At 69.7% G+C, this 230,686-nt stretch carries 197 protein-coding genes, 2 tRNA genes and 1 riboswitch (1 of these 200 cut by a window edge); of the genes, 86 read left to right on the top strand and 113 right to left on the bottom strand.

The features are described from left to right. Positions 1-1,090: the 3' portion of a phosphotransferase gene (locus LMI96_RS00995; protein ID WP_223720749.1), read on the top strand. The gene continues 221 nt to the left of window position 1, outside the view; only the last 1,090 of its 1,311 coding nucleotides appear in the window; its start codon lies off the left edge, out of view; it ends in the stop codon at positions 1,088-1,090. Between the two features lie 42 nt (positions 1,091-1,132). On the opposite strand, the gene LMI96_RS00990 is transcribed toward LMI96_RS00995, so the two are convergent. Beyond that, the gene (locus LMI96_RS00990; protein WP_223720748.1) at positions 1,133-4,432 is read right to left on the bottom strand and encodes an ATP-dependent DNA helicase; all 3,300 of its coding nucleotides are present in this window, start codon (positions 4,430-4,432) and stop codon (positions 1,133-1,135) included. Beyond that, entirely contained in the window at positions 4,429-7,545 is a 3,117-nt protein-coding gene (locus tag LMI96_RS00985; protein WP_228360155.1) for an ATP-dependent DNA helicase, read from the bottom strand. Before LMI96_RS00985 ends, LMI96_RS00990 begins: the two co-directional genes overlap by 4 nt. Positions 7,546-7,691: 146 nt before the next feature. Here LMI96_RS00985 and LMI96_RS00980 point away from each other — a divergent pair, with 146 nt between their 5' ends. Both LMI96_RS00980 and LMI96_RS00975 read left to right on the top strand, forming a co-directional pair. Continuing rightward, the gene (locus tag LMI96_RS00980) at positions 7,692-7,916 is read left to right on the top strand and encodes a DUF3107 domain-containing protein (RefSeq protein WP_223720746.1); all 225 of its coding nucleotides are present in this window, start codon (positions 7,692-7,694) and stop codon (positions 7,914-7,916) included. 4 nt (positions 7,917-7,920) lie between these two features. Then, positions 7,921-8,211 (top strand): hypothetical protein, encoded by a 291-nt coding sequence (locus tag LMI96_RS00975; protein WP_223720745.1) that lies wholly within the window; start codon positions 7,921-7,923, stop codon positions 8,209-8,211. Between the two features lie 30 nt (positions 8,212-8,241). Here the strand turns inward: LMI96_RS00975 and LMI96_RS00970 are convergent, their stop codons facing one another. Continuing rightward, on the bottom strand, positions 8,242-8,958 hold the full coding sequence (locus LMI96_RS00970) for a ferritin-like fold-containing protein (protein WP_223720744.1): 717 nt from the start codon (positions 8,956-8,958) through the stop codon (positions 8,242-8,244). 133 nt (positions 8,959-9,091) lie between these two features. On the opposite strand from LMI96_RS00970, the gene LMI96_RS00965 reads away from it, so the two are divergent. After that, positions 9,092-10,558 (top strand): DEAD/DEAH box helicase, encoded by a 1,467-nt coding sequence (locus LMI96_RS00965; RefSeq protein WP_223720743.1) that lies wholly within the window; start codon positions 9,092-9,094, stop codon positions 10,556-10,558. A gap of 17 nt (positions 10,559-10,575) precedes the next feature. Here LMI96_RS00965 and LMI96_RS00960 read toward each other — a convergent pair whose 3' ends face one another. Continuing rightward, on the bottom strand, positions 10,576-11,442 hold the full coding sequence (locus LMI96_RS00960) for a PHP domain-containing protein (protein WP_223720742.1): 867 nt from the start codon (positions 11,440-11,442) through the stop codon (positions 10,576-10,578). Positions 11,443-11,522: 80 nt separating this feature from the next. Here LMI96_RS00960 and LMI96_RS00955 point away from each other — a divergent pair, with 80 nt between their 5' ends. Further along, the gene (locus tag LMI96_RS00955) at positions 11,523-12,542 is read left to right on the top strand and encodes an endonuclease/exonuclease/phosphatase family protein (RefSeq protein ID WP_223720741.1); all 1,020 of its coding nucleotides are present in this window, start codon (positions 11,523-11,525) and stop codon (positions 12,540-12,542) included. 31 nt (positions 12,543-12,573) lie between these two features. Continuing rightward, entirely contained in the window at positions 12,574-13,992 is a 1,419-nt protein-coding gene (locus LMI96_RS00950) for an aminopeptidase P family protein (RefSeq protein WP_228360154.1), read from the top strand. Between the two features lie 54 nt (positions 13,993-14,046). Here LMI96_RS00950 and LMI96_RS00945 read toward each other — a convergent pair whose 3' ends face one another. After that, on the bottom strand, positions 14,047-14,697 hold the full coding sequence (locus tag LMI96_RS00945) for a general stress protein (protein ID WP_228360153.1): 651 nt from the start codon (positions 14,695-14,697) through the stop codon (positions 14,047-14,049). A gap of 70 nt (positions 14,698-14,767) precedes the next feature. Between LMI96_RS00945 and LMI96_RS00940 the strand changes: the two genes are divergently transcribed. Genes LMI96_RS00940 through LMI96_RS00930 form a run of 3 tightly spaced genes read left to right on the top strand, consistent with a single transcriptional unit; the run spans position 14,768 to position 17,782 of the window. Beyond that, the gene (locus LMI96_RS00940; RefSeq protein ID WP_223720738.1) at positions 14,768-16,042 is read left to right on the top strand and encodes a magnesium transporter MgtE N-terminal domain-containing protein; all 1,275 of its coding nucleotides are present in this window, start codon (positions 14,768-14,770) and stop codon (positions 16,040-16,042) included. Continuing rightward, on the top strand, positions 16,042-16,644 hold the full coding sequence (locus tag LMI96_RS00935; protein WP_223720737.1) for a DUF1003 domain-containing protein: 603 nt from the start codon (positions 16,042-16,044) through the stop codon (positions 16,642-16,644). The genes LMI96_RS00940 and LMI96_RS00935 overlap by 1 nt, the downstream gene beginning before the upstream one ends. After that, on the top strand, positions 16,634-17,782 hold the full coding sequence (locus LMI96_RS00930) for an Mrp/NBP35 family ATP-binding protein (protein WP_228360152.1): 1,149 nt from the start codon (positions 16,634-16,636) through the stop codon (positions 17,780-17,782). Before LMI96_RS00935 ends, LMI96_RS00930 begins: the two co-directional genes overlap by 11 nt. Before the next feature lie 4 nt (positions 17,783-17,786). On the opposite strand, the gene LMI96_RS00925 is transcribed toward LMI96_RS00930, so the two are convergent. Continuing rightward, the gene (locus LMI96_RS00925) at positions 17,787-18,158 is read right to left on the bottom strand and encodes a Sec-independent protein translocase TatB (RefSeq protein WP_223720735.1); all 372 of its coding nucleotides are present in this window, start codon (positions 18,156-18,158) and stop codon (positions 17,787-17,789) included. Between the two features lie 69 nt (positions 18,159-18,227). Here LMI96_RS00925 and LMI96_RS00920 point away from each other — a divergent pair, with 69 nt between their 5' ends. Continuing rightward, positions 18,228-18,869 (top strand): O-methyltransferase, encoded by a 642-nt coding sequence (locus LMI96_RS00920; protein ID WP_223720734.1) that lies wholly within the window; start codon positions 18,228-18,230, stop codon positions 18,867-18,869. 77 nt (positions 18,870-18,946) lie between these two features. On the opposite strand, the gene LMI96_RS00915 is transcribed toward LMI96_RS00920, so the two are convergent. The 3 genes from LMI96_RS00915 to dapE form a co-directional block, all read right to left on the bottom strand. Then, complete coding sequence (locus LMI96_RS00915; protein ID WP_223720733.1) at positions 18,947-19,117, bottom strand: DUF3117 domain-containing protein; 171 nt, start codon at positions 19,115-19,117, stop codon at positions 18,947-18,949. A 123-nt stretch (positions 19,118-19,240) separates the two neighbouring features. Continuing rightward, on the bottom strand, positions 19,241-20,461 hold the full coding sequence (locus LMI96_RS00910; RefSeq protein WP_228360151.1) for a hypothetical protein: 1,221 nt from the start codon (positions 20,459-20,461) through the stop codon (positions 19,241-19,243). After that, on the bottom strand, positions 20,446-21,519 hold the full coding sequence (gene dapE, locus LMI96_RS00905; RefSeq protein ID WP_228360150.1) for a succinyl-diaminopimelate desuccinylase: 1,074 nt from the start codon (positions 21,517-21,519) through the stop codon (positions 20,446-20,448). Before dapE ends, LMI96_RS00910 begins: the two co-directional genes overlap by 16 nt. A 57-nt stretch (positions 21,520-21,576) precedes the next feature. On the opposite strand from dapE, the gene dapD reads away from it, so the two are divergent. Then, a complete protein-coding gene (gene dapD / locus LMI96_RS00900) occupies positions 21,577-22,533 on the top strand; it encodes a 2,3,4,5-tetrahydropyridine-2,6-dicarboxylate N-succinyltransferase (protein WP_228360149.1) in 957 nt (318 codons plus the stop codon). Then, a complete protein-coding gene (gene ppk2, locus LMI96_RS00895) occupies positions 22,530-23,330 on the top strand; it encodes a polyphosphate kinase 2 (RefSeq protein WP_228360148.1) in 801 nt (266 codons plus the stop codon). Before dapD ends, ppk2 begins: the two co-directional genes overlap by 4 nt. A 61-nt stretch (positions 23,331-23,391) precedes the next feature. Here the strand turns inward: ppk2 and LMI96_RS00890 are convergent, their stop codons facing one another. The 18 genes from LMI96_RS00890 to LMI96_RS00805 all read right to left on the bottom strand — a co-directional run bounded on the left by LMI96_RS00890 (position 23,392) and on the right by LMI96_RS00805 (position 45,972). After that, entirely contained in the window at positions 23,392-25,020 is a 1,629-nt protein-coding gene (locus LMI96_RS00890; protein WP_228360147.1) for an L-lactate permease, read from the bottom strand. A gap of 138 nt (positions 25,021-25,158) precedes the next feature. Then, entirely contained in the window at positions 25,159-26,457 is a 1,299-nt protein-coding gene (locus LMI96_RS00885) for a citrate synthase (RefSeq protein WP_223720728.1), read from the bottom strand. Between the two features lie 157 nt (positions 26,458-26,614). Next, complete coding sequence (gene dapC, locus LMI96_RS00880; RefSeq protein WP_228360146.1) at positions 26,615-27,724, bottom strand: succinyldiaminopimelate transaminase; 1,110 nt, start codon at positions 27,722-27,724, stop codon at positions 26,615-26,617. An 8-nt stretch (positions 27,725-27,732) separates the two neighbouring features. Beyond that, the gene (gene fdxA / locus LMI96_RS00875) at positions 27,733-28,053 is read right to left on the bottom strand and encodes a ferredoxin (RefSeq protein WP_223720726.1); all 321 of its coding nucleotides are present in this window, start codon (positions 28,051-28,053) and stop codon (positions 27,733-27,735) included. A gap of 10 nt (positions 28,054-28,063) precedes the next feature. After that, a complete protein-coding gene (locus LMI96_RS00870; RefSeq protein WP_223720725.1) occupies positions 28,064-28,450 on the bottom strand; it encodes a DUF6113 family protein in 387 nt (128 codons plus the stop codon). A 235-nt stretch (positions 28,451-28,685) separates the two neighbouring features. After that, positions 28,686-29,000: an AzlD domain-containing protein gene (locus tag LMI96_RS00865; protein WP_223720724.1), complete on the bottom strand. Its 315-nt coding sequence runs from the start codon at positions 28,998-29,000 to the stop codon at positions 28,686-28,688. Continuing rightward, positions 28,997-29,725, bottom strand: a complete 729-nt coding sequence (locus LMI96_RS00860; RefSeq protein ID WP_228360145.1) for an AzlC family ABC transporter permease — start codon at positions 29,723-29,725, stop codon at positions 28,997-28,999. Before LMI96_RS00860 ends, LMI96_RS00865 begins: the two co-directional genes overlap by 4 nt. 136 nt (positions 29,726-29,861) lie before the next feature. Continuing rightward, complete coding sequence (gene typA / locus LMI96_RS00855; protein ID WP_223720722.1) at positions 29,862-31,772, bottom strand: translational GTPase TypA; 1,911 nt, start codon at positions 31,770-31,772, stop codon at positions 29,862-29,864. Between the two features lie 160 nt (positions 31,773-31,932). Then, complete coding sequence (locus tag LMI96_RS00850) at positions 31,933-33,615, bottom strand: ABC transporter family substrate-binding protein (protein ID WP_228360144.1); 1,683 nt, start codon at positions 33,613-33,615, stop codon at positions 31,933-31,935. Positions 33,616-33,680: 65 nt separating this feature from the next. After that, the gene (locus LMI96_RS00845) at positions 33,681-35,807 is read right to left on the bottom strand and encodes an ABC transporter ATP-binding protein (protein WP_228360143.1); all 2,127 of its coding nucleotides are present in this window, start codon (positions 35,805-35,807) and stop codon (positions 33,681-33,683) included. Then, positions 35,800-36,726: an ABC transporter permease gene (locus tag LMI96_RS00840; RefSeq protein WP_228360142.1), complete on the bottom strand. Its 927-nt coding sequence runs from the start codon at positions 36,724-36,726 to the stop codon at positions 35,800-35,802. The genes LMI96_RS00845 and LMI96_RS00840 overlap by 8 nt, the downstream gene beginning before the upstream one ends. A gap of 1 nt (position 36,727) precedes the next feature. Continuing rightward, a complete protein-coding gene (locus LMI96_RS00835; protein ID WP_223720718.1) occupies positions 36,728-37,711 on the bottom strand; it encodes an ABC transporter permease in 984 nt (327 codons plus the stop codon). Positions 37,712-37,980: 269 nt separating this feature from the next. Continuing rightward, on the bottom strand, positions 37,981-38,520 hold the full coding sequence (locus LMI96_RS00830) for a PH domain-containing protein (RefSeq protein WP_228360141.1): 540 nt from the start codon (positions 38,518-38,520) through the stop codon (positions 37,981-37,983). Positions 38,521-38,552: 32 nt separating this feature from the next. Beyond that, a complete protein-coding gene (locus tag LMI96_RS00825) occupies positions 38,553-40,229 on the bottom strand; it encodes an ABC transporter ATP-binding protein (protein ID WP_228360140.1) in 1,677 nt (558 codons plus the stop codon). Next, positions 40,226-41,173 (bottom strand): ABC transporter permease, encoded by a 948-nt coding sequence (locus tag LMI96_RS00820; protein ID WP_228360139.1) that lies wholly within the window; start codon positions 41,171-41,173, stop codon positions 40,226-40,228. The genes LMI96_RS00825 and LMI96_RS00820 overlap by 4 nt, the downstream gene beginning before the upstream one ends. Beyond that, positions 41,163-42,092, bottom strand: coding sequence for an ABC transporter permease (locus LMI96_RS00815; protein WP_223720714.1), 930 nt, complete (start codon positions 42,090-42,092; stop codon positions 41,163-41,165). Before LMI96_RS00815 ends, LMI96_RS00820 begins: the two co-directional genes overlap by 11 nt. A gap of 171 nt (positions 42,093-42,263) precedes the next feature. Further along, positions 42,264-43,880: an ABC transporter substrate-binding protein gene (locus LMI96_RS00810; protein ID WP_223720713.1), complete on the bottom strand. Its 1,617-nt coding sequence runs from the start codon at positions 43,878-43,880 to the stop codon at positions 42,264-42,266. Positions 43,881-44,061: 181 nt separating this feature from the next. Continuing rightward, positions 44,062-45,972 carry an ABC transporter substrate-binding protein gene (locus LMI96_RS00805; RefSeq protein WP_228360138.1) on the bottom strand — a complete coding sequence of 637 codons (1,911 nt, stop codon included), beginning with the start codon at positions 45,970-45,972 and terminating at the stop codon, positions 44,062-44,064. 241 nt (positions 45,973-46,213) lie between these two features. Between LMI96_RS00805 and LMI96_RS00800 the strand changes: the two genes are divergently transcribed. Further along, on the top strand, positions 46,214-47,020 hold the full coding sequence (locus LMI96_RS00800; RefSeq protein ID WP_228360137.1) for a CPBP family intramembrane glutamic endopeptidase: 807 nt from the start codon (positions 46,214-46,216) through the stop codon (positions 47,018-47,020). A gap of 343 nt (positions 47,021-47,363) precedes the next feature. After that, complete coding sequence (locus LMI96_RS00795; RefSeq protein ID WP_228360136.1) at positions 47,364-48,401, top strand: hypothetical protein; 1,038 nt, start codon at positions 47,364-47,366, stop codon at positions 48,399-48,401. A 114-nt stretch (positions 48,402-48,515) separates the two neighbouring features. Here the strand turns inward: LMI96_RS00795 and gcvP are convergent, their stop codons facing one another. The 4 genes from gcvP to LMI96_RS00775 form a co-directional block, all read right to left on the bottom strand. Beyond that, on the bottom strand, positions 48,516-51,374 hold the full coding sequence (gene gcvP, locus LMI96_RS00790) for an aminomethyl-transferring glycine dehydrogenase (RefSeq protein WP_228360135.1): 2,859 nt from the start codon (positions 51,372-51,374) through the stop codon (positions 48,516-48,518). Then, the gene (gene gcvH, locus LMI96_RS00785; protein ID WP_228360134.1) at positions 51,371-51,751 is read right to left on the bottom strand and encodes a glycine cleavage system protein GcvH; all 381 of its coding nucleotides are present in this window, start codon (positions 51,749-51,751) and stop codon (positions 51,371-51,373) included. Before gcvH ends, gcvP begins: the two co-directional genes overlap by 4 nt. Further along, positions 51,748-52,968: a glycine cleavage system aminomethyltransferase GcvT gene (gene gcvT / locus LMI96_RS00780; RefSeq protein WP_228360133.1), complete on the bottom strand. Its 1,221-nt coding sequence runs from the start codon at positions 52,966-52,968 to the stop codon at positions 51,748-51,750. The genes gcvH and gcvT overlap by 4 nt, the downstream gene beginning before the upstream one ends. Positions 52,969-53,123: 155 nt before the next feature. After that, positions 53,124-53,218: riboswitch (glycine riboswitch) on the bottom strand. A 55-nt stretch (positions 53,219-53,273) separates the two neighbouring features. After that, positions 53,274-54,455 carry a MarP family serine protease gene (locus tag LMI96_RS00775; protein ID WP_223720706.1) on the bottom strand — a complete coding sequence of 394 codons (1,182 nt, stop codon included), beginning with the start codon at positions 54,453-54,455 and terminating at the stop codon, positions 53,274-53,276. A gap of 119 nt (positions 54,456-54,574) precedes the next feature. On the opposite strand from LMI96_RS00775, the gene LMI96_RS00770 reads away from it, so the two are divergent. From LMI96_RS00770 to LMI96_RS00745, 6 genes are read left to right on the top strand one after another with little or no spacing between them, the layout of a single operon-like run. Further along, complete coding sequence (locus LMI96_RS00770; RefSeq protein WP_228360132.1) at positions 54,575-55,339, top strand: NUDIX domain-containing protein; 765 nt, start codon at positions 54,575-54,577, stop codon at positions 55,337-55,339. Next, the gene (gene nadA, locus LMI96_RS00765; RefSeq protein WP_228360131.1) at positions 55,336-56,664 is read left to right on the top strand and encodes a quinolinate synthase NadA; all 1,329 of its coding nucleotides are present in this window, start codon (positions 55,336-55,338) and stop codon (positions 56,662-56,664) included. The genes LMI96_RS00770 and nadA overlap by 4 nt, the downstream gene beginning before the upstream one ends. Next, complete coding sequence (nadB, locus tag LMI96_RS00760; protein WP_228360130.1) at positions 56,661-58,313, top strand: L-aspartate oxidase; 1,653 nt, start codon at positions 56,661-56,663, stop codon at positions 58,311-58,313. The genes nadA and nadB overlap by 4 nt, the downstream gene beginning before the upstream one ends. After that, positions 58,307-59,173, top strand: a complete 867-nt coding sequence (nadC, locus tag LMI96_RS00755; protein WP_223720702.1) for a carboxylating nicotinate-nucleotide diphosphorylase — start codon at positions 58,307-58,309, stop codon at positions 59,171-59,173. The genes nadB and nadC overlap by 7 nt, the downstream gene beginning before the upstream one ends. A 6-nt stretch (positions 59,174-59,179) precedes the next feature. Next, on the top strand, positions 59,180-60,325 hold the full coding sequence (locus LMI96_RS00750; RefSeq protein ID WP_228360129.1) for a cysteine desulfurase family protein: 1,146 nt from the start codon (positions 59,180-59,182) through the stop codon (positions 60,323-60,325). Next, the gene (locus LMI96_RS00745) at positions 60,322-61,287 is read left to right on the top strand and encodes a glycosyltransferase family 2 protein (protein ID WP_228360128.1); all 966 of its coding nucleotides are present in this window, start codon (positions 60,322-60,324) and stop codon (positions 61,285-61,287) included. The genes LMI96_RS00750 and LMI96_RS00745 overlap by 4 nt, the downstream gene beginning before the upstream one ends. Before the next feature lie 49 nt (positions 61,288-61,336). Here the strand turns inward: LMI96_RS00745 and LMI96_RS00740 are convergent, their stop codons facing one another. After that, the gene (locus LMI96_RS00740; RefSeq protein ID WP_374197899.1) at positions 61,337-63,229 is read right to left on the bottom strand and encodes an ABC transporter ATP-binding protein; all 1,893 of its coding nucleotides are present in this window, start codon (positions 63,227-63,229) and stop codon (positions 61,337-61,339) included. Between the two features lie 184 nt (positions 63,230-63,413). Here LMI96_RS00740 and LMI96_RS00735 point away from each other — a divergent pair, with 184 nt between their 5' ends. Next, positions 63,414-64,913, top strand: coding sequence for an MDR family MFS transporter (locus LMI96_RS00735; protein WP_228360126.1), 1,500 nt, complete (start codon positions 63,414-63,416; stop codon positions 64,911-64,913). Positions 64,914-65,442: 529 nt separating this feature from the next. After that, entirely contained in the window at positions 65,443-65,682 is a 240-nt protein-coding gene (locus tag LMI96_RS00730) for a hypothetical protein (RefSeq protein ID WP_228360125.1), read from the top strand. Positions 65,683-65,728: 46 nt separating this feature from the next. On the opposite strand, the gene LMI96_RS00725 is transcribed toward LMI96_RS00730, so the two are convergent. After that, entirely contained in the window at positions 65,729-67,093 is a 1,365-nt protein-coding gene (locus LMI96_RS00725; RefSeq protein WP_228360124.1) for a phosphotransferase, read from the bottom strand. A gap of 188 nt (positions 67,094-67,281) precedes the next feature. On the opposite strand from LMI96_RS00725, the gene LMI96_RS00720 reads away from it, so the two are divergent. Both LMI96_RS00720 and LMI96_RS00715 read left to right on the top strand, forming a co-directional pair. Beyond that, positions 67,282-68,676 carry an APC family permease gene (locus tag LMI96_RS00720; RefSeq protein ID WP_228360123.1) on the top strand — a complete coding sequence of 465 codons (1,395 nt, stop codon included), beginning with the start codon at positions 67,282-67,284 and terminating at the stop codon, positions 68,674-68,676. Positions 68,677-68,809: 133 nt separating this feature from the next. Continuing rightward, positions 68,810-69,154 (top strand): LysR family transcriptional regulator, encoded by a 345-nt coding sequence (locus LMI96_RS00715; RefSeq protein ID WP_223720694.1) that lies wholly within the window; start codon positions 68,810-68,812, stop codon positions 69,152-69,154. A gap of 15 nt (positions 69,155-69,169) precedes the next feature. On the opposite strand, the gene LMI96_RS00710 is transcribed toward LMI96_RS00715, so the two are convergent. The 7 genes from LMI96_RS00710 to ychF form a co-directional block, all read right to left on the bottom strand. Then, a complete protein-coding gene (locus LMI96_RS00710; protein WP_228360122.1) occupies positions 69,170-70,837 on the bottom strand; it encodes an ABC-F family ATP-binding cassette domain-containing protein in 1,668 nt (555 codons plus the stop codon). A 12-nt stretch (positions 70,838-70,849) separates the two neighbouring features. Then, positions 70,850-71,746, bottom strand: coding sequence for a DUF817 domain-containing protein (locus tag LMI96_RS00705; RefSeq protein ID WP_228360121.1), 897 nt, complete (start codon positions 71,744-71,746; stop codon positions 70,850-70,852). 77 nt (positions 71,747-71,823) lie between these two features. Then, the gene (locus LMI96_RS00700; RefSeq protein WP_228360120.1) at positions 71,824-72,861 is read right to left on the bottom strand and encodes a beta-propeller fold lactonase family protein; all 1,038 of its coding nucleotides are present in this window, start codon (positions 72,859-72,861) and stop codon (positions 71,824-71,826) included. Positions 72,862-72,932: 71 nt separating this feature from the next. After that, positions 72,933-73,592 (bottom strand): alpha/beta fold hydrolase, encoded by a 660-nt coding sequence (locus LMI96_RS00695; protein ID WP_223720690.1) that lies wholly within the window; start codon positions 73,590-73,592, stop codon positions 72,933-72,935. Positions 73,593-74,177: 585 nt separating this feature from the next. Beyond that, on the bottom strand, positions 74,178-74,678 hold the full coding sequence (locus LMI96_RS00690; protein WP_223720689.1) for a hypothetical protein: 501 nt from the start codon (positions 74,676-74,678) through the stop codon (positions 74,178-74,180). A gap of 153 nt (positions 74,679-74,831) precedes the next feature. Beyond that, a complete protein-coding gene (locus LMI96_RS00685) occupies positions 74,832-76,148 on the bottom strand; it encodes a hypothetical protein (RefSeq protein ID WP_228360119.1) in 1,317 nt (438 codons plus the stop codon). 465 nt (positions 76,149-76,613) lie between these two features. Continuing rightward, entirely contained in the window at positions 76,614-77,687 is a 1,074-nt protein-coding gene (gene ychF, locus LMI96_RS00680) for a redox-regulated ATPase YchF (RefSeq protein ID WP_228360118.1), read from the bottom strand. Positions 77,688-78,013: 326 nt separating this feature from the next. Between ychF and LMI96_RS00675 the strand changes: the two genes are divergently transcribed. Both LMI96_RS00675 and rmuC read left to right on the top strand, forming a co-directional pair. Next, positions 78,014-78,610: an exonuclease domain-containing protein gene (locus LMI96_RS00675; RefSeq protein WP_223720683.1), complete on the top strand. Its 597-nt coding sequence runs from the start codon at positions 78,014-78,016 to the stop codon at positions 78,608-78,610. A gap of 32 nt (positions 78,611-78,642) precedes the next feature. Beyond that, positions 78,643-79,998, top strand: coding sequence for a DNA recombination protein RmuC (rmuC, locus tag LMI96_RS00670; protein WP_228360117.1), 1,356 nt, complete (start codon positions 78,643-78,645; stop codon positions 79,996-79,998). Between the two features lie 24 nt (positions 79,999-80,022). On the opposite strand, the gene LMI96_RS00665 is transcribed toward rmuC, so the two are convergent. Together LMI96_RS00665 and LMI96_RS00660 are read right to left on the bottom strand one after the other, a co-directional pair. Further along, the gene (locus LMI96_RS00665; protein WP_223720681.1) at positions 80,023-80,175 is read right to left on the bottom strand and encodes a hypothetical protein; all 153 of its coding nucleotides are present in this window, start codon (positions 80,173-80,175) and stop codon (positions 80,023-80,025) included. Then, positions 80,172-80,384 (bottom strand): hypothetical protein, encoded by a 213-nt coding sequence (locus tag LMI96_RS00660; RefSeq protein WP_223720680.1) that lies wholly within the window; start codon positions 80,382-80,384, stop codon positions 80,172-80,174. Before LMI96_RS00660 ends, LMI96_RS00665 begins: the two co-directional genes overlap by 4 nt. 154 nt (positions 80,385-80,538) lie before the next feature. Here LMI96_RS00660 and LMI96_RS00655 point away from each other — a divergent pair, with 154 nt between their 5' ends. Continuing rightward, the gene (locus LMI96_RS00655; RefSeq protein ID WP_228360116.1) at positions 80,539-81,516 is read left to right on the top strand and encodes an NAD-dependent epimerase/dehydratase family protein; all 978 of its coding nucleotides are present in this window, start codon (positions 80,539-80,541) and stop codon (positions 81,514-81,516) included. A gap of 86 nt (positions 81,517-81,602) precedes the next feature. Here the strand turns inward: LMI96_RS00655 and LMI96_RS00650 are convergent, their stop codons facing one another. Next, on the bottom strand, positions 81,603-81,821 hold the full coding sequence (locus LMI96_RS00650) for a UDP-N-acetylmuramyl pentapeptide phosphotransferase (RefSeq protein WP_223720678.1): 219 nt from the start codon (positions 81,819-81,821) through the stop codon (positions 81,603-81,605). A 112-nt stretch (positions 81,822-81,933) separates the two neighbouring features. Then, positions 81,934-82,923, bottom strand: a complete 990-nt coding sequence (gene glpX / locus LMI96_RS00645; protein ID WP_223720677.1) for a class II fructose-bisphosphatase — start codon at positions 82,921-82,923, stop codon at positions 81,934-81,936. Between the two features lie 214 nt (positions 82,924-83,137). On the opposite strand from glpX, the gene fbaA reads away from it, so the two are divergent. Continuing rightward, positions 83,138-84,166: a class II fructose-bisphosphate aldolase gene (fbaA, locus tag LMI96_RS00640; RefSeq protein ID WP_223720676.1), complete on the top strand. Its 1,029-nt coding sequence runs from the start codon at positions 83,138-83,140 to the stop codon at positions 84,164-84,166. A gap of 97 nt (positions 84,167-84,263) precedes the next feature. Here the strand turns inward: fbaA and LMI96_RS00635 are convergent, their stop codons facing one another. Beyond that, on the bottom strand, positions 84,264-84,860 hold the full coding sequence (locus tag LMI96_RS00635) for a DUF6264 family protein (protein WP_228360115.1): 597 nt from the start codon (positions 84,858-84,860) through the stop codon (positions 84,264-84,266). Then, positions 84,857-85,918: a 4-hydroxy-3-methylbut-2-enyl diphosphate reductase gene (locus LMI96_RS00630; protein ID WP_223720674.1), complete on the bottom strand. Its 1,062-nt coding sequence runs from the start codon at positions 85,916-85,918 to the stop codon at positions 84,857-84,859. Before LMI96_RS00630 ends, LMI96_RS00635 begins: the two co-directional genes overlap by 4 nt. A gap of 57 nt (positions 85,919-85,975) precedes the next feature. Here LMI96_RS00630 and xseA point away from each other — a divergent pair, with 57 nt between their 5' ends. The 7 genes from xseA to LMI96_RS00595 all read left to right on the top strand — a co-directional run bounded on the left by xseA (position 85,976) and on the right by LMI96_RS00595 (position 92,388). Continuing rightward, positions 85,976-87,277, top strand: coding sequence for an exodeoxyribonuclease VII large subunit (xseA, locus tag LMI96_RS00625; RefSeq protein WP_228360114.1), 1,302 nt, complete (start codon positions 85,976-85,978; stop codon positions 87,275-87,277). A 10-nt stretch (positions 87,278-87,287) separates the two neighbouring features. Beyond that, positions 87,288-87,521 (top strand): exodeoxyribonuclease VII small subunit, encoded by a 234-nt coding sequence (locus tag LMI96_RS00620; protein ID WP_223720672.1) that lies wholly within the window; start codon positions 87,288-87,290, stop codon positions 87,519-87,521. Then, the gene (locus tag LMI96_RS00615) at positions 87,521-88,159 is read left to right on the top strand and encodes a DUF4245 family protein (protein ID WP_228360113.1); all 639 of its coding nucleotides are present in this window, start codon (positions 87,521-87,523) and stop codon (positions 88,157-88,159) included. The genes LMI96_RS00620 and LMI96_RS00615 overlap by 1 nt, the downstream gene beginning before the upstream one ends. Before the next feature lie 38 nt (positions 88,160-88,197). After that, entirely contained in the window at positions 88,198-88,806 is a 609-nt protein-coding gene (locus LMI96_RS00610; protein WP_223720873.1) for a carbonic anhydrase, read from the top strand. Between the two features lie 38 nt (positions 88,807-88,844). Beyond that, entirely contained in the window at positions 88,845-90,239 is a 1,395-nt protein-coding gene (locus LMI96_RS00605; protein ID WP_223720670.1) for an aspartate ammonia-lyase, read from the top strand. Between the two features lie 74 nt (positions 90,240-90,313). Beyond that, entirely contained in the window at positions 90,314-91,735 is a 1,422-nt protein-coding gene (locus LMI96_RS00600; RefSeq protein ID WP_223720669.1) for a cell wall metabolism sensor histidine kinase WalK, read from the top strand. After that, positions 91,732-92,388 (top strand): response regulator transcription factor, encoded by a 657-nt coding sequence (locus LMI96_RS00595; RefSeq protein ID WP_223720668.1) that lies wholly within the window; start codon positions 91,732-91,734, stop codon positions 92,386-92,388. The genes LMI96_RS00600 and LMI96_RS00595 overlap by 4 nt, the downstream gene beginning before the upstream one ends. A gap of 319 nt (positions 92,389-92,707) precedes the next feature. On the opposite strand, the gene LMI96_RS00590 is transcribed toward LMI96_RS00595, so the two are convergent. Beyond that, positions 92,708-94,060: a PhoH family protein gene (locus LMI96_RS00590; protein ID WP_223720667.1), complete on the bottom strand. Its 1,353-nt coding sequence runs from the start codon at positions 94,058-94,060 to the stop codon at positions 92,708-92,710. Between the two features lie 198 nt (positions 94,061-94,258). Continuing rightward, a complete protein-coding gene (locus LMI96_RS00585; RefSeq protein WP_223720666.1) occupies positions 94,259-95,044 on the bottom strand; it encodes an isoprenyl transferase in 786 nt (261 codons plus the stop codon). Between the two features lie 98 nt (positions 95,045-95,142). Here LMI96_RS00585 and LMI96_RS00580 point away from each other — a divergent pair, with 98 nt between their 5' ends. Beyond that, entirely contained in the window at positions 95,143-95,856 is a 714-nt protein-coding gene (locus LMI96_RS00580; protein ID WP_228360112.1) for a hemolysin III family protein, read from the top strand. A gap of 1 nt (position 95,857) precedes the next feature. On the opposite strand, the gene LMI96_RS00575 is transcribed toward LMI96_RS00580, so the two are convergent. Next, the gene (locus LMI96_RS00575) at positions 95,858-96,157 is read right to left on the bottom strand and encodes a hypothetical protein (RefSeq protein WP_223720664.1); all 300 of its coding nucleotides are present in this window, start codon (positions 96,155-96,157) and stop codon (positions 95,858-95,860) included. 69 nt (positions 96,158-96,226) lie between these two features. On the opposite strand from LMI96_RS00575, the gene LMI96_RS00570 reads away from it, so the two are divergent. Then, the gene (locus LMI96_RS00570; RefSeq protein ID WP_223720663.1) at positions 96,227-96,619 is read left to right on the top strand and encodes a DUF4307 domain-containing protein; all 393 of its coding nucleotides are present in this window, start codon (positions 96,227-96,229) and stop codon (positions 96,617-96,619) included. 96 nt (positions 96,620-96,715) lie between these two features. Next, positions 96,716-97,207 (top strand): transcription elongation factor GreA, encoded by a 492-nt coding sequence (gene greA / locus LMI96_RS00565; RefSeq protein ID WP_223720662.1) that lies wholly within the window; start codon positions 96,716-96,718, stop codon positions 97,205-97,207. Positions 97,208-97,223: 16 nt separating this feature from the next. On the opposite strand, the gene ilvA is transcribed toward greA, so the two are convergent. Together ilvA and LMI96_RS00555 are read right to left on the bottom strand one after the other, a co-directional pair. Continuing rightward, positions 97,224-98,450: a threonine ammonia-lyase gene (gene ilvA / locus LMI96_RS00560; RefSeq protein ID WP_223720661.1), complete on the bottom strand. Its 1,227-nt coding sequence runs from the start codon at positions 98,448-98,450 to the stop codon at positions 97,224-97,226. Then, positions 98,447-99,634 (bottom strand): AI-2E family transporter, encoded by a 1,188-nt coding sequence (locus LMI96_RS00555; RefSeq protein ID WP_228360111.1) that lies wholly within the window; start codon positions 99,632-99,634, stop codon positions 98,447-98,449. Before LMI96_RS00555 ends, ilvA begins: the two co-directional genes overlap by 4 nt. A 199-nt stretch (positions 99,635-99,833) precedes the next feature. Here LMI96_RS00555 and LMI96_RS00550 point away from each other — a divergent pair, with 199 nt between their 5' ends. Further along, positions 99,834-100,979 carry a winged helix-turn-helix domain-containing protein gene (locus LMI96_RS00550; protein WP_228360110.1) on the top strand — a complete coding sequence of 382 codons (1,146 nt, stop codon included), beginning with the start codon at positions 99,834-99,836 and terminating at the stop codon, positions 100,977-100,979. A 43-nt stretch (positions 100,980-101,022) separates the two neighbouring features. Here the strand turns inward: LMI96_RS00550 and LMI96_RS00545 are convergent, their stop codons facing one another. Both LMI96_RS00545 and LMI96_RS00540 read right to left on the bottom strand, forming a co-directional pair. Further along, entirely contained in the window at positions 101,023-101,592 is a 570-nt protein-coding gene (locus tag LMI96_RS00545) for a LemA family protein (RefSeq protein WP_223720872.1), read from the bottom strand. A gap of 107 nt (positions 101,593-101,699) precedes the next feature. After that, entirely contained in the window at positions 101,700-102,878 is a 1,179-nt protein-coding gene (locus LMI96_RS00540; RefSeq protein WP_228360109.1) for a low temperature requirement protein A, read from the bottom strand. A 375-nt stretch (positions 102,879-103,253) separates the two neighbouring features. Here LMI96_RS00540 and LMI96_RS00535 point away from each other — a divergent pair, with 375 nt between their 5' ends. Further along, the gene (locus tag LMI96_RS00535; RefSeq protein WP_228360108.1) at positions 103,254-104,201 is read left to right on the top strand and encodes a hypothetical protein; all 948 of its coding nucleotides are present in this window, start codon (positions 103,254-103,256) and stop codon (positions 104,199-104,201) included. Between the two features lie 10 nt (positions 104,202-104,211). Next, positions 104,212-105,720, top strand: a complete 1,509-nt coding sequence (locus tag LMI96_RS00530) for a hypothetical protein (RefSeq protein ID WP_228360107.1) — start codon at positions 104,212-104,214, stop codon at positions 105,718-105,720. 133 nt (positions 105,721-105,853) lie between these two features. Here LMI96_RS00530 and LMI96_RS00525 read toward each other — a convergent pair. From LMI96_RS00525 to LMI96_RS00475, 11 genes are all read right to left on the bottom strand, one after another. After that, positions 105,854-105,926: transfer RNA gene (locus LMI96_RS00525), tRNA-Leu, on the bottom strand. Positions 105,927-106,000: 74 nt separating this feature from the next. Continuing rightward, positions 106,001-107,413, bottom strand: coding sequence for an NAD(P)/FAD-dependent oxidoreductase (locus LMI96_RS00520; protein WP_228360309.1), 1,413 nt, complete (start codon positions 107,411-107,413; stop codon positions 106,001-106,003). 35 nt (positions 107,414-107,448) lie between these two features. Further along, positions 107,449-108,732, bottom strand: coding sequence for a S8 family serine peptidase (locus LMI96_RS00515; protein ID WP_374197898.1), 1,284 nt, complete (start codon positions 108,730-108,732; stop codon positions 107,449-107,451). 41 nt (positions 108,733-108,773) lie between these two features. Further along, entirely contained in the window at positions 108,774-109,307 is a 534-nt protein-coding gene (locus tag LMI96_RS00510; RefSeq protein ID WP_228360105.1) for a DUF501 domain-containing protein, read from the bottom strand. A gap of 42 nt (positions 109,308-109,349) precedes the next feature. After that, positions 109,350-109,838 carry a septum formation initiator family protein gene (locus tag LMI96_RS00505; RefSeq protein ID WP_228360104.1) on the bottom strand — a complete coding sequence of 163 codons (489 nt, stop codon included), beginning with the start codon at positions 109,836-109,838 and terminating at the stop codon, positions 109,350-109,352. 73 nt (positions 109,839-109,911) lie between these two features. Then, positions 109,912-111,192, bottom strand: coding sequence for a phosphopyruvate hydratase (eno, locus tag LMI96_RS00500; protein WP_223720653.1), 1,281 nt, complete (start codon positions 111,190-111,192; stop codon positions 109,912-109,914). Between the two features lie 111 nt (positions 111,193-111,303). Further along, entirely contained in the window at positions 111,304-112,017 is a 714-nt protein-coding gene (locus tag LMI96_RS00495) for an O-methyltransferase (protein ID WP_228360103.1), read from the bottom strand. A 31-nt stretch (positions 112,018-112,048) separates the two neighbouring features. After that, positions 112,049-112,867 (bottom strand): SGNH/GDSL hydrolase family protein, encoded by an 819-nt coding sequence (locus tag LMI96_RS00490; protein ID WP_228360102.1) that lies wholly within the window; start codon positions 112,865-112,867, stop codon positions 112,049-112,051. A 59-nt stretch (positions 112,868-112,926) separates the two neighbouring features. Beyond that, entirely contained in the window at positions 112,927-114,180 is a 1,254-nt protein-coding gene (gene hisS / locus LMI96_RS00485; RefSeq protein WP_228360308.1) for a histidine--tRNA ligase, read from the bottom strand. A 75-nt stretch (positions 114,181-114,255) separates the two neighbouring features. Next, positions 114,256-114,933 carry a MazG family protein gene (locus LMI96_RS00480; protein ID WP_228360101.1) on the bottom strand — a complete coding sequence of 226 codons (678 nt, stop codon included), beginning with the start codon at positions 114,931-114,933 and terminating at the stop codon, positions 114,256-114,258. Further along, the gene (locus tag LMI96_RS00475; protein ID WP_228360100.1) at positions 114,930-116,072 is read right to left on the bottom strand and encodes a Na+/H+ antiporter NhaA; all 1,143 of its coding nucleotides are present in this window, start codon (positions 116,070-116,072) and stop codon (positions 114,930-114,932) included. Before LMI96_RS00475 ends, LMI96_RS00480 begins: the two co-directional genes overlap by 4 nt. A gap of 150 nt (positions 116,073-116,222) precedes the next feature. Between LMI96_RS00475 and LMI96_RS00470 the strand changes: the two genes are divergently transcribed. Next, complete coding sequence (locus LMI96_RS00470) at positions 116,223-118,892, top strand: phosphoenolpyruvate carboxylase (protein ID WP_228360099.1); 2,670 nt, start codon at positions 116,223-116,225, stop codon at positions 118,890-118,892. Between the two features lie 252 nt (positions 118,893-119,144). Here the strand turns inward: LMI96_RS00470 and mfd are convergent, their stop codons facing one another. The 3 genes from mfd to LMI96_RS00455 form a co-directional block, all read right to left on the bottom strand. Next, positions 119,145-122,750, bottom strand: coding sequence for a transcription-repair coupling factor (gene mfd, locus LMI96_RS00465; RefSeq protein ID WP_223720647.1), 3,606 nt, complete (start codon positions 122,748-122,750; stop codon positions 119,145-119,147). A 34-nt stretch (positions 122,751-122,784) separates the two neighbouring features. Beyond that, positions 122,785-123,369 (bottom strand): aminoacyl-tRNA hydrolase, encoded by a 585-nt coding sequence (gene pth / locus LMI96_RS00460; protein ID WP_223720646.1) that lies wholly within the window; start codon positions 123,367-123,369, stop codon positions 122,785-122,787. Between the two features lie 104 nt (positions 123,370-123,473). After that, the gene (locus tag LMI96_RS00455) at positions 123,474-124,091 is read right to left on the bottom strand and encodes a 50S ribosomal protein L25/general stress protein Ctc (RefSeq protein WP_223720645.1); all 618 of its coding nucleotides are present in this window, start codon (positions 124,089-124,091) and stop codon (positions 123,474-123,476) included. A 177-nt stretch (positions 124,092-124,268) separates the two neighbouring features. Here LMI96_RS00455 and LMI96_RS00450 point away from each other — a divergent pair, with 177 nt between their 5' ends. Continuing rightward, a complete protein-coding gene (locus tag LMI96_RS00450; protein WP_223720644.1) occupies positions 124,269-124,427 on the top strand; it encodes a hypothetical protein in 159 nt (52 codons plus the stop codon). 26 nt (positions 124,428-124,453) lie between these two features. Here LMI96_RS00450 and LMI96_RS00445 read toward each other — a convergent pair whose 3' ends face one another. Next, on the bottom strand, positions 124,454-125,176 hold the full coding sequence (locus tag LMI96_RS00445) for a FadR/GntR family transcriptional regulator (RefSeq protein WP_223720643.1): 723 nt from the start codon (positions 125,174-125,176) through the stop codon (positions 124,454-124,456). Positions 125,177-125,301: 125 nt separating this feature from the next. On the opposite strand from LMI96_RS00445, the gene LMI96_RS00440 reads away from it, so the two are divergent. The 3 genes from LMI96_RS00440 to gndA all read left to right on the top strand — a co-directional run bounded on the left by LMI96_RS00440 (position 125,302) and on the right by gndA (position 128,811). Further along, the gene (locus LMI96_RS00440) at positions 125,302-126,723 is read left to right on the top strand and encodes a GntP family permease (protein WP_223720642.1); all 1,422 of its coding nucleotides are present in this window, start codon (positions 125,302-125,304) and stop codon (positions 126,721-126,723) included. Between the two features lie 18 nt (positions 126,724-126,741). Further along, a complete protein-coding gene (locus LMI96_RS00435) occupies positions 126,742-127,260 on the top strand; it encodes a gluconokinase (RefSeq protein ID WP_223720641.1) in 519 nt (172 codons plus the stop codon). Between the two features lie 99 nt (positions 127,261-127,359). Beyond that, positions 127,360-128,811: an NADP-dependent phosphogluconate dehydrogenase gene (gene gndA / locus LMI96_RS00430; protein WP_223720640.1), complete on the top strand. Its 1,452-nt coding sequence runs from the start codon at positions 127,360-127,362 to the stop codon at positions 128,809-128,811. Between the two features lie 265 nt (positions 128,812-129,076). On the opposite strand, the gene LMI96_RS00425 is transcribed toward gndA, so the two are convergent. Both LMI96_RS00425 and LMI96_RS00420 read right to left on the bottom strand, forming a co-directional pair. Then, positions 129,077-129,799: an ABC transporter ATP-binding protein gene (locus tag LMI96_RS00425; protein WP_228360098.1), complete on the bottom strand. Its 723-nt coding sequence runs from the start codon at positions 129,797-129,799 to the stop codon at positions 129,077-129,079. 47 nt (positions 129,800-129,846) lie between these two features. Further along, positions 129,847-131,319, bottom strand: a complete 1,473-nt coding sequence (locus LMI96_RS00420; protein WP_228360097.1) for an ABC transporter permease — start codon at positions 131,317-131,319, stop codon at positions 129,847-129,849. Between the two features lie 193 nt (positions 131,320-131,512). Here LMI96_RS00420 and LMI96_RS00415 point away from each other — a divergent pair, with 193 nt between their 5' ends. From LMI96_RS00415 to pgi, 3 genes are all read left to right on the top strand, one after another. After that, positions 131,513-132,247 (top strand): response regulator transcription factor, encoded by a 735-nt coding sequence (locus tag LMI96_RS00415; RefSeq protein ID WP_223720637.1) that lies wholly within the window; start codon positions 131,513-131,515, stop codon positions 132,245-132,247. Next, complete coding sequence (locus LMI96_RS00410) at positions 132,244-133,749, top strand: ATP-binding protein (RefSeq protein WP_308015738.1); 1,506 nt, start codon at positions 132,244-132,246, stop codon at positions 133,747-133,749. Before LMI96_RS00415 ends, LMI96_RS00410 begins: the two co-directional genes overlap by 4 nt. A 97-nt stretch (positions 133,750-133,846) precedes the next feature. Beyond that, complete coding sequence (pgi, locus tag LMI96_RS00405; protein WP_228360096.1) at positions 133,847-135,526, top strand: glucose-6-phosphate isomerase; 1,680 nt, start codon at positions 133,847-133,849, stop codon at positions 135,524-135,526. Positions 135,527-135,687: 161 nt separating this feature from the next. Here pgi and LMI96_RS00400 read toward each other — a convergent pair whose 3' ends face one another. From LMI96_RS00400 to LMI96_RS00375, 6 genes are all read right to left on the bottom strand, one after another. Next, positions 135,688-137,256 (bottom strand): FAD-dependent oxidoreductase, encoded by a 1,569-nt coding sequence (locus LMI96_RS00400; protein ID WP_223720635.1) that lies wholly within the window; start codon positions 137,254-137,256, stop codon positions 135,688-135,690. Further along, a complete protein-coding gene (locus LMI96_RS00395; RefSeq protein ID WP_228360095.1) occupies positions 137,253-138,128 on the bottom strand; it encodes an FAD:protein FMN transferase in 876 nt (291 codons plus the stop codon). Before LMI96_RS00395 ends, LMI96_RS00400 begins: the two co-directional genes overlap by 4 nt. Continuing rightward, positions 138,128-138,625 (bottom strand): hypothetical protein, encoded by a 498-nt coding sequence (locus LMI96_RS00390; RefSeq protein ID WP_223720633.1) that lies wholly within the window; start codon positions 138,623-138,625, stop codon positions 138,128-138,130. The genes LMI96_RS00395 and LMI96_RS00390 overlap by 1 nt, the downstream gene beginning before the upstream one ends. Positions 138,626-138,771: 146 nt before the next feature. Next, complete coding sequence (locus LMI96_RS00385) at positions 138,772-139,806, bottom strand: ribose-phosphate diphosphokinase (protein ID WP_223720632.1); 1,035 nt, start codon at positions 139,804-139,806, stop codon at positions 138,772-138,774. Beyond that, positions 139,781-141,250, bottom strand: a complete 1,470-nt coding sequence (gene glmU, locus LMI96_RS00380; protein ID WP_228360094.1) for a bifunctional UDP-N-acetylglucosamine diphosphorylase/glucosamine-1-phosphate N-acetyltransferase GlmU — start codon at positions 141,248-141,250, stop codon at positions 139,781-139,783. Before glmU ends, LMI96_RS00385 begins: the two co-directional genes overlap by 26 nt. A gap of 1 nt (position 141,251) precedes the next feature. Beyond that, positions 141,252-141,323 (bottom strand) — tRNA-Gln (locus tag LMI96_RS00375). A gap of 111 nt (positions 141,324-141,434) precedes the next feature. Between LMI96_RS00375 and LMI96_RS00370 the strand changes: the two genes are divergently transcribed. Both LMI96_RS00370 and LMI96_RS00365 read left to right on the top strand, forming a co-directional pair. Then, positions 141,435-141,932 carry a MarR family winged helix-turn-helix transcriptional regulator gene (locus LMI96_RS00370; protein WP_223720630.1) on the top strand — a complete coding sequence of 166 codons (498 nt, stop codon included), beginning with the start codon at positions 141,435-141,437 and terminating at the stop codon, positions 141,930-141,932. Next, positions 141,929-142,483: a hypothetical protein gene (locus LMI96_RS00365; protein ID WP_223720629.1), complete on the top strand. Its 555-nt coding sequence runs from the start codon at positions 141,929-141,931 to the stop codon at positions 142,481-142,483. Before LMI96_RS00370 ends, LMI96_RS00365 begins: the two co-directional genes overlap by 4 nt. Positions 142,484-142,999: 516 nt before the next feature. Here LMI96_RS00365 and LMI96_RS00360 read toward each other — a convergent pair. The 8 genes from LMI96_RS00360 to LMI96_RS00325 form a co-directional block, all read right to left on the bottom strand. Next, the gene (locus LMI96_RS00360) at positions 143,000-144,787 is read right to left on the bottom strand and encodes an ABC-F family ATP-binding cassette domain-containing protein (protein WP_228360093.1); all 1,788 of its coding nucleotides are present in this window, start codon (positions 144,785-144,787) and stop codon (positions 143,000-143,002) included. A 99-nt stretch (positions 144,788-144,886) separates the two neighbouring features. Beyond that, complete coding sequence (locus LMI96_RS00355) at positions 144,887-145,804, bottom strand: ABC transporter substrate-binding protein (RefSeq protein WP_223720627.1); 918 nt, start codon at positions 145,802-145,804, stop codon at positions 144,887-144,889. Between the two features lie 46 nt (positions 145,805-145,850). Continuing rightward, positions 145,851-146,603, bottom strand: coding sequence for an ABC transporter permease (locus LMI96_RS00350; RefSeq protein WP_223720626.1), 753 nt, complete (start codon positions 146,601-146,603; stop codon positions 145,851-145,853). Further along, on the bottom strand, positions 146,600-147,289 hold the full coding sequence (locus LMI96_RS00345) for an ABC transporter permease (protein ID WP_228360092.1): 690 nt from the start codon (positions 147,287-147,289) through the stop codon (positions 146,600-146,602). Before LMI96_RS00345 ends, LMI96_RS00350 begins: the two co-directional genes overlap by 4 nt. Next, positions 147,286-148,110, bottom strand: coding sequence for an ABC transporter ATP-binding protein (locus LMI96_RS00340; RefSeq protein WP_223720624.1), 825 nt, complete (start codon positions 148,108-148,110; stop codon positions 147,286-147,288). The genes LMI96_RS00345 and LMI96_RS00340 overlap by 4 nt, the downstream gene beginning before the upstream one ends. 19 nt (positions 148,111-148,129) lie before the next feature. Beyond that, complete coding sequence (locus LMI96_RS00335; RefSeq protein WP_228360091.1) at positions 148,130-148,432, bottom strand: DUF427 domain-containing protein; 303 nt, start codon at positions 148,430-148,432, stop codon at positions 148,130-148,132. Between the two features lie 114 nt (positions 148,433-148,546). Next, on the bottom strand, positions 148,547-149,863 hold the full coding sequence (locus tag LMI96_RS00330; protein WP_228360090.1) for a GNAT family N-acetyltransferase: 1,317 nt from the start codon (positions 149,861-149,863) through the stop codon (positions 148,547-148,549). A gap of 39 nt (positions 149,864-149,902) precedes the next feature. Continuing rightward, a complete protein-coding gene (locus LMI96_RS00325) occupies positions 149,903-150,835 on the bottom strand; it encodes a 4-(cytidine 5'-diphospho)-2-C-methyl-D-erythritol kinase (protein ID WP_228360089.1) in 933 nt (310 codons plus the stop codon). Between the two features lie 95 nt (positions 150,836-150,930). On the opposite strand from LMI96_RS00325, the gene LMI96_RS00320 reads away from it, so the two are divergent. Then, positions 150,931-152,514 (top strand): stealth family protein, encoded by a 1,584-nt coding sequence (locus LMI96_RS00320; RefSeq protein WP_228360088.1) that lies wholly within the window; start codon positions 150,931-150,933, stop codon positions 152,512-152,514. Here LMI96_RS00320 and LMI96_RS00315 read toward each other — a convergent pair. Next, complete coding sequence (locus LMI96_RS00315; RefSeq protein ID WP_228360087.1) at positions 152,465-153,382, bottom strand: phosphodiesterase; 918 nt, start codon at positions 153,380-153,382, stop codon at positions 152,465-152,467. The two genes, LMI96_RS00320 and LMI96_RS00315, sit on opposite strands and share 50 nt — an antisense overlap. Positions 153,383-153,507: 125 nt before the next feature. Beyond that, positions 153,508-154,350: a 16S rRNA (adenine(1518)-N(6)/adenine(1519)-N(6))-dimethyltransferase RsmA gene (rsmA, locus tag LMI96_RS00310; RefSeq protein WP_223720618.1), complete on the bottom strand. Its 843-nt coding sequence runs from the start codon at positions 154,348-154,350 to the stop codon at positions 153,508-153,510. Positions 154,351-154,415: 65 nt separating this feature from the next. Between rsmA and LMI96_RS00305 the strand changes: the two genes are divergently transcribed. Then, positions 154,416-155,876 (top strand): sugar porter family MFS transporter, encoded by a 1,461-nt coding sequence (locus tag LMI96_RS00305; RefSeq protein WP_374197897.1) that lies wholly within the window; start codon positions 154,416-154,418, stop codon positions 155,874-155,876. A gap of 56 nt (positions 155,877-155,932) precedes the next feature. Here LMI96_RS00305 and LMI96_RS00300 read toward each other — a convergent pair whose 3' ends face one another. Genes LMI96_RS00300 through LMI96_RS00290 form a run of 3 tightly spaced genes read right to left on the bottom strand, consistent with a single transcriptional unit; the run spans position 155,933 to position 159,458 of the window. Next, complete coding sequence (locus tag LMI96_RS00300) at positions 155,933-156,817, bottom strand: TatD family hydrolase (RefSeq protein ID WP_228360086.1); 885 nt, start codon at positions 156,815-156,817, stop codon at positions 155,933-155,935. A gap of 4 nt (positions 156,818-156,821) precedes the next feature. Next, positions 156,822-158,396, bottom strand: a complete 1,575-nt coding sequence (gene metG, locus LMI96_RS00295) for a methionine--tRNA ligase (protein WP_228360085.1) — start codon at positions 158,394-158,396, stop codon at positions 156,822-156,824. Positions 158,397-158,441: 45 nt separating this feature from the next. Continuing rightward, positions 158,442-159,458: a LacI family DNA-binding transcriptional regulator gene (locus LMI96_RS00290; RefSeq protein ID WP_228360084.1), complete on the bottom strand. Its 1,017-nt coding sequence runs from the start codon at positions 159,456-159,458 to the stop codon at positions 158,442-158,444. A gap of 181 nt (positions 159,459-159,639) precedes the next feature. Between LMI96_RS00290 and LMI96_RS00285 the strand changes: the two genes are divergently transcribed. From LMI96_RS00285 to LMI96_RS00265, 5 genes are all read left to right on the top strand, one after another. Further along, a complete protein-coding gene (locus tag LMI96_RS00285) occupies positions 159,640-161,661 on the top strand; it encodes a beta-galactosidase (RefSeq protein WP_228360083.1) in 2,022 nt (673 codons plus the stop codon). A 123-nt stretch (positions 161,662-161,784) separates the two neighbouring features. Beyond that, on the top strand, positions 161,785-163,005 hold the full coding sequence (locus LMI96_RS00280; RefSeq protein WP_228360082.1) for a maltose ABC transporter substrate-binding protein: 1,221 nt from the start codon (positions 161,785-161,787) through the stop codon (positions 163,003-163,005). Positions 163,006-163,072: 67 nt separating this feature from the next. Beyond that, positions 163,073-164,686, top strand: coding sequence for an ABC transporter permease subunit (locus LMI96_RS00275; protein WP_223720611.1), 1,614 nt, complete (start codon positions 163,073-163,075; stop codon positions 164,684-164,686). Beyond that, complete coding sequence (locus LMI96_RS00270; protein ID WP_223720610.1) at positions 164,686-165,555, top strand: sugar ABC transporter permease; 870 nt, start codon at positions 164,686-164,688, stop codon at positions 165,553-165,555. The genes LMI96_RS00275 and LMI96_RS00270 overlap by 1 nt, the downstream gene beginning before the upstream one ends. A gap of 29 nt (positions 165,556-165,584) precedes the next feature. Then, positions 165,585-167,960, top strand: coding sequence for a glycosyl hydrolase 53 family protein (locus LMI96_RS00265; protein WP_228360081.1), 2,376 nt, complete (start codon positions 165,585-165,587; stop codon positions 167,958-167,960). 54 nt (positions 167,961-168,014) lie between these two features. Here LMI96_RS00265 and rsmI read toward each other — a convergent pair whose 3' ends face one another. Continuing rightward, positions 168,015-168,833 carry a 16S rRNA (cytidine(1402)-2'-O)-methyltransferase gene (gene rsmI, locus LMI96_RS00260; RefSeq protein ID WP_228360080.1) on the bottom strand — a complete coding sequence of 273 codons (819 nt, stop codon included), beginning with the start codon at positions 168,831-168,833 and terminating at the stop codon, positions 168,015-168,017. 23 nt (positions 168,834-168,856) lie between these two features. Here rsmI and LMI96_RS00255 point away from each other — a divergent pair, with 23 nt between their 5' ends. Further along, positions 168,857-170,434, top strand: a complete 1,578-nt coding sequence (locus LMI96_RS00255) for a dolichyl-phosphate-mannose--protein mannosyltransferase (protein WP_228360079.1) — start codon at positions 168,857-168,859, stop codon at positions 170,432-170,434. A 191-nt stretch (positions 170,435-170,625) separates the two neighbouring features. Here LMI96_RS00255 and LMI96_RS00250 read toward each other — a convergent pair whose 3' ends face one another. The 3 genes from LMI96_RS00250 to LMI96_RS00240 all read right to left on the bottom strand — a co-directional run bounded on the left by LMI96_RS00250 (position 170,626) and on the right by LMI96_RS00240 (position 173,475). Beyond that, positions 170,626-170,880 carry a three-helix bundle dimerization domain-containing protein gene (locus LMI96_RS00250; RefSeq protein WP_228360078.1) on the bottom strand — a complete coding sequence of 85 codons (255 nt, stop codon included), beginning with the start codon at positions 170,878-170,880 and terminating at the stop codon, positions 170,626-170,628. Between the two features lie 127 nt (positions 170,881-171,007). Next, entirely contained in the window at positions 171,008-171,562 is a 555-nt protein-coding gene (locus LMI96_RS00245) for a MarR family winged helix-turn-helix transcriptional regulator (protein WP_223720605.1), read from the bottom strand. Between the two features lie 35 nt (positions 171,563-171,597). Next, positions 171,598-173,475 carry a thioredoxin domain-containing protein gene (locus LMI96_RS00240; protein ID WP_228360077.1) on the bottom strand — a complete coding sequence of 626 codons (1,878 nt, stop codon included), beginning with the start codon at positions 173,473-173,475 and terminating at the stop codon, positions 171,598-171,600. Between the two features lie 126 nt (positions 173,476-173,601). Here LMI96_RS00240 and LMI96_RS00235 point away from each other — a divergent pair, with 126 nt between their 5' ends. Genes LMI96_RS00235 through LMI96_RS00190 form a run of 10 tightly spaced genes read left to right on the top strand, consistent with a single transcriptional unit; the run spans position 173,602 to position 193,306 of the window. Continuing rightward, the gene (locus LMI96_RS00235; RefSeq protein ID WP_228360076.1) at positions 173,602-174,741 is read left to right on the top strand and encodes a serine/threonine-protein kinase; all 1,140 of its coding nucleotides are present in this window, start codon (positions 173,602-173,604) and stop codon (positions 174,739-174,741) included. A gap of 1 nt (position 174,742) precedes the next feature. Beyond that, entirely contained in the window at positions 174,743-180,784 is a 6,042-nt protein-coding gene (locus tag LMI96_RS00230; RefSeq protein WP_228360075.1) for an Ig-like domain-containing protein, read from the top strand. A 4-nt stretch (positions 180,785-180,788) separates the two neighbouring features. Then, positions 180,789-181,754: a MoxR family ATPase gene (locus LMI96_RS00225; RefSeq protein WP_228360074.1), complete on the top strand. Its 966-nt coding sequence runs from the start codon at positions 180,789-180,791 to the stop codon at positions 181,752-181,754. Next, complete coding sequence (locus LMI96_RS16245) at positions 181,751-183,121, top strand: DUF58 domain-containing protein (protein ID WP_228360073.1); 1,371 nt, start codon at positions 181,751-181,753, stop codon at positions 183,119-183,121. The genes LMI96_RS00225 and LMI96_RS16245 overlap by 4 nt, the downstream gene beginning before the upstream one ends. Continuing rightward, complete coding sequence (locus LMI96_RS16240; RefSeq protein ID WP_228360072.1) at positions 183,118-185,628, top strand: transglutaminase-like domain-containing protein; 2,511 nt, start codon at positions 183,118-183,120, stop codon at positions 185,626-185,628. Before LMI96_RS16245 ends, LMI96_RS16240 begins: the two co-directional genes overlap by 4 nt. Next, on the top strand, positions 185,625-186,467 hold the full coding sequence (locus LMI96_RS00210; protein WP_228360071.1) for a PP2C family serine/threonine-protein phosphatase: 843 nt from the start codon (positions 185,625-185,627) through the stop codon (positions 186,465-186,467). Before LMI96_RS16240 ends, LMI96_RS00210 begins: the two co-directional genes overlap by 4 nt. After that, positions 186,460-187,407: an FHA domain-containing protein gene (locus LMI96_RS00205; RefSeq protein WP_228360070.1), complete on the top strand. Its 948-nt coding sequence runs from the start codon at positions 186,460-186,462 to the stop codon at positions 187,405-187,407. Before LMI96_RS00210 ends, LMI96_RS00205 begins: the two co-directional genes overlap by 8 nt. Further along, complete coding sequence (locus tag LMI96_RS00200; protein WP_228360069.1) at positions 187,404-188,393, top strand: hypothetical protein; 990 nt, start codon at positions 187,404-187,406, stop codon at positions 188,391-188,393. Before LMI96_RS00205 ends, LMI96_RS00200 begins: the two co-directional genes overlap by 4 nt. A 28-nt stretch (positions 188,394-188,421) precedes the next feature. After that, positions 188,422-192,336, top strand: coding sequence for an ATP-dependent RNA helicase HrpA (gene hrpA, locus LMI96_RS00195; RefSeq protein WP_228360068.1), 3,915 nt, complete (start codon positions 188,422-188,424; stop codon positions 192,334-192,336). A gap of 28 nt (positions 192,337-192,364) precedes the next feature. Then, positions 192,365-193,306 (top strand): NADP-dependent oxidoreductase, encoded by a 942-nt coding sequence (locus LMI96_RS00190; RefSeq protein WP_228360067.1) that lies wholly within the window; start codon positions 192,365-192,367, stop codon positions 193,304-193,306. Positions 193,307-193,444: 138 nt separating this feature from the next. On the opposite strand, the gene mmsB is transcribed toward LMI96_RS00190, so the two are convergent. The 5 genes from mmsB to LMI96_RS00165 form a co-directional block, all read right to left on the bottom strand. Next, positions 193,445-194,689 (bottom strand): multiple monosaccharide ABC transporter permease, encoded by a 1,245-nt coding sequence (mmsB, locus tag LMI96_RS00185; protein WP_223720593.1) that lies wholly within the window; start codon positions 194,687-194,689, stop codon positions 193,445-193,447. Between the two features lie 23 nt (positions 194,690-194,712). Continuing rightward, the gene (gene mmsA / locus LMI96_RS00180) at positions 194,713-196,242 is read right to left on the bottom strand and encodes a multiple monosaccharide ABC transporter ATP-binding protein (protein WP_223720592.1); all 1,530 of its coding nucleotides are present in this window, start codon (positions 196,240-196,242) and stop codon (positions 194,713-194,715) included. An 84-nt stretch (positions 196,243-196,326) separates the two neighbouring features. Further along, positions 196,327-197,454 carry a multiple monosaccharide ABC transporter substrate-binding protein gene (gene chvE, locus LMI96_RS00175; protein ID WP_308015737.1) on the bottom strand — a complete coding sequence of 376 codons (1,128 nt, stop codon included), beginning with the start codon at positions 197,452-197,454 and terminating at the stop codon, positions 196,327-196,329. A 65-nt stretch (positions 197,455-197,519) separates the two neighbouring features. Next, a complete protein-coding gene (locus tag LMI96_RS00170; RefSeq protein WP_223720867.1) occupies positions 197,520-198,212 on the bottom strand; it encodes an L-ribulose-5-phosphate 4-epimerase in 693 nt (230 codons plus the stop codon). 170 nt (positions 198,213-198,382) lie between these two features. After that, positions 198,383-199,399 carry a LacI family DNA-binding transcriptional regulator gene (locus tag LMI96_RS00165; protein ID WP_223720591.1) on the bottom strand — a complete coding sequence of 339 codons (1,017 nt, stop codon included), beginning with the start codon at positions 199,397-199,399 and terminating at the stop codon, positions 198,383-198,385. Positions 199,400-199,573: 174 nt separating this feature from the next. On the opposite strand from LMI96_RS00165, the gene LMI96_RS00160 reads away from it, so the two are divergent. Then, positions 199,574-200,125 (top strand): hypothetical protein, encoded by a 552-nt coding sequence (locus tag LMI96_RS00160; RefSeq protein ID WP_228360066.1) that lies wholly within the window; start codon positions 199,574-199,576, stop codon positions 200,123-200,125. On the opposite strand, the gene LMI96_RS00155 is transcribed toward LMI96_RS00160, so the two are convergent. Further along, a complete protein-coding gene (locus LMI96_RS00155; protein ID WP_228360065.1) occupies positions 200,109-201,437 on the bottom strand; it encodes a M20/M25/M40 family metallo-hydrolase in 1,329 nt (442 codons plus the stop codon). The genes LMI96_RS00160 and LMI96_RS00155 overlap by 17 nt on opposite strands. 41 nt (positions 201,438-201,478) lie before the next feature. Here LMI96_RS00155 and LMI96_RS00150 point away from each other — a divergent pair, with 41 nt between their 5' ends. Together LMI96_RS00150 and LMI96_RS00145 are read left to right on the top strand one after the other, a co-directional pair. Beyond that, a complete protein-coding gene (locus LMI96_RS00150) occupies positions 201,479-202,477 on the top strand; it encodes a Gfo/Idh/MocA family protein (RefSeq protein ID WP_228360064.1) in 999 nt (332 codons plus the stop codon). Positions 202,478-202,479: 2 nt separating this feature from the next. Next, a complete protein-coding gene (locus tag LMI96_RS00145; RefSeq protein WP_223720587.1) occupies positions 202,480-203,343 on the top strand; it encodes an NYN domain-containing protein in 864 nt (287 codons plus the stop codon). A 61-nt stretch (positions 203,344-203,404) separates the two neighbouring features. Here the strand turns inward: LMI96_RS00145 and LMI96_RS00140 are convergent, their stop codons facing one another. After that, entirely contained in the window at positions 203,405-204,928 is a 1,524-nt protein-coding gene (locus LMI96_RS00140) for a CitMHS family transporter (protein ID WP_228360063.1), read from the bottom strand. Positions 204,929-205,082: 154 nt separating this feature from the next. On the opposite strand from LMI96_RS00140, the gene LMI96_RS00135 reads away from it, so the two are divergent. Then, positions 205,083-206,759: a sensor histidine kinase gene (locus LMI96_RS00135; protein WP_228360062.1), complete on the top strand. Its 1,677-nt coding sequence runs from the start codon at positions 205,083-205,085 to the stop codon at positions 206,757-206,759. Continuing rightward, entirely contained in the window at positions 206,756-207,409 is a 654-nt protein-coding gene (locus tag LMI96_RS00130) for a response regulator (protein ID WP_223720584.1), read from the top strand. Before LMI96_RS00135 ends, LMI96_RS00130 begins: the two co-directional genes overlap by 4 nt. Positions 207,410-207,421: 12 nt before the next feature. On the opposite strand, the gene LMI96_RS00125 is transcribed toward LMI96_RS00130, so the two are convergent. The 4 genes from LMI96_RS00125 to LMI96_RS00110 all read right to left on the bottom strand — a co-directional run bounded on the left by LMI96_RS00125 (position 207,422) and on the right by LMI96_RS00110 (position 211,903). Continuing rightward, a complete protein-coding gene (locus tag LMI96_RS00125) occupies positions 207,422-207,811 on the bottom strand; it encodes a hypothetical protein (protein WP_228360061.1) in 390 nt (129 codons plus the stop codon). Positions 207,812-207,919: 108 nt separating this feature from the next. Beyond that, positions 207,920-208,315, bottom strand: a complete 396-nt coding sequence (locus LMI96_RS00120) for a hypothetical protein (RefSeq protein WP_223720866.1) — start codon at positions 208,313-208,315, stop codon at positions 207,920-207,922. 35 nt (positions 208,316-208,350) lie between these two features. Beyond that, positions 208,351-209,211, bottom strand: a complete 861-nt coding sequence (locus LMI96_RS00115; RefSeq protein ID WP_228360060.1) for an LLM class flavin-dependent oxidoreductase — start codon at positions 209,209-209,211, stop codon at positions 208,351-208,353. A gap of 148 nt (positions 209,212-209,359) precedes the next feature. Next, a complete protein-coding gene (locus LMI96_RS00110) occupies positions 209,360-211,903 on the bottom strand; it encodes an ATP-dependent Clp protease ATP-binding subunit (protein WP_228360059.1) in 2,544 nt (847 codons plus the stop codon). Positions 211,904-212,044: 141 nt separating this feature from the next. On the opposite strand from LMI96_RS00110, the gene LMI96_RS00105 reads away from it, so the two are divergent. Both LMI96_RS00105 and LMI96_RS00100 read left to right on the top strand, forming a co-directional pair. Next, positions 212,045-212,845: an EI24 domain-containing protein gene (locus LMI96_RS00105; protein WP_228360058.1), complete on the top strand. Its 801-nt coding sequence runs from the start codon at positions 212,045-212,047 to the stop codon at positions 212,843-212,845. Positions 212,846-212,910: 65 nt separating this feature from the next. Continuing rightward, positions 212,911-213,066 carry a hypothetical protein gene (locus LMI96_RS00100; protein WP_223720579.1) on the top strand — a complete coding sequence of 52 codons (156 nt, stop codon included), beginning with the start codon at positions 212,911-212,913 and terminating at the stop codon, positions 213,064-213,066. 44 nt (positions 213,067-213,110) lie between these two features. On the opposite strand, the gene LMI96_RS00095 is transcribed toward LMI96_RS00100, so the two are convergent. Next, complete coding sequence (locus LMI96_RS00095) at positions 213,111-213,575, bottom strand: DUF3817 domain-containing protein (RefSeq protein WP_223720578.1); 465 nt, start codon at positions 213,573-213,575, stop codon at positions 213,111-213,113. A gap of 65 nt (positions 213,576-213,640) precedes the next feature. Next, positions 213,641-214,096: a MarR family winged helix-turn-helix transcriptional regulator gene (locus tag LMI96_RS00090; RefSeq protein WP_228360057.1), complete on the bottom strand. Its 456-nt coding sequence runs from the start codon at positions 214,094-214,096 to the stop codon at positions 213,641-213,643. Between the two features lie 52 nt (positions 214,097-214,148). Between LMI96_RS00090 and LMI96_RS00085 the strand changes: the two genes are divergently transcribed. Beyond that, positions 214,149-215,261: a methyltransferase gene (locus LMI96_RS00085; RefSeq protein WP_228360056.1), complete on the top strand. Its 1,113-nt coding sequence runs from the start codon at positions 214,149-214,151 to the stop codon at positions 215,259-215,261. A 433-nt stretch (positions 215,262-215,694) separates the two neighbouring features. Here the strand turns inward: LMI96_RS00085 and acs are convergent, their stop codons facing one another. Continuing rightward, positions 215,695-217,680 carry an acetate--CoA ligase gene (acs, locus tag LMI96_RS00080; protein ID WP_228360055.1) on the bottom strand — a complete coding sequence of 662 codons (1,986 nt, stop codon included), beginning with the start codon at positions 217,678-217,680 and terminating at the stop codon, positions 215,695-215,697. A 358-nt stretch (positions 217,681-218,038) separates the two neighbouring features. On the opposite strand from acs, the gene LMI96_RS00075 reads away from it, so the two are divergent. Together LMI96_RS00075 and LMI96_RS00070 are read left to right on the top strand one after the other, a co-directional pair. Further along, on the top strand, positions 218,039-218,293 hold the full coding sequence (locus LMI96_RS00075; protein ID WP_223720575.1) for a DUF4287 domain-containing protein: 255 nt from the start codon (positions 218,039-218,041) through the stop codon (positions 218,291-218,293). Between the two features lie 49 nt (positions 218,294-218,342). Further along, positions 218,343-218,498 (top strand): hypothetical protein, encoded by a 156-nt coding sequence (locus tag LMI96_RS00070; protein ID WP_223720574.1) that lies wholly within the window; start codon positions 218,343-218,345, stop codon positions 218,496-218,498. 209 nt (positions 218,499-218,707) lie between these two features. Here LMI96_RS00070 and nrdF read toward each other — a convergent pair whose 3' ends face one another. The 4 genes from nrdF to nrdH are packed head-to-tail and all read right to left on the bottom strand — an operon-like array spanning position 218,708 to position 222,565. Further along, on the bottom strand, positions 218,708-219,682 hold the full coding sequence (nrdF, locus tag LMI96_RS00065) for a class 1b ribonucleoside-diphosphate reductase subunit beta (RefSeq protein ID WP_223720573.1): 975 nt from the start codon (positions 219,680-219,682) through the stop codon (positions 218,708-218,710). Positions 219,683-219,710: 28 nt separating this feature from the next. Then, positions 219,711-221,867 (bottom strand): class 1b ribonucleoside-diphosphate reductase subunit alpha, encoded by a 2,157-nt coding sequence (gene nrdE / locus LMI96_RS00060; RefSeq protein WP_223720572.1) that lies wholly within the window; start codon positions 221,865-221,867, stop codon positions 219,711-219,713. Further along, the gene (gene nrdI, locus LMI96_RS00055; protein WP_228360054.1) at positions 221,849-222,328 is read right to left on the bottom strand and encodes a class Ib ribonucleoside-diphosphate reductase assembly flavoprotein NrdI; all 480 of its coding nucleotides are present in this window, start codon (positions 222,326-222,328) and stop codon (positions 221,849-221,851) included. The genes nrdE and nrdI overlap by 19 nt, the downstream gene beginning before the upstream one ends. Positions 222,329-222,331: 3 nt before the next feature. Beyond that, positions 222,332-222,565, bottom strand: a complete 234-nt coding sequence (gene nrdH, locus LMI96_RS00050; protein ID WP_223720570.1) for a glutaredoxin-like protein NrdH — start codon at positions 222,563-222,565, stop codon at positions 222,332-222,334. Between the two features lie 397 nt (positions 222,566-222,962). On the opposite strand from nrdH, the gene LMI96_RS00045 reads away from it, so the two are divergent. The 4 genes from LMI96_RS00045 to LMI96_RS00030 all read left to right on the top strand — a co-directional run bounded on the left by LMI96_RS00045 (position 222,963) and on the right by LMI96_RS00030 (position 227,213). Continuing rightward, positions 222,963-224,168 carry an MFS transporter gene (locus LMI96_RS00045; RefSeq protein ID WP_228360053.1) on the top strand — a complete coding sequence of 402 codons (1,206 nt, stop codon included), beginning with the start codon at positions 222,963-222,965 and terminating at the stop codon, positions 224,166-224,168. 119 nt (positions 224,169-224,287) lie between these two features. Further along, entirely contained in the window at positions 224,288-225,046 is a 759-nt protein-coding gene (locus LMI96_RS00040) for an alpha/beta fold hydrolase (RefSeq protein ID WP_228360052.1), read from the top strand. Then, the gene (locus LMI96_RS00035; protein ID WP_228360051.1) at positions 225,043-226,212 is read left to right on the top strand and encodes an acyl-CoA dehydrogenase family protein; all 1,170 of its coding nucleotides are present in this window, start codon (positions 225,043-225,045) and stop codon (positions 226,210-226,212) included. The genes LMI96_RS00040 and LMI96_RS00035 overlap by 4 nt, the downstream gene beginning before the upstream one ends. Further along, the gene (locus LMI96_RS00030; RefSeq protein ID WP_228360050.1) at positions 226,209-227,213 is read left to right on the top strand and encodes an aldo/keto reductase; all 1,005 of its coding nucleotides are present in this window, start codon (positions 226,209-226,211) and stop codon (positions 227,211-227,213) included. The genes LMI96_RS00035 and LMI96_RS00030 overlap by 4 nt, the downstream gene beginning before the upstream one ends. A 10-nt stretch (positions 227,214-227,223) precedes the next feature. On the opposite strand, the gene LMI96_RS00025 is transcribed toward LMI96_RS00030, so the two are convergent. Beyond that, a complete protein-coding gene (locus LMI96_RS00025; protein ID WP_223720565.1) occupies positions 227,224-227,496 on the bottom strand; it encodes a metal-sensitive transcriptional regulator in 273 nt (90 codons plus the stop codon). Positions 227,497-227,528: 32 nt separating this feature from the next. Between LMI96_RS00025 and LMI96_RS00020 the strand changes: the two genes are divergently transcribed. From LMI96_RS00020 to LMI96_RS00010, 3 genes are read left to right on the top strand one after another with little or no spacing between them, the layout of a single operon-like run. Continuing rightward, positions 227,529-228,803: a DUF445 domain-containing protein gene (locus LMI96_RS00020; protein ID WP_228360049.1), complete on the top strand. Its 1,275-nt coding sequence runs from the start codon at positions 227,529-227,531 to the stop codon at positions 228,801-228,803. A 17-nt stretch (positions 228,804-228,820) separates the two neighbouring features. Next, positions 228,821-229,183, top strand: a complete 363-nt coding sequence (locus LMI96_RS00015) for a gamma-glutamylcyclotransferase family protein (protein ID WP_228360048.1) — start codon at positions 228,821-228,823, stop codon at positions 229,181-229,183. Then, positions 229,180-229,650 (top strand): histidine phosphatase family protein, encoded by a 471-nt coding sequence (locus LMI96_RS00010; RefSeq protein WP_228360047.1) that lies wholly within the window; start codon positions 229,180-229,182, stop codon positions 229,648-229,650. Before LMI96_RS00015 ends, LMI96_RS00010 begins: the two co-directional genes overlap by 4 nt. 5 nt (positions 229,651-229,655) lie before the next feature. Here LMI96_RS00010 and LMI96_RS00005 read toward each other — a convergent pair whose 3' ends face one another. Then, the gene (locus tag LMI96_RS00005; RefSeq protein WP_223720561.1) at positions 229,656-230,453 is read right to left on the bottom strand and encodes a methyltransferase domain-containing protein; all 798 of its coding nucleotides are present in this window, start codon (positions 230,451-230,453) and stop codon (positions 229,656-229,658) included. Positions 230,454-230,686 lie beyond the last annotated feature (233 nt).

Here is a 230,686-nt window from a genome sequence, read left to right as displayed (position 1 = left end):
GGTGCGAAGTCTGCTGCCCTTCCGCGCACCGCAGCTCCTGGGCGAAGTGGGTGTCGCGGGTGGCGGGCGCGCGGTCGTCGCGGACTTCCTCGACGGTTACCGCGTGGACGCGGCCGACGTGCCCGCGGGGCCGGGTTTCGCGACGCTCCTCGGCACCGCGATCGCCGCGGTGCACGATCTTCCCGTCACGGTCATCCGCGCGGAGGGCTTTCCGGTTCGTTCCTCCGACCAGGTGCAGGCCGAGACCGCGCGCCTTCTCGAGCGCGCATCCGCCACCGGGCGGGTGCCGCAGACCCTCCGCGACCGCTGGCGTCACGCCGTCGAAGACGACAGCCTGTGGCGCTTCGAGTCGACCGTCGTGCTCGGCGGAGTCGAGGCGGGCTCGTTCGTCTTCGCCGACCAGGGCGAGGACGCGATTCCCACGGTGGTCGGACTTCTGGACTGGTCGGGGCTCTCGATCGGCGATCCCGCGGTCGACCTCCGCTGGGTCGCGAATGCACCGCTCGCGGCGGAGGACGTGCACGAGGCCTACGTGGCCGCATCCCACCGCTCGGCGGACGCTCACCTGATGGCGCGGGCACGACTGCTTGCCGAACTCGAGTTCGCGAAGTGGCTCGTCCACGGCCACGACGAGCAGGACGAGACGATCATGCAGGACGCCGAGCGGCTCCTCGCTTCGCTCGCCGACGCCACCGCCGACACCGACCTGGTGCGTCCGGATGGTCCGGATGTCGACGACGCGATCGCGTTGCTCGATCGGGTGCCGGCGGCGGCCGACACCGGGATCGACACGTCGATGCACACGGATGCGTACGATCCCGCCGAGCTCGGCGCCTACCTCGACGACGCCGCGCGCACCGACCGTGGCGACGACGACGCGGAGTCGATCCCCACGCTGCCGGTCGATCTCTCGGAATGGACCGTCACGCCCGACCTCGCCCCGCGCGAGAAGGCCGCTGCCGAAACGTCGCCGGCGACCGAGGCACCGTCGACAGCAGCCGCCGAGCCCGCGACCCTCGACGAGTCGGACGACCACGCCGAGGCCGCCCGCGCGTCCCGCGCGGCGCTCCGCCGGTGGAGCCAGTCCTGAGGCGGACGCCGCCTGGCCACACCGGCGCGACCGTGCGGTGCATCATCCGCGGATGATGCGGTCCTCCGCAACATAGAAGAGCGCCACGTCGATCTCGTCGAGCGGTACGCCGTGACGCTCGTGGTATGCGCGCCGGTACAGCTCCAGCTGCACCATCCGCTCGCGTACCTCCGCGTCACCGCGGGGCGCGCGACCGGTCTTCCAGTCCACGATCTCGATGCGCCCGCCGCGGTCCGCGCGCCGGTACACCGCGTCGAGTTTGCACACCACGACATGCGCGCGGCCGTCGAGCCCCACGTGCCGGAAATCGATCTCGGTCTCGACCTCGATGGGTTTCAACGCCCCCCACTCGGATGCCTCGAACGCGGCGACGAGGCGATCGAACTCCGCATCCGGACCGCTGTCATCGTCGGACGACGGGAAGAGCGCGTCGTCGAGCGATGCCATCGCGCTCACACCGGCACGCTGCTCGACCCACGCGTGGAAGCGGGTGCCGAGCGTCGTCTCGACGTACGGACGCTCCGGGAGCGGCCGCTCGAAGGCGGCGACAGCCGCCGCGTAGTCGGAGACGAAATCCTTGTACGCCGACGCCGGGATCCGCACCGGCGCCTCTCCCACGACCGGCCGGAGTCGCTCGTCACGTTCGGCGAGCAGCAGCGCGAGCTCGTCGTCGGGGTGCGCGCGCTCCATCGCCTGTGCCCCCTCGACCGCCGCGGCCGCGGCCGTCACCGCCGTTCGCCGCGCGCCGAGCGGGTCGATCGGCCAGTCCAGCGTGCGCACCAGATCGGCGTACGGGTCATCGCCCGGCTCGAGCGCGGGCGGTGCCATCCCGAGCGCATCTCCGATCTCGAGGAGGAACCGACTGAGGTCACGCGGTCGACGCGTGCCCGCCCAGAACGAACCGCTGAGCAGCAGGTGGTCTCGTGCGCGCGTCACCGCCACGTACGCCAGCCGGCGGTCTTCGTCGAGCGTGCGCGCGCGATGCGCCTCGATGAACTCGTCGCGGCCGCGCTTGAGCGCTTGCTGCGTCGGTGCGTCTCTCGCCTGCCAGCGATAGTCGGGCAGCCAAGCCGCATCTCCGCGGAACTCGTAGGGCAGCACCCCCGCGCCGAGCCAGCCGCGGGTCTCCCGCGGCGACGTCGGCAGCTCGCCCTCGACGAGTCTCACCACCGCGACCGCATCCCACTCGAGTCCCTTCGACCCGTGGATCGTCAGCAGCTGCACGACGTCTTCTTCGGGCGGGTCGGTGCGCGGGGCCAGATCGTCGCTGCGCTCGGCGTAGTCGAGCCACGCCAGCAGGCTCGTGATGCTGCCGTGCTCATCTGCGGAGAGGAACGCCCCGACCTCGTCGACGAACGCCCGGACCTGCGCCGACGCCGTGCGGGCGGGTCCGCGCGCCTCGTTCGCGGCGAGTTCGATGTCGAGGCGCAGCTCGATCTCGATCGCACGGATGAGCTCGGGGATCGGCAGGGTGCCGGAGGCATGGCGGAGACCGGAGAACACGCCGGCGGCTTCGCGGAGGCGTTCTCGGGCATCGGGGGTGAACCCGGCGAGCCAGCCGTGATCGGCACGGTGACGGGAGAAGAACTCCAGGGCGTCGATCAGCGACCCGCGATCGTCGACGCCCGCGGCCCGCAGGCGCGCGAGAACGTCGGCCTCCATCGGGGCTCCGGAGGCATCCAGACGCGCCAGGCGCCGCGACAGATCGCCGAGCGCGGCAAGATCCGCCACGCCGATCGACCACCGGGGACCGGAGAGCAACCGGATGAGCGCCGAGCCGGCAGACGGGTCGCTCACCACGCGCAGGGCGCTCACGATGTCGACGATCTCGGGGGTGGTCAGCAACCCGCCGAGACCGAGCATCCGATAGGGGATGCCGTGTCGAGCGAGGGCCTCCGCGAACCGCGGCATGTGCTTCTTCGCGCGGAAGAGGATCGCCCCGGTCGTCTGCTCCCCCGCGGCGGCGCGCTCGGCACGAACGCGAGCGAACCACCGGGCGACCGCGTCGGTCTCGGCGTCGAGGTCGGTCTCGGCCACGATCTGCACGTCCCCGGACGCGGCGCCCGGGCGGGCGCGAAGCTCCCCGACTGGCACGGCTGCCCGGGTCGCGAGCGGCGCGAGAACGGCGGTCGCCGCGGTCAGCACGACGGGGCTGTTGCGCCAGCTCGTCAGAAGACGGAACCGTTCGCACTCGCCGTCCGGGGCGAAGGCGCTCGGGAAGCCGTCGAGGTTGCCGGCGGACGCGCCCCGCCATCCGTAGATCGCCTGGTGCGGATCGCCGACCGCCATCACGGCCGTGCCGCCGAAGAGCTGCGCGAGCAGGAGCGTCTGCACGACCGACGTGTCTTGGTACTCGTCGAGCAGCACCACACGGAAGCGGTCGCGCAGCTCCGCGGCGACCGCGGGATCGGCGTTCGCGATCTCGTACGCCCCCGAAACCTGATCGGCGAAGTCGATGACCCCGAGGCGGCGCTTGCGCTCGGCGTACTCGCGGGCGAGGCGCGCGAAAAGCGCCAGCCGATCGACGGCTGCCGCATCCGTTCGAACATCCGCGTAGACCGTGGTGCGCGCCGAATCCGAGGGCCGCTCGAGTACGTCTCGGAACCGCTCGGGGAATCGCTCCAGCACGTCCAGGTCGACGAGATTGTCGACGCTGTCTCGCGCGACCCGCAGCGCCTGGTCGACCAGGGTGCGGACGGACCCGTCGAACGCGTCGAGCGCCGGGTCGTCGGAGGCCAGCACGACACGGCGCATGAGCAGCCACGCGGCGGATTCGGAGAGCACGACCGCCTCCGCGTCCCGGCCGATGCGCACGGCATGTTCGCGGACGATCGAATCGGCGAAGCTGTTATAGGTCGACACCGTCGGGCGATCCAGCAGGTCATCGGCCGGCGCGGCGTCCGGAGCCTCACCGGGCGCACCCAGCGCATCGAGCGCATCCCGGCGCGCCGATTCGCCGCCGCCCTCCCGCTCGATGCGCCCGAACACCTCGAGCGCGCCGTCGGCGTGCAGGGCAGGGAGCTGCGCGAGGAGCCCCCGCCGTTCGAACTCCGCCAGCCGGATGAGGCGTCGCTGCACTCGTTCGGCGAGTTCTCCGGAGGCCTTGCGCGTGAACGTCAAGCCGAGCACCTGATCGCGGCGGACGATCCCGTTGGCGACGAGCCACACGACACGCCCTGCCATCGTCTCGGTCTTGCCGCTGCCGGCGCCCGCGATCACGAGCGCGGGGCGAGCCGGGGACTCGATCACGGCGGTCTGCTCGGCCGTCGGCGGAAACTGCCCGAGAGCGGCGGCGATGGCGGCCGCACCGATGCGCGGCTCGTCGGCGGAGGCGGCGGTCACGGCGCACTCACCGGGGGGACCGTGTGGATGCGGCACAGCCCGTGGCCGAAATCATCGCGGCAATGATCTTCGTAGGGGGCCCGGAACGTGCGCCCGGACATCACCCGGGCCGCGTCGTCGAGGCGCGCGAGGAATGCTGCTCTCCCCTGCTCGTCGAGCGGGGGTTGCGTGGGCGTCGTGTAATCGTGCTTCGTTCCCGGCTGCAGAACGAGCAGCTTCGCCCCCGCCGTCTGCCGCTCGCCCGCGTCGGGTACCGCGCCCGCGGCGACGGCGACCTGGTACGCGGCCAGCTGCGGATGCTCGGCCACCTTGGCGTCGGTGTGCGGCACACTCTTTCCGGTCTTCAGATCGACGATCACCACGCGGTCATCCGCCGTCGCCTCCACGCGGTCGATCGTCCCCGACAGCACGAGGGGAAGGGCCTGGTCATCGTCCGGGAACGGCAGTTCGACCTCGAATAGCGATTCCGCGCCCAGCAGCCGACCGCCCTGCGCCTCGAACTCGCGGAGATAGCGCGACAACCGCCGCACGAGGTCCTGCGCGCGGGCGCGCTCAGCGCGCTCGCGCCACGGAGCATCGAACTCGAGCTCGCTCCACCGCGCGGCAACGGCCGCCCAGAGCGAATCGGCATCCGGCTCGGCGGTTTCGAGCGCATGGTGCAGAAGCGTGCCGAGCCCCGCGGTCATCGTGCCCGGGTCTCCCCCGAGGTCACCGATCACCCAGTCGAGTTGGCACTGCTCCAACGCCTCCACGCGCGATGGCGACACGCGCACGCTCTCGGCCCGCGGGTCGTGGAGCGGCGCGGTCGATGTCGGCGGAGCCACGCCGTACCAGGTCGTCGGCGCGGCACCCGGAACCCGGGCGTCCGCCAGCAGGGCGAGCTGCGCGGCGGCATGCGCGCGCTGGCCCGGGGTGCTGCTCGCCGTGACGAGCGTGCGACGGTGCGCGGCGGTCAGCCCCCGGAGCGACAGGGGATGCACGACGGGCGCCGGGGCCGCATCCGGAAGCACCTCGAGAAACGGGCTCGGCGCGTGGGCGTCATCGGCGACCGCGGTGACGATGACCCGGTTGTTCGCCCGCGAGAGCGCGCGGGCGAACAGCCGCAACTCGTCGTGGAGGACCTCGCGGCGGCGGTCGAGCGCCGACGAAACGGGAGCGTCGGGACGCATGGCCTCCGCCAGACGCCACGCCTGCAAGAGCGTGCCGCGCAGGCGCGTGTTCGGCCAGACGCCGTCCTGCACCCCCGCGATCACGACGGTGTCGAACTCGAGGCCGAGCGCGGCGGTGGGCGTGAGGATCTGCACCCGTCGACGACCGCCCGGGGCGGAGAACAGGTCGTCTGCCACGTCGCTGTCGAGCACGCCGCGCAGGAACACCATCGGGCTCGCCACGCCGCCGTCCTCCGCGCGCTCGCCGAACCGTTTCGCCGCCTGGAACAGCGCGACGATCGCGTCGAGGTCGCGGCCGGCCTGCTCGGCCAGCGGGCCGTTGCCGCGCGCGGTCTGCGCCCAGGAGCGCTCGTGGCCGCTCCGCGACCACGCCGTCCACAGCAGCTGATGCGCGCTGGCGCCGCTCGCTAGTTCTGCGCGCAGCATTCCCAGGGTTTCCGCCACGCGCGCCGCGCGCAGCGCCTCGCGCGTGCCGAGCAGCACGAGCTCCGCGGGCTCCCGGAGCGCGGCGGCGAACAGCTCCCGCGCCGGGCGAGCACCTCCGGCCGCGATCTCGGACTGCCGCAGGGCGCTCCGCAGCCGTCGCAGGTCGACGGGATCGAACCCCGCCGACAGCAGCGTCTCGACCGGATCCGATTCATCGTCGTCAGCAGCCGCGCACACGACGCTCACGAGACTTCGCACGCTCCCCCGGCGCCCGAGCGGCTCGGCGAGTCCGGGCGCGCGGGCGGGCACCTCGCGCGCCGACAGCTCTGCCTCCAGGGTCGCCACCTGCCGCGAATCGTGCGCGATCACCGCGCACCGCTCCCAGGCGACGGCGTCGTGCAGATGCCGCTCCCGCAGCACGCGGGCGATCGCGTCGTGCTCCTCGGTCACCGAGCGCGCGGTGAGTACTCGCACGGAGCCGTCATCGGCTGCGCCGCGCGGCGCAGAACGATGCGCCACGATTCCGGCGGCGCCGATCCGCTGCGTGACCGCGCGGACGACGTCGGCGTTGAAGGCCGTGCCCCGATGCACCGCACGGAGCACGATCGTCTCGCCGAGCGAACCCGCCAGCGCGGCGAAGTGCTCGGGTCGGGCGCCGCGGAACACCCCGGAGCCGAGGTCGGGGTCGCCGAACGCCATCACCCCGACGCCGCGCTCGTGCAGCGCCTCGAGGAGAGCCACCCCGCCCCGGGTGAGTTCCTGCGCGTCGTCGACCAGCACGGCGCCGAGACGGCGGACGGCCGCGAAGGCCGGATCGGCGTGGTCCAGTGTGCGCACCAGCGCCACCGCTTCGTCGGTGAGTCCGGCCGCATCGCGGTACGCCGTCCGGAGGTCGGCGCGGACGTCGTCATACTCGACCATGAACTCCGCGAGCGCCGCCCACACCGGCACGCCGTGCCGCCGGGCGAGTTCGCTCAGATGGGCGGGAGAAAGCTGCAGGGCGACGCACTCCGCCAGAAACGCGCGGACTTCGCTCCGGAACGCACGAGACGAGCGCACGGAGGCACCGAAGCCGTCGGGCCAGAACGAGGGCGCACCCTCTGCGTCGTCGGCTTCGTGACCGCGGAGGAGATCGTGGATGATCTGATCGTCGTCGGCACCGGTGAGAAGTCGCGGCGCGGGGCGGCCGCGCTGGATCTCGTGGGCGCGCACGATCTCGAACGCCAACGACACCACGGACCGCGCCGGGGCCCCCGACCTCGCGCTCCCCATCGCGATCGACAGACGGTCTCGCAGGGCGGTCGCGGTCTGCCGGGTCGGCGTCAGCACGAGCACGGCGTCCGGGTCGATGCCTGCCCGAACGAGCGCCGCCGCGCGCTCGACGATGACCGTCGTCTTACCGCTGCCGGGCGCGCCGACGACGAGACCGGATGCGGACGCCGGCCGCGCGAGCACAGCGGCCTGATCGTCGTCCCAGACCGGGTCGGTCGCCTCCGGCGCCGCCACGGAATCGCTCACCGCATCCATCCCTGCAACGCTAACCCGGACCGCCGACACGCGTTCGCCCACAGCGTGCCGCCGAGGCCCCCCGGGGACGGACCGCGTCCGGTGAGGTGCCGTAGGCTCGAAAACGCCCCCAGAACCCCGACACGAGGAGCGCATCCGTGGAGATCCGCATCGGCATCGCGAACACCGGCCGCGAGCTCAACTTCGAGACCGCCCAGCCCGCCGAGGACGTGAAGAAGTCCATCGCCGAAGCACTCAACGAGAAGGCACCGTTCGTCAGCTTCACCGACGTGAAGGGCAACTCCTACCTGGTGCCCTCCGCCGCCCTGGCCTACATCGAACTCGGCACCGAAGAGACCCGCCGGGTCGGCTTCTTCGCCTGAGCAGATGGACATCCTGCTCGCGTTCGTCTTCGGAGCAGCGCTCGGGGTGATCGCGCATGCGATCCTCCCGGGGCGAGAGCTCCGCGGCGCGGCGCTCGCGCCTATCGTGGGCGCCCTCGTCGGCGGCGCCGTCTGGCTCGCACTCACGTGGGCCGGACTCACGACGGATGACGTCGTCCTGTGGGCTGCGGCGCTGCTCGTCCCCGCGGTCGTGGTGGTCGTGGGAGTGGTCGCGCTGACCCGCATCCGACGCTCGCACGACGCCCGCGAGGCCGCGCGCCTCGGAATCGCCTGACCGAGCCGCGCGCTTGGCGCTGCCGCCCGCTCAGGACGAGAGGTTCATGGCCTCCATGCGCCGCGCGTGCGCGGCCATGAGCTGGGTGAAGACCGGCTCCACGCGGTCATCCAACGGGACGCCGTCCGCGGTGCTCCGGAGGGCGGCGCGCGCGATGAGCAGGGTGTCGCCCACGAGGCGCCGACCCCACATCGCCAGGAGCGATGACCATTCCGGGTCTCCGGCGATGGTCTCGGTGATGATCTCGACGATCGCCTGCCGGTCGTCCTTGCCGCCGAGCGTGCGTGCCACCCGGCGGCCGGTCTCGCCGTAGCCGCCGGAGAGCGCCAGGTAGAAGTCGTCGAGCATGCCCGCCGTGAGATGCACGGAGATCAGCGTCTCCTGCGGACGGATGCCGTGGGTCGCCGCGCGGAATGCGTCGAGCGGCTCGCGGAACGGCAGCATCAGCGCGGTCGGATCGTCTCCCCGTTCTCGGATGAGGGCGACCAGCTCTTCGTGCTTGCGAAGAGCGGCTCCTGCCGCGCGCGAGAGTGCCTCTTTCTGCGCGAGCTCGGGGGTCGAGGCGATCAACTCGCTGAGCGTCTCGAAGAAGCCGAGCTGCAGGTACGCGGCCTGGCCCAGGAAAATGTCGATGTCGGGCGCGAGCTCGGCGAAATCGACCCGCGTCGCACCGTCGAGCTCGCCACGCGAACGCAGCCGGAGCGCGCGATCGACAGGGGCACGCCGACGCCGGAACCATTCCCACACGCGTTACAGCCTACGGCTCGGGTATCGTGGGATCCGCCTCGGCGTCGGACCGAGGCCACCGCGCCTGGGACGAGAAGGGCGTGGACATTCCGCCGGCGGTCACGAACCGCCATCGACCAGACAGGTTCATATAGTGACGACCTTCGCCGAACTCGGCGTGGACCAGGACATCATCGACACCCTCGCCGCGCGCGGGATCGTGGATTCCTTCCCCATCCAGGAACAGACCATCCCCCTCTCCATGCCGGGCCAGGACATCATCGGCCAGGCCAAGACGGGCACCGGCAAGACCTTCGGCTTCGGCATCCCGGTCGTGCAGCGCCTCGGACCCAACCCGGAACCGGGCGTCAAGGCCCTCATCGTCGTCCCGACCCGCGAACTCGCGGTGCAGGTGTACGAAGACATGGACATGCTGACGTCCAACCGCTCCACGAGCGTCGTCGCCATCTACGGCGGCAAGGCCTACGAGGGCCAGATCGACCAGCTCAAGGCCGGCGCGCAGATCGTCGTCGGCACCCCCGGTCGCCTGATCGACCTGAACAACCAGCGACTCCTCGACCTGTCGAACGCGACCGAGGTCGTGCTCGATGAGGCCGACAAGATGCTCGACCTCGGCTTCCTCTCCGACATCGAGAAGATCTTCCAGAAGGTCGCCCCGGTGCGCCACACCCAGCTCTTCTCGGCGACCATGCCCGGCCCGATCGTGGCCCTGGCGCGGCGGTTCATGTCGAACCCGATCCACATCCGCGCCACGGACCCCGACGAGGGGCTCATGCAGGCGAACATCCGCCATCTCGTCTACCGCGCGCACTCGCTCGACAAGGACGAGGTCATCGCCCGCATCCTGCAGTCCGAGGGCCGGGGCAAGACCGTCGTCTTCACCCGCACGAAGCGCGCGGCGCAGAAGCTCGTCGACGAGCTGAACGACCGCGGCTTCAACGCCGGCGCCGTGCACGGCGACATGAGCCAGGAAGCGCGCGAGCGCTCGATGGCGGCATTCAAGGCCGGCAAGAAAGACATCCTGATCGCCACGGATGTCGCCGCTCGCGGTATCGACGTCGACGACGTGACCCACGTGATCAACCACACGATCCCCGACGACGAGAAGACCTACCTGCACCGCGCCGGCCGCACCGGCCGTGCGGGCAAGACGGGTATCGCCATCACGTTCGTCGACTGGGACGACATGCACAAGTGGGCGCTCATCAACCGCGCGCTGGACTTCGGCCAGCCGGAGCCGGTCGAGACCTACTCGTCCAGCCCGCACCTGTTCGAAGATCTCGACATCCCCGTCGGCACCAAGGGGCGGCTGCGGAAGCTCCCCGTCGTTCCGGCGACGGCATCCGTGCCGACGCTCGAGGGCGCCGCGGCCGGATCCGATGCCTCGCGTCGCCGTCGCCGTCGCCGCTCGGACGGCTCGGCCGCCGGTGAGCCGTCCGCGGCCGGCAGCAGCACGGCCACGAGCACGACGGAGACCGAGGGCCGCGGCACGCACGACGGCGGAGGCTCCGAGCACCACGACGGCAACGCCGCACCGCGCCGGCGCCGTCGTCGTCGCGGTGGCTCCCGTCCCGAGGGCGGCGCACCGGCCGCATCCTGATCCGAAGCGCCCCGTCATCACGCGATGACGGGGGCGCTTCCGGTTCCGCGCTCGACGATCCGAGCGACCATCTCATCGCTCGTGGTGTTCTCACCCGGGCGATTGGGCTTTCCGGCGCCGTGATAGTCGCTGGATCCGGTCACGATGAGGTCGTGCCGCCGCGCCAGGTCCCGGAGCACGCGTTTTCCGGCCTCGGTGTTCTCACGGTGGTCGATCTCGAAGCCGGCGAGGCCGAGACCGATCAACTCTTCGATGTACGGCAGCGGCATCATCCGGTCCCGGCCCGCCGGCGTCGGGTGCGCGATGATCGGCACTCCCCCGGCCGCGACGACCAGGCGGACGGCGGTCGCCGGATCGGGCGCGTAGTGCGGTTCGTAGTATCCCTCGCGAGGATGCAGCACGCCGTCGAAGGCCGCACTCCGATCGGCGACGATTCCGCGCGCGACGAGCGCATCGGCGATGTGGGGCCGCCCGACGGTCGCATCACCGACGGTTTGTGCGACGACATCCGCCCACGTCAGGTCGTAATCGCGCGACAGGCTCGCCACGATCCGCTCCGCGCGACCGCGGCGGTCGTTCCGGATGCGGGCCGTCTCGGCGGCGAGGGCCGGATCGTCCGGGTCGAAGAGGTACGCGAGCAGGTGCACGCTGCGCCACGCGTGCTGGGAACTCAACTCCATGCCCGGGATCAGGGTCATCCCGAGTGACACCGCGGCGGGAGCGGCATCGGCCCAGCCCGCCGTCGTGTCGTGGTCGGTGAGGGCGACGGTGCGCAGTCCGAACGCGCGCGCCGAACGCATCACGATCTCCGGAGGCTCCGTGCCGTCCGACCGCGACGAATGCAGGTGCAGGTCGGCCGGCCCATGGATCTGCCCGTTCGCCATCCGTCGAGCGTACCGCGACGATCCTCGGGCACGACCGCCTCGGTCGGGCGATGCCCAGGTCGACTGCATAGGCTCGCAGGGTGCGCCGCCTCTTCGGAATCCTCGTGATCGTGCTGTGCGCGATCGGTGCCGCGGTCCTCACCTGGCCGGACTTCTTCCGCCTCGCACAAACGTATCCGCTCGCCCAGGTCATCTCCTTCCGAGTGCTCGTCGTCGCGGGCTTCGCCGTGCTCGTCGTCGTCTTCCTGCTGCTCGCGACGCTGCGCCCCGTTCGCCGGTTCGCACTCTCGCTCGCGGTGATCGCGCTCGCGGCCGCCGTCGCCGGCGGGGCGATCGTGGCCACCCGCGGAACCGGAACGCAAACGCTCCCGGAGAAGACGGCCGACAGCATCCGGGTCATGACCTGGAACACCGCGGGGGCCGCGACGTCGGCGGAGACGATCGCACAAACGGCCGTCGCGATGGGCGCCGACATCGTCTCGCTGCCCGAGACCACGATCGAGACAGGCGCACAGGTCGCCGTTGCGATGCGAGACCTCGGCCAGCCGATGTGGGCCCATCACACCGAGTACGGCACCGACGGCTGGGCCGCGGACTCGACCACGCTGCTGGTGTCTCCGAACCTCGGCACCTACTCGGTCATCGAGTCATCCCAGGACGGATCGAGCAACACGTCGACGGTCCCGAGCGCGGTCGCCATGCCGACGGATGGCGACGGCCCCATCATCGTCGCCGCCCACGCGGTCGCTCCCCGCGAGGACGCGATGGACGATTGGCGGCACGACCTGCAGTGGCTTGCCGATCAGTGCGCCGACGACAACGTCATCATGGCCGGAGACTTCAACGCGACGATCGACCACATGGCCCGGCTCGGCGCGGACGGCGGCGTGCTCGGGCGGTGCCGCGACGCGGCGTCGCAGACCGGCAACGGCGCGGTCGGCACGTGGCCGACGCAGCTGCCCGCCCTGGCCGGCGCGCAGATCGACCATGTGCTCGCGACGCCCGATTGGACGCCGACGGGCTCGGTGGTCCTGACCACGCTCGACGACGCCGGCAGCGACCATCGCCCGCTCGTGGTGCAACTCGAACGCACCGGCTGACGTCAGCCGCGTCCGGTGGGAGACTGGAGGCATGGCAGATCCCACGGACATCCCCACGATCACGACGGCCGAGCCCGCACCCGCGCAGCCCTCGAACCGCAAGCAGCCGTTCCCGTCCGGATTCCTCCAGACGATCTCCGAAGGCTGGGCGCAGCGCCCCGAAGCCGTCGTGCCGCCGCGCATCGAGGCCGCGTACGCGGCACGCCGCCGCGATGCCCTCTCCGCCGTGTTCCCGGGCTCGCGACTGGTGATCCCGGCGGGCGACCTGAAGGTGCGCAGCAACGACACCGACTATCCGTTCCGTGCGCACACGGCGTTCGCGCACCTCACCGGTTGGGGCACGGATGCCGAGCCCGGCGCCGTGCTCGTCTTCGAACCCCGGCCCGGCGAGGGTCACGACGTCACCCTCTATTTCCGCGAGCGCGCCGACCGCACGACCGCGGAGTTCTACAGTGACGCGAGCGTCGGCGAGTTCTGGATCGGACCGCGCCCGTCACTGGATGAGGTCGCCGCCGATCTCGGCATCGCGACGGCCCACATCGATGCGCTCGAGCGCGCCGACGACGACCGCGTCGTCGAGGAGGACGCGGACCTCGACCGGGTCGTCTCCGAGCTCCGACTCCTCAAGGACGACTACGAGATCGCGCAGCTGCAGCTCGCGGTCGATGTGACCGCATCCGGATTCGATGACATCGTGCGCGAACTGCCGCGGATCATCGCGCACCCGCGCGGTGAGCGGATCGTGGAGGGAGTCTTCCACCTGCGCGCACGAAGCGATGGCAACGGCGAGGGGTACGACACGATCGCCGCATCCGGCGCGCACGCCTGCTACCTGCACTGGACGCGCAACGACGGCGCCGTTCGCCCGGGTGACCTGATGCTCGTCGACGCCGGCGTCGAGGTCGACAGCCTCTACACCGCCGACATCACCCGCACGATCCCGGTCGACGGTCGCTTCACCGACGTGCAGCGCCGCGTCTACGAAACGGTTCGCGAAGCGGCGGATGCGGCGTTCGCCGCGGCACGACCGGGAGTCCGGTTCCGCGAAGTGCACGCCGCGGCGATGGACGTCATCGCTCGCCGCGTCGCCGAATGGGGGCTCCTGCCGGTCACCGCCGAGGAAGCACTCGACGCCGACACGGGCGGGCAGCACCGGCGCTACATGGTCCACGGCACGAGCCATCACCTCGGGCTCGACGTGCACGACTGCGCTCAGGCGCGCCGGGAGATGTACTACGACGGTCTACTCGAACCCGGAATGGTCTTCACGATCGAACCGGGCCTCTACTTCCAGGCCGACGACCTCACGGGCCCGGCCGAGTATCGCGGAATCGGCGTGCGCATCGAGGACGACATCCTCATGACCGCCGACGGCCCGGTCAATCTGTCTGCCGGCATCCCCCGCACGGCCGACGAGATCGAGGAGTGGGTCGCGCGCCTGCGCGCGTAGGTTCTGGGCCCGGTCGCCGCCGTCAGCGGCGGCCGGCCGCCCCGGCTCGCGGCGTCAGGCGCGGTCGGCGCCCTGCGGCGTATCGCCCGTCCCGGGCGCGGGACGCGTGGGATCGATCCGCTCGCCGTACCGCGGCGGTGCCTGCTCGGGTCGCGCGGGCGCGGGGGGCGCATCGCCCGGCTCCGCGGGAACGGGGTGCGCGGGAAGCGGCGGCGCCGCGGGAGCCGAGTCGGCCGTCTTCGCCGCGCCCAGGGCGGCGCGTGCGCGGTGCACACTGGAGGCCATCACCCGAACGTCGTAGTGGTCGGCCACGACCTGCATCACCGACGCGAAATCGCGACGGCGGCGAACGATCGAGAACATCAGGATGCTCAGCAGCATCCCGATCGCAATGCCCACCAGCAACACACCGACGAAAGCCTGAATAGCCACGGTCGGCGTGCCGAGAACGAAGATGAAGGCGAACAGCACACCGAGAACGAGTCCGTTGACCGCGCCCGATCGCGCGGCCGTCGCGTAACCGAGGCGTCCGGTCACCCGCTCGATCGAGCGGAGCCCCTGACCGACGATCGCGATCTCCTTCGCGGGCACGTCCGCAGCGATGAGAGCGGATACCGCCTTCTGCGCTTTCTCGTACTGCGAGAACGACGCGACGGTCTCGCCCGCTTCCGCGGAACCGGCCGTGAACGGTGCACCCATGCTCATCCCCTCATCTTGTCACGCCCGCCTGCGCGTGCGCCCGGCACGTCGCGGCCGCCCGGTCTACGCTGGAACAGTGAGTACACAACGGGTCTTCGTCGCGCGCCTGGCCGGCTGCGCGGTCTTCGATCCGGTCGGGGACCGGCTCGGAAAAGTTCGCGATGTCGTCGTCATCTATCGAACGAACGATTCGCCGCGGGTGGTCGGCCTCGTGGTCGAGATCCCGGGTCGGCGTCACGTGTTCGTCTCGATCGGACGCGTCACGACGATCGAGACGGGTCAGGTCATCACGACCGGCCTCATCAACGTGCGCCGCTTCCAGCAGCGCGGCGGCGAGGTGCGCGTGCTCGCCGAACTCGTCGGCCGCAAGGTCACCTTCACCGACGGTTCCGGGCAGGCGGTCATCGAGGACGTCGCGATCGAACGCGACCGGATGGGCGCGTGGGACGTCGGCCAGGTCTTCCTCCGGAAGCCGAAGACGACCGCATCCCCGTTCGCCAAGGGCGCGACGACGTTCGCGCACTGGAACGACGTGCACGAGCGCCAGGCGCCCGGCGAGGCCCAGTCCGCCGAGCACCTCGTCGCCAGTTACTCCGAGCTGAAGGCCGCCGACCTCGCGAACACCCTTCTCGACCTTCCGCAGGAACGCCTGCTCGAGGTCGCCGAAGAACTTCCCGATGACCGCCTCGCCGACGCGCTCGAAGAGATGCCCGAAGAGGAGCAGGTGCACATCCTCGAGGCACTCGGTGAGGAGCGGGCCGCCGACATCCTCGATGCGATGGAGCCCGACGACGCGGCCGACGTGCTCGCGCAGCTCCCCGCCGACCAGCGCGAAGAGCTGCTCGATCTGATGGAACCCGACGAGGCCGACGACGTGCGCGCCCTGCTGCAGTACAGCCCCGACACGGCGGGCGGTCTGATGACGCCCGAGCCGATCGTGCTGTCGGCCGACAACACGATCGCCGAAGCGCTCGCGGTCATCCGCCGCCACGAACTGCATCCCGCCCTCGCGGCCGCGGTCTTCATCACCCTGCCCCCGTTCGAGACGCCCACGGGCCGGCTTCTCGGCATCGTGCACTTCCAGCGGATGCTGCGCTATCCCCCGCACGAGCGCCTCGGCGCCATGATCGACGACTCGATCGAGCCGGTGTCCGCGTCGGCATCCGCTCAGGAGGTCGCACGTCTCCTCGCCAGCTACAACCTCGTGTCGCTCCCGGTCGTGGACTCCGCGCACCGACTGGTGGGCGCGGTGAGCATCGACGACGTGCTCGACTACCTGCTGCCCGACGACTGGCGCACCGGCGACGCCGGCACGCCCGCAACCTCCGGCGTGAACGGGGTGCACACCTGATGGCCCGGTCCTCGCGAGCGCGGGTGCCTGCTCTCGACGCGCCCCGCGGCCGCTCCGTGATCATGAACCGTTCGCCGCAGCCCTCGCGCGACCGGTTCGGCCGATTCACCGAGTGGATCGCCCGGGCGATGGGCACCCCCTGGTTCCTGCTCGGGCTGAGCCTGTTCTGCGTGCTGTGGCTCATCTGGAACACGATGCTGCCGGCCCACCTGCGCTTCGACTCCGCCGACAACGGCTTCACCGCCCTGACCCTCGTGCTCTCCCTCCAGGCCTCCTACGCGGCGCCCCTCATCCTGCTCGCGCAGAACCGACAGGACGACCGCGACCGGGTGCAGATCGAGCAGGACCGGCAGCGCGCGGAGCGGAACCTCGCCGACACCGAGTACCTCGCTCGCGAGATCGTGGCCCTCCGGATGGCGATGACGGATGTGTCCAGCGAAGCGGTGACCCGCGATGTGCTGCGCGACGAGCTGAAGGCGCTCCTCGAAGACCTCGACGGCCGCGCGTCCGGCGAGTCCCTCGCCGTCACCGCCAAACGTGAGGAACGCCGCCGCCGCACCGAGCGCCGCGAGAAGGCCGAGCGGGACGCACGTGACCGCTGACGGCGATCTCGCCGGCGCGGTTCGGACAGCCGTCGGGGCTGTCATCGATCCGGAGCTGCGCCGACCGCTCGGCGAGCTCGACATGATCCGGAGCGTCACCGCGTCCGACGACCGGGTGCGGATCGAGATCGCCCTCACGATCGTCGGCTGCCCGGCGTCGGACCGCATCGAGCGGGACGTCCGGGCTGCCGCGGCCACGCTGCTGCCGGCGGAACGCATCGACGTCGAGCTGGGCGTCATGACCCCTGAGCAGCGGGCTGCGCTCACCGAACGCCTCCGGGGCGCCCGGGCGCGGGGCATCCCGTTCACCCGCGACAGTCTCACGCGCGTCATCGCGGTCACGAGCGGTAAAGGCGGCGTCGGCAAGTCCACGCTCACCGCCAATCTCGCCGTGGCGCTCGCGCGCACCGGCCGGTCGGTCGGGTTGGTCGACGCCGATGTGCACGGTTTCTCCATCCCGGGGCTGCTCGGACTCGTGGACGCCGCGGGCCGAACGGTGCGACCGACGAAGATCGACGACCTGATCGTGCCGCCGATCGCCCACGGTGTGAAGGTCGTCTCGATCGGGATGTTCCTGCGCGAGGGCGACGAGGGTCGCGCGGTCGCCTGGCGAGGGCCCATGCTGCACCGCACAGTGCAGCAGTTCCTGACCGACGTCTGGTTCGGCGATATCGACGTGCTGCTGATCGACATGCCTCCCGGCACGGGCGACATCGCGATCTCGGTCGGCCAGCTGCTTCCCCACGCCGACGTGCTCGTCGTGACCACCCCGCAGCACGCGGCGGCCGACGTCGCGGTACGCAGCGGCACCGTGGCCCGGCAGACCGGTCAGCGCGTCGTCGGCGTGGTCGAGAACATGGCGCCGATGACCCTGCCCGATGGCACCGTGCTCGATCTGTTCGGAAGCGGCGGCGGCGATGCGGTGGCCCGCGCGCTGTCGGCCGAGGGCGACGCCGTGCCACTGCTGGCGTCCGTGCCGCTCAGTCCCGCACTGCGCGCGGGCGGCGACGCGGGCCTTCCCGTCGTGCTGGCCGCCCCCGACGATCCGGCCGCTCGGGCGATCACGCACCTCGCCGAGCAGCTGGCCGCATCCGGCCCGTCCCTCGCGGGACGCGCCCTCCCGCTCGGAGTGCGCTGAGCCCTCAGGTGGCTTCGTTGTCGTAGGGGGGAATCTCGCCCTTGGGTAGGTCCCGTCGCTCCGGATTCGTCGCGACCATTGTCGCCGCCGTGCCCGCCGCCCGGACCGTCGCCGTCGGCGGATCGTCGAGCAGTGCTTCGCGGATGATGCGACGCGGGTCGTACTGGCGCGGGTCGAGCTTGCGCCAGTCGACGTCGTCGAACTCGGACCCCATCTCGTCCTGCACGCGCGTCTTCGCGCCGCGCAGGAAGTCGCGGGTGCGCGCCGTCGCCCGGGCGAGGGCCTCGGCGTACCCGGGCAGCCGCTCGGGCCCGATGAGGAGCGCGGCAATCACGCCGATCAGCAGCAGCTTCTCGATCGTTAGCCCGAAGAACATGCCTCCAGATTACCGCCGCGCCTGCCGGTCGACGGCCGCCCGCGCGCATAGGCTGACGGCGGAGGAAGCATGCCCGGACACGACGCCAGCGACAGGTTCGCCCACGAGGCCATCATCGAACCCGAACACATCGCACGCGCACGCACACACGCCCTGGAGATCGGCGCCGACCCCATCAGCGCTCGCGTCGGCGCGCAGGTCGCGGTGCTCGCGGCCGCATCCCGCGCACTGAACATCGTGGAGATCGGCACCGGCGCGGGAGTGTCGGGACTGTGGCTGCTGCACGGTGCGCCGCGCGCCATCCTCACCACCATCGACAAAGAGCCGGAGCACCTCGCGACCGCTCGCCGCGCGTTCTCGGATGCCAAGGTTCCGCCCGCACGCGCCCGGTTCATCACGGGGCGGGCGTCCGACGTCCTCCCCCGCATGAACGAGGCGTCCTACGACATCGTGTTCGTGGACGCGGATCCGGATGGCGTCATCGAGTACGTCGAACATGGACTCCGGCTGGTTCGCCCGGGCGGTCTCGTCCTCGTGCCGCGAGTGCTGGCCGGCGGCGCGGTTGCCGATCCTGTGCGCCGGGAACCGATCACGAGCGCCTACCGTTCGCTCATCCAGGAGACCCAGGGTTCCCCCGCGGTCATCGGCGCACTGTCGATCGTCGGCGAGGGCCTCCTGCAGCTCACGACGATCGACGAGAACCGCGCGTAACGCACCCGCATGACACGACGAACGGCCGGCCCTTTTCGGGACCGGCCGTTCGGCGTATGAAGAAGTGAATGATCGGCTCAGGCGCCGACGACCTCGCTCAGCACGCCGTGCAGTTCCTTGGCTTCGGCGTCGTTGACCGAAACGACCAGACGGCCGCCCCCTTCGAGCGGAACGCGAACGATGATGAGGCGCCCCTCCTTCACAGCCTCCATCGGGCCGTCCCCTGTTCTCGGCTTCATGGCTGCCATCGTGGCTCCCTTTCGTGGATGTCGTGAACCTTAAGTTTATCGTCCCGCGGGGAACTCGCGGACGCCGTCCACATATGGGGCGTATTCTCGCCGCCATCTTGCGTCATGGGATGCGGCGGAACGTCACGGAATGCGCCAGAACGTGTTCGCGAGACCGTACATGTTGTAGATCCACCACCATTGCCCGCCGAGGCCGGCGACGAGCACCACGATCCGCCACGCCGTGCTCCGCGGCACCGCGAGGGCGCCCCACAGCGGAGTCACCGGTAGGAGGAGGCGGAAGATGCTCGACTGGGGGAAGAACACCGCGAGCAGGTAGAGCAGGTATGCCGCACTCCAGAGGCGGATCTCGACTCCCAGCCGGCGAACCGGCGCCGCGAACAGGAGAGCGGCCGCGACGCCGACGATCAGCAGTCCGAGCACGACGTAGCCGAGCACGACGGGCCACCCCCACTGCTCCGCCCAGAACCGGGTCGCCTCGAGGAAGCCGTCGAAGGGGAAGAACTGGCCCGGAGAATCCGGGATCCAGTTGCGGCGCCAGGCCAGCTCGGTCGCCAGATAGGCGCTGGCATCGCCGGTCACGATTGCCGCGATCACCTGCCACGAGAAGCCGACGACCGCCGCCCACAGCCCCAACGCGACGATGTGCACGACCTCGCGCGCGGGAAGCGGCTCGACCCGGCGGCGGAACCAGCGCCAGATGCCGAATAGCGCGAGGAACAGCGAGAACGCGAGCACCCCGGGTCGGGTGAAGCCCATCACCGGGACGAGCAGGTACAGCCACGCGTAGCGTCGCCGCATCACGAGCAGGAGCGCGAGGAACAGCCAGAACAGGAAGAGCGACTCGGCGTAGCCGACTTGGAAGAGCGCCGCCAGAGGCCCCGCCGCGAAGAATACGACCGCCCACGTCGCGGCGCTCCGGTCCAGGCGCAGCCGCAGCATCCGGTACAGCGCCCAGGACGCCCCGTATCCCGCCACGAGGGAGATGAGCACGGCGGCCACACCCCAGCCGCCGAGCACCGTGCCGAGCGCCCCCGCGAGGAACGGGTACAGCGGCATGAACGCCCACTGGTTCTCGGCGACGAGTCCCGTGTCGGTCAGCGGCAGCTGCGCCGGGTAGCCGTTCACGGCGACGAACCAGTACCAGGTCGAATCCCACCCCATCGCGAGATCGCCGACCGTGGCGTTCGCTCCGAATCGCGACGTCGGACCCGACAGTGCGGCCGCCGCGACGAAGAATCCCGTCGTCACCGCGCGCGCCGCGAGGTACAGGATGCCGATGCGGAGCGCCGCCGGCCAGCCCGCCCAGCGCGCAGCGAGGCGTGTGGTCAGCGGGTCAGCCACGTGCGGAGTCCGCGTTCGACGTCCTCGATCTGAGCGAGCGGCACGGCCTCCTCGTCGTGGTGGGCGAGGCTCGGGTCGCCGGGACCGTAGTTCACGGCCGGCACCCCGAGCGCCGAGAACCGCGCGACGTCGGTCCAGCCGTACTTCGGGCGCGGTACGCCGCCAACGGCCTGGAGGAACTCCTTCGCGAGCGGCGCGTCGAGTCCGGGCCGCGCTCCGTCGGCGCGGTCGACCACATCCACCTCGAACCCGGCGAACACGTCGCGCACGTGCTCCTCCGCTTCGTCGACCGAGCGGCTCGGCGCGAACCGGTAGTTGACCTCGATCTCGCAGAGGTCCGGGATGACGTTGCCGGCGATGCCCCCGCTGATGCGCACCGCGTTCAGACCCTCGCGGTACTCCAGCCCCTCCACCTCGATGGTGCGGGGGCGGTACTCCGCGAGCCGGCTGAGAACAGGGGCCGCCGCGTGCACCGCATTCTCGCCGATCCACGCCCGCGCGCTGTGTGCGCGCACCCCGTGCGTGCGGACGATCGCGCGCAGGTTGCCGTTGCATCCGCCCTCGATGCGGCCGTTCGACGGTTCGCCGAGGATGGCGAAATCACCGGCGAAGAGATCGGGGCGGGTGCGGGAGAGCCGCGTCAAGCCGTTGAGGTCGGCATCCACCTCCTCGTGGTCGTACCACATCCATGTGATGTCGGCCCGGGGGTCGGTGAGCTCTGCCGCGAGGTGCAGTTGCACGGCGACGCCCGCCTTCATGTCGACCGTGCCGCGCCCCCAGAGCGACGGGACGCCGTCGATGTCGGCGAAGCGGGTGGGAAGGTTGCGATTGATCGGAACGGTGTCGATATGACCGGCGATCACGACGCGCTGAGCGCGACCGCGATCGGTCCGCGCGACGATCGTGTCGCCGTCGCGGTAGACGTCGAGGTGCGGCAGGGCGCTGACCGCATCCGCGATCATGTCGGCGAGCGTCGTCTCGTCGCCGGACACGCTCGGAACGTCGCAGATCAGGCGGGTGAGCTCGATCGAGCTCAGGGACAGATCGAGCTCGGGCATGCCGTCCACTCTAGCGAGCGCTGATCGACGCGCGTGCGAGGCCGATAGCCTGGTGCCGTGACGGAACAGCGAGCGATATCAGGCACGGGACTGGCAACGACGAGCGAAGACGGGACGGTCCTCGACACCTGGTTCCCGCGGCCGCGGATCGACGCGGGCGATTCCCCCGCCGACGCGGACGCCGCCGCGCAGGAGCTGCGCGAGTTCGAGGGCGCCGACGAGCGCCGTCGCGTGACGCGCACGATCGTCACCGTGCGGATCGATCCGGATGCGGCGCCCGCATCCACCCCCGATGCCTACCTCCGACTCCACGCCCTGTCGCACCGCCTCGTGCGTCCCGGCGAGGTGAACCTCGACGGGATCTTCGGGCACCTGCCGAATGTCGCGTGGACGAACGCGGGACCCGTGCATCCGGATGTCGCCGCCGCGCGACGACCGGCCCTGCTGGCGGCCGGCATCCAGGTGCAGAGCCTCGACAAGTTCCCGCGGCTCCTCGACTACGTGACCCCGCCGGGCGTGCGCATCGCGGATGCCTCGCGGGTGCGCCTGGGCGCGTACCTCTCCCCCGGCACCACCGTGATGCACGAGGGGTTCGTGAACTTCAACGCCGGTACCCTCGGCACCTCGATGGTCGAAGGACGCATCTCGCAGGGCGTCGTGGTCGGCGATGGCAGCGACATCGGCGGCGGCGCGTCCATCATGGGCACGCTGTCCGGCGGCGGCACGCACCGTGTGTCGATCGGATCCCGCACCCTGCTCGGCGCCAACGCCGGGATCGGCATCTCGCTCGGCGACGACTGCGTAGTCGAGGCCGGCCTCTACGTCACGGCCGGCTCCAAGATCGTGCTCGCCGACGAAGCGCCCGGCGCGGACGGCGCCCGCCCCACGGCCAAGGGAGCCACCCTCTCCGGCCGGAACGGTCTGCTCTTCCGCCGGAACTCGCTGAGCGGAGCGATCGAAGTCGTCCGCCGCGCCGGCGTCGGCGTCACCTTGAACGAAGCGCTGCACGCATGAGCGGGCGGCTGAAGAAGAAGCTCTACAACGCCGAACTCGCCCGTCTTCAGGCCGAACTCGTCGAGATGCAGGCCTGGGTGCAGCGCAACGGCGCGCGCATCGTGGTCATCTTCGAAGGGCGGGATGCGGCGGGCAAGGGCTCGACGATCACGCGCGTCGCGCAGTACCTGAACCCCCGCGTCACCCGGATCGTCGCGCTGCCCGCGCCGACCGAACGGGAGAAGTCCCAGTGGTACTTCCAGCGGTACGTGCCGCACCTGCCCGCGGCCGGCGAGATCGTGCTGATGGACCGCTCCTGGTACAACCGGGCCGGCGTCGAGCACGTGATGGGGTACTGCACGCCCGACGAGTACCACCGGTTCCTGCATCAGGCGCCGCTGTTCGAGCGGATGCTGGTCGAAGACGGCATCCTGCTTCTGAAGTACTGGTTCAGCGTGTCGGACGTCGAACAGGAGAAGCGGTTCCGCTCGCGGGCGGAAGACCCCATGCGGCGCTGGAAGCTCAGCCCGAACGACGTCATGTCGATCACCAAGTGGGAGGACTACTCCCGGGCGAAAGACGCGATGGTGCTGCACACCGACATCCCCGAAGCGCGCTGGCACGAGGTCGACAACGAGGACAAGCGCCGCGGGCGGATCAACATGATCCACCATCTGCTCGGCGCCATCCCGTGGACCCCCGTGCCGCACGAGCACATCGACATCCCGGAGCGCCCCGCATCCGGAGGCTACGAGCGCCCGCCTCGCGAAGAGCTGGGCCTGGGACTCGTCCCCGACCACGCCGCAGAGCTGTCCTGACCCGAACGAACGAACGCGCCGGGTGCGTGATCCGCACCCGGCGCGTTCTGTTTCGTCGCGATCAGAACATGATCGACAGGGCGAAGTTCCAGACGCAGATGAACACGAGCATCCCGAGGCTGTAGAGGATCGACGCCCGGAGGATCTCGCTCTCCCGGCCCGACAGGCCCACGGCCCCCGCCGCGATGGCGATGGATTGCGGCGAGATGACCTTCGCCGTATTGCCACCCGCGGTGTTCGCCGCGACGAGCAGAGCGGGGTCCGCTCCGATGCCGGATGCGGTCGCCACCTGCAGCGGCCCGAACAGCGTGTTGTTGTTGACGACCGAGCCGGTGAGGAACACACCGATCCAGCCGATGATCGGGGCGAGCAAGGGGAAGACCGGTCCCGCCGCCGCGAGTGCGGCACCCATCGAGGCGGATCCGCCGGAGAAGTTCGCGATGTTCGCGAGCATCAGGATCAGGGCGATCAGCACGAGCGCCTGCCAGAGCTCGCGAAGCGTTCGACCGAGCTCGACCCAGAGGTCGCGCCATCCGAGCGCCCGCGTCGTCAGGAAGGAGACGATGACGGCCAGCAGGATCGCCGTACCGGTCGCGTTGAGCGGTGTGAAGCTCCACGCCGCGGTGATCAGGTCGCCGTTCGGCCGGGTTCCGGCACCGGACAGCCCCGGGATCGCCCAGGTGAATACCGTTCCCGCGAGCGGACCGGCCGCCGCGCCCGTCGCCGGGTTGGCCGCGGCGAACAGCGCCTTGAAGGCCGGGATGCTCCACACGAAGATGAACGCCGTGAGGATGTAGAACGGGCTCCACGCGACCACGATGTCTCGCACCGAGTGACGCTCGGGAGTGGGCACCGCGGCGCCGTCCTCCCGGAAGATGCGCCGTGGCTGCCAGACGCGACCGAGCAGGAACACCGCGACCATCGTGCCGAGGCCCGCGCCGATGTCAGCGAGCTCCGGGCCGAGGAACCACAGCACGCCGGCCTGGATGCCGCTGAACACCAGGCTGACCACGAGCGTGGCGGGCCAGGTCTCTTTGAGTCCGCGCCAGCCGTCGAGGATCATCACGAGCAGGAACGGGATCAGCAGCGTCAGAGGCTGGAGCAGCAGCACCATCATGCGCGAGAGCTCGTGCACGTCGAGACCCGTGACCTGGGCGGCCACGATGACCGGGATGCCGATGGCGCCGTACGCGCCGGCTCCGGCGTTCGCGACGAGCGAGACCATGGCGGCCTTGACCGGCCGGAACCCCAGCTGAACGAGCAGGGCCGCGCAGATCGCGATCGGCACACCGAAGCCGGCCGCACCCTCCAGGAACGCGCCGAAGGCGAAGCTGATCAGCAGCACCTGGATGCGCTGGTCCTGAGAGACACCGCCGATCGAGGATCGGATGACGGCGAACCGGCCGCTGGCGACAGCCAGGCGGTACAGCCAGACGGCCATGACGATGATGAACGCGATCGGCCAGATCGACGTCAGGAAGCCGAGAACGCCGGCGCCGGCCACGGCCGGTGCGGGCATGCCGAACACCGCGAGCGCGACCACGATCTCGACCACGAGCGCGATCGCAGCCGCGACCATGCCCTTGAGTTTGAAGACCACGAGCCCCAGCAGGAACACCAGGATCGGAATTGCGGCCACCACCGCCGACAGGAGCGCGTTACCGAGCGGGTCCGTCGTCTGAATCCACATGGGAGTCACCTTTCACGTCGCGCGTTGCGACCAGGACTCACGCTATGGGGTTTGAATCCGCTGTGAATAGGATGTGCGCCGTGAAAACTGGCGTGTCGCGACATCGGTGCCGCGAACGCCGGTACGCGCCGGTGAGCGTCAGCCCAGACCGGGGTAATTGCGCTCGGGTGCTCCCGTGTACAGCTGCTGCGGACGGCCGATCTTGCTCTGCGGATCGGTGTTGAGCTCCCGCCAGTGCGCCAGCCATCCGGGCAGACGCCCGATCGCGAACAGCACGGTGAACATGCGCGTCGGAAAGCCCATCGCCTTGTAGATCACGCCGGTGTAGAAATCGACGTTGGGATACAGACGACGCTCCTTGAAGTAGTCGTCACTGAGCGCGATCTCCTCGAGCTCCTTGGCGAGGTCGAGAAGCGGGTCGCTGACACCGAGCTCGGCGAGCACCTCGTCGGCGGATTCCTTCACGAGCTTCGCGCGCGGGTCGTAGTTCTTGTACACGCGGTGCCCGAAGCCCATGAGCTTCACACCGTCTTCCTTGTTCTTCACCCGCTCGACGAAGCGTTCGACGCTCTCGCCCGAGTCGCGGATGCGGCCGAGCATGTCGAGTACGGCCTCGTTCGCGCCGCCGTGCAGGGGCCCGGAGAGGGCGTTGATGCCGGCCGAGATCGACGAGAAGATGTTGGCGCCGGTCGAGCCCACGAGCCGGACGGTCGACGTCGACGCGTTCTGCTCGTGGTCTTCGTGAAGGATCAGCAGACGCTCGAGGGCGCGCGACATGACCGGGCTGATCTCGTAGCGCTCGCTCAGCACGCCGAAGTTCAGCTTCAAGAAGTTGTCGACGAAACTCAACGAGTTGTCGGGGTACAGGAACGCCTGACCGACGCTCTTCTTATGCGCGTACGCGGCGATGACGGGCAGCTTCGCCAGCATCCGGACCGTGTTCAATTCGACATGCTCGGGGTTGTGCGGGTCGGACTGGTTCTCGTAGTAGGTCGAGAGCGCCGCGGTCGCGGCTGACAGCACCGACATCGGGTGCGCGGTGTGCGGCAGAGCGGAGAAGAACCGCTTCAGGTCTTCGTGGAGCAGCGTGTGCCGGCGGATGCGGTTATCGAAGTCGGCGAGTTCGCTCGCCGAGGGCAGCTCGCCGTAGATGAGGAGCCAGGCGACCTCGAGGTAGGTCGAGTTCTTCGCGAGCTGCTCGATCGGGTACCCGCGGTAGCGCAGAATGCCCTCGTCGCCATCGATGTAGGTGATCGCGGACTTCGTGGCGGCGGTGTTGACGAACCCATAGTCGAGCGTCGTGTGCCCGGTTTGACGCGTCAGCGTCGAGACGTCGATGCTCGGGGCGCCATCGGTGCCGTGGAGCACGGGCAGATTGGCCGTACGACCTCCGACGGTGAGAGTTGCGTTCTCCTGCGGCGAATCGGCATCGCTCATGGCGCCTCCTTGCGGTCGATGGTCGTCAGGGGACCTCCGGATGGGGGTCCGCTCCGGCGCGCTTTGTGTGGGGCGCGTCGAGACGTTCTACAGCCTAGCCGGGGTGGCGGCCAACCATAGAAACCTCCAAGGGATCGGAGAATCGCTTGGAGAACTTCTACGAGCAGGACGAAAGTCGCTGCGCGGCGGCGGCGATCCGTTCGTCGCTCGCCGTGAGCGAGAGGCGGATGTGACGTGTGTGATGCGCGCCGTAGAAGTGCCCGGGACCGCTCAGGATGCCGAGCTCCGCGAGTCGTCCGACGCTCGCCCACGCGTCTTCGTCGAGCGTCGCCCAGAGGTACAGGCCGGCCTCGCTACGATCGATCCGGAAGCCGTAGGCCTCGACCGCGGGCTTCAGCACGGCGCGACGCCGGGCGTAGCGCTCCTTCTGCTCCCGCACGTGCGCGTCGTCGGCGAGAGCCACGATCATCGCCGCCTGCACGGGTGCGGGCGGGATGAGCCCGAGGTGCTTCCGCGCTGTCAGCAGCCGCGCGACGACGGCGGAATCACCCGCGAGGAAGGCCGCTCGGTATCCGGCGAGATTCGACTGCTTGCTGAGCGAGTAGACCGACAGCACGCCGGTCGGGTCTCCCCCGGTGACCGCAGGATCGAGCACCGACGGCACCGGCCGAGTGTCCCAGGGTGCCTCCCACCCGAGCTCGGCGTAGCACTCATCGCCCACGAGGACCGCTCCGAGTTCGGCCGCCCGCTCACGCGCGCGTCGAAGAGCCGCCACATCCCACACCCGCCCGTCGGGGTTGCCGGGCGAGTTGATCCAGACGAGCCGGGTGTGCGCCGGCCACTCCGCCGGGTCGTCGGACGCGACGGGCTCCGCACCGACGAGCCGGGCGCCGACCTCGTAGGTCGGGTACGCGGCACGCGGGTGCACGACAGCATCCGCCGGTCCGAGTCCGAGAAGAAGCGGCAGCAGGGCGACGAGTTCTTTTGACCCGATCGTCGGCAGGACGTTCGCGGGCGTGAGCCCGAAGACACCGCGTCGACGGCGGTACCAGTCGACGATGGCCTCGCGCAGCGGCGGGGTGCCGGCCGTCAGCGGGTACGCATGCGCGTCGGTCGCCGCGGCGAGGGCGTCGGCGATCAGACGGGGCGTCGGGTCGACCGGCGAACCGATCGACAGGTCCACGATCCCGTCGGGGTGCGCGCGGGCGATGTCCGCGTAGGGAGCGACCGCATCCCAGGGGTAGTCGGCGAGGTGGGCGACCCCCACGACCGGCCCTACTCGCCCTGCGGCGGAAGCGCCGCGATGAACGGGTGATCCTTGGGGATCACGCCCACCTTGGCAGCACCACCGGGCGACCCGACCTCGTCGAAGAACTCGACGTTGGCCTTGTAGTAGTCCTGCCACTCGGCCGGCAGATCGTCTTCGTAGTAGATGGCCTCGACCGGGCAGACGGGCTCGCAGGCCCCGCAGTCGACGCATTCGTCCGGGTGGATGTACAACGAGCGTTCGCCCTCGTAGATGCAGTCGACAGGGCACTCGTCGATGCAGGCACGATCCTTGACATCAACGCACGGGAGAGCGATCACATACGTCACGGGTTCGAGTCTAGTTCGCCTCGGAGCGGACTCGACCGACGCCGCGCAGGTCGGGCCACGCGACGACGAGCGCCGTGACCAGCGGCACGCCGGCCATCCAGACGAGGGCAAGGATCTCGTTCTGCTGCGTGAACAGCACGGAACCACCCGGGGAGGGCTGCGAGAAGAAGTAGGTCGCCAGCATCATGCCGCCGCCGCCCGCGAGCGCGGCCCAGCGGTCGCCGGTGAGCAGACGGAGCGCGACGACGAGGGCTGCCGAGCCGGCGAGGCCGAGCATCAGGCCGACCGGCACGACGCCGAGGAACGAGGAATGCGCGAGCGAGCCGGCTGCGCCGTACACGACGCCGACGACGAGGGCGATCGCCCAGGCGGCGACACGGGAGAAACGAGAATCCACCCGCGGAGTCTATGCTGCGCCGCCCGTGCGCGTATGCCGCACGTGTCCGCTCGCCCGTCGAGATGAGGGGAATCAGCCGAGCAGAGGGGGTTTCGGCGCGAATTGCCCTCGGCCCGGCAGATCGCCCTCGTCTCAGGAAGCCGCACGGGGACTTACGCGCGGTGCTCGCTCCCGCGGGCGCTGGCGTGGGGATCGCTCGGGGCGCGGTCGGTCCCACCGCGAGGCGACCGACCGCTCAGGCGGCCCAGCCGAGGAGGCGCAGCAGCGCCGCGACGACGGCGGCCGCAGCGACCACCACGAGGAACGGCGCCCGCAGCGCCAGCAGCACCCCCGCCACCACGAGGGCGGGCAGCCGCGCATCGATCTCGATCGCCTGACCCGCACCGAGCGCCTGCACGGCGACCAGCGCGCCGAGGAGGGCGACCGTCAGCAGATCGGCGATCCGGGCCGGGCGCGGCGCCTCGATGAAGCGTGTCGGGATGAGGTACCCGACCGTTTTGAGCACGACGCAGACGATGGCGGCGATCAGCACCGCGTTCCACAGGGTCATTCGCTCGACTCCCGATGCGGAGGGCGCGCGCCCGCCGGCCGATCCCACCAGTTGAACCAGCCCACGACGAGGGCGACCACCGCCGCGAGCAGGACCGGCACGCCGGGCATGAGGGCCGGGGTGAGAACGGTCGCGACGACGGCGGCCGCCACGCCCACGGCGATCGCCTGACACCCCCGCAGGCGCGGCCAGAGCAGTGCGAGGAACGCGGCCGCGGCCGCCGCATCCAGTCCGTACGCCCGCGGGTCGCCGAGCACATCGCCGAGGAGCGCGCCGAGGAGGGTCGAGAGGTTCCAGCCCAGGTAGATGCCGATGCCGGTGACCCAGAACCCCCACATCCTCGCGCGGGGCTGCGTCTGGGCGAGAGCGACCGCGGTGGACTCGTCGATGGTGAACGGAGCGGCGAGAGCCTTGCGCCAGAACCCGCCACCCACGACGGGCGACATCCGCATCCCGTACGCGACGTTCCGCACCCCGAGGAGCGCCGACGAGGCGATCGCGGCGGGAGCGGCCGCGAGTCCGCCGGCCGCGATCACTCCGACGAACGCGAACTGCGACCCGCCGGTGAACATGAGGAGGCTGAGCACGCAGGTCTGCCATACGTCGAGCCCCGAGGCGACCCCGAGCGCACCGAACGAGATGCCGTACGCGCTTGTGGCGAGGGCGACGGCGAGTCCCTGACGGGTCGCCCGGCGGACGTCATCCGCATCCGCAGTTCTGCCCATCCTTCGAGCCTAGCCAGGACCTGAGGAAGAGCGACAGAATCGCCGACCCGAGGAGAAACGACCGAGCCGAGGACGTTCCGTGACGGAATATCCTCGGCTCGGCCGAATGCCCTCTCGCGAGCGGCGGCCCGTGGGGTCAGGCGTTCGCGTCCTGGCGCTTCAGACGGCTGGCGTTGCGGCCGCGGACGGTCGCGTCGAGCTCGACCTTGCGGATGCGGACGACCTCGGGGGTGACCTCGACGCATTCGTCGTCGCGGGCGAACTCGAGGCTCTCCTCCAGCGTCAGCAGGCGCGGCGGCGTCATCGACTCGAAGGAGTCGGAGCTCGCCGCGCGCATGTTGGTGAGCTTCTTCTCACGCGTGATGTTCACGTCCATGTCATCGGCGCGCGAGTTCTCGCCGACGACCATGCCTTCGTAGACCTCCTGCGTGGGCTGCACGAAGAACGACATGCGCTCCTGCAGACCGATGATCGCGAAGGGGGTGACGACACCCGAGCGGTCGGCGACGATCGAGCCGTTCTGACGGGTCGTGATCTGACCCGCCCACGGCTCGTAGCCGTGCGAGATCGCGTTCGCGATGCCGGTGCCGCGCGTCGTGGTGAGGAACTCGGTGCGGAAGCCGATGAGGCCGCGCGAGGGGACGATGAACTCCATGCGCACCCATCCGGTGCCGTGGTTCGTCATGTTCTCCATGCGACCCTTGCGGGCGGCCAGCAGCTGCGTGATCGCGCCGAGGTACTCCTCGGGAGCGTCGATCGTGAGGTGCTCGAACGGCTCGTGGACCTTGCCGTCGACCTGCTTGGTGACCACCTGCGGCTTGCCGACGGTCAGCTCGAAGCCTTCGCGGCGCATGTTCTCGACGAGGATGGCGAGAGCCAGCTCACCGCGACCCTGCACCTCCCACGCGTCGGGACGACCGATGTCGAGCACGCGGATCGAGACGTTACCGATGAGCTCGCGGTCGAGGCGGTCCTTGACCATGCGGGCGGTCAGCTTGTGCCCCTTGACCTTGCCCATGAGCGGCGACGTGTTCGTGCCGATGGTCATCGAGATCGCCGGGTCGTCGACGTGGATCTGCGGCAGCGGGCGCACATCTTCGGGGTCGGCGATCGTCTCACCGATCGTGATGTCTTCGAATCCCGCGATCGCGACGATGTCGCCGGGGCCCGCCGACTCGGCCGGGTAGCGCTCGAGGGCGCGGGTCTTCAGGAGCTCGGTGATGCGAGCGTTGCTGGTCGAGCCGTCGGCGCGCACCCAGGCGACCGTCTGGCCCTTCTTCAGCGTGCCGTTGAAGACGCGGAGGAGCGCGAGGCGGCCGAGGAACGGCGAGGAGTCGAGGTTCGTGACCCACGCCTGGAGCGGTGCGTCGTCGTCGTACGACGGTGCCGGCACGTGCTCGATGATCGCCTCGAAGAGCGGCTCGAGGTCGTCGTTGTCGGGCAGCGCGCCGTTCTCGGGGCGGTTGCGCGAGGCGGCGCCGGCGCGACCGGATGCGTACACGACCGGCACGTCGAGGAGTGCGTCGACGTCGAGGTCGGGCACGTCGTCCTGCAGGTCGGAGGCGAGTCCGAGGAGCAGGTCGTGCGCCTCTTCTTCGACCTCGGCGATACGCGCGTCGGGGCGGTCGGTCTTGTTGACGAGCAGGATGACCGGGAGCTTGGCCTCGAGGGCCTTGCGGAGCACGAAGCGCGTCTGCGGCAGCGGCCCTTCGCTCGCGTCGACGAGCAGCACGACACCGTCGACCATCGACAGGCCGCGCTCGACCTCACCACCGAAGTCGGCGTGACCGGGGGTGTCGATCACGTTGATCGTGATCGGCTCGTCGGTGTGCTCGCCGTTGTAGGTGATCGTCGTGTTCTTCGCGAGGATCGTGATGCCCTTTTCGCGCTCGAGATCGTTCGAGTCCATGGCGCGTTCTTCCATGTGCTCGTGCGAGCCGAACGACCCGGTCTGTCGAAGCATGGCATCGACCAGAGTGGTCTTGCCGTGGTCGACGTGGGCGACGATCGCGACGTTTCGCAGATCGGAGCGGAGGGCGCGCGCCATAAGAGTTCCTTGCAAAGATTAGGGGTTTCGCCGGGATCCGGCCCTTCCAGCCTACCGCAGGCGGCCGAGAGGAGCCCGGGAGCCCGCCGCAGACGCAGAACGGGGCGGGATTCCGAAGAATCCCGCCCCGTTCCGGCCGGTCATGAAGACCGGGCCGGTGTTACTTCTTCCAGCCGACCAGCGTCCAGTCGACCGTGGCGGAGACGCCGAACATCGTCGCGCCGTAGTTGACGAGACCCTGCTTGACGGCCCAGACCTCGGGCAGCGGGGCGATCGGGACGATCGGCACGTACGACCAGATCGTCTTGTTGATCTCCTGGGCGATCTCGATGCGCTTCGCCGGGTCGAGCTCCTCGTTGGCCTGCGTCCACAGGTCTCCGAGCGACTCGTCGGTCGTGCCGGTGAAGTTCTGGCCAGAGTCCAGCGGGTAGACGATCGCTTCGGTCGAGGAGATCGGGAAGGCCGTGCCCTGCCACGAGAAGGAGACCATCTCGTAGTTGCCGGGGATCACGTAGTCGCTGAAGTACTGCGCGGCCGGAACCGTCGTCAGCTCCACCGGGATCCCGAACTCACCGAGGTCGGCCTGCACCTGCTCGGCACGCTGGATGTTCGTCGCGGTGTCGGCGGGAACGGTGATGGTGAGCGTCAGCGGCGCACCATCCTTGGTCCAGGAGTCGCCATCCTTCGTGTAGCCGGCGTCACCGAGGAAGCCCTCGGCGGCTGCGGGGTCGAGCGGAAGTGCGTCGTCTTCGTACCCGTCCTGGCCCTCCATGAAGATGTAGGAGCCCTGGGTCACAGCCGGCACGCCGACCGGCGTGTTGGCCGCGGCCGCGATCTGCTCGCGGTTGACGATCGAGGCGATGGCCTTGCGGACGTTGACGTCCGCGAGCGGCCCTTCCTTGGCGTTCATGGTGAGGTGCGTCCACGTCAGGCCGTTCGTGGCCTGGATCTCCGCGTCAGATCGCGCCTGGGCCGTCGCGTAGAGGTCGGCGTTGGCCGAGATCTCGAGCGCGTCGATCTCCTGGTTGGCGAACGAGGAACCCTGCTGGTCCTGGCTGACGACCTTGAAGAGGATCGTGTCGAGCTTGGGCTTGTCGCCCCACCAGTTCGGGTTGGGCGTGAGGGTCACGACCTGACCGGTCTGGTCGATGTCGGAGATCACGTACGGTCCCATCGACGGCATCGCCTTCGTGAGGTAGCCCTCGTTGAACGCGGTGGGGTCGGAGGCGATGGATGCCGGCAGCACGAGGCCCAGCAGACCCTGCCAGTCGGCGTACTTCGTGCTGAACGTGATGATCACGTCGAACTCATCGGTGCCCTGCTCGATCGACGAGATCTGGTCCCAGCCGGTCGTCGACACGGAGAGGAAGGCCTCGTTCGAGCCGTTGTTGGCCTGCCAGGTGGCCTGCCAGTCGGCGACCGTGATCGGCGTGCCGTCTTCCCAGACCGCATCCGGGTTGAGCTTCATCTCGACGACCTGCGGGTCTTCGCTGCTGAGCTCGACCGACGAGGCGTAGTCCTCGTTGAGAACGGGCTCGCCATCCGTCGTGATCTTGATCGGACCGCCCTGCGTTGCCGCGAGGATGGTGTTCGTGTCGACGTCGTTGCCGTCGATCTCGAGGTTGTTGTAGTTGACCGGCAGCGCGCCGACCGCGAGGTTGAGCGTGCCGCCGTCCTGGATCTCGTCGGCGGTCGCCGCGTCCCAGTCGACGGTGGGCAGGTCTGCCGCGCTCGTGCTGGCGCTCGGGGCGGCCGTGTTACCGGCCGCGCATCCCGAGATCAGCAGAGCAGCCGCACCGACCATGGCCAGAGCGCCGAGTGTCCTGGCCCTTCGTGTCCTCATCATGTGATCGTTTCCTCTCGTGTTCCTTGTGTTACCTCGGCGCCGTGGTGCCTTCACCGGGGGGTTCATGACGCGTCGGCCAGTGCCGCCTGTTCCACCAACGCGGAGCGATCCACGTGATGGCAGGCGACCTGTGCGCGACCGTGCGCGGCGAGTTGCGGGTCGGACTCGCGGCAGCGCGTGCGCGCGCTCTCGTCGAGCAGCGCGTACAGCGGGCAGCGGGTGCGGAACCGGCATCCCTCGATCTCCTGCGTCGGGCTGGGCAGATCGCCGTTCAGCAGGATGCGCGTGCGCTGCCTCTCGATCGTCGGGTCCGGGATCGGAGCCGCGGAGATGAGGGCTTTCGTGTAGGGATGCCGGGGGGTGTGGAAGATCTCGGCGATCGGACCCTGCTCGACGATCCGACCGAGGTACATCACCGCGACGTCGTCGGCGATCTGGCGGACGACCGCCAGATCGTGCGCGACGAAGAGGTACGACAGGCCGAGGCGGTCCTTGAGGTCTTCGAGCAGGTTGATGACGCCGGCCTGCACCGACACGTCGAGCGCCGATACGGGCTCGTCGAGGATGAGCACCGCCGGGTTGGTCGAGAGCGCGCGTGCGATGCCGAGGCGCTGACGCTGGCCGCCGGAGAACTCGTGCGGGTACCGATCGGCCATGGCCGGGTCGAGTCCGACGAGCTCGAGCAGCTCGGTGACGCGCGCGTCACGCTCCGCCTTCGCCGCTCCCTGCACCCACAGCGGCTCGGTGATGACCTCACCGACCGGCAGGCGCGGGTCGATAGCGCCCATCGGGTCTTGGAAGACGATCTGGACACCCGGACGCAGCGCGTTGATCTCCCGCTTCGTGGCGGATCCGACGTCGGTTCCCTGGATGCGGATGCTGCCGGACTGCGGCGCCGTCATCTCCATGATCTCGAGGATTGTGGTGGTCTTGCCGCATCCGGACTCGCCGACGAGGCCCAGCGTGCGGCCCGGGCGGAGCGTGAACGAGACGCCGTCGACCGCACGGACGGTGCCGACGCGTCGCGGGAACACCGATCCCTTCATGAGGGGGAAGTGCCGGATCAGATCGGTGACCTCGACGACCGGGGCCCCATCGGTCTCCGCGCGCTCCTCGGCCGGAAGGGGCTCGGGGCGGGGGAAGATCTCCGGACGCCGCAGCTCGCCCGACGCGATCTCGCCGGCACGGATGCAGGCTGAGACATGCAGGAGCGACTCCGGGTCGTGCGCGACCAGCGCCGGCTCGACCTCGCGGCACGCGTCGATCGCGATCGGACAGCGCGCGGCGAACGGGCAGCCGGCGGGAAGGTGAGCGAGGGACGGCGGACGACCCTCGAGCGGCACGAGTCGCTGGGTTCCCGCCGTCATCATGTTCGGGACGGAGCGCAGCAGCCCGATCGAGTACGGCATGTGGGGGGCCGCGAACACCTCGTCGGTCGATCCGAGCTCGACCATCTTGCCGGCGTACATCACACCGACGCGGTCGGCGTGACCGGCGACCACTCCGAGGTCGTGGGTGATCAGCACGACGGCTGCACCGGTGATCTCCTTGGCCGTCTCCAGCACCTCGAGGATCTGGGCCTGGATGGTGACATCGAGGGCCGTGGTCGGCTCGTCCGCGAGGATCACCTGCGGGTCGTTCGCGATCGCCATCGCGATCATCGCGCGCTGACGCATCCCGCCGGAGTACTCGTGCGGGAAGGCCCGCGCGCGGCGGTCCGCATCCGGTATCCCGACCACCTTCAGCAGCTCGACCGCGCGAGCGGCCGCCGCCTGCGCCGACAGCTTGCCGTCGTGCAGCCGCAGGGCCTCGCTGATCTGATCGCCGACGGTGTAGACCGGTGTGAGCGCGGAGAGCGGGTCCTGGAAGACCATCGCGAGACCCTTGCCGCGCACGCGCGACATCTTGGCGTCGTCGAGGCCGAGGAGAGACGTGCCCTCGAACTCGATGGCACCGGAGACCTGGGCGCTCGAGGGCAGCAGCCCCATGACGGCCAGCGAGGAAACGGATTTGCCCGAGCCCGACTCGCCGACGATCCCGAGGAACTCCCCCGGGAAGACGTCGTACGAGATGCCGCGAACGGCGTGCACGGCCGGACCTTCGCGCTGCGGGAAGGTGACGCTGAGGTCGCGGACGGACAGCAGCGGGGTTCCGGTCCGGGTCGGGGTCGCGGGGCGCGGGTCAGTCACGGTTGTTTCCAGACGTGGGGTCGATGGCGTCGCGGAGCGCGTCGCCGACGAGGCTGATGGCGAACAACAGCGCGATGAGGACGAAGGCCGGGAACACGAACAGCCACGGCCGGGTGACCGCGGCGGCGGTGCCGTCGGCGAGAAGCGTTCCGAGCGACACATCGGGCTTCTGGATGCCGAACCCGAAGTAGCTGAGCGCCGTCTCCGACATGATCGCCGAGACGACACCGAGGGTCGCGTCGATGATCAGGATCGAGGCCATGTTGGGCACGATGTGGCGCCGCAGGATCTTGCCGGTGGGCATGCCCATGTACCGCGCCGCCCGCACGAAGTCCCGATTGCGGAGCGACCGGGTCTGGCTGCGCACCACCTGCGCCATGATCATCCAGCTGAACAGCGCGATGTAGAACATCAGCACCACCCAGGACAGCCCCTTGATGAGCGGGCTGAGGAGGATGAAGAGGAAGAACGCGGGGATCACGAGCAGCAGCAGGATGAACCACTGGATGACCCGGTCGACCCATCCGCCGACGTAGCCGGCCGTCGAACCCACGATCGCCGCGATAATCGTGGCGGCGGGCCCGGCGACGAGACCGATGACGAGGGACTTCTGCAGGCCGGACAGCGTCTGGGCGTAGATGTCTTGCCCGATGGAGTTCGTGCCGAACCAGTGCAGCGTGGTCGGCCCCATGCCCATGTTGAGCGCGTCGCGGTCGGTGATGCCGTACGGGTAGAGCAGCGGGCCGATGAACGCCCACAGGATGATGCCCACGACGACCGTGATGCCGATCCAGAAGCGGGGCATGCGCTTCAAGCGCAGCCACACCAGGGCGTTCCGCGACAGCGGCCGCCGGGTACCGGACACGGTGTTCCCCGGCTCGAGCGGAGACTCGAGAGCCTGTTCCTGCATGACGGACATGTCAGGTCCTCACTCTCGGGTCGAGAGCCGCGTAGAGCACTTCGGAGAAGGTCGACGAGATCAGATACAGCAGCGCGACGAAGAGCGTGCTGCCGGCGACCGCGTTGATGTCGTTCTTCAGGATGGCCTCGATCTGGAACTGCCCCATCCCGCGCCAGCTGAAGACGATCTCGAGCATCGCCGAGCCGGCGATGAGCGTGCCGAAGCTGTACGCGAAGAACGTCGACATCGGGATGAGCGCGAGGCGCACGCCGTGGCGGTACAGCGCCTGCGTGCGCGGCAGCCCCTTCGCGCGGGCGGTGCGGATGTAGTCGGCCCCCAGCACGTCGAGCATGACGCTGCGCTGGTACCGCGAGTAGGACGCTGCGCCCATCAGCACGAGCGCGAGCGTCGGAAGCAGGAGATGGATGCCGCGGTCCCAGGCGAGGTCCCACCAGCTGCCGCTGATCCCGGCCGTGTACTCCCCCGTGAACTGGATCACTTGCGTGCCCATGAGGGTGTTGAACTGCGTCGCGACGATCATCAGCAGAACGCCGATCACGAACGTCGGCGTCGCGAACACGACGTACGACGCGTACGTGACGATCTGGTCACTCGCGCGGTACTGGCGAACAGCGCCCCACACGCCCAGCAGCACACCGAGCACGGCGCCGATGATCGATCCGATCAGCAGGAGCCGGAGGCTGGCGCCCGAGCGCGAGAAGATCTCGTCGGTCACCTGCGCCCCGCCGACCGTGGTGCCGAGCGAGAACTGGGTGAACAGATTCACCAACCAGTGCCACATGCGCACGATGACGGGCACGTCGGGGTTGACGCCCATGGCGTCGAGGGAGGCGTCGATGGACGCCTGCGGCGGACGGGGATTCATCCCGTAGAACCGAGCGGCGGGGTCGAGAACCGTGCTGGCGAGGATGTACGCCATGCACGTCGCAATCAGACTGAGGATCGCGTAGTTCAGGAACCGCCGGATGACGTAGACCGTCACCGAATGGTCCCAACGGTCCGACGTCTCACAGACAGACAGATCATTGTCGTTCTTTCGTAGTGCTCCCGCTACCTCACGGTGGCGGCTCTGGGGGGAGTGCCGGACCAGTCCGACCCACAGACCCTAACCCCGGCGCTTCAGTGCAGCCGTCGTCGTGGTGGAGTCTTCTCAGGACCGTAACATTTCATGTCCCCTACGCAATGTGCCCTGTGGATAGCTCCATCCGCCCACAGTTAGGTAACCCTAAGCAGCTTTGCTGAGCACAGCGCTCAGATCGTACCGACCACCGCGCTCACCGCACCGACCACGATCACCAGGAGCGCGACGAGCGCAGGAATATCCCACTGGCGGGCGATCGGGGCATCCGGGCGACTCTCCGCCCGCTCGGACTCCCACGCGTCCTGGATGATTCCGAGCTCGCGCAGCGCGGGAGGCACGCGCCTGCCCTCACCCGCTCCGGAGCGCGGCCCCACGCGCGCCGGACGACCCGCGACGGGTCCGCCGTAGGCCTTCACCTCCGACCCGTCGGTGAGGACGAACACGACCTGCCACCGCATCCGGATGTCGGCCACACGCCCCCAGGGGACGGTGGTGCGGCGCAGATAGTTCTGCACGACCGCGCCCTCGCGCGTGATCGTCACGTGCGACGCGTACAGCGTCACGTACACGAGCCAGAGCACCAGCAGGATCCACGGCGCCAGAAGCAGCGTCTCCCCGATGCCCGCCCGCAGCAGCGCGTCGCCGAGCAGGACGAACGCGATCACGCCCGACACGATCAGACCGATCGTGCCGGACGTGCCGCGGAACACGCGCCGCGCGGGCGGGTGACCAGGCGAGGAGCTCAGAGATCCACTCCCCCGCCGAGCGGGATGGTCGCCCCGGGAATCGCATCGAGCAGACGACGCGTGTAGTCCTGCGCGGGGTTCGCGAAGATCTCGTCGACGGTCCCCTGCTCCACGATGCGCCCCTTCTCCATGACCGCGACCGTATCGGCCGCGACACGGACGACCGCGAGGTCGTGCGTGATGAAGAGGTAGGTCAGGCCCAGCTCGGACTGCAGCTCCGCGAGGAGCTTCAGGATCTGATCCTGCACCAGCACGTCGAGCGCGGACACGGCCTCATCGAGCACCACGATGTCGGGCTTCAGAGCGAGCGCGCGCGCGATGGCGACGCGCTGCCGCTGACCGCCCGAAAGCTCGCTCGGGTACCGCGTCGCGAGGTCCTGCGGCAGCGACACCTGGTCGAGCAGCTCGCGCACCCGCGCCCGACGCGAGGCCTTGTCGCCTACGCTGTGGATGTCGAGCGGCTCGGAGATCGTGTTGCCGATGTTGCGGAGCGGATCGAGCGAGCCGTACGGGTCCTGGAACACCGGCTGCATCCGTCGCCGAAGCGCGAACGCGTCACGGTTCGAGAGCTTCGCCACGTCGGTGCCGTCGATCTCGATGGCGCCGGACGTCGGCTCCTCGAGCTTCAGCACCATCTTGGCGACGGTCGACTTGCCCGAACCGGACTCGCCGACGAGCGCGAGGGTCTTCCCGCGCGGGATCTCGAACGAGACCTTGTCGACGGCGCGGAAGGGCTCGCTGCGGAACCCGCCCTGACGGATCTTGTAGTCCTTGGTGAGGTCGGTGACCCGCACGGTCGGCGCGAGGTCGGCCAGATCGTCCACGGTCTCGATCCCGCGGCTGACGGCGACGGCCTGCAGCCGCTGCGACGCGATCGAGGGCGCGGCCGCGACGAGCCGCTGCGTGTACGGGTGGATCGGGTTCTGCAGGATCTCGCGGCTCGGACCGGCCTCGACGATCTCGCCCTGCTGCATCACGATGATCTTCGACGCGCGTTCGGCGGCGAGGCCGAGGTCGTGCGTGATCAGGAGCATCGAGGTGCCCTTCTCGCGCGTCAGCGACGCCATGTGGTCGAGGATCACGCGCTGCACCGTGACATCGAGTGCCGAGGTCGGCTCGTCGGCGATCAGCAGCTTCGGGTCGGCCGCGAGGCCGATGCCGATCAGGGCGCGCTGCCGCATCCCGCCCGAGAACTGGTGCGGGTACTGGTGCAGGCGCTTCTCGGCGTCGGCGAGGCCGGCCTGCTGCAGAACCTCGATGGCGCGGTCGGTGATCGCCTGGCGGCCGGTGGCGACGCCGTTCGCACGGATCGCTTCCTTCACCTGGAAACCGATGCTCCACACCGGGTTGAGGTTCGACATCGGGTCCTGCGGGACGTATCCGATGTCGCGACCGCGGACCTTCTCCATCTGCCCCGGCGTGAGCTCGGTCAGCTCGCGCCCGTCGAGCGTGATGCTGCCCGACGTCACGTGCCCGGTGCCGGGCAGGAGGTTCACGATGGCGGATGCGGTCGTCGACTTGCCCGAACCGGACTCGCCCACGATCGCGACGGTCTCACCGGGGAACACGTCGAGGTTCACGCCGTGCAGCACTTCGCGGCTGCCGGCCTGGGTGTCGAACGCGACCCGGAGGTTGCGGATGCTGAGCAATGGGGTGGTGGTGCTGTCGCTCATCGACGCGCCCTCGCTCTCGGGTCGAGGGCGTCGCGGATCAGCTCGCCCAGCAGGATGAACGCGAGCACCGTGACGGTCAGCGCGATCGACGGATAGATGAGGGCCATCGGGGCGTTCCGCAGCGACTGCTGCGCGTTGCTGATGTCGGCGCCCCACGACATGACATCGGATCCGAGGCCGACACCCAGGAACGCGAGGGTCGCCTCCGCGACGATCGCTGCCGCGAGCGACAGCGTCGACAGCACGATCAGCGGAGCGATCGCGTTCGGAACGACGTGGGTGACGAGGGTCTGGAACCGCGTCTGACCCAGCGCCCGCGACGCGGTCACGAAGTCCGCCTGACGGACGCGGAGGATCTCGGCGCGAACGACTCGGGCGGTGGAGGCCCAGGCGAATCCACCGATCGCGACCGCGAGGGTGAACACGTTCCGGAAGTCCGAGAACACGCTCATGACGACGACCGCGGCGAGGATGTACGGGATGGCGAAGAAGATGTCGCCGACGCGCGAGAGCAGCGAGTCGAGCCATCCGCCGTAGAAGCCCGCGAGGGCGCCCATGATGAGGCCGATGACCGAGCCGATCAGCGTCGCGAGGAGTCCGACGGACAGCGACGTGCGCGATCCCCAGACGATTCGCGCCCAGATGTCGCACCCCTGGAACGTGAATCCGAGCGGGTGACCGGAGGTCGGTCCGCCGTTGCTGTTCGCCAGTTGGCAGTCGTTGTTCGGCGGAGTCTGCGTGAACAGCGTCGGGAAGATCGCCATGATGAGCACGACGAGCACGATGAGCACCGACAGCCAGAACGTCGGGCGCTTGCGCAGGTCGCGCCAGGCGTCCCGCCAGAGGCTCGACGGCTTGTCGTCGATCTTCACCGCGTCGACGGTGATGACAGCGTCCTTCACCGGAGCGACGAAATGCGTGGGCAGTTCGGAGTTACTTGACATAGCGGATCCTCGGGTCGAGCAGACCGTACAACAGGTCGATGACGAGGTTGACGAGCACGTAGAGGATCACGAAGACCGTGACGAACGACACGATCGTGGGACCCTCGTGGCGCAGCGTCGCCTGGAAGAGGGTGTTACCCACTCCCGGCACGTTGAAGATCGCCTCGGTCACCGTGGCGCCGACCAGCAGCACGCCGAAGTTCGTCGCGGAGTTGGTGATCACCGGGATGAGCGAGTTCCGGAGCACGTGCACCGGGATGACGCGCCGACGCGACATTCCCTTGGAGTACGCCGTTCGCACCCAGTCCTGGTTGAGCGTGTCGATCACGGAGCCGCGCATCAGGCGCATGCTCGTGGCGTAGAGGCTCACACCCAGCACGATCGCGGGCAACCAGAGATCGCCCCAGTCGTTCGAGGACCCGACCGTGGGCTTGAACCATCCGAGCTGGATCGCGAGGAAGTACTGCGCGAGGAACGCGAGCACGAAGATCGGGATCGCGACGAAGACGAGCGAGATCACGAGGGCGACGTTGTCGAACAGCTTGCCCTTACGAAGAGCCGAGATCGTGCCGATGATGATCGCGAGCGTGAACTCGATCGCGATGGCCATCACGGCGAGGCGACCGGTGACGGGGAGCGTGCGGGCGAGGACATCGTTGACCGACTGCCCGGAGAACGTCGTACCCATGTCACCCTGCAGGATGCCCATGAGGTAGTAGAAGTACTGCACGATGAACGGCTGGTCCAGGTGGTACTGGGCCATGAGTCCGTCGATGACCGCCTGGTTCGGCGTGCGATCGCCGAAGAGCGCCAAAATCGGGTTGCCTGGCATCGCGAACACCAGGAAATAGATGAGCAGGGTGGATCCCAAGAACACCGGGATCACCTGCAGGATGCGTCTGAGGATGTAACCGAGCACCCTCACTCCCTCCAGCCGGGTGGATGCAAGCAGGTCGCCGCCGCGCGATCGGCGCGGGCGACCGCATCCGTTGTAGAGCATAAGCGCCGCATGTGTGACGCGGGTTGCTCCTGGACAGGCCGCGAGGCGGTGACTCTATGGTCACCGCCTCGCGGATGTGATCGAGAGGGCTTACGCCTTCGTGATCGCGTAGTACAGCGGAACGGAGTTCCAGCCGAACTGGACGTTGTCGACCGTCTCGGCGAATCCACCGTTGACGTTCGAGTACCAGAGCGGGATGGCCGGGAGGTCCTGGAGCAGGATCTCCTGCGCCGACTGGAAGTCCTCGTTGGCCGTCGCCGGGTCGGTGCTCGAGATGCCGTCGCTCAGGAGCTGGTCGAACTCGGCGTTCGAGTAGTCACCGTCGTTCGAGCCCGCGTTGGTCGCGTACAGCGGTCCGAGGAAGTTGTACAGACCCGGGTAGTCGGCCTGCCATCCGGTGCGGAACGCGGTCGTGATGGTGCGGTTGGTGACCTCGGTACGCAGCGACGCGAAGTCGACGTACGGGGCGCCGGATGCCTCAATGCCCAGCGTGTTCTTGATCGAGTTGGTGGTCGCGTCGACCCACGACTGGTGTCCGCCGTCGGAGTTGTACGCGATCTGGAACGTGCCGTCCCACGGGGAGATGGCGTCGGCCTCGGCCCACAGTTCCTTCGCCTTGTCGGCGTCGAAGCCGAGGACGTCAGCGCCCTCCAGGGAGTCCGACCAGCCGTCGATCACCGGGGAGGTGAAGTCGCTGGCGGGGGTGCGGGTGCCCTGGAAGATCGTGTCGGTGATCTCCTGGCGGTTGATCGCCATCGAGATCGCCTGGCGACGCAGCTTGCCCTCTTCGCCCGCGAAGTGCGCGAGGCTCTCCGGGATCGTGAAGGACTGGAAGATCGCGGCGGGCTGGTTGACCTGACGGTCACCGAGGTCCGACTCGTAGGTCGCGAGTGCCGCATCCGGGATGGCGTCGAGGACGTCCAGGTTGCCGGCGAGCAGGTCGGCGTACGCCGCATCCTGCGACGCGTAGAAGACGATCTTGAGTCCACCGTTCTGGGCCGCACGGCCACCGGTGTACTCGTCGTTCTTGACGAGGTCGATCTCGACGTCGTGCTGCCACGCGTCGTCCGCGGCCAGCTTGTACGGGCCGTTGCCGATCGGGCTCTCACCGAACGCATCCATGTCGTCGAACGCGACATCGGGGAGCGGGTAGAAGGCCGAGTAGCCCAGGCGCAGCGCGAAGTCGGAGGCCGGCTTGTTCAGCGCGATGGTGAACGTGTAGTCGTCCACCTGCGCGAGACCGGTGAGCTCGGAGTCCTCGTCGTAGCTGAAGCCCTCGATGTCCTCGAAGAAGTAGCTGGAGAGCTGCTCGTTGGAGGCCAGAGCGCCGTAGTTCCACGCCTTGATGAAGTTGTCAGCCGTGATCTCTTCACCGTCGGTGAAGGTCAGGCCTTCCTTGATCTTGACCGTGAGGTGCTGAGGGTCCTCGGTCGTGATCTCTTCGGCGACGTCGTTGACGGGAGCACCGTTTGCGTCGTAGTAGACGAGGCCCGCGAAGATCGAGTCGAGGATCTTGCCGCCACCCGTCTCGTTCGTGTTGGTCGGGATGAGCGGGTTCTGGGGCTCGGACCCGTTGGCGCTGATGACGGCGTCGGACGAGCCACCGGTGGACTCGTTCGAGCCACCGCCGCTCGCGCAACCGGCCAGGGCGAGTGCCCCGACTCCGACCAGCGCGATGCTCGCGAGAGCGATTCTGCTGCGCTTCACTATTCCTCCTGTGCAGGGATGATGCGAGCATGACGAAGCTGTGCGATCGTCATGTCGCGAATACGAGAACGATAAGCACGCGCCTCGCCATGGTCAAAACGGCTGACGCAAAAGTTACATAGCCTTAACGTCGACATGAACAGATGAAGCAGATTGCTCAATCTGTAAGCACACGGCGCATTCAGCCGTGCGAAACGGAGTCTCGCGGCTGCTCGGATCGAGTTTCGGCGGATGCGGGCACCCAGTCGGCGAAGCCGGCGAGCACGCCGTTCGCAGCCGCGGCGGGCCGCACGCCCGTGACCGCATCCGACCAGACCGTCACGATGGGCACCGGCACGAGCGGCAGCGACCACGCCTGCGCCGCGATCTGTTCGTCGAGCGCATCGAGGATCGGATCGCGGGCGTCGGCATCCGTCTCCGCGCCCAGCTGCGCGATGAGATCGTCCACGGTGTCGTCCGACCAGCCGGAGACGTTCGCCGCTCCCGCGGTCGCGTAGCCCGCGGCGAGCGCCACCGGAGCCGACGGATCAGCATCCCACGCGAAGAGCGCCGCGTCGTACTCCCCGGGAGCGGACAGTGTGGAGGCCCAGTCCGCGCGCGAGGCGTCGACGAGCGTGATTCCGGCCTCGGCCGCGGAGGCCGCGAGCAGCCCGAAAGCCGCCGCTCGCCGGGAGTCGTTCGCGGGGAAGAGCAGCCGCACCGTCGGGTTTGGCACGTCCGCCTCGGCGAGCAGGTCCCGCGCGCGATCGATGTCGGGGGCGTCGTCGGGTGAGGGTGAGGTCTCGGTCGAGGGCGGGGTCTCGGTCTCGGGGGTCGGGGTCGGGGTCTCGGTCTCGGTCTCGGTCGCGGGGGTCGGGGGCGCGGGCGTCGGCAGCGGATGCGGATCCCCGACCGGGTCGGGAGGGCGCACGGCGGATCGGCGCACCTCCGCATCCGGAACGAAGGGAGTCGCGAGTGCGGCGAGGAGGTCCGCGCGGGGCACGGTGGCGAGGAACGCGGCGCGCACGTCGCGGGCCCGCTCCTCATCGCCGCCGTAGGTCGCGGGGTCGAACACGCCCCCGCCGGCGGTCTGCAGGTCGAGGTGGTCGAAGCCCGTGCCGAGGGCGACGGCCGCGCCGGCCGCCTGACCCGCGAATGCGACCGACTCGGACGTCGCGGGCGCAGCGGCGATGTCGACGTCACCGCGGGAGACGGCGGCGAGGCGCTCGGCGGCATCCGGGATCGCCTGGACCGTCACCCGCTCGACGCGGGGGGACGGCGCACCGATACCGTCCGGATTCGCCCGCAGATCGACCCGGGTGCCGTCGGCCGACACCGCGTCGATCAGGTACGCGCCGTTCGTGACCGCGTCATTCGCCCCGACAGCGCCGAGCGCGAAGTCCTCGCGGTATGCCCGGGATACCGGAGCGAGCCAGTCGAGATCGTCGTCCTGGACGGCGGCGATCAGCGCGGCTTTGGCTGCCGGTGCGTCCAGATCGTCATCCGGATGAGCGAGCATCGCGACCCGGTGCGCGGCGACCGGCGGCGCGTCGAAAGCCGACTCCCAGTCGGCGGCGGGCGAGGTGTAGACCAGGGTGATGCTGCGGCCGTCGTCGCCGATCTCAGGGGTCTCGGCAACGAGGTCGAGGCCCCGATCCGGGCCCGCGCCCGTGTTCCAGCGCGTTTCGGGGAGCCCATCCGCGTCCGGGTTTCCGCCCGTCCGGTGCGTCGTTCCGGCCGCCCATGTGAGCAGCAGGTCGGCGGCGTCGACGCGGGCGCCATCCGACCAGCGCACGCCGTCGTTGACCGTGTAGATGACGGTGAGCGGATCACGGGACTGCACGCGGATGCTGCCGAACCGATCCTGCGGCACCCGCTCGCCGTCGGCGTCGCGGCGCCAGAAGCCCGAGGTCGTGAGCGCGGCGAGCGCGGTGTTCGCCGCGCCGTCCTGGCCGAGGACCGCGGGGTTCAGCGACGTGACGGGTGCATCGAGGGCGACCGTGATCGCACTCCCCGGTACGAGACGGTCGGTGTCGTCGGGAGCGCACGCGGTGAGCCCGACCGCCAGGGCGGCCACCGCGATCGTCGCCGTGAACCTCGTGCGCCACCGCATCCGCTGTCCTCCTCGTTCGTACCGTGTGTGAGCCGGTCGCCGCTGTTCATGACCGCCCCCGGTCATGGTGCCCTGTGGCGATGTCGCGTGTGCGCGGGGGGCTTCATGCCCGGGGAGGTGGGCTTCGCGTCCGCGGCGCGCACCTCGTCACGCCCGCAACGGAACCCCGACACTTTATGCGTCGACCCTGAACGTGCCCGCCCGGGTGGGGAGGCCGCGTGCGCTATGGCAGGCTGACCGGGTGCAGAAGCGCCCCTTCGGAGTGTTCGATCCCGCGCCCGTGGGCGGCGCCGCGCGCACCCGCATCCGGTGGGAGATCTGGCTCGTGCTCGCCGTTTCGGTCGGGCAATCGGCGCTGTACTCGGTGCTGTCCTTCATCCGGACCGTGCAACGCTCGCTGGAGACGAACCAACCCGTCGGGGCGCAGCAGACGCAGCTCAACCCCGCGCGCGACGCCGAGGCCCTCTGGGACGCGCTGTACCAATTGCTCGACATCGTGTTCTCGCTCGCGGTGGTCGCGCTCGTCGTGTATCTGCTGTGGGAGCCGGGGTCACGTGCGCTCGCGCGCATCGGGCTGGACTTCCGCCGCATCGGCGGCGACGCCGGCCGCGGTCTGCTGCTCGTCGCGGTGATCGGGATTCCCGGGCTCGGGCTGTACGTCGCGGGCCGGCTGCTGGGCGTCACGGTCGGCGTCGTCGCGTCGCCGCTGGATGCCGCCTGGTACACGGTGCCGCTGCTCATCCTCGCCGCGGTGCGTGCGGGCCTCACCGAGGAGGTCATCTTCCTCGGCTACCTGTTCGACCGCCTGCGCCGGCTGGGCTGGAACTGGTGGACGATCATCCTGGTCACCGCGGGCCTTCGCGGGCTCTACCACGCGTACCAGGGCGTCGGATCGATCGTGGGAAACATCGCGATGGGCATCGTCTTCGGCTGGTGCTACCGACGCTGGGGCCGGGTCATGCCGCTGGTCATCGCACACACGGTGATCGACGTCTTCGCCTTCGTCGGCTACCCCCTCGCCGTCGCGCTCTGGCCCGGCATCTTCTAGCCCCGGCGCTGGCGTGGCGGCGGGTGGCCCCGCTCGCCGCCGCCGGTCGCTCAGGCCGGGAACACCGCATCCGACCGCGAGACGGGATCTTCGCGCCGAGACCGTGGGGTAACCCCGCCCGGGCCGCGCGGAGGGCCCGGGGCGCCCCCCGGCGCGGGTGTTTCCGCGCGCCCCCCCTGGGTTGAACCCCCCCGGTCTCGGCGCGAAGATCCCGTCTCGCGGATGAGGGGGAAGGGAGAGGCGTCGGGCGCACCAGTCCTCCCCAGCCGGGCGATGCGCGGGATCGTCCACGGATGGGAGCCGGGGTCACCTGCGGAAGCACACGGAGGCCGACCATGGCGGGATGCTGACACCTCTTCGCCCCCTCACTGCACTGCCCGCACCGATTCCGCTCCTCAAGGCGCGAGACGTTCCGCATCCGGAACGTTCGATCGCCCGAGGCGAGCTGACCCCGGTGCGGCGGGGAATCTACGCGAGCACCACCCACTGGAATGCGCTGGCGCCGTGGGACCGATACCTGGCTCGGGTACATGCCGTCGCTGTGAGCTGGCCCGATGCCGTGTTCAGCCACGAGTCGGCCGCCGTTCTCCAGGGGCTTCCCGTGTTCGGAGACCCGATCATCGTGCATCTCATCGCCGGGCCGGGCGCGACGTCGGGAGTGAACGGCGGTATTCGAGTTCACACCGGCGGTGCTTCCCGAGAGCTCCACGTGCGGGACGGCCTCCTGATGACCTCGCCCATCGACACCGCGGTCGATCTGGCTCGATCACGGCACGAGGTCGTCGGGTTGAGCGCGGCGGATGCGGCGCTCCGGACCGATCCCACCGCCACGGTCGAGGCGTTGGTCGCGCGAAACGAATCGCGTCACAGTAGCCGCGGACGGCGACACGCACGCTGGGCCCTGCACCGTGCCGATGGTGCGGCCGAGACGGTCCTCGAGTCCGCGAGCCGCGCGGCCGTGGAATGGCTCGGCTACCCCGAACCCGAGCTGCAGTGGCACTTCGGATCGACCGCATACGGCGAGGAGCGATCCGATTTCTGGTGGCCGGGTGCGCGTCTGGCGGGCGAGGCGGATGGTGATCTGAAGTACGACGGCCGCTTCGGCGACGCACCGGCGCTCTTGCGGGAACGCAGACTGCGAGATACCCGCATCCGCCGTCGGGCACGTGCCGTGGCCCACTGGGGATGGACCGACGTCGCCGATTTCACGGCGCTCGACGGCATCCTTCGCGGAGCGGGTCTCGTCCGCACGTTCGGCGAGGACGTCGCTCGACTCGCGGGAATGCGCCATGCGCTCGCCGGACGCCCGTTCCCGGGAAGGACCGCAGACCGGCTCGCGCCACGCCCTCCCGCGAGACGGGATCTTCGCGCCGAGACATAGGGGTTACCCCCCTGTCTCGGCGCGAAGATCCCGTTTCGCGGTCGGGGAGGGCGGATGGGAGCGCCCGGCGGCCCGGCCCGCGCAGTCTCGCGGCCAGGCCGAACCCGCGCGGGGTCAGGCGAAGGCCTCGGGCGGGGGGCAGGCGCAGACGAGGTTGCGGTCGCCGTAGGCGTTGTCGATGCGGCGCACAGGCGGCCAGTACTTCGAACGCACGAGCGCCGGCACCGGGTAGACAGCCTCTTCCCGGGTGTACGGATGCGGCCACTCCCCCACGATGACCGCCTGCGCGGTGTGCGGCGCGTTCACGAGCGGATTGTCGCCCGCCGGCCAGCGACCGTCGGCGACCGCGAGCGCCTCGGCCCTGATCTGGATCATCGCCTCGATGAACCGTTCGATCTCGGCGAGATCCTCCGACTCCGTCGGCTCGACCATGAGCGTGCCCGCGACCGGGAACGACATCGTCGGGGCGTGGAAGCCGTAGTCGATCAGACGCTTGGCGACGTCGTCGACCGTGGCCCCGGTCTGCTCCCGCAGCGGGCGCAGGTCGAGGATGCACTCGTGCGCGACGAGTCCCGCGTCACCCGCGTAGAGCACCGGGTAATGGTCGCGCAGACGCACGGCGATGTAGTTCGCCGCGAGCACGGCTGCGCCGGTCGCGTTCCGCAGACCCTCGGCGCCCATCATCCGCATGTACGCCCACGAGATCGGCAGGATGGATGCGGAACCGTACGGTGCCGCAGAGATCGGCCCGCCCTCGAACACGAACCCGCCGGCGTGCTCGGCCCGCTGCGCGAGCGGATGCGAGGGCAGGAACGGCGCGAGGTGCGCCTTCGCCGCGACCGGTCCGACACCGGGACCGCCGCCGCCATGCGGAATCGCGAACGTCTTGTGCAGATTCAGGTGCGACACGTCGCCGCCCAGGTCGCCGAAGCGCGCGAACCCGAGCAGCGCGTTCAGGTTCGCGCCGTCGACGTACACCTGCCCGCCCGCGTCGTGCACGGCGGCGGTGATCTCGAGCACGTCGTGCTCGTATACGCCGTGCGTCGACGGGTACGTGATCATGAGCGCCGCGAGCGTCGCCGCATGCGTCTCGATCTTCGCGCGGAGATCGGCGAGGTCGACGTTGCCGGCCTCATCGCACGCGACGACGACGACCTTCATGCCGGCGAGCACGGCGGATGCGGCGTTCGTACCGTGCGCCGACGACGGGATGAGGCAGACCGTGCGTTCGGTCGACCCCTGCGCGAGGTGGTACTGGCGGATCGCGAGAAGCCCCGCGAGCTCGCCCTGCGACCCGGCGTTCGGCTGCAGTGAGACGGCGTCGTACCCGGTGACCTCGGCCAGCCAGCCCTCGAGCTGCTCGATCATCACCAGGTAGCCGTGCACGTCGGCCTCGGGGGCGAACGGATGCACCTGCGAGAACTCCGGCCACGACACCGCCGCCATCTCGGTCGCGGCGTTCAGTTTCATCGTGCACGATCCGAGCGGGATCATGCCGCGATCGAGCGCGTAGTCGCGATCGGCCAGCGTCTTCAGGTACCGCATCATCGCCGTCTCGGAGCGGTGCGCCGAGAAGACCGGGTGCGTCAGGTACTCGTCGACCCGGTGCAGATCGGCGGCGACCGCAGCGAGAGGTTCCGCGTCCGCGAGCACCGGCGCGGGCCCGTCGCCGAATGCCCACGCGACAGCGGCGAGGTCGGCCTCGGTCGTCGTCTCGTCGACCGAGACACCGACGGTCGTCGCGTCGGCGCGGAGCAGGTGCACGCCCCGTGACCGGGCGCGGTCGACGACGGCATCCGCATCCGGCACCTCGACGCGAACCGTGTCGAAGAACGCCGCGTGCTGCACAGTGAGTCCCCGCGCGCGGAGGGCCGCAGCGAGCGCGTCGGCCGCGCGAGCAACGTCGGTCGCGATCGCGCGGAGCCCCTCGGCCCCGTGATAGACGGAGTACATCGCCGCCATGACGGCCAGCAGCACCTGCGCGGTGCAGATGTTCGACGTGGCCTTCTCCCGACGGATGTGCTGCTCGCGCGTCTGCAACGCGAGCCGGTACGCGGGGTGGCCGGCGGCGTCTTGCGACACCCCGACGAGGCGTCCGGGCATCTGCCGTTCGAGTCCCGCGCGCACTGCCATGTAGCCGGCGTGCGGGCCGCCGAAGCCGAGCGGCACACCGAAGCGCTGGGTGGTTCCCACCGCGATATCGGCGCCGAGCGAGCCCGGCGAGCGCAAAAGGGTGAGTGCGAGCAGGTCGGCCGCGACGACCGCGCGCCCGCCCTGCGCCTGCACGTCGCCGATCACGGTCGACGGGTCCCAGACGCGTCCGGATGCGGCCGGGTATTGCACGAAGACACCGAACGGTGCGGCATCCGCGGGAAGACCGTCGTCGGCCAGCGCGGCCTCGACGATCTCGATGCCGACGGCGGCCGCGCGGTGGCGCAGCAACGCCAACGTCTGCGGGAGCGCGTCGGCGTCCACGACGAACACGTTCGAGGCGGACTTCGAGGCGCGGCGGGCGAGCAGCATCCCCTCGACCACGGCGGTCGATTCGTCGAGCATCGAGGCGTTCGCGGTGGCGAGTCCGGTGAGATCGGTGACCATGGTCTGGAAGTTGATGAGCGCTTCGAGGCGCCCCTGCGAGATCTCGGGCTGGTACGGCGTGTACGCCGTGTACCAGGACGGGTTCTCGAAGACGTTCCGGGAGATGACCGACGGCGTCAGCGTGCCGTAGTACCCGAGCCCGATCATCGCGGTCGCCGGCCGGTTCTGCGCGGCGAGCGTGCGCAACTCGGCGAGCGCCTCGGCTTCTGTCGCCGCGGCGGGGATGACGGAGGCGTCGAGCGGCTGTGCGTGGATGGATGCGGGAACAGCCGCATCCACGAGCGCCTGCACGCTCGGGTACCCGAGCGCCGCCAGCATCGTGTGCTGCGCGGCCGCATCCGTGCCGATGTGGCGGTCGGCGAAGGTCTGCGTCACTCGGCTCCTCCGATGAGGGCGAGGTAGCCGGCGCGGTCCAGGAGCCCCTCGGGCACGGCGTCGCCGAGGTCGACGCGGACCAGCCAGGCGCCGAACGGATCGGCGTTCACGAGCGACGGGTCGTCGTCGACGGCGCCGTTGACCTCGATGACGCGGCCGGCGACGGGCGCGTAGAGCTCGCCGACGGACTTGGTCGATTCGATCTCACCGCAGATCTGCGCGCCGGTGAGCTCGGCACCGATCGCGGGCAGCTCGACGAAGACGACGTCGCCGAGCTTCTCGGCGGCGTAATCGGTGATGCCGAACGTGGCGATGCCGTCGGCGATCGACACCCACTCGTGCTCGGCGGTGTAGGACAGGGCGTCGAGATCGGTCATTTCTTCCTCCGGTAGAAGGGCAGGGCGGTGACGGTCGCCGGGATGGCGGTGCCGCGGACGTCGATGAACAGTTCGGTACCCGGCGCGCTCGCGTCGGGGGTGACATAGGCCATGGCGATCGGGTGGCCGAGCGTCGGACTCAGCGCACCGCTTGTGATCTCGCCGAGGTGCGCGCCCTCGGCGTCCACGACGGCGTAGCCGGCGCGTCCTGCCCGCTTGCCGGCGGAGACGATCCCGACCAGGACGGCGGATGCGGCGTCCGCTCGCGCGGCGAGTCCGGCGCGCCCGATGAAGTCCTCGTCACCCGAGGAGATCACGCGGGCGAGGCCCGCCTGGGCGGGGGCGATGTCGCGGGCGAGTTCGTGCCCGTAGAGAGGCATTCCCGCTTCGAGGCGCAGGGTGTCGCGCGCGGCGAGACCGGCCGGGACGAGGCCCTGCGCGGCCCCGGCCGCGAGCAGTGCGTCCCACAGCGCGGGGGCCGCATCCGTCGGCACGAGCAGTTCGAAGCCGTCCTCGCCGGTGTAGCCGGTGCGGGCGACGAGCACGGGCTGCCCCTCGAACGCCGCCGCGCGGACCGCGTAGTAGCCGAGCTCGTCCAGGTGCCAGGCCTGCGGCTCGTCACCCTGGCGACGCGCGGGGGCGACGAAATCGAGACCGGCCACATCCGCCAGGATGGCGGCGGCACGCGGGCCCTGCAGCGCCAGCAGCGCCGACGCCTCGGAGGCATCCTCGATGCGCACGTGAGTGCCGGCGACGAATCCGAACGCGCCGTCTGCCGTGACGGCGGGCGCCGGAGAGGGGAAGACGTCGAGCGCAGCGGCGAGCGCGCCCGCCACCTCCGCGTGGTTTCCCGCGTTGGCGATGATCAGGAAGTGGTCGTCGCCCAGCCGGTAGACGATCAGGTCGTCGACGATGCCGCCGTCGTCGGCCAGCAGCAGGCTGTACTTCGCCTTGCCGAGCGGCATCGTCGAGATGCGACCGGCGAGCGCGAAGTCGAGGAACGCGGCGGCGTGCGACCCCTCGATGACGAACTCGGCCATGTGCGATACGTCGAACAGCCCGGCCGCTTCGCGGACGGCGCGGTGCTCGGCGAGGTCGGACGAATAGCGCACCGGCATCATCCAGCCACCGAAGTCGGTGAAGCTGGCGCCGAGTGCCGCATGGCGCTCGCGGAGCACGGTGTATCGGGGAGGAGCGGTCGATGGAGCGTCGGTCATGAGTTCTCCCGGATCGGGGCGGGCAGGCGGGTGCCTGAAGAACTCCCCCTCTGTCATGGGCCTGAGAGTTTCACCTCCGCGCCGACGAATCGGATGCGGGGGTTTTCACCGTCGGCGGATGCCGAGACGCGCTCGACATCGCTTTCCAGAGTGGCCTGATCGTGGCGGTACGCGTACCTGAGAGATTGGCGGGGAGGCTTGCTCCTTCGGTGCTCGGCTGGTGTCACCGAGGCTCTCCCGCAACGATCATGGGGCCGATATTCACGTGTGGCGCCCAGCATAGCGGGCGCGGGCACCGATTCCGTTCAGCCGACGCAGGCGCCTGTCGCGACCGCATCCGAAAGGCCGGGAGCGGCGGCGACGACCGGTGCGAGCGGCGTCGTCGTCATCGCGTACCCGATGTCGGAACCGTCGTCGGCGCGGGCGAAGACGACGCCGGCGACCTTTCCGGCCGCGTCGAGCACAGGGCCCCCGGAGTTGCCCGGGCGAACGATCGCCGTGAGGGCGTAGGTCTCGCGCGGATTGTCGCCCTGGCCGTAGATGTCGGGCACGAGCACCGTGCCGACCGAGCGGACGGATGCGGTCCCCATCGTGAAGGGGCCGCCGTAGGGATACCCCTGCACGACTCCGGCGCCGCCGATCGCGAGGTTCGGGGCGAGACCGATCGGGCTGGCGTCGAGCGCGTCGACGGCGATGACCGCGAGGTCGGCGGTCGCGTCGAAATAGACGACCCGTCCTTCGCGTGCGGGACGGCCGGGAAGCTCCACGACGGGCGCGTCGACGCCCGCCACCACGTGCGCATTCGTGACGAGGCGGTCTTCTGCGATCACGAATCCGGTGCCGGTGAGGCTGCGACCGCACGAGTAGGCGGTGCCGGCGATCCGCGCGACGGACTGGGCGGAGGCGCTGAGCGCCGGGTCGTCGAGATCGACCGGCGCCGCCGTCGGGCCGACGGGAAGGGTGTCGAACAGCGCCCCGAATTGCGGCAGGCCGTCGTCGATGACGACCGAGCGCACCTGCGCGAGTGCTTCATCGACGGGGCGCGGGGTGAGGTCGTCGATCGTCCGCAGCACGACGGAGGAGCCGACCGCCGACGAGACGAACGGGATGCCGGTGGTCGCGACGGCCTGACCGGTGAGCGACAGGGCGAGGGCGACCACGACGACGTTCGCCACGCCGCCCAGCGCACGGTCGATCCCTCTGAGTTTGATCCGGTCGACCCCGCGGCGGAGCGCGCCGCCGACGGCCGCCCCGAGCGCGGCGCCGCCGAAGAGCAGAAGGGCGATGATCGCGAGCGTCGCCCAGGCGCGGCTGACATCGGAGGGCAACAGTCGGCCGACGACGGGCACCAGCCACCAGGCGGCGAGACCGCCGAGCACGAGTCCGACGAGCGCGCCCGCGCTCGCGAGGAGGCCGCGGCGGAGCCCCACGACCAACGCGGAAACCAGGACGAGCGCCAGCACGACGTCCAGCACGATGGTGATCATTTCCGCCTCCTGGATCAGGGTACGGGGCACTTCCTGAGCCGTTGCCGTAACTCGGCGGCGACCCGGGTTTGATCTTCAGGTCACCATGACACTAAGATCGGCACGGAGATAAAGTCACCATGACACGAACCGGTAGTGCCGCCCCCGTCCGCGCGGATGTCGCGACCGACATCACGCGCGTCGCCGTGTCGACGGTCATCTTCAGCCTGCGCCGCGGAGCCGACGACGCTCCGCAGCTCGTCCTGCCGCTCGTCCGCCGCACCCGGGATCCGTTCGAGGGACTGTGGGCGCTGCCGGGCGGATGGCTCGACATCGCCGAAGACCTCGAGGATGCGGCATCCCGCACCCTCGCCGAGACGACCGGCCTCACCCCCAGCTATCTCGAGCAGCTCTACGCCTTCGGAAACGTCGACCGCTCCCCCTCGCGGGTCGTGTCGATCGTCTACTGGGCGCTCCTGCGCGCCGACGAGGTCGATGCCCAGGTCTCCGCGCACGCCGCCGGGCGGGATGCGCCCGAGAACGTCCGCTGGTTCCCGGTCGCCGGTCTCCCCCCGCTCGCATTCGATCATCAGCAGATCATCGACTACGCGCTCTGGCGGCTGCGCAACAAGGCCGGCTACAGCCGCGTCGCGCACGGCCTGATGACGGATTGCTTCACGCTCGCCGATCTTCGCGAGGTCTATGAAGCGATCCTCGGTCGCCGCCTCGATCCGGCGAACTTCCGGCGTCAGGTCGAGAACTCCGGAAGCCTCGTCCGCACCGACGCGTTCCGCACCGGAAATCACCGCCCCGCACGTTTGTACCGCCCCCACGCGGGCGCCGAGCTCGCCGATCGCGGCCCGCTCTCCCCCGCATCCGCACCGCACGAATCGAGCACGAGATGAGCCAGGCCACGCTGACCCTGCAGCCCCGCCCGATCGACCCTTCGGTCGATCATGAGATCCAGGCGATCGTCGCCGGGGCGGGCACCGCCTCGACGTGCAACACGGATCTCGCCGCCGGACCCTGGTCGTTCGACACGCGCCCGGGGTACGGCCCCGGCGCTTCGATGGGCGACGTCATCCCGACCGGTTCGCCCCGCCAGGGTCAGCTCCCCCAGGAGTACCGCGACGCCTCCGACGACGACCTCGATGCCCGCATCCGTGCCGCCAAGGCGACGCTCGGAGATCGCGTCGTCGTTCTCGGGCACTTCTACCAGCGCGAGGAGGTCATCCGGCACGCCGACTACGTGGGCGATTCGTTCCAACTCGCGGGGGCCGCACAGGCACGCTCCGAGGCGGAGGCGATCGTCTTCTGCGGGGTGCACTTCATGGCAGAGACCGCGGACCTCCTCTCCGGCCCCGACCAGGCCGTCATCCTGCCGAACCTCGCCGCCGGCTGCTCGATGGCCGACATGGCCAACATCGACCAGGTCGAGGAGTGCTGGGAAGACCTCGAAGACCTCTACGGTGACCTGGACACTCCGGATGCCGACGGCCTGCTGCCCGTCATCCCGGTGACGTACATGAATTCGTCCGCCGCGATCAAGGGGTTCGTCGGACGCCACAACGGCATCGTGTGCACCTCGTCCAACGCTCGCACGGTGCTCGAATGGGCGTTCGCGCGCGGACGCCGGGTGCTGTTCTTCCCGGATCAGCACCTCGGGCGCAACACCGCGAAAGCGATGGGCATCCCGGTCGAGCGGATGCCGATGTGGAACCCCACGCGTCCGCTCGGCGGAAGCGACGAGCAGACCCTGCGGGACGCGCAGGTCATCCTCTGGCACGGCTTCTGCTCGGTGCACCGCCGGTTCACGGTCGATCAGATCGATCAGGCGCGCCGCGAGCACCCGGGTGTGCGCGTGATCGTGCACCCGGAGTGCCCGATGGCCGTGGTCGACGCCGCCGACGAGGCCGGATCGACGGACTACATCCGGAAGGCCATCGCTGCGGCCACCGAACCCACCACGTTCGCGATCGGCACCGAGATCAACCTCGTGCAGCGACTCGCGGCCGAATACCCGCAGCACGAGATCTTCTGCCTCGATCCCGTGGTGTGCCCCTGCTCGACGATGTACCGCATCCACCCCGGCTACCTCGCTTGGGTGCTCGAGGCGCTCGTGGCAGGTCAGGTGCTCAACCGCATCACGGTTCCGGCGTCGGTCGCCGACCCGGCCCGCGTCGCGCTCGAGCGGATGCTGGCCGCCAAGCCCACCGGTCTCGGCCGGTGAACGCCCCCCGCACGGCGCAGGCGATCGTCGTCGGCAGCGGCATCGCGGGACTGACCGCCGCCCTTCGCGCCGCCCGGAACGGTGTCGCGGTCACCCTCGTAACGAAGGACCGCCGCGACCACGCGGCGACGCACTATGCGCAGGGCGGCATCGCCGGCGTGATGACGGCGACCGACACCACCGAGGAGCACCTGCACGACACGCTGACCGCGGGCGCGGGTCTCACCGACCCGGTCGCGGCCCGCATCCTCGTCGAGGAGGGGCCCGCCCGCATCCGGGATCTGATCGATGCGGGTGTGCCGTTCGACCGGGATGCGGTGGGCGTGCTCCGGGCGGGCCTCGAGGGCGCGCACTCGCACCCTCGCGTGCTGCACGCCGGGGGCGATGCGACGGGGGCCGCGATCGAGCGCACCCTGCTCGAGCGCCTCGCCGAGAGCGACGTGACCGTGATCGAGCACGCGTTCGTCCGCGACCTCGTCGTGACCGACGGCCGCGTGACGGGCGTGGAGGTGCTGATGGGCGGACTTCGCCGCACGCTCACCGCGGATGCGGTCGTGCTCGCGACGGGCGGCGCGGGGCAGCTCTACCCGCACACGACCAACCCGTCGGTCGCGACCGGTGATGGGATCGCGCTCGCGCTCCGCGCGGGGGCGGCCGTCGCCGATCTCGAGTTCGTGCAGTTCCATCCGACCGTGCTCGCCGTCGGCGCGCCGTTCCTCGTCTCCGAAGCCGTCCGCGGCGAGGGGGCGACGCTGATCGACGCGCACGGCCACCGGTTCGCGCGGGACGCCCACCCCGACGGCGAACTCGCCCCGCGAGACATCGTCGCGCGTGCCATCGCAGCGCAGGACGACACGGTGTTCCTCGATGCGACGGGCCTCGGCCGCCCCGACACGGCGCGGTTCCTCGCGACCCGCTTTCCGACGATCGACGCCGCCGTCCGCGCGCGCGGCCTCGACTGGGCGACCGAGCCCGTGCCGGTCACGCCGGCCGCGCACTACCTGATGGGCGGCGTCGTCACCGACCTGCAGGGACGCACGACGCTGCCGGGCCTCTACGCAGTGGGCGAGACCGCCCGCACGGGCGTGCACGGAGCGAACCGGCTCGCCTCGAACTCCCTGCTCGAAGGCGCGGTGTTCGGCGCCCGCGTGGCCGACGCGATCGTCGCCGACGCGGGCGCGGATGCCGGAACGTGGGCCGGCCCGGCCGCCCCTCCCATCGCTGCTGTCGGTGCTGTCGCTGCTCCGGAGCCGAGCGCACCCGACGCCGCCGGCATCCGCCCGTTCCACCGCGCGGCCCTGCAGGAACTCATGTGGCAGCACGCCGGCCTCGTCCGCGACGCCGAAGGCCTGCGGCACGCCGCCGACACCCTCGCGGGCTGGAGCGCCGAAGACGACCGGGCGACGGATGCGGTCCCCGCGCTCGAGGACTCGAACCTCCTGCGGGTCGCGACGGCCGTGGTCGACGCAGCACGACGACGGACCGCGTCGGTCGGTGCCCACTTCCGCCGCGACGACGCACCCGCCGAGCCGCGCGACCCGGCGTCGGCGCTCCCGTCATCGCGCACGCCCTCATCACGCACGGCGACGACCCGCACGGCATCTCCGCGCACGACTGTGCCCGACCGGGAAGAGGCTCCCGCATGCTGACCCGCACCACGATCGACCGTGTCGTCTCGGCCGCGCTCGACGAGGACGCCCCCTGGGGCGACCTGACGAGCGAGTCGCTCATCCCGGCCGAGGCCGTCGCGACCGCCGAACTGGTGGCCCGCGAGCCGGGCGTGTTCGCGGGCGGCGACGTCTTCGCTGCCGCGTTCGCGCTCACCGACCCGTCGGTGCGCGTGGAGCTGCTCGTCGCCGACGGCGGGGCCTTCGCCACGGGCGACGTTCTCGCCGTCGTCACGGGCCCCGCCCGCTCCGTGCTCACCGCCGAGCGGGTGGGCCTGAACTTCGTGCAGCGGATGGCGGGCATCGCTACCCTCACGGCCGCCTACGTGGCCGAAGTCGCCCACACCGGCGCGCGGATCGCCGACACCCGCAAGACCACCCCGGGTCTGCGCGCGTTCGAACGTCACGCCGTCCGCTGCGGCGGCGGCCACAACCATCGCTTCTCGCTGTCGGATGCGGTCATGGCCAAGGACAACCACCTCGCGGTGCTGACCGCATCCGGGGTCTCCGTCACGCAGGCCCTCGAGAGCGCGATCGCCCGCCTGCCGCACACGACCCACGTCGAAGTCGAGGTCGATCGACTCGACCAGATCGAGGCGGTTCTCGCCGCCGGGATCGGCACGATCATGCTCGACAACTTCTCGCTGGACGATCTGCGCCGCGGCGTCGAGCAGGTCGCCGGGCGGGCGACGATCGACGCGTCCGGCGGCGTCACACTCGAGACGGTGCGCCAGATCGCCGAGACCGGCGTCGATGTGATCTCCGTCGGCGCGCTCACCCACGCGGCCCGCGGACTCGACCTGGGTCTCGACATGCGCGTCGCGCTGCCGACCGAGGACTGACGCCCGATGGCGAGCCTGTACCTCGACAACGCCGCCACCACGGCCGTGCGCCCCGAGGTGCTCGAGGCGATGCTGCCCTACTGGACGCACGCGTTCGGCAACCCCTCCAGCCACCACGAGGTCGGCGAGGAGGCGGCCCGCGCACTCGCCGACGCGCGCGCCCGGGTCGCCGAGGTGATCGGCATGCGCGCGGGAGACGTGATCTTCACGTCCGGCGGCACGGAGGGCAACAACCTCGCTGTGAAGGGCATCGCGGTCGCCGCTCGCCTCGCCCGCGGCGCACGGCACGTGGTGACGACTCCCCTCGAACACGAGTCGATCCTCGAGTCCGTGGCTGCCCTGGAACGCGTGCACGAATTCACCTCGACCCGGGTTCCGGTCGACGCGTACGGACGGGTGAGTCCGGATGCGGTCGCCGCCGCGCTCCGCGACGACACGGCTCTCGTGAGCGTCGGCTACGCGAACAACGAGGTCGGCACCGTGCAGGACGTCGCCGGGATCGTGGCCGCCGCGCGGGAGCGCCGCATCCCGGTGCACCTGGACGCCGTGCAGGCCGCCGGGTGGCTGCCGCTCGCGGGCCTCGGCGTCGATGCCCTCACGATCGCGGGCCACAAGGTCGGCGCCCCGAAGGGCACGGGGGTTCTCGCGGTGCGCGGCCGCATCCCGCTCGAGCCGCTCCTGCACGGCGGAGGGCAGGAGCGGGGTCGTCGCAGCGGCACCGAGAACGTCGCCGGCGCCGTCGGGCTCGCGACCGCGCTCGAACTCGCCGAACGGGAACGCGAGGAGTCCGCGGCGCGCGTGCGCGCTCTCCGCGACGCGTTCATCGCGCGGGTCGCCGCGCTCGTGCCCACGGCGCGCCTGACCGGGCACCCGAGCGCGCGGCTCCCCGCCTCCGCGAGCTTCACCTTCGCCGGCACGAGCGGTGAGGCCGTGCTGCTCGAACTCGAGCGCCGCGGCGTGGTCTCCTCGAGCGGGTCGGCGTGCGCCGCCGGCAGCGACGAGCCCTCGCACGTGCTGATCGCGCTCGGCATCGCCCCCGCCGTCGCCCAGACGGCCGTGCGCTTCACCTTCCCGCACGACCTGTCCGCGTCCCTCGACGCGGTCGCGGATGCGGTCGCCGCATCCATCGCCGCCGTACACTCGGGGCCGTGACCACCGCCGCCCTCATCACGATCATCGTGCCGGGATACAACGTCGCCCCCTGGGCGGCGGAAGCGCTCGCCTCGCTGCGGGCACAGACGCTCACCGAGTGGACGGCGGTGCTCGTCGACGACGGGTCGACCGACACGACCGGCGCGATGTTCGACGCGGCAGCCGCCGCCGACCCGCGATTCCGGGTGATCCGGCACGACCGTCGCCGGGGCCTCGGCGCCGCCCGGAACGCCGGACTCGCGCTCGTGCAGACGCCGTTCATCGGGTTCCTCGACGCCGACGACGTGCTCCTCCCCGGCGCGCTCGCCCGCCTGGTCGCGGTGCTCGATGAGACCGGCAGCGACCTGGTCGCGGCGGCCTACGTGCGGCTGCGACCGGACAGTTCCGGCGGATATGCACCCGGCCTCGTGCAGCCGTGGGTGGCGGCCGCGACCGCGCCCGAGCGCCGCGGTGTCACGCTCGAAGAGCACCCCGACGCCTCCGCCAACGTCGTCGCTTGGTCGAAGGTGAGCCGTGCCGCGTTCTGGCGCGACAGCGGCATCCGTTTCCCCGAGGGGCGTCTGTACGAAGATCAGGTCGTCGCGCAGACGATGTTCGCGCGGGCACGCCGCTTCGATGTGGTGCCCGACGTCGTCGTGCACTGGCGTGAACGCGGCGACGGTTCCTCGATCACGCAACACGAGAACCGCCTCGACGTGCTGCGGGACTGCCTCGACGCGATGAGCGAGGGCCTGCACGTGCTGGAGAGCACCGGCCACCGCCGCGCGGCGCACGCGCGGCTGGGTCAGATGCTGCGGATGGATGTGCCGCGCCTCACGCGGATCGCCTCCGAGCATCCGGATGACGCCTACCGCCGCGCGCTCGGCGTCTTCACCCGCGATCTCTTCGACCGCGCCGAGAGTGGATCCATCCCGCTCGCCGACGACGCGCTCACCGCACTCGCCGCCGCCCGCCTCTGGTAGGGCAGCCCGGTCGGGGCAGCCCGACACGGCGGGCCGGGCAGGGGTTGGGTCAGGCGCTCTCGTCGACGATGATCCGGGCGGCCGCGATCTGCTCGGCCGCGAGATCGGCGTAGAGCCCGCCGCGGGCGAGCAGATCCTGGTGGGTGCCCGACTCGACGATGCGCCCGCCGTCGACGACGTGGATGACGTCGGCCCCGACGACGGTCGACAACCGGTGCGCGACGGTGATCGTCGTGCGACCGTGCGCGGCGGTGTCGAGGGCGGCCTGCACGAGACGCTCCGAGACGGTGTCGAGCGCCGAGGTCGCCTCGTCGAGAAGCAGCACCGGCGGGTCCTTCAACAGCACCCGTGCGATGGCGATGCGTTGCTTCTCACCGCCCGACAGTCGATAGCCGCGCTCCCCCACGACCGTGTCGTACCCCTGCTCGAATCCCTCGATCACGTGGTGGATGTTGGCGGCGCGGCACGCGGCTTCGAGTTCCGCATCCGTCGCGTCCGGCTTCGCATACCTCAGGTTCTCGCGGACGGTCGCGTGGAACAGGTACGTCTCCTGCGACACGATGCCGATGCGATCGATGATGGATGCGGTGGTGAGGTCGCGGACGTCGGCTCCCGCGAAGAGCACGCTGCCGGCGCTCGCCTCGTAGAGCCGCGGCACGAGGTACAGCACGGTCGTCTTCCCGGCCCCGCTCGGGCCGACGAGCGCGACGTGCTGGCCCGGCTCGGCGACGAACGAGACGTCGGCGAGCGTCGGCCGCGACTCGTCGGTCGCTCCCGGGTAGCGGAACGACACGTTCCGCAGCTCCACCCGCCCGACCGGGCCGGGAGCCCCGGCGACGTCGATCGCGCCGGGCGAATCCTGGATCGCCGGCCTCAGGTCGAGGTACTCGAAGATGCGCGCGAAGACCGCCGCCGAGGTCTGCAGATCGAGCGCCACGCGCATGAGGCCCATGAGCGGCTGCAGCAGGCGCGCCTGCACCGTCGTGAACGCCACGATCGTGCCGGCCGTGATCGTGGCGGCGCCGTCCGCGCCGTCGGAGAGGAAGATACCCGACATGAGGTAGATGACGGCGGGCACGCTGGCGATGATCACGCCGACGAGCGCGAAGAACCCCTGCCCGCTCATCGCCTGTCGCACCTGCAGCCGCACCTGCACGAGACTCTCGGTGCGGTACCGGCGCGACTCGTCGCCCTGTCGGTTGAACGACTTGGCGAGCAGGATGCCGGACACGCTCAGGCTCTCCTGGGTGATGGCGGACAACTCCGACAACGACTCCTGCGTCTGGCCCGCGATCCGCGCCCGCACCTGCCCGACCCGGCGCTGGATCAGCGCGAGGATCGGCATCATGAACACGGCGACGATCGTCAGGCGCCAGTCGATCAGGATCATCGCGACGAGCGAGGCGATGACGGTGACCGTGTTGCCGAGGATGCTCGTCATGGTGTTCGTCAGCACGTCCGACACCGCGCCGACGTCGTTCTGCAGACGCGACTGGATCGCCCCGGTCTTGGTGCGCGTGAAGAAGCCCAGCTCCATGGCCTGGAGATGCTCGAACAGGCGCACCCGGAGGTCGCCCGTGACGTTGTTGCCGACGGTAGAGGTGAGCCAGGTCTGCAGCACCTGCAGCCCCGCGGAGAAGAAGAAGAGGGCGGTCATGATGCCGACCAGACGCAGCAGCAGACTCATGTCGACCGCACCGCCGTCGGTCGGGAAGAGCGCGTCGTCGAAGATGCGCTGCACGATGAGCGGCGGCACGACCGCGATCGCCGCACCGATGACGACGAGACCCGCCGTGAACACGAGACGGGTGCGGTAGGGCCGGAACAGCGCCGCGACGCGGGCGCCGAGGTGGTCGATGCGCGGCGCCTGCGCGTTGACCGCGCGCTGACTCGATGCATCCGCACGGCGGAACGACACAGGACGCTGCGGTCCCATGGGCATGCTCATCCGCACAGCCTAGATCTGTCTCGCGCACGCCGGCCCGGAAGTGGCGGGAGCGACCGCGGCGGGCGGGCGGATCTGCATCCGTTCACGAAAACGGGAATGCGATGTCACCGGCCGCCGTTAGTCTTCACGTTCGCCGGTTCCGGCACATCCCCGTACCCCGCCTCTTGAGGAGACGACGATGCACGTCGATGCCGTTCAGACCGGTTCCCTTTCTCGCCCCGGCACCGCCACGCCGGTCACCCGCAACGACAACCGCGTGATCTGGTTGCTGCTCGCCGCCGCGTTCGTCGCGATCTTGAACGAGACGACGATGGGTGTGGCGATCCCGCACCTGATCACCGACCTCGGTATCACCGCGGTGCTCGCCCAGTGGCTGACGACGGCCTTCATGCTGACGATGGCCGTGGTCATCCCGATTACGGGCTTCCTGCTCCAGCGCCTGACGACTCGCGCCGTGTTCGTCACGGCGATGTCGCTGTTCTCCGCCGGCACCCTGATCGCTTTCCTCGCTCCCGGCTTCGAGGTGCTCCTGATCGCCCGCGTCGTGCAGGCCTCCGGCACCGCGATCATGATGCCGCTGCTCATGACGACCGTGATGACCCTCGTTCCGCCGCAGACGCGGGGGCGCATGATGGGCCGTATCAGCATCGTCATGGCCCTCGCCCCGGCGATCGGCCCGACCCTTTCGGGATTCATCCTCGACAACTTCAGCTGGCGCTGGATCTTCGGCGTCGTTCTCCCGATCGCGCTCGTCGCGCTCGGCGTCGGCGCGCGCCTGATCCACAACATCGGCGAGAAGCGCCGGGCGCGGGTCGACATCCTGTCGATCGTGCTGTCGGCGTTCGGTTTCGGCGGCCTGGTCTACGGTCTCGCGCAGATCGGCGGCGGCTCGTCGCACGGCGGCGGAGCGGATGCGGACGCCGCCGCAACGGCATCGGCGCTCACCCTCTGGGTGGCGCTCTCCATCGGTGTGGTGTCGCTCGCGCTGTTCGTGTGGCGTCAGCTGCGCCTGCAGAAGACCGACGACGCCCTGCTGGATCTGCGCGTCTTCCGTTCCGGCAACTTCTCGCTGTCGGTCGCGCACTTCGCCGTGATGTCGCTCGCATTCTTCGGCACGATTACCGTGCTGCCGCTCTTCGCGCAGAACGCCATGGGCCTGAGCCCGCTCGAAACCGGCCTCGTCGTGCTACCCGGCTCGCTCGCCATGGGCCTCGCTGGCCCCCTCATCGGCCGGATCTACGACCGCTGGGGCCCGCGCGTGCTGCTGCTCCCCGGGTCGATCCTCGTGGTGGTTCTTCTCTGGGTCTTCACGACCCTGAGCGAGACGACGCCGATCTGGGAGCTGCTGGTCACCCAGACGTTCCTGTCGCTCGGTCTCGCAATGTCGTTCACCCCGCTGTTCACGGCGTCGCTCGGCTCGCTCGAACCGCGCTTCTACTCGCACGGCAGCGCGATCGTGAGCACCGTGCAGCAGGTGGCGGGAGCCGCCGGCATCGCCGTCATGATCACGATCATGAACGCCGGCTACGTTGCAGGTGCGGCGAGCGATCAGGCCGCGTGGGCGGCGGGTGCGCGCGGAGCGTTCCTGTTCGCCGCGATCGTCGCGATTCCGACGATCATCAGCGCGTTCTTCATCCGGAAGCCCGACGACAGCGTGGGGATTCCGGCCGGTCACTGACCGCGTCAGGCGATCAGGCTGCCGGCAGCACCGGAGTGATCGTTCGGGATTGTGCCCCGGTGATCACCCGGCGCGAGGCGTCGGGACGATCAGACGCTGCAGGAGCCGCCGCCGCAGCATCCGGATGCGGCATCCTCGATCACCGGAAGAAGGTTCTCGGGGGCGGGAGCGGGCTGGAGCTGGATCGGCTGGGGTGCAGACATGCTCACCATGCTAGACCCGGTGCTCGCCTCCGCGGGCCGAGCGCCGTTCGGCGCGCTCGGGCACGGCCTCGCCGAGGGGCGACCGGGACGCTGTGCCGCGATGGCACGGCCCTGCTCGGCCGCCCGCGTGCACAACTCGGGAAGAATCGACCCATGAGCCACGTCACGACCGGCCTGCCCTCCCGTTCTGCCATGTTGCGCACGGTCACCCGGCGGTTCCGGTGACTTTTCCGAGCGCGCAATGGTGCCGCAGCCGGTCGCACGGCGCGGTGTGCACGCGCCCCCGCGGCCACGCCGGTCTACACAACCGCGCGGGCACGAGCCGAATGTGGTCGGACCGGCAGGCGGATGCGGCGGCGTGCCCCGGCTCCGGCACTCCCGCAGAGCCCGCGCACCCGCTGCCGAACGGTTTTCCGCACGGGCGCGCGCTCTGCCCGGAGTGCTGGGGGTTCGCCGCGGTGGCCGACGGCGTGCTCGCACTGCACGATGCGTTTCGCGGAGCGGAAGATGACACCGAGGCCGCCGATCGCGCCGCCTGGTTCAACGTCTCCGGCTGGAGTCGCTGACCACCCCCCTCGCTCGACCGCCCCGATCGCGTTCGGCCGCGCCCGCTCAGACCGGGGGCGAGGAACGATCGACGAGACGGGTGATCGCCGTCAGCGGGATCCCGATCCACGCCGGGCGGTTGCGCACCTCGTAGATCGCCTCGTACACCGCCTTGTCGATCTCGAACGCGTCGAGCAGCGCGCGACGCGAACGTACGTCGTCGCCGGATGCGGCCACGTACCCGTCGAGGAACGCGTTCCTCGCGGTGGAGGCCCAGGATGCCGCGTCGATCGGTGGGGTCTCTTGCGCGAGCGAGCCGGCGACGTAGTCGAACGAGCGGAGCATTCCGGCCACATCCCGAAGCGGAAGGTCGGGGCGTGATCGCTCCGGCATCGGCCGCAGCGGCTCCCCCTCGAAATCGAGCAGGACCCAGCCGAGCTCGGGCGAGCGCACCGCCTGGCCGAGGTGCAAATCGCCGTGGATCCGCTGCAGCGCCGGCCAGGCCATCCCCGCGATGGCGCGATACAGGGCCTCGATGCGCGGAGCGAGCGGCTCGAGCGCCGGAACCTCGCGCACGGCGATCGCGAGGCGACGGCGCAGGCTGACGAGCGCCGATTCGATCTCGGCCGGGCCCGCGGGAACGACCGGGAGGGCGCTGCGGAGCGTCGCGTGCACCTCCGCGACGGCCACACCGAGATCACGGGCCGGGATGCTGAAGTCCTCACCGCGCGAGGCGGCATCCCGCGCGACGACCCAGGCGTCCTGCAGCCCGGAGAGGAACTCCTGCGCGAAGGCCAGGTGTCCGCGCGCCTCGCCGTCGGCGCGACCGGGATCCGGCCAGGTGCCGACGAGCGCTCCGAGCGATGCCGGCACGCGGTGCGATCCGGCGGCGGTCAGAGCGCTCTGGGTGGTGACGTCGGGGTTCTCGCCGTGGTGCAGCACCCGGAAGACCTTGACGATCGCGGTCGGCGTCGACCCGCCCTCGACCTCGCAAACGAGCGACGTGTTCGATTGCTCTCCCGAGAGCACGTGCGCCCGCGTCACTCGACCGGGCGCCGAGAACACCTGCCCGCGCAGGCTCGCACCGGCAACGTCGACCCGGGCACTGTCGGCCATCGCGGCCACCAGGGCCTGCGCATACGCGGCATCGTGGGGTCCGTCGTAGAGCCACCGATCGCCCACTCGACCGATCAGGGCGCCCGCGCCGTCATCGACCGCCGCCGAGCGGGACACGACGGGCACCTGGTACAGCACCGGCGCCTCGTGCGCTTCGTCGATCACGAGGTGGACGGCGATCTCCGCATCCGGGTCGGGCGAGGGAACCGCCATCGCGGCGATGACCCGAAGCCGGGGCACGCGTCCCTTGGTCGCGTACCAGCGCTGACGAGGCAGCCATTCGGAAAGAGTGTCCAGGTCGACAGTCAGCGTCATGACGCCATGCTGGCACGGGCGACTCCGCATCCGGTCGCCCTTGATTCCGGCGGTCGAAAACTCTAGGCAGTGCCGGCACGCGATGCATCACGAAAGCGACGTCCGCGCGCGACTAGCACACTGAAGGGCACCGCGGCAACCGTGGCCAGGTCGTTGCGTGCGAGCGTCGAAGCCGCTGAAGTGGTGCGATGGCAACGGACATCTCAGCGAGCGAAGCGAAGAGCGGCGGCGGACTCAAGCGCGCGGTCGGCGGGTGGTTGTTGTTCGCCTTCATCGTGGGCGACACCCTCGGTGCCGGCATCTACACACTCGTCGGCACGATGGCGGCGGATGTCGGCGGTGTGATCTGGCTGCCCCTCCTGATCGCCCTCGTAGTGGCGCTGCTGACGGCCGGTACGTACGCCGAACTCATCACCAAGTACCCGCACGCGGGTGGCGCCGCCCGCTACGTGGACCGGGCGTTCCACATCCCTTACCTGTCGTTCCTCGTGGGATTCCTGATGATGGCGTCGGGCATCACGACGGCCGCGGCCCTCGCGAACGCGTTCGCGGGCGACTACCTCGCCGCGCTCATCGACGTGCCGGCCGCCCCCGCCGCGGCCGTCTTCATCGTCCTGCTGACGCTCATCAACCTCCGGGGGGTCAAAGAATCGCTCAGCGCCAACTTCGTCGCCGCCATCATCGAGGTGTCCGGTCTCGTGATCGTCATCGTCGTCGCGGCGATCGCCTTCGGCGCCGGAAACGGCGACCCCGGCCGCATCTTCGAGTTCGCCCCGGACGTGCCGCCACTGCAGGGCGCGTTCGCCGCATCCGTCATCGCGTTCTTCTCGTTCCTCGGGTTCGAGGCCGCCGCGAACATGGCCGAAGAGGTCAAGAATCCCTCCAAGAACTACCCGCGCGCGCTCTTCGGCGCGATCATCACGGCGGCCGTCGTGTACCTGCTGATCGCCATCGGTGCTGTCATCGTGCTGCCGCCCGCAGAGCTCGCCGAATCGAGTGGCCCGCTGCTCGACGTCGTCGCGGCGAGCGGAGTCGGGGTGCCCGCGTGGCTCTTCGGCATCATCGCGCTGATCGCGATCGCGAACGGTGCCCTGCTCTTCATGGTGATGGCCAGCCGCGTGGGCTACGGCCTGGCGCGTTCGGGACTCCTCCCCCGCGCATTCGGACGCGTCCTGCCGAAGCGTCAGACCCCGTGGGTCTCGATCGTCGTCGTCGCGGGGGCCACGATCGCCCTGTCGTTCCTCGGCGATGTGTCATCGCTCGCCGAGACGACCGTGCTGCTCCTCCTCCTGGTCTTCCTCGCGGCGAACGTGAGCGTGCTCGTGCTGAAGAAGGACAAGGTCGAGCACTCGCACTTCTCCGTGCCGCGCGTCGTACCGATCCTGGCGATCATCGCGAGCGTCGTGCTGCTCGCCCAGCAGTCCGGTGCCGTGTGGCTCGGTTCGCTCGTCTACATCGTCATCGGTTCGGTGCTGTTCGTCATCGCGCGACTGAAGCGCAACAGCGAGGTGCGCTCCGAGACCGCCGAGCTGCAGACCATTCGCGACGCCGGCGATGCGCCGGGAACGAACACCGACGCGTAGTACGGGTGGTGTCTGCGGGGCGGATGCGGTCCGCCGCCCCGCAGGGCCGATCGCCGGCGCCTTCCGCGGGGCCGCGCACCCGGCGTTAGCCTGGGTACGGTCGCCATCCGCATCGGCCGACGAAAGGCCCCCTGTGAACCTCACGCTGCTCGAGCGCTTCGTCGCCGTCGCCGAAGAACTCCACTTTCCGCGCGCTGCGGGCACCCTCGGCATCCCGCTCGCCTCGCTCTACTCGTCGATCGACAAGCTCGAATCCGAGATCGGGCAGCCGCTGATCACCCGCGATGCCCCGACGACGCTGACGCCCGCCGGGGCGCTACTGCTCGTCGATGCCAAGCAGGAGATCGCCGCCGCGCCCGCCCCCGCGAAGAAGCCGGTCGTTCCGGCGGGCGGCAAAGCGAAAGCATCAAAGGGCAAAGGGCGCACGCCCGTGGTGAAGGGCCAGCCGAAGCCGTACAAGAAGCGCCAGGGTCGCTGACCCGCCGCATTCCTCCTACGCTTCGGTGACCTGACCGCCGTCGACCCGCCAATGCCGATCGGTGCGCACCGTCGAGAGCATGCGGCGATCGTGCGTGACGAGCAGAAGGGTGCCGTCGTACGACTCCAGCGCCTGCTCGAGCTGTTCGATGGCCGGCAGATCGAGGTGGTTCGTCGGCTCGTCGAGGACGAGGACGTTGATCCCCCGGGCCTGCAGGAGGGCGAGCCCCGCGCGCGTGCGTTCGCCCGGTGACAGCTCATCGACGGGGCGCCCGACATGGTCGGCCTTCAGCCCGAACTTCGCGAGAAGCGTGCGCACGTCTGCGGAGGCGAGCGTCGGCACGAGCGCTTCGAAGGCATCCGCGAGCGGCTGCGTCCCGGCGAGCAACGACCGCGCCTGGTCGATCTCGCCGATCTGCACGTTCGCGCCCAGGCTCGCGGTGCCCTCGTCGGGCTGCTGGGTTCCGAGCAGCGCACGGAGCAGGGTCGACTTGCCGGCCCCGTTCGGGCCGGTGATGCCGATGCGCTCCCCCGCGTTGATCTGCAACGAGACCGGGCCGAGGGTGAACGAGCCCTGGCGGAACACCGCACCGGAGAGCGTCGCGACCACAGAGCTGGAGCGCGGAGCCGCCCCGATCGTGAACTCGAGCTGCCACTCCTTGCGCGGCTCGTCGACCTCGTCGAGTCGCGCGATCCGACTCTCCATCTGCCGTACCTTCTGCGCCTGCTTCTCGCTCGACTCGGCAGCGGCCTTGCGCCGGATCTTGTCGTTGTCGGGCGACTTCTTCATGGCGTTTCGCACGCCCTGACTCGACCACTCGCGCTGCGTGCGGGCGCGGGAGACGAGATCAGCCTTCTTGTCGGCGAACTCGTCGTACTTCTCCCGCGCGTGGCGGCGCACCGTCGCGCGCTCCTCGAGGTACGCGTCGTATCCGCCGCCGAACACGCGATTCGACGCCTGCGCGAGATCGAGCTCGAGCACGCGGGTGACCGCGCGCGCGAGGAACTCCCGATCGTGACTGACCAGCACGGCGCCGCCCCGGAGTCCGCGTACGAACGCCTCGAGCCGCTCGAGTCCGTCGAGGTCGAGGTCGTTGGTCGGTTCGTCGAGCAGCACGACGTCGAAGCGACTGAGCAGCAGAGCCGCGAGCCCGACGCGCGCGGCCTGCCCGCCCGAGAGAGAGGTCATGGTCGCCACATCCGCCGGCACGCCACCGAGATCGAGCCCCAGATCGGCCAGCACCACGGGAAGGCGCTCATCGAGGTCGGCCGCGCCGCTCGCGAGCCATCGGTCCAGCGCCGTCGAGTAGGCGTCGGCGGGGTCGATGCCGGAACCCTCCGCGAGCGACGGGTCGCCGAGCGCGGCGGCGGATGCATCCATCACGCGGGTCGCTTCGGCACAGCCCGTGCGCCGGGCGATGTAGGCGGCGACCGTCTCTCCCGCGACGCGCTCGTGCTCCTGCGGAAGCCAGCCGACGAAGGCGTCGGCCGGGGCGAGCGAGATCGTACCGCCCTGGGGCTCATCGATGCCGGCGAGCAATCGCAGCAGCGTCGACTTTCCGGCGCCGTTCGCGCCGACCACCCCGACGACATCACCGGGGGCGACGGTCAGATCGAGCGAGTCGAAGAGCGTGCGGTGGCCGTACCCGCCGGCCAGGTCTCGGGCGACGAGTGTGGCGGTCATCCGTCAATCCTGTCACCGGCGGGCGGGTCCGCGCACCACCCCGCGCACACGGGTGGCGGCCGGGCGCGGGGCGCGCGGCGGATACACGAGGGTGACCAGCACGACCGACACGATCATGAGCAAGAACCACGAACTCAGCTTCGACAGCGACACGGGCTCCCACCCGTCCACCTGGTTCGGATACAGCCAGGCACCGGCCCAGGTGCTGATGTTCTCGGCGAGGTAGATGACGGCCGCGACCCCCGCGAACACCACCAGGAGCGGCAGGCGCAGGCGCGCGCGCCACACTCGCGCGTGCAGAACCGTGGGCAGCCAGAGGGCGACGACGGCGACCATCAGCACCCAGCGGGCATCCCACCAGAAGTGATGCAGGAAGAAGTTCGCGTAGATCGCGGCCGCGACGATCACGGTCGCCCAGACCGGCGGATACCGCCGGAACCGGATGTCGAAGAGCCGGTACACGCGCACCATGTACGACCCGACGGCGGCGTACATGAACCCGCTGAACAGCGGCACTCCGGCGATCCGCAGCACCCCGCCGGCGTCGTACATCCACGATCCCGCGTCGGTCTTGAAGATCTCCATCGCCGTCCCTGTGATGTGGAACGCCACGATCACCCAGAGCTCGCGGCGGTTCTCCAGGCCCGCCGCGATCATGCCGATCTGGATCAGCACGGCGGCGATCGTCAGGGCATCGTTCCGGGCGAGCGGGGCCGCATCCGGATACCAGAGGCGGACGGCGAGGATCACGGCGAGCAGCAGGGCCCCGAACACGCAGGCCCACGCCTGCTTCGCGAAGAAGACGCCGATCTCGACGAGCGCGCCCCGCCAGCCGGTGCTCGGGGCGCGGCGCAGGATGCGGTGGGCCCGATCGTCGAGGCGTCGTTCGAGGCGCGTGGGCTTCTGCACCCCGCGAGGCTAGGGCGCGCGGCTGAATGACCGGTGTGGTCCGGTCAGGTCCGGCGCCCCGTCAAGTCCGGCGCACGTCAGACGAACCGCACCCAGCTCGCGGTGCGGCCGGTCTCGGCCTGACCCTGCAGGTCGAGGTCGTCGCCGTGCACGGCGTACAGCGAGACGGTCGTGGACTGCTCGCCCGCGGCGACCAGATACGCGCCGTCCGCGCTGATGTGGAACCCGCGCGGCTGCGGCTCGGTGTCGACGAACCGGGTGGGCGCGGTGAGAGAACCGTCCTCGGCGACGAGGACGGCGCCGAGCGTGCTCTCGGAGCGCTCGGAGGCCCAGAGTCGTTTTCCGTCATCGGCGAGGTGCAGATCGGCTCCCCAGATGAGGTGCTCCGCCCGCGGGTCGGCGCCGAAGCGGCTGCGCGTGAGGCCGCGCGTCGGGTCGAACGCGTCCGCAGCACCCTGGAGGGTCAGCGCGCCGGTCGCGGTGTCGCGCGTGTAGTGCAACACCTCGGCCGAGAACTCCGTCAGCACGTAGACCGCGTCCTGGGCCGCGTTCAGCACCAGGTGGCGCGGGCCGCTGCCGGCCGGCGCCGCGACCGTCGGGGGGTCGAGCGGCGTGAGGGTCGCGTCATCCGCCAGCGCGTACTGGGCGATCAGATCGGCGCCGAGGGAGACGAAGTAGGCATTCTGCCCGTCGGCGCTCGGCAGCACCGAGTGCAGGTTCGGGAACTCGATGCGGGAGGCCGGCTCGCCGACCACGCCGTCGACGATGGGAGCGCTGATACCGAAGCCGCCGCCGTACGAGGCGCCGAGCAGCACCGTTCCGTCGTGCGACAGGCTGAGGTAGTTCATGCCGCCGCCCACCAGGTCGAGGCGCGAGATCTGCTCGAGCGCGCCGCTCGCGCGGTCGAGACGAAGCGTGACGATGCCGGGCGACTCTTCTTTCGTACGTCCCTTGACGCCCGCGTAGACCAGGCCCCGCGCGGAATCGACGGCGAACGTCGACGTTCCGGTCAGTCCTTCGGTGAGCGCGATGCGCTCGAGCGCGCCGTCGGAGAATCGGAAGGTGCTGATGCTGCCATCACCGGAGTTGGCCACGAGGACGAGAGATTCGGTCATCTCTCGATCGTATGCACTCCGAACGGGGGTCAGCCGAATCCGCCGTCACCGAGGGTCGTTCGAGATGAGGGTCAGTCCCAGTCGAGGTAGTCCTCGATGGCCCAGGACGTCGCGCCGACGTGGGTCGCGGGGAAGAGATGCCCGCCGCCCTCGACCGCGACGACGCTGACGAGGCCGGGCGCCGCGGCGCGCAGCAGCTCGCCGTTCGCCGTCGGAGTGATGGTGTCCTCCGTGCCCTGGATGATGAGCACGGGCACGCCATCGGCGAGCGCCGACAGTTCACCGGTCGCTTCGCGCGCCGCGCGCTGCATGGCCTCGAGGTCTTTGTCGCGGGCGACGTCGGTGCCGTCATCCGGACCGTCCGACCCCGCGGTGCCCTCGACGCCGAGCAACAACACGCCGTTGACGCGGTCGTGATGGTCGATCGCCACGAAGCGCGCGACCGTGCCGCCGAAGGCGTGTCCCCCGACCCACGCGTCGGCCACACCGAGGTGGTCGAGGACATCGACGACGTCCTGGGCGAGATCGTGCAGCGTGACGGCTGCATCCGTGGGTCGACGGGCACCGATCCGGATGAGGTGGAAGTCCTCCTGCGCCACCGAATGCGCGAGCGGGCCGAGGTAGCCGATGTTCAGGCCCTGCCCGGGAAGCAGCACGACCGCGGGCCCGTCGCCCTCCACCTCGAACGGGATGGCGCGGCCGTCGGGCTCGAAGATCTGGGAGTCCGGCATTCGTGCATCCTCTCGCGGGGGTGGGTGTCGACGTTCCAGCCTAACGTTCGCGCGCCGCGCGCCACCGTGTGCGGCGAGCCTCGCTCGCTTACTTCGGGCCGCCCCGTCCCGCGCTCGCGCGCGCCCGCGCCCGCTCCCGCGGGAAGGACGCGCTCACGTGTCGCAATCCGCCGGCGCGCGCGACCGATTCCGACACTTGAGGCACTCTCCCACACGCTCACGTGTCGCAATCCGCCGGCGCGCGCGACCGATTCAGACATCTGAGGCGCGCTCATGCACGCTCACCTACGCTCGCGTGTTGACGAGAGCGTCCACGCTCACGTGTCGCAATCCGTCGGTGCTCGCGACCGATTCCGACACTTGAGGCACTGTTATTCACGCTCACGTGTCGCAATCTGCTGCCGAACTCGACGCATCGCGCCACGTGAGCCCCGAGCGGGTCGGAGGCGGGCGTCCGCGCCGCCGGGGGGATCGACATTCCGGCCTTGTGGTCGCGCCGAGGGCCACGCTGCACGCGAGGGCCACTGTGCGTGGGGCCACGGTGCGCGAGGGCGACAGCGCGCGAGGGCCACGGTGCGCGGCGATCTAGCGACGGCCGCGGGCACCATCCGCCGCCGTCGCCCGCGGAGTCCCACGCTTCGCGTGACGGATGCGGCGACGCGTGAGCACGAAGGCGAACGACAGCACGATGAGGCACAGCCCATTGACCAGGATGGCGAGAGTCGTCGTGGGCGTGAGCACGCCGTCGTTTCGCACCCAGATCACGATGGGCGACACGATCGAGCTCGCGGCGAGCATCACTGTTCCTGCGGGGCCGAAGGGCAACTGGCCGCGCTGCACGATCAGTCCGATGCACACCACGACGAGCAGCAGCACGATGATCGCGGCGCAGATGACGACGAGCACTTCCGAGGCGTCGAGCGCGATCGATCGCCGCTTACCGATGCCGAGGCCGCAGAACAACATGACGAGCGATACGACGGCGACCGCGAACGCTGCGCCATCGAACACGCGGTCCGGCACGTTCGTGCGCGCCGGACGCCGGCGGCGCTGGCGCCACGGCTGGCCGTCGAACTCGGAACTCACACGTCGATCATGCCGCGTGCTGACGCTGAGAGCGTCAACGGGAGCAAAGCCGACCGCCGCACTCGACGGCGCAGCGAGTACGACTGGGCGTGAGAAACGAACTGGTGACAGGTTGAGTTGACACCGATTCGTTCCTCACGCCCATGTTTCGCTTCAGGTTGATCCGGTCTGCCGCTGAGATGGCGCCGGGCTCGCGGGGCCGCGATCGCCGCTTCGTTCGTCTTCCGACTGCGCCCGAACGCGAATGTCCACGGCGAACAGACTGACGCCGACCAAGAGAGCCGCGATGACAACGATCCATCCAATGGCCGTGGTCGAGATGAGCAGTCCGCTGCCGCATCGGTCAATTGCGGTGATGACCCATGCCGTCGCGTCGAGACTCCCCGAATCGATGTCCGTCGGCGCGGCACTGGTGCACGATGCGTCGTTGAACCCAGATCTCAGAGCAGCGGCGTCAATAACTGGTCGAAGGAGTCCACGGGGGCCGCCCAGCAAATGGCTTAGCGCGACGAGAACCACCACGAACAATCCTGGACACAGGACGCGCCGAAGCCAACTGTTCTTCGAATCTGGAAACAGGGACGCCGTCGCAACGATCAGACCGAACGCATAGCCTGCGACAGCCCCGGCGGCCGGAAAATCCAGCATCGAGCGCGGCGTGATCGTATTAAGTGCTGAGGTGCCCGCTGCCGGCCCCACGAGGCTCGGCACTGCAAGCCCCGCCAGCGGCACGAGCGAGGCCATCACGGCACCGACTGCGCCGCCGTATCCAATCCAAGTGGCGACGCGGCGCACATAAGAGCCGACCCCCAATGGCCGCTGTAGGACGTCGCCCCATCGAAGAAAGAGAAAGATCACGAAGCAGATTACGGCTGTGACGGTGAGGAGACAGCTGACCGCCAACATGTTGTAGCTGATTGCGGCGGAGAACGCCGCCGCCTGGATGTCACCATTCGCACCGGTCAAGCCCACAAACGACATGACGAACACGAAGACCAAGATGACTATGTACATCACCCCCAGGGCCCGGAGCATCGTGGGAACAGAGACGACATTTTCGAGGGTGTCGACCGTGATACGAACTTCCCGCCACCCGTCAGGCGCGGCGAGCGTCAAGAACCGTTTGGTCGTGGACTTTGTCTCGCGCCACGTCTTAGCGCAGCGATATCGCACGTTAGCGCACACTGTTGGAGAGCCTTGGTGCTCGGCCCGCTGGAGGAGTCCGCGTGTGACAGACGCCGTGATCATCGCGATGCACATCGCGATGAACGCCACGAGGAAGATCACCGACGCAGACATCAGAGCGATGAACATGATGCCTCCGGCGAGTGCCGCAGCCGCAAAGCTGATCTCTTTCGTGGCCGCGAGACCTCGAAGGTCGTCACGCGCGAACGCCGCTTTCAACTTCGTCATCGCGATCCAGGCGGCCCCTGCGAGGCACGGGATGGCAAGTAGCCACATAATGACCATGGGGACAATTGTTGCTGGGGCCCTGACATCCAGTCCACTCGCACGAACCACGCTCGATCATCTGACGGACGACCTCGAAGCCAAGCCCGTCGAGACGGCAGAACGTGGTGAAGTCAGGGGTCGCAAACATGGACTTGTGCAAGTCGAGGTCTTCCGACGGATGGTCCGTGTGAGAACTTACAGCCAGGAAGACTTCGACATCCCTCCGCGAACCAGCCTGCACCCCACGACCACACACTTAATTCCCGGCGGCACAACGCCCAGATGGTCCCAACAGTGCCAGCCGACATCGGGCCACCTAAAAATGCGCGCTGCCGGGCCCATGCCGTCGAGCGGCCGAGTCTCTACCGTTGAGCAGGATCCGGTCAAATCGCTAGCCGAGCGCATTCCTCGCGAGGTGCATCGTGATATTGAATCAGATCTCAACATTCTCAGCCTGATTAAAACCCCTGATCAGAGCAGAAATTACACATTGAAGCGGAACTCCACGACGTCGCCGTCCTGCATGACGTAGTCCTTGCCCTCGAGGCGCGCCTTACCCTTCGCGCGGGCCTCGGCGACCGATCCGGTCGCGACGAGGTCTCCGAACGAGATGACTTCGGCCTTGATGAAGCCCTTCTCGAAGTCGGTGTGAATCACGCCCGCCGCCTGCGGCGCCTTCCAGCCCTTGCCGATCGTCCACGCGCGCGCTTCCTTCGGACCGGCCGTGAGGTAGGTCTGCAGGCCCAGCGTGTCGAAGCCGATGCGGGCGAGCTGGTCGAGACCCGACTCGTCCTGGCCGGTCGACGCGAGCAGCTCTGCGGCGTCCTCCGGGTCGAGATCGATGAGCTCGGACTCGATCTTCGCGTCGAGGAACACGGCCTTGGCCGGTGCGACGAGCGCGGCGAGTTCCGCTTTGCGCGACGCATCCGTCAACACGGCCTCATCGACGTTGAACACGAAGATGAACGGCTTCGCGGTCAGCAGCCCGAGCTCGCGGATGGGTTCGAGGTCGATTCCGGATGCGGACAGGAGCACGCCGCGCTCGAGCGCATCCTTCGCGGCGACAGCGGCCTCGAGCACCGACGGGTCGAGCTTCTTGCCGCGCACCTCTTTCTCGTAGCGCGTGATGGCGCGCTCGAGGGTCTCGAGGTCGGCGAGCTGCAGCTCGGCGTTGATGGTCTCCATGTCGTTCTTCGGGTCGACCGCACCGTCGACATGCACGACGTCGGAGTCGGCGAAACCGCGCACGACCTGCGCGATCGCATCCGCCTCGCGGATGTTGGCGAGGAACTTATTGCCGAGCCCCTCCCCCTCGCTCGCGCCACGCACGATGCCCGCGATGTCGACGAACGACACGGCGGCGGGCAGGATGCGCTCGCTCGAGAAGATCTCCGCGAGAGTGTCGAGCCGCGGGTCCGGCAGGTTCACGACCCCGACGTTCGGCTCGATCGTCGCGAACGGATAGTTCGCCGCGAGCACTGAGTTCTTGGTCAGCGCATTGAAGAGCGTCGACTTGCCGACGTTGGGGAGACCGACGATTCCGATGGTAAGAGCCACGGGAGCCCAGTCTAGGCGGCGGGGGCGCCGCATCCGACTGCGCCCGCATCCGGAGGCCGCCCCGGGCCGGGACGCATGCTCGTGCCGTCACGAGATTCGGAGATGTCACCGGATACGGAGCGATCCGGCACCGATCCTCCGAATCTCGTCGCATCTCCGAATCTCGTGACACCTCGCACGCCCGACCGCGACACACCGCACCGCACCGCACCGCTCAGCACCGCTCAGCACCGCACCGCACGCGACCGCGACCCGTCGGCGACGGATGCGGACACCGCCCGGCGCGCCTCGCCCGCGTGCGGGGATGCCGCGGCGAGGGTGGACCCGTGGCCCTGGATTTCACCGCGATCGACTTCGAGACGGCGAATGCGTCCAGCGCTTCCGCCTGCAGCGTGGGCCTCGCGCGGGTGCGCGACGGCCGCATCGTCGCCACGGCCGGGTGGCTCATCCGGCCGCCGGCAGGGCACGACCGCTTCTTCGAGTTGAACATCGGCATCCACGGCATCCGTCCCGAGCACGTCAGGGGCGCGAAGAGCTGGAGCGACCAGCTCGACGACCTCGCCGCGTTCACGGGTTCGGACGTCCTCGTCGCCCACAACGCGGGTTTCGACATGGCTGTCCTCCGACGCGCCTGCGAGGCGACCGGCGACGAATGCCCGCCCTACCGCTACGCCTGCAGCGTGCAGGTGGCCCGCCGCACCTACGACCTGCCCTCGTACCGACTGCCGTTCGCGGCGGCCGAGGCCGGTTTCACCGACCTCGTGCACCACGATGCGACGTCGGATGCGGTCGCCTCCGCCCACATCATGATCGACGCCGCCCGACGTTGGGGTGCATCCGACATCACCGAGTTGGCAACTCTCGCGGGCGTACGAATCGCCGCGATCCCGGCGCCTGCTGCGGCCGCGGCCGTCGCCGCCTGACCGATGTCGGACCCCTGCACCACGCTAGGGACATGGACCTCTCACTCGTCGCCGTCGCGCTGATCTGCCTCGTCGCGGGCATCGCCCTCGGCTGGTTCGCCGCTCGATCTCGCGGTGAGTCCTCTCGGGCCGCACTGGGTGCGCGCGCGGCCGCTGCCGAGTCTGCGGCAGGTGCCGCACGGGCCGAGCTGGAGCGGCAGGGGCTTCTGTACCGCGAGTTCGTCGAACGCGATCGCGTGCAGCAGCAAGCGCGAGACGAACGCGATCGCCGGGAGCAGACCGTTCTGCAGGCGCTTTCTCCGGTTCGCGAGTCGCTCACGCACATGCGGCAGAAAGTCGACGAGCTCGAACGAGAACGGCACGCGCAGTTCGGTTCTCTCGCCGAGCAACTCCGCCGCGCGCAGCAGTCAGACGACGCGCTGCGCGCCACGACCGAATCGCTCTCCAGTGCACTGCGTTCGACCAGCGCGCGCGGTGTGTGGGGCGAGGCGCAACTGCGTCGTGTGGTGGAGGCTGCGGGACTCACCCGCCACGTCGACTTCGACCTGCAGTCTTCGATCTCCTCGGATGCGGGCGCCGGACGCCCCGACATGATCGTGCGGCTTCCGGGCGGCAAAGCGATCGCCGTCGACGCGAAGGTGCCCCTCGACGCGTATCTCGAAGCCAGCGCCATCCCCGATTCGGCGTCCGCCGACGATGCGGCACGGCGTCGGATGCTGCGCGACCGGCACGTGAAGGCGCTCCGCGCGCACATCGACGCACTCGCGAAGAAGCGCTACTGGGCCGGCCTCGACTCGAGCCCCGAGTTCGTGATCTGCTTCGTGCCGATCGAGTCGCTGCTCGCTTCTGCCCTCGAAGACGATCCGACGCTCCTCGATCACGCGTTCCGGCAGCGCGTCGCTCTCGCCTCTCCGGTGAACCTCTGGGCGGTGCTGCGCACCGTCGCCTACACATGGACCGAACAGGCAGTCTCCGATGACGCCCGCGAACTCTTCGCACTCGGCGCGCAGCTGTACGAGCGGCTCGGCGGGCTCACCGGGCACGTCGAAGAGTTGCGTCGCGGAATCCAGCGCACGGTCGACGGGTACAACAAGTTCGTCGGATCGCTGGAATCGCGAGTACTGGTCAGCGCCCGCCGCTTCCCCGGAATCGATGAGACGAAGCTCGATGCCCTCGCCGCACCGCCTGTCGTCGAGAACGTACCGCGGCGTCTGAGCGCTCCGGAGTTCGCCGAAGCACTCGACGCCGTGCGCGCCGCATCCGATTCGGCGCCGTCACCCGCGGAAGAAACAGCGCCGTCACCCGCGGAAGAAACGGCGCCGTCCCCCGCGGGGGGGAAGGCGCCGTCTGCCCCAGGGGCGCCGACCGCGGCCCACACCGAGCGATAACCCGCCGCGCCGCAGCCGGACGACTCAGTCGTCTTTATCGACGATCGCGTCCTCGGCGGCCTTCTCGGCCTCGGCGCCTTCTTCGGGTGATTCGGCTCCGGTGGAGTCCGCGCCGCTGGCCTCGTCGGCGTCGTGATCCGTGCCGGCGTCGCCGGGGGCGTTGTTCGCGCCGCTCACTTTTTCGCCGCCCGCTTCTCGGATTCCTTCTCGATGCGCTTCACGACCTGTTTCTGCACCCGTCGACGCACCTTCTGCACCCGCGGGTCCTGCCACACCGTGCGCGCCACGACGAGGGTCGTGCCGATACGACCGACCGGGGTCTTCTTCAGCACCAGCAGCGCGAGACCTGCTCCGCCCGCCAGCGCGATCTTCTTCGGAGTCGACATACCTGGTCCTTCCGTCCGTAAGTGGATGACCCCCATCCCACGCCAACATCCGGCCGGATACCCGCCCCTTGCGTCATTCCACGGCGTGTGCCGTTCTGTTCGCCCGCCGCGGACGAACGCGCGACCAGCAGCGCCCGCGCCCAGGATGAGTTCCATGAAGCTCCTCGTTCTCGGCGGCACCGCATGGCTCGGACGCACCACGGCGCAGCACGCGATACGTGCCGGCCACGACGTGACCTGCGCGGCGCGCGGAACCGACGTCCCGGCCGGCGCTCGACGGGTGCACATCGACCGCGACCTCACCGACGCACTCGCGCCGCTCCTCGACGAGTCCTGGGACGCCGTCATCGACGTCGCCCGCGAACCCGGACACGTCCGCCGGGCCACGCGGCACCTCGCCGACCGCGCCGCGCACTTTGTCTTCGTCTCCACGTGCAACGTCTACGCCGATCAGTCGGCGATCGGAGCCGACGAGGATGCAGAACTCCTCGCCCCGCTGCCCGCCGACGAGATGGCCTCGCCCGAGGACTACGGCGCCGCCAAAGTCGCCGGCGAAGACGCCGTCCAGGCCGCGTTCGCGGGCCGCCACTCGATCGTTCGCGCGGGCCTCATCGGCGGCCCGGGCGATCCCACGGGCCGTTCCACGTACTGGCCGCGACGTTTCGCGCGCCCCGCAACCGACGACGACGCCGTGCTGGTGCCGGATGCTGCGGATCTCCCGACCGCGATCATCGATGTCCGCGACCTCGCGGGGTGGCTCGTGCACCTCGCCGAGCGGCGCATCGTCGGAGCCTTCAACGCCGGCGGCGAGCCGCATCCGTTCCCGCATCACATCGACGTCGCGCGCGGTGTCAGCGGTCATACCGGGCCGCTGATCTCGCGGGATGGCGAGTGGCTCGTCGCGCGAGGCGTTGCCGAGTGGGCCGGCCCGCGTTCGCTGCCACTGTGGTTACGCGACCACGACTGGTACGGGATGAACGCGCGCTCGTCGGCGCGCGCCATGGCTGCGGGTCTCGTTCGACGCCCGCTCGCAGAAACCCTCGCCGACGTGCGGGACGGCGAGATCACGGCGGGCGCCGGGTTGACCGACGACGAACAGCGCGAGCTGCTGGCGCTGCGCCCAGCGCACTGATGCTCAGGCCCTGCGCCCGACGAACTGCAGGTCCTGCGCCCGACGAACAGCTCGAGCTGCTGGCGCTGCGCCCCGCGCACTGATGCTCAGGCGCCGCCGGGAACGAAGCTGAGAAGGGCGAGAACGATTCCCGAGAAGCCGACGAAGGCGCCGATCGACCACCAGGCGCTCGCCTGGTGTCCTTCTTCGCGGCGCACGCGGAACAACACGTCGGGGCGTCGCGCGGGGTCGTTCGATACGACCGCATCCGCCACGACGGCGAGGGCGCCGGTGGGCGGGTTCGCACCGCTGACAGGTGCAGTCATGGTTCGTCCCTTCGTCTTCGCCCCCGCGCCGACCATGTGAAATCGGCGCCGAGGCGCAGACCCATTCTGCCAGAGGGTGCCGCTCGCGCTCAGCGGCACGCCCTCGGCAGGGTCAGAGCCACTTCGACGTCAGGTGCTCAGAAGCGATCCGACGCAGCGTGCCCGACTTGCCGCGCAGCACAACGCTCTCGGTGTAGATGAAGTCGCCCTCGCGGCGCACACCGGCGACCAGCTGGCCATCGGTGACTCCGGTGGCGACGAAGATCGTGTTGTCGCCCTTGACCAGATCGTCGGCCTCGTAGACGTTGTCGTCGAATTTGAGACCGGCGTCGAGTCCGCGCTGGCGTTCGTCGTCATTCCGGGGCGCGAGGCGCCCCTGGATGTGGCCGCCGAGCGCCTTGATGGCGCACGCGGTGACGATTCCCTCGGGGCTTCCGCCGATGCCGACGCACATGTCGGTGCGCGCGTTGTGCCGCGCCGCGTTGATCCCGCCGGCGACGTCGCCGTCGCTCATCAGCCGGGTGCCGGCACCGGTCTCGCGGATCTCTTCGATCAGCCGCTCGTGCCGGGGGCGGTGCAGCACCGACACGACGAGCTCGTCGACGGGCTTTCCGAGGGCTTTCGCAAGCAGGCGGATGTTCTCGCCGATGGGCAGGCGGATGTCGACGACGCCGACACCGGCGGGGCCGGTGACCAACTTGTCCATGTAGAAGACGCTCGAGGCATCGAGCATGGCGCCGTGATCGGCGACCGCGATGACCGAGAGGGCGTTGTTCCGCCCGGTCGCCGCCAGCGACGTTCCGTCGATCGGGTCGACGGCGATGTCGCACTGCGGGCCGCGGCCCGTGCCGACATGCTCGCCGTTGAAGAGCATGGGTGCGTTGTCTTTCTCACCCTCGCCGATCACGATGACGCCGTCGAAGGCGACGGTCGACAGGAACGCCCGCATCGCGTCGACCGCGGCTCCATCCGCCGCCTCTTTCGCGCCGCGCCCGAGGAAGGGAACCGACCGGATGGCCGCCGCCTCGGTGGCGCGCACGAGTTCCAGCGCGAGGTTGCGGTCGGGATGCAGCGGACTCATGTCGGCCGTAATACTCACCATGCGCTCAGCCTAGCCAGCGTGCCCCACGACACTCGGGATGGGCAGGCGCTCACAGCGGAAGGAAAGCGCATTCTTATCCGCCCGGCATTTCCGACGGCGATTGCTCGGCCACGGCAGCGCCGGATGCGGAGTTGTTCCGGCCGCCGCGCCGGACTGTTCGGGGCCGCTTCGCTAGAGTTGCGGGTGAACCGACGCATAAACGCAAGGAGCTGTCATGCCCGTCGCCACCCCAGATCAGTATGCCGAGATGCTGGACCGCGCCAAGTCCGGCGGATTCGCATACCCGGCCATCAACGCCGCCAGCTCGCAGTCGATCAACGCCATCCTGCAGGGCCTGACCGAGGCCGGCTCCGACGGCATCATCCAGGTCACCACCGGCGGCGCGGATTACTTCGCCGGCCAGTCGGTCAAGGCCCGCTCGACCGGCGCCCTGGCTTTCGCGAAGTTCGCCACCGAGGTGGCCAAGAGCTACCCGATCACGGTCGCGCTGCACACCGACCACTGCCCCAAGCCCGCGCTCGACGACTTCCTCCTGCCGCTCGTCGCGGCGTCCGAGGAGCAGGTGAAGGCCGGCGGCGAGCCGATCTTCCAGTCGCACATGTGGGACGGCTCGGCTGTGCCGCTCGATGAGAACATCGAGATCGCGGCGGAGCTGCTGCCCCGCCTCCATGCGATCAACGCGATCCTCGAGGTCGAAATCGGCGTCGTCGGCGGCGAAGAGGACGGCGTGCAGCACGAAGGCTCGAACGAAGCCCTCTACACGACCGTCGCTGACGTCACGAAGGCCGTCGAAGCCCTCGGGCTCGGCGACAAGGGTCGCTACATCTCGGCGCTCACCTTCGGCAACGTGCACGGCGTGTACAAGCCCGGCGGTGTGAAGCTCCGCCCCGAGCTGCTCGGCGAGATCCAAGAGGGCATCGCCGCCAAGTTCGGCACCGGCCCCAACCCGCTCGACCTCGTCTTCCACGGCGGCAGCGGCTCGACCCCCGAAGAGATCGCCCTGGCGGTGCGCAACGGTGTCGTGAAGATGAACATCGACACCGACACGCAGTACGCGTTCACCCGCTCGGTCGCGGGCTTCATGTTCGAGAACTACGCCGGCGTCCTCAAGGTCGACGGCGAGGTGGGCAACAAGAAGGCCTACGACCCGCGCGCCTGGGGCAAGGTCGCCGAGAAGGCCATGGCCGCTCGCGTCGTCGAGGCCACGCAGCAGCTCGGCTCCTACGGCAAGAGCCAGTCCTGATCTGACGCACGAAGCCCCGACCCGCGAGGGTCGGGGCTTCGTCGTTTGCGCAGACGTCGCGCAGCGGATGCCGCATCCGCCGGCCGTGACGGGTGGTTCAGCCCATGAGCCCGTTCTGGAGGGCCGTCCAGACGACGGGGTCGGCCGCGAGTGGAGCGATCAGCAGAACCGCCGAGATCATGTTGACGACGAATCCACCGACCAACGGGATCCAGAACGAGATCCGCGCCGCCCGCAGATTGATCCAGGTCAGCGCGAAGGTGCCGAGCCAGCCGATGCCGAGCACGAGGGCGGCGGCGAGTCCCCAGCCGCGTGCGCCCGCCGGATCCGACAGCGCCTCGTCGACTCCGAAGACCCCGAGGAACGTCGAGGCGAACTGCGAGTAGTCGGCTGCGGCGGGGATTGCGCCGAGCACGGAGAACAGGCCGTAGCCGAGCAGCGCGAACGTGAGGATGCGGTCGAAGAAGCGAGGGCGGCTAGCCGCCGACGCGCCCGGTGCCGCGGGGCCGGGCGTCGTCGGTGCCGCGGGAGTCACCGGCGGCCGCGGAGCCGCCGCGGCGACCGCCGGGCTCTGCCCGTTCTCGAGCGCGGTCGTCACTTCGGGGCGACGGATGCGGGCGGCCTGCTCCTCGGGCGTCGCGTACTCGCCGTACGCGGGCCGAGGACGCTCGGCGGGCGTCGCCGGATCGGTCACGAGCGGGCTCCCTCGGCGGGCGCGCGTCCGCCGCGACGCTCGCCGGTGTGCTCGCGCAGCTCTTTGGGCAGCGAGAAGATGAGGTCTTCCTCGGCCGTGCGTACTTCTTCGACGTCCCGATAGCCGGCGCCGGCGAGGTCTTCGAGCACCTGCTGCACGAGGACGTCGGGGACGGATGCTCCGCTCGTCACGCCGACCGTCTCCACACCCTCGAGCCACTCCTGGCGCACCTCGTCTGCGTAGTCGACCCGGTACGCCGCCTTGGCGCCGTACTCGAGAGCGACCTCGACGAGCCGCACACTGTTGGACGAGTTCGCCGAACCGACGACGATGACGAGATCCGTGCCGACGGCGACCTTCTTGATCGCCACCTGGCGGTTCTGCGTCGCGTAGCAGATGTCATCCGACGGCGGATCCTGCAGCTGCGGGAACCGGGCGCGCAGGCGCCGCACGGTCTCCATCGTCTCGTCGACCGACAGCGTCGTCTGCGAGAGCCACACGACCTTCGACGGGTCGCGCACCTCGATGACGTCGGCATCCGCCGGCGAGTTCACGACGGTCACGTGATCGGGGGCCTCCCCCGCCGTGCCTTCGACCTCTTCGTGTCCGTGGTGGCCGATCAGCAGGATCTCGAAATCGTCGCGCGCGAAGCGCACGGCCTCGCGGTGCACCTTCGTCACGAGCGGGCAGGTCGCATCGATGGCCTGGAGTCCGCGGTCGGATGCCGCGGAGACGACGGCCGGCGAGACGCCGTGCGCACTGAACACGACGTGCGCTCCCGGTGGGACCTCGTCGACCTCTTCGACGAACACCGCGCCGCGGGACTCGAGCTCGGCCACGACGTGCACGTTGTGCACGATCTGCTTGCGCACGTAGACGGGGGCGCCGTACCGTTCGAGCGCCTTCTCGACCGCGACGACCGCGCGGTCGACGCCGGCGCAGTACCCGCGGGGGGCGGCGAGCAGAACCCGCTTGTGTCCGGGCACCGGGATATCCTGAAGGCGGCCACGGCGCCCCGGAATGCGGGGCACGGGCAGGTGCACGGCGGGTGAACTCACTCCTCGAGTCTATGGGCGCCGCCTGGGCACCGGCCGAAGCACGCACGAGGAGCACGTATGACGCGGTTCGCACCGGATCCGATTCCCGGGCAGGCTCCCTCCCCCAACTCCGTGCATCCGCGCGAAGCGACCAAAGACGCCCCGACGTCCGTCGCCCGCTTCAACGAGACCATCCGCGCGTTCATCTCCGGATGGGGATCGGTGTGGGTCGAGGGCGAGATCACGTCGTGGAACGTGCGCGGCGGAAACGTGTACGGCCGCCTGAAAGACCTCGAGGCCGACTCGAGCGTCAGCTTCCGGTTGTGGTCGTCGACGCTGCAGCGTCTGCCCGACGATCTGAAGGTGGGCGACCGGGTCATCGCGAGCGTCAAAGCCGACTACTTCGTCAAGACCGGCGACTTCAGCGTTCTCGTCGCGACGATGCGACACACGGGCCTCGGCGACCAGCTGGAGAAGCTGGAGAAGCTGCGCGCGACGCTCCGAGCCGAGGGGCTCTTCTCCGCCGCCCGGAAGAAGCCGCTGCCGTTCCTTCCGCAGGTCGTGGGTCTCATCACGGGCGAGCGATCGGATGCGGAGAAAGACGTGCACCGCAATGCCGAGCTCCGCTGGCCCCAGGTGGCGTTCCGCACGGTGCACGCCGCCGTGCAGGGCGACCGCTGCGTGCCCGAGACGATCGCCGCCCTCCAGCAGCTGGACGCCGACCCCGAGGTCGATGTCATCATCATCGCCCGCGGCGGCGGCGACCCGCAGCACCTGCTCGGCTTCAGCGACGAACGTCTGCTGCGCGCCGTCGCTGCCGCCACGACGCCGGTGGTCTCGGCGATCGGCCACGAGAACGACCATCCACTGCTCGATGACGTCGCCGACCTCCGCGCGTCGACGCCGACGGATGCGGCCAAGCGCGTCGTGCCCGATGTGAACGAGCAGCGGGCCCTGGTGCGCCAGCTGCGGTCGCGACTCGGGTCCCGCCTGGCGCTTCGCATCTCGCACGACATCGCCCAGCTCGAACAGCTGCGCTCCCGCCCGGTGCTCCGCGCTCCGGAGGGGGCGATCGAGCGCCGTGCGCACGAGGTCGAGCTGCTCGCCGGGCGGGGCCGCAGCATCCTGGACCGGCGCACCACCCGCGGCGCGCGCGAGGTGACGGAGCTCCGTGCATCGCTGCGCGCACTGTCGCCGGGGGCGACACTCGCACGCGGCTACGCGATCGCCCATGTGCCGGGCGGCGTCATCGTGCGCGACGCCGCGCAGGCACCCGATGGCACCGAGGTGGTCGTCACCGTGGGGCGCGGCTCGTTCGCGGCTCGATCGGCCGGCGAGATCGCCGAAACGGCGTCCGGCGAACGTCCGACGCCCGCCTAGAATGGGAGCCATGTCCGTCCCGGAGGAGAGCGCCGTCGCCGACGTCTCGACCCTCTCGTTCGAGCAGGCCCGCGACGAACTGGTCACGGTCGTCGCCGAACTCGAGCAGGGCGCGCCGACTCTCGAACACTCGCTCGCCCTGTGGGAACGGGGCGAGGCCCTCGCCGCACGCTGCGAGGAATGGCTGCTCGGCGCGAAGCGGCGCCTCGACGCGGCACGAAATGTCGCCGAGGGCGACGCCTGATGGCACGTTCCGACCGGGTGGTCGCAGAGCTCGGTCGTCCCGAGACACCCGATGAGACCGCGGCGCGCAAGGCCGAGTCATCTCGCATCTACCGGTCCAGCCAGACCTTCCGGAACCTCATCGCCGCCCTGATCGCGACGCTCGTCGTGGTCGCCGTGGTCTTCTTCGGCGTGCCGCGCGGCACGCCGGTCGCGCCGGTCGCGATCGATGTGGCCGAGGTCGCGCAGCGCATCTCCGCCGCCTACGAGCGTCCCGTCATCGTCCCCGACGTTCCCGACGACTGGAGTGTCAACGCCGCGCAGCTCGAGGGCGACGACGTGTCGGCCTTCACGATCGTCTACGCGTTCGGCGACACGAACGGTCTGCGCGTCGCGCAGGCCTTCGACCCCGACCCCGCGTGGGCCTCGCGCACGCTCTCCGGTGAGACGCCGGACGGCACCGACACGATCGACGGCATCACCTGGGACCGCTACGAGATCAGCAACCCGTCGCGCGCGGGCAACATCTCCCTCGCCCTCGCGACGAGCGCCGGTTCCGATCAGATCCTGATCTACGGCAACACGGATGCCGACACCGCCGCATCCGTCGCGTCGTCCCTCACCGACCAGATCACCGCACTGCGCGAGGAGTCACCGTGACCGAGAACAACCCGAGCCCGCGCCAGGTCTGGACCGAGATGCTCGAGGGCAACGCGCGCTTCGTCGCCGGAACCCCGCGGCACCCGCGCCAGGACGTCGACCGTCGTCATGAGCTCGCCGGCGGGCAGCGCCCCCGCGCGGCGCTGTTCGGCTGCTCGGACTCGCGGCTCGCCGCCGAGATCATCTTCGACGAAGGACTCGGCGACCTGTTCGTCGTGCGAAACGCCGGGCAGGTCATGTCGGACTCGGTCGTCGGCAGCCTCGAGTACGCCGTCGAGGTGCTCGGCACCCCGTTGATCGTCGTGCTCGGTCACGACGAGTGCGGCGCCGTCCGTGCCGCGATCGACAGCACGTCCCCGGACGCCCCCGCCCTTCCCGCGCGCATCTGGCGCCAGATCGCGCCGATCGTGCCGGCCGTCCGCCGCGTGCAGGTCACCGGCGGCACCAACGCCCTGACGGTGAACGCCGAGCAGGTCGGCCGCGAACACCTCCGCGATACCGTGAACGAACTGCTGCATTCGTCCGAGCTCATCAGCGCGGCCGTCGCCGAGGGTCGCCTCGCGATCGTCGCGGTCAACTACCGGCTCGCCGAAGGCGAAGCCGTGCCGGACTTCATCGTCGGCGCCGCAGACGACGCGGCCGCCTGACCCACCATCCACCGCAGAAACGTCAGAGGAGACACCACGTGGCTGAGATCGAGTACCGCATCGAGCACGACACGATGGGAGAGGTGCGGGTTCCCGCATCCGCCCTCTACGGAGCGCAGACGCAGCGTGCGGTGGAGAACTTCCCGATCTCGGGCGACGTGCTCGCTCCGGCGCAGATCGTCGCTCTCGCGCGCATCAAGAAGGCCGCAGCTCACGCCAACAAGGCGCTCGGCACCCTCGACGCACGCATCGCCGACGCGATCGCACGCGCGGCCGATCGCATCATCGCCGGTGAGTACGCCGATCAGTTCCCGATCGACGTCTACCAGACCGGCAGCGGCACCTCGACGAACATGAACATGAACGAGGTGCTCGCGACTCTCGCGACCGCCGACCTCGGCGACACGGTGCACCCGAACGACCACGTCAACGCATCGCAGTCCTCGAACGACGTTTTCCCGACGTCGGTGCACATCGCCGCGACGCAGGAGCTCATCGACGATCTGATCCCCGCGCTCGACCACCTCGCGGTCGCCCTCGAAGCGAAGGCCGAGCTCTGGAAGGATGCGGTCAAGTCTGGTCGTACCCACCTGATGGACGCGACCCCGGTCACCCTCGGGCAGGAGTTCGGCGGCTACGCACGACAGATCCGACTCGGCATCGAGCGCGTGCAGTCCGTCCTCCCGCGCGTGGCCGAGGTGCCGCTCGGTGGCACCGCGGTCGGCACCGGCATCAACACGCCAAACGGCTTCCCGCAGCGCGTGCTCGAGCTGATCGTCGCCGAGACCGAGCTGCCGATCACCGAGGCGAAAGACCACTTCGAGGCGCAGGCCAACCGTGATGGTCTGGTCGAGGCCTCCGGTGCTCTCCGCACGATCGCCGTCTCGCTCACGAAGATCAACAACGATCTGCGCTGGATGGGCTCGGGCCCGAACACGGGTCTCGGCGAACTGCACATCCCCGACCTGCAGCCCGGGTCATCGATCATGCCCGGCAAGGTCAACCCCGTCGTGCCCGAGGCCACGCTCATGGTCTGCGCGCGCGTGATCGGCAACGACGCGACGATCGCGTGGGCCGGCGCATCCGGGTCGTTCGAACTGAACGTCGCAATCCCGGTCATGGGTACCGCGCTCCTCGAGTCGATCCGACTGCTCGCCAACACGGTTCGCGTGCTCGCCGACAAGACCATCACGGGCCTCGAGGCCAACCTCGAGCGGGCTGCGTCGTACGCGGGCATGTCGCCCTCGATCGTGACGCCGCTCAACAAGCTGATCGGCTACGAGGCCGCCGCGAAGATCGCCAAGCACGCGGTCGCCGAGGGCATCACCGTCCGCGAGGCGGTCGTCGATCTCGGCTACCTCGAACGCGGTGAACTCACCGCGGAGCAGCTCGACGAGAAGCTCGATCTGCTCTCCATGACGCACCCGGGCTAACCCGGTCGTCAGGCCCGCCCCGACCGCGCCATAATCGGATCGTGAGTCAATCGCCGAGAATGTTCTCGGCGCGCGTGAAGACACTGGGGGCAATCCTCGTCGTGGCGTGCGTCGGGCTGATCGTCGCGGGCGCCGTCACGTTCTCGATCCAGTATTCGCGCACGATGGACGACATCGATGAGCGGCTCGTCCAGAAGATCTCGGCGCTGCGTTCGGCACAGGGGTACGGCTCCACGAGCGCTTACGTCGAGAGCATCGTCTCGGGCTTCCTCACCGCCGAGAACGAGGGCGTGATCGGTCTACTGAGCGACGGTTCCGAGGTGAGTCCCTACGGCGGCAATGGGTTCGTCTCGATGGAGTCGACCGCGTTGCAGGATGCGGGGCGCGCGTCGATCGGCGGCGACGGCGCCGTGCTCGGCACCGTCCGCACCGAGCACGGCGACGTGCGGTACATCGCGCTTCCGGTGGAGGTGGCGGGCGACCCCACGCAGGCCGTTTATCTGCGGGCTGTGGCGCTCGATGTGGAACTGTCGCCGGTCGCCTCAGCCATCATGACCTACGTCATCGCCGCGGTCTTGGTCATGGCCGCCACCGGAGTCGCGAGCTGGTTCCTCACCGGGCGTTTGCTCTCCCCGATCCGCCAGATGCGGGAAGCGGCGGATGCGGTCTCCTTCGACGATCTCGGCACCCGCGTGCCCGAGAGCGGCGACCACGAATTCGCCGATCTGTCGCGCACGATGAACTCGATGCTCGACCGACTGGAGTCCTCGGTCAGCAGCCAGCGCCAGCTCCTCGACGACATCCGCCATGAGCTCAAGACCCCGATCACGATCGTGCGCGGGCACCTCGAGATGATGGACGTCGACGACCGCAGCGACGTCGTTAGCATCCGGGAACTCGGCATCTCGGAACTCGACCGGATGACGCGCCTCGTCGACGACATCGACCTGCTGTCGTCGGCGCAGGGCGATCAGTTCGAGATGCGTCCCATCGACGTCGGGATGCTGACCGACCGCATCGGCGAGTTGGCCTCCGCGATCCCCGGGCATCCGTTCACCATCACGGCCCGCGGGCGCGGGGTCGTCGTCGGGGATGCGGACCGCCTGACCCAGGCGTGGCTGCAGCTGGCCGACAACGCGGCGAAGTACACACCCACCAACTCCCCCATCGAGATCGGGAGTGATCTCGACGGGAACGAGGCGCGACTGTGGGTGCGCGACCACGGTGCGGGCATCCCGCCCGCTGCGCGGCGACGGATCTTCCAGCGATTCGCCCGGGTCGACACGAATCGCAGCATCGAGGGATCCGGGCTCGGCCTCGCGATCGTCGAGACGATCGCGCAGGCGCACCTCGGGTCGTGCGCCGTCACGGACACCCCCGGGGGCGGGGCGACCTTCACAATCCACGTTCCCACGGGTCAGCACAGCTCCGCATCCGTCATTCCCACACCCGTGCGCGCCGGCGACGTCGTGCTGCAGCGAGAGGCCACCACATGACACTCATCCTCATCGCGGAAGACGAGCCGAGGATCTCCTCTTTCGTCCGCCGCGGTCTCGAGTCGGCCGGATTCGCGGCCGAGGTGGTCGAGTCCGGTGACGACGCCCTGGACCGTGCCCTGTCGGGCGACGCCGACCTGCTGCTGCTCGACGTCGGCCTGCCCGGCCTCGACGGCTTCGAGGTGCTGCGGCATCTGCGCGGGCAGGGGTCGAACCTTCCGGTGATCATGCTGACCGCCCGCAGCAGCACCCGCGACACGGTGGATGGCCTCAACGCGGGCGCGAACGACTACGTGCCGAAGCCGTTCAAGTTCGACGAGTTGCTCGCCCGGGTGCGGTCTCGGCTGCGTGAGAACGTCGCCACCGGCAGCATCGCGATCGTGCACGGCGACGTCACGCTCGACGTCCTGTCGCGACGGGCGACCGTCACCGGCCGCGAGGTCGATCTGTCTGCCCGCGAGTTCGCTCTCGCCGAGCAGTTCCTCCGCCACCCCGGGCAGGTGCTCAGCCGAGAGCAGCTGCTCAGCCGCGTGTGGGGCCTGGATTTCGACCCGGGGTCGAACGTCGTCGACGTCTACGTGCGCTACCTGCGCGCCAAGTTCGGCCACGATCGCATCGCGACCGTCCGCGGCGCCGGGTATCGCTGGGAGTAAGCACCGCGGCCGGGAGACACCACCGCGAATTGCTGCCGCTGCACGCCCGCGGCGTCTTTCCGCGCGCACGAAGAAGCCCCCGGCGCTGGGGGACGCCGGGGGCTGTAGAGATACACGAGACCCGAACTCGCGATCGTCGCCACCTCACCGGGGGGAATCGGCGTCGACGTATCTCTCTTATCCGCCCGCGGAACTCGAGAATCCGAGGGGCGATGGATGACCTTGTCCTGTCATCCAAGGACTCCATGGTGACCCGGCCAGGTGAGAGCGAGAGGAGCCGACGGTGAGAAAGCTCTCATTCGCCCTCACCTGACCGACGTCACGACAGTTCGTTCGACTCGAGCAGTCCGGTGACGAGCGCCGCGATCGCCGAGCGCTCCGACCGCGTCAGCGTGACGTGCCCGAAGAGTCCGTGCCCCTTGAGCGTTTCGATGACCGACGCGACGCCGTCGTGGCGTCCCACGCGCAGGTTGTCGCGCTGGGCGACGTCGTGGGTGAGGATGACGCGCGAGTTCTGACCGATGCGGCTGAGAACCGTCAGCAGCACGTTCCGCTCGAGCGACTGCGCCTCATCCACGATCACGAACGCGTCGTGCAGGGACCGGCCACGGATGTGCGTGAGCGGCAGCACTTCGAGCAGTCCGCGTTCGACGATCTCCTCCAGCACGTTGCCGGAGACGACCGAGCCGAGCGTGTCGAACACCGCCTGACCCCAGGGGCCCATCTTCTCCGCAGCGTCGCCGGGGAGGTATCCGAGCTCCTGCCCTCCGACCGCGAACAACGGCCGGAAGACGATGATCTTGCGCTGCTGCTGACGCTCCAGCACGGCTTCCAGACCGGCGCAGAGGGCCAGCGCGGACTTTCCCGTGCCGGCGCGTCCGCCAAGCGAGACGATGCCCACCTCGGGGTCGAGCAGCAGGTCGATCGCGATCCGCTGCTCCGCCGAGCGGCCGTGGAGACCGAAGACGTCACGGTCGCCCCGCACGAGCGTGAACTCGCCGTCGCCGCTCACCCGGCCGAGCGCCGAGCCGCGTTCCGAGTGGATGATGAGGCCGGTGTTGATCGGGAGTCCGCGTACTTCTTCGCTGAGGGCGACCTCGGTCTCGTACAGGTCGCTCATCTCGTCGCCCGACAGGTCGACGTTCGCGATGCCCGTCCAGCCCGAATCGGCGGCCTGCTCGGCGAGATACTCCTCCGCCTCGATACCGAGGGATGCGGCCTTCACCCGCATCGGCAGGTCCTTGGAGACGACCGTGACGTGCTGGCCGTCCTGCATGAGATGCATTGCGACGGCGAGGATGCGGGTGTCGTTGTCGCCGAGGCGCATGCCGGCCGGGAGCACCGTGGGGTCGGTGTTCGACAGTTCGACGCGGAGCGACCCGCCCTCGCCCACCGGCACCGGGAAATCGAGTCGGCCGTTCTCCACACGGAGTTCGTCGAGGTGACGGAGGGCCTGTCGGGCGAAGTACCCGAGTTCCGGGTCGTGGCGTTTGGCTTCGAGCTCAGTGATGACGACGACCGGGATCACGACGGAATGCTCCGCGAAGCGGAAGTACGCCCGGGGATCGCTGAGGAGAACGGACGTGTCCAAAACATAAGAGCGCAAATCAGTTTCCTGATCTGCGCTCTCGAGGTCGATGGCCTGCTGCTCGGTTAGTGCTCGTGTGGTCACAACCCGCTCCCACCCTGGGATCTCTCCCGGTGTCACTCGCGTCGACCGTGGGTTGCGGATCGCATCCTGCGGCCGACCCGGTCGGGCGCCTTGCCCGATGTGAGAAACGTACGTCGCGGCCCGTCGGAGCTGCCACCCGACGCCGGGCGTGTCGCGTTACGGATTCGTGAACAAATCCGGAGGGCGATCCGCGCGGGATCAGCTGCCGAAGCGGCGGTCGCGCGACGAGAAATCACGGACCGCGCGGAGGAAGTCGACCTCGCGGAGGTCGGGTCCGAGCGCCTCCACGAAGTAGAACTCGCTGTGCGCCGACTGCCACAGCAGGAAGTCGCTCAGTCGCTGCTCCCCCGAGGTGCGGATCACGAGGTCCGGGTCGGGCAGGCCTCCGGTGTAGAGGTGTTCACCGATCTGCTCGGGAGTGAGGCTCGCCGCGAGCTCTTCGAGCGAGCCGCCGCTCTCGTCGTGCTTCGTGATGATGCTGCGCACCGCATCCACGATCTCGCCGCGTCCGCCGTACCCGACCGCGAGATTGACGTGGAGACCCGTGTGCGCGGCCGTGCGCGCCTCGGTGTCGGCCAGCACACGGGCGAGGTCGGCGGGGAGGAGGTCGGATCGCCCCACGTGCTGCACGCGCCAGTCGCGCTCGTGCGAGAGCTCATCGGCGAGCTCCGCGATGATCTGGATGAGATCGGACAGCTCTTTCGAGTCGCGCTTGGTGAGGTTGTCGGTCGACAGCAGATACAGCGACACCACGCGCACGCCGAGGTCGTCGCACCAGCGCAAGAACTCGCGCATCTTGGCGGCGCCGGCGCGATGCCCGTGGGCGGCGGAGTCGTAGCCGAGCTGACGCGCCCACCGACGGTTGCCGTCGATCATCATCGCCACGTGCCCCGGGACGGTCTGCGCCGCGATCTGTCGCCGAAGCCGGTTGCTGTACAGCCGGTACAGCGGCCCCCGACCCTCGCTCGCGCGTCCCGTGCTCACACCCTTACGGTACTCCGCTCGGGCGCGGCGTCCGCATCCGTCGAACCGGGCCCGGCAATGTACGGACACCGGCATGGCGGGGCGTTTACGCTATCCCCATGGCTCGAGCGCGCGTTCCGGATGTCCCCGAACTCCCCCTCGTCGAAGAAGCCGCTGATGCCGGCCCCGACGAGGTCAAGCCCACGTGGCGTGGCTGGATCCATGCCGGTACGTTCCCCGTCGCCGTCATCGCCGGGATCGTCCTCGTCGTGGTCGCCGATGGCGCGCCGGCGAAGTGGGCGGCCGCCGTCTTCGCGCTGAGTTCCGTGCTGCTCTTCGGCAACTCCGCGCTCTACCACCGGTTCGACTGGCCGCCGCGCACGAAGCTGCTCCTGAAGCGCATCGACCACGCGAACATCCTGCTGCTGATCGCGGGCACCTACACGCCGCTGGCGGTGCTCGCGCTGCCGCCGTCCAAGTCGGTGCTGCTGCTGTCGCTCGTCTGGGGCGGCGCGGCGCTCGGCATCCTGTTCCGGGTGTTCTGGGTGAACGCGCCGCGACTGCTCTACGTCGCGCTGTACCTGTTGCTCGGCTGGGCCGCGGTCATGTACATGCCCGACCTCTTCGCCGCGAACGTGGTGATGATGGTGCTCGTCATCGTCGGCGGGCTACTGTACACGTTCGGCGCGGTCGTCTACGCGATCAAGCGCCCGAACCCGTGGCCGGGTGTGTTCGGGTTCCACGAGATCTTCCACGTCTGCACGGTGCTGGCATTCCTCTGCCACTGGACCGGCAGCCTGCTGATCTGCCTTCAGCCGGCGTACAACGGCTGACTCAGCGCGTGTTGTCGGCGTCGGGGTCGATGTCCTGGTCGTCGACGTCGGAGGCTCGGGATGCGGCCGCACCCTGGGCCGCCGCCTTCTCTTCGGCATCGAGCTCTTCCCGCACCTCTTCGCGGTAGCGACCGCGACGGATGCGGCGCTGCATGTCCCACACGAGCGCGATCACGGCGAGGCCGACGATCGCCATGATGGCGAAGCCCCAGGGGCCCGGGGTCACCAGGTCGGGGTCGACGGTCGCGCCGGTCGGGGTCGGCGTGACGAACGCCGGCAGTAGAAACACCTCGAGACGCATGCGTGTCCCCCGTTCCGCGCCGGAGCGCATAGCCTGGAGACTCCAGCCTAATTCCCGATGCGAGATGACATGACGACCGCGCAGATGCTCGACGACCGGTACGGACGACGGGGGCCGCGTCGCACGACGCGCTTCTGGACGATCTTCACCGCGATCGGCGTCGCGATCGCGGTCGCGATCGCCGCCTGGTTCGCGTTCTCTTCCGGAACGACCACCGAGGCGTCCACCACCGGGTTCGAACTCGTCGACGAGCACACCGTCACCGTCACCTTCCAGGTGTCCGCCCCCGCCGGCCGTGCGGTCGCCTGCGTGCTCGAGGCCCAGGACGAAGAGCACGGCGTGGTCGGCTGGAAGGTCGTGGAGTACGCCGCATCCGCCGATCATTCCCAGGCCTTCCAGGAGACCATCCCCGTGACGGCGCCCGCGACGACAGGTTTTGTCAACAACTGCTGGGTGTCGTAGTCTGTCGGCACTACGACGACGCCCTGGCGAATTGCCGGGGCGTCTTGATTTGGGCCTGCGAGAACACGCGCGCCCCACACACGAAGGAGACGCCCCGTGACCACTGACGCAACGGTGAGCTTCCTCACCCAAGATGCCTACGACCGGCTTGTCGCCGAGCTCGAGCACCTCTCGACGACCGGCCGCGAAGAGATCGCGAAGCGCATCGAGTCCGCCCGCGAAGAGGGCGACTTGAAGGAGAACGGCGGCTACCACGCCGCGAAAGACGAGCAGGGCAAGCAGGAGGCGCGCATCCGCACCCTCCAGGCCATGCTGAAGACGGCCAAGGTCGGCGAAGCGCCCACTTCGAAGGGCGTCGTGGAGTCCGGCACCGTCGTGACGGCGGTCGTCGCCGGCGGCGAAGAGGTGTTCCTGCTCGGAAACCGCGAGATCGCGGTCGGCAGCGAGCTCGACGTCTACAGCGAGGCATCGCCGCTCGGTTCGGCGATCCTCGGCCTGAAGGAAGGCGCGAAGACCTCGTACGTCGCCCCCAACGGACGCGAGATCCCGGTCGAGGTCGTGAAGGTCGAGACCTACACGGGCCAGTGACCGCCCGCGCCCACGCTCAGTCGGTGACGACGGTGGGCGCGAAACCGGCCTCGCGCAGGGTCGCGATCACGAGGGCCCGGTGGTCTTCCCCACGGGTCTCGACGCTCAGCTGAAGGATCACTTCGCTGATCTGCAGGCCCTGTCCGTGACGGGTGTGCAGCACCTCGTTCACGTTGGCGCCCACCTGCGCCAGCAGCTCCGACACCCGCGCCAGCTGACCCGGGCGATCGGGCAACGGAATGCGCAGCGTCATGTAGCGCCCGGATGCGGCCAGCCCGTGGGCGACGACGCGCTGCAGCAACAGCGGGTCGATGTTGCCGCCGGAGAGCACGGCGACCGTCGGCCCGGCGGCCTGGATGCGGCCGGTGAGGATCGCGGCGACGCCTACTGCGCCGGCGGGCTCGACAACGAGCTTCGCCCGCTCCAGCAGCATCAGGATCGCGCGCGCGATGTCATCGTCGGTGACGGTGACGACGTCGTCGAGCAGTTCGTGCAGGATCGCGAACGGAGCATCGCCCGGGCGTGCGACGGCGATGCCGTCGGCGATCGTCGGGGTCGTGGCGACCTCGATCGGGTGACCCGCGGCGAGCGACGCGGGGTATGCCGCCGAGTTGGCGGCCTGCACGCCGATGACGCGCACCGTCCGCCCGACGGCCGCGGCGCGGGCCTTCACGGATGCGGCCACACCGGCCGCGAACCCTCCCCCGCCGATGCCGATCACGACGGTCTCAAGGTCGGCGATGTCGTCGAAGAGCTCCAGCCCCAGAGTGCCCTGTCCGACGATGATGTCGCGGTGATCGAAGGGGTGGATCATGACCGCGCCGGTGCGCTCCGCGAACTCCGCCGCGAGCCGGAGCGGCGTCTCGACGGTCGCGCCCTCGAGGATCACCTCGGCGCCGTACCCGCGGGTCGCGAGCAGCTTGGGCACGGGCACGCCGAGCGGCATGAAGATCGTCGCGGGGATGCCGAGGCGCTGCGCGGCGAGAGCGACGCCCTGCGCGTGGTTGCCGGCGGAGGCGGCCACGACGCCGCGCGCGCGCTCCTCGGCCGTCAGACGCGACAGCCGGTAGGCGGCGCCGCGGATCTTGAACGATCCGGTGCGCTGCAGGTTCTCCATCTTCAGCATCACGGGCACGCCGAGCTGTTCGCTCAACACGTGTGATTCGTCGACGGGCGTGCGGGTGATCAGGCCATCGAGGGTGCGTGCCGCATCCTCGAAGTCGGCCAGAGTGGGCAGGTTCACGCCCGGTTCCTCCTCGGTCGGGGGACGGTACTCCAGATGAGCGACTCGGGGTCGGGCCCCTCACCTGTTTTCCATGCTCGTCGCGACAGATAGACCGCGACGACGTTGACGAATGCGGCGAGCGGCACAGCGAACAGTGCGCCCGGGATGCCGCCGACCATCGCGCCACCGGCGACGACGAGCACGACGGCCAGCGGGTGCACCTTCACGGCCGAACCCATGAGCAGCGGCTGGAGCACGTGGCCCTCGAGCTGCTGCACGCCGAGCACGATGACCAGCATCCAGAGCGCGATCCAGGGCCCGTTGTAGACGAGCGCGAGGAACACGGCGAGCGACCCGGTGAGCACCGCGCCGACGAACGGCACGAATGCTCCGAGGAACACCAGCACGCCGATCGGGATGGCGAGGGGCACGCCCAGCAGAAAGGCTCCGAGGCCGATGCCGATCGCGTCGATCGTCGCGACGAGCAGCTGCGTGCGGGCGTAGTTGACGATGGTCACCCAGCCGGCCCGCGCTGCTCCGTCGACCGCGGGCTGCGCCGCCTTCGGGAAGAGTCGCGTCGTCCAGCGCCAGATCCCGCCGCCGTCGGCGAGGATGCAGAGGAGGATGAAAAGGGTCAGCAGTGCGCCGGTGGCGACGTGTCCGACCGTGGAGCCGATCGCGAGTGCTCCGGAGAGGAGCAGCTCGGCCTGCTGCTGCAGGAGCGAGACGCCCTGCCCCAGGAAGTCGTCGATCTGCTGACCGGTGAGGTGCAGCGGGCCGTCGATCAGGTACATGCGGAACTCGCTGACGGCGTCGACGCTGCGATCGCGCACCGAGCCCCATTGCAGCGACACCTGCCAGGCGACGAGCCAGATCAAGCCCGAGATGACGGCGATGGTTCCGAGCAGCGCGAGCACGATCGCCAGCCATTTGGGCACGCGGTGACGCAGCATCCAGGTGAAGCCGGGCCAGAGCAGCGCGGCGATGAGCACGGCGATGAGGAGCGGAATCACCAGCAGCTTGAGCTGGATCACCAGCCAGACCGCCACTCCGATCGCGGCCGCGATCACGAGGAACCGCCAGGCGTAGGCCGTGGCGACCCGAAGGCCGCTCGGCACCGCAGAGCTCGTCTCGGTCGTGATCGTGCGATTGCGTAGGGCGTCGAGCAGCGATCCGCGAGGCTTCTCGTCGGGATCGGTCATCCCGCCAGTCTAAGCCTGCCGGCGACACGGTCCGGTGGGGCTGTCGGTGGTGCTGGCTAGGGTGAGGCGGGTGCGAGAGACACTGAGCCGGGCCGAGGCACGACGGGTCGCGCTGCGCGCCCAGGGCTTCGGCGAGACCCCTGTGCCGCAGCCTTCGGGTTCGGCGACGACGCGGCGTCTGTAGCGCGAGATCCGGCGGATGGCGACGTTGCAGATCGATTCGGTCAACGTGTTCGCGCGGTCGCATTACATGCCGTTGTTCTCCCGCGTCGGTGCGTACGACACCGCGAGCCTCGACCGGCTCCTGTTCGCCCGGCGGGCGCCGTACACCGAGTACTGGGCGCACCAGGCGGCCTTCGTCGCGGCCGAAGACCGGCCCCTGTTCGGGTTCCGGATGCAGGCGAACCGCGAGCGTCAAGAGCGCTCGAACTACTTCGGCGTCGACGACCGCACCGTCGAGTGGGTGCGGAGCGAACTCGCCGCGCGCGGACCGCTCCGGCCCGCAGAGATCGAAGACGACGCCGTGCGGGCCCCGCGGGGCCCGTGGTGGGACTGGAGCGGCGTGAAGAGCGCCCTCGAGTACCTCTGGTTCGCGGGCGAGGTCGCGATCGCGGGCCGTCGCGGGTTCGAGCGCGTCTACGGCCTCGCCGAGCACGTGCTGCCGGCCGAGGTCGTCGGGCGGAGTGTTCCGCGGGGCGACGCCATCCGCGAGCTCGTCGCGCGGGCGGCGCGTGCATATGGTGTTGCCACCCTCGCCGACCTCGACGACTACTGGCGCATCCGCGATCAGCGCGCTGTCCGCGTCGCCGTGCACGATCTGGAGGATGCCGGAGTCCTTCAGCCGGTACGCGTCGAAGGCTGGACCCGCGGCGAGCGTCCGCTGGCGGCGTGGCTGCACCGTAATGCGGCCGTGCCCCGCCGCATCGACGCGGCCACTGTGCTCACGCCGTTCGATCCGATGGTCTGGTTCCGTGATCGCGCCGAGCGGCTGTTCGATTTCTCGTACCGCATCGAGATCTACACACCGGCGGCGAAGCGGCGGTTCGGGTACTACTCGCTGCCGATCCTGCTCGGCGACGGGATGGCGGGGCGGATCGACCTCAAGGCCGACCGTGCCGCGGCCACGCTCCGGGTGCAGTCTGCGTGGTGGGAGCCGTCGCGTCCGGCGGATGCGGCCGCATCCGCCGCCGAGGTGCTGCGGGCGGCAGCAGCGTGGCAGGGGCTCGAGTCGATCACCGTCGCGCGGTGGGGAGACGCGGCCGACGAGATCGCCGGCGCGCTGGGCGCCGAGCGCCACGAATCGCGGCCGGAGCCGGTGGAGTTGGCTCAGGAAGAACCGGGCTGATCTCAGCCGTTGCGTGGCCGGTCAGAAACCGGCGTGCGATGCGTCAGAACTGGACGCGCGGGGGCTCGGCGATTGCGGCGCCGTCGACGACCTCGAAGAACTCGCGCTCGTGGAAGCCGAGGTTGCGGGCGAAGAGGTTGTTGGGGAACACCTTGATCTTGGTGTTGAGCTCTCGCACGCCGCCGTTGTAGAACCGGCGCGAGGCCTGGATCTTGTCTTCGGTGTCGACGATCGACTGCTGCAGCTGGAGGAAGTTCTGGCTCGCCTGCAGCTGCGGGTAGGCCTCGGCGACGGCGAACAGCGACTTCAGGGCCTGCTGCATGTGGCCCTCGGCGATTCCTGCATCCGCGGGTCCGCCGGCGGAGATCGTCTCGGCGCGTGCCTGCGTGACGTTCTCGAACACGGCCTTCTCGTGTGCCGCGTAGCCCTTGACCGTCTCGATCAGGTTCGGCAGCAGGTCAGCGCGGCGCTTGAGCTGGACGGTGATGTCGCTCCAGGCCTCGTCGACGCGCACGTTCAGCTGCACGAGAGAGTTGTAGGTAGCCCACAGGTAGATTCCCGCGACCGCCACGATGACGACGAGGATGATGACGGGGATCAGCCATTCCCACATAGAAGCGAGCTCCATTCAGTAGTGCCCTCATCGTACTGCCGGACCCGGCGAGCCTACCCGCGAGATGGCTGGGCACCCAGCGAACGCTCGATTCTTGTGCATAAACGTCACATTTGCGACGGTCTCCGCGCCGCATCGACTTCGACCGCGGCGACGACCCCGGCCATCAGCAGGGCGGCGACCGCGTACTCCCCCACCGGCAGCAGCCCGCTCGCGGCGATGAGGGCCGTCGCGATCAGCACGATGACCGTCACGCCTCGCGACACGGCGCGTCGCAGCAGCACGTGCCACACCGCGAGAAGGAAGATCGCGAGCGGCAGCGTGAGCGCGAGCCCCGCGGTTTCGCCCGAGATCGCGGCATGGCCCGAGACCGCGTCGATCTCGACCTCGACTCCGGATGACACGGCGCCGACGGCGGCGAACACGACGTAGTGGCGGTAGCCGAAGGTGAACCCGTCGAGGGGGCGGCGCAATCGGTCGACCGGCTCGCGGGCGAAGTAGATCCACCAGATCGCCGCGGTGATCACGATGCCGGATGCGGAGAGCCACAAGAGTTCGGCGACGTGCTCACCCTCCGAGAGCGCGTCGATCATCGCGTTGGTGGAGGCGAGCAGGCTCTCACCCAGCAGGATCAGGGTGAACAGGCCGAAGCGTTCGGAGATGTGGTGCGGATGCCACGGCGTGCGGTGCCGGAACTCCGCCCACACGGGGACGCAGAGCTCGGCGGCCATGAGCACGAAGAACGTCCAGAACTGCACCGAGTCATCGGCCAGGAGCCGCACGAGCCACAGCAGTTGCACGAGGCCGTAGCCGGCGGCGAAGCGCAGGCCGGTCGCGCGCGAGGCGGGGTCGGAGATCGCGAGACGCAGCCACTGGCCGACCATCGCGAGCCGCATGATCACGTAGCCGAGGGTGACGATCGTGTAATCGAACGAGACCATCGCCTCGTGAACGCCGGCCGCGAGGACGAGGACGCCGCCCATCTGCGCGATCGTCATAACCCGGTAGAGCCAGTCGTCGGTGTCGTACGCCGAGGCGAACCACGTGAAGTTCATCCACGCCCACCACACGGAGAAGAACACCATCAGGTAGGCCAGGACTCCCTGCCCCACGTGCCCCTCGACGATCAGCTCGTGCAGCGTGCTCGACGCCTGTGACACGGCGACGACGAAGACGAGGTCGAACAGCAGCTCAAGCGGACTCGCGACGCGGTGCGGCGCCCGAGGGTTCAGCGCCGCCATCCGGCGCAGCCCCGCGTGCGGTCGTGGAGGCGGTGGGGTGGCCATGGGAATGAGTATGGCGTCGTTCAAGCCTCACGGACCCGCTGCGTTACTGCGACTTGGTTGCAGCCGAGAGGCAGGGGTTCGCAGGCTGACGCAAGGCAAGATCCGTGCCGGTACGGCAACCTGCTGCTGCGCAGCTTTGACGATCTGAGCAAAGTTGGCCAGTTCGACACCAGTTGATTGGCGCACGATCACCCGCACTGCAACGCGACGCACATCTGTCGCCGTTTTCGTAACTCAACGTGCACGATAGGAGCCCAAGCTGGTTCAACAGGAGGAGCCGCTCTAGTAAGCGGAGCGACTGAAAGCGCACAGTGTTGAATTAGCCGCTATGGTTCGAATACCGACTGAGATCGGTTCAGCCAATGGGGGTTACGGGTGATTGAGAAGTGCGCGCTCGCTGTGATTACGAATCGCGGCCGAAACATCATTCCACCGTCGTGGAGTGAGCTAGACGACGACGAGGAGGATTTTCTGGTTCGTCACGTCGATCGCGTTCGTAAGACCACCAATGCGTCCGAAACGCGTGGCCGATTCAGGCCGGATTCGACGCTTGAGCAGGATTTCATCGCTGCGATGTCCGCAGATGAAACGGCGTTCGTCTTGATCGCGGGCCGACTAGTCCAGCAACTAGCCAGTGCAATGCAGGGGGTGAACTCTGCATCGTGTGTAGTCGCGTTAGTTGTTGAGGCAATGCAGGACGGAGGGGCCAGAACGGTCAGCCTCCTCAAACTCGACGCGGAAGTCGAGGCGGCACAGTTAGATAGAACTGGCACCGGCGTTCGGCTTCGAGTATTCAGAGACCTCCTGCCGCGCCCCGGCGAAATCCAAAAGGCCCTTTCATGGCCGGATCCTAGAGCGCCCCACTCGAGCCTCGTGGTACTGGATGCGATCGTCGAGGGAACAGCGAAATACTTTCAGAACGCGTTCCGAATCGACGCATCTCCAAACGCACGACTCACTGAACGAGCGCTGGTGGAACAACTTTCAGAACTGCCTCCCGCGAAGATTGCGTCCGCTGTCGCTGCCGCAGGTAACGGCGGCGACGCGGAGAAGGTTGTGGAGAGAATCCGCCGCGACCTTACGCATTTCCCGGTGACAGCTCCCGAGCTGGGTGCGGGCGGCGCGATGCCTGGGACGATCCGCCCACAATTCGCGACTCTCGTGAAGAAGAGTTACGAGGCCGACGAGATCGAGCTGAAGCTGCCGCTCGCTCGGATGGGCCAGGTGCGTACTCGGCGCGTTGGCGCCGGGTACGTGACGACGATTCGGACCAGCACACCACTGACACCGATCGATCCCGACGATGTCGATGGCTCCGTATAACGTCGCCCTCGTGACGGAACTGAACGAGGCCCTCGGAGCTACTCGCGCAGCGGTGGAAGCCGGGCGGAAGCTCAGAAGACTCGGTTGGAGCGAATCCACTCCTTCAAGTGTGATCGCGCTAACTAAATCGGGCTCAAGTGCGGAGGTCCTTCTCTCCGAGGTCCCTCAAATGATCTTCGATTCGGTCACAGCCGTCGGACAGTTCGGCGAGGCCTCTTTGTCAATCGTGATCGACAAGGTGGGCAACCGGGCGGTTACGCGTCAGTCACCAGTCGATGCGCTGCGAATATTTGGGCGAGAAATGTCCAACCTTGCCGCTGACGCCTGGGCCGGAGACGTGCACTCAGCTCTGGCACTGCCGGGGACTTGGACTGTTCGTATCAAGCATGACCGTTCTGCACTTCTCTCGAATGCCGAACGGGCTGTGATCTGGCATGTTCTGTCGGACGTGTCGGCGGTTGAGTCCTTGACGACCGTCACTCCGTTCTGGTCCTTGGGTCCCACATGGGATGCGGAGAAGCCGGTCATATATGTTGTTGAGGACCTCGCCCCCGACGAGGGCTTGTGGCTCGGGCGGTCTGCCGTGGTCCCGTTGCTGTCCGACACCATGGTCTCTGAGGCGGTCCAAACTCTCGGATCGCGGCACCGAGAAACGTGGAGTATCCCGGAGCTCCCCGATGCCGCGCATCCAGACGCGCTGGCACCAGCACGGCGGGTTGGAAACGAACTCGCGGACTTGGAGAAGAAGCTCTGGATTCGGTGCGCGACCATGTCGTGGGTATGCCTCGCTTCAAGTATGAGGTTGAATGACGCTCGGACGACACTGGAGTTGGAGGTTTTCGGGCTTCAGCGAGTCGCATACCCGATCGGGCCGCAGGGAATTCCGCTCGAGCCCGCCGAAGCACGCCGGGCCTACGAAATGTTCAGATGGGCCCACGGCCTCGACGCCGTAGACCAACGGCTTGCTGTGCAGCAGGTAGCGAGTCTGTATCGTGACGTCGCTCCCTGGAACAAGACCAGTGATGTATTCGATGCTGCTACGGCGGTGTTCGCAACCCTGCGCCGCGACGCTGTTGGCGAAGTAATCCTCGCTCGCCGCTCGGCCCGAACGCTAGCGATCGATATCGCTCATCGCACTTCCGAACAGACATCCGCCGCCGCGCGCTCCGCGGTCGAACGAGGCGTTGCGACGCTGCTCGCAATCGGTGGCGTGATAGTCGCGAACACAACGGGGACCATCACGGACGGTCAGGCCCAGAATCTTCGCTCGCTACTGGGTTTCTTCCTACTCGCTCTAATCGTCTGGAACGTAACTATTGAGGGGCCCTCGCTGAGTCTTCCCTTACGCGCGCTCCGCAAGGACCTAAGCAAGATCGCGGACATGTTGACAGAGGCAGAACGAAAAGAGGTCCGCGAACTCAATGCTGTCACTTCCGCGCGGCGAAGGGCGATCGTCATACGCGTAGTGGTGCCTTTGGTATACCTCGCAGGCGCTATTGCTGCGTGGACTGTTAGGTGACCGAGATCGCGCACCAATGAGTACGGTAACCACCTAAATGCGTTTGGTAACCGCGGCGACACGACGATTACTGCTTCTCGTAGCTGCACATAGATCGACAGCCCCCACATCCAGCGGGTTTCCCGCCAAACGGTGCCCCCACTGGGACTCGAACCCAGACTGAAGCGATTTTAAGTCGCCTGCCTCTGCCATTGGGCTATGGGGGCCCGCATCCAGAATATGCGTCCGCGAACGACGAAACCGCGCCATCCGGGCGGATGACGCGGTCTCGTGCGATGCGTTACTTGGCGGCAGCGACCGTGTTGCGGTCGCCTGCGGCGGCCTGCTTCTGCTCGGCCGGAGCCGCGGCAGGAGCTGCCTCGGCGGGCTGCGGCGGGCGCGGACGCGACGCGAACTGCTCGAAGACCTCGCGGGGCTGCTGCACCGTGATGAGCGTCACGTTGTCGCGACCGTGGAAGAAGTTCTGCACCCAGTCGCCGACGACGCGGAGCTTGCGCTCCCACGTCGGCATGGCGAGGCCGTGGTAGCCACGGTGCGCGACCCAGGCGAAGAAGCCCTTGATCGCGATGTTGCCCGACTGGAACACACCGCTGTAAAGACCCAGGCCCGCGACGGCGCCGAGGTTCTTGTGCACGTAGTTCTTGGGCAGCTCGCCGCGGAGGACAGCCGTGAGGTTCTTGGCCAGCAGCTTCGCCTGGCGAACCGCGTGCTGCGCGTTCGGCACGCAGTATCCGCCAACGCCACCACCCGAGAGGTCGGGCACGGCGGCAACGTCACCGGCAGCCCAGGCACCCTCGACGACCTCGTCATCGGTTCCGACGCGCAGGTCGGCGCGGGCGCGGATGCGGCCACGCTCTTCGACCGGCAGGTCTCCGCCGCGAACGACGGTCGGGTTCGCCATGACACCGGCGGTCCAGACGATCACGTCGGTCGGGATGACGTCACCGGTGGAGAGCTCGACGTTGCCGTCGACGGCGCCCTTCACCTGCGTGTCGAGGTGCACGTTCGCGCCGCGCTTGGCGAGGCTCTTCAGCACCCACTCGCTCGTCTTCAGCGACACCTCGGGCATGATGCGGCCCATCGCCTCGATGAGGTGGAAGTGCGTGTCTTCGAACGCGATCGAGGGGTAGTCCTTGACGAGCGACGACGCCATGGCGCGCAGCTCGGCGAACACCTCGATACCCGCGAAACCACCGCCGACGACGACGACGGTCAGCAGACGGTCGCGCTCGGGGCCGGCCGGCAGGTTCGCCGCCTTCTCGAAGTTGTCGATGATGCGGTCGCGGATCGCGACGGCCTCTTCGATCGTCTTCAGACCGATCGCGTTGTCGGCGATTCCCGGAATCGGGAACGTGCGCGACACGGCACCGGCGGTGACGACGATCTGATCGTACTCCTGCTGCCACGGCTCGCCGACGGCGGGCGTGATCGTCGCGACCTTGTGCGCGTGGTCGATGCCGGTCACCTTCGCCGGAACGATCTTCGTGCGCTTGAGGTGACGACGGTGCGAGACCACGACGTGGCGCGGCTCGATCTCACCGGCCGCGACCTCGGGAAGGAACGGCTGGTAGGTCATGTAGGGCAGCGGGTCGACCATCGTGACCTCTGCCTCGCCCTTACGAAGCTGCTTCTCGAGCTTCCAAGCGGTGTAGAAGCCGGCGTAGCCTCCGCCGACGATGAGAATCCTGGGCACGGTGCTGGTCACGGTGGAACGAACTCCTAGACGGTTCAACGGCTGGGCGCGCGATCTGAGCGCGTCAATCGAATGCGACGGACAGCAGCACTGACGCCGAGCGACACCAGTATACCGGCCAGCGTAGCCGCCAAGAGCGGCAGCGACCCGTACAAAAGGGTGTCGACCGTCGGAAGCAGCGGTGAGGCCGGGGTGGCAGCCGCATCCGCCGGCGGTAATGCGGGGATCGGCGCGGCCGTCGATGTCGGCTCGGGCACCGGTGCACCCTGCGCCCGGCGGTGCACCCGGATCCACTCGGCGAGATCGCCCATCGGATTCGCCGACACCCGGGGAACGGATGCGGAGACCGCCGCCGCCGCATCCACGAGCCCGTAGCCGTACAGCGCGTCCGGCACCGACCCCACGCCGGCGGGGGGCTTGGCCGTGCCGATGATCCGCTGGATGACGTTCGCCGCATCGAGTTCCGGATGCGCCGACCGCACGAGGGCCGCGATGCCCGCGACGATCGGCGCCGCGCCGCTCGTGCCGTTCCACTCGGTCACCTGCCCATCGGCCGAAATGCCGAGCAGATTCTCGCTCGGAGCGGCCACGCCGATCGTGATGCCCTGCGTCGATGCCTCGACGCTCGCCTTCCCCGAGGGATCGACGCCGGCGACCGAGAGCACGCCCGGCATCGTGGCCGGCGCCCCGACGCGCGTTGTGCCGTTGCCGCGGTTGCCGGCAGCGACCACCACGACGACGTCGTGGTCGAAGGCGTAGAGGAACGCGTCGTCCCAGCTCTCGTCCCAGTCCAGCGTGTTCGTCGTGAACGACAGGTTGATGATGTCGGCCCCGTTATCGACCGACCAGCGGATGGCCTCCGCGACCTGCGTGGCGAACGGCACCTGCGACGAGCTGCCGAAGCCGACCGACACCGACAGCACGTCGGCCGCCGGAGCCACGCCGATCATGCCGGTGTCGCCCGGAAGCCCCCGAGACGCCGCGAGCGAAGCGACCCAGCTGCCGTGGTTCGCATCGACCACACCGACGGGCGTGCGGCCGTCGGCCGTGCCCGCACCCGAGACATCCGTTCCGCCGACGACAGCCGAATCCACCTCGGGCGCTCGCCCGACTCCCGTGTCGATGACCGCGATCCGCACGCCCTCACCGCGGGTCGTCTGCCACGCCTGACGCACCCCGTACGCGTCGAGCCAGTACTCCTTCGCCCGCACCGGATCCGCCCCCGGAGAAGGCGTGTCGGACGGGGTCGCCGCGCTCAGCGGAACGGGCTCGGGCGTGGGTGTCGCCGCCGCCGCGGGCGCCGCCGACGCGAGCATCATCAGCGCGAGGAGCCACGCCCCCGTCCGCACCGCGGCCCGGCTCACCCGGCCGCACTCCGCGCGGACGCCCCCGGCTCGGCGCACTCGCACCGCTCCGGCGACCACGCGCTGCGAGCGAGCGCCGCATCCCCCACCGGGTTGACCCCGGGACCCGCCGCGAGCGCGTGCCCGGCGAGCGCGTGCAGGCACTTGACCCGCGTCGGCATGCCCCCGGCAGAAATTCCGTCGATCTCGGGCACCTCACCGAACACCGCGCGATCGGTGAGGTACGCCTCGTGCGCGCGCCGGTAGGCGTCGGCGACCGACTCGTCGTCATCGAGCGCGGCGGCGAGTTCGGGCATCACGTGCTCGGCCTCGAGCGTTGACATCGCCACCGTCGCCGCGGGATGCGTGAGGTAGTAGAACGTCGGAAAGGGCGTGCCGTCATCGAGCCGCGGCGCGGTGGCCACCACCGTGGGATTGCCGCACACGCAGCGCGCGGCGATACCGACCACGCCGCGTGCGGGGCGTCCGAGCTGGCCGCGAAGCACGGCGAGTTCGGCGTCGGTCACGGGCGGGTACGGCGAAGAGCTCACCCCCACAGGGTACCGTCCGGCCCCTGGTCGGCTCCCCCGCTGCTACGGCGCCGGTGTCTCGGCGTCGCCCGGAGCCACCGCCGTCTGTGCGGCACCGGCGGAGGTGACCGACCGCACCAGTTGCGCCATCCAGTCGGTGCGGGTCTGTTCGACCTCGTCGCTGACGGGCGCCTGCTCGCGCGGCTGCTCGGCCTCCGACAGGTCGTTGTCGATCAGGTACACGACCTCGCCCGGACGCACGTAGTAGAGCCGCTCGCGCGCCTGCGTCGTGATGTAGGCCGGGTCGTCCCAGCGTTCGCTCTGCGCCTGCAGGTCGTCGATCTCGTTCTGCGTCAGCTGCACCGCGTGCTCGAGTGCGCGGATGCGGCTCTGCTGATCGAGGTACGTGCCCACGGTCGGCACCAGCACGAGCACGCCCAGCACCACGAGCCCCAGCATGATCACCATGAAACCGGAGAGGCGGATGCCGCCGAGCCACTCGCGCACGTCGACCCGCCGGCCGTCGCCGCCGGGGCCGCGAGGCGACCGCATCCGGGAACGGGAAGAGGGAGCCGTTCGTGTAGCCACGGCTCCCCCTCCTCTCGTTCAGCGCAGGTGCGCGGTATCAGCCCTGGAAGCGCGGGAAGGCGGAACGCCCGGCGAAGACCGCCGCGTCACCCAGCTCTTCTTCGATGCGCAGAAGCTGATTGTATTTCGCGACGCGCTCGCTGCGAGCAGGCGCTCCGGTCTTGATCTGTCCTGCGTTGGTCGCCACAGCGAGGTCGGCGATCGTGGTGTCTTCGGTCTCACCCGAACGGTGCGAGAGCATCGCCGTGTAGCCCGAACGCTGCGCGAGGCTGACCGCGTCGAACGTCTCGGTGAGGGTACCGATCTGGTTCACCTTGACGAGCAGCGAGTTGGCGACGCCCAGCGAGATGCCCTTCGCGAGACGCTCGGGGTTGGTGACGAACAGGTCGTCGCCGACCAGCTGCACCTTCGAACCGAGGGCGTCGGTGAGGAGCTTCCAGTTGTCCCAGTCGTCCTCGGCGAGCGCGTCCTCGATCGTGACGATCGGGTAGTCGTTGACGAGGCCGACGTAGTACTCGATGAGCTCCGGCGCCGACCAGTCCTTCTTGTCGAGGCGGTAGACCCCGTCGTTGAAGAACTCGGTCGCGGCGACGTCGAGACCCAGCGCGATGTCTTTACCCGGGGTGAAGCCGGCCTTCTCGATCGCCTTGATCAGGAAGTCGAGGCCCTCACGGTTGCTGGGCAGGTCGGGGGCGAAGCCACCCTCGTCGCCGAGGCCCGTCGCGTAACCGGCGGCCTTCAGCTCGCCGCGGAGCACGTGGTAGGTCTCGACGCCCCAGCGGAGCGACTCGGCGTACGTCTCGGCGCCGATCGGGGCGAGGAAGAACTCCTGCATGTCGATGCCGTTGTCGGCGTGCTCGCCACCGTTGATGACGTTGAACAGCGGAACGGGCATGAGGTGCGCGTTCGGGCCACCGAGGTAGCGGAACAGCGGCAGGTCTGCGCTGTCGGCCGCGGCCTTGGCGACCGCGAGGCTCACACCGAGGATGGCGTTCGCGCCCGAGCGCTCCTTGTTGGGGGTGCCATCGGTCTCGATGAGGATCTGGTCGATGATGCGCTGCTCGCTCGCCTCGACACCCTCGAGCGCCGGGCCGAGCTCGTCGATGACGGCGTCGACGGCCTTGCGCACGCCCTTGCCGCCGTAACGGCTCTTGTCGCCATCGCGCAGTTCGTACGCCTCGAACGCTCCGGTGGATGCGCCGGAAGGAACGGCGGCACGCTGGACGACACCGTCGTCGAGGAGCACCTCCACTTCGACGGTCGGGTTACCGCGCGAATCGAGAATCTCGCGCGCGCCTACAGCCTCGATCAGTGCCACAGAGGACTCCTTGATTTGGGGTGGTCCCCTCCCGCGGGAACCGCCGGGCACCAGAGGGCCGGCAGAGCGGGAAGGGCTTGTTCTCGGAGCGTCATCGATCCGTCGTCAAGTCTAGTGAGCGGGCGGCGTCGGCACAGCGGGCACCGCCGGGTCAATGCGCAGAGCGACGGCGATTCCGTCCCACCCCTTCGCATCGAGCGTCTGCACCGCCGTCGCGTCGAACCGCGGGTCGTCGCGCAGCATCTCGAGCCCCCGCCGCACTCCCTCGAGCTGGGCACTCGACACCTCCGGATCGGCGACGAGCCCGGAGCGCACGACGTTGTCGACGATCACGGCCGCTCCGATCCGCCCGAGCCGTGCGGCGTGGTCGAGGTAGATCGTGTTGGACTCCTTGTCGGCGTCGATGAACACGAGGTCGTAGGGCCCCGTGAGGCCCGGCAGCACGTCGGCCGCGCGCCCGACGAGCACGTCGACCCGGTCGCCGACGCCGGCGCGATCGAGGTTCCGGCGGGCGATCACCGCGTTCGCCGGGTCGGCCTCGATCGTCGTCACGCGCCCGCCCTCGGGCAGCGCCCGGGCGAGCCAGATCGTCGAGTAGCCGCCCAGGGTTCCGATCTCGAGGATGCGGCGCGCGCCGATCAAGCGAGCCAGCAGGTGCAGGAGCTTCGCGTGGACCGGGGCGACCTCGATCGAGGGCAGGCCCGCCGCATCCTGATCCGACAGCGCCGCCCGCAGAGCGTCATCCTGCACGACCAGGGTGCGGGTGAGGTACGCGTCGACCGCGCGCCAGGAGTCGATCGTCGGCCCCGGCGTCGGCGTGCTCACCCGCCCAGCCAATCCCCCGCGCGGCACCGGGTCAACCCCCGGATGCACCGGGCTGATCGATTCCGGCCGCACCCACGGCGATCACGACCGCCGGAAGGAGGGCGTCGGCCGTGCGCCGGTAGCCCGTCGCGCTGGGGTGGAACCGGTCGAGGCTGAACATCTCGTCGGGGTGGGAGATGAAAAACGGCCCGACGACCCGGCCGAGCGAGACGACGTGCGCCCCCGCGGCCCGGGCGGAGATCGCTTGCGCGTTCGCCAACTGCCGGGACTGCCGCGAGCCGAGCGTGCGCAGCGGTTGCGGCACGGGACGCAGCGCCCCGAGATCGGGACACGTGCCGACGACGACCGCCGTTCCGTCGGCGCGGAGCGTCGCAACCGCGTCGGCCAGGGCCGCCGCGGCGCTCGAGACCGGAATGCGGTGCGTGACGTCGTTGCCGCCCACGATCACGACCGCGACATCGGCGCGGTAGTCCGCGGGCAGCGCCGCGATCTGACCGGCGAGCGCCGAGGACTCGGATCCGACGACGGCCGCCGTTCGGAGCCGCACGGGACGCTGCATCCGCCGCGCCAGGCCCTTCGCGATCCGCGCACCGAGCGTGTCTTTGCGCCGCTCCGCCCCGAGCCCCGCGGCGATCGAATCGCCGAGCAGCAGCAGCTCGATCGGCTCGCCGGCGAAAGCGGGACGCCAGACGCGGTCGGCATCGAGGGCGTCCTCACCGAGCGGTTTGCCGATGCGCCTGCGCGCCTGCGCCGCCTGGCGACGGAGCATCTCGCGCGCGCCGAGCACGGCGAGCGCTGATCCGCCGAGCGATGCGGCGCCGATCAGCGCGGTCGTGGACGTGCGAGACATACCCGCATCCGATCGCGTCCGGATGAACGCCCCGTGGCCCGGGGGTGACGCGCCGGGGCTCAGCCGAGCGGGTGGATCTCCAGCGCATCGACATCGGCGCCGGCCGACACCGACGCGAACGACGTATAGCCGTCGGCAGCGGCGCGCTCCAGGAGGGCCTTCATGTTCTTCTTCCGCTGCTCGAGGCGCACCCGCGACCCCCGCGCGACGAGCCCCGCCTTCAGCGCGACGAGTTCGTCGACCGGCACGTCGCGGTCGTGCACGAGCACGACGGATGCGGCGCCCGCATCCGTCACCGCGGCGACGAGGTCGACGATCCGTTCGAAGCCGATCGAGAACCCGACGGCGGGCACGTCCTGGCCGAGGAATCGTCCGATCATGCCGTCGTAGCGTCCGCCGCCGCCGAGCGAGTACGACACCGACGGGTGCGCGAGCTCGAAGATCGTGCCGGTGTAGTACCCCATGCCGCGCACGAGGAACGGGTCGAACACGAGCGGCACCTGCTCTGCGCCGCGCGCCGCACGCACCGCCGCGCCGAGACCGGTGAGGTGCGCGACGACCTCGTCCGGGACGCCCGCGGGGAGTCCCGCGCGGATCTGCGCGTCGCCGTACTCGGCCACCGCGACCGGCTCTCGCCCGAGGAACGTCTCGAGGGCATCGACGGCGGATGCGGTCGCCGCCCGCTCGCGAAGCTCGGCCACGACACCGGTGGGCCCGATCTTGTCGAGCTTGTCGACCGTGATCAGCACGCCCGGGCGCTCGTCGGCCGCGAACCCGAACACGTCGAGCATCGCATCGAGCGCGCGACGGTCGTTGATGCGCACGACGCCGCCTTCGAGCCCGAGGGCGTCGAGCGTGTCGAGGGTGGCGACGATCAGCTCGGCCTCGGCCCGCGCGGATGCGTCGCCGATGATGTCGATGTCGCACTGCACGAACTGCCGGTACCGGCCCTTCTGCGGGCGCTCCGCCCGCCAGACCGGGGCGATCTGGATCGAACGGAAGACCTCAGGCAGCTCGGCCCGGTGCGAGGCGTAGAACCGGGCGAGCGGCACCGTCAGGTCGAAACGCAATCCGAGGTCGCTGAGGGCCGCCGGGTCGTCGGCCGCACCGCGGATCGCGTCGGCGTCGAGCCCGCGCTTCATCACGTTGAAGGCGAGCTTCTCGTTGTCGCCGCCCATGCCGGCGTGCAGCCGGTCGTACTCCTCGACCACGGGGGTCTCGATCTCATCGAACCCGTGGGCGCGATACCGGTCGCGGATGACCGCGAGCACGCGCTCACGACGGGCCTTATCGGCGGGGAGGAAATCGCGCATACCGCGCGGCGGGTTCACTGCTGCTGCCACCGCACCATCATCCCAGGTCCGCCGCAGGGCGATGTGCTGTCGGGATCAGCCCGCTCCGGGAGATTCCGCATCCCGGATGTCGGCTTCCAGGTCGCGGAGGCGGCCGCGCAGGGCGCGCTCCGCATCCCAGCCCTGTTCCCGCGCGTGCACGACGAGCGCCAGCAGCGCGTCACCGAGGTCGGCCTCGGACGTCATCTCCAGCGGCCGGTCCTGCGTTGCGGGTGCGCCGACCGACGCCGCGCGGCCGAGCAACTTCTGTGCCAGCGCGAGCGAGGGCATCGACCGCGGCACACCGTCGAGCACGCTTCGCCGCTCGCGCTTCTCGGCGGCCTTCGCCGCATTCCAGTGCACGAGAACCTCTTCGGGTGTGGTGGCGACCGCATCCGCGAACACGTGCGGATGGCGGCGCACCATCTTGTCGGCGAGGTCTGCGGCGACGTCGTCGATGTCGAACGGCTCATCGCTCGCGCGCGACGCGATCTCGGCGTGGAACAGCACCTGCCAGAGCAGGTCGCCCAGTTCCTCGCGCAGTTCGGCGCGCGTGCCCGACTCGACCGCTTCGATGACCTCGTGGCTCTCTTCGATGAGATACGGAACCAGCGCCCGGTGGTCGATGCCCTGCGTCCACACGCACCGATCCCGCACGTCGTGCATGACCTGGGCCGCTCGACGGAGCGCGTCGGAAGTCTGGTCCACCTCCGGGGTCGGAGTCGGATCGTTCATATGCGGATCTCCTCGGCGACGCGGCGGTAATGGCGTGCTCGCCACGATACGAGAATCGCGGCCAGCACGAGCGAGATCACCGAACCCGTCAGCACCCCGAGCGTCGCTTCGTCGCGAAGCAGACCGTCGCCGGCGAAGGCCAGTTCCGCCAGCAGCAGCGACACGGTGAAGCCGATGCCGCCCAGCGCACCGGCGGCGAACAGATCACCCCATGGCAGCCGCGCGGACGGATGACCGAGAATGCGCTGGGCGACGGCGCCGAACACGGCGATACCGACGACCTTTCCCACCGGAAGGGCGATGACCACACCCCAGAACACCGGCTGCAGCTCATCGAATCCGACCGCGGGGATCACGACGAGAGCGGCCGACAGCGCGAACAGCGGCAGCACCAGACCGTTCACCCAGGGCTCGAGCGCGTGCCGGACGCGGTGCGCGGGACGCGACGCCATCACGAGGCCGAGCGCAACACCGGCGATCGTCGCGTGCACCCCGGAGAGGTACACGAGCCCCCACGCGGCGAGCGCGGCGATCAGCATCCCGGCCCCGACGCCCCACCCCGGCGCCCGGCGGCTGAGCACCCCGAAGACGCCGACGAGGATCGCCGCGGCCGCGAGGAGTGCCAGGTTCACGTCGTCGGTGAACAGCACGGCGATGAACACGATGCCGACGACATCGTCGAGGATCGCGAGAGCCAGGAGGAATGTGCGCACCGCAGTCGGAAGACCGCGCCCGAACACCGCCAGCACCCCGAGGGCGAAGGCGATGTCGGTCGCCGTCGGGATCGGCCATCCGGTCGATGACGGCGATCCGGCCGTCATCGCGGCGAAGATCGCGATCGGCACCAGCACACCGCCGGCCGCAGCGATCGCCGGTTGCAGAGCACGCGTCGGCGGATGCAGCTGACCGCTCGTCAGCTCTTCGCGCAGCTCGATCGCGACGACGAAGAAGAAGACCGCGAGCAGTCCGTCTTGCACCCAGTGCCCGAGCGACAGGGTGAAGACGCCGGGAATGCCGAGAGAGGTCGAGCTCACCGCATCCGCCGCCGGACCCCACGGGGAGTTCGCCAGCACCAGGCCGAGCGCAGAAGAGACCAGCAGGACGACGGCGGGAAACCGTTCGGAGCGCAGCAGGGACACAGAACCTCCAGGGATCGCCGGAATCGATCCGCCGCGTACCGCGACGAGCCGACCAGACTTCCCGGCACTCCTCCCCCCAGCGTACGGGGCGAGCGCGCGACGAACGTCATGGTGACAACGACGTGTTCCCGGTGCCATTACCGTTGACCCATGCGCGAACCCACCCCCACGGAAGCCCTCGATCTCGTCGGACGTCACGAGGCGGGCCAGGAGATTCCGGAGCGGATGCGTGCCGACGTGCGCCTGCTCGGCTCGCTCCTCGGGCGCGTGCTGCGCGAGAGCGGCTCCGAGGGCCTCTACGAAGACGTCGAGCGCCTGCGTGTGGCCACGATCGAGGCGTACACCGACGAGAGCGCCGCGGCCTTCGCCCGCGCAGCCGCGATCGCGGACTCGTTCACCGTGCAGCGCGCCGACGAAGTGGCGCGCGCGTTCACGGTCTACTTCCACCTCGTGAACCTCTCCGAGGAGCACCAGCGGGTGCGCCTCCTCCGCGACCGCGACGGACGCCCCGAACGCGAAGGGGCGGCCGATTCGATCGGCTCGGCCTTCGCCGCGCTGTCCGCCGAGGTCGGCCAGGACGCCGCACTCGAGCGCCTCCAGAACCTGCGGTTCCACCCCGTCTTCACCGCGCACCCGACCGAAGCCCGCCGCCGCGCCATCAGCACCGGCATCCGCCGCCTGTCCGGCCTGCTCGACGAACGCGACGCCGCACTGAACGACTCCGATCAGCGCCGGGCAGAACGCCGGATGCTGGAAGAGGTCGACACGCTCTGGCGCACCGCGCCGCTCCGACCGGAGAAGCCCTCGCCCACCGACGAGGTGCGCGCGGTCATGGCCGTCTTCGACGACACCCTGTTCACGACCGTGCCGCGCGTCTACCGCCGCGTCGACGACACGCTGCAGGGATCGAGCACCGGAAGCCGCCCGCCGATCGTGCGGCCGTTCGTGCGCGTCGGCACCTGGGTGGGCGGTGACCGCGATGGAAACCCCTTCGTCACCGCGAAGATCACGCGCCAGGCCGCGGCGATCGCGAGCGAGCACGTTCTGCTCGGGCTCGAACGCGCCACCAACCGCATCGGACGCTCGCTGACGCTCGACGCCGAGAGCACTCCCCCGAGCGACGCCCTGCTCGCGCTTTGGGGCCGCCTCCGGAGCGCCGACGAAGATGCCGCCGACGACATCGCCAAGCGCTCGCCCAACGAGCCGCACCGCCGCATCCTGCTGCTGATCGCGCGCCGGATCGCCGCGACCCGCACCCGCAACGCCGACCTCGCGTACCGCGATCCCGAGCACCTGCTGCAGGATCTGCGCACCGTGCAGGAGTCCCTCGCCGCGGCGGGAGCTGCGCGCCAGGCGTACGGCGGACTGCAGCAGCTCGTCTGGCAGGTCGAGACCTACGGGTTCCACCTCGCCGAGCTCGAAGTACGTCAGCACTCGGCCGTGCACGCGAAGGTGCTCGCCGAGCTCGACGCCGGTGGCGCGCGCAGCGAGCAGACCGAAGAGGTGCTCGAGGTCTTCCGGGCGATCAGCCACATCCAGGAGCGGTTCGGACCGCGGGCCGCTGGCCGGTACATCGTCTCGTTCACGCAGTCGGCGCAAGACCTGGCCAACGTGCACCGGCTCGCCCGGTACGCCGTGGGACCGGATGCGGCGCCCCCCGTGCTCGACGTCATCCCACTGTTCGAGACTTTCGCCGACCTGCAGGCCGCCCCCGCGATCCTCGCGGAGATCGCCGACAACCCCGAGTTCTCGGCACGCCTCGAGCAGACCGGCCGCCGCCTCGAGGTGATGCTCGGCTACTCGGACTCCTCGAAGGACGTCGGCCCCGTCGCCGCCAACCTCGCGCTCTATGAAGCCCAGGCCGCGATCGCCGCGTGGGCCAAAGAGACCCGCATCGAACTCACCCTGTTCCACGGCCGTGGCGGCGCGCTCGGCCGTGGCGGCGGACCGGCGAACAGCGCGATCCTCGCGCAGCCGCCGCACTCCGTCGACGGACGGTTCAAGCTCACCGAGCAGGGCGAGGTCATCTTCGCCCGCTACGGCGACCCGGTGATCGCGATGCGACACATCGACCAGGTGGCCGCCGCCATCCTGATGGCGTCCGCGCCGTCGAACGAGGAACGCAACCGCAGCGCCGCCGAACGCTACGCGAGCATCGCGCAGACCATGGCCGACGCATCCCGTGCCCGTTTCTTCTCGCTCGTGAAAGCGCCCGGGTTCGCGCCGTGGTTCGCCACGGTCACCCCGATGGAAGAGGTCGGCCTCCTCGCCCTCGGCTCGCGCCCCGCACGCCGCGGACTCTCGGTCGAGTCGCTCGAAGACCTGCGCGCCATCCCGTGGGTGTTCGCGTGGACGCAGGCGCGCATCAACCTCGCTGGTTGGTTCGGGCTCGGCTCCGCGCTCGACGCGGTCGGCGACGAAGACCTGCTCGTCGAGGCGTACGCCCAGTGGCCGCTGTTCCGCGCGATGATCGACAACGTCGCGATGAGCCTCGCGAAGGCCGACGACCGCATCGCGCGCCAGTACCTCGCGCTCGGCGACCGCGACGACCTCGCCGAACTCGTGATGGACGAGATGGCCCGCACCCGCGAGTGGGTGATCCGGATCGCCGGCGGCGACGGACTGCTCGCGAACAAGCCCGTGCTGCAGCGCGCGGTGAAGCTGCGGAGCCCCTACGTCGACGCGCTGTCGCTCCTGCAGCTGCGCGCCCTCCGCTCCCTCCGCGACACTCCCGACGACCAGACCCCGGATGCGGGCCAGCAGCGCCTGCTGCTGCTCTCGGTCTCGGGCGTCGCCGCCGGCCTGCAGAACACGGGCTGATCCCGCGATCGGCGTGACGAGATTCGGAGATGTCACCGGATTCGGATGCATCCGGGCTGAGACATCCGAATCTCGCGACATCTCCGAATCTCGCGACGGCCCGAACGACGAAGGCGGGCTCTACCGACCAACGCCGCGCGGGCTCCACCGTGGTCAGCCGCCAGCCGGGTGGGCTCCACCCTGGGCAGCCGCCAGCAGGGCACGCCGAACCTAACCCCGCCCCAGCCGGACCTCGCCCGAGCGGGCCCCGCGTCAGGCGGGCGTCGCCTCAGCGGCGGGCTTCGCCTCAGCCACGGGCACCGGGAAGATCTGGTCGAGGAGCTGGGTCGTCCACGCGATCAGGTCGGCGTCGGAGAGGGGCGCACCATCCGCCGTCGGAAGCGGCACCACGACCGCCTCACCGGACGCGACGAGTTTCGACTTCGGATACAACCGCTGCAGCCGCACCCGCATCGAGTCCGGCAGGCTCGCCGGCGCGACGCGCAGGTTCGGCCCCATCGCGACCACGTCGGCCAGGCCCGAGCGCGCGGCACGGCGACGCAGGCGCGCCACGGCGACGAGCCCCTCGACCTCGGCGGGCAGCGCTCCGTACCGGTCGCTCAGTTCGTCGACGACCAGGTCGAGGGCGTCGTCCTTCGCGGTGGCGGATGCGGCCGCCGACAGCTTCTGGTACGCCTCCAGGCGCAGCCGCTCGCTGTCGATGTACGACTCCGGGATCCGCGCCTGCACCGGCAGCTCGAGCCGCAGCTCGGTCGGTCCGTCGACATCCTCACCGCGGAACGTCGCCACCGCCTCACCCACCATGCGCAGGTACAGGTCGAACCCGACACCCGCGATGTGGCCCGCCTGCTCACCGCCGAGCAGGTTGCCCGCTCCGCGCAGCTCGAGGTCTTTCAGGGCCACCTGCATGCCCGACCCGAGGTCGTTGTTGACCGCGATCGTCTCGAGCCGGTCGGCGGCCGTCTCGCTCAGCGGCTTCTGCTCGTCGTACAGGAAGTACGCGTAGGCGCGCTCGCGCCCACGGCCGACGCGCCCGCGCAACTGGTGCAGCTGGCTGAGACCGTACTTGTCGGCCCGGTCGATGATGATCGTGTTCGCGTTCGCGATGTCGAGACCGGTCTCGATGATGGTCGTGCACACGAGCACATCGGCCCGGCGCTCCCAGAAGTCGTCGACCACGCTCTCGAGCTGATGCTCGCCCATCTGCCCGTGCGCGACCGCGATCCGCGCCTCGGGAACGAGTTCCGCGAGCTCGGCGGCGACACGCTGGATGGACTGCACCCGGTTGTGCACGTAGAACACCTGGCCCTCGCGCAGCAGTTCGCGGCGGATGGCGGCGGTGATCTGCTTGTCGTTGCGCGCGCCGACGTAGCTGAGGATCGGATGCCGATCCTCCGGCGGCGTCTGCAGCGTCGACATCTCGCGGATGCCGGTGACCGCCATCTCGAGCGTGCGGGGAATCGGTGTCGCGCTCATCGCCAGGATGTCGACGTTGGTCTTCAGCTTCTTCAGCGCATCCTTGTGCTCGACGCCGAACCGCTGCTCCTCGTCGATGATCATCAGCCCGAGGTCTTTGAAGATGACCTTCTCGGTCAGGATCCGGTGCGTTCCGATCACCATGTCGATCGTGCCGTCGGCGAGCCCGGCGATGATCTCGCGCGCGTGCTTGTCAGTCTGGAAACGCGAGAGCGCCCGCACCTTCACCGGGAACCCGGCGAACCGCTCGGTGAACGTCTCGGTGTGCTGCTTCACGAGGAGCGTCGTCGGCACGAGCATCGCGACCTGCTTGCCGTCCTGGATCGCCTTGAACGCGGCGCGCACGGCGACCTCGGTCTTCCCGAACCCCACGTCGCCCGAGAGCAGCCGGTCCATCGGAATCGGCTTCTCCATGTCGGCCTTGATCTCGTCGATCGTCTGCAACTGATCGGGGGTCTCGGCGAACGGGAAGGCCTCTTCGAGCTCACGCTGCCACGGGGTGTCGGGGCCGAATGCGTGCCCGCGGGCCGCCATCCGGGCCGAGTACAGCTTCACGAGCTCGACCGCGATGTCGCGGACCGCCCGCCGCGCCTTGCCCTTCGCGGCCGCCCAGTCACTGCCGCCCATCTTGGACAGCACCGGCGCCTCGCCGCCGACGTACTTCGACAGCAGATCGAGCTGGTCGGTCGGCACGTACAACTTGTCGCCGGGGTGGCCGCGCTTGGACGGGGCGTACTCGAGCACGAGGTACTCGCGCGCGCTCTTGACCGGGTTGCGCCCGCCGGAGGACACAACGCGCTGCTGCAGTTCGACGAATCGACCGATGCCGTGCGTGGAGTGCACGACATAGTCGCCGGCTTTCAGCTGCAGCGGGTCGACGACGTTCTTCCGGCGCGACGCGAGCTTCTTGACCCCGCGGTTATCGCGCGAGATCGCCCGCCCGTAGAACTCGGACTCGGTGAGCACCGCGAGTTTCGCGCCCGGTGCCTCGAAGCCGCGCTCGAGCGCGCAGGCGACGATCGTGGCGATCCCGGGTGCCGGCTCATCGAGCAGCGTGTCGACGCGGCGCGCGGCGAACCCACGATCGGCGAGCACGTCGCGCGCGCGGTCTGCGAGTCCTGCGCCCGAGGCGGTGACCACGACCGCCCAGCCGTCCGTCAGCAGCTGGCCGACGTGCGCGATCGCGCCGTCGACGTTTCCGGCGAAAGAGGGAACGGATGCCGCATCCACCCGGATGACACCGCCGCGCTCCACGAGCCCCTCGGCCTCGGCGTCGGCCGCGCCGGAGTCGAATCCCGACAGCGTCCACCACACACCACCCCGCTCCTGGGTCACCTCGCGGAGACGCGGGAGCCCGACGAAGTCCCCCGCGCCGAGATCGACCGGGGTGTCGGCGCCGGCGACCGCGGCGCTCCAGGCGGCCTCGAGGAACTCGCGGTTCGTGTCGGAGAGGGTCGTCGCACGGGCCTTCGCCCGCTCGTGATCCACCAGTGCCACGGCGGTGGCGCGCGGCAGGTAGTCCACGAGGGTCACCAGTTCGTCCACGAGTACGGGGGTCAGCGACTCCATACCCTCGGCGGGGATGCCTTCTGCCATCTTCTCGAGCATGCCGCGCAGCGACGGCAGCGAGTCGGCGAGTTCGCGAGCGCGGTCGCGCACCTCCTGCGTGAGCAGCAGTTCCCGACTCGCGACGAGCTCGACCTCGCCGACCTCGCCCGGAAGTGAGCGCTGGTCGGCGACGGAGAAGGCACGGATCTGATCGATCTCGTCGCCGAAGAACTCGACGCGAAGCGGATGATCGGCGGCGGGCGGGAAGACATCGAGGATGCCGCCGCGCACCGCGAACTCGCCTCGGCGCGACACCATGTCGACCCGCAGGTAGGCGCGCTCGATGAGCTTCGCGACGATGTCGCCCAAGTCGAGCCCGCGCGCACCGACGGCGAGGCGCACGGGGGCCGCATCCGTCAATCCGGCGGCGAGCGGCTGGATCGCGCTTCGCACCGAGGCAGTCACGATGAGGGGGGCGACGCCATCCCACTCCGCGACCCGGCGCAGCACGTCGAGCCGGCGACCGACGGTCTCGGCGCTCGGGCTGAGGCGCTCGTGCGGGAGGGTCTCCCACGCGGGGAAATGCCGCACGTCGGCCCCCGGCAGCACGGCCTGCAGCGCGGGTCCGAGCGATTCGGCCCGGCGGCCGGTGGGTGCGATCACCAGGATCGCGGCCGGCTTGCCGTCGACGCGGCGCTTTTCCACGAGGGCGGCGAGGAGCGGGGCGTCGAGCCCCTCCACGACCGAGAAATCGTTGTCGACGGATGCGGCCACGGCCGCATCCCGGAAGGTTTCTGCGCGCGTCAGGGCGCGAACGATCCCGGGAACTGTCACCGTATGATCCTATCCGCGCCCACCGACACGGGGATCAGTCGCGGGGCGCGTGCCAGCGCTGCTGCGCGGCGAGGAGGCCGTCGCTTACGAGCAGTTCGACCGCATCCGCCGCATCCGAGACCAGGATCGGAAGCGTCTGGCGCTCGGTCGCACCGAACGGATCGAGCACCCAGTCCGCCGGATCCTGGCGACCCGGCGGGCGCCCGATGCCGACCCGCACGCGCGGGAAATCGGCCGTGCCGAGCGCCTTCGCGACGTCGCGGACACCGTTGTGACCGCCGTGCCCGCCGCCCGTCTTCAGCTTCAGGGTGTCGAACGGGATGTCGAGCTCGTCGTGCACCACGATGACGTGCGCCGGGTCGATGTCGAAGAACTTCGCGAGGTTCGCCGCCGGGCCGCCCGACACGTTCATGAACGTGTTCGGCTTGGCGAGCACGAGCTTCGCCGCTCCCGGACGCAGCCACGTCTCGGCGACGCGAGCCTGCGCCTTGTGCACTCGGAACACCTCGCTGCGCCGGGCCGCCAGCTCGTCGACGACCATCTGGCCGACGTTGTGCCGGGTGGCCTCGTAGCGCGGACCGGGGTTACCGAGTCCGACGACCAGCCAGGTGTCTGTCATGTCATCCTTCCGAGAGCGACATAAAACAGGAGAAATCCCGTACGCAGGACGATTCTGGCGAATCGGTCCTGTCGTCGGGATTTCTCCTGTGCGGGTGCGCGGGATTACTCGGCGTCGGCCTCGGACTGCTCGGCCGCCACCTCGGCGTCAGCCGAAGCGATCTCTTCTTCGGCCTCGAGCGTGGAGACGGGGATCGAGACGGCGACGATGAGCGTGTCCGGGTCGACCGTCAGCGAAGCGCCGGCCGGCAGCTTCAGGTCGGCAGCGGTGATGTGCGTGCCGTCCTCGAGGCCCTCGACGTCGACCTCGATGTTCTGCGGGATGTTGGTCGCCTCGACCTCGAGCGACACGGTGTTCGCATCGAGGTTCACGATGGTGCCCGGGGCCGGCTCGCCGATGACGACGACGGGGACGTCGACGGAGAGCTTCTCGCCCTTCTTCACGACGAGGAGGTCGATGTGCTCGATGATCTGGCGCACCGGGTCCTTCTGCACGTCCTTGACGAGCGCGAGGTGGTCGGCGCCGTCGATCGACAGCTCGAGAACCTGGTTGGCGCGACGCAGGATGAGGAGCATCTGGTGCCCCGGCAGCGCGACGTGCACCGGCTCGGTGCCGTGACCGTAAAGAACGGCGGGGATCTGGCCCGCAGCGCGGAGGCGACGCGCGAAACCCTTGCCGAACTGCGTGCGCAGTTCGCCGATGACCTTGGTGTCTTCCGACATGGTGATTCTCCTTGCGGGCCCACGGGCCCCGATATGGGTGTGCGGATTCGACTCGAACGCGAGCGCGTGAGGAATACCGTGAGGCCTCTACACTCCCCGTCGATCACGGATGCTGCACGCGGACGCGCGGCATCCCTCGCCGAAGTTCAGACAGAGTCTATCAGCGGGGCGGCTACCATGGAAAACTCGCGAACCGCGCTCGAAAGGACCCTCGTGGACGCTCAGCTGGCCTCCGACATCATCCTCGGCGTGATCGGAGTACTGACCGCGTTGTCGGCGATCGGCATCGTCGGCGCGTTCTTCTCGATGGGTCGCTCGAACTACCGCAAGGGCTGATCCACCTCCCGCGAGGGCTGCTCGAGCTACGGCGAGGCCTGCTCCGCGCTCTCCGCACGGAGCGCCGCATCCGCCTCCGCCACGATGCGCCGCAGCGCCGCCGCCGCGTCATCGCTGCGACCGGCCACGATCGCGAAGGCCGCATCCTGGTGCCAGCGCACCGCATCCGGGTTCGCGTCGTGCGGCATGAGCGCGTGACGTGTGCGACCGACCAGCACGGATTCGACGACGTCGCCGAGCGCGGCGAGCATCGGGTTGCCGGATGCGCGCAGCATCGTGCGGTGGAAGCGCACGTCGGCCGCGAGGTAGTGGGCGCCGTCGGCGTCGTGCTCGGTGCGGGCCATCTCCATCACCGCGGCGACGAGCGTCTGCCGCTCCTCTTCGCTCGCGCGCCCGGCGGCAAGGCTCGCCGCCAGCGGCTCGACCGCACCGCGCAGCGCACCGAGATGGCCGAGCTGCGTCTCACGCCCGGCACCGCTCAGCCGCCAGGCGATCACTTCGGGCGCGTACTCGTTCCACTCGGATTCGGGCCGCACCTCGATGCCCGACTTCCGGCGCACCTGCACGAGTCCGAGTGACTCGAGCACCCGCACGGCTTCGCGGGCGGCCGTGCGGGACGCCCCCTCGGCGTCGGCGACCTCGCTCGTGACGAGCCGCGACCCGACCGGATGCGTGCCGTGCACGATGGCCGTCCCCAACGTCTCCACCAGGGAGTCGTGGAGAGAACCCTTGCGCTGCACGTGCGTCACCCGTTGATTATGGCGCTGAACATGACAAATATCTCATACGTCTTGCATCACGCGGATCCGAATGCTTTTATGTACGACAAATAGCTCGCGCGGCTCCGCTGCCGCCTGCCGGATCAAGGATGCTCATGGCCCTCACCTTCCCCTCGCTCGTTCCCGCGATCGTCCCCGCGGTCATTCCCGCCGCGACGGATGCCGGCGCGGTTGCCGACCCGGCACGCCTCATCACCGCCGCACTCATCGGCATCGCGCTGATCATCGTGCTGATCACGTGGGGCAAACTGCATCCGTTCCTCGCGCTGACGGTGGGCGCCCTGACCACCGGGCTCGTCGCCGGCATGGACACCATTCAGGCCGTCGCGAGCTTCACGGGCGGCGTCGGCTCGACGATGGGCGGCGTCGGCGTACTCATCGCCCTCGGCGCGATCTACGGCAAACTGCTCGCCGACTCCGGCGGCGCCGACCGGATCGTCGACACCCTCGTCGCGCGGGCGACCCCGCGTTCCCTGCCGTGGATCATGGGCCTGATCGGCGCCATCATCGGCCTTCCGATGTTCTTCGAGGTCGGCCTCGTGCTGCTCGTGCCCGTCATCATCCTGGTCGCGCGCCGCTCGGGCGTCGCGCTCATGAAGATCGCGATCCCGACCCTCGCCGGCCTGTCGGCCATGCACGGTCTCGTCCCGCCGCACCCGGGCCCGCTCGCCGCCATCGACGCGCTCGGCGCGAACCTCGGTCTGACGCTCGCCTTCGGCGTGATCGTGGCCATCCCGGCCGTCATCATCGCCGGCCCGCTGTTCGCGACCTTCGCCGCCCGCTGGGTGGATGTTCCCGTGCCGGCCCTCTTCGAGTCCGCCGAAGACGAGGGCGACCAGGTTCGCCGCCGTCCCTCGTTCGGGGCCACGCTCGCCAGCATCCTGCTTCCCGTCGCGCTCATGCTGCTGAAGGCGCTCGCCGACATCATCGCGCCCGGATCGGAGGCGGGCTGGAAGGTCGTCCTCGACTTCCTCGGCACGCCCGTCATCGCGCTGCTGCTCGCCGTGATCGTCGGATTCATCGTGCTGGGCCGGCCCGCCGGCTTCGGCCGCGCCCGGCTGAACTCCGTCGTCGGCGGATCGCTCGGACCCGTCGCCGGCATCCTCCTCATCGTCGGCGCGGGCGGAGGCTTCAAGCAGGTCCTCGTCGACACCGGCATCGGAGAGGTCATCGCCTCGTTCGTCTCCGGTTCGTCCGTTTCGGTGCTCGTGCTCGCCTGGCTGGTCGCGGTCGTCATCCGCGTCGCCACCGGTTCCGCGACGGTCGCCACGATCACCGCGGCGGGCATCCTGCAACCCCTGACCGAGAACCTCGACGCACCGATGGTGTCGCTCCTCGTGCTGGCGATCGGCGCCGGCTCCGTCTTCCTCTCGCACGTGAACGACGCCGGATTCTGGCTCATCAAGGAGTACTTCGGCCTGACCATCGTGCAGACGCTGAAGTCCTGGACCGTGCTGGAATGTCTCATCTCGGTCGTCGGGCTCATCGGAGTCCTCGCGATCAGTGTCTTCGTCTGATCGGAAGGGCCGCCACCGATGTCACCTCTCGCTCCCCCCGTGCTCGTCATCATGGGCGTCGCCGGCACCGGGAAATCGACCGTCGCCGGACTCCTCGCCGGGCGCCTCGGCTGGGCGTTCCTGGAGGGCGACGACCAGCATCCGCCCGAGAACGTCGCGAAGATGGCCGCCGGTCACCCCCTCGTCGACGACGACCGCTGGCCCTGGCTGGAACGCATCGCGGCTTGGATCGACAAGCGCCAGGCCGCCGGCGAACCCGGCATCGTCACCTGCTCGGCGCTCCGCCGGAGCTACCGCGATGTGATGCGCCGAGAGGGGGTCGTCTTCGTCCACCTCACGGGTGACCGCGAGATCGTCTTCGACCGCCTTACCCGTCGGCAGGGCCACTTCATGCCGCCCGCGCTGTTCGATTCGCAGTGGCAGACGCTCGAACCGCTCGAGCCCGACGAGGACGGCCTCGTCATCGACGTCGCCCAGACGCCGGAGCAGCAGGCAGCGGAGGTCACCGGGCGCCTGCGCCTGTCTGCAGACGCATGAGCGGCGCCCCGCGAAGCCGTCGATCGTGCGCGAGCGCGACGGGAGACCTCGCAGCGGACTACGCTGAAAACCATCCACCGTCCGTTGAAGGAGTGTGCTGTGCCCGCTGAAGGAACCGCGAATATCGGAGTCGTCGGACTCGCCGTCATGGGGTCCAACCTGGCCCGCAACCTCGCCTCGCGCGAGGGGAACACGGTCGCGGTCTACAACCGCAGCCACGACAAGACCGAGCACCTCGTCACCGAGCACCCCGAGGCCGGCTTCGTGCCCACCGCGACGTACGACGAGTTCGCCGCGGCCCTGCAGCGCCCGCGCACCGCGATCATCATGGTCAAGGCCGGCGGCCCGACCGACGCCGTGATCGACGAGCTCGTGCGCGTGTTCGAGCCGGGCGACATCATCGTCGACGGCGGGAACGCGCTGTTCACCGACACCATCCGTCGCGAGAAGGCCGTGCGCGCCACGGGCATCAACTTCGTGGGCATGGGCGTCTCCGGCGGCGAAGAGGGCGCCCTCCTCGGCCCCTCCCTGATGCCCGGCGGCTCCGACGAGTCCTGGACCACCCTCGGCCCGATCCTGCGCTCGATCGCCGCGGTCGCCGAGGGTGAGCCGTGCGTCACGCACGTCGGCCACGACGGCGCCGGACACTTCGTGAAGATGGTGCACAACGGCATCGAGTACGCCGACATGCAGCTCATCGCCGAGGCCTACGACCTCATCCGTCGCGGCACCGGCAAGACCCCGAGCGAGATCGCCGATGTCTTCGCCGAGTGGAACCGCGGCGACCTCGAGTCCTACCTGATCGAGATCACGGCAGAGGTGCTCCGCCAGGTGGATGCGGCGACCGGACGCCCTCTCGTCGACGTCATCGTCGACCAGGCGGGTGCGAAGGGCACCGGCGGCTGGACCGTGCAGACCGCGATCGACCTAGGCGTTCCCGTCTCGGGCATCGCCGAGGCCGTCTTCGCCCGTTCGCTCTCGAGCCACCCCGAGCAGCGCGCGACGACCGGAGCGCTCCCCGGCCCGACCGAAGGCTTCACGGTCGATGACCCCGACGCCTTCATTGAGAAGGTGCGCCTCGCGCTCTACGCCTCCAAGATCGTGGCGTACTCGCAGGGCTTCGACGAGATCCGCGCGGGTGCGGCGAAGTACAACTGGAACATCGACCTCGGCGCGATCGCATCGATCTGGCGCGGCGGATGCATCATCCGCGCCCGCTTCCTGAACCGCATCACCGATGCCTACGCCGAGACGCCCGACCTGCCGGTGCTGCTGACCGCGCCGTTCTTCGTCGACGTGTTCGCTCCGGCCCAGGACGCCTGGCGCGATGTCGTCGCCACGGCCGCGGCCGCCGGCATCCCGAGCCCGGCGTTCTCGTCGTCGCTCGCGTACTACGACGGGCTGCGCGCCGAGCGTCTGCCGGCTGCCCTGATCCAGGGCCAGCGCGACTTCTTCGGAGCACACACCTACAAGCGCGTCGACAAGGACGGCACCTTCCACACGCTGTGGTCGGGCGACCGCACCGAGATCGAAGCCGAAGACACGCACTGATCTGACGCACGAACGGCGGCGGCGCTCCCGAGGGAGCGTCGCCGCCGTTCGTATTGCGGGCGGGTGGTGGCCCTCGCGGCGATCACTCGGCCGATTCCTCGGCCCGAAGCGAGGTGATCTGCCGAAGCGAGGACCGAATTCCGGATGCAGGTCCTCGCTCCGGCAGATCTCCTCGCTCCGGCAGGTCCTCGCTCAGGCAGATCTCCTCGCTCCGGCAGATCTCCTCGCTCCGGCAGGTCCTCGCCCGACCCCCGGATGCGGCGCCCTACCGGGTGATATCCACCACCGCGCCCTTGTCGAGGCGAAGGCGGCGGGTCGCGCGGCGCGCCACCGCGGTGTCGTGCGTGACGACGATCAGCGTGAGCCCCTCGGCGTTGAGGCCCTGGAGCAGCTCCAGGATCTCGTCGCGCATGCTCTCGTCGAGGTTGCCCGTCGGTTCGTCGGCGAGCAGCACCTTCGGCCGCTTCGCGATGGCCCGGGCGATCGCGACCCGCTGCTGCTGTCCGCCCGACAGCTCCCCCGGCCGGTGGTCGCCTCGCTCGGCGAGCCCGACGTGCGCGAGCGCCTGACGGACCCGCTCGGCTCGGTCCGCCTTCGCGAGAGCGAGCGGCTCGAGACCCATGTCGACGTTCTCGGCCGCCGTGAGCGTCGGGATCAGGTTGAATCCCTGGAACACGAATCCGATCTCGTGTGCCCGCAACCGGCCGAGCTCGGCGTTCGAGGCGGTCGCGATGTCGGTGCCCGCGAGCAGGACCGAGCCGGCGGTCGGTCGGTCCAGAGCGCCGAGCAGCTGCAGGAACGTGGACTTGCCGCCGCCGGTCGGGCCCTGAATCGTCACGAACTCGCCCTGCGCGATCTCGATGTCGACGCCCGTCAGCGCCTTCACGATGCGTCCCTTCTGCTGGTAGGTCTTGGTGACCCCGGCGATGCGGTACGCCGGGACGGTCAGGGTGTCGGCGCCCTCCGGGGGCGTCTGGATGATGGTCATGGTCGGTTCTCCTCGATGTCGTAAACGGTGGACGGAGCGGATGCGGCTCAGCCGACTGAGCGAAGCGCCTCGGCGGGGCTCAGCCGGGCTGCGCGCCATCCGCCGAACGCGCCGGCGACGAGGCCGCCCGCGATGGCCAGGCCGACGGCCGCCAGCACGATGCCGATCGACACGGGCGCGCTGAGCACGATGTCGGTGGTCGTCTCGGCCGCGGTCGAGAGCGCACCGGGCATACCGCCGCCCATGCCGCCGGGGCCGGCCGTCGTGTCGGCCGCGGATGCGGTCGAGATGGTCGGCGAGATGAGGTTGATCGCGGCCACACCGGCAAGCCCGATGACGAGACCGCCGATTCCGCCGATCAGTCCCTGCACCATCGATTCTCCGGCCACCTGGCCGACGACGCGGCCGTTCGACCAGCCGATCGCCTTCAGGGTGCCGAACTCACGGGTACGGCGAGAGACGCCCGAGATGGTGAAGAGCACCGCCAGGGCCACGGCGACGGCGAGGACCAGGATCGACAGCCAGGTGCCGAGGCTCGAGATCAGCGAGGACGCGCTCGACAGCGAACCCGAGACGGTGGCGGCGAGGTCGGACTGCGAGCTGACCGTCGCATCCGGAAGCTCTTCCTGCACGGCGCTCTGGACGCTCGAGATGGCGTCGGCGGATTCCGCCTGCACGTAGACCGTCGACACGACGTCGCCGACGCCCGCGATGCTCTGCGCGACGCTCAGCGGGATGTAGACGTTCGCCGCCGTGTCGGCCTCGCTCGAGGTGGACGCGACGATTCCGACGATCTGCATCTGCGTTCCGCCGACATCGATCGTGCCGTCGATCGCGAGATCGTTGCTGGCGGCGTAGGTCGCGTCGATCACGGCGACATTCGCGCTCTCGTCGTCGGTGTCCAGCAGACGCCCCTCGGTCAGTTCGACCGACGACAGCGGGCCGACCTCGGTGTCGCCCGGTTCGATTCCGAGCACCGTGAACGAATCGACGTCGAAGGAGCCACCGCCGAAGCCGCCCCCGCCTCCGCCGCTCGGCGGCGCCTGGCCGTCCGTGCCGCCCTCGGCGGTACTGTCATCGGTGCCGGTCGGCGCCTCCGGCAGCTCGCCGTTGAAGGTCGTGTTCGTGAGGCTGAGCGCGCCGGAAGCCCCCGCGACGCCGTCGGTGCTGGCGACCGTGTCGACGCTGGAGGCGTCGAGCGTCGAGCGCATCGGGGCGGTCATCAGCCGCGACTGACTGAGCGAGGTCGTGCCGTCGTCGCTCGTCTCACCGCCGTCCTGGCCGAACTCGAATCGGCCGCCCGCGGAGCCGCTGCCGGGCTCGGCCTGCGCTCCCGTCACGGTCAGGTCGGTGCCGACGCCGTACACGGACTGCAACGCCTGCGTCTGCGCATCGCGCACTCCGGCGGCCAGCGAATTCACGATGATGACCAGGGCGATGGCGATCGCCAACCCCGCGGCCACGATGATGGTCTGCTTCTTGCGGCCGGCGAGTTCCCGGCGTAGATAGGTGGCGTACATTCAGGTCTCCTCTCGGGGCGGGACTGCCCACACCGAGACCGTAGGAATTGCGCTCATGCGTACCGACTGCGCCGCATATGCGGAATCTATGCACCCGCATCCGCATTCCTCTCGGCGCCCTCTTCCCGAGCTCACAGCCAGCCCATAAGCTGCACCATAGGAACCCCATAGAAACCCGCGCACAATCAAAGGCATGACCACGATCGCTCCCGCCACCGCTCTGCACCGCGCCGATGGAACTCCCCCTCGGCTGCTCGTCGTCGACGACGAGCAGATGCTCACCGATCTGCTCTCGATGGCGCTGCGGATGGAAGGCTGGGACGTCAAGACGGCCGCATCCGGTCTCCAGGCGCTCCAGGTGGCACGCGAGTTCGACCCGGATGCCATGGTGCTCGACATCATGATGCCCGACCTCGACGGCATGGCCGTGCTGCAGCGCCTGCGCCAGTCGGGCAACGACGTGCCGGTCCTCTTCCTCACCGCGAAGGATGCGGTCTCCGATCGCGTCGCCGGACTCACCGCCGGAGGCGACGACTACGTCACCAAGCCCTTCAGCCTCGAAGAGGTCGTGGCGCGTCTGCGTGGTCTGATGCGCCGCGCGGGCACGGCCCAGGCGAGCGATTCCGAGCCCATCCTGCGCGTCGGCGACCTGAGTCTCAACGAAGACAGCCACGAGGTCGAACGCGCCGGTGTCGAGATCGAGCTGACCGCGACCGAGTTCGAGCTGCTGCGCTACCTCATGCGCAACCAGCGCCGGGTCGTGTCCAAGGCGCAGATCCTCGATCGGGTCTGGAACTACGACTTCGGCGGCCGGTCCAGCGTCGTCGAGCTCTACATCTCGTACCTCCGCAAGAAGATCGACCAGGGCCGCGATCCCCTCATCCACACCGTCCGTGGCGTCGGATACATGATCAAAGCGGCCTTGTGAGCGCGGATTCCGCGCCCGACGGGAACCACCCGAACGACCTCGATGACCGCGCCGACGGGGGCGCGACGCGACGCTTCCGACGGATGACGCTGCAGGCGCGACTGATGATCGCCGTGATCGGGATGGTCGCGATCATCCTGGGCGCCGTGGCCCTCGGCACCGGAACGATCCTGACGTCGATCCTGCAGGCGAACCTCGACACTCAGGTGCAGGATGCGGCGGATCTTCGCGGCTATCCGACCGATACGGCCGCCGACATCCTGAACAAGGGTCGGCAGGTGCCCGGCACGCTTCTCATCTACGGTTCGTCGCTCAGCGGAATCTCCGGAGCGTACGTCGACACCGACTCGGTCGAGGTGCTCACGTCCGACCAGATCAGCGGACTGCTGAGCGCCGTCGACCCGACGACCGACCGGCAGACGGTCACTGTGGACGGCCTCGGCGAGTATCGCGTCCACAAGCAGATGGGCACGGGCGGTTCGTTCGTCCTGCTCGGGTTGCCGACATCCGAGGTCACCGCGACCCTCGGGCAGATCCTGCTCACGGTCGGGCTCGTGACGACGGGCGGCCTCGTGCTGCTCGGGGTCGTGCTCGCCATCATCATCCGGCGCAGCCTCCGCCCGCTCCGGGCCGTCGCGACGACCGCCGAACGCGTCGCCGCCCAGCCGCTCGCCGAGGGCGAGGTGACGATCGCCGAGCGCGTGCCCGCATCCGAATCCGACGAACGCACCGAGATCGGACGCGTCGGCGCGGCGCTGAACACCCTGCTCGACCACGTGGGCGCATCGCTCGACGCGCGTCAGCGCAACGAGGAACGGATGCGGCGCTTCGTCGCCGACGCCAGCCACGAGCTGCGCACACCGCTCGCATCGATCCGCGGGTACTCGGAGCTGTCGCTGCGCGACCCCTCGCTGAGCGAGAACTCCGCATCCGCCCTCGAACGCATCCAGGCGCAGTCGCTTCGGATGACCGCGCTCGTCGAGGATCTGCTGCTCCTCGCGCGGCTCGAGGAGGGACAGGAGCTCGTGCACGGGGCGGTCGATCTCTCCCGCGTCGTGATCGAGGCCGTCGGAGACGCGCAGGCCGCCGGACGCGACCACGTGTGGGAGATCGATCTCGGCGAGGAGCCCGTGATCCTGGCGGGCGACGAGTCCCGACTCACCCAGGTGATCGCGAACCTGCTCGCCAACGCGCGCACCCACACGCCGGCGGGCACACGGGTGACCGTCGGGCTCGCGCAGGAAGGCTCCGAGGCAGTGCTGCGCGTGCACGACGACGGACCCGGCGTCGACCCGGCCGTGGCCGACGAGCTGTTCGAGCGCTTCTCGCGCGCCGACCGGTCGCGCGCGCGGAAGACCGGCGGCACCGGCCTCGGGCTCTCGATCGTCCGCGCCATCGTCGAAGCGCACCGCGGCGAGATCACGGTCGACTCGGCGCCCGGCGACACGACGTTCACCGTGCGGCTGCCCGCGAAACCGGCCGATCCCGCTCCCGCCGCCTGACCCCGGCACCCCGCCGGTCGCAGGCCGGGGCGGCACCGGAGATTTGCCCGGGACACACCGCATCCGCGTGCCCCGGCGAAGGGCTAGCGTGGAACTCGTGACCAGTCCCATCGATGCCACCGCCACCCCCGCCTGGGCCGAGCTCGACAGCTTCCGCACCGGCTTCACCCCGAACCTCCGCGAGTGGTTCGCCAGCGACCCCGGTCGTGTCGACCGGTTCAGCCTCCCGCTCGGCGACCTGCACGTCGACCTGTCGAAGAACCTCGTCACCGACGAGATCGTCGCCGCCCTGCTGCGCCTCGCCGAGCAGACGGGCGTCGCCGAGCGCTACGCCGAGATGCTGCAGGGCGCGCACCTGAACACGAGTGAAGACCGAGCCGTGCTGCACACCGCGCTCCGCCGTCCGCCCGGTGCCGAGCCCGCACTAGAGGTCGACGGCCAGGCGATCGACACCGACGTGCAAAACGTGCTGACCGCCCTCTCCGCCTTCGCGGACCGCGTGCGCTCGGGCGAGTGGACCGGCATCACCGGCCGCAAGGTCACCCACGTCGTCAACATCGGAATCGGCGGCTCCGACCTCGGACCGGTCATGGTCTACGAGGCGTTGAAGCCGTACGCGGATGCGGGCATCCAGGCCCGGTTCGTCTCGAACATCGACCCGACCGACATCGCGCAGAAGACCGCCGACCTCGACCCCGAGACGACGTTGTTCATCGTCGCGTCCAAGACCTTCACGACGCTCGAGACGCTCACCAACGCGCGCCTCGCCCGCGACTGGCTGTGGCGCGGGCTCTCCGCATCCGGGGCCATCACCGACGACGACACCGCGCGGACGGGTGCGGTCGCGCACCACTTCGTGGCCGTATCGACGGCGCTCGACAAGGTCGCGGCCTTCGGCATCGACCCGACGAACGCGTTCGGCTTCTGGGACTGGGTCGGCGGACGCTACTCGGTGGACTCGGCGATCGGCCTGTCGCTCGCCGTGGCACTCGGCCCCGACGTGTTCCGCGAGCTTCTCGCCGGGTTCCACACGGTCGATGAGCACGTACGGACGACACCGTTGGCGCAGAACGTGCCGGTGCTGATGGGCCTTCTGAACGTCTGGTACGGCAACTTCCTCGGCGCGCAGTCGCACGCCGTGCTGCCCTACGCGCAGCAGCTCAGCCGCTTCCCCGCGTACCTGCAGCAGCTGACGATGGAGTCCAACGGCAAGTCCGTGCGCTGGGACGGCACCCCCGTCACCACCGACACGGGCGAGGTCTTCTGGGGCGAACCGGGCACGAACGGACAGCACGCGTTCTACCAGCTGATCCACCAGGGCACGCGCCTCATCCCGGCCGACTTCATCGCGTTCGCGAACCCCGCCTATCCCCTCGCCGACGGCGAGCGGGATGTGCACGGGCTGTTCCTGGCGAACTTCCTCGCGCAGACGAAGGCACTCGCCTTCGGCAAGACCGCCGCAGAGGTGGAGGCGGAGGGCACCTCGGGCCCGCTCGTCGCGGCCCGCACGTTCGCCGGCAATCGTCCGACGACGTCGATCTTCGCTCCGGCGCTGACGCCCGTCGTGCTCGGGCAGCTGATCGCGCTGTACGAGCACATCACGTTCACGCAGGGCGCGATCTGGGGCATCAACTCCTTCGACCAGTGGGGCGTGGAGCTCGGCAAGCAGCTCGCGCTGCAGATCGCTCCGGCGATCGAGGGCGACGACGACGCCCTCGCCGCGCAGGATGCCTCGACCCGCGCACTGCTCGAGTACTACCGCGCGCACCGCGCCTGACCGCATCCGCTCGCCCAGGCGGCCCGCCCGCCTGCGCGGAGCGCGCCCGCCTGCGCTGGGCGCACCAACCGCGAGACGGGATCTTCGCGCCGAGACAGTGGGGTTTACCCACGGCTTCGGCGCGAAGATCCCGTCTCGCGGGCTTTCGGGGCGCGCGCGGGTCAGTAGCCGCTGAAGGCGTCGGTCGTGATGCCGCGGGCCTTCTGCAGCGCCGGCGTCAGATCGGCGATCAGCGCGGGCGGGCCCGAGATGTAGGCGTGCCGGTTCTCGAGATCGGGAACGACACGGGCCAAGGCGGCCGCGTCGAGACGTTCCGGCCCACCCCACACCCAGCCGGCCGGCAGAGCCGTGGGCTCGTCGCGGGTGAACACCACGACGGGAACGCCGGATGCGGCGATGTCGTCACGGAACACGATCTGCGAGGAATCCGTGGCCACGTACACCAGCACGATGTCTCGGCGGTCGCCGGTCGCCGCCAGGTGCCGCAGGTGCGACACGAACGGGGTGACACCGATTCCGGCCGCGACCAGCAGCAGCGGACGAGCACTGTCGCGCGGCAGAGCGAAATCTCCCCACACTCCCGTCACCGCCAACGTGCTACCCGGCCCGACCTCGGCCAGCGCACGCTTGTACGTGCTCTGCGCGCCGACGCCGTCCCGATAGGCGACGCGAACGGTCGGCAGGTCCTCGGGCGCCGACACGATGCTGAACGGTCGGCGGGTTCCCTTGGCATCGGCGCGGCGGTGGGGCACATCGAGCTCGAGGTACTGCCCGGCCTGGAACGCGAGCGGGCGAGCCGTGCGGAACGTGAGCTCCCGCACGGTCGGCGACGGCGACGTCCGCTCCACCAGCGTCAGCCGAACGGCCGCGCGAAGGCAGAACAGGAAGGCGACAAGGTTCCCGATCAGCAGCGCCCGCTCCTGGCCGAGCGTCATGTACCCGATCGCGATCGGCCAGCCGGCGAGCACACCGACCACCGTCGCCACGACGAGCTGCTGGCTGCGGCGTGGCGGCAGCGTGAGCGGCTCGGACAGCATGAACGCGCCGAGGAAGAGGAACGGGGATGCGGTGAGGATCTGACCGATCACGGTGGGGGCATCGAACTCGAGCCCGCTCTGACCGAACTGCACCACGACCCGGATGATGTTCACGACGATCGCCACGAGCAGGAAGAGCCCCACCACGCGAAGCTTCTCGGTGCGCCACAGCACCGCGATACCGAGGAGCAGCACCGGGCCGAAGAGGACGGGCGAACCGACCCACCACGCCGAGCCGCCGATTCCCGAATCGAGCGGCAGGAGCGCGGAGATGACGGTCACCACGGTCGCCCCGACCGCGGCGGGGTTGAAGATGTGCCGACCACGCCAGACCAGCAGGTATTTGGAGACGGATGCGGCCACCGCCGCGATCGCAATGCCGACGAGGCCGATCGGCTCGAGCGTCGGGCGCAGCACGAACAGCAGGATCGCCGCGGTGATGAGCGAGGACTCCGCGCGGAGCGGGAGGCGCAGCAGGCGCTGCATCCCGGTGTCGGCGAGCACCGACACGACGGCCAGCACGGCAGCGGTCACGAGAAGCTCGGCCGGGGTCGGAACGACGAGCCCGAACAGCGACAGCGCGAGCGCGATCACCGCGAGCAGCACGAGGGCGAGCTGCACGAAGCGGTACATCGAGAGCCGCCCCAGCAGGGCGGTCACGCGCTGCCGGGCAGCGGTGAGCGAGGCGATCATACGAACAGCTCCATTTCTGTGTCGGGCGCCCACTCCACGCGCCCGTCGGTCGTCATCCGTACCCAATCCACGCCCCACCGGGCGGCCAGTTCCGGGCCGCCGTCGAAGAAGAGCGCGGTCGCGGCGGCATCCGCGTACATCGCGTCATCCGCCAGTACCCACGTGGCAGCGACCCGCCGCACCGGCATTCCGGTGCGGGCATCGAGCACGTGGTGCAGTCCTTCTCCCCACGCGCGCCGGTTCACGGCAGACGCGCAGAGCGCCGCATCCGTCACCGTCGCGACACCGATCGCCCGGCTCGCGTCGTAGGGGTGTTCGAGGCCGACGCGCGTCGGCCCGCCGCGCACCGCGAGGTCGCCGCTGGCATCCACCAGCACCGTCCCCGCGACGCGCGGCGCGAGAATGCCGAGCACGAGATCGACGAGTCGGCCCTTTCCGAGGGCGCCCACATCGATCGTGGCGCCCGCACGAAGGCGAAGTTCGTCATCCCAGGTGAGCAGCGCAGGCCAATCGCCCGGCGCCGCCTGCGCGCCGCGGTCGACGAAGGAGTACCCCGCGTCGTAGCCGCGGCGCGCGAGGCTGTCGCCGACGAGCGGGTTCACCGCTCCCCCGGTGGCGTCCGAGAGCTCCCGGTACACCTCGAGCATCGCGGCCGCATCCGGGGGCGACGGCACCGCCGCGACCGAGCCGGTGGCGGAGGCGGCGGATGCGGTCAGCCCCGACACGAGCGAGTCCGCGCGGAACCGCGACCACGTCTCGTCGAAGACCTCGATCTTCCCCGCCACCTCGCGGCGGAGCAGATCGTCGATCGGCTCGTCGGTCACGATGTCCCAGCGGGTGCCGATCGCGTCGAACCGCCAGGAGTCGGCCATCAGGCCGCTGCTTCGCTCTTGATCTCTTCGACGGCCTGGTTGAATCCGCCGCTGGTGAGCGACGAGCCGGCGACGCGGCTGACCGAGATCTCGTCGATGCTCTTGCCGACCACCTCGTCCGAGATGCCGCCGATGAACTGCGACTGGTACTGCTGCGACTCGCGCGCCTGCGGGTCACCCGTCACCTCGACGGCGGTGATGACGTCGTCGGCGAGGGTCAGCGTGACGCTGATGTTCTCCACCGACTCGGGGGTCTGGTACGAGCCCTCGGCCGTGTAGGTGCCGTCGGCGTACGTGGAACCGGTGGACGCCTCAGCCGACGTGTCAGTGCCGGCATCCGCCGAGCTGGAGGACGAGCTGGTCGTCGGAGTGGTCGCGGTGTCTTCGGCGGTCGAAGACGGCGTGGTTGCGCACCCGGCGAGGGCGAGCATGCCCGCCACACCCGCGAGTGCGGCGGCGGAACGGATGGGGCGGGGTACGGCGTTCGTGCGGATCATGACGGTCCTCCTGGATGCGTGCCTCGCGACGACGCCCGGTCGCCCGGGTGCGTCTTTCGCGCTGTCAGTGCCGACGCGGTGCGCCGACACCTTCGATCCTTGAGGGCGACTCTATGAGAACCCTAGGAGTGGCCGCCGAAACCGCCTTACGCGGCGCCGTCGAACATGCTCGTGACCGAACCGTCCTCGAACACCTCTCGAATGGCGCGGGCGAGCAGCGGGGCGATCGGCAGCACCGTGAGCGCCGGGAAGCGCTTCTCCTCGGGCAGCGGGATCGTGTCGGTGACGACGACCTCGTCGATCGAGGGGTCCTGGAGACGAGTGACCGCCGGGTCGCTGAACACCGCGTGCGTCGCGGCGACAATGACGCGCTCGGCGCCGCTCGCCTTCAGCGCCTGCGCGGCCTTCACGATCGTGCCGCCGGTGTCGATCATGTCGTCGACCAGAAGGCAGACGCGACCTTCGACCCGACCGACGATCTCGTTGACCGTCACCTGGTTGGCGACGTTCGGATCGCGGCGCTTGTGGATGATCGCCAGCGGAGCACCGAGGCTGTCCGACCAGGTGTCGGCCACGCGCACGCGACCCGTGTCCGGGGAGACGACGGTCAGCTTCGCGCGGTCGTCGGCGCTCAGGGTGCGCTCGAAGTACTCCAGCAGCACGGGCTTGGCGAACAGGTGGTCGACCGGGCCGTCGAAGAAGCCCTGGATCTGCGCCGCGTGCAGATCGACGCTCATGACGCGATCGGCGCCCGCCGTGCGCAGCAGATCGGCCACGAGCCGGGCGCTGATCGGCTCCCGCCCGCGCCCCTTCTTGTCCTGGCGCGAATAGGGGTAGTACGGAGCGACGACGGTGATGCGCTTCGCGGACGCGCGCTTGGCCGCATCCAGCATGATGAGCGTTTCCATCAGCCACTCGTTCACCGGCGGCCCGAAGGACTGCAGGAGGAACATGTCGCATCCGCGGATCGAGACCTCGAAACGGGTCAGGATCTCGCCGGACGCGAACGTGCGGTACTCGGTGGGCACACCTTCGGTGCCGAGCGCGCTCGCGACGTCGGTCGCCAGCTCCGGGTGCGAACGGCCGGAGGCGATGACCAGCCGCTTCTTGGTCTTTGCGACGAGTCCCGGGGCGATGCCGCGTTCGCGATCGAGATCAACCGTCTTGTCTTTGCGTGCCATCGCTCGTTTCCTGTGCCGATCGTGCGCGCGCCGCCGCATCCGCTGCGGCCGTGCCCGGTCTGTTGTTCTCGACCCATCCCTCGACATTGCGCTGAGGGGCGACGCTGAGAGCCAAAGCTCCTGCCGGCACATCCTTGCGGATGACGGCACCGGCACCCGTTTTCGCGCCGGCTCCGATTCTAACGGGCGCGACGAAGACGTTGTGCGAGCCGCTGTGCACTTCGTCGCCGATCTCGGTGCGATGCTTCGCGATGTCGTCGTAATTCGCCGTGATCGCGCCGGCTCCGAGGTTGACGCCGCGCCCGATGGTGGTGTCGCCGATGTACGACAGGTGCGGCACCTTGCTGCCCTCGCCGATCGTGGAGTTCTTCACCTCGACGAACGTTCCGGCCTTCGCGTCGTCGGCGAGGATCGCGCCGGCACGCAGGTACGCGAACGGGCCGACGTTCGCCCGGGCGCCGATGACCGCGAGTGTCGCGTCGCTGCGGCGGACGACCGCATCCGCGCCCACCTCGCAGTCCGTGAGACTCGTGTCGGGTCCGATCGTGGCGCCCGCGGCGATGGTCGTGGCCCCGAGGATCTGCGTGTTCGGAAGCACCGTCACGTCCGGCTCGAAGGTCGCGTCGACGTCGATCCACGTCGTCGCGGGGTCCAGGATGCTGACGCCCGCGCGCTGCCACCGCCGCACAGTGCGCGCGTTCAACAGCCGCGCGGCCTCGGAGAGCTGCACCCGGTCGTTGACGCCGAGAGCGGCGGCCGGGTCGGGCGCGATCCCGACGGCGATCCGCTCCCCCGCGCGGCGCGCGATCCCGACCACGTCGGTGAGGTACTTCTCACCCTGCGCGTTCGCCTGCCCGACCTCCGGAAGGTGCCGGCGCAGCGCATCGGTCGTGAAGACGTAGACGCCCGCGTTGATCTCGTCGACCGCGGCCTCGTGATCGGTGGCGTCCTTCTGCTCGACGATGCGCTCCACATCGCCCGCCGCGTCGCGGAGCACCCGCCCGTAGCCGGCCGGTTCAGCCAGCACGGCGCTCAACAGAGTCACGGATGCGGACCGGTCGCGGTGGGTCGCGATGAGCGCCTCGAGGGTCACCGGCTCGAGCAGCGGCACGTCACCGCTCAGCACGAGCACGTCGCCGGCGAAATCGCCGAGACCGTCGAGACCGAGCTCCACCGCGCGTCCGGTGCCGGGCACGTCGTCCTGATCGACGACGACGGCATCGGGCAGAAGGTCGGCCACCGCGCGGGCGACCTGCTCGCGCTCGTGCCGGACGACGACGACGATCCGCACCGGTGAGAGGGCAGCGGCCGTGTCGAGCACGTGCCCGACCAGGGGCCGGCCGGCGAGCGGATGCAGCACCTTCGGCAATCGCGACCGCATCCGGGTTCCCTGGCCTGCGGCGAGCACGATGACGGCGAGCGGTGCGGTCTGCGTCTCTGACATGCTCCGCCGCCAGGATTCGAACCTAGACCTAACAGCTCCAAAGGCTGTCGTGCTGCCATTACACCACGGCGGATCACCGCGCTTTCGGGCACGGCCGTCCTCCAGTCTGCCATCTCGCCCGCGCTCTCACCCCGCGCGCCGATCGGGACTCGCCCCCGGCGCCGGCACGTTCGATAATGGGCAGATGGCACACGAGTCCGATGAGGTCGACCGAATCGTCGGATCGTGGGTGACGCAGCGCCCCGACCTGGACTTCTCGCCGCTCGAAGTACTCTCCCGCGTCGACCGGCTGTCACGCCACCTCGACCGCGCACGACGCGACGCGTTCCGCCGCAGCGACCTCGAGCCGTGGGAATGGGACGTGCTCTCGGCGCTCCGCCGGTCCGGAGAGCCGTTCCAGCTCAGCCCCAAGCAACTCCTGCAGCAGACGCTCGTCTCCAGCGGCACGATGACGAACCGCATCGACCGTCTCGTCGGCCGGCGCCTGGTCCGCCGCGAGGCCGACCCCGGCGATGGGCGCAGCATCCTCGTCATCCTCACCGACGACGGCCGCACGCGCGTCGACGCCGCCATCACGCGTCTGGTCGACGCCGAGGCGATCCTGCTGCAACGCATCTCGCGCGGAGACCGCGACCGTCTCGCGGGGCTCCTTCGCAAGCTCTCGCTGGGATTCGACGCATGAGTGAGGGGACGCCCGAGAGCGTGGCCGGCAGCGACGGGACCGAGCCGGGACGCAGCGCACTCGAGCGATTCTTCGATGTGCGCTTCCGATCCGCCACCGCGATCTACGGTCTGATCGTCTTCACCTCGTTCATCACGATCTCCTCCGACGACATCGAAGAAGACGGCACGCCGATCTCGGCGGGCGGGATGCTGCTCGACGCGATACCGGCGCTCGCGATCTTCTACGCGGCGCACGTCTTCGCGCACACGCTCACCGATCACGGCGAGCGTGGCTTCGGAGTCGCGTTCCGCCGTGCCCTGCATCATTCGTCCGGAATGCTCTACGCCGCGCTGCCGACCATCGTCGTGCTCGTGATCGGTTCGTTCACGGGCCTGACGGGACTCGACGCGTACAACTGGTCGGCGTGGGTCGCTGTCGTGGTGCTCGGCGTGCTCGGCTACGCGGCGTACAGCCGGCGCCGAAGCTCGGTCATCGTCCGGATCCTCGGCGCCGTCGGCACCGCGTTCCTCGGCTTCACCCTGATCATCCTCGAGTACGCGCTGCACTGACTCCGGCCCGGCGGCGCGACCTCCCCGCACGCTCCGGCGGCCTCCGAGCGCGCGCTGGCAACCTCTGTCGCGCGCTACAACTCCTCCAGAACGCGGCATCCGGGGCGTCCCGGCCTGCCGAGGCACGACTTTGGAGGAGTTAGCGCGCGACGGGCGTCTGCACCGAGGTCGCGCTGCGCTGACTCCGGCCGGGCGGCGCGACCTCCCGCACCCTCCCGCTACCTCCGTCGCGCGCTGCAACTCCTCCAGAACGCGGCATCCGGGGCGTCCCGGCCTGCCGAAGCACGGTTTTGGAGGAGTTAGCGCGCGGCGGGCGTGCGCACCGACGTCGCGCTGCGCTGACTCCGGCCGGGCGGCGCGACCTCCGAGCGCGCTCCCGCGAGCCCCGCGACCTCCCGCGAGCTCCAGCGACCTCCGTCGCGCGCTACAACTCCTCCAGAACGCGGCTTCCGGGGCGTCCCGGCCTGCCGAAGCGCGTTTCTGGAGGAGTTAGCGCGCGGCGGGGCGCGCACCGCCTCAGTCGGCGGTCTCGCTGAGCTCGAGCCAGCGCTCTTCGAGCTCGGAGTTCTCGCGCTCGAGCGCGCTGATCTCCGCCATCTCCGCCGCGAGACCCGCGTAATCGGACTGGTCGTGGTCGGCGAGCGCCGCCCGCCGCTTCGCGATCTGCTGGTCGAGCTTGCCGAGCCGGCGTTCGATGGCCGAGACCTCTTTCTGCACCGCGCGGAGATCGGCGCCGGATAGCGCCTTCGCTCCGGATGCGGGAGCAGCCACCCGCTCCGACCCTCGCGGCACGTCGCGGCGCAGCCGCAGGTACTCCTCCACCCCGCCGGGGAGGTGCCGCAGACGCCCGCCGAGGATGGCGTACTGCTGATCCGTCACCCGCTCCAGGAAATACCGGTCGTGTGAGACGACGATCAACGTGCCCGCCCAGGAGTCGAGCAGGTCTTCGATCGCGGCGAGCATGTCGGTATCGAGGTCGTTGGTGGGCTCGTCGAGGATGAGCACGTTGGGCTGATCGAGCAGGATCAGCAGCAGCTGCAAGCGGCGCTTCTGCCCGCCCGACAGGTCTTTCACGGGCGTCGAGAGCTGGGCCGAAGCGAACCCCATCCGTTCCAGCAGCTGCCCCGGGGTGAGCTCCTGGGCCTTGGAGCCGGCACCGATCGTGTAGCTCGTGCGCAGGTTCGAGATGACGACACGCACCGGGCTCTTCATGTGCTCGTCGAGCTCGTCCATGCGCTGCGACAGGGTCGCGACCTTCACGGTCTTGCCGCGCTTGACGCGGCCGACGGTCGGCTGCACCGCACCTGAGACGAGCCCGAGCAGCGTCGACTTGCCGGCGCCGTTCACCCCGAGGATGCCCGTGCGCTCGCCCGGAGCGATCCGCCACTCGACGTCGCGGAGAATCTCGCGCCCGTCGTAGGAAACTCCCGCGTCCAGGAGGTCGACGACGTCCTTGCCGAGGCGCGTGACCGCGAGCGACTGCAGCGATACCCGGTCACGGATCTCGGGCACATCGGCGATGAGCTCGTTGGCCGCGTCGATGCGGAACTTCGGCTTCGTCGAACGCGCGGGGGCGCCGCGGCGCAGCCACGCGAGCTCCTTGCGGGCGAGGTTCTGCCGGCGCGCCTCGATCGCGGCCGACTGCCGGTCCCGCTCCACGCGCTGCAGGATGTACGCCGCGTACCCGCCGTCGAAGGGCTCGACGATGCGGTCGTGCACCTCCCAGGTGACCGTGCACACCTCATCGAGGAACCACCGGTCGTGGGTGACGACGAGCAGACCACCGGAGCTGGCCGACCAGCGGCGCTTCAGATGCTCGGCGAGCCACGCGATGCCCTCGACGTCGAGGTGGTTCGTCGGCTCGTCGAGAGCGACCACGTCCCAGTCGCCCGCGAGCAGCTGCGCAAGCGCGACGCGCCGACGCTGCCCGCCGGAGAGCGTGCCGAGTGTCGCGTTCCAGTCGAGGTCGCCGACGAGGCCGGACAGGATGTCCCGGATGCGGGCCTCCCCCGCCCACTCGTGTTCGGGGGCGTCGCCGACGATCGCGTGACCGACGGTTTCGTCATCGTCGAGCGTGTCGGCCTGGTCGAGCACGCCGACGGTCACGCCGCCGCGTCGGGTCACCCGGCCGCTGTCGGGTTCACGCCGGCCGGCCAGCATGGCCAGCAGACTGGATTTTCCGTCGCCGTTTCGTCCGACGATGCCGATCCGGTCGCCCTCGTTCACACCGAGTGAGACGGAGTCGAAGACGACGCGGGTGGGGTATTCGAGCTGAAGGGCCTCTGCCCCGAGAAGATGCGCCATGTTCCTTCCAGGGTAGGCGCTGCGCACGCGCCCGCGCCCCACCCGCATCACAACGGCCCCCGGCACCGGAGTGCCGAGGGCCGCGCAGTGACGCGAACGTCAGCTCAGGTTGTTCTCCGCGAGCCAGTCCGCGGCGATGTCGGCGGCCGACTTCTCGTCGACGGTCGACTGCACGTTGAGGGCGACGAGGCCCTCGGGGGTCAGCGCGGCGCTGACCTTGTTGATCACGTCGGCGACCTGATCCGCGACCGCGGAGCTGACGACCGGCACGACGTTGGACGCGAGGAACAGGCCCTCCGGGTCTTCGAGCACGACGAGGTCGTCGGTCTGGATACGGGGATCGGCCGTGTATACGTTGGCGACGTTGACCGTGCCCGCGACCAGATCCTCGACCGTGGTGTCACCGGTCGGCGAGAACGCGACGTCGACGCCGTAGGTCGACGACAGGCCGGTCGGGCCGTACGGGCGCTCGGCCAGCTCGGCCGGACCGCCGAGGGTCAACGGCACGTCGACGTTCGCGAGGTCGGCGATCGTCTTCAGGTTGTACTGCTCGGCGAAGGCCGCCGTGACCGTGTACGAGTCCTGGTCGCTGGCCGTCGACTGGTCGAGCACCTCGAGTCCCTCGGGGAGGGCGGCGGGCAGGGCCGCGTAGACCTCGTCGGAGGTGCGGGCCTCGGTCTCGGCGTCGAAGAACTGCAGCAGGTTGCCGGAGTACTCCGGGAACAGGCTGACCTCGCCGCTTTCGAGCAGGGGGATGTACGCATCCCGCTGGCCGATGTTGAACTGGCGCTCGACCGTGACGCCGGCACCCTCGAGGGCCTGCGCGTAGATCTCGGCGATGATCTCGTTGGAGTAGTAGGCCTGCGAGCCGACGACGATGGTGGAGTCGGACCCCGTCGTGGCATCCGACCCTCCCTCGTCCAGCGGGTTGCTCGACGAGCAGCCCGCGAGCGCGAGTGCGGCGATCGCGACGCCGGCGAAACCGACGAGGCCCTTCCTGGTGCGTGCTGTGAACATGATTCCTCTTTCTCGGTGGGAGTGCGTGGCCGGTCGACCGGGTGGGTCAGGCCGGAACGTTCGGGGAGGCGGCGACAGCTCTGCGGCGCCGCGCGGAACGGGAGGAGCCCGACGCGGAGACGGATGCGGTGGCCCGTACGCCCTTCGGGACAGCGGCGTGCTGCAGAAGGGCGAACGCCCCGTCGAGGATCAGCGCGAGCGCGGCGACGAGGATGGCCCCGCCGATGATGACCTCGAGCTGGCGCAGGGCGAGTCCGGTGATGATGTACTGCCCGAGGCCCCCGAGGCCGATGTAGGCCGCGATCGTCACGGTCGCGACGACCTGCAGGGTCGCGGCGCGAATGCCGCCGATCAGCAGCGGCAACCCGAGCGGCACTTCGATGCGCCAGAGGATCTGCCACTCCGTCATGCCCATGGCGCGGCCGGCGTCGATCACGCGTCGGTCGATCGCCTCGAAACCGGTGTACGCCCCCGCGAGCAGCGAAGGAACGGCCAGAACAACGAACGTGAGCACCGCCGCCTCCGGCTTGTGCAGCACCCCGAGCAGCAGCGTCAGCAGGATGAGTAGACCGAACGACGGGATCGCTCGCGCCGCGCCCGAGACCGCGATCGCGAACTCCCGTCCGCGGCCGGTGTGCCCGATGTACCAGCCGAGCGGGACGGCGATCACCGCCGCTACCGCCACCGACACCGCGGTGTAGCCGAGCTGCTGGGCGGTGGCGACCGGGATCGACGTCATGGACGCGCTTCCGGCACCCCCGGAGAAGATCCACGCGATCGCGTCGCCGATGAGGTTCATGCGCTCGCCCCCGCGGCCACGATCGGGGCGCGCCGTGCGCGCGGCACCGCGGCGCGGCGGGTCCACGGCATCAGCACGCGTCCGAGGACGACGAGCAGGCGATCGACGAGGAGCGCGAGAAGCACCACGACGACGACGCCCGCGAGCACCTCCGGGATGATGCGGCGCTGCAGACCGTTGGTGAACAGGTACCCGAGATTCGAGATGCCGACCAGGATGCCGACCGTCGCCAGCGAGATCGTGCTCGCGGCGGTGACGCGGAGCCCGGCGAGGATGACGGGCCCGGCGAGCGGGAAGTCGACGGCCCAGAAACGACGGAACGATCCGTACCCCATTGCCGTCGAGGCCTGCCGCACACCGGGATCGACCGAGTCGAGGCCGTCGGCGACCGATCGCACGAGGATCGCCACCGCGTAGATCGTCAGCGCGACGACGAGATTCGTCTCCGCGATGATCGAGTACCACCCGGTGAGGCTCGGCAGCAGGATCAGCAACGCGAGCGACGGGATCGTGTACAGGAGCCCCGTGATCGTAACGATTCCGCTGCGCACCAGGCGGTAGCGCCAGGCGACCCAGCCGAGCGGGATCGCGACGACGAATCCGATGATCAGCGCCACGATGCTCTGACGCAGGTGCACGAGTGCCAACTCCCCGATCAGGGAGAGATTGTTCACCACCCAGTTCACGGCGTGGACTCACCCACGATCAGGCCCTGCGTGCGCCCCTCGGCATCCACGACGACCGTGCGGTCGCCCGTGCGACGCAGATGGAGGGCGCGCTTGCCCTTGTCGGCGCCGATGAACGCCGAGACGAAATCGTCTGCCGGGTTCTCGGTGATCTCGCTCGGGCTGCCGACCTGGAGCTTCTGCGCTCCCGCGGCGAGGATCACGACCTGGTCGCCGAGGAGGAACGCCTCGTCGATGTCGTGCGTGACGAAGACGACCGTCTTATCGAGCTCGCGCTGCAGCCGGATGAGTTCCTCTTGCAGCTCCGCCCGCACGATCGGGTCGACCGCCCCGAAGGGCTCGTCCATCAGCAGAATGTTCGGGTCGGCGGCGAGTCCCCGCGCGACGCCCACGCGCTGCTGCTGACCGCCCGAGAGCTGGCTCGGGTAGCGGTCGGCCATCGCCTGGTCGAGGCCGACGACCTCCATCAGCTCGAGCGCCCGCCGCCGCGCGTCGCGCCGGCTCGTTCCGGTGAGGACGGGGACGGTCGCGATGTTCTCGGCGACCGTGAAGTGCGGCAGCAGGCCCGCGTTCTGCATGACGTACCCGATGCGGCGCCGCAGCTCCACGGCCGAACCGTCGAGCACGTTCTCGCCGTCGATCTCGATGACGCCCGCGGTCGGCTCGACCATCCGGTTGATCATGCGGAGCAGGGTCGTCTTGCCGCACCCCGAGGACCCGACGAAGACCGTCGTCTTGCGCGAGGGGATGACGAGGTCGAACCCCTGCACGGCGCGTGTGCCATCGGGGAACTCTTTGCTGACGCCGCGGAACTCGATCATGCGTGGCTCCGCCCGACGGTCAGGCCGACACCTCGACGCGCGGGTCGAACGCGACGTAACCGGAGAAGTCCGACCCCACGCGCTCGATCGCGGTGGGGAGCGGATGCGGGTACGACCACGCCAGATCAGCGTGCTGCTCGCCATCCGTCACGACGTGGAAGTACTGCGCGTCGCCCTTCCACGGACAGCGGTACGGCGTCGGGCTCTCGCTGAGCGCTCCCGCGGCGATGGACGCCGGCGGGAAGTACCAGTTGCCCTCGATGCGAACGAGGTCCTCGTCTGCCGCCTCCGCCAATACCGCGTCGCCCAAACGTGCCTTCATGGTTGCCTCCCGGCCCCATCCGTGCCGCGGATCCGCAGCGTGTCACACGCTACCGGCGCCCACCGACACGAGGGCCGAGGATTGCGCTCCGTGACGGCGTATGGCAGGCCGAGGTCAGTACCAGTAGCTCAGGCGGGCGGGAACGTCCCAGCGGAACGTGCGATCGAGCGCGACCGCGTCGGCGGTGCGGATGCGGCCGGCCGCAGCCAGCGTCACCGCCGACACCTGTCCGAGCACCAGCGCGGAGAGCTCGGCGACGCCGAGCTGCACCCGCACCGATCCTTCGGCGCCGGCGTCGCCCGCCTGCACCGTTCCGGCACCATCCGCATCGACGTCGAGGGTGTATTCGCCGGTGGTGAAGCCGAACGGGTCGTCGACATCGAGCACGAAGCGACCCGGCGCGGCGTACCGGCGAGCGCCGAGCACCGCAGGCACATCGAGCACACGCAGGTAGTGGTGGTCGAACGTGGTGACGGTCGCCGCGCGCCGGTCGGAGATCATCCAGAGGAGCGGCTCGTCGATCGACAGCTCGCTGGCCCGCACCGTCGCGATCAGGTCGAGCTCAACGAAGTACCGCCAGAGGGCCGCGTACGCGTCATCGCCGTCGGCGAGCAGCGAGTGCAGGGTGACCGACGACTTCGTGTAGTCCTGGTCGTTCTCGGTGACCGTGTACAGCGCAAGGCCGCGGACGACCCCCGCGACGTCGGCGTACTGGATCGCCCGCAGCTGGCCGGGCTTCTCCGCATCCGGGCGCGTGCCCGCGAAACGGTCCCAGTGCCCCCCGGGCATCTCGAACTCACCGGGACGCACCGCGCGGATGCGGTCGAACACCTCCGGGGCCTGCGCGCGCCACCGGTCGCGCGAGATGAAGTCGATGCGCCCGTCGGGCACGGGACCTGCCCAGGACGTGCGCTTCACGTCGAGCTCGAGCGATGCCACCGACGCGGCCGGGGCGAACCCGTACCGGCCGTAGATCGTCGATTCGGTCACGGTCAGCGACGCGATCGGCAGGCCGCTCTCGACGGCGACGCGCAACTCGCCCTCCATCATGGCGCGGGCGAGTCCCCGCCGACGGTGGGTCGGCGACACCGTCACGCCGCTGATCCCGCACGAGGGCAGCTGCCCGCCGGGCACCGAGAGGACGCCGACCCACGACGCGAACGTCGCGACGGGCTCGTCGGGCTCGGGCGCGCTGTCATCGAGCACCGCGATCAGCCGGCGGTATCGGAGCAGGTCGAAGCCCGTGTCGCGCTGCACCTCGGTGCGCTCGCCCTCGAGGAAGCCCCGGGTCACGGAGCGCTGCCAGGCGGCGAACTCGGCGAGGTCGTCGTTGCGGAGACGGGTGAGACGGAGTCCCCGCCGGGCGACACGGGCGGCGGATGCGGGATCCGCCGGCATGTCGTGGTGGGCGTTGACGAACGTGTCGTCCATGGGTCATCCCTTCGTGGAAGCGGGTGGTGTGCGGCGGGATCAGTCCACGATGCGCGCGCCGGGCACGGGACCGTGCACGTGACGGGCGACGTGACCGCTGGCGCTCAGCACGACCTGCAGGTCGATGGCGGACTCCGCGTCGGCGGCGAGGAACGCGACGGTGGGGCCGGACCCCGAGACGAGACCGGCGAGCGCGCCCGCGCCCTCCCCCTCTTCGAGGACCGGCACGAGATCGGGCCGAAGGTGCAGCGCGGGGGCCTGGAGGTCGTTGCGCGCGCAGGCCGCGAGCATCGCCGCGTCGCCCGCACGGATCGCGTGCAGCACATCGCGGTCGACGACCGGAGTGTGCGCGGCGGGCCCGATGTCGACGGCGTGACGCTCGCGATGCTCGTCGAGCGCCCGGTACACGGCCGGAGTCGAGAGACCGTGCGGGTTCGTCACGATGACCCAGTCGAAGCGTCCGCGCGCGAGCGCCGGGCTCAGCTCATCGCCACGCCCGGTTCCGACGGCGGTGCCGCCCATGAGCGCGAACGGCACATCGGCGCCGAGGCGCGCGGCCAGGGCGTGGAGCTCTGCGGGCGGAAGACCCGCACCCCAGAGCGCATCGCAGGCGAGCAGCGCGGCCGCCGCATCCGCCGACCCGCCGCCCATTCCGCCGGCGACCGGCACGCCCTTGCGGATCTCCAGGTGCACGCCGCCGCGGTGGCCGATCTCTGCGGCCAGCAGCCGAGCCGCTCGCACCGCGAGGTTGCGGTCATCGAGCGGCACGCCCGCGACGTCGACGGCGCCCGTGACCGAGACGGTGATCTCGTCGCTCTCGCTCGCCCAGACATCTTCGAAGGCAGAAACGGCCTGATAGGCCGACGCGACCTCGTGGTAACCGTCGGGCTGCAGCTCGCCGACCTCGAGGAAGACGTTGATCTTCCCGGGGGCGCGCACGTGCACGCGCCGGGCCGACCGAGAAGTGCTCACCCCAGCAGCCTAACCAGCCCCGGCCCGCACGCCGGGTCCCGGATGCATCGGGCCCCGGTAACCCCGCCGTAACGCACGTGACCTACGCTGACGAGATGGTCTCGTTGTCCGCGCTCCCCACCGACCCGCACCCGTGGTCGTCGCTTCTGTCCCGTGAAGACGTCGTTCTCGATCACGGCGTTCTGCATGTGCGGCACGAAGATCTGTCGCCGGAAGAGGCCCGCATCGCCGATCTGCTGCGCATCGCGGAGGCGCTCGACGAGGTGGGCGTCGCCCACATCCTGATCCGGCACGGACGACGTCAGCCCGCGCTGGCCGTCGATACGGCCGACCGTGAGCGCGCGTGGGCGGCGATCGTCGCGCTCTGCGACACCGAGCCGTTCTACGCCAAGCCCAAGGGTCTGACCGCGATTCCGGTTCCGGATCTCGCCGCCGAGCGCCGCGGACCGTCGTCGATGCGCGTGTTCCGGCCGCGGATCACCTCGGGCGGGCTGCGCTACGGCGCCGGTAGCGGCGTGCGGCTCGAGTTCTGGCGGATGGGCGCGGAGACGATCGAAGCCCCGCACGCCAACGCGCTGACCCGACGGGTCATGCCGACCGCCGACATCGAGTTCGCCGAGATCTCGCGCTACGGGCGTGGATGGCGAACGATCTTGGGCATGTTCGACGCGCACCCGGCGGAGTTCACGCAGGACATCGACATGGTCTTCTCGTGGGTGGACGGCTCGTCCAGCGAGTTCCAGCGGCAGCGCGCCGCGCAGATGGAAGGGTACGTCGTCGGCGAGGGCGACGAGGGCGCCGCCCGATACCGTCACGTCGACGAGCTGCGGTACGCGCTGCGGAGCGTGCACATGTACGCACCGTGGGTGCGGCGGATCTTCATCGCCACGGACTCCCCGCGGCCCGCCTGGCTCGCGGACGACCCACGGGTCACCGTCGTTCCCAGCGAGCAGTTCTTCGCGGACACCTCGGTGCTCCCGATCCACAACTCGCACGCGGTCGAAGCGCAGCTGCACCGCATCGACGGGCTCGCCGAGCACTTCCTGTACTCGAACGACGACATGTTCTTCGGTCGCCCGGTCGAGCCGGAGCTCTTCTTCTCCCCCGCCGGGATCAGCCGCTTCGTGGAGTGCGACATCCGCATCGGCACGGGCGCGCCCGCCCCGCACCGGAGCGGCCACGACAACGCCCTGCGCGTCAACCGCGCTCTCCTGCACGAGCGCTTCGACCGCACGATCACGCACGACCTCGAGCACTGCGCGACGCCGCTGCGGCGAAGCGTCATGAGCGAGCTCGAGCAGACCTTCCCCGACGACTTCGCGCGCACGGCCGCATCCCGGTTCCGTTCCGCGACCGACGTCTCGGTGACGAACAGCCTGTACCACTACTACGCGATGTTCACGGGGCGTGCGGTCGCGACGACCGCGCCCCGGACGCGCTACTTCCAGACGACTCTCGCCGACTCGCTGCGCCGGATGGAGCGGCTCTCCGAGCGCTCCGACGTCGACATGTTCTGCCTGAACGACGGCGGATCGGGCGTCGAAGTACCGGAAGAGGTGCGTGTGCGCGTGGTCACCGAACTTCTGGAGCGGATGTTCCCCGTCCGCGCACCCTGGGAGGTGCCGGCGGTCAGCGCAGGATCGGCACAGGGGCCGTCGGAGGCATCCGTCGGGCGCTGACGTCCTGCTCGATCCCGGCCTCGTGCAGGCGCCGGAGGGCTTCGCTCGGGTCGATGTACTCGAGCGGGCGCGGCGCCTCGACCGAGACGACCGAGTGCACGACGGTGTCGGCGAAGACGTGCACGAGGTTGTAGGACTGCGAGCCGTCCTGCGGGCGCGTGCCGCCGACCGGAACCGTCAGGTCCTGGGCGTAGCAGGTGGATGACGCGACCGACACCGGGATGCCGGCGAAAGTCGCGAACGTCGAGTAGTGCAGGTGCCCGGCGATGATCGCGCGCACATCGGTGCCGCGAAGCACCGCCGCGAGCGAGCGCTGGTCGCGCAGCTCCACGCTGGCGGCGAGCGGCAGAACGCTCGGCACGGGCGGGTGGTGGAGGGCCAGGATCGTGCCGAGGGGCGCGGGCGAGGCCAGCACGCCGGAGAGCCATTCGAGCTGCTCGGGGCGCAGCTCGCCGTGGTGGTGCCCGGGCACGGAGGTGTCGAGGGTGATCAGGCGGAGGCCGTCGAGCTCGTCGACCCGATCGATCGGCGTGCCCTCGGCCGGGGCGTCGAGCAGGCGTTCGCGGAACGCACCGCGGTCGTCGTGGTTGCCCATGACCCAGAACACGGGGGCACCCAGGCGTGCAGCGAAGGGTTCGACGAGCTCACGGAGCGCCGTGTACGCGTCGGCCTCGCCGAGGTCGACGAGGTCTCCGGTGAAGACGATTCCGTCGGGGGTGACCCCGCTCGCTTCGATGCCGTCGAGAGCGCGCTGCAGGCGGCGCTCTCCGTCCACCCGATCGAACAACAGAGGTCCCGGTGCACGCAGGTGCGTGTCACTCAGATGCAACAGGACTCGTTCGGCCGCGGGATGCTCCCCGGTTCGCATGAGCGTGCTCCTCGCCCACGGACCGCAGATCGGGCCGTGTCGTGAGGAAAATGCTACCGAACGGAGCCTCGCAGGCCTGGGAATGGACGATGAACGTCCGAAGAATCTCCGGGAGCGCGCTCGCGTCAGAGCGCGAGGGCGATGCGATGGAAATCGTCGACCGTGAGCTGCTCGCCGCGTTCGGTCGGGTCGATGCCGGCAGCCTCCAGGACGACGGATGCGGCCGCCGCCGAACCGCCGAGCTCGCTCGAGAGCGCCTGCCGGAGCATCTTCCGGCGCTGCTGGAACGCCGCGTCGATCAGGCGGAACGTGCGCACCCGCTCCTCGTCGTCCGCGCGGAGCTGGTCGTCGCGCACGAATCCGACGAGCACGCTGTCGACGTTCGGAACCGGCCAGAACACCTGTCGCGACACGGTGCCCGCCAGCCGCCAGGTGCCGTACCAGGCGGCCTTGACGCTCGGGGCACCGTAGATCTTCGACCCGGGAGGCGCCGCCATCCGCTCTCCGACCTCCGCCTGCACCATGACGACGCCGCGCTGCAGATACGGGAACGACTCGAGGAAGTGCAGCAGCACCGGCACCGACACGTTGTACGGCAGGTTCGCCACCAGCACGGTCGGTTCGCCCGGAAGGTCCCGGATGCGGAGGGCATCGGCGTCGACGACGCGCAGCATCCCGTCCCGCACGCCGTGCGCGCGCGCTGTCGCCGGCAGCCGCTCCGCGAGGCGGTGGTCGATCTCGACCGCGAGCACGCTCGCGCCGGTCTCGAGGATCGCCAGCGTGAGCGAGCCGAGGCCCGGGCCCACCTCGACGACGTGCTCGCCCGCGGTGACGCGGGCGACCTGCACGATCTTGCGCACCGTGTTGGCGTCGACGACGAAGTTCTGACCCAGCTTCTTCGTCGGGGTGACGTCGAGCTCAGCGGCGAGCGCGCGGATCTCAGCCGCGCCGAGCAGGTGCACGGTCATTCCTCAACTCTAACCAGCCGCGGTGTCAATCACCCCGCCGTCGCTCCGGGGAGGTCTATCGTTTCCTGAGTGAACAGCAGCGAGACCCTTCCTCCCGGCACGTTTTCGATGAAAGCCCCTACGGGAGACGCGCCACGGCGCTGTCGATCGCCGCAGCCGTCGGCGGATTCCTGTTCGGCTTCGACTCGTCCGTCATCAACGGTGCGGTCGCATCGATCGAGTCCGAGTACACCAAGGACGCCCTCCTGACCGGCTTCGTCGTCGCGGTCGCGCTCCTCGGTTGCGCACTCGGCGCGATCATCGCCGGCGCCCTGTCGGACCGGTGGGGGCGGCTGCGGGTCATGCTGCTCGGATCGGCCATGTTCCTGATCAGCTCGATCGGATCCGCCCTGACGTTCAGCGTCCCCGACCTGATCGTCTGGCGCGTGCTCGGCGGCATCGGTATCGGCATCGCCTCGGTCGTGGCCCCCGCGTACATCGCCGAGATCGCCCCGCGCCAGGTGCGCGGCGGTCTCGCGTCGCTCCAGCAGCTCGCGATCACCCTCGGTATCTTCACGGCGCTTCTCAGCAACGCCGTCCTCGCGGGTGTCGCCGGCAGCGCCGACAACGTGCTGTGGTGGGGCCTCGACGCGTGGCGCTGGATGTTCCTCATCGGCGTCATCCCGGCCGCGGTCTACGGCATCCTCTCGTTCACCATGCCGGAGTCACCGCGGTACCTGCTCGCGAAGGGCCGGAACGACGAGGCGCGCGCGATCTTCCAGCGCCTCGTGCCCGCCGCCGACCTCGACAAGACCATGAACGAGCTGATCAGCGGAATCGAAGACGATCGCAAGAACCGAAGCGCATCGCTGCGCGGCAAAGCCCTCGGCCTTCAGCCCATCGTCTGGATCGGCATCATCCTGTCGGTGTTCCAGCAGTTCGTCGGCATCAACGTGATCTTCTACTACTCCACGACGCTCTGGCGGGCGGTCGGTTTCGATGAGAGCAACTCGCTGCTGATCAGCGTGTTCACCTCGGTGACCAACGTGCTGGTCACCCTGATCGCGATCTTCCTCGTCGACCGCATCGGCCGCAAGCCGATCCTGTTGGTCGGTTCGCTGCTGATGACCGTCTCGCTCGGCACCATGGCGCTGGCGTTCGCCTTCGCGCAAACGGTGGACGGCGAAGTCACCCTGCCCGGCGCCTGGGCACCGATCGCCCTGGTCGCCGCGAACCTCTTCGTCGTCGGTTTCGGCGCCTCGTGGGGCCCGCTCGTGTGGGTGCTCCTCGGCGAGATCTTCCCGAGCCGCATCCGCGGCAAGGCGCTCGGCGTCGCCGCCGGTGCCCAGTGGATCGCCAACTTCCTGGTCTCGTGGACGTTCCCGCAGCTGTCGGAGTGGTCACTCCCCCTCACGTACGGCATGTACGCGTTGTTCGCCGCGCTCTCGTTCGTGTTCGTGCTCTGGAAGATTCCGGAGACGAAGGGCATGGCGCTCGAGCAGACCGAGACGCTCTTCGTCCGGAAGCAGAAGCAGACCACTAAGTAAGACGATCCGGCCCGGGGTGCGGTGACCGCCCGCCCCGGGCTTCGTCGTTCCCGGGGTCAGTCGAACGAGCCGTAGACGGCAAGCGTGTTCGCGGCGATCTGGGCGCAGAGTTCGTCGAGACCGATGCCGAGCTCTGCGGCCATGAACCGCACCGTCACCGGCACGAGGTAGGGCGCGTTCGGGCGTCCGCGGTAGGGCGTCGGCGTGAGGAACGGTGCATCCGTCTCGACCAGGATCCGATCCAGCGGCGTCACCGCGAGCGCGTCGCGGAGGTTCTGCGCGTTCTTGAAGGTCACGTTTCCGGCGTACGAGAGCCAGTACCCGCGGTCCGTCGCGATCCGGGCCATCTCGGCGTCGCCGGAGAAGCAGTGGAAGACCGTGCGCTCCGGAGCGCCGACCCGCATCAGCGTCTCGAGCACCTCGTCGTGGGCGTCACGGTCGTGGATCTGCATGGCGATGTCGTGCTTTTTCGCGAGGGCGATGTGCGCCTCGAAGCTCTCGTACTGGGCGGGCACTCCGTCGGCATCCGTCCGGAAGAAGTCGAGGCCCGTCTCGCCGATCGCCCGCACCCGGGGCTGGGCCGCGAGGTCGTCCATCGCCGCGATTGCCTCGTCGAGCCGACCCGCGGCCGCGTACAGCGGCGCCTCGTTCGGGTGGATGGCGACGGCGGCGAGCACGCGGGGGTGGGATGCCGCGGCCCACGCCGACCAGCGGCTGGAGTCGATGTCCCCGCCGGCCTGAACGACACCCCGGACGCCGACGGCGAGCGCACGCTCGAGCTGCTCGTCGAGGCTCAGCGCATCGTCGCCATCCTGGATCTCGAGGTGGCAGTGGTTGTCGTAGACGGGTACCGCGAGCTGCTCGGGAGGGTCGGGATAGCTGACATCCCGCGTGCCCTTCTCGCGCTGCCGAACGTACTGGCTCGGATCGGTTCCGCTCACCGGATCAGGGGTTCTCGATGCGCGGGAACAGTGGCTCGAGCCCGTTCACCGAGGTGCCCGGGCGAAGAGTCCCCCACTCGCCGGCTCGGCGGAGCTGCTGGTCCTGCAACCGGCCCAGGCTCTCGGCCGCGCCGAGCGCCACCCAGAGCTTCTCGGTGGCGACGGGCATGACCGGGGAGAGCAGCACGGCGAGCGCGCGGAGGCCCTCCGCCGCGGTGTACAGCACGGTCCCCAGCCGCGACCGCTCTGCGGGATCCTTCGCGAGCGCCCACGGCTCGTTCTCGGTGATGTACCCGTTCAGCGCGTCGACGATCGTCCAGATCGCGGCGATGGCCTCGTCGATGCGGAATCGTTCGATCGCCGCATCCGCCGCCGATGCCGCGTCCGCGACGATGCGCTGCACCGCGAGGTCGGCCTCGGTGTACTCGCCGGCGGGCGGCACGATCGACTCGAAGTAGCGGCCGACCATCGCGATCGTCCGCGACGCGAGGTTTCCGAACCCGTTCGCGAGTTCGGCCTGATACCGCGCCGCCAGGTCTTCCCAGGAGAACGACCCGTCCTGGCCGAAGGCGATCGCCGACAGGAAGTAGAACCGGTACGCGTCGGAGCCGAACACGTCGGTGATCTCGGACGGTGCGATACCGGTGAGCTTCGACTTGGACATCTTCTCGCCGCCGACGAGCAGCCAGCCGTGGGCGAAGACGCCCCGGGGCACCTCGAGGCCCGCCGCCATCAGCATCGCCGGCCAGATCACGGCGTGGAAGCGGAGGATGTCTTTGCCGACGACGTGGTACGCCGGCCACCGGCGCGCGAACTGCTCCTCGTCGTCGCCGTAGCCGATCGCCGTGGCATAGTTCAGCAGCGCATCGACCCACACGTAGATCACGTGCGACGGGTCCCACGGCACCTGGATGCCCCAGTCGAACGCGGACCGCGAGATCGACAGGTCCTTCAGGCCCGATCGCACGAACGAGACGACCTCGTTGCGGGCGGACTCGGGGCGGATGAAGTCGGGCTGGTCCTTGTAGAGCGCGAGCAGCGGCTCGGTGAACTCGCTGAGCTTGAAGAAGTAGTTCTTTTCCTGCAGCAGTTCGAGCGGCTTCGAGTGGATGGCACACACCTTGAGGCCCTCGAACGCGCCCGTGCCGTCGAGAATCTCAGACTCGGGCTTGAACTCCTCGCAGCCGACGCAGTACAGCGCCTCGTACTCGCCCGCGTAGATGTACCCGCGGTCGTAGATGGCCTGCACGAAGCGCTTCACGCGCTCCTCGTGGCGTTCCTGGGTCGTCCGGATGAAGTCGTCGTTGGCGACGTCGAGGGTGCGAAGGAGCGGGAACCAGGCCTCGCTCACGAGCTTGTCGACCCATTCCTGGGGCGTCACGCCGTTCGCCGCGGCCGCCCGCAGCATCTTCTGCCCGTGCTCGTCGGTGCCGGTCAGCATCCAGGTGTCGTCGCCGCCCTGGCGGTGCCAACGCGCGAGCGTGTCGACGGCGACCGTCGTGTACCCGTGACCGATGTGCGGAACATCGCTCGGGTAGTAGATCGGCGTCGTGATGTAGAAGGAATCCCCGGTGCTCACTCGACGATTCTAGGCGGGGCGGATGCGGCAGGCCGCCCGTGTGACTCAGGCGCTCTCGCGGACGATGAGCTCCGTCGGGAAGGTGACGGTGCGCGGGGCGCCGCCGGCGATCACCTCGAGCAGGAGCGTCACCATCTCGGCGCTCAGGTGCTCCCACGGCTGGCGCATCGTGGTGAGCGGCGGATCGTGCGACGCCGCGAGACCCGAGTCGTCGAACCCGGCCACCGCGATGTCTTCGGGCACCCGCAGCCCGGCTTTGCGGAGAGTGGCCACCGCGCCCGCGGCCATCATGTCGGATGCGGCGAACACGGCGTCGATGTCGGTCGTCCGCTCGAGCAGCTCGGCCATGGCCCGCGCCCCCGACTCGCGGCTGTAGTCGCCGCGCGCCACCAGCAGCGGGTCGAAATCGGCGCCCATCTCCTCGCGATAGCCGACCAGGCGGAAGCGTCCGCCGGGGGTGTCGTCGGGGCCGGTGATGGTCGCGACCCGCCGGTGGCCCTGCGCGCGGAGGTACCGCGTGATCTCGCGCGCCGAGCCCTCCTCGTCCACCGACACGGCGGCGAAGTCGCCCTGGTGCCCGAGGGGCAGACCGCACGACACGGTCGGCACCCCGGCCTCGAGGAGTGCGTCGAGGAGTGGTTCGGACTCGTGCGAGGAGATCAACAGAACCCCGTCGACGTGACCGGCGCTCACGAAGTGGGTGACGTTCGCCCGCTCCGCCGCCGTACCGGCAACCAGGAGCACGAGCGTCATCGAGCGCTGCGCGAGCGCCTCGGCGGCGCCGCGCAGGAGCAGCGAGAAGGTGGGGTCAGCGAACAGGAGGTGCTGGGGCTCGGTAAGCAGGAAGGCGAGCGACCCGGCGCGGCCGGTCGCGAGGCTTCGGGCGTGGTGGTTGGCGGTATACCCGGTGCGGCGGATCGCATCCTCCACCGCGGTTCGGGCGTCCGGAGACACCCAGTGCCCGCCGTTGATCACGCGCGACACGGTTCCGCGGGAGACGCCGGCGGCCGCCGCGACATCTCGGATCGTCGGCCGCCGCCGGACAGCCGTCGTCTCTTCCACGCGAGGACTCTATCGCCCAGCGGGATCCGTGCCGGGTATTTCGGGAAACCCGTCTGTGACCGGTCACAGTTCGGTAACGAACCGGTCACGGGGTTGCCGTCGCCACGCATCCCGACCGAGACTGTGACCGGTCCCAGTCTTACCCGGACGGCGACCTCACACCCCGACCCAATGGAGCGTCATGACGGCGACACCCCGATGGCCCGAGCTCGATGCGATCGCGTACGGCGGCGATTACAACCCCGAGCAGTGGCCGCGTGAGACGTGGCGCGAAGACGTCACCCTGATGCGCGAAGCCGGGGTCAACCTGGTCAGCATCGGCATCTTCTCCTGGGCTCTGATCGAGACGTCTGAGGGGGTCTTCGACTTCTCTTGGCTCGACGAGATCATCGATCTGCTGCACGAGAACGGCATCCGCGTCGACCTCGGCACCCCGACGGCGTCGCCGCCCGCATGGTTCTTCGCCCGCTACCCGGACGCCCGCGTGATCAGCCGCGACGGCACCGTGATGGGCTTCGGCTCGCGCGGCATGGCGTCTCCCTCCTCGCCCGCCTACCAGCACGCGTCGGTGCGCATCGCCACCGAGCTCGCCCAGCGCTACGGCGGGCATCCCGCGATCGTGCTGTGGCACGTCCACAACGAATACGGCGTACCGGTCGGCGAGGACTACTCCCCGAACGCCGTGGCCGCCTGGCGGGAATGGCTGCGCGCGCGCTACGGCACGCTGGACGCCCTGAACTCCGCCTGGGGCACGGCCTTCTGGGGCCAGCACTACGGCGAATGGGAGCACGTCGGCGCCCCCGCCGCCGCACCGTCGGTCGTGAACCCCGCGCAGCGACTCGACTTCGCGCGCTTCACCGACCACCAGCTGCGGGCGTGCTTCATCGCCGAGCGCGACGCGATCCGCGCCCACGCGACCCAGCCGATCACCACGAACTTCATGGCGAACCAGAGCCTCACGACCGACCTGTGGGCGTGGGCGCGCGAGGTGGATGTCGTCTCCGATGACCACTACCTGTGGGCGCCCGACCCCGAGGGCGAGATCGGACTCGCGATCGCGGCCGACCTGACGCGTTCGGTCGGCGGCGGCAAGCCGTGGATCCTCATGGAGCACTCCACCTCCGCCGTCAACTGGCAGCCGCAGAACGTCGCGAAGCGTCCCGGCGAAATGGCCCGCAACTCCCTCGCCCACCTCGGCCGCGGCGCCGACGCCATCCTGTTCTTCCAGTGGCGCGCCTCCCGCTCGGGTGCCGAGAAGTTCCACTCGACGATGCTTCCGCACGCCGGCACGGACTCCCGCGTCTTCCGCGAGGTCGTGTCGCTCGGCGCCGACCTCGGAAAGCTCGCCGAGGTGCGCGGTTCGCAGGTGCGGGCGGATGTCGCCGTGCTCTGGGACTTCGAGTCGTTCTGGGCGCAGGATCTCGAGTGGCGCCCCTCCGATCTGCTCACCCACGCCGAGCGCGTGCGCGCCTACTACGAACGCCTGTGGCGCGACGGCATCACCGTCGACTTCGCCCTGCCCGGTCATGACCTGTCGGGCTACCGGCTGGTCGTCGTGCCCGCTCAGTACCTGCTGACCCGCGCCGACGCCGACAACCTCACGCGCTACGTCGAGGGCGGCGGAACGCTCGTCGTCTCCTTCTTCTCGGGCATCGTCGACGAGCACGACGCCGTGCACGAGGGCGGCTACCTCGCCCCCCTGCAGCAGGCGCTGGGCGTGCGCGTGGAGGAGTTCCTTCCGCTCCGCGAGGGCGCGACCGCCGGGATCGACTGGAGCGGCGAGCGCCTGGCGATCGACGTCTGGGCCGAGGACGTCGCAGTCGTCGGCGCCGAGGTCCGCGCGACCTACCTCGACGGCCCGGCCGCGGGCGGCGCGGCCGTCACCCGCCACCGTCACGGCGCGGGCACCGGCTGGTACATCAGCACGCGACCGGATGCGGCCGGCCTCGCTGCGATCTTCCGCGACGTGTACGCGGATGCGGGTCTCGCCCCCGCCGACCTGCCCGCGGGCCTCGAGGTCATCCGCCGCCACGGTGCGGATGCGGACTTCGTCGTCGCCGTGAACCACGCCGAGACTCCCGCGACCTTCCCGATCGACGGGACCGACCTTCTCAGCGGCCACGCGGCCGAGGGCGAGTTCACTGTCCGCGCGGGCGGCGTCGCCGTCATCCGCACCTCTCCCACCTCACGGAGCGGCCGCTGACCGCATCCGCTCACCCCTCCCTCGGCGCCCGACCAACCGGTCGACGCCCACCCACCGGTCGTAACGGCGCGACGTCACAGACACGGCGCACCCCGGCCACAGCGTTCTGAAAGGAACATGTCCATGCGCAAGATCATCGGTATCGGCGTCGCGGCCGCGGCGTCCGCCCTCCTCCTCGCCGGGTGCTCCGGCGGGGCCTCCTCGGACGAGGAGACGGCGGCCTCGTCCGCCGAGCTCGTCATCTGGACCGACGCGGAGCGCGAGGAAGCCATCTCCGCGGCCGCCACCGCCTTCGAAGAGGAGACGGGTGCGACGGTCACCCTCGTGCAGAAGAACTTCGAGGACCTCCGCAACGACTTCATCTCGCAGGTGCCGACCGGCGAGGGCCCCGACATCACGGTCGGCTCGCACGACTGGCTCGGCGCTCTCGTCGCGGCCGGCGTCGTCGACACGATCGACCTCGGCGACAAGTCCAGCGAGTTCGAGCCCGTCGCCCTCGAGGCGATGACCTACGACGGTCAGCTGTACGCGCTCCCCTATTCACTGGAAACCGTCGCACTCGTGCAGAACGTCGACCTGGTCGGCGCCGAAGCCCCCGCGACGTGGGACGAGATGATCCAGAAGGGCATCGCTGCCGGCACCGAGCGCCCCTTCGTCATCAACACCGCCGGCGAGACCGGCGACGGCTACACGATGTACGGCTTCCAGACGTCGTTCGGCGCTCCGGTGTTCGTCCAGGACGCCTCCGGTTCGTACACGAGCGAGGTCGGGATGAAGGGTGCGCAGGGCGAAGCGTTCGCCCAGTGGCTGCACGCGAACGGCTCGGCGGGTACCGGCTACCTCTCGACCACGATCGACTACGACATCAACAACGAGCTGTTCGCGTCGGGTAAGGCCCCGTACACGATCCAGGGTCCGTGGGCCATCAGCTCCTTCCCCGACGTCAACGTCGCCGTGAACCCGATCCCGTCGGCGGGTGGCGAACCGGCCGCTCCGTTCGTGGGCGTGCAGGGCTTCTACCTCAGCTCGCAGAGCAAGAACGCACTGCTCGCGCAGGAGTTCCTGGTCAACTACCTCGGAACCGAAGATGCCCAGCGTGCGCTCTACGAGGCCGATCCACGCATCCCGGCGTGGACCACGCTCGGCGAGGAAGTCGCATCCGACCCGATCATCGCCGGATTCCGTGCGTCGTCGCAGAACGGCGTCCCGATGCCGTCGATCCCCGAGATGGGATCGGTCTGGGACTTCTGGAACTCCGCGGAGGCCCAGATCATCAACGGCGCCGACCCGGCGACGACGTGGAACCAGATGACCACGGACCTCGAGGGAACCCTCGCCGGTTGAGCGCACGGCGGGGCGGGCACCACGCCCGCCCCGCCCGCTCGACCCCCATCCCCCGACGGGAGAAGACATGACGGTGCAACAGGTCATCGAGCAGGACACCCCACCGACCGATCCGCGGCGCGAGTCGCACGCACGCGCCTGGCGCGCGCACGGTGTCGGATTCGTCGTCAAGGTGATCCTGATGGGCGTGGTGAACGCGCTCGGGATCATGGCGATCATCTCCGCCCTCAGCGTGCAGTCGTGGCTGCTCGTCGGGGTGACGACGATCCTTCTGATCGCCGCCGACATCGTCTACTTCACCCGTCGCGCACTGCCCCTGAAATATCTCATGCCGGGGCTCGTGTTCCTGCTGGTGTTCCAGGTGTTCGTTTTCGGCTACACGGCGTACATCGCCTTCACGAACTACGGCACCGGTCACGCCGGTTCCGTCGAGCAGGCCGTCGATGCCGCCCTCGTCCAGGGCGAGCGCCGCGTCGAAGGCTCGGCCACCTACCCCCTGACGGTCGTCGAGCGGTTCGGCGAGTACGGCTTCGCGATCAACGACGGCGGCGACGTGCGAGTAGGCACCGAGACGCAGCCGTTGCAGGATGCCGGGTCCGCCTCCGGCGCCGAGGCTCCCGCATCCGTCGACGGCTGGACCGTCGTGCCGCGCGCGCAACTGCTCACCGACCAGGAAGTGCAGGCCGCGATCGAGGCGTTGCGCGTTCCCGTCTCGGATGACCCGAACGACGGCTCCATCCGCACGCGGGACGGCTCCTCGGGTCTCGTCTACACCCCCACGATGCTGTGGGATGCAGACGCCCGCACCATCACCGACACCGTGAGCGGCACGGTCTACACCGCCGACGACACGACCGGCAGCTTCGTCGCAGCAGACGGCACGCGTCTGCCGGCGGGCTGGTACGTGAACGTCGGGTTCGACAACTTCCTGCGCGTGTTCACGGATGCCTCTCTCGCCGGTCCCCTGCTGTCGGTCACCGTCTGGACCTTCGCGTTCGCGATCGGCTCGGTCGTGATCAGCTTCGGAATCGGGCTCGTCTTCGCCATCGTCTTCAACGATCCGCGCGTGCGGGCCCGGAAGTACCTGCGGACGCTCATCATCCTCCCGTACGCGTTCCCCGCGTTCATGTCGGCGCTGCTGTTCCGCGGCATGTTCAACGCGGAGTTCGGCGTCATCAACGACCTGTTCTTCTTCGGCAGCCAGATCAACTGGCTCGGCGATCCGTGGCTCGCGAAAGCGGCCGTCCTCTGGATCAACGTGTGGCTCAGCTTCCCGTACTGGTTCCTGGTGTGCACGGGAGCCCTGCAGGCCCTCCCGAAGGACACCCTCGAGGCGGCCGAGATCGACGGCGCCGGTAAGTGGCGGCAGTTCCGGGCGATCATCCTGCCGCTCCTGCTCGTCTCCACCGCCCCGCTCGCGATCTCGTCGTTCGCGTTCAGCTTCAACAACTTCACCGTCATCTACATGTTCAACGCGGGTGGTCCCCCGATCCCGGGGGCGCCGTACAGCCTCGGCTCGACCGACATCCTGATCTCCGCGATCTACCGCGTCTCGGGGGTCGCGGGCGGCGCCGCCGACTACGGCCTCGCCAGCGCACTGTCGATCATCGTGTTCATCGTCGTCGGCATCATCTCCGCCATCGCCTTCCGCCAGACCCGCAAGCTCGAGGAGTACCAGTGATGTCTACGACACGCACTCCCGCCCGCCGCCGCCGTTGGTGGCTCGAAGTCGGCTGGAAGTACTTCTTCGCCGCCATCGTCATCTTCTACGCGGTGTTCCCGCTGGTGTACGTTCTGTCGGCCGCACTCAACCCCCGCGGCACGCTGTCGGGTTCCACCGCGCTGTTCAGTTCGTTCGACCTCGCGAACTTCGCCGCGCTCGGTCAGACCAGCTACTGGACCTGGGTCGGCAACACCCTCCTGATCGGCGGCATCTCCGCCGTCGGCGCCGTGATCATGGGCGCGGCGGCCGCCTACGCCTTCTCGCGCTTCCGCTTCCGCGGACGCCGGGTGAGCCTCACCACGCTGCTGATCGTGCAGATGTTCCCGCAGGCGCTTGCGTTCGTCGCGATCTTCCTGATGCTGCTCGCGATCGGCGAGGTCGTTCCCGCGCTCGGCATCAACTCGAAGCTCACCCTGATCTGCGTCTACCTCGGTGGCGCACTGGGGGCGAACACCTTCCTGATGTACGGGTTCTTCAACACGATCCCGATCGAGATCGACGAGTCCGCGAAGATCGACGGCGCCTCGCACGCGCAGATCTTCTGGCGCCTGATCATGCCGCTCGTGATGCCGATCCTCGCGGTCGTCGCCCTCCTCGCCTTCATCTCGGCGTTCGGCGACTACATCCTCGCGAAGATCGTGCTGACCTCCGAAGACAACTGGACGCTCGCCGTCGGCATGTACCAGTGGGTGTCGAATCAGCTGGCCTCGCGGTGGGGGCTCTTCGCCGCCGGAGCGGTCATCGCCGCCATCCCGGTGCTCGCGCTCTTCCTCTCCCTCCAGCGCTTCATCGTCGGCGGGCTCACCCAGGGCTCCGTCAAGGGCTGACACCACCCCACCCGTCCGGAAAGGACACCATGCAACGCCGCATATCCCGTTCCCCGCGCCGAGCCGTCGCCGCGCTGACCGCCCTCGCGGTCGGCGCGCTGACGCTCGCGGCCGCGCCGCCCGCATCCGCCGCTCCCGACGACCCGGTGCCCGCGGGCATCACCGTGCCGCGCGTGGAGGGCCTGTCCTCCGACTTCATCACGGGCGTGGACGTGTCGTCGGTGCTCTCGCTCGAGGCATCCGGTGTCGTGTTCCGCGATGAGACCGGGGCTCCGGGCGACCTCTTCGAGCTGCTGGCCGACTCCGGCGTGAGCGACGTGCGAGTGCGGGTCTGGAACGACCCGTTCGACGCGGACGGCAACGGCTACGGCGGCGGCGACAACGACGTGGCACGGGCGGTCGAGATCGGCGAACGCGCGAGCGCCGCCGGGCTCGGGGTGCTCGTCGACTTCCACTACTCCGATTTCTGGGCCGACCCCGCCAAGCAGCACGCGCCGAAGGCGTGGACGACTCTCACCACGACCGAGCGGGCGGATGCGGTCCGCTCGTTCACCGCATCCGCCCTGCAGGACTTCGCCACCGCGGGCGTCGACGTCAGGATGGTGCAGATCGGCAACGAGACGAACAACGGCGTCGCCGGGGTCACCGGCTGGGACGGCATGGCCGAGATCTTCTCCGCCGGTGCCGCCGCCGTGCGAAGCGTCTCCCCCGACACGCTCGTCGCGCTCCACTTCACGAACCCGGAGCGCGCCGGGAGCTACGCGAACATCGCGGCGCAGCTGGCGGCACGGAACGTCGACTACGACGTCTTCGCGTCGTCGTACTACCCGTTCTGGCACGGCACGACGGCGAACCTCACCTCGGTGCTCCGCCAGATCGCCGACACGTACGGCAAGAAGGTCATGGTCGCCGAGACCTCGTGGGCGTACACCCTCGAGGACGGCGACGGCCACGGGAACGTCATCGACCTGCCCGCCGAGGCCACCCAGTACCCGGTGAGCGTGCAGGGTCAGGCCACCGCCGTGCGCGAGGTCATCCAGGCCGTGTCGGATGTCGGCAGCGCCGGGATCGGCGTCTACTACTGGGAGCCGGCATGGCTACCCGTCGGCCCGCCGGAGTCGCTGGCCGCGAACAAGGTGCGGTGGGAGCGCGACGGGTCCGGGTGGGCATCGAGCTTCGCCGGCGAGTACGACCCGGATGACGCCGGGCAGTGGTTCGGCGGCTCGGCCTGGGACAACCAGGCGATGTTCGGGCACGACGGCACGGCGCTGGAGTCTCTGCGCGTCTTCTCCTACGTCCGCACCGGCGCGGTCGCCCCGCGGGAGGTCACGAGCGTCGGAACGGTCGCCGTGTCGGTCGCGGACGGCGCCCCCGTTGCGCTGCCCGGAACGGTCCCGGTCTCGTACAACGACGGCACGGTCGAGCAGCAGTCGGTGACCTGGCAGCCGGGCACGGAGTGGATCTCCGGGGTCGGCACCTACACCTTCACCGGAACCACGTCGGCGGGTCTGGCGACGACCGCGACGGTCACGGTCACGGCCGTGAACCATCTGCGCAACCCCGGCTTCGAAGACGCCGACATCTCGCCGTGGGCGACGACCGGCACCGGCCTGACGGTGCGCTCGACGAACGATCCGCGTTCCGGGTCGCGTTCCGCGCACTTCTACTCGGCCGGCGCGTACGGCTTCGACCTGTCGCAGACCGTGACGGGGCTTCCCGCGGGCACCTACCGGGTGACCGGCGCCGCCCAGGGCGACGGGGAGGACGCCGCGAGCACCCTGGCGCTCTCGGTCACCAACGGGCGGGACACCGCATCCGCCCCCTTCGCGCTGACGGGGTGGACCGTGTGGTCGACGCCCGCACCCGACACGATCGAGGTCGCCGACGGCGACACCGTCACCGTGCGGGTGAGCGCCGCGCTGAGCGCCGGTTCGTGGGGCACGATCGACGACCTGGCGCTGACCCGTGTTGCGGGAGCCGCCTCCGACGTCGCGGCGCTCGAGGCACTGCTCGCCCGGGCCGATGCCCTGGACCGCGCCGACTACACCGACGCGAGTCTCCTGCCGGTCGACGACGCGGCGCGCATCGCCCGACTCGTGCTCGGTGCCGACGCACCGGCGGTCGACCGCGTGGAGGCTGCGGCAGACCTGCTCACGTCGGCGCTCGCCGGACTCGCGCTCCGGAACCCCGTGGATCCGCCGGTCACCGGCCCCGGAGGGCCCCCCGTGCTCGAGCAGCCCGTCACGGCGGAACTGCCCGCATCCGGTCCGGACGCGTCCCGGCTCGCCGCCACGGGGCAGACGGATCCGACGCCGCTCGCGGCCCTCGGCGTGCTGCTGCTCGCCGCCGGCGCCTTCGCAGCGCTGTGGGCGCGCCGCCGCTCCGTTCGGGCGGCCCAGCGCTAGCCGACGATCACCCCTGAGCGTCCTGCCCGCGTGCTGTCCGCGCGGGCGGGGCGCTCAGCTCTTTGCGGCGAGCGCCGCCTGGTACAGCTCGCGAGACGAGTGACCGGTGTGCGCCGAGACCTCGCCGGCCGCATCCTTCAGGCGCATGCCGCCCGAGACGAGTTCCTGCACCCGCGCCACCGCGTCGGGGAACGGCAGAGCGGATGCGGCGGCGCCCTCGACGACCAGCACGATCTCTCCGCGGGTGCCCGGCTCCGCCCACGCCACGAGGTCGTCGAGCGGGCCGCGGACGACCTCCTCGTGCAGTTTCGTGAGCTCACGGCAGACGGCCGCGCGACGGTCGCCGCCGAACGCGGCGGCCATGTCGGCGAGGGTGTCGGCCACCCGCGACGGCCCCTCGAAGAAGACCATCGTGCGCGGCTCGGCGGCGAGCGACGACAGCATCCGGCGGCGATCCCCGGATTTCCGCGGCGGGAACCCCTCGAACGTGAAACGGTCGGTCGGCAGACCCGCGACCGCGAGCGCGGTGAGCACGGCGGACGGCCCCGGGAGCGCGGTGACCGTCACCCCCTGCGCCGCGGCCTCCGCCACGACCCCGTAGCCCGGATCGCTGACGGTCGGCATTCCGGCGTCGCTCAGCAGCAGCACGTCTTCGGATGCGGCGCGCCGCACGAGTTCCGCGGCCCGCTGCTTCTCGTTGTGGTCGTGCAGCGCGATCAGCTGCGGCCGATTGTCGATGCCGAGCGCGGCGAGCAGACGCTGCGTCGTACGGGTGTCTTCGGCCGCGATGACGGTGGCCGTCTCGAGCGCGGTGACGAGACGACGGGTGACGTCGCCGAGGTTGCCGATGGGCGTCGCCGCGAGGATGATCACCGGCCCAGCATAGGCTGGGGGCCGTGACCACGAGCGCCCCGCCGTTGCTGCCGACGCGGCGCCCGACGGTATTCGACCGCTGGCGCGACACGGTGCGCGCGAGCCCCGTCCTCTCGCGTCGGGTGGACCTGTGGACCCCGGTCGCGCTCGTGCTGCTGGCCGCGATCACGCGATTCGTGAATCTCGGTCATCCGCAGTCGATCGTCTTCGACGAGACCTACTACGTGAAGGACGCCTGGTCGCAGTGGCTGCTCGGCTACACCGCCGACTGGCCGGACGGCGCCGATGCCGCGTTCGCCGCGGCCGCCCCGCTCGAACCGCTCGCCCGCGGCAGCTATTCGGTGCATCCGCCTCTCGGCAAGTGGCTAATCGGGGCGGGGATGTGGCTGTTCGGCCCCGGCGACGCGTTCGGCTGGCGCTTCGCCGCGGCCCTGTTCGGCACGGCGACCGTCCTGCTGGTGTTCCTCGTCGCCCGCACCCTCACCGGATCGACCGCGGTCGCCGGGCTCGCCGGCTTCCTGCTCGCGATCGACGGGCTCTCGATCGTGCTCAGCCGGATCGCGCTGCTCGACGGCTTCCTCGCGTTCTTCCTCCTGCTCGCCTTCTGGTTCGTCCTCCTCGATCGCCGCACGCACCTCGCACGACTCGCCGCCCGGATAGGTGCACGCGACGAGCCACCGCAGTGGGGACCGGTGCGGTGGAACCGCCCCTGGCTGCTGGCCGCCGGCCTCGCGGCCGGTGCCGCCACCGGCGTCAAGTGGTCGGGGCTGTACGTCCTCGCCGCCCTCGGCATCTACGTCGTCGTGACCGACGCGCTCGCCCGTCGGCGGCTCGGTGTGTGGCAGTGGCCGATGGATGCCGTGCGCCAGGGCGCCGCATCCTTCCTGCTCCTGGTTCCCGTCGCCGCGGTCGTGTACCTCTCCACTTGGACGGGGTGGCTGCTCACCTCCGGAGGCTACGACCGGCAGAGCGTCGTCGACGGGGCCGGCGGCGCGTGGGCGTGGGTGCCCGCGCCCCTTCAGAGCCTGTGGGTGTACCACGAGGCGATGTACGCGTTCCACGTGGGGCTCGTGACCCCGCACAGCTACGCGAGCCCCGCGTGGCAGTGGCCGCTGCTCGTGCGGCCGACGTCGATGTACTGGCAGCAGACCGGTGATTCGGTCGAGGCGGTCTCCAGCATCCCGAACCCGCTGATCTGGTGGGCGGGGATCGCCGCGGCGATCTTCATGATCGTGCTGTTCGTGCGGCGCCGCGATGCATCCGCCGCTCTCGTTCTGACCGGAATCGCCGCAACGTACCTGCCCTGGCTGATCTATCCGGACCGCACGATCTTCCAGTTCTACACGGTGGCGATGATGCCGTTCCTCGTGATCGCGATCGCGCTCGCGGCGCGTGAGATCGTCGGCGGTCCGAGGGCCGCGGCAACGGTCGGAGCTCCTCCGGATGCCGTGGCCGCACGCCGCGTGATCGGCCAGCGACTCGTCTGGGTGTTCGTGATCGCGGTGACCCTGGTGTCGCTGTTCTGGTACCCCGTCTGGACGGCGATGCCGGTGCCCTACGACTTCTGGCGCCTGCACAACTGGCTGCCCACCTGGGTCTGACCGCGCAGGCTCTGCCCCGTCACCCGGTTGCATGTCCCACTTTTTGCCGCTCTGAGCCACCGATAGCGGCAAAAAGTGGGACACGCACCGCGAAAAGTGGGACATGCACGGCGGCGGGAGAGGCGCGGCGGCGGGAGAACCCGCTCGGGTCAGCGGCCGGGGGTTGACGCCCGCGAGAGAAGCCGGTCGGGTCAGCGGCCGGGGTCGGCTCCCGCGGCGAGGATCTCTTCGGCGCCCGACTCGACATCGATCGGGATGGCGACCGGACGACCGCCGGTGAACGCCTCGTGCTCGCGCACGAGCACCGCCTCGATGTCGACCGTGCGGATGTGCGGGAACCGCGCGGCGAGGCGCTGCACGACCCCCGCATACGAGGTGAGGAGCCACCCGTCCACGATGGGGCTGTCGGAGGTTCCTCCCGCGAGCGGGAACGGGATCGAGGTCACGACCTCATCGTCGCACCGGATGGGGCGAAACGGGCCCGTTCGCCGGGGTAGGTAGGTACGTGAGCAAGAATGCCCGCGAGCCTTCCGAATCCGGAGCGATCCCCGCGTCTGCGCGGCGGGCGCGGGATCAGCGGGTCGCCGGCTCCTGCGCGTCGACCTGATCGACCGCGGACTGCAGGCGCGCGAGGCAGTCCATGACGATGAGGGTGTCGGCAGGCGACATGTCGATGACGGCGCCCAGCATCCGCTGGTGCATGTCGCCGAGGGTGGCGCGCACTTCATCGTCGGTGTCGACCGTGGGCACGACGTAGATGCTCCGGCGGTCGGTCGCGTGCCGTTCGCGGCGCACGTGACCCGACTTCTCGAGTCGGTCGATGATCGCGGTCATCGACGCGGTCGACACCGCGAGGTAACGAGCGAGTTCACCGGGAGAGACCATCTCGCTGCGCTGCTTGGCTTTCAGGAGGTAGCGGAGCACGAGCAGGTCGTTCTCGCCCATCGACATCGACTCGCGGGTGCGGCGGCGCATGGCGACCTCCGCGGCACGGTAGAGACGGAAGGCCTGCAGCAGATCGATGGCGCGGCGGCGCTGCGCTTCATCGCTGGCTTCGTACCAATATCCGCTGTTCGGATCGCTCGGGTCCGGCATGAGTCCGATGATAGACGTGGCTTCCATCGTCATGGCGCCCTCCTCCGCGGTGTCGATCCTGAGATAGCTCACAGTTTAACTAAGTTAGCGAGCTTTCGGCTCCGTCTCCACTGCCAGATCCGCCGGGACGTGAACCGGAAGCAGACACACGAAACCGCGGCAGTCGTAGGCGGTGCTCCGCCCGCCCACCGCGGTCCGGTCCGCCAGCAGCGAGAACCCGCCTCCGCCCACGCCGCCGCCCCCGCGACATCGACCCGGACCACGGTGTCGGCGTCGGCGGCGAACGCCGCCCGCGCCAGCGGATCACCCGCACTCTCGGCGACGACCACGACGATCTGTCGCGGAGCCGTGGTCAGTCGCGCCGCCACGCCCAGCAGCGAACCGTGCGCGAACGGCTCGGCGACGGCCCGGGCGATCCCGTCTCGCACGATGCGCTCCGCGATCCCGCGGTACTCCTCACCGGCTCCGAGCTCCCAGAGGGTCAGCGCCGCATCCGCCACCGCCGACGCGCCGCCGGGGCGATCGATGTCGGCCTCATCGACGGGCGGCGCCGCGAGCCCGGCGAGCACCGGATCTCGGCCGCCGGGGGTCCGGAGCGCGCCCTCGACGATGCAGAGGTCGACCAACCGGCGCGCCTCGCGCGCATACGCCAGCTCGCCCGTCACCATCGCCAGCCGGAGCAGACCCCCGGCGTACGCGCCGTAGTCCTCGAGCGTCGCGGATGCGGGCGAGCGGATCTCATCCAGCGATGCCCGGCGCAGGAAGCCGTCGGCGTCGACGTTGGCCTCCTGCACGGCGTCGACCGCCTGCCGCGCGGCGGCGATCAACGCCGGAGCATCCCGGCGAGCGCCCGTCCTCGCGAGGGCGGCGATCGCGGAGCCGTTCCAGGCCGTGACGACCTTGCCGTCCACGGCGGGCGCAGCCAGGGACACGCGCTCCGCGGCGCCGGCCAGATAGAACCCGCCCTCCGCCCGGCGCCCGTCGATGACGGACTCCGAGTCCTGAGCGGCGCCGAACCCGCCCGACGCGACCTGCAGCGTGTCGAGGAGGAACCCCGCGACAGCCTCCGCGATGTCACCCCGGCCCGCGTCGAGGGCGACCTCAATGAGTCCCGCGTTGTCGGTCAGCATCCGCTCGTAATGGGGCACGGTCCAGTCCCGACGGGTGGCGTAGCGGAAGAACCCGCCGTCGACCGGGTCGCGCAGCGGTGAGTCGGCCATCGCGTCGAGCGTCCGGGCGGCGAGCGCCGCCGCATCCGGTCGCTCAGATCGCAGACCCCGCTGCTGCAGAAAACGCAGCACCGGAATGGTCGGGAACTTCGGGGTCTCGATCGGGGCATCGGATGCGGCGAAACCGCCGAAGATGCGATCCTCGCGCGCCGCGATCTCGTCGACGAGGGCGGCGAGATCCGCCTCGGAGGGGAGCGCCGACGAGGACTGCGCCTCGGCGGCCGCGGCGACGAGCGCACGCTGCAGAGCCTCCGCGGTCTCCCCGACCGCATCGCGCCGTTCCGTCCACGCCTCCGACACCGCGGCGACGACGTCGCGGAACGCCGGGTGCCCGGCCCGCGCCTCCTTCGGCCAGTAGGTGCCGGCGAAGAACGGGCGCCCCGCCGGCGTCGTGAACACCGACAGCGGCCAGCCCAGGTTCGGGGTGAACGCGGATGCTGCCGCCATCATCACCGCATCCACCTCCGGATGCTCCTCCCGATCGACCTTGATCGCGACCAGGTCGCGGTTCATCAGGGCCGCCGTATCGGCATCCGAGAACGACTCCGCCGCCATCACGTGGCACCAGTGGCAGGTCGAGTAGCCGATCGAGACGAGCACCGGCACATCGCGTCGCCGCGCCTCTGCGAAGGCTTCTTCGCCCCACGGATACCAGGCGACGGGCTGTTCGGCGTGACTGCGCAGGTACGGGCTGGCGGATGCGGAGAGCCGAGACATGCAGCAAGGGTAATCAGGGCGTCGCGCAACCCGTCGGGGTTGCTCGCAACGCTGTGGTAGGAAAGGTGGACGACCTCCGCGCTCGGGGCTCGTCTGGGTTTGGCTGTACGCCCGAAGGGGGATGGGGTGGCGCAAAGACTGCCCGCTGCGCCTCCGGTTCTGCCCGGGTTCACGTACGTGCGCCCGCTCGGGACCGGCGGCTTCGCCGACGTCTTCCTGTTCGAGCAGGACATGCCCCGGCGACCCGTCGCGGTCAAGGTGCTTCTCGAGGACCTCGTCGACGACGGTCTGCTCCGGATGTTCAACGCCGAAGCCGATGTGATGGCCCGGTTGAGCGCGCACCCCTCGATCTTGACGATCTACCAGGCCAGCATCTCCTCCGACGGTCGCCCGTACCTCGTGATGGAGTACTGCCCGAGCTCGCTCGGTTCGCGGTACCGGCGCGAGGTCATTCCGGTCGCGGAGGTGCTCCAGGCGGGCATCAAGATCGCGTCGGCTCTCGAGACCGCGCACCGTTCGGGGCTGCTGCACCGCGACATCAAGCCGTCGAACCTGCTGATCACCGCGTTCGGAGCGCCGGTGCTCGCCGACTTCGGCATCGCGACGGCCGTCGGTGGCCGCGGCGAAGAAGAAGTGTTCGCGATGTCGGTGCCGTGGAGCGCGCCCGAGATCATCGACGAGCGCGTCGCCGGTTCGGTGCCGTCCGAGGTGTGGAGCGTGGGGGCGACCGTGTACTCGCTGCTCGCGGGTCGGAGCCCCTTCGAACGCGCCGGCTCCGGGCAGAACTCCCGCGACCAGCTGAAGACCCGCATCCGGCGTGCCGCGTACACGCCGATCGGGCGCTCCGACGTGCCGGCCAGCCTGGAGGCCGTGCTGAGCCGGTCGATGCAGCGCGACCCCGCCGCACGCCAGCCGTCGGCCGCGCAGTTCGCGTACGAACTGCAGCTCGTCCAGCACGAGCTCGGACTCCCGCACACACCGATGGAAGTCGCGGTCGACGAGTGGGCATCGGCCGGCGCCGCGGTCGACTTCGCCGACGACCGCGCCCGCGGTCCCGTGCGACCGAGCGTGCAGTACGAGTCCCGTCGCCCCGAGCGCATCCGCGGCGCCGGCGCGCACCGCCCCGACGAGGGCACCGTGCTCGCGGGCGCCGAACCCCGCGGACGGCGTCTCTCCGGCGGACTCATTGCCGCGATTGCGATCGGCGCGGTCCTGATCGTGGCCGCCGCGGTCGTCGTCACCGTCATCGTCGTGGGAGGTCGCTGACGTGTCGAGCTCTTCCGACAGCCCCCGCATCCCGCGCCGCACGTGGATCATCGGCAGTGCGATCACGGCCGTCCTCGCGCTCGTCGTTACCCTCGCGGCGGTCTGGCCCGGGTTCGACGCCCAGCAGACGCCCCCCGACGACGGCACGATCTGGGCCATGCAGTCGGGCGAGGGCCGCCGTTACGCCCGCGTGAACACGACGGTGAACGAGATCGACACCGTCAAGCAGGTCGAGAACCCCAGCGGACTCGTGCAGAACGCGAACCGCCTCTTCGTCTACGCCGAGGGCGACACGCGATTCGCCGACGTCGACATGGCCACCCCGGTCGACCTCGACGCCGACGCCGAGGACGCCTTCCAGAACACCCCCGCCGGCACGGTCGACGTCGTCTCGCAGGGAGACGTCATCGTCTACCGGACCGACGGCGGCGCCGTGTACGCCTCCTCGCTTTCTTCGGGCGCGACGGCGATCTCGATCGACCCCTACGCCGAAGACGAGCCCGCCGAGGGCGAGGACCGCCGCACGTTCGTCGCATCGGCCGTCGCGGTCGGCACGGATGGCACCGTCTACGCGTACTCCGGCGCGGAGCAGCGCGTCATCCGGGCGGATGCGGTGTCCGGACGCGTGCTCGGAACCGACGACGTCACCGACGGCCCGGCCGAGGGCGCTCAGCTGAGCGCGATCGGCGATTCGTGGGCCCTTCTCGACACCGAATCCGGCGCCCTCTGGGTGCGCGGACGCAACGAACCGCTCGAGTCCGGAACGACGGGCGGCGTGCTACAGCGCCCCACGACCGACCGGGACGACCTCTACATCGCCGATACGACCGGACTCGTCGCCGTGCCGCGCGACGGTTCCGCGCCCGAACGCGCCGACGACACGGCGCAGGGCACCCCGGCCGCGCCCGCCGAGCTGAACGGCGTCGTGTACGGCGCGTGGCTGCCCGACAGCGGCGGGGCCGGCACGCTCTGGTCGAGCGAGAACGGCGCGTCCGACCTCGACTACCGCGGCGGCACGCTCGGCGACGAGATCGAACCCGAGTTCGTCACCAACGGCTCACGCATGATCCTCAACGAGACGCGCTCGGGATGGGTGTGGACCCTCCCCGACGGTGAGCTCGTCCCCTCGTCGCAGGAGTGGAACTCCGAGGACGACCAGCCGACCGTGCAGCAGGACGAGGTCGAGGCCGAGCGCGTCATCGACCCGAAGCCGCCGGTCGCCGTGAACGATGCGTTCGGTGTGCGCGCGGGCCGAAGCGTGGTGCTCCCGGTCATGCTCAACGATCACGATCCGAACGAGGACGTGCTCAGCGTCGTGGCCGCCTCGGTCGAGGGCCTCGATCCCGCGTTCGGCACGGTGGGCACGGCCAACGAGCAGCAGGAGCTCGTCGTCCGGGTGTCTCCCGAGGCCACCGGCACGGCCACGTTCCGCTACCGCGTCACCGATGGCACGACGACCGACGGACTGACCTCCGAGGCCGCAACCGTGACGCTCACAGTCGCCCCCGACACGCAGAACTCCCCGCCGGTCTGGTGCGGCGTCGAGGGTTGCCTCTCCACCTGGCCGAACCCCCAGGTCGTGCCCGGCGGCACGGTGGCGGTCAACGTGCTCGAAGGCTGGGTCGACCCCGACGGCGACCCGATCTACGTGTCGTCGGCGGTGAACCAGTCCGGCATCGGGTCGCTCGCGCTCGACCCGCAGGGCACCGTGACGTTCCAGCATCCGAACCCCAACGCCACCGAGGCGCAGAGCATCTCAATCGCGGTAACCGTGTCGGATTCGCGCGGGCAGTCCGCCGACAAGCCTCTCGAGATCTCCGTCACCCCGAGTCCGCAGCTCACGGCGCAGTCCTTCGCCGCCGTCGGATCGGCGGGTCAGCCCACCACGATCGACGTGCGGCCGCATGTCACGGGCGTCAAGGGCGGTCTGTCGATGCGTTCGGCGAACACCCTCGACCAGGGCGGCGCCGACATCGCGGTCAACAGCGTCGCCGGCACCTTCCAGTTCTCCGCGCCGAACCCGGGTTCGTACCTCGTGCAATACGTCGTGGCCGACGAGATCGCGGAGTCGACCGGCACCGTCCGCATCACGCTCGTGGACCCGGCGCAAACGCAGATCTCCACCCCGCCGCTGACGGCCTTCGTCCGCCCGGGCGAGGACGCCACGGTCGATGTCATCTCCGCCGTGGCGAACCCGGCCGGACTCGTGCTGCTCGCCAGCGACGTGCAGACGAACCCGGATGCGTCGGCCACCCTGACCGTCGACCTCGTCGGCCAGAGCATGCTGCGCGTGGCCGGCGCGACCGACAACGGTCAGCCCGGCGTGCTGGGCGTCATCTCGTACACCGTCTCGGACGGTACCGGCAACGGGTACACCACGACCTCCGGCGAGGTCACGGTCGTGCTGCTGCCGGCCGCCGAAGCCGAACCCCCTATCGCGGTCGACGACGCGGTGACCGTGCGTGCGGGCACGCAGATCGACATCCCGGTGCTCGACAACGACACCGCGCCGGCCGGCGCCCTGTTCGCGATCGACGCGTCCGCCATAACGAACGAGTCCGGCGAGGGCCTCGCGTTCGCGACCGGTCGCCTCCTCCGCTACCTCGCTCCGTCAGCGCCCGGGTCGTACGCGGTCGGCTACACGATCTACCGCATGGGGTTCCCCGACATGACCGACACGGCGACCGTGACGGTCACCGTGCTGCCGGACGAGGCCAATACCGCTCCCGTGCCGAGGACGCTCGTCGGCCGCGTCCTGAGCGGATCGACCGTGTCGATCCCGTTCGATCGCTTCGCCGTCGACCCGGATGGCGACGCCGTGACGCTCGACCGCATCGTGGCGCAGCCCGAGCGCGGATCGGCGACCGTTTCCGCCGAGGGCGACGCGATCGTGTACACGAGCAACGCCGGCGACAGCGGGCAGGTGTCATTCACGTACCAGGTGCGCGACGCGCAGGGCGCGACCGGCACGGGCGAGGTGCGGGTGGGCGTGCTCGACGCCGAAGCCGATCCGAGCCCGGTCACGTACAGCGACTACCTGCAGGTGCAGGCCAACGACGACGGTGAAGCCGTGGTCCGGCCCGCCGACAACGACATCGACCCCTCGGGCAGCAGCCTCGAGGTCATCGACGTGCGCCCGAACGCCGAGGTCGGCACCGCCGAGTACCGCACCATGGAGGAGATGCTCGACGGCATCGATGCCAACGAGGTCCGGCTGCTCTCCGGCACCCAGCTCGGCACATACTCCTTCGCGTACACGGTGCGAAACGGCAACGGCGACACCGCGATTGGCCTGATCGTGCTGAAAGTCGTTCGCGACCCCGTGCCCGACTACCCCGTCATCCGCGACACGACGCTGACCGTCGAAACGCGCGAGGACTTCCCCGACGGCGTCGACGTGCTGAGCGGGAAGGTCTCGTGGAGCGGCGGCGACGCAGCGTCGCTGTCACTGTCGCTCTGGAACGCCCCCGACGGCATCGAGGTCGACGGTCGACGCATCTCGGGGCGAATCCCCGAGCGCACCCTCCTCATCCCGTTCCAGGTGACCGGTACGTCCTTCGACGGCCGCGAGGTCACCTCCTACGGCTTCCTCCGCGTCCCCGGTACCAACGACCTGCAGCTGACGCTGCGAAACTCCGCCGCGACCGTCGAGGTCGACGAGCGGGCCAGCGTCGACATCGACATGCAGCGCTCCGTCGCCCTCCCCGCGGGAACCGACATCGAGATCGACGGCTCCCGGATCGCGACGGGCGGCGCCCGCGCCGAAGCGGGGTGCGCGCTCACGTCCGGCACGACCGTGCGGTACACCGCGGGCGCCGGGGCCCCGTGGCGCGACACGTGCACGATCCCCGTGCGCCTGGTCGGCCAGGACGACTACACCTTCCTCACCGTGCAGGTGCAGATCATCGCGGAAGACCCCCAGCCCGAGCTCCGCCCGGCCTCCCTCACCGTCAGCCCCGGGTCATCGGCCACGTACGACCTGACCGACATGACGACGTGGGCGGGCACCGAGGACTGGGCGGCGCTCAGCTACGGGCTGCGGTACAGCGGCGACCAGTTCACGGTCGAGCAGGCCGGCAGCCAGGTGACGGTCACGGCCAAGGACGCCTCCCGCCCGGGCCGCCAGGAACCCGTCACGATCACGCTGCCGAGCCACCCCGACACTCCCCCCGCGACGCTGGCCCTGACCGTGGGACCTGCCCCCTCCACCCTGCCGAAGGGTGCGAGCCTGACGCAGACGTGCTCGCAGTCCGCCGGCAACAGCTGCACGATCAACGTCATCGGCGCCGGCGGCGAGGTCAACCCGCTGCCGGGCACCCCGCTGCGCCTCATCTCGGTCGGCGGCGGCGCCGGCGGCAGCTGCACGGGTGTCACGTTCTCGGTCGCGAGCGCCACCGCACTTCAGGCGAGTTGGGCGGCGGATGCAGAAGGCACCCGCTGCACCGTCGGCTTCACCGTCGAGGACGCCCAGGGACGCCAGTCGAGCGGAGACCGCAACGGCCAAGTGACCCTCGACCTGCAGGGCTACCCGAAGGCGCCGAACGCGGTTACGCAGACGGCGTTCGGCGACAAGTCGATCACGCTGCGCGTGGATGCGGGCGCCGCCGGCAACGCCTACCCGGCGCTCCAGGGCTTCCGGATCTTCGACGGCGGCCAGCAGGTCACGACGTGCGCCTCGAACGGTGTCTGCCAGCCCTTCACGGTCGGCGCAAACGGCGACCAGCGCACCTACGAGGCGCGGGCCTACAACAGCGTCGGCGACTCCCGGGCCGGCGTCACGGCGCGCGCCTGGGCCTACCGCTCCCCCACCGTCGGCCAGGTTACGGCGGAGCCCATCTACCAGGAGGGACGCACGAGCAACGACTCGGGCGTCGTCCGCATCCGCATCCAGAACAGCGACCCGGAGGTGCGCACGTACGAGGTGACCGGCGCCGGCGCCCCCGTGCGGAAGTCGGGCAGCGAGTACACCGAGCTCGCCGTTCAGCTCCCCGTCGGGGGAACGACCATCACGGTGACGCCCACGAGCAACAACGAGGCGCCCGACGGCAGCGGCTCCGTCGGCTCTTCGGGTCAGGCCAGCGTGAACGTCGCGGGCCTTCCCCGCACCGGCGACGTCTCGGTCGCCGCGGAGGCGAAGAACGCGATCCGAGTGAGCGATGCCCCTCTCGATCGGAACGGCAGCAGCCGCGCGAACGAGATCATCTACGTCGCCGTTCCCCGCGGTGCGGACTTCTCCTGCTCGGTGGGCTCCGACGGCACCGGGCTGCGCGTGTCGGGCGGCCAGGAATCGTCGTCGTCCACGATCTCCGGACTCCAGGAGAATCGCGAGTACACCGTGGGCGCCTGCGTCAGCAACGGTTTCGGAGCCGCGAAGACGGGAACAGCAACCGGCTGGGCCTGGAACCAGGCCGGAGCGCCGGTCCCCCAGAACCCGACGTACGAGATCCCGGATGGGCGCGGCAACGGCAACGGCACGTATCTCGTGCGGTCGGCACCCAACGTGAACGCGCCGCTGGGCTACGAGACCGTGTTCTTCGGACACCAGGGAGAGTCCACCCAGTGGCAGCAGCCCGCGATCGGTGCCGAGGGTTCCATGCAGGTGAAGTTCTGCGTGCAGGGCTCGAACCTCTCGCGCTGCGGCGCACCCGTCCGGATCACGGCTGCCGATGCGTCGCGCGCGAAGCAGGTGCAGCTCGCCGATCCCGCCCTGACCACCTGCGTCGTCGGATCGCGGCTCCAGGCCGCGGTCGGCCAGAACCCCGGCGGCCTGGGGACCCTGGCCATCAAGACGACCGATCCCGCTCCGCGCTTCTACAGCGAGGGGATTCTCGGCGGCGTCTTCGCGTCCGAGCTCGATCCCGACCCGAATGATCCGCTGAAGGTGCCCAACGGCACGTCCCGTGCCACGGCACGACTCGCATTCACCTGGACGGACCCCGCCGCCCAGTACGGCACGCTTGGATTCGACGTGACGTATCGCGGATGCACCGGCAGCGTCGCTCCCGAGCCCACTCCCACGAACACCCCGCCCACCGGAGGCTAATTCCATGACCGTCACCCCCGAGCAGACGACCTGGTTCCAGGAGACGTTCGGCGCGCTCGTCGAGAACGTCGAACAGGTGGTGCTCGGTAAGCGCCACGTCATCGAGCTGGCGTTCACCGCGCTCGTCTCCCAGGGCCACCTGCTGCTCGAGGACTTCCCCGGCACCGGTAAGACCGCGCTCGCCCGTGCGATCGGTCAGACGATGCAGGGTCAGAACTCCCGCATCCAGTTCACCCCCGATCTGCTCCCGGGAGACGTCACCGGCATCACGGTCTACGACCAGAAGCGCGGCGAGTTCGAGTTCCACTCCGGACCGATCTTCGCGAACATCGTGCTCGCCGACGAGATCAACCGGGCGAGCCCGAAGACGCAGTCGGCGCTCCTGGAGGTCATGGAGGAGGGCCAGGTCACGGTCGACGGCGTCTCGCGCAAGGTTCCGGTGCCGTTCCTCGTCGTCGCGACGCAGAACCCCGTCGAGCAGGCCGGCACCTACCGCCTCCCCGAGGCGCAGCTCGACCGCTTCCTCATGAAGACCTCCCTCGGCTACCCCGACCACGCCGCCACCGTCCGCATCCTGGAGGGGTCCGGGAACGGGCGCCGCGAGGTCAACGCCGTCATCACCCCCGGAGCCGTGCAGACGATGTCGGCGATCGCGCAGGACGTCTACCTCAACCCGCTCGTCCTCGACTACATCTCGCGGGTCGTCGAAGCCACGCGCCAGGCGGCGCAGGTGCGTCTGGGCGTCAGCGTCCGCGGCGCGCTCGCGCTCACCCGCGCCGTCAAGACCTGGGCGGTCGCACACGGCCGCGCCTACGTGACCCCCGACGATGTGAAGGCCCTCGCCGAGCCCGTGCTCGCACACCGCCTCATTCTGGACGCCGAGGCGGAGTTCGACGGGGTGACGCAGGGGGCCGTGATCGGGCAGGTCATGCTCGAGGTGAATCCCCCGACCCAGCGCGAGTCCGCGTGACGAACGACACCTCGTCCCGCATCACCCGCATCTCGTCGACATCGACGTCGACGTCGACGGCGGGGTCGAGCACGCGCACGCGCTACGACACGTCGAGCCAGACGACCGTCATCGTCGTCGGCGGCATCCGCTTCTGGCGCCGCATCCGGCGCGCCGCGAAACAGAGCGCGACCGCCGTCGGGAACACGGTCACCCCGGGCGGCTGGCTGCTCGTCGGCGCCGCGGTACTCGGACTCGGACTCGGTCTTCCGCTCGGGTGGATCGAGTTCGCCGCCGCCGGCTTCGTCGCGCTCATCCTCCTCGTCTGCGCCGCGCCCTTCCTCTTCAGCTCGCGCGCCTACGACGTGTCACTCGGCCTCGCGCACGACCGCGTCGTCGCGGGAAGCGAAGTGGCCGCATCCCTCCGCGTCACGAACGTCGGGTCGGGCGTCGCGCTCCCCGGCCGCGTCGACGTGCCAATCGGCGCGGGCCTCCTCGACGTGCCGATCCCGCTCCTGCGCAAGGGCGCCGTCCACGACGAGCAGCTGTCGGTGCCGGCGCTCCGTCGCGGCGTGCTCGATGTCGGCCCCGCCCGCGCCGTGCGCGGCGATCCCCTCGGCATCCTCCGCCGCGAGGTCGTCTGGGAAGACGTGCACACGCTCTACGTGCACCCGGTCACGACCTCCATCCCGAGCACCGCGACCGGCTTCGTGAAAGACCTGGAGGGAAACCCCTCCTCGCTCGTCGTCGACGCCGACATCTCCTTCCACGCGATCCGCGAGTACGCGCCCGGCGACTCCCAGCGCCAGATCCACTGGAAGTCGACCGCCAAGACCGGCACCCTGATGGTGCGCCAGTACGAAGAGACCCGTCGGTCGCGGATGGTGATCGTGCTCGCCTGCGGCGACGAGGAGTTCGCGAACGACGACGAGTTCGAGCTCGCCGTGAGCGCCGCCGCGTCGCTGGGCGTCCGCGGCATCCGCGACGGCCGCGACGTCTCCATCGTCGTCGGCGGCGAGGTGCCCGAGTTCGCACGACGTGCGGTACGCACCTCCCGCGACCTCACAACCATCACCGCGCGCACCCTCCTCGACGATCTCGCGGGACTCGAAAAAGGCGAGCGCATCACCCCGCTCGGCGACGTCGCTAGCCTCGCGGTCGAAGGGCACTCCGACGTGTCCATCGGCTTCCTCGTCTGCGGTTCGACCCCCACGCCCCGGATGCTGCAGCACGCGGCCCTCGCCTTCCCCGCCGACGTCGGCGTCGCGGCTCTCATCTGCGACCCCACGACCGAGCCCGGGTACCGGACGCTCGGGTCCACCTCGATCGTGACGATCGGTCTGCTCGACGACCTCCGGCACATCCTCGCCCGGAGCGCGAAGTCGTGAGCGTCGACGCCGCCGGCCGTCGTGCCCGCGCCCGCCGCGACGCCGGGCGACGCGAGCGCGACCTCACGTTCACGATCGGCAACGTCGCCTTCATCGACGGACTGCTGGTCGTCGGCGCCGCCGCCTCCTGGACGATCTCGCAGAGCCTGTGGTTCGTGCTGCTCGCGGGGGTCGGCATCGCCGCTGCCACCGCGATCGCGCTGGTCGGGGCCATTCGCGGCTGGGCGTGGTGGCTGGTGGCCGCCGTCACCGCCGGCGTCTACGTCGTGGCGGGGGTTCCGCTCGCCGCGCCCACCATGATCACCGACCCGGCGACGATCCTCGGCGCGGTCGTCGGTGTGCTCACCGCGCCCGTCACCGGGTGGAAGAACCTGCTGACCCTCGAGCTGCCGATCGGCATCTACCAGGCGACGCTCGCGCCGATCCTGCTCCTCATCCTGGCGCTCGGCGTGCTCGCCCATTCGCTCGCCCTGCGCGCGCCGCGCGCGTGGGTGCTGGCCGCCCCGACCGCGCTCCTTCTCACCGTCTTCGGCGTGGCCTTCGGATCGAGCGCCGTCTCGGGCGCATTCACGGTCGGCCCGTGGCGCCTGACCGGCGCATGGGAGGCGACGGTCGGTCTCGCGGCGCTCCTGGTCGCCTTCGGCTGGTATCTGTGGCGCAGCATCCACAGCCGTCGGTCCGCGCTCCGCGCCGCACGCAACGCCAACGGCGCCCGGCTCACCGGACGCGCGAACCGCACGCTCGGCACGCGCATCGCCCTGTCGGCCGGGATGCTGGTGGTCGCGCTTCTGGCCGGTGTGCTCGTGGCCCCCTGGGCCATCGCCGGCGGCACCCGTGACGTCATCCGCACCGCCGTCGACCCCGAGCTGCGCGTCCGCGAGGCCCTCACCCCTCTCGCCGACTACCGCACCGCGTTCACCGACGACCGCTACGACCAGGTCATGTTCACCGTGTCCGCCGACGAGTCCGTGGACCGCATCCGGCTCGCGACGCTGCCGTTCTACGACGGCCGGGTGATGCGCGCGACCGACCCCCTCACAGGCACCGCCGGCGACACCGCGTTCACGCGCGTTCCGGCGACGCTCACCGGCGCAAGCGGTCAAGAGGTCACCGCCGACTTCCGCATCGGCGCCTACGCGGGCATCTGGGTGCCGACGGCCGGCGACCTCGTCTCGATCGACTTCGACGGCTCCTCACGCGCCGCTCTCGCCGACGGGTTCTACTACAACAGCGACGCAGCGATGGGCGTCGAGCTGGCCGACCCGGGGCTGCAGGACGGCGTCGCGTACGAGCAGGTCGGCCGGGTATCGGGCACGGTCCGCGACCCCGGCACTCTGACGCCCGCGCTGTCGAAGCCGGCCGTCGACCCCGCGTACGTTCCGGAGAGCCTGATCTCCTGGATCGAGACGCAGGATGCGCCGACGGGCGGTGCGGGTCTCGCGGAGCTGATCCAGCGGCTGCGCGCGCGCGGACTTCTGAGCCACGCTCTGTCGATCGATCCCGCGACTCCCCCGACGTGGATGGGCGATCTCGGCCAGTACACGTTCGAGCCGAGCCGCGCCGGCCACTCGACCGACCGCATCGGCGCGCTCTTCACCGCTCTTCTCGACAAGCAGAACGAGGTCGGCGGCACAGACGACGCGCAGCTCGTCGCCGCGTCGGGCGATGATGAGCAGTTCGCCGTCGCCGCCGCGCTGATCGCCGACCAGCTCGGCTTCCCCGCCCGCGTCGTGCTCGGCACGCGCCTGTCCACGACCGACGACTCCTTGTCGACGTGCGAGGACGGGGAATGCACGAGCGGGGACCTCGCGGCCTGGATCGAGGTGGCGGATGCCGACGGCACCTGGACGGCGATCGACACGAGCCCCCAGTACGCGGTCTCGCTCTCGCCCGACATCCAGCAGCGTCGCGACCCGCAGAACACGACCGAGGTCGAGCCGGAGCAGGCCGACACGGTGCTCCCTCCCGAGGCCGACCCGGCCGACTCCACGAATCAGGAGGAGGAGGAGCCGAACGCGCCCGTCGACCTCGCCTGGCTCTGGGCCACGCTCCGCATCTCGGGCATCGTCGTGTTCGCGCTGCTGATCCTCCTGCTGCCCGTGTTCACCGTGCTGATGGCGAAGCTGATGCGCCGCCGCGCTCGCCGCGAATCCCCGGATCCGCTCGACCGGGTGGTCGGCGGCTGGGAGGAGTACGTCGACACGGCGGTCGATCACGGAAAGCAGCCTCCGCAGGCGGCCACGCGCACCGAGACCGCCGAGGCGCTCTCCACCGGCATCGGATCGGACGGGAGTCGCCTCGCCGTGCTCGCCGACCGGTCGGTCTTCGCGCCGGTACCGCCGACAGACGACGACGGCGCGCGGTTCTGGGAGCTCGTCGACGCCGAACGCGCACGTCTGCGCGACGAACTCGGCTGGTGGGGCAGATGGAAGGCGCGGCTCTCGCTGCGCTCCTTCGCGCGCGGCGTGCGTCAGCTCGCCGCCCGGACACGGGCAGGTGGGCGATGACCGAGGGAATCGTACTGGTGACGGGCGCACGCACCGATGTCGGACGCGTGCGGGAGATCAACGAGGATGCGGTGCTGGCGCAGCATCCGGTGTTCCTCGTCGCCGACGGCATGGGTGGGCACGAGGCCGGCGAACTCGCGAGCGCCGAAGTCGTGGCGGCGTTCCAGCCGTTGGTCGGGCGTCAAGACGTCGAACCCGCCGATGTGGTGGATGCGGTCGCCGCAGCCCATGCCGCGGTCGCCCGCCTGTCGCGCACGCACGCGCGCGGCGCCGGCTCCACCGTGTCGGGGATCGTCGCGGTCGTGCAGAACGGCGTGCACAGCTGGTTGGTCGTCAACATCGGCGACTCACGGGTGTACCGCCTCGTCGGCAGCACCCTCGAGCAGCTGACGGTCGACCACTCGGTCGTGCAGGAGCTCGTCGACGACGGTCGCATCACGCGCGCGGAGATGTCGACCTACCCGGGACGCAACGTGATCACCCGCGCGGTGGGCGATCAGTCCAGCGCGGCCGACTACTGGCTCGCGCCGATCGTCACGGGTGAGCGCCTGCTGGTCTGCTCCGACGGACTCTCGAACGACCTGAGCGATGAGGCGCTCCGCGCGGGCCTGTCGCTCGGCGGGTCGGCACAGCAGACGGCGCACGGGCTCGTCGACCAGGCACTCGCGCGCGGTGGTCGCGACAACATCAGCGCGGTCGTCGTCGACGTGCGATCGGGCGGGCTCGCCCAGCGCGCCGACGAAGTCACCGGCGGGTTCGCCACGAGTGCCGAGGCCACCGTGCATACGATCGACATCGACACCCATACCTCCGAACGACAGCGAGCCCGCCGTGACTGAGCGCACCTGGTTCGACGGCGACCTTCCCGCCGTCGCCACGGATCGGCTCGCCGTGCTGGTCGGGGGCGCGGATGGTGTGCCCGCCGCCCGCCGCGTGCTGGCGATCACCGGCGCCTCCCCCGACCCGACCGAGGTCCTGGATGCCCTCGTCGCCGAGGGGATCGCGGCGGTTCCCGCGTTCGCGATCGTCGCCCTCGACGAGGGTCATCTCACGGCGTTCCTCCGTGGGCCGTTCGCCCTCCGTTTCGAAGACGGCGGGCGCCGCGTGTGGCGCGTGGACGGCGTCGGGGCGCACACCTGGCGCGAGGTCGCCGCCGAGGGCGTCACGCGCGCCTGGGCCGGCGCCCCGGGGGCCGAGCCGCGTCTCCTCGATCTCGGCACGACCCCCGAGCGGCCCGTCCGCTCCGGCCCCACGACCGCCACCGGTGTGGTGCTGCGCACCGACCCCGCCGTCCGCCGGAGCGATCCGGTTGCGGTGCCTCCCGCGCCGGCGAAGGCGCCGGTCCGCATCCCGCTCCCGCCGGGGGTCTCCGCGCCTCCGCCCTTGCCGCACGGGATCGCCGCCCCGCCTCCGGTGCCGACGCCGCGCGCACCGCGTATCCCGCGCGCGATCCTCCTCCCCGACGGCGAGCGGGTGCCCATCGAAGGCACCCTGCTCGTGGGCCGCGGCCCCCGCACCGAACGGGTCGACGGCGAGCATCTGCCGACGCTGGTTCCGATCCCGCAGGCCCCGCGCGATGTCTCCCGCAGCCACGTGCGGATCTGGTCGGACGGAACGCGCGTGCAGATCGAGGACCTCGCGACATCCGGCGGCACGGCGCTCGTCGACGCCGGCGGCGTCGCGGTGCGCCTCATCGCGGATCGTCCGGCCGAAGTGCAACCGGGCTCCGTCGCCGAGCTGCCCGGGGGCGCCCGCATCCGATTCGTGGAGGACGAGTGAGCACGCCGACGGGCGACAACGCCCCCGATCCCCTCGACGACAGCACCCGCATCGTGTCGCGTCCCGCGCCCGCTCCCGCCGCGGCAGCCGAAGAGCCCGACGACGGCACGCTGCTCGTGCGGCGGCCGGCCGCGCCCGATGCGACCCCGCCACCGGTCGAGGAGCCCGACGACGGCACGCTGCTCGTGAGGCGGCCCGCCGCACCGGCCGCGCCCGAGTCCTCCCCCGACGACGCGCACCTCGCCGACGACAGCACCCGTATCGTGGCGCGCCCCGCGACCCCGGCACCACCCGCCGAAGAGCCCGAGGACGGCACGCTGCTCGTGCGGCGTCCGGCCGCGGCCGCACCCGCGCCGGTCACCGCCGCCGAACCCGAAGACGCGACGCGTCTCACGCGCCCTCGCGCCGAGGCACCCGCTCCCGCGGCCACCCCAGCGGAACCGGCCTCCGACGACGCCACCCGCGTCACCCGGCGCCCTCCCACAGGCGACGCCACGCGCATCACCCGGCGCCCGGCATCCGACACCCCGCGCACCGCCGCGCCCCTCCCGGACGCCGACGACCGCACGGCGCTCGGCACCCGTCAGCCCGCGGAGGCAGGGGATGCGGAGCGCACCCGCCTCGGCGGACGCCGCGCCGGCGCCGCGGCGTCGACGGATGCCACCGGTCTCTCGCCGCGGAGCCGCCGCTCGGCGCGCACGCGTGCCGCGAAGGCCGCGGCGGCGAAACCCGACGCCGTCCTCGCACCGCCGCCGGTCGATGACCGCCCGATCCCGGAGCGCTACGCGATCCGCACGCGTCAGGTCGGCACCGCCCCGCAGAATGCGCCGACCGCACAGCCCGCACTCGCCGCGGGCGACGGCGGCCTGGCCGCGCGCACGGCCCGTCGACGCGCGCTCCGCACCCGCCTGACCGTGCTGGTCTCGTCGGCCGCGGTGCTGACGCTCGGCTCGATCGTCGGCCTCGTGCTGCTCATCACCGCGTGAGCCCCGGCTCGGGTTAGCATCGAAGGCTGTGTCCACGCCAGAACCCGTCATCTCCTACCCGCCCGAGCTGCCCGTCAGCGCCGCGCGGCACGAGATCGCGCGCGCCATCGCCGAGAACCAGGTCGTAATCGTCGCCGGCGCGACCGGTTCGGGCAAGACGACGCAGCTCCCGAAGATCTGTCTCGAACTTGGCCGCACCCGTATCGCGCACACCCAGCCGCGGCGGATCGCGGCCCGCACGATCGCCGAACGGATCGCGAGCGAGTTGCAGGTGCCGCTCGGCGGCGCGGTGGGCTACAAGGTGCGTTTCACCGACAAGGTCTCGGCCGACACGGTCGTCGCCCTGGTCACCGACGGCATCCTGCTCAACGAGATCCATCGCGACCGGCTGCTCCGCCGCTACGACACGATCATCATCGACGAGGCGCACGAGCGCTCGCTCAACATCGACTTCCTGCTCGGGTATCTGCGCCGCATCCTGCCCGAACGTCCCGACCTGAAGGTCATCGTCACGTCCGCGACGATCGACCCGGAGAGCTTCGCCCGCCACTTCGCAGACGCGAACGGCGTGCCCGCCCCGGTCGTGGAGGTGTCCGGGCGCACGTATCCGGTCGACATCCGGTACCGCCCGCTCGTTCCGGACGCGGTCGACCCCGATGAGCCCGACGACGACGAACCCGGCGCTCCCGCATCCGGTGACGAGGACGAGGTCTCCGCGATCGTCGCAGCCCTCCGCGAACTCGATCGCGAAGCCCCGGGCGATGTGCTCGTGTTCCTGCCGGGCGAGGCCGAGATCCGGGACGCCGCGGATGCCGTCCGTGGCGCCTACGCGAAGGACGCGGCCCCCACCGAGGTGCTGCCGCTCTACGGGCGCCTGTCGGCTGCCGAACAGCACCGGGTGTTCGAACGGTCGACCGTCGCCGGTGTGCGCCGCCGCGTGATCCTCGCCACGAACGTCGCCGAGACGAGCCTGACGGTTCCCGGCATCCGGTACGTCGTCGACGTCGGCACCGCGCGCATCTCGCGGTACAGCAACCGCACCAAGATCCAGCAGCTGCCGATCGAGGCGATCTCGCAGGCCTCGGCGCAGCAGCGCGCCGGCCGCGCCGGCCGCACGGCACCCGGCATCGCGATCCGGTTGTTCTCCGAGCAGGACTTCGAGCGGCGGCCCGAGTTCACCGAACCCGAGATTCTCCGCACGTCGCTCGCGTCGGTCATCCTGCAGATGCTGTCGCTCGGGTTCGGCGACATCTCCGCGTTCCCCTTCCTGACCCCGCCCGACTCGCGCGGCGTCCAGGCCGCGTTCGATCTGTTGGTCGAGCTCGGTGCGGTGCAGCGCACGCGGCAGAGCACCACGCTGACGCCGCTCGGTCGTGAGATCTCGCGGCTGCCGATCGACCCCCGTTTCGCCCGGATGCTGATCGCCGCGCGCGAGGACGGCGTCCTCCGCGACGTGCTCGCGATCGTCGCGGGCCTGTCGATCCAGGACGTCCGCGAGCGGCCCGAGGAGCGGCGGGAGGAAGCCGATCGCCAGCACGCCCGCTTCACCGATCCGACGAGCGACTTCCTCACCCTCCTGAACCTCTGGAACCACCTGCGCGAGCAGCAGTCCGAGCTCGGCTCGAGCGCCTTCCGGCGCCAGTGCCGAGCGGAGTTCCTCAACTACGTGCGCGTGCGCGAGTGGGTCGATGTGCACCGGCAGCTCAGTCAGCTGATGAGCCTGCCGCGGAACGCCGGCGATTCCGGCGGCGGGAGCGCGGATCCGGATGCGGTGCATCGCGCCATCCTCTCCGGACTCCTCTCGCACATCGGCGTGCTCGATGAGCGCGAGAAGCCGCGCGACGGCCGCGCGGCCAAACCGGAGTATCGGGGTGCGCGCGGCGCGCGTTTCGCCCTGTTCCCTGGGTCGGGACTGCGCAAGAAGCGCCCGCAGGCCGTCATGGCGGCGGAGCTCGTGGAGACCAGCCGGTTGTTCGCTCGCACCGCCGCGGCCATCGATCCCGAGTGGGCCGAGCCGCTCGCGGGCGATCTGGCGAAACGGCAGCTGAGCGATCCGCACTGGTCGAAGGATGCGGGCGCCGCGGTGGCCGTCGAGAAGGTCACGCTTTTCGGCGTCGAGATCATCCCCCGCCGCCGCGTGCAGCTGGCGCGCTTCGATCGCCCGCTCGCGCGGGAGATGTTCCTCCGGCACGCGCTCGTCGAGCAGGAGTGGGATCCCTCCGCTTTCCCGAAGACGCTCACGGCCTTCGCCCGACGCAATCATGAGCTGCGCCGCCGACTCGAGAAGGTCGAGGAACGCGAACGACGACGCGACATCCTCGCTGGCGACGAAGCGGTCTACGCGTTCTACGACAGCCGGCTGCCCGCCGACGTCTTCGACGTGCGATCTTTCGAATCGTGGTGGCGCGACGCCGCGACCCGCACACCGAAGCTGCTGGATCTCACCGAGGACGATCTGCTCGAGAAGAACTCGCGCGCCGACGAACGCGATTTCCCGACGCGCTGGACGCAGGGCGACCAGGTGCTGACCCTGGCGTATCGGTTCGAGCCGGGTGCGGCCGACGACGGCGTGACCGCGGTCGTCCCGATCGCTCTGCTGGCGCAGATCCGCCCCGACGGCTTCGACTGGCAGGTACCCGGGATGCGCGACGAGCTCATCACGGCGCTGCTTCGCGCGCTGCCCAAAGCGATCCGACGTCACGTGGTGCCGGCGGCCGACTGGGCCGCTCGATTCGCCGAGGACCTGACCGAGGCCGGACCGGAGAATCACGGCGGACTCCCCCGCGAGACCCTCGCCGCCGCGCTCGCCGCCCGCATCCAGCGGGTGGCGAACCAACCGGTGACCGCGGCGGACTTCGAGTTCGACCGTGTTCCCGCGCACCTGTCGATCTCGTTCCGCGCCGTCGACGAGCGCGGGCGCCCGGTCGGCTCCGACCGGGATCTCGTCGCCCTGCAGGAGCGGTTCGCGGATCGCGCGCGCACCTCGGTCGCCCGTTCCCTCGCGCGTCCCCGCGCGGGCGCACCGGCCGCGATCGCCGCGGTCTCGGGCGTCGCCCCCGCGGCATCCGGTGCGGTGACCGAACGCACGGGCCTGACCGACTGGTCGTTCGGCGACCTGCCGGCGCTCGTCGACTCACCCGTGGCCGGCGGCATCGTCCGCGGGTACCCGGCCCTCGTCGACGCGGGCGCGTCCGTGACGCTCCGGGTGGAGGCGACCCCCGAGGCGGCCGCGCGCGAGACGAGGGCCGGCGTGCGGCGCCTCGTGCTGCTGGCCGTGCCCTCACCCGTGTCGTACGTGCTCGATCACCTCACCGCGAGCGAGAAGCTCGCCCTGGTCACGTCGCCGTACCAGAACGCGAAGGCTCTCGTCGAAGACGCCCGCGTGGCCGTTGCCGATGCCGTCATCGCGGGCATCGCCGCCGACGGCATCGTGCGTGATCGCGCCGGGTTCGAGCGGCTGCGCGACGCATTCTCGGCGGCCGTCACCGACGAGCTTTTCCGCACCGTGTCGCTGAGCGCCCGCATCCTGCTCGCCCTCCGCGAGGTCGAGCGCGCCATGAAGCAGCAGAACTCGCTGACGCTCCTCGGGGCGCTCGGAGACGTCCGCGGGCAGCTCGCCGGACTCGTCTACCCCGGCTTCCTGTCGCGGACGGGGCTCGCGCGCCTCGCGCACCTGCCGCGGTATCTGCAGGGCGCGAAGGAACGCGTCGAGGCCCTCGCGGATCAGCCCGGACGCGACCGCGCCCGCATGACCGAGTTCGAGCGGATCGCGGATGGGTACGCCGAGGCGGGCGGCACAATCCCCCTGCCCGCGGATGCGCCCGCCACTCTCGTTCGCGCCCGGTGGCTGCTCGAGGAGCTGCGGGTGAGCCTGTTCGCGCAGCGCCTCGGGACCGCCGAACCCGTGTCGGCGCAGCGCATCGCGAAGACGCTCCGGGAATAGCCCCGCGGATGCGCCGGTTTTCCCGAAGATGACACAGGCGATCGTCTACTCCGAACACGGCGGGCCCGATGTGCTCCGCCTCATCGAGCTCGACACCCCCGCCCCCGGGCCCGGGCAGGTCGCCGTCCGCGTCGAAGCGGCCGGCGTGAATCCGATCGACGGCAAGCTGCGTTCGGGCTTGCGCGGACCGGGGCCGATGACGGCGCCGCGCCGGATCGGTAATGACGGCGCCGGTGTCATCACCGCCGTCGGCGAGGGCGTCGACGGGTTCCGTCCGGGCGACGAGGTCGTTCTGTTCGGGGCGAGCGGCGTCTACGCGACCGACGTCGTCGTGACGGTGTCGGCCGTGCAGCCGCGGCCTCCGCAGGTGAGCGCGGCGCAGGGCGCGGCCCTCGGCATCCCGGTCGGCACCGCCTACCAGTCGCTCCGCTCCCTCGCGGTGGGCCCGGGCGACACCGTGCTCGTGCACGCCGGATCGGGCGCCGTCGGACAGGCTGCTATCCAGCTCGCCGCGCTCTGGGGCGCGACCGTCATCGCCACCGCCTCGCCCGCGCGTTTCGACCGGCTCCGCGAGCTCGGCGCCGTCCCGGTGGCCTACGGCGACGGCCTCGAAGAACGCGTTCGGGCCGCCGCGCCGCAGGGCGTGACCGTCGCCCTCGATGCCGCGGGCACCGACGAGGCGATCCAGACTTCGCTCGCTGTCGTCGCCGACCCCACGCGCATCGCCACGATCGTGCGCGGTCCGGATGCCGCGGGATTCGGCATCCGCGCATTCTCCGGCGGCAGCCCCGAACCGCTCACCGACCAGCAGCAGGCGTGGCGGGCCGAGGCCGTGCCCGTGGTGCTTGCTCTGATGGCCGCCGGTCGTTTCACGGTCGAGCTCGGCCCGGAGTTCGCCCTCGCGGACGCCGTCGAGGCGCACCGTGTGCTGGCATCCGGAGCGAACGGCAAGATCACCCTCGTTCCCTGAGCCACCGGCACCGACCGCGAGACCGCAACTGCGCGACGAGACGTTGGTTCTGAACCAACGTCTCGTGCCCCATCTGCCGTCTCGCGGCACAATCACGAAGAGCCCCGTCCGATCGGACGGGGCTCTTCGTGTGCGGGCTCAGTTACCGGAGCGGCGCTTGTTGTAGACGTCGAACGCGACGGCGAGGAGCAGAACGAGGCCCTTGACGGCCTGCTGCCACTCGATGCCGATGCCCATGATCGACATGCCGTTGTTCAGCACACCGATGATCAGACCACCGATGATCGCGCCGCCGATGGTGCCGACACCACCCTGCACCGCCGCGCCACCGATGAAGGCGGCGGAGATCGCCTCGAGCTCGAAGCCGTCACCGGCCTTCGGACCGGCGAGGTTCAGGCGAGCCGTGAAGATGAGGCCGGCGAGCGCCGCCAGGAAGCCCATGTTGACGAACAGCCAGAAGTCGACGCGACGGGTCTTGATGCCCGACAGTTCGGCGGCGTGGCGGTTGCCACCGATCGCGTAGATGTGACGACCGAACACGGTGCGGTTCATCACGATGCCGTAGACCATCACCAGCACCGCGAGGATGATCAGCGTGACCGGGATGCCCTTGTACGAGGCGAGCGCCCAGGCGAACCAGCCGATGACGACCGAGATGAGGGCGAGCTTCAGCACGAACCACGCGAGCGGCTCGGTGTCCTGACCGTACTTCTGTCGGCCTCCGCGTGTGCGGAACTGCTGCACGATGAGGGCGACGATCGCGACCGCGCCCAGCACGAGCGTGAACAGGTCGAGGTCCGCCGCACCGAACACGTCGGTGAGGAAGCCGTTGCCGAGCGCACGGTACTCGTCGGGGAACGAACCGATGTTCGCGTTGCCGAGCACGACGAGCGCGAGGCCGCGGAAGATCAGCATGCCGGCCAGCGTCACGATGAACGCGGGAATGCCGACGAAGGCGATCCAGAAGCCTTGCCACGCACCGACCAGCGCGCCGATGCCGAGCGAGAGGATGACCGACAGCCACCACGGCAGGCCCATCTGCACCGCGAATACGCCCGAGACGGCGCCGACGAACGCGGCGACCGATCCGACCGACAGGTCGATGTGACCGGCGATGATGATCATCACCATGCCGATGGCGAGAACGAGGATGTAGCCGTTCTGCACGACCAGGTTCGAGATGTTCTGGGGCCTCAGCAGGATGCCGTCGGTCATGATCGCGAACAGCGCCACCACCGCGATGAGCGCGATGAAGATGCCGTTCTTGCCGAGGTCGCTGAGCACGTGGGTCAGCCAGCGGGTGAACCGGTTCTCGGTGGGGTTGACGAGGCCGCCGGCGGCGGTCGACGAGTCGCCCGGGGAGGGGGTGATGTCATTCGACATGAGTGTGAGTCTCCTGCAAGCCCCTAGCGGGGCTTCTCCATGGTCATGAGCTTGAGGACGGATTCGGGGGTGGCCTGCTCGATCGGCAGTTCGCCGGTGATGCGACCCTCGGAGAGGGCGTAGACGCGGTCGGAGATACCGAGCAGCTCGGGCAGCTCGGAGGAGATCACGATGATCCCCTTACCCGCGGCCGCGAGCTTGTTGATGATCGTGTAGATCTCGTACTTCGCTCCGACGTCGATCCCGCGAGTGGGCTCGTCGAGGATCAGCACGTCGGGATCGGAGTAGATCCACTTCGACAGCACGACCTTCTGCTGGTTGCCGCCGGAAAGCTTGCCGGTCTTGGCGAGCACGTTCGGGGCCTTGATGTTCATGCTTTTGCGGTACTCGTTGGCGACCTTGAACTCTTCGTTGTCGTTGACGAGCCCTGCCTTCTCGAGCTTCTTCAGCGACGCCATCGAGACGTTGCGCTTGATGTCTTCGATGAGGTTCAGACCGTAGGTCTTGCGGTCCTCCGTCGCGTAGGCGAGGCCGTTGTCGATGGCTTCGGAGACCGAGCGCATCTTGACCTCCTTGCCCCGCATGAAGGCCCGGCCGGTGATGCGGGTGCCGTAGCTCTGACCGAACAGACTCATCGCGAACTCGGTGCGGCCGGCGCCCATGAGGCCCGCGATACCGACGATCTCGCCGGCGTTGACGGTGATCGAGACGTCGTCGACGACGACGCGGGTGGGGTCCTGGGGGTGGTGCGCGGTCCAGTTCTCCACGCGCAGCAGCTCTTCGCCGATGTGCGGTTCGTGATCGGGATAGCGGTGCTCGAGGTCGCGACCCACCATGTCCTTGATGATGCGGTCCTCGGTGACGTCCGCCTTCGCGATCGTCTCGATGGTCTTGCCGTCACGGATGACGGTGACGGTGTCGGCGACCTTTTTGATCTCGTTCAGCTTGTGGCTGATGATGATCGACGTGATGCCCTGCCCGCGCAGGCTCAGGATCAGCTCGAGCAGGTGATCCGAGTCGTCGTCGTTGAGGGCGGCGGTCGGCTCGTCGAGGATGAGCAGCTTGACTTCCTTCGAGAGCGCCTTCGCGATCTCGACGAGCTGCTGCTTTCCGACACCGATCTGCTTGACCGGCGTCGTCGGGTTCTCGCGGAGTCCGACGCGCTTCAGCAGCGCGGCGGCCTCCTGGTTGGTCTTGTTCCAGTCGATGATCCCCAGCGCGTTCTTGCGCTCGTTGTTGAGGAAGATGTTCTCGGCGATCGACAAGTACGGGCTCAGCGCCAGCTCCTGGTGGATGATGACGATGCCCTTCGCCTCGCTGTCGCGGAGGTTCTTGAACTGCACCTCCTCGCCCGCGTAGACGATTGTGCCGTCGTACGTGCCGTGCGGGTAGACGCCCGACAGCACCTTCATCAGCGTGGACTTCCCCGCGCCGTTCTCGCCGCAGATCGCGTGGATCTCTCCACGCTCGACGGCGAAGTTGACGTTCGACAGCGCTTTCACGCCGGGGAACGTCTTGGTGATGCCACGCATCTCCAGGATGTGCTCGACCATCCGTACTCTCCTTGCCAGGTTGCCTGGTCGGTCGGGCCCAGCCGGGCGGCTCGCGCCGCCCGGCTGGGCCGTCTCATTGCGGTCTTAGCCGCCGATTTCGTCTTCGGTCCAGTAGCCGCTGTCGACCAGCGTCTCCTTGATGTTGTCCTTGACGACGATCTGCGACTCGAGCAGGTACGAGGGAACGACCTTCACGCCGTTGTCGTAGTCCGTCGTGTTGTTGACCTCGGGCTCTTCGCCGTTGAGGATCGCGGCCGCCATGTCGACGGCGACCTTGGCCAGCTCACGCGTGTCCTTGAAGATCGTCGCGTACTGCTCGCCCGCGTTGATCGCCTTGACGGAGTCGAGCTCCGCATCCTGACCCGAGATGATGGGCCATTCTGCGCCGGTCGAGTATCCCGCGCCCTCGAGCGCCGAGATGATGCCTCGCGAGATGCCGTCGTAGGGCGAGAGGATCGCGTTGACCTGCGTGCCGTCCGAGTAGTTCGCCGTGAGGATGTCTTCCATGCGGCTCTGGGCGGTCTCGCCGTCCCAGCGGAGCGTGGCGACCTGCTGGAAGTCCGTCTGACCGGACTTCACGACGAGCGTGTCGTCGTCGATGTAGGGCTGGAGGACGTCCATCGCACCGTTGAAGAAGAACGTGGCGTTGTTGTCGTCGGGCGAACCGGCGAACAGCTCGATGTTGAACGGGCCGGCGGGGGCGCCGTCGATCGGGGTGCCGTCGAGCTCGACGAGTCCGAGACCGTTGAGAACCGACCACGCCTGCTGCTGACCGACGACGAAGTTGTCGAAGGATGCGTAGTAGTTGACGTTCTCGCTGTCGCGGATGAGGCGGTCGTAGGCGATGACGGGGATGTCGGCGTCTGCGGCGCTCTGCAGCACCTCGGAGAGCGTGGTGCCGTCGATCGAGGCGACGATCAGGGCCTTGGCGCCCTTGGTGATCATGTTCTCGATCTGCGAGACCTGCGTGGGGATGTCGTCTTCTGCGTACTGCAGGTCGACGGTGAACCCCTGGTCTTCGAGCTGGCTCTTGACGGCGTCGCCGTCCTGGATCCAGCGCTCGGAGCTCTTGGTGGGCATTGCGACGCCGATGAGGCCGCCGTCGCTCTCGCCACCGCTGCCTCCGGTCGAGCCGCCGCCGCCGCATGCGGAGAGCATGAGGGCGCCGGCGGTGAGGGTGGCCGCAGCGAAGAGGATCTTCTTGGCTTTCACTGTCGTTCCTTTCCAGGTGACTGCACTGTCTTGGTGGGTGTTTCGGGTGACCGCGCCCAGGTGGGCTACCGGCGGTCGTCGGTGTTCTGTCCGTACACGTTCTGGTATCGGGAGTAGAGCGCGTCGATCCGTTCCTGAGGGAGCGGGACGAGCGCACCGCCCTCACGGGCGATGTGTACGGTTCGGGCGGCGTCCTCGCACATGACGGCCGCTTTCACGGCGTCTCGCGGGCTGACGCCGATCGTGAAGGGGCCGTGGTTCTGCATCAGCACGGCGCGGGAGCGGTGACCGCGGAGAGTGTCGACGATCCCGCGGCCGATCGAGTCGTCGCCGATGATCGCGAACGGTCCGACCGGGATGGGCCCCCCGAACTCATCGGCCATGCCGGTGATGACGCAGGGGATCTCTTCACCGCGCGCGGCCCACGCGACGGCGTAGGTCGAGTGCGTGTGCACGACCCCGCCGACCTCGGGCATGTTGCGGTAGACGTAGGCGTGTGCGGCCGTGTCGCTCGAGGGAGCGCGGTCGCTACCCGGGGTGCCCTCGACGACCGCGCCGTCGAGCGTGCACAGGATCATGTTCTCGGGGGCGAGGTCATCGTAGGTCACGCCGGAGGGCTTGATCACGAAGAGATCGGCACCGGGAACACGGCCGGAGACGTTGCCGCCGGTCCAGACGACGAGGCCGTTGCGCACCAGTTCGGCGTGCAGCGACGCGACATCGGCGCGGACCCGGGCGATCGCCACTTCGGTCTTCACCCCGGTGACGTAGAGGTCGCGCTCGTCGGCGGATGCGGACACGGGTTGACTCCTTCGTCTGTCGTAACCCCGGTGTGACGATCAATGTGACCGTTCACATTGCGCCACTGTAGCCCACGACCGCGGGCGGGTGTCAACCTGCGCTGGTCTCGGATTGATAACGGCCGGAATCAGCGCGGGAGAAGCGCCGCGGACGAACCGCGCACGATCAATTCCGGCACGATCGTGCTCGCCGCCGGCTCCACGCCGTCGGCAGGACCGAGCAGCAGATCGACGCAGCGACGCCCGAGTTCCGCGAAATCCTGCCGCACAGAGGTCAGCGGCGGCCAGAAGTGCGCGGCCTCCGGGATGTCGTCGAACCCCACGATGCTGATGTCGCCGGGCACGTCCAACCCCTCCGCCCGCACGGCGTGCATGAGCCCGAGTGCCATCTGATCGTTCGAGGAGAACACCGCGGTGAAGTCACGAACGCGCAGCAGTTCCCGGCCCGCGTAGTACCCGAAGTCCGCCGTCCAGTCCCCCAGGATCGGCGCCGTCGTGGGAATGTCGTGGGCGCTCATCTCCTCGAGGAATCCCCGCATCCGCGCCTCGGCCTCGATCCAGTCCTGCGGGCCGGCCAGGTGGTAGATGCTGCGATGCCCGAGTTCGATCAGGTGCCGCGTGGCGAGGCGCGCGCCCGCGATCTGGTCGACCGACAGCGCGTGCTGGGGATCGAGCTCGGGCGACTGCAGGGTCACGTACGGAATGTCGAGGGGCTGGGCCTCGAGGGCCCGAAGAACGCGCACCTGGGGCGCGATCACCACCAGGCCCTCGATCGACTGCGCCGTCAGATGCGCGAGGCCCGCGGGAATCGATGCCGGGTCGTTCGGCACGATGTTCGCCGTGCTCACCCAGTAGCCGCGGGCTCGCGCGGCTTCTTCGATCGCCGCGATGCTCGACGCCGGGCCGTACTGCGTGCTGGAGGCGGAGAGGATTCCGATGGTCTGCGACCTGCTCGTCACCAGGGCACGAGCGGCGCGGTTCGGACTGTACTGCAACCGCGTCATCACCTCGATGACGCGCTCGCGCGTCTCGGGCCGGATGCTCGGGTGGTTGTTGATCACGCGCGAGACCGTTTGGTGCGAGACCGCCGCGAGGCGCGCGACATCGCGGATGCTGGGTCTGCGACCCGCCGCCTCGTCGCTCATGGGGTCGGTCTCCGTTGATGGGGGATGTGCACGGTCACACGCCTGCACACATTATGCACAGATCACCGTATCCCGGCTCCGGAATGTGACAGTCACACGGCCGAGCCGCCTGTGGAGGAATCGAATGTGACTTGTCACATTCCGCCGCCGCGACCGGAGGCGTAGCCTGTGCACATGGCGGACTTCGCCCAGCATCTTCCTCTCAGCCAGCGAGCCGGCGTCGACGAATCGAACGTCAGCTCGGATCGTCGCGCGGCTGTCGCAGACGTCGTCGTCGAGGCCGCCCGCATCCTGGGCATCGCCACGCACGACGACGCGGCGCACCAGGCGCGTGCGCGTCGCTTCCTCGACGAAGCCGGTCTCGGCACCGGTGCCACGGGAGGCTCGGCGACCGACCTCCGGCATCTCGCGGAGACGCTCCGGACGGGCCGGCGCCGCCGCATCGGGATGCTGGTGAACGCCGTGCGGGCGCTTCTGGTGCTCGGCGACACGGTCGGTGTCGCACCGCACCTGGATCCCGCCGTCAGCGGAGCGGTCGCTCTGGCCGCCGAGGGCAAGGCCGCCTTCGCGCGACGCGCGGTCCTGCGCGGCCACACGGTGCGGGCCACCGACGAGGGCTGGGGCTTCGGCTACGGGCCGGTGCTGCAGGGCACGGGGCGCAGCATCCTGCGCTTCATCCTCGAGCTCGAGGACACCCCGCCGCAGCCGCTCAACTCGCCGCGATGAGGTCCCGGTAGAAGCCGATCCCGCGAAGCCACACGTCGACGCGGATGCTCTCGTCGTGCGCGTGCAGTGCGTCGCGTTCGGAGCGCGTGAGGTGGAACGGCGTGAAGCGGTAGACGTGCGGGCTGATGGCGGTGAACCATCGGCTGTCGCTCGCACCGAGCTGCAGGTACGGCGTGGCCACGATGTCGGGGTCCAGCGCGGAGGCGATCGCGCCGGCCAGCCGACGCCACGGTTCACCCCGCCACGGCGACACCGGCGAGGGATCGGTGCCATGGCGCACCTCGATCTCGATACCGTCGTCCGCGATCACACGGTGCAGGCGCGCCGTGGCGGAAGCGATGGTGTCCCCGGTCAGCAGCCGGATGTTGACGGCCGCCCGCGCGGAGGTCGCCAGCACGTTCTCGGCCGGTGCACCCTGCAGTTCGGTGGCGACGGCGGTCGTTCGGACGAGCGCGTTCGTCTCCGGCCCGAGGTGTGAGAACACGGCCGCGATCAGCGGGCCGGTGACGCCGAGACGGCGGAAGAGGATCGCCAGCGCACGCGGCGCGTGCGGCGCGACGGTGGTCAGCATCGCGCGCACCGGCGGGCTGATGCGCCGCGGGAAGGGATGACGCTGCAGCCGCACGATCGCCCGCGCCAGCCGCGCGGTCGCCGGCATCGCAGCGGGCGTCGAGGCGTGACCGCCGATCTCGCGGGCGGTGAGCCAGGCGGTCATGATGCCGCGCTCCGCCACCCCGATCATCGCGGTGGCACGCGCGACGCCCGGGAGCACGCCGTCGACGACGGCGCCGCCCTCGTCGAGGACGAGTCCGGGCCGTACATCCCGGGAGCGCAGCAGGTCGACGATCGCGCCGGCGCCATCCCCCGCCGTCTCCTCGTTGTGCCCGAACGCGAGATAGACGTCCCGCGCGGGGACGTGGCCCTCGGACACGAGGGCCTCCACCGCTTCCAGAATCGCGACGAGCGCACCCTTGTCATCGATCGCCCCGCGGGCGACGATTCGCGCATCCGTTCCCTCGCCGACGATGTCGGCGCCGAACGGATCGCGGCTCCACTCGGCGGAGACTACGGGAACGACGTCTTGGTGCGCCATGAGAACGAGCGGGTCCGCGGCGACGCGCCCGGGCCAGCGGTAGAGCAGCGCGTGCCCCGACACGACGTCTCGCTCGAGGTGAGCGTGCGTCGCGGGATAGAGGCGCTCGAGCGCGCGCTGGAAATCATCGAAGACGGCGAGGGCCGCGGCATCATCCGGCGCCGCGGAGACCGTCGGGATGCGCAGCAATTCGCGGAATCTCTCCAGAGCGCTCGTCACGCGCCGAGCCTACTGGGGTGGCCCCCGAGTACGGTGGGGAGATGACCGCCGATCACTCCCCCGGCCTGCGCTGGGGCATCCTCGCCACGGGTGGAATCGCCCATCAGTTCACGTCCGACCTCCGCACGGCGGGGCTCGATGTCCGCGCCGTGGGGTCGCGTTCGGCCGCCGGCGCAGAGGCCTTCGCGTCCGAGTTCGAGATCCCCCGCGCGCATGCGTCGTACGAGTCGCTCGTCGCAGACGACGACATCGACATCGTGTACATCGCGACGCCGCATCCGATGCACGCCGAGAACGCCCTCCGCGCGATCGAGAACGGCAAGCACGTGCTCGTCGAGAAGGCGTTCACGCGCGACGGCGACGAAGCGGCATCGGTGCAGTCGGCCGCCGAGGCCGCCGGAGTGCTCGCGATGGAGGCGATGTGGACGCGATACCTGCCCCACATGATCCGTATCCGGGAGCTCATCGCGGCCGGAGATCTCGGCGAGCTCCGGGTCGCGCACGCCGACCACAGCCAGAAGCTGTCGGCCGACCCGAACCACCGCCTCAACGCGCTCGAGCTGGGCGGGGGCGCGCTCCTCGACCTGGGCATCTACCCCGTGTCGTTCGTCTGGGATGTGCTCGGTGCACCCACGTCGATCTCCGCGCACGGCCGCCTCGGCGAAACGGGGGCCGACACCGAGGTCGCGACCGTCTTCACGCACGCGGGGGGCGCCGTGTCGACCACGGTGTCGTCGTCCCGCGCTGCGGGCCCCGTGACCGCGCACGTCGTCGGCACCGAGGGCCGGATCGACATCGATCGCACCTGGTACGCGCCCGCATCCTTCCGACTCACCCGTCCCGACGGCACGGTGGCGGAAGAGTACGTGTCGACGATCGACGGGCGCGGGATGCAGTTCCAGGCGCTCGCCGCGGAACGGTTCATCGCCGAGGGGCGCCGCGACAGCGATCTGCTCCCGCTCGCCGAAACCGTCGCCATCATGCGCGCACTCGATGACATCCGCACGCAGATCGGCGTGCGCTACCCCGGGGAGCACTGACCATGCCCGATCTGACCATCCCTCGCGTCGCGGTCTACCTCGACTTCGACAACATCGTCATGAGTTGGTACGACCGCGTGCACGGTCGGAACGCCTACTCCCGCGATCGGCAGCGGATCGCCGAGAACCCCAAGGACCCGGAGATCGCCGAGAAGCTCGCTCGCGCCACGGTCGACGTCGGCGCGATCATCGACTACGCCGCCTCCTTCGGAACCCTCGTGCTCACCCGGGCGTACGCCGACTGGTCATCGCCGGTGAACGCCGAGTACCGCTCGCAGCTCGTCGCGCGCGCGGTCGACCTCGTGCAGCTGTTCCCGGCCGCCGCCTACGCCAAGAACGGCGCCGACATCCGGCTCGCGGTCGACACGGTAGAAGACATGTTCCGCCTGCCCGACCTCACGCACGTCGTGATCGTCGCCGGCGACTCGGACTATGTGCCGCTCGCCCAGCGCTGCAAGCGGCTCGGGCGCTTCGTGGTCGGCGTGGGGGTGGCGGGGTCCACGGCCAAGTCGCTCGCCGCTGCCTGCGACCGTTTCGACTCGTACGACTCGCTTCCCGGGGTCGGTTCTCCCGAGCCGACGAAGAAGGAGGAATCGGCCTCTCGGGCGCGGGCGCGCAAACGGTCCGTCGACCCAGCGACCGATCTGCTCGAGCGAGCACTGCGGCTGGAGAACGACAAGGACCCCGCGCAGTGGCAGCACGCGTCCGCGGTGAAGAGCCTCATCACGCGGCTGGATCCCTCGTTCACCGAGAAGGCGCTCGGGCACCGCAGCTTCACCGAGTTCATCTCCGCGCATCCCGACATCGCCGAGATGGACGACACCGACAACATCGTCCGCATCCGGCTCGTCGCCGATAAGCGCTGACGGCCGGAACGACCGGAACGGGGTCGACGGGGCACCCGCCGGTCGACCCCGTTCTGCGTCGTCAGGTGAGGAAAGGGATGACGCCGGTCAGCACGCCGACCGCGAGCATCACGAGCGACACGATCGTCGCGCGCCACAGCACCTTCTTGTGGTGGTCGCCGAGATTGACGCCGGCGAGCGAGACGAGCAGCAGGATCGCCGGCACGAGCGGGCTCTGCAGGTGCACCGGCTGGCCGGTGATCGATGCCCGTGCCATCTCGACCGGGTCGATGCCGTAGGCCGAGGCGCTCTCGGCGAGCACGGGGAGGATGCCGAAGTAGAACGCATCGTTCGACATGAAGAACGTGAACGGGATCGAGAGCACACCGGTGATCACCGCGAGGTAGGGGCCGAGGGAGTCCGGAATGACCTGGGTGATCCAGTTCGCCATCGCCGTGACCATGCCGGTGCCGTTCAGCACACCCACGAGCACGCCCGCCGCCAGCACCATCGACACGACGCCCACGATGCTCGGGGCGTGCGCCACGATCTCGTCGGCCTGCGTCTTCAGCTTCGGGAAGTTGATGATGAGGGCCACCGCTGCGCCGACCATGAACACGAAGGCCAGCGGGAAGACATCCATGACGAGCAGCACCATGACCGCGAGGGTCAGCGCGAGGTTGAACCAGATGAGCTTCGGCCGGAGCGTCGCCCGGTTCGGGTCGAGCATCGTATCGGCCATCGCGGTGTCGGCCGTGTCGACGAGCTCGGATGCGGCCACTCCGCGGCGCCCACCGGCGACGGTCACGATGTTGCCGGTGCGCAACAGCGCCCGCGCACCCACCGTACGGTCGGCCCCGCGGAACACCCGCGGCGCCCGGAGCGGGCCGTCGCCGGAGGACTCGAGGCGCGACGTGTCGACGCTGCCCGCGAGGCGGCGGCGCTCGGAGAGACCGAGGAACCAGGCGAAACCGAGCGAGACGATGATTCCGGCGATGAGGGCCGGCACCATGGGCACGAAGATGTCGGTCGGCTGCAGCCCGAGCGCGGCTGCCGCGCGGACGGTCGGACCGCCCCACGGCACGATGTTCAGCGTGCCGTTCATGAGTCCCGCGACGCAGGTGAGTACCACGGGGCTCATCCCGAGCCGCAGGTAGATCGGCAGCATCGCCGAGGTCGTGATGATGAAGGTCGTCGACCCGTCGCCGTCGAGCGACACGGCGCCGGCGAGGATCGCCGTGCCCAGCACGACCTTCGCCGGGTCATCGCCGAGCAGCCGGGTGATCGCGCGGATGAGCGGGTCGAAGAGGCCGACATCGATCATGATGCCGAAGTACATGATGGCGAACATCAGCAGCGCGGCCGTCGGCGCCATCGAACTGATCGCGTCGATCACCATGTCGCCGAGTCCGAGACCGGCGCCCGCGAACAGGCCGAAGATCGTCGGGACGACGATGAGCGCGACCATCGGCGTCAACCGCCTCGTCATGATCAGCGCCATGAACGTGAGGATCATCGCGAATCCGAGGATCACGAGAATGGTGTCGGACGGAACGAACGCGACCGCGTAGTCGGCGGCCTCCGTCCGGGGGACGATCGTGTGCATCGCGACTCCTTCGTCGTGGTGAGGCGCCGGTCCGGGCGCCGTAGGGGGCTCGGCCGATGCTAGGCCGCGGCGTCATCCGCCGCCCGCTTGCTCGCATTCCCGCACGTTGTGCGCGTAGCGTGTGTTCTGCGCATTGTGCGCAGAGGAGGCGATGATGCGCTTCGCGACGCGGATGCTGATCGTGCAGGTGGCGACCCAGGTCGCCGTCGTAGCGGTCTGCGCCGCCGTGTTCCTCGCCATCGGCGTCCAGCAGCTGCGCGAGGAGGCGGAGTCGTCGGCGTTGAACATCGCGCGCACGGTCGCGGAGGACGCGCAGGTACGGCAACTCGTGGCCGCCGCATCCGCCGCGGACGCTCCTCCTCCCGCGGCCGAGCTGCGCGCCGGACCGCTGCAGGCGTACGCGCTCGCGGTCACCGACCGCGCCGATGGCCTGTTCGTCGTCATCTCCGACGTGCGCGGCATCCGCCTCGCGCACCCGAACCCCGACCGGATCGGCGAGCAGGTCAGCACGAGCTTCGCCGAGACGCTCGCCGGCCGCGAGGTCGTGACGTGGGAGACGGGCACGCTCGGCGAGTCCGCGCGCGCGAAGGTCCCGATCCTCCCGCCGGGCGGAGGCGCTCCTGTCGGCCAGGTCAGCGTCGGGTTCGAGCCGGCCAGCGTCTTCGACGATCTGCCCGCGCTCCTCGGCGGAATCGCGCTCGCCGTCGGCGCGGCCGTCGCGGCCGGGCTCGTCGTCGGCCTCTTCATGCGGCGACGGCTCGAGTCCGTCACTCTCGGTGTGCAGCCCGAAGAGCTCGTGGCGCTCGTGCAGACGCAGGCCGCAGTTCTGGCGAGTTCCGGTGACGGGATCGTCGCGCTCGACACCGCGGGAGTGGTGCGCGTGTGCAATCCGGCCGCGGCGCGGATGCTGGGCCTTACCGAAGCCGCCGCGGGCAGCTCGTTGTCTGCTCTTCCCCTCGACGACGACGTGCGGCGCGCGCTCGGCGGCGAGGGCGCACCGGGCGGGATGGTGATCGGCGATCGGGTGATCTACATCGATGTGCTCCCCGTCCTGCGCGCGGAGCGGACACTCGGGACCGCCGCTGTGCTCCGCGATCGCACCGACCTGATCGCCCTCAGCGAGCGCCTCGAGAGTGTGCGCACGATGAGCGACGCGCTGCGGGTGCAGCGCCACGAGTTCGCCAACCGCCTGCACGCGGCGACGGGCTTGATCGACGCCGGGCGCGCGCACGAGGCCAGAGACTTTCTGCGCGACCTCGCCGGGGATGGCGGCACGGGGGCGCCGGAACACGGGTGGACGTCGGGCGAGCGGATCTCGGACCCGCTTCTCCGCTCGTTCCTCGGAGCGAAGGCCATCGCAGCGGCCGAACGTGGCGCGACGCTCACGATCGGCGAGGACACCCTCCTCTGGGGGCAGGTCGCGGAGGCCGAAGACGTCGCCGCGGTGCTCGGCAACCTGATCGACAACGCCGTCACCGCCGCGGTCGGCGGCGACCGCACGCCCACCGTCGAGGTCACCCTGCTCGACGACGGCGACACCCTGGTCGTCACCGTGGCCGACTCGGGCCCGGGCGTCGCCGATCCATCGGTCGTGTTCGCCCCGCGGAATCCGGATGCCGCCACCGCGGACGCCCACCCCGAACCACCCATCGACCGGGTGCACGGCCTCGGCATCGGCCTGCCGCTCTCGCGCGATCTGGCGCGTCGGCGCGGCGGAGACGTCTGGCTCGTGGACGCCGGAGGGCCGGCGTCCGGCGCCGTCTTCGGTGCGCGGTTGCCGGGCGTCATGACCGGTCGCGCGGCGACGGCGTCTCAGGAGGAGAAGCAATGACCGACATCCGGGTTCTGATCGTCGACGACGACTTCCGCGTCGGCGGCATCCACCGCGACATCGTGGCGGACCGCGCGGGCTTCACCGCGCTCGATCCGGTGCGGAGCATCGACGCGGCGCGCGCCGCCCTGCGCGCCGACACCCCCGACCTCCTGCTCGTCGACGTCTATCTTCCGGATGGCGACGGCATCGACCTGATGCGCACCTCGGGCATCGACGCGCTCGTGCTCTCGGCGGCATCGGATGCCGCCACGGTGCGCCGGGCGCTCCGGTCCGGCGCGCTCGGCTATCTCGTGAAGCCGTTCGACACCCGGGTACTCGGCGAGCGGCTCGATCGGTACGCGCGCTACCGCAACCTCATCGACGCCGATCGCGCGCTGTCGCAGGAGGAGATCGACCGCGCTGCGGCGATCGTGCACGGGGCCGGCGACGCCGCATCCGTGTCGCGGTCGGCGACCGAGCAGCTCATTCTGGGCACGCTCGGCGTCGAGGAGGCGTCGGCCGCCGAGATCGCCGAACGCGCCGGGATCTCCCGGGCGACGGCGCAGAGACACCTGTCGACGCTCGCGACCCGCGGGCTTGTCGAGGTGGGGCTCCGTTACGGTGCGACCGGGCGACCCGAGCACCGCTACCGAGCACGGGTCTCCTGACCCGCTCGAGTCTCAGGCGCGCGGGGTCCGCGTGCTCCACAGCGCCCACGCGATGAGCACCGGCTGGAAGAAGAGCCGCACGAGACGCTTCACGTCGGTATCCAGACCGAAGCCGTCGCGGCGGTACGTGAACTGCGCGATGTTGCCCGGGAAAACGGCCGCGAAGAAGAGGGCCAGAACCGTGCCAGCGCGGCGACGGTGTCGAGGCAGGGCGACCAACGAGACGCCGAGGGCGATCTCCGCGACGCCCGACGCGAGCACGACGGCGTCCTTGTCGAGCGGCACCACTTCGGTCGTCCAGTCCGGCACCTGCGCCTGGAATTCCTTCCGGGCCCAGAACAGGTGGCTGACGCCGGCGAACACCATGGCGGCTGCGAGCAGCCAACGCGCGAAATTCCTCATGTCCTCAGTCCACTCCCGAACGCGGCGCGTGTCGAGCCCGAATGTCTCGCGACGCGCTGTGCTGACCGGCGGACGCCCGTCAGCGCGACATCGATGCCGATGCGCTGGTCAGGCGCGGCGACCGGACCCGCCCGTGGCCCACAGCGCCCAGACAACCAGCACCGGTTGCAGGAACAACCGCCCGAAGCGCGCCCGATCGGTGCGCATCAACGGCGCGGGGCGGCCCGTTCGCCACTGGTGGACGTTGCCCGGGAACACCGCCACGAAGAACGCGGCGATCGCGTAGCCCGCGATCGCTCGCCGCGGCGGGGGCAGGAGCGCCGCGGCGCCGAGAGCGATCTCCGCCACGCCGGAGCCGACGACGATCGCATCCGTGCTCGTGTGGAGCATCCGCGTCGCCCACTCCGGCACGACGATGCGGTAACCGCGGCGCCCCCACGTGAGGTGCGACACACCCGCGGCCGTCAGCAGCGCGGCGAGCGCGAGGCGTGCGATGGTTCGCAACACGGAACGGATGCGGTGCCCGCCGCGTCCGCGCCTCACGCGCCGGCCTGTTCTGCGGCGTCACGCGCTGCGGTGTCGCGTGCTGCGGCGTCCTGTTCTGCGGTGTCGCGTGCTGCGGTGATGGCGGCGGCAGCCGCGTCGATGAAACGTGCGTAGGCGTCGGGGCTGTCGTCGGCGGGAATGGCCCGCAGCACGACCTCGTCGACGGCGCCGAGATACGGCACCAGACCCGCCGCGATGCCGTCGTCGCCCGGCGCGGGAAGGACCGTGGACTCGACGCCGACGCCCAGCCGGGCGAAGTTCGCGGCGTAGTTCGGGTAGGTGGCATATCGCGCGGCCTCTTCCCGCATCCGCTCGATCCCCGCGGCGTCGACCGCCGCGCGAACGTACAGGCACACCCGTGCGGCGGGCGCGAGATCGTGCGCGTCACGGCTCTGCTCGGCGGCAACCGCGGGCGGAAGCCACGACAGCAGCGGACCGTCGGCCTCGCGGGCGGCGAGTGCACGCATCCGCGGCCCGAGGGCCCCGACCACGAGGCCGACCGCCTGTCGATCGCGGATGCGGCGGACGCCGTCGCGCACGAGCGCGAGCTGGCCGGTGCGGGCGGCGCCCGAGCCGAGCCCGATCCGGATGCGGGAATCCGGCGCGTCGATGCGCGAGACGGCGTCGGAGATCTCGCTCGGGGCGCGGCGGTCGAGCGGCACGACCCCGGTGGCGAGGACCAGACGCTCGGTCACGGCGGCGGCCGCCGCGAGTGCGGCGAGGGCATCGCCGTCCGGGGTGTCGTTGACCCAGAGCGCGTGGAAGCCGGCTCGCTCGGCGGAACCGGCGATCCGGGCGATGAGGGCGGGGCCGAGCGACCCGGCGACGCCGAGCGAAACGGTGGCGGATGTCATGTACCGAGCTTGCGCCCGGAGGCCGCATCCGGCGCACAGGACTCGCCCTCCGCCGTCCGACGCGCCGCCCCGCAGACCCGCAGGCGCGCAGCCCGGCAGATGACGAAGAGCCCGGGGCGGTGGGCCCCGGGCTCTTCATCCGTGATCGTCAGGCCGCGTCGGCGAGCACGCTCACCGTCGCGACGACCAGCTGGCCGCCGACCGCATCCACCCGCACCGCGCCCCCGTCGCCGAGTTCGCCGCTCACGAGCAGGTCGGCGATTCGGTCGTCGATCTGACGCTGGATGAGGCGGCGCAGCGGCCGCGCGCCGTACTCGGGCTCGTACCCGCGGTCGGCGAGCCAATCCACCGCCGACTCCGACACCTCGAACCCGATCTCGCGGGCTCCCAGTCGACCCTCGGTCGTGGTCAGCATGAGCGACACGATCTCGCGGAGCTGAGGGCGATCGAGCTTCCGGAACAGCACGATGTCGTCGATGCGGTTGAGGAACTCGGGCCGCATGGCCTCGCGCACCTTCGCCATGACGCGATCACGCAGGTCGCCCTCGGAGCCGAATCCGGTGGCGCCGCCGCCGTCGGCGATGAATCCGATGGCCACCGACCGCGACGCGAGGAATTCGGCACCGATGTTCGAGGTCATCACGATGACCGTGTTGCGGAAGTCCACCGTGCGCCCCTGGCCGTCGGTCAGGCGCCCGTCGTCCAAGACCTGCAGCAGCAGGTTGAACACATCCGGGTGTGCCTTTTCGATCTCGTCGAAGAGCACGACGGCGTAGGGGTTCCGACGCACGCGTTCGGTCAGCTGTCCGGCCTCGTCGTATCCAACGTATCCGGGAGGAGCACCGACGAGCCGCGATACCGTGTGGCGCTCGCCGAACTCGCTCATGTCGAAGCGGATCACCGCGTTCTCATCGTCGAACAGCGACTGCGCGAGGGTCTTAGCAAGCTCGGTCTTCCCCACGCCGGTGGGGCCGAGGAACAGGAACGACCCGATCGGGCGGTGCGGATCGCCCATCCCGGTGCGATTGCGCCGCACCGATGTCGCGACCGCCGTGACGGCCGCATCCTGGCCGATGACGCGGTTGTGCAGCTCCTGCTCGAGAGTCGCGAGACGCTCGCGCTCGGACTCGGTGATCCGGTTCACGGGGATGCCGGTCGCCCGGCTGATGACCGCCGCGATCTGCGGTTCGTCGACGACCGCATCCGGGCGCTCGGACTGAACGCTCGTGGCCTCGTCGATCCGGGCGCGAACGCGCGTCATCTCATCACGCAGGCGCGACGCCTCCTCGTACCGTTCGGCGGCGACGGCAGAGTTCTTCTCCGCCTCGAGCACCGCGAACTCCGCCATCAGCGCGGCCGTGTCGACCCCCGCGCCGAGGCGCAGGCGCAGACGCGCGCCGGCCTGGTCGATCAGGTCGATGGCCTTGTCGGGCAGCACGCGGTCGGTGACGTAGCGGTCGCTGAGTTCGACGGCCGCGGCGAGCGCGGCATCCGTGTACGTGACACGGTGGTGCTCTTCGTACGCCGGTCGCAGCCCCTTCAGGATCTCCACGGCGTCCACGATCGACGGCTCACCGACCCGCACCGGCTGGAACCGGCGTTCGAGCGCCGAGTCCTTCTCGATGACGCGGTACTCCTTGAGCGTCGTGGCGCCGATCAGGTGCAGGTCGCCGCGCGCGAGGCGCGGCTTGAGGATGTTGCCCGCGTCCATCGCGCCGTCGCCACCGGCGCCCGCACCGACGACGGTGTGCACCTCGTCGATGAACACGATGACGTCGCCGCGGAGGTCCGCGATCTCGTCCATCGTCTTGGTCAGGCGCTCTTCGAAGTCGCCGCGGTACCGCGCGCCGGAGAGCATGGCCGCGAGGTCGAGCGAGATGACCCGCTTTCCGCGCAGTTGCTCGGGCACGTCGTCGGCGACGATCGCGCGCGCGAGGCCCTCGACGATCGCGGTCTTGCCGACGCCCGCTTCACCGATCAGCACGGGGTTGTTCTTCGTGCGACGGCTGAGGATTTCCACGGTCTGCTCGATCTCGTCGGCCCGCCCGATCACCGGGTCGAGCTCCCCCGCGGCGGCGCGCGCCGTCAGGTCGTCGCCGTACGTGTCGAGCATCGTGGCGGCGCCGTCACGTGCCTCGGTCGCGTCCGTTCCCGGCGCGACGGGCTCCCGGAGTCCCTCGGTGAGGGCTTCGGCCGTCACGCCGGCGTCGGCGAGCACCCGGCCGGCCGGGCTGTCCTGCGCGAGCACGAGCGCGAAGAAGAGGTGCTCGGGATCGATGTAGGTCGACCCCGAGGAGCGTGCGACCTGGAAGGCGTGGAACAGCGCGCGCTGCACGGATGTGGTCAGCACGGCCGTGTCGACATCGGCCGCCGGCCCCTCCTGCGGGAGGCGCTCTTCGATCGAACGCTCGATCGCGTCCGGGTCGGAACCGACGCGAGCGACGGCCTCGCGGGCAGACGCGTGCTGGACGATGGCGTACAAAACGTGCAGCACGTCGAGTTCGTGCTGACCGCGCGCGAGCGCGAAGCGTCCGGCGTCCTGCAGGATCTGCTGCGTACCCATGCTGAGGAACCGACTGAGGTCGATCGACCGCGCCGCGCGAGCCTGCTCGCCGCGCAGGTAGCGGCTGAGGAACTCGTCGAATGCGCTCTGGCCGTCGGTGTCGGACGGGCCCGTGACGTCTTCGGGCATGTATGCCTCCTGGGGGCAAGTGAGTGGGGGTGGCTCAACTATATTTTGCGTAGTTGAGCACGGTTCTATCAAGTTAAACGGTCCTGCGCTCGCGATATTCCCAGATACTCTCGAATCCATCCCGCAGCCGGAGGACTCCCGATGACGCACGTCGAACACCCCCGCCGCGATGGCGTCGTGTCGGAGTTCTTCGCGGGAGTGCGCACCCTGCTCGGCGGCTTCGGATGGTGGCGCGTGCGACCGGGGCTCATGCTCCTCGGCCTCGTCCCCGCCGCCGTCGTGAGCCTGGTGCTCGCGGCGGCCCTCGTCACCCTGGGATTCTGGATCGCCCCGCTCGCCGAGACCCTCACCCCGTTCGCGAACGGGTGGGACGCGCCGTGGCCGTTCGTGGTCCGGATCGCCGCCGGCACCGCCGTGTTCGGCGCGGCGCTCCTGCTCTCCGCGACCCTGTTCACCGCGTTGACGCTCCTGATCGGCGAACCGTTCTACGACCGCATCTGGCGCGGCGTGGAAGCCGCGGAGGCGCCGGATGAACCGCTCGACACGGACGGCGGCTTCTGGGCCGGGATCGCGGACGCCGCATCCCTCATCCTCCGCGGCATCCTGGCCGCGATCATCGCCTTCGCCGTCGGGCTGATCCCGTTCGTCGGCGGCGCGCTCGGTGCGATCACGGGCATCCTACTGTCGGGCTGGATCCTCGCCGACGAACTCTCCGGACGAGCGCTCACCGTGCGCGGTATCGACCACCGCGCACGACGACGGATGCTGCGCGCACACCGCGCGCGCGCGTTCGGCTTCGGCGTCGCGACGCAGCTGTGCTTCCTCATCCCGCTGGGCGCCGTGCTGACGATGCCGGCGGCTGTGGTGGGAGCGACCCGGCTCGCGCGGGACGTGCGGCCGCCCGCATCCGCGACCCCCGGCGCCGCGACGTCGTCGACCTAGCCGTCCCGAAACGCGGAGGGGCCTCGAAGCGGATACGCTGGGGGCAGTCTTTGCGAAGGAGTTCCATGTTCATCGTATCCCTGCTGCTGTTCCTGCTCGGGATGTTCGCGTTCGGCATCTCCTTCTCGCTCGAGGGATTCCAGGCGATCGTCTTCGTCTCCGGCATCCTGCTCATCTCGCTGGCGATGGCACTGCCGATCCACGTCCGCCGCGCTCGATAAGGACCGCGCGCGATAAGCGCCGCGCTCGATAAGAGCCGCGCCCGTCAGCTGCGTCCGCCGGGAGGGCCCGCGTTCAGCAGCACGACGTACGCGAGCACGACCAGCACGAACATCGCGATTCCGAAAGCCCACGGGTGGTTCAGCAGCATCCGCAGAAGCCGGTCATGCCACCGCGCGTCGCGCGGGTCGGCGGTCTCCGTGCGGCGCCATTCGCCGCTCAGGCGTGATGTGCGGTGCAGCCAAAGCTCGGTAGGGATCGTCGCGTAAGGAATCACGGCGCTGCCGATGGCGAGGATCGCGGCACCCGCCGACCAGCGCTGATTCTTCGCGACGATGATCGCGGTGGCGCCGTAGGAGAGGAACACGAAGCCGTGGATCGCGCCGCCGATCGTGACCGCGATCGGCGCATCGGCCGTCGCACGGATGATCAGCCCCGCGATCAGAAGCGTCCAGGAGACGGCTTCGGCGATCGCGAGAGTACGGAACAGCGCCAGGGGCGTGCGGAACACGGGCATCCTCCACGGCGTCCGCGGGTCGGGTGCGATCGCCGCTCCCCACGCTAGCGGAGATAGCTTCAGTGTTCCTGAAGGTTCTCTCCGAACGGCGCTTCGTGCAGTCCCCGGAGTGCGGTCGTGAGTTCGGGCACACCCCCGCCGAAGACCCGGTCGAGGGCCGCGAGCTGCTCATCGGCCGCCGCGAGAGCCCCGGTTCCCTTCTCGGTCACCCGGAGGTCGGAAGCAGAGCCGGCGTGCGCCATGACGTCCTCGACGAATCCCTCGGCGGCGAGCGCTTTGACCGCGGTGTGGGCGGTCTGCACCGTGATCTGCGAACGGCGCGCGAGCTCCGAGAACGAGATACCGGGCGTCGCCTGAACGTGGGCGAGCAGCCCGTACTTCCGGGTCGTGAGACCGAGGGGCTTGAGTGCGGCGTTGAGACGGCCGTCCCAGACAGAGGCGACCGTCAACAGCGAGATCACGGGACTGAAGGGAGGTCGCCGACCGGCGGCTTGCGCCTGCGGCGAGTCTGGCATCATCCCATGCTACCGGCGCGCCCGACCGCGGGCCGGGCAGTAGCGTGGACGGGTGACATTCTCCTTCGATGCCCTGCGACGCTGGCCCGACATCGAAGGGCCGGATCAGCTCGCGGTGGATGCGGCGGACCGCCTGATTCTCGACGAATCCGCCGCCGCCCGCGCCGATCTCCCCCGCACCGACATCGCTGTCATCGGCGACGGATACGGAGCGATGGCCCTCGGAGCGGCCGACGCGGGCACGGACGGCGTCGTGCGCGTGCACCAGGACTCCCTGCTCGGCGAACGTGCGCTCGCAGCGAACGCGGAACGCACCGGACTCACGGATGCGGTCGCATCCGTTCCCCTCTCCCCCGAGCTGCTGCGCGGCGCGCGCGTCGTCCTGCTCCGGCTGCCGAAGTCGCTCGATGAGCTGCGCGACATCGCGGGAGCTATCGCCGCACACGCGGCACCCGATGTCGTGGTCTTCGCCGGCGGCCGCCTGAAGCACATGTCGGTCGGCATGAACGCCGTTCTCGGTGAGAACTTCTCCCGCCTCGACATCACCCACGCCCGACAGAAGTCGCGGGTGCTCATCGCTCAGGGCCCCCGGAACGGCCGCGACCCGGAACCCCGTCGCGCGACCCACGACGGGCTGGTCGTCTGCGGCTTCGGCGGCGTCTTCGCCGGCACGTCCATCGACATCGGCACGCGATTCCTGCTCGAGCATCTGCCCGAGACGATCCCCGCCGAGGGCCGAGTCGTCGACCTCGCTTGCGGGTCGGGTGTCGTCGCCGCGTGGCTGGCCCGGCGGCATCCGGAACTCTCCGTCTACGCGTCCGACCCGTCGGCGGTGGCCGTCGCCTCCGCCCGCGCAACGGCCGCCGCGAACGAGGCCGGCGATCGGATCACGGTCGTGCGCGACGATGCCCTCTCCGCGCTCCCCGACTCGAGCGCGTCGTTCATCGCCCTGAATCCGCCGTTCCACTCCGGCACCGCGATCGACACCAGGCTGGCCGCGCACCTGTTCGCGGATGCCGCACGAGCACTCCGGCCGGGCCGCGAGCTGTGGACCGTGTGGAACTCGGCGCTCCGTTACCGCGGTGAGCTCGAGCGGATCGTCGGCCCGACCCGGCAGATCGCGCGCAACGGCAAGTTCACCGTCACCGCATCCGTCGCCCGCTGATCCCAGCGCCCCGCGCCCCTCACCCAGCCGGCGGTCTCCGCTCCGCCTCTCTCCCCTCGCCGCGCTCCCCCTCCGCCTCTCTCCCCTCGCCGCTCTCCCCCTCCGCCTCTCTCCCCTCGCCGCGCTCCCCCTCCGCCTCTCTCCCCTCGCCGCGCTCCCCCTCCGCCTCTCTCCCCTCTCGCTGTCTACCCGGCACCCAGCGCCCTTCACCCTCCACCCCATGTCCCACTTTTTGCCGCAATAGCGGTGCCAGAGCGGCAAAAGTTGGGACATGCTGCGCGAATAGTGGGACATGCCGACGCAGCACAGTTCGGCAGGAGGTGGGTCAGCAGCCGGGGCCGGTGCCGGGCCAGGGGCGGCGCCGGACCAGGGGCGGCGCCGGACCGGGGCGGGGCCGGACCGGGGCGGGGCCGGACCGGGCGCGCCGCCGGGATCAGCGGCCGAGGTGGATGCGGACGATCTCGGCGATCCTCGGCGGAACGGTCTCGTCCTGCAACGAAGTCGTGTCACCCAGCGGTCGGCCGTCGACGAGGTCGACGAGGAGTCGGCGCATGATCTTGCCGCTGCGGGTCTTCGGCAGGTCGGGCACCGTGAACACGAACTTCGGCTGCGCAACCGGGCCGATGGAGGTGCGGACGTGCCCGCGCAGCTCGGCGGCCTCACCATCGCCCGTCACGAACGCGGCGATCGCCTGGCCCGTGAGGTCGTCGGCCACCCCGACGACCGCCGCCTCGCCGACCTTCGGGTGCGCGACCAGAGCGGATTCGATCTCGATCGTCGACAGCCGGTGCCCCGAGACATTGATGACGTCGTCGATGCGGCCGAGCACCCAGAGGTCACCGTCGTCGTCGAGCTTCGCCCCGTCTCCGGCGAGGAAGAATCCCTGGTCCGCGAACCGCTTCCAGTACGAGTCGCGGTACCGCTCCGGGTTTCCCCAGACCGTGCGCGACATGCCCGGCCAGGTGCCGTCGATGACGAGCAGTCCCCCGCCTCCCGGCCCGACGTCGCGTCCGTCCGCGTCGACCACGCGTACGGTCAGTCCGGGCAGCGCGGTGAGTGCCGATCCGGGCTTGAGCGTCGAGACTCCGGGCAGCGGCGCAGCGATCGCCCCGCCGGTCTCGGACTGCCACCAGGTATCGACAATCGGGGTTTCGCCGCGACCGAGATACCGGTGGAACCACACCCAGGCCTCCGGGTTGATGGCTTCGCCGACCGTGCCGAGCAGGCGGATGTGTGACAGGTCGTACGACGCGGGCGGCCCATCGGGGTACCGGCTCATGAGCGAGCGGATGAGGGTCGGCGCCGTGTAGTACGTCGTCACGCCGTAGCGCTGGAGGATCTGGAAGTGCCGCTCCCACGACGGGGTGTCGGGAGTGCCCTCGTAGAGCACGCTCGTCATCCCGTTCAGCAGCGGCCCGTAGGTCTCGTAGCTGTGCGCCGTGACCCACGCGAGGTCGGCCGTGCACCAGTACACGTCGGTCTCGGGTTTTGCGTCGAATACGGCCCAGAACGTCCACGCGACGTGGGTCAGCCATCCGCCCGTCGTGTGCACGAGACCCTTGGGCTTTCCCGTCGTGCCGCTCGTGTAGATGATGAAGAGCGGCGTCTCGGCGTCGAAAAATTCCGGTTCGTGCACGTCGGATGCGCCGTCCACCACGTCGTGCCACCACACGTCGCGGCCCTCGGTCCACGGCACCTCGTCGCCGGTGCGACGGATGACGAGCACGTGCTCGATCGACTCGACGCCCGCAACGGCCGCATCCGCCTGGTGTTTGACCGGCACGGCCTGGCCGCGGCGGAACTGTCCGTCGGTCGTGACGAGGAGCTTCGCGCCGGTGTCTTCCACTCGGAACCGCACGGCCTCCGCCGAGAATCCCCCGAAGACGAGCGAGTGGATGGCGCCGATGCGCGCGGTCGCGAGCTGGATGATGACGGTCTCGATGAGCACGGGCAGGTACACGACCACCCGGTCGCCCACGCCGACCCCGAGTGCCGTGAGCGCGTTCGCCGTTTTGGCGACCTCGCGCTGCAGCTCGGCGTAGGTGATCGTGCGGCGGTCACCGCGCTCGCCCTCGAAGTGGAAGGCGACCCGGTCGCCGTGGCCCGCGGAAACGTGTCGATCGACGGCGTTGACGGATGCGTTCAGCTTTCCGCCGGCGAACCATTCCGCGGCCGGCACGCTGTCTCCATCCGTCGGCGTCCAGGAGTGCGCGGTGTGCCAGGGCTCCGCCCACTCGAGCGCGTCGGCCCGGTGGGTCCAGAACGTCTCCGCATCCTCGCCCGCGCGCTCGACCCATTCCCGGGTGATCCATTCCGGCGTGACGTTCGCCTGCGCGGTGAACGCGGCCGGCGGCGGGAACGTGCGTCGCTCCTCGAGGAGGCTGCGGATCGTGTCGTCGTGCGGGGCGTGCGCGGTCATGCTCGGCTTCCGGGTCGGGGGCGGTTCCGGTGGTGGTGCGTCCGGCCCGGACGCTGCGATGCGACGCGGGTCCGGGCTGTGCTTCCAGCATCCGGGGTCGTCCCGCAGGACCCAAAACGGGTGACGACGTGTGACGCCCACCCCGCCCCGCCCGCATCCACTCGCCCCGCACTCGCGCGTCGCGAGATTCGGAGATGCGACGAGATTCGGAGGGTTTTCACGCGAAGCCTCCGAATCCGGTGACATCTCCGAATCCCGTGACGGCGACGGCGCCGCAGACACAGCCCCAGACACAGACGCGTGCACGTGCACGAAGGACGCCGCAGACGACACACGGATGCTGCCCTAGCCTGGGCGCATGAGTACGCACAGAGTGGTGGCCCCCGACCTCACCGGCGCGGAGAAGCCCAAGGGCCCAGCGTCGTACTTTCCGAGCATCGAGAAGACCTACGGTCGGCCGGTGCAGGAGTGGCTGGATGTGGTGGTCGAACAACTCGATGCGGGCAAGACCCACATGGCCGTCGTCACGTCACTGAAGGACGATCACGGTCTCGGCCACGGGCACGCGAACGCGATCGTCGCCTATGCGAAGGCTGCGCTCGCGAAGAGCTAAGGCCTCGGTGGCCTGTCGGCGCGACGGCACGGGCCGCTAGGCTCCGGGCATGATGGCAAGTCTCGGTGGATGGCACATTCTGATCCTGCTCGGCTACGTTCTGGTGATCGCACTCATCGTCGTGGTGGCGGCACTCGCCGTCCGCTGGGCCGTCCTGTCGGCGCTGAAGGCGCACACGAGATGGGTCGACGCGGGGAAACCGTGATCGTCGCGGCGCGTGGTTCGAACGCCGGTCAGCGTCGCCGGATCGCGGCCGCGATGCCCACCGCGCACGTGAAGACGAACAGGCCGATGAGGCCGGCGAGGAAGTACACGACTTCGAGGGTTTCTCTGTCCACAGGGCCAGAGTAGAAGTCCCGCAGACAACACAGAAGGGGCGGATGATGAACATCCGCCCCTTCTGTGTTGCTCGACTCAGAAGTCCCAGTCGTCGTCTTCCGTCGCCTCGGCCTTGCCGATGACGTAGGACGAACCCGACCCGCTGAAGAAGTCGTGGTTTTCATCAGCGTTCGGCGACAGGGCCGAGAGGATCGCCGGGTTCACGTTCGTGACCGTGGCCGGGAACATCGCCTCGAAGCCCAGGTTCATCAGGGCCTTGTTCGCGTTGTAGTGCAGGAACTTCTTGACGTCCTCGGTCAGGCCGACCGCGTCGTAGAGGTCCTGCGTGTACTGCACCTCGTTGTCGTAGAGCTCGTAGAGCAGCGAGAACGTGTAGTCCTTGATCTCGTCGCGCTCGGGCTGGGTGAGCTGCTCCATGCCCTTCTGGAACTTGTACCCGATGTAGTAGCCGTGCACCGACTCGTCACGAATGATGAGGCGGATGATGTCGGCCGTGTTCGTGAGCTTCGCCTTCGCCGACCAGTGCAGCGGCAGGTAGAAGCCCGAGTAGAACAGGAACGACTCGAGCAGGGTCGAGGCGACCTTGCGCTTGAGCGGCTCGTCGCCACGGTAGTAGTCCATGACGATGTGCGCCTTCTTCTGAAGGTTCTCGTTCTCGGACGACCAGCGGAACGCGTCATCGATCTCGGGCGTCGAGGCGAGCGTCGAGAAGATCGACGAGTAGCTCTTCGCGTGCACCGACTCCATGAAGGCGATGTTCGTGTACACCGCCTCCTCGTGAGGGGTGATCGCATCCGGGATCAGCGACACCGCGCCGACCGTGCCCTGGATGGTGTCGAGGAGCGTGAGCCCCGTGAACACCCGCATCGTGAGCGTCTGCTCGTCGGGCGTCAGCGTGTTCCACGACTGGATGTCGTTGGACAGCGGCACCTTCTCGGGCAGCCAGAAGTTGTTCACCAGGCGGTTCCAGACCTCGAGGTCCTTGTCGTCCTGGATGCGGTTCCAGTTGATCGCCTGGACGGCGGTCAACAGCTTGAGCTTCTCGGTCATCGTTCCTTCTCGCAGTTCGCAGCGACCGTCAGAGCATGCAGCTGACGCACTCGGACATGTCAGTGCCCTCGAGCGCCATCTGCCGCAGGCGGATGTAGTAGATCGTCTTGATGCCCTTGCGCCAGGCGTAGATCTGGGCCTTGTTGATGTCGCGCGTGGTCGCGGTGTCCTTGAAGAAGAGCGTCAGCGACAGGCCCTGGTCGACGTGCTGGGTGGCCGCGGCGTACGTGTCGATGACCTTCTCGTAGCCGATCTCGTACGCGTCCTGGTAGTACTCCAGGTTCTCGTTCGTCATGAACGGAGCCGGGTAGTAGACGCGACCGAGCTTGCCTTCCTTGCGGATCTCGATCTTCGAGGCGATCGGGTGGATCGAGCTCGTCGAGTTGTTGATGTACGAGATCGATCCGGTCGGCGGCACGGCCTGCAGGTTCTGGTTGTAGATGCCGTGCTTCTGGATCGAGGCCTTCAGCTCGGCCCAGTCGCCCTGGGTCGGGATGTGGTGACCGGCGAACAGCTCCTGCACGCGTGCGGTCTGCGGCACCCACTCCTGCTCGAGGTACTTGTCGAAGAACTCCCCCGACGCGTAGGTCGAGTCGGCGAAGCCGTCGAAGGCGTGTCCGCGCTCGATGGCCAGCGCGTTCGACGCCTTCAGCGCGTGGAACAGCACGGTGTAGAAGTAGATGTTCGTGAAGTCGATGCCCTCTTCGGAGCCGTAGTGCACGTGCTCGCGCGCCAGGTATCCGTGCAGGTTCATCTGACCGAGGCCGATGGCGTGCGAACGGTCGTTGCCGTCTTCGATCGAGCGCACCGAGCGGATGTGGCTCTGCTCGCTCACCGCGCTGAGCGCCCGGATGGCGGTGCTCACGGTGCCACTGAGGTCGCCGCCGTCCATCGCGAGGGCGATGTTCATCGAACCGAGGTTGCAGGAGATGTCCTTGCCGATCTCGGCGTAGGAGAGGTCTTCGTTGTAGGTCGTCGGCGTGTTCACCTGCAGGATCTCGCTGCAGAGGTTCGACATGTTGATCCGACCCTTGATGGGGTTGGCCTTGTTCACCGTGTCTTCGAACATGATGTACGGGTAGCCGGACTCGAACTGGATCTCGGCAAGCGTCTGGAAGAACTCGCGGGCGTTGATCTTCGTCTTCTTGATGCGCGCGTCGTTGACCATCTCGCGGTACTTCTCAGTGACCGAGATGTCGCCGAACGGCACTCCGTAGACCTTCTCCACGTCGTACGGGGAGAAGAGGTACATGTCTTCGCCGTTCTTGGCGAGTTCGAACGTGATGTCGGGGATGACGACACCGAGCGACAGCGTCTTGATACGGATCTTCTCGTCGGCGTTCTCACGCTTGGTGTCGAGGAACTTCATGATGTCGGGGTGGTGGGCCGAGAGGTACACCGCACCGGCACCCTGACGCGCTCCGAGCTGGTTCGCGTAGCTGAAGCTGTCTTCGAGGAGCTTCATGACGGGGATGATGCCGCTGGACTGGTTCTCGATCTGCTTGATCGGCGCACCCGACTCGCGGATGTTCGACAGGAGCAGCGCCACGCCGCCGCCGCGCTTGGAGAGCTGCAGCGCGGAGTTGATGCCGCGGGCGATCGACTCCATGTTGTCTTCGATGCGGAGCAGGAAGCAGGAGACGAGCTCGCCGCGCTGCGCTTTGCCCGTGTTCAGGAAGGTCGGCGTGGCCGGCTGGAAGCGGCCCGAGATGATCTCATCGACGAGTTGCAGCGCGAGCTTCTGGTCGCCGTCGGCGAGGCCGAGCGCCGTCATCACGACGCGATCCTCGAAGCGCTCGAGGTAGCGCTTTCCGTCGAACGTCTTCAGCGTGTAGCTCGTGTAGTACTTGAAGGCGCCGAGGAAGGTCTCGAAGCGGAACTTCTTTCCGTACGCGAAGTCGTTGATCTGCTGGATGAAGTCGATCGGGTACTTGGCGAGCACACCGGGCTCGTAGTACTCCTTCTCGACGAGGTAGTCGAGACGCTCCTGCAGGGAGTGGAAGAACACGGTGTTCTGGTTCACGTGCTGCAGGAAGTACTCCTGAGCCGCGCGCTTGTCGGCGTCGAACTGGATCTGCCCGTTCGCGTCGTAGAGGTTGAGCATCGCGTTGAGGGAGTGGTAATCGAGCCCCTCGAAGCGGGCATCGGACTTGAAGCCCGTGTCGGTCAGTACTGCTTCCACCATCGTTCTAATCCTTCGCTGATGCGTTCGACGTCTTCTGGCGTGCCGAAAAGTTCGAGCCGGTACAAGTGCGGCACACGGCACTTGCGGCTGATGATGTCTCCGGCGAGGCAGTAGGCCGCGCCGAAGTTCGTGTTGCCTGCGGAGATGACTCCCCGGATGAGGTTCCGGTTCTGCTCTCCGTTGAGGAACCGGATCACCTGTTTCGGTACCGCACCCTTCTCCTCACCGCGTCCTTGGCCGCCCCCGTAGGTGGGGGTGACCAGAACGAACGGCTCGTCGATGACGGGCACGGGGTCGGTGGGACGGAGCGGGATCCGCACCGCCCGCTTCCCGAGCTTCTCGATGAAACGCGCCGTGTTACCCGACACGCTCGAGAAGTAGACCAGGAGCAGGGTGTTGGAGCGGTCGCCCGTCCCCTCGGAGGCAACCGCGCCGACGTGGTCTGCGACAGCGGTTGCCATTACTCAGACCAGCCGGGATGCCAGCTCGTCGATCTTGTCGGGACGGAAGCCCGACCAGTGGTCCTCGTCCGTGATGACGACGGGGGCCTGCAGGTAGCCGAGGGCCTTGACCTGCTCGAGGGCCGCGGGGTCCTCGGAAAGGTCCAGAACGTTGTACTCGATGCCCTTGGAGTCCAGTGCGCGGTAGGTCGCGGTGCACTGCACGCAGGAAGGCTTGGTGTAGACGGTGATAGCCATGTGAACTGGTCTTCTCCCTTCGGTGATGAAGATTTTCCGGCTGTGGTGCTGCCGGGACCTCAATACTACATATGGGTACGGGTGCCCGGAAGCACCACAAGGGGTAGTAGTTACATCGGTGTCATTTTCCACCGTTGTCCCCATCTACAACACAGGTTCTCCACCGTTTCATCCACAGGCGACGGCGTGTCCCGGACCCTGTGAAATCGCAGATCCAGGGCTCGATCGCTCCTTTTTCGAGAAGTAATCCACAGGTCCGACGCTACGCCGGGCCACCGACATCCGAATTCCGACCCCGCCCACGTCTCGGCGTGTCGCAGCGGTGTCCGCGGGGTGTCCTCGTGGTGTCCGCCCGTGCCGCTCGGCGGCGGGCACGGCGGCGCGATACCGTTGTGCAGTGGCGGGCTATCGGGATCTCTTACGTACTCCGGGCGTCGGGCGAATCATCGCCGCCCAGCTGACGGCCCGGTTCCCCAACGGCATGACCAGCCTCGGCATCCTGCTGCACATCGAGTTCGTCACCGGCTCGTACGGTGCGGCCGGACTCGTGCTCGCGGCGACCTCGGTCGGACAGGCCATCGCCGGGCCCGTCACGAGCCGTTGGATGGGCCTCTGGGGCATGCGGAAGGTCATCACGCTCACGATGTTCGTGTGCGCGGCGGCGATCGCCGCGATCGCGCTCATCACGATGGAGCTGCCGGGGTACATGGCGCTCGGGTTCATCGCCGGACTGTCCACTCCCCCGATCCAGTCCGCCGCGCGGACGATCTACCCGAAGCTCGTGAACTCCCGCCAGCTCACCCCGCTCTACTCGCTCGACGCGTCGCTGCAGGAGATCATCTGGATCCTGGCGCCCGTCGTCATCACCCTCGTGGCCACCCAGGTCGGCACCTGGGAGTCCCTCATCCTCATCGTGGTGATCCTGATCGGGGGCGGCGCCTGGTTCGTGCTCTCCCCCGAGGTCGGCCGCGTCCGCATCCCGCGCAGCAAGCGCCGATTCGGCAAGGTGCTGGCGCGCCCCACCGTCCTGCTCGCCACCGTCATCGGGCTCCTCCTCATCGGCGCCTGCTCGGCGGTCGAGGCCGGCGTCGTCGCGACCTTCGGTCACGGGGGCCTCGAAGCCGGTCTCGTGCTGGCGATCTTCTCCGTCGGCAGCCTCGCCGGCGGCCTCTCCTTCGGACACATCCCGATGGGGCCGTGGGCGATGGCACGGCGGATGGCGATCGTCGCGGTCGGACTCGCGCTCACCATGATCTCGCTCGATGTCTGGTGGCTAAGCGGCACGCTCTTCCTCGCCGGCATCGGAATCGCTCCGGCCCTCGCCGTGCTGTTCGCGATCACGTCCGCGAGCGTCAAGTTCAGCGACACCGCCGAGGCGTACGGCTGGGTGGGCACCGGGCAGCTGATCGGCGCGGCCGCGGGCTCCGCCGTCGCCGGGTTCCTCATCGACGGGGTCGGTCCTCAGGGCGCCTACATCGCCGCCGCGGTCTTCGGCGTCGCGGGCGTCATCGTCTCGGTCGTCTTCGTCCGCGGCTTCCCCGATCTCCGCCACCGGGATCCGAGCCCCATCCCCGACACCGAGCCGACCCACATCATCACCTGACCGCCTTTCGTCGATCGCGCTTTCCGGAAGGAACGGAGGGGTGCGAGGATGCGGCGGGGCCCGTCACAGCGCGCAACACGCACGGCGCAGCCCATCGGGTTCGGCTCTACGCTCGAGGTATGCCCGCTTCCGTCGTCCTGCCCCGTCTCGCCTGGGGAAGTCCTGCCGCCGACCGTCATGCGCTGCTGATCCACGGCCTCGGCTCGTCCGCTGCCCTGATGTGGCGCTACGGCACGGCTCTGGCCGAAGACGGCTGGTACGCCGTCGCCGTCGATCTGCGCGGTCACGCGCAGGCGCCGCGCGCGCTCGATTACTCGATCGCGGCGTACGCCGCCGACGTTGCCGCCACGACCTCCGAGCGCACAAACCCGTGGGATCTCGTCATCGGGCACTCCCTCGGAGGCGCCGCCGCCGTCCGCGCGTCGGCCGATCACCCGGACTGGACCGCGCGGCTCATCCTCGTCGACCCCGCACTCCATCTCCTGCCCGCCGACCGCGAGATCGTGCGCAACAGCCAGGAGGCCGCGTTCGCCGATCCGACGCCCGAAGCGGTGCGCGCCCAGCATCCGCGATGGCACCCGCAAGACATCGAACTCAAGGCGACCGCGGCGCAGCAGGCCAGCGTGTGGGCGGTCGAGCAGACCAGCGAGCAGAACCCGCAGTGGGACGAGCGCGACGCCGCTGCGCGCCTCGCGGTGCCGACCCACGTGCTCGGATCCGACCCGGCCGTCTACAGCATCTTCACCGGCGGCACCGCCGCGGAGGTGCTCGCCTCGAACGACCGCATCACGATGTCGATCGTAGAGAAGGCGGGCCACTCGCCGCACCGGGATCGCCCGGCCGCCACCGTCGCCGCGCTCCGGAAGGCGCTCGCATGACGTTCGACGCGGCCCGGTATCTTCCCGACGATCTGCTCGAACGCATCCGCTCCCGCGCGGCCGGCGTCGATCGCGACAACGTCTTCCCGGAGGACGACCTGCGCGAACTCCGCGACGCCGGTTACCTCTCCATCCTCGTGCCCGCCGACCGGGGAGGTGCGGGGCTAAGTCTCGCCGAAGCATCCGTTCTCCAGCAGCGCCTCGCGACGGCGGCGCCCGCCACGGCGCTCGCGATCAACATGCACCTCGTCTGGACCGGGGTGGCGAAGGTTCTGCGCGATCGCGGCATCGACGACCTCGCGTTCGTGCAGACCGGGTCGGTCGCCGGCGAAGTCTTCGCCTTCGGCATCAGCGAGGCCGGCAACGACCTGGTGCTGTTCGGCAGCGGAACGGATGCGGTCCCCCGCGCCGACGGCTCGTACGCCTTCACCGGCACGAAGATCTTCACGTCTCTCTCCCCCGTCTGGACGCAGCTCGGCCTGCACGGGTTGGATACGACATCGCCGGATGGCCCCCAGCTCGTGTACGCCTTCGTGCCGCGGAGCGACGCGGTCGTGACGCGCGATGACTGGGACACGGTCGGCATGCGCGGCACCCAGTCTCGGACGACGGAGCTCCACGGCGCCGTCGCCCCCGCCGAGCGCGTGGTGCGCCGGATCGCCCCCGGGCCGAACCCCGATCCGATCGTCTTCGGAATCTTCAGCGTCTTCGAGATCCTCGTGGCGTCGGTCTACACGGGGATCGCGCGGCGCGCCCTCGACCTCGCCGTCGACGCGGCCCGCACCCGCCGGTCGAAGAAGACCGGGCGGGCGTACAGCCAGGACGGCGACATCCGCTGGCGGGTGGCGGAGATGGCCCTCGCCTACGACGCCCTCGGCCCGCAGCTCGACGCCCTCGCGAGAGACGTGGATGCGGCGACCGCTCACGGTCCGCGCTGGTTCTCGCTGCTCGCCGGCGTGAAGCACCGCGCCACCGCCACGGCCAAGCAGGTCGTCGACGAAGCCATCCTCGTCGCCGGGGGGTCGTCGTATTTCTCTTCGAATGAGCTCGGGCGCCTCTACCGAGACGTGCTCGCCGGCGCTTTCCACCCCTCCGACCCCGAGTCGGCGCACGCGACCGTCGCGTCCGCCTGGCTCGGTCCGCTCGACGAACAGGAGTCGCGATGACCGCGATCGACAGCATCCGACTCGGCGACGATCTCGTCGTCAGCGCCCTCGGTTACGGCGCCATGAGCCTCAGCGACGTCTACGGCCCCGTGGACGACGAGACGGCTCTCGCGACGCTGACGCACGCCGTGGACCGGGGGCTCACGTTCGTCGACACCGCCAACATCTACGGGGCCGGCCGCAGTGAGCGGACCATCTCGCGCCTGATCGCCATGCGTCGCGACGACATCGTCCTCGCCACCAAGTTCGGCATCGACGGCGGACGGATCGGACGACGCGGGATCCGCGGCGACGCCGCCTACGTGCACGAGCAGATCGACGCGAGCCTGCAACGGCTCGGAACCGACCACGTCGACCTCTACTACCAGCACCGCGTCGACCCGAACGTGCCGATCGAGGAAACGGTCGGCGCGATGGCCGAGCTCGTCGCCGCGGGCAAGGTCCGCCATCTCGGGTTGTCCGAAGCGACGGCCGACGAGATCCGGCGGGCCCACGCCGTGCATCCGATCGCTGCCGTGCAGACCGAGTGGAGTGTCGTCAGTCGAGACGTCGAGCTCTCGGTCGTGCCGACCGTGGCAGAGCTGGGTATCGGTTTCGTGCCGTATTCGCCGCTCAGCCGCGCGTGGCTGACCGACGGCTTCGCCCCGGAACAGATCGGCGACGGCGACGGTCGGCCGAAGTTCCCGCGGTTCCTCCCCGAGAATCTGGCCGCCAACGCTCCGCTCCGTGCCGACTATCTCTCGATCGCCGCACGGCACGACCTCACCGGCGCCCAGCTCGCGCTCGCCTGGCTCTACACGCGCGCAGACGCGATCGGCGTCTCGATCGCACCGATTCCCGGATCCCGGTTCGCCGCGCACGTGGACGAGTGGATCCCCGCGGTCGCGGTGAGACTGGATGCGGCCGCCATGCAGGAGCTCGACGGTGTCGCCGGCCGGATCGCGGGCAACCGCAGTTTCGATCCGAACTGGACGAGTCAGCGCGGCGACCTGGTCGGCTGACGTCGACCGGTTACTTGCCGGAGAAGTCGAACGCTTTCAGCAGCTCCGCGACCGCTTGGTCGCGGTCCTCTCCACCCGCATCGAACATCTCGGTCACGTGGGTGCGGAGGTGGTTCTCGAGCAGCAGCTTGTTCAGCGACTCGAGCGAACGTTGGATGGCGCGGGACTGCGTGATGACATCCATGCAGTAGTCCTCGGCCTCGATCATCTTCGAGAGGCCCCGCAACTGCCCCTCGAGGATACTGGTGCGGTGGAGCGCGCGCTTCTTGATGTCGTCGATCACGCGTTCAGAGTACGCCGTGCGAGGATGGCCGAATGGCCCGCACACCGATGGCTCTGCTGAGCGCCGCAGACCAGGAACGCGCACGCGGACTGCGTCTGATGAAGGGCATCGCTCTCGGGGCGCTGATCGCCCTCGCGGTCGTCTTCGTGATCGCCTTCTCCCTGCAGGAGCGCTTTCCGTGGCTCGCGTACGTCCGTGCGGCGGCCGAGGGCGGAATGGTCGGTGCGCTCGCGGATTGGTTCGCCGTCACGGCGCTCTTCCGACGCCCCCTCGGACTGCCGATCCCGCACACCGCGATCATCCCGACCCGCAAGAACGAGATCGGCCGCACGCTCGGGGAGTTCGTCGAGACGAATTTCCTCTCCGGCGACGTCATCCGCGCCCGGCTCTCCGCGACCCCGATCGCCGCGCGTCTCGGCGAGTGGCTGCGCACCCCCGAGCACGCCGAACGCGTCGCCTCGGAGGCCGCGACCATCATCGCGAACGTCCTCGAGGCACTCAGCGACGAAGACGTGCAGGACGTCATCACCGACCTCGCCCGCGAACACCTGATCGTCCCCGAATGGGGCCCGCCCCTCGGGGGCTGGCTCGAGCGGCTCGTCGCGACCGGCGCGCATCACCAGGCCGTCGACCTCGCCGCCGACAGCATCGGCACGTGGCTCGAGTCGAACCGCGACGCGTTCGCCGGGCTCCTGTCGCGCCGGCTGCCGTCGTGGGTGCCGTCGATGGTGCACAACCTGATCGACGAAGCCGCCTATCACGAGGCCGTGAAGTTCACCGCGGCGGTGCGCGCCGACCCGGAGCACCGCGCGCGTCTCGCGATCGACACGTACCTCGAGCGCCTCGCCGATAACCTTCAGCACGACCCCGAGACGATCGGACGCTTCGAGGACGCCAAGACGACGGTCTTCGATTCGCCGCGCGTGCGGGAGCTCGCCGCAGACGCGTGGACGACCGCGAAGAACGGTCTCGTCACGGCTCTCCACGACGAAGACAGCGGTCTGCGCCGCCGGGGCGCCGCGGCGCTCGCGGAGATCGGCGATCGCCTGGTCACCGATGAGACCGTGCAGCGCCGGGTCGATGGCTGGGTGACGGATGCGGCGGTCTTCCTCGTCGAGCGCTACCGCCACGACATCGCGTCGGTCATCACCGACACGGTCGAGCGCTGGGACGCGGCGGAGACCAGCGAGAAGATCGAGCTCATGGTCGGGCGGGATCTCCAGTACATCCGCTTGAACGGCACGATCGTCGGATCTCTCGCCGGACTTCTGATCTTCACCGTCGCGCACGCGATCTTCGGCGCGTAAGGCGATAGCGTGAGCGCGTGCCCGGCTCCGCAGACCAGCTGCTCTTCGCATACGGCACGCTTCTGCGCCCGACCACGCAGCTCGATGTCTTCGGGCGGCTGGTCCACGCCGACGACGACATCCTCCCCGGGTACGCGCTGCGCTACTGCGACGGCGAAGATCCCCGGGCCGCGGACCCGACGGCGCACACGGTTCTCCCCCTCCTGCGTCCGACCGGCAGCGAGCTCGACAAGGTGCCCGGACAACTGTTGCATCTGAGCCCGGATGAGCTCGATGCGGCCGACGAGTTCCAGGTGCCGTTGTACCGGCGCGCACGCGTGACGGTGGCCAGCGGGCGTCGGGCCTGGCTCTATCTCCGCAGACCGGAGGCGACCGCATGATCGAACTGACGATCGCCCGGCACGCGGATGCGGCCTGGGGATCCGCCACGCAGACCGATCACGACCGGCCGCTGAGCGCTAAAGGACGACGTGACGCCGCCCGGATGGCGACCGTCCTGCAAGAGCAGTCGCCGCACGCGTGTCGAGTCATCTGCAGCACCGCCGTCCGCGCCCGCGACACGGCGGCGGTCTATGCGCACGCGCTCGGGGTTGCCCTCGAGGAGGACGAGCGGCTCTACGGCGCCGAACCGGACGCCCTCCTGGCGGTCGCGGAAGGAAGCGGCACCGACCGCATCCTGCTCGTGGCACACGATCCGGGGCTCAGCTCTCTGGCCTTCGCTCTGACCGGTACGGTCACGGGGATGCCGACCGCGGCGATCCTCCACCTCCAGTGGGCGTCCGCCACCTGGGCCCAGGCGCTCGGACGGTCACCGGATTCCTGGTCGTTCGACCACCCGTCACGCTGACGGCGTCAGCCGGCGGCGATGATCTCTCCGTGGGGCATGAGGAACCATCCGTCGGGCGCTTCGGCCCACGCTCGCCATCCCGCGGCGATGCGTTCCAGCCCGGCCCGATCGGTGACCCCGAGTTCGACGGCGTGCTGAGCGAAAGACGACTCCAGGGCACGCTCCGCCCAGAGACCGCCCCACCACGCGCGGTCCTCGTCGTTTTCGAACAACCAGAGCGATGCGGATGCGGTGATCTCGGAGAAGCCGGCCTCGCGCGCCCAGGACTTCAGCTTGCGCCCCGCGGACGGGTCGCCCGCGACGAGCCGGTGTACGCGCAGGTAGACGTCGTGCCACTCGGCGAGGGCCGGCAGGAGCGGGTACCAGATCACTCCCTCGTAGTCGACGTCGCGCGCGGCGACGACACCGTCACCGACGACCCGTCGGAACTCGCGCAGAGCGTCAACGGGCCGGGCGAGGTGCTGCAGGACCTGGTGGGCGTGCACGATGTCGAACGATGCATCGGCGTGCGACAGCGCGTAGGCGTCGTCGGTGTCGAAGGTCACGTTGCCGACGTGCTCGGATGCGGCGTATGCGCGTGCGCGTGCCACGACATCGGCTGCGGCGTCGATACCGATGACCTCTGCCGGCGCCACGCGCCGTGCGATGTCGACCGTGATCGTGCCGGGGCCGGCGCCCACGTCGAGCACTCGCGCGCCGGGAACGAATCGGCTCTCCACATACGCAGCGGAGTTGTCGACGGTGCGCCACTCGTGTGCGCGAAGCACGCTGGCGTGGTGTCCGTGGGTGTAGCTATCGGCCATGAACCGAGACTAAGCGAGCGGGGGATGCCGCTCGCTCATGTGACGAAAACGCAAAAACGGGCATTGTCGCGCGATGATCGCGTAACAATGCCCGTCGGCAGGAAAACTCCTTCTGGAGGGTGTCCGTAACGCAGTAAAGGCCACCCGTCACTGGGTGGCCTTTACTGTTTTGTGAAAAGAAGTCCGGCGGTGTCCTACTCTCCCACAGGGTCCCCCCTGCAGTACCATCGGCG

The organism is Microbacterium sp. cx-59 (assembly GCF_020805625.1).
Lineage (GTDB): Bacteria > Actinomycetota > Actinomycetes > Actinomycetales > Microbacteriaceae > Microbacterium.
The sequence above is the reverse complement of the archived record's forward strand: the minus strand, read 5'-3'. Positions and strand labels throughout refer to the sequence as shown.

Coding starts and splice junctions, on each gene's coding strand:
- LMI96_RS00975 (WP_223720745.1), top strand. CDS start 7,921: ATGGACATCCTGCTCGCGTTCGTCTTCGGAGCAGCGCTCGGGGTGATC.
- LMI96_RS00960 (WP_223720742.1), bottom strand. CDS start 11,442: ATGGCGAACGGGCAGATCCATGGGCCGGCCGACCTGCACCTGCATTCG.
- LMI96_RS00950 (WP_228360154.1), top strand. CDS start 12,574: ATGGCAGATCCCACGGACATCCCCACGATCACGACGGCCGAGCCCGCA.
- LMI96_RS00945 (WP_228360153.1), bottom strand. CDS start 14,697: ATGAGCATGGGTGCACCGTTCACGGCCGGTTCCGCGGAAGCGGGCGAG.
- LMI96_RS00935 (WP_223720737.1), top strand. CDS start 16,042: ATGGCCCGGTCCTCGCGAGCGCGGGTGCCTGCTCTCGACGCGCCCCGC.
- LMI96_RS00925 (WP_223720735.1), bottom strand. CDS start 18,158: ATGTTCTTCGGGCTAACGATCGAGAAGCTGCTGCTGATCGGCGTGATT.
- LMI96_RS00920 (WP_223720734.1), top strand. CDS start 18,228: ATGCCCGGACACGACGCCAGCGACAGGTTCGCCCACGAGGCCATCATC.
- LMI96_RS00915 (WP_223720733.1), bottom strand. CDS start 19,117: ATGGCAGCCATGAAGCCGAGAACAGGGGACGGCCCGATGGAGGCTGTG.
- dapE (WP_228360150.1), bottom strand. CDS start 21,519: ATGCCCGAGCTCGATCTGTCCCTGAGCTCGATCGAGCTCACCCGCCTG.
- ppk2 (WP_228360148.1), top strand. CDS start 22,530: ATGAGCGGGCGGCTGAAGAAGAAGCTCTACAACGCCGAACTCGCCCGT.
- LMI96_RS00890 (WP_228360147.1), bottom strand. CDS start 25,020: ATGTGGATTCAGACGACGGACCCGCTCGGTAACGCGCTCCTGTCGGCG.
- LMI96_RS00885 (WP_223720728.1), bottom strand. CDS start 26,457: ATGAGCGATGCCGATTCGCCGCAGGAGAACGCAACTCTCACCGTCGGA.
- LMI96_RS00865 (WP_223720724.1), bottom strand. CDS start 29,000: ATGACCCTGTGGAACGCGGTGCTGATCGCCGCCATCGTCTGCGTCGTG.
- LMI96_RS00860 (WP_228360145.1), bottom strand. CDS start 29,725: ATGGGCAGAACTGCGGATGCGGATGACGTCCGCCGGGCGACCCGTCAG.
- typA (WP_223720722.1), bottom strand. CDS start 31,772: ATGGCGCGCGCCCTCCGCTCCGATCTGCGAAACGTCGCGATCGTCGCC.
- LMI96_RS00850 (WP_228360144.1), bottom strand. CDS start 33,615: ATGAGGACACGAAGGGCCAGGACACTCGGCGCTCTGGCCATGGTCGGT.
- LMI96_RS00840 (WP_228360142.1), bottom strand. CDS start 36,726: ATGTCCGTCATGCAGGAACAGGCTCTCGAGTCTCCGCTCGAGCCGGGG.
- LMI96_RS00825 (WP_228360140.1), bottom strand. CDS start 40,229: ATGAGCGACAGCACCACCACCCCATTGCTCAGCATCCGCAACCTCCGG.
- LMI96_RS00820 (WP_228360139.1), bottom strand. CDS start 41,173: ATGTCAAGTAACTCCGAACTGCCCACGCATTTCGTCGCTCCGGTGAAG.
- LMI96_RS00805 (WP_228360138.1), bottom strand. CDS start 45,972: ATGCGGTGGCGCACGAGGTTCACGGCGACGATCGCGGTGGCCGCCCTG.
- LMI96_RS00795 (WP_228360136.1), top strand. CDS start 47,364: ATGCTGACACCTCTTCGCCCCCTCACTGCACTGCCCGCACCGATTCCG.
- gcvH (WP_228360134.1), bottom strand. CDS start 51,751: ATGACCGATCTCGACGCCCTGTCCTACACCGCCGAGCACGAGTGGGTG.
- gcvT (WP_228360133.1), bottom strand. CDS start 52,968: ATGACCGACGCTCCATCGACCGCTCCTCCCCGATACACCGTGCTCCGC.
- LMI96_RS00775 (WP_223720706.1), bottom strand. CDS start 54,455: ATGATCACCATCGTGCTGGACGTCGTGCTGGCGCTCGTCCTGGTTTCC.
- LMI96_RS00770 (WP_228360132.1), top strand. CDS start 54,575: ATGACACGAACCGGTAGTGCCGCCCCCGTCCGCGCGGATGTCGCGACC.
- nadA (WP_228360131.1), top strand. CDS start 55,336: ATGAGCCAGGCCACGCTGACCCTGCAGCCCCGCCCGATCGACCCTTCG.
- nadC (WP_223720702.1), top strand. CDS start 58,307: ATGCTGACCCGCACCACGATCGACCGTGTCGTCTCGGCCGCGCTCGAC.
- LMI96_RS00750 (WP_228360129.1), top strand. CDS start 59,180: ATGGCGAGCCTGTACCTCGACAACGCCGCCACCACGGCCGTGCGCCCC.
- LMI96_RS00740 (WP_374197899.1), bottom strand. CDS start 63,229: ATGCCCATGGGACCGCAGCGTCCTGTGTCGTTCCGCCGTGCGGATGCA.
- LMI96_RS00735 (WP_228360126.1), top strand. CDS start 63,414: ATGCACGTCGATGCCGTTCAGACCGGTTCCCTTTCTCGCCCCGGCACC.
- LMI96_RS00730 (WP_228360125.1), top strand. CDS start 65,443: ATGTGGTCGGACCGGCAGGCGGATGCGGCGGCGTGCCCCGGCTCCGGC.
- LMI96_RS00725 (WP_228360124.1), bottom strand. CDS start 67,093: ATGACGCTGACTGTCGACCTGGACACTCTTTCCGAATGGCTGCCTCGT.
- LMI96_RS00720 (WP_228360123.1), top strand. CDS start 67,282: ATGGCAACGGACATCTCAGCGAGCGAAGCGAAGAGCGGCGGCGGACTC.
- LMI96_RS00710 (WP_228360122.1), bottom strand. CDS start 70,837: ATGACCGCCACACTCGTCGCCCGAGACCTGGCCGGCGGGTACGGCCAC.
- LMI96_RS00700 (WP_228360120.1), bottom strand. CDS start 72,861: ATGACCGAATCTCTCGTCCTCGTGGCCAACTCCGGTGATGGCAGCATC.
- LMI96_RS00695 (WP_223720690.1), bottom strand. CDS start 73,592: ATGCCGGACTCCCAGATCTTCGAGCCCGACGGCCGCGCCATCCCGTTC.
- LMI96_RS00685 (WP_228360119.1), bottom strand. CDS start 76,148: ATGGTCATTATGTGGCTACTTGCCATCCCGTGCCTCGCAGGGGCCGCC.
- rmuC (WP_228360117.1), top strand. CDS start 78,643: ATGGACCTCTCACTCGTCGCCGTCGCGCTGATCTGCCTCGTCGCGGGC.
- LMI96_RS00660 (WP_223720680.1), bottom strand. CDS start 80,384: ATGTCGACTCCGAAGAAGATCGCGCTGGCGGGCGGAGCAGGTCTCGCG.
- LMI96_RS00655 (WP_228360116.1), top strand. CDS start 80,539: ATGAAGCTCCTCGTTCTCGGCGGCACCGCATGGCTCGGACGCACCACG.
- LMI96_RS00650 (WP_223720678.1), bottom strand. CDS start 81,821: ATGACTGCACCTGTCAGCGGTGCGAACCCGCCCACCGGCGCCCTCGCC.
- glpX (WP_223720677.1), bottom strand. CDS start 82,923: ATGGTGAGTATTACGGCCGACATGAGTCCGCTGCATCCCGACCGCAAC.
- fbaA (WP_223720676.1), top strand. CDS start 83,138: ATGCCCGTCGCCACCCCAGATCAGTATGCCGAGATGCTGGACCGCGCC.
- xseA (WP_228360114.1), top strand. CDS start 85,976: ATGACGCGGTTCGCACCGGATCCGATTCCCGGGCAGGCTCCCTCCCCC.
- LMI96_RS00620 (WP_223720672.1), top strand. CDS start 87,288: ATGTCCGTCCCGGAGGAGAGCGCCGTCGCCGACGTCTCGACCCTCTCG.
- LMI96_RS00615 (WP_228360113.1), top strand. CDS start 87,521: ATGGCACGTTCCGACCGGGTGGTCGCAGAGCTCGGTCGTCCCGAGACA.
- LMI96_RS00610 (WP_223720873.1), top strand. CDS start 88,198: ATGCTCGAGGGCAACGCGCGCTTCGTCGCCGGAACCCCGCGGCACCCG.
- LMI96_RS00595 (WP_223720668.1), top strand. CDS start 91,732: ATGACACTCATCCTCATCGCGGAAGACGAGCCGAGGATCTCCTCTTTC.
- LMI96_RS00580 (WP_228360112.1), top strand. CDS start 95,143: ATGGCTCGAGCGCGCGTTCCGGATGTCCCCGAACTCCCCCTCGTCGAA.
- LMI96_RS00575 (WP_223720664.1), bottom strand. CDS start 96,157: ATGCGTCTCGAGGTGTTTCTACTGCCGGCGTTCGTCACGCCGACCCCG.
- LMI96_RS00570 (WP_223720663.1), top strand. CDS start 96,227: ATGACGACCGCGCAGATGCTCGACGACCGGTACGGACGACGGGGGCCG.
- LMI96_RS00555 (WP_228360111.1), bottom strand. CDS start 99,634: ATGACCGATCCCGACGAGAAGCCTCGCGGATCGCTGCTCGACGCCCTA.
- LMI96_RS00550 (WP_228360110.1), top strand. CDS start 99,834: ATGGCGACGTTGCAGATCGATTCGGTCAACGTGTTCGCGCGGTCGCAT.
- LMI96_RS00545 (WP_223720872.1), bottom strand. CDS start 101,592: ATGTGGGAATGGCTGATCCCCGTCATCATCCTCGTCGTCATCGTGGCG.
- LMI96_RS00540 (WP_228360109.1), bottom strand. CDS start 102,878: ATGGCCACCCCACCGCCTCCACGACCGCACGCGGGGCTGCGCCGGATG.
- LMI96_RS00515 (WP_374197898.1), bottom strand. CDS start 108,732: ATGATGCTCGCGTCGGCGGCGCCCGCGGCGGCGGCGACACCCACGCCC.
- LMI96_RS00505 (WP_228360104.1), bottom strand. CDS start 109,838: ATGCGGTCGCCTCGCGGCCCCGGCGGCGACGGCCGGCGGGTCGACGTG.
- LMI96_RS00490 (WP_228360102.1), bottom strand. CDS start 112,867: ATGTCTCGCACGTCCACGACCGCGCTGATCGGCGCCGCATCGCTCGGC.
- hisS (WP_228360308.1), bottom strand. CDS start 114,180: ATGCGCGATTTCCTCCCCGCCGATAAGGCCCGTCGTGAGCGCGTGCTC.
- LMI96_RS00480 (WP_228360101.1), bottom strand. CDS start 114,933: ATGAACGATCCGACTCCGACCCCGGAGGTGGACCAGACTTCCGACGCG.
- LMI96_RS00470 (WP_228360099.1), top strand. CDS start 116,223: ATGCGCGAACCCACCCCCACGGAAGCCCTCGATCTCGTCGGACGTCAC.
- pth (WP_223720646.1), bottom strand. CDS start 123,369: ATGACAGACACCTGGCTGGTCGTCGGACTCGGTAACCCCGGTCCGCGC.
- LMI96_RS00455 (WP_223720645.1), bottom strand. CDS start 124,091: ATGTCGGAAGACACCAAGGTCATCGGCGAACTGCGCACGCAGTTCGGC.
- LMI96_RS00450 (WP_223720644.1), top strand. CDS start 124,269: ATGGAAAACTCGCGAACCGCGCTCGAAAGGACCCTCGTGGACGCTCAG.
- LMI96_RS00440 (WP_223720642.1), top strand. CDS start 125,302: ATGGCCCTCACCTTCCCCTCGCTCGTTCCCGCGATCGTCCCCGCGGTC.
- LMI96_RS00435 (WP_223720641.1), top strand. CDS start 126,742: ATGTCACCTCTCGCTCCCCCCGTGCTCGTCATCATGGGCGTCGCCGGC.
- LMI96_RS00425 (WP_228360098.1), bottom strand. CDS start 129,799: ATGACCATCATCCAGACGCCCCCGGAGGGCGCCGACACCCTGACCGTC.
- LMI96_RS00420 (WP_228360097.1), bottom strand. CDS start 131,319: ATGTACGCCACCTATCTACGCCGGGAACTCGCCGGCCGCAAGAAGCAG.
- LMI96_RS00415 (WP_223720637.1), top strand. CDS start 131,513: ATGACCACGATCGCTCCCGCCACCGCTCTGCACCGCGCCGATGGAACT.
- LMI96_RS00400 (WP_223720635.1), bottom strand. CDS start 137,256: ATGATCGCCTCGCTCACCGCTGCCCGGCAGCGCGTGACCGCCCTGCTG.
- LMI96_RS00395 (WP_228360095.1), bottom strand. CDS start 138,128: ATGGCCGACTCCTGGCGGTTCGACGCGATCGGCACCCGCTGGGACATC.
- LMI96_RS00390 (WP_223720633.1), bottom strand. CDS start 138,625: ATGATCCGCACGAACGCCGTACCCCGCCCCATCCGTTCCGCCGCCGCA.
- LMI96_RS00385 (WP_223720632.1), bottom strand. CDS start 139,806: ATGGCACGCAAAGACAAGACGGTTGATCTCGATCGCGAACGCGGCATC.
- glmU (WP_228360094.1), bottom strand. CDS start 141,250: ATGTCAGAGACGCAGACCGCACCGCTCGCCGTCATCGTGCTCGCCGCA.
- LMI96_RS00370 (WP_223720630.1), top strand. CDS start 141,435: ATGGCACACGAGTCCGATGAGGTCGACCGAATCGTCGGATCGTGGGTG.
- LMI96_RS00365 (WP_223720629.1), top strand. CDS start 141,929: ATGAGTGAGGGGACGCCCGAGAGCGTGGCCGGCAGCGACGGGACCGAG.
- LMI96_RS00360 (WP_228360093.1), bottom strand. CDS start 144,787: ATGGCGCATCTTCTCGGGGCAGAGGCCCTTCAGCTCGAATACCCCACC.
- LMI96_RS00355 (WP_223720627.1), bottom strand. CDS start 145,804: ATGTTCACAGCACGCACCAGGAAGGGCCTCGTCGGTTTCGCCGGCGTC.
- LMI96_RS00350 (WP_223720626.1), bottom strand. CDS start 146,603: ATGAACCTCATCGGCGACGCGATCGCGTGGATCTTCTCCGGGGGTGCC.
- LMI96_RS00340 (WP_223720624.1), bottom strand. CDS start 148,110: ATGATCGAGTTCCGCGGCGTCAGCAAAGAGTTCCCCGATGGCACACGC.
- LMI96_RS00335 (WP_228360091.1), bottom strand. CDS start 148,432: ATGAAGGCACGTTTGGGCGACGCGGTATTGGCGGAGGCGGCAGACGAG.
- LMI96_RS00330 (WP_228360090.1), bottom strand. CDS start 149,863: ATGGACGACACGTTCGTCAACGCCCACCACGACATGCCGGCGGATCCC.
- LMI96_RS00320 (WP_228360088.1), top strand. CDS start 150,931: ATGGTCTCGTTGTCCGCGCTCCCCACCGACCCGCACCCGTGGTCGTCG.
- LMI96_RS00315 (WP_228360087.1), bottom strand. CDS start 153,382: ATGCGAACCGGGGAGCATCCCGCGGCCGAACGAGTCCTGTTGCATCTG.
- rsmA (WP_223720618.1), bottom strand. CDS start 154,350: ATGACCGTGCACCTGCTCGGCGCGGCTGAGATCCGCGCGCTCGCCGCT.
- LMI96_RS00285 (WP_228360083.1), top strand. CDS start 159,640: ATGACGGCGACACCCCGATGGCCCGAGCTCGATGCGATCGCGTACGGC.
- LMI96_RS00280 (WP_228360082.1), top strand. CDS start 161,785: ATGCGCAAGATCATCGGTATCGGCGTCGCGGCCGCGGCGTCCGCCCTC.
- LMI96_RS00275 (WP_223720611.1), top strand. CDS start 163,073: ATGACGGTGCAACAGGTCATCGAGCAGGACACCCCACCGACCGATCCG.
- LMI96_RS00270 (WP_223720610.1), top strand. CDS start 164,686: ATGTCTACGACACGCACTCCCGCCCGCCGCCGCCGTTGGTGGCTCGAA.
- LMI96_RS00265 (WP_228360081.1), top strand. CDS start 165,585: ATGCAACGCCGCATATCCCGTTCCCCGCGCCGAGCCGTCGCCGCGCTG.
- LMI96_RS00245 (WP_223720605.1), bottom strand. CDS start 171,562: ATGACGATGGAAGCCACGTCTATCATCGGACTCATGCCGGACCCGAGC.
- LMI96_RS00240 (WP_228360077.1), bottom strand. CDS start 173,475: ATGTCTCGGCTCTCCGCATCCGCCAGCCCGTACCTGCGCAGTCACGCC.
- LMI96_RS00225 (WP_228360074.1), top strand. CDS start 180,789: ATGACCGTCACCCCCGAGCAGACGACCTGGTTCCAGGAGACGTTCGGC.
- LMI96_RS00210 (WP_228360071.1), top strand. CDS start 185,625: ATGACCGAGGGAATCGTACTGGTGACGGGCGCACGCACCGATGTCGGA.
- LMI96_RS00190 (WP_228360067.1), top strand. CDS start 192,365: ATGACACAGGCGATCGTCTACTCCGAACACGGCGGGCCCGATGTGCTC.
- mmsB (WP_223720593.1), bottom strand. CDS start 194,689: ATGTCGAATGACATCACCCCCTCCCCGGGCGACTCGTCGACCGCCGCC.
- mmsA (WP_223720592.1), bottom strand. CDS start 196,242: ATGGTCGAGCACATCCTGGAGATGCGTGGCATCACCAAGACGTTCCCC.
- LMI96_RS00165 (WP_223720591.1), bottom strand. CDS start 199,399: ATGAGCGACGAGGCGGCGGGTCGCAGACCCAGCATCCGCGATGTCGCG.
- LMI96_RS00160 (WP_228360066.1), top strand. CDS start 199,574: ATGGCGGACTTCGCCCAGCATCTTCCTCTCAGCCAGCGAGCCGGCGTC.
- LMI96_RS00150 (WP_228360064.1), top strand. CDS start 201,479: ATGACCGCCGATCACTCCCCCGGCCTGCGCTGGGGCATCCTCGCCACG.
- LMI96_RS00145 (WP_223720587.1), top strand. CDS start 202,480: ATGCCCGATCTGACCATCCCTCGCGTCGCGGTCTACCTCGACTTCGAC.
- LMI96_RS00140 (WP_228360063.1), bottom strand. CDS start 204,928: ATGCACACGATCGTCCCCCGGACGGAGGCCGCCGACTACGCGGTCGCG.
- LMI96_RS00135 (WP_228360062.1), top strand. CDS start 205,083: ATGCGCTTCGCGACGCGGATGCTGATCGTGCAGGTGGCGACCCAGGTC.
- LMI96_RS00130 (WP_223720584.1), top strand. CDS start 206,756: ATGACCGACATCCGGGTTCTGATCGTCGACGACGACTTCCGCGTCGGC.
- LMI96_RS00125 (WP_228360061.1), bottom strand. CDS start 207,811: ATGAGGAATTTCGCGCGTTGGCTGCTCGCAGCCGCCATGGTGTTCGCC.
- LMI96_RS00115 (WP_228360060.1), bottom strand. CDS start 209,211: ATGACATCCGCCACCGTTTCGCTCGGCGTCGCCGGGTCGCTCGGCCCC.
- LMI96_RS00110 (WP_228360059.1), bottom strand. CDS start 211,903: ATGCCCGAAGACGTCACGGGCCCGTCCGACACCGACGGCCAGAGCGCA.
- LMI96_RS00105 (WP_228360058.1), top strand. CDS start 212,045: ATGACGCACGTCGAACACCCCCGCCGCGATGGCGTCGTGTCGGAGTTC.
- LMI96_RS00100 (WP_223720579.1), top strand. CDS start 212,911: ATGTTCATCGTATCCCTGCTGCTGTTCCTGCTCGGGATGTTCGCGTTC.
- LMI96_RS00090 (WP_228360057.1), bottom strand. CDS start 214,096: ATGCCAGACTCGCCGCAGGCGCAAGCCGCCGGTCGGCGACCTCCCTTC.
- acs (WP_228360055.1), bottom strand. CDS start 217,680: ATGACCGCGCACGCCCCGCACGACGACACGATCCGCAGCCTCCTCGAG.
- LMI96_RS00075 (WP_223720575.1), top strand. CDS start 218,039: ATGAGTACGCACAGAGTGGTGGCCCCCGACCTCACCGGCGCGGAGAAG.
- LMI96_RS00070 (WP_223720574.1), top strand. CDS start 218,343: ATGATGGCAAGTCTCGGTGGATGGCACATTCTGATCCTGCTCGGCTAC.
- nrdF (WP_223720573.1), bottom strand. CDS start 219,682: ATGACCGAGAAGCTCAAGCTGTTGACCGCCGTCCAGGCGATCAACTGG.
- nrdE (WP_223720572.1), bottom strand. CDS start 221,867: ATGGTGGAAGCAGTACTGACCGACACGGGCTTCAAGTCCGATGCCCGC.
- nrdI (WP_228360054.1), bottom strand. CDS start 222,328: ATGGCAACCGCTGTCGCAGACCACGTCGGCGCGGTTGCCTCCGAGGGG.
- nrdH (WP_223720570.1), bottom strand. CDS start 222,565: ATGGCTATCACCGTCTACACCAAGCCTTCCTGCGTGCAGTGCACCGCG.
- LMI96_RS00040 (WP_228360052.1), top strand. CDS start 224,288: ATGCCCGCTTCCGTCGTCCTGCCCCGTCTCGCCTGGGGAAGTCCTGCC.
- LMI96_RS00035 (WP_228360051.1), top strand. CDS start 225,043: ATGACGTTCGACGCGGCCCGGTATCTTCCCGACGATCTGCTCGAACGC.
- LMI96_RS00030 (WP_228360050.1), top strand. CDS start 226,209: ATGACCGCGATCGACAGCATCCGACTCGGCGACGATCTCGTCGTCAGC.
- LMI96_RS00020 (WP_228360049.1), top strand. CDS start 227,529: ATGGCCCGCACACCGATGGCTCTGCTGAGCGCCGCAGACCAGGAACGC.
- LMI96_RS00010 (WP_228360047.1), top strand. CDS start 229,180: ATGATCGAACTGACGATCGCCCGGCACGCGGATGCGGCCTGGGGATCC.
- LMI96_RS00005 (WP_223720561.1), bottom strand. CDS start 230,453: ATGGCCGATAGCTACACCCACGGACACCACGCCAGCGTGCTTCGCGCA.